The 228,455-nt window shown below is 66.9% G+C and carries 206 protein-coding genes, 1 tRNA gene, 2 pseudogenes and 2 riboswitches (2 of these 211 only partly in view); of the genes and pseudogenes, 80 read left to right on the top strand and 129 right to left on the bottom strand.

The features are described from left to right. Positions 1–822, bottom strand: partial view of a S41 family peptidase gene (locus AC5P6H_RS01720; RefSeq protein ID WP_495202266.1) — the 5' portion only. 222 nt of this gene lie to the left of the window's left edge; 822 of the gene's 1,044 nt are visible here — the first part of the coding sequence; the start codon lies at positions 820–822; its stop codon lies off the left edge, out of view. Between the two features lie 408 nt (positions 823–1,230). Here AC5P6H_RS01720 and AC5P6H_RS01725 point away from each other — a divergent pair, with 408 nt between their 5' ends. Both AC5P6H_RS01725 and AC5P6H_RS01730 read left to right on the top strand, forming a co-directional pair. Then, positions 1,231–1,677, top strand: coding sequence for a hypothetical protein (locus AC5P6H_RS01725; RefSeq protein ID WP_197606179.1), 447 nt, complete (start codon positions 1,231–1,233; stop codon positions 1,675–1,677). A 32-nt stretch (positions 1,678–1,709) separates the two neighbouring features. Next, entirely contained in the window at positions 1,710–2,072 is a 363-nt protein-coding gene (locus tag AC5P6H_RS01730; protein ID WP_197606176.1) for a hypothetical protein, read from the top strand. A gap of 129 nt (positions 2,073–2,201) precedes the next feature. Here the strand turns inward: AC5P6H_RS01730 and AC5P6H_RS01735 are convergent, their stop codons facing one another. The 6 genes from AC5P6H_RS01735 to AC5P6H_RS01760 all read right to left on the bottom strand — a co-directional run bounded on the left by AC5P6H_RS01735 (position 2,202) and on the right by AC5P6H_RS01760 (position 11,133). Beyond that, on the bottom strand, positions 2,202–5,228 hold the full coding sequence (locus tag AC5P6H_RS01735; RefSeq protein ID WP_495202267.1) for an autotransporter family protein: 3,027 nt from the start codon (positions 5,226–5,228) through the stop codon (positions 2,202–2,204). A gap of 257 nt (positions 5,229–5,485) precedes the next feature. After that, entirely contained in the window at positions 5,486–6,553 is a 1,068-nt protein-coding gene (locus AC5P6H_RS01740; RefSeq protein ID WP_495202268.1) for an acyltransferase family protein, read from the bottom strand. Further along, positions 6,553–7,701, bottom strand: coding sequence for an N-acetylglucosamine-6-phosphate deacetylase (gene nagA, locus AC5P6H_RS01745; protein WP_111205669.1), 1,149 nt, complete (start codon positions 7,699–7,701; stop codon positions 6,553–6,555). Before nagA ends, AC5P6H_RS01740 begins: the two co-directional genes overlap by 1 nt. Continuing rightward, on the bottom strand, positions 7,701–8,729 hold the full coding sequence (locus tag AC5P6H_RS01750; protein WP_049439950.1) for an SIS domain-containing protein: 1,029 nt from the start codon (positions 8,727–8,729) through the stop codon (positions 7,701–7,703). The genes nagA and AC5P6H_RS01750 overlap by 1 nt, the downstream gene beginning before the upstream one ends. Positions 8,730–8,736: 7 nt before the next feature. After that, positions 8,737–9,804: a LacI family DNA-binding transcriptional regulator gene (locus AC5P6H_RS01755; protein ID WP_005411045.1), complete on the bottom strand. Its 1,068-nt coding sequence runs from the start codon at positions 9,802–9,804 to the stop codon at positions 8,737–8,739. A 39-nt stretch (positions 9,805–9,843) separates the two neighbouring features. Beyond that, the gene (locus tag AC5P6H_RS01760; protein WP_445978705.1) at positions 9,844–11,133 is read right to left on the bottom strand and encodes a sugar MFS transporter; all 1,290 of its coding nucleotides are present in this window, start codon (positions 11,131–11,133) and stop codon (positions 9,844–9,846) included. A 374-nt stretch (positions 11,134–11,507) separates the two neighbouring features. Here AC5P6H_RS01760 and AC5P6H_RS01765 point away from each other — a divergent pair, with 374 nt between their 5' ends. The 3 genes from AC5P6H_RS01765 (at position 11,508) to AC5P6H_RS01775 (ending at position 17,803) form a co-directional block, all read left to right on the top strand. Further along, positions 11,508–12,527, top strand: coding sequence for a glucokinase family protein (locus AC5P6H_RS01765; RefSeq protein WP_401734249.1), 1,020 nt, complete (start codon positions 11,508–11,510; stop codon positions 12,525–12,527). A gap of 143 nt (positions 12,528–12,670) precedes the next feature. Further along, complete coding sequence (locus tag AC5P6H_RS01770) at positions 12,671–15,334, top strand: TonB-dependent receptor (RefSeq protein WP_032960229.1); 2,664 nt, start codon at positions 12,671–12,673, stop codon at positions 15,332–15,334. Positions 15,335–15,445: 111 nt separating this feature from the next. Next, positions 15,446–17,803: a beta-N-acetylhexosaminidase gene (locus tag AC5P6H_RS01775; RefSeq protein ID WP_495202269.1), complete on the top strand. Its 2,358-nt coding sequence runs from the start codon at positions 15,446–15,448 to the stop codon at positions 17,801–17,803. A 117-nt stretch (positions 17,804–17,920) separates the two neighbouring features. On the opposite strand, the gene AC5P6H_RS01780 is transcribed toward AC5P6H_RS01775, so the two are convergent. Then, positions 17,921–18,313 carry a VanZ family protein gene (locus AC5P6H_RS01780; protein WP_495202270.1) on the bottom strand — a complete coding sequence of 131 codons (393 nt, stop codon included), beginning with the start codon at positions 18,311–18,313 and terminating at the stop codon, positions 17,921–17,923. Then, positions 18,310–19,494, bottom strand: a complete 1,185-nt coding sequence (locus AC5P6H_RS01785) for a class I SAM-dependent methyltransferase (RefSeq protein WP_495202271.1) — start codon at positions 19,492–19,494, stop codon at positions 18,310–18,312. The genes AC5P6H_RS01780 and AC5P6H_RS01785 overlap by 4 nt, the downstream gene beginning before the upstream one ends. Before the next feature lie 59 nt (positions 19,495–19,553). Here AC5P6H_RS01785 and AC5P6H_RS01790 point away from each other — a divergent pair, with 59 nt between their 5' ends. Continuing rightward, positions 19,554–20,291, top strand: a complete 738-nt coding sequence (locus AC5P6H_RS01790) for a pteridine reductase (RefSeq protein ID WP_014648427.1) — start codon at positions 19,554–19,556, stop codon at positions 20,289–20,291. Between the two features lie 65 nt (positions 20,292–20,356). Here AC5P6H_RS01790 and folK read toward each other — a convergent pair whose 3' ends face one another. After that, positions 20,357–20,842, bottom strand: a complete 486-nt coding sequence (gene folK, locus AC5P6H_RS01795) for a 2-amino-4-hydroxy-6-hydroxymethyldihydropteridine diphosphokinase (protein ID WP_014648428.1) — start codon at positions 20,840–20,842, stop codon at positions 20,357–20,359. 89 nt (positions 20,843–20,931) lie between these two features. Between folK and AC5P6H_RS01800 the strand changes: the two genes are divergently transcribed. Continuing rightward, positions 20,932–21,675, top strand: a complete 744-nt coding sequence (locus tag AC5P6H_RS01800) for a proteasome-type protease (protein WP_046432549.1) — start codon at positions 20,932–20,934, stop codon at positions 21,673–21,675. Between the two features lie 75 nt (positions 21,676–21,750). Here the strand turns inward: AC5P6H_RS01800 and AC5P6H_RS01805 are convergent, their stop codons facing one another. From AC5P6H_RS01805 to AC5P6H_RS01820, 4 genes are all read right to left on the bottom strand, one after another. Then, positions 21,751–23,262 carry an ATP-binding response regulator gene (locus AC5P6H_RS01805; RefSeq protein WP_046432552.1) on the bottom strand — a complete coding sequence of 504 codons (1,512 nt, stop codon included), beginning with the start codon at positions 23,260–23,262 and terminating at the stop codon, positions 21,751–21,753. 4 nt (positions 23,263–23,266) lie between these two features. After that, positions 23,267–23,707, bottom strand: a complete 441-nt coding sequence (locus AC5P6H_RS01810) for a response regulator (RefSeq protein WP_005411057.1) — start codon at positions 23,705–23,707, stop codon at positions 23,267–23,269. Further along, a complete protein-coding gene (locus tag AC5P6H_RS01815) occupies positions 23,704–25,521 on the bottom strand; it encodes a sensor histidine kinase (protein WP_046432554.1) in 1,818 nt (605 codons plus the stop codon). The genes AC5P6H_RS01810 and AC5P6H_RS01815 overlap by 4 nt, the downstream gene beginning before the upstream one ends. Before the next feature lie 192 nt (positions 25,522–25,713). After that, entirely contained in the window at positions 25,714–26,097 is a 384-nt protein-coding gene (locus AC5P6H_RS01820) for a BON domain-containing protein (protein WP_014648433.1), read from the bottom strand. 170 nt (positions 26,098–26,267) lie between these two features. Here AC5P6H_RS01820 and AC5P6H_RS01825 point away from each other — a divergent pair, with 170 nt between their 5' ends. Further along, on the top strand, positions 26,268–27,311 hold the full coding sequence (locus AC5P6H_RS01825) for an oxidoreductase (RefSeq protein ID WP_495202272.1): 1,044 nt from the start codon (positions 26,268–26,270) through the stop codon (positions 27,309–27,311). Between the two features lie 320 nt (positions 27,312–27,631). Here the strand turns inward: AC5P6H_RS01825 and gnd are convergent, their stop codons facing one another. From gnd to AC5P6H_RS01860, 7 genes are all read right to left on the bottom strand, one after another. Beyond that, on the bottom strand, positions 27,632–28,537 hold the full coding sequence (gnd, locus tag AC5P6H_RS01830) for a phosphogluconate dehydrogenase (NAD(+)-dependent, decarboxylating) (RefSeq protein ID WP_014648435.1): 906 nt from the start codon (positions 28,535–28,537) through the stop codon (positions 27,632–27,634). Between the two features lie 10 nt (positions 28,538–28,547). Next, positions 28,548–29,801: a hypothetical protein gene (locus AC5P6H_RS01835; protein ID WP_014648436.1), complete on the bottom strand. Its 1,254-nt coding sequence runs from the start codon at positions 29,799–29,801 to the stop codon at positions 28,548–28,550. A gap of 2 nt (positions 29,802–29,803) precedes the next feature. Next, positions 29,804–30,400: a DUF2242 domain-containing protein gene (locus AC5P6H_RS01840; protein ID WP_032960208.1), complete on the bottom strand. Its 597-nt coding sequence runs from the start codon at positions 30,398–30,400 to the stop codon at positions 29,804–29,806. Between the two features lie 214 nt (positions 30,401–30,614). Next, positions 30,615–32,792 carry a carboxy terminal-processing peptidase gene (locus AC5P6H_RS01845; RefSeq protein WP_014648438.1) on the bottom strand — a complete coding sequence of 726 codons (2,178 nt, stop codon included), beginning with the start codon at positions 32,790–32,792 and terminating at the stop codon, positions 30,615–30,617. Positions 32,793–33,039: 247 nt separating this feature from the next. Continuing rightward, positions 33,040–34,050 (bottom strand): lipoyl synthase, encoded by a 1,011-nt coding sequence (lipA, locus tag AC5P6H_RS01850; protein WP_032960206.1) that lies wholly within the window; start codon positions 34,048–34,050, stop codon positions 33,040–33,042. A gap of 18 nt (positions 34,051–34,068) precedes the next feature. Further along, positions 34,069–34,779: a lipoyl(octanoyl) transferase LipB gene (gene lipB, locus AC5P6H_RS01855; protein ID WP_014648440.1), complete on the bottom strand. Its 711-nt coding sequence runs from the start codon at positions 34,777–34,779 to the stop codon at positions 34,069–34,071. Then, complete coding sequence (locus tag AC5P6H_RS01860) at positions 34,767–35,045, bottom strand: YbeD family protein (protein ID WP_005411067.1); 279 nt, start codon at positions 35,043–35,045, stop codon at positions 34,767–34,769. The genes lipB and AC5P6H_RS01860 overlap by 13 nt, the downstream gene beginning before the upstream one ends. Before the next feature lie 352 nt (positions 35,046–35,397). Here AC5P6H_RS01860 and AC5P6H_RS01865 point away from each other — a divergent pair, with 352 nt between their 5' ends. Then, complete coding sequence (locus AC5P6H_RS01865; protein ID WP_080281880.1) at positions 35,398–36,456, top strand: lipid A deacylase LpxR family protein; 1,059 nt, start codon at positions 35,398–35,400, stop codon at positions 36,454–36,456. A 294-nt stretch (positions 36,457–36,750) separates the two neighbouring features. Here AC5P6H_RS01865 and AC5P6H_RS01870 read toward each other — a convergent pair whose 3' ends face one another. The 3 genes from AC5P6H_RS01870 to mltB all read right to left on the bottom strand — a co-directional run bounded on the left by AC5P6H_RS01870 (position 36,751) and on the right by mltB (position 40,482). Beyond that, positions 36,751–37,971, bottom strand: coding sequence for a D-alanyl-D-alanine carboxypeptidase family protein (locus tag AC5P6H_RS01870; protein ID WP_014648443.1), 1,221 nt, complete (start codon positions 37,969–37,971; stop codon positions 36,751–36,753). A 100-nt stretch (positions 37,972–38,071) separates the two neighbouring features. Beyond that, the gene (locus AC5P6H_RS01875) at positions 38,072–39,340 is read right to left on the bottom strand and encodes a septal ring lytic transglycosylase RlpA family protein (protein WP_014648444.1); all 1,269 of its coding nucleotides are present in this window, start codon (positions 39,338–39,340) and stop codon (positions 38,072–38,074) included. Beyond that, positions 39,337–40,482, bottom strand: coding sequence for a lytic murein transglycosylase B (mltB, locus tag AC5P6H_RS01880; RefSeq protein WP_032957863.1), 1,146 nt, complete (start codon positions 40,480–40,482; stop codon positions 39,337–39,339). The genes AC5P6H_RS01875 and mltB overlap by 4 nt, the downstream gene beginning before the upstream one ends. A 45-nt stretch (positions 40,483–40,527) precedes the next feature. Here mltB and AC5P6H_RS01885 point away from each other — a divergent pair, with 45 nt between their 5' ends. After that, entirely contained in the window at positions 40,528–40,848 is a 321-nt protein-coding gene (locus AC5P6H_RS01885; RefSeq protein WP_414615787.1) for a DUF8588 domain-containing protein, read from the top strand. A 623-nt stretch (positions 40,849–41,471) separates the two neighbouring features. On the opposite strand, the gene rodA (AC5P6H_RS01890) is transcribed toward AC5P6H_RS01885, so the two are convergent. The 6 genes from rodA (AC5P6H_RS01890) to AC5P6H_RS01915 all read right to left on the bottom strand — a co-directional run bounded on the left by rodA (AC5P6H_RS01890) (position 41,472) and on the right by AC5P6H_RS01915 (position 48,745). Next, positions 41,472–42,566 carry a rod shape-determining protein RodA gene (gene rodA, locus AC5P6H_RS01890; protein WP_049406772.1) on the bottom strand — a complete coding sequence of 365 codons (1,095 nt, stop codon included), beginning with the start codon at positions 42,564–42,566 and terminating at the stop codon, positions 41,472–41,474. 123 nt (positions 42,567–42,689) lie between these two features. Beyond that, positions 42,690–43,802, bottom strand: a complete 1,113-nt coding sequence (gene rodA / locus AC5P6H_RS01895) for a rod shape-determining protein RodA (protein ID WP_014648447.1) — start codon at positions 43,800–43,802, stop codon at positions 42,690–42,692. Then, positions 43,799–45,874 carry a penicillin-binding protein 2 gene (mrdA, locus tag AC5P6H_RS01900; RefSeq protein ID WP_053496216.1) on the bottom strand — a complete coding sequence of 692 codons (2,076 nt, stop codon included), beginning with the start codon at positions 45,872–45,874 and terminating at the stop codon, positions 43,799–43,801. The genes rodA (AC5P6H_RS01895) and mrdA overlap by 4 nt, the downstream gene beginning before the upstream one ends. A gap of 3 nt (positions 45,875–45,877) precedes the next feature. Beyond that, positions 45,878–46,363 (bottom strand): rod shape-determining protein MreD, encoded by a 486-nt coding sequence (gene mreD / locus AC5P6H_RS01905; protein ID WP_005419400.1) that lies wholly within the window; start codon positions 46,361–46,363, stop codon positions 45,878–45,880. After that, entirely contained in the window at positions 46,360–47,577 is a 1,218-nt protein-coding gene (gene mreC, locus AC5P6H_RS01910; protein ID WP_053496213.1) for a rod shape-determining protein MreC, read from the bottom strand. The genes mreD and mreC overlap by 4 nt, the downstream gene beginning before the upstream one ends. A gap of 121 nt (positions 47,578–47,698) precedes the next feature. Next, entirely contained in the window at positions 47,699–48,745 is a 1,047-nt protein-coding gene (locus AC5P6H_RS01915; protein ID WP_005419402.1) for a rod shape-determining protein, read from the bottom strand. A 283-nt stretch (positions 48,746–49,028) separates the two neighbouring features. On the opposite strand from AC5P6H_RS01915, the gene AC5P6H_RS01920 reads away from it, so the two are divergent. Continuing rightward, positions 49,029–49,967: a carbohydrate kinase family protein gene (locus AC5P6H_RS01920; RefSeq protein WP_005411078.1), complete on the top strand. Its 939-nt coding sequence runs from the start codon at positions 49,029–49,031 to the stop codon at positions 49,965–49,967. Between the two features lie 187 nt (positions 49,968–50,154). Here the strand turns inward: AC5P6H_RS01920 and AC5P6H_RS01925 are convergent, their stop codons facing one another. From AC5P6H_RS01925 to ubiE, 4 genes are all read right to left on the bottom strand, one after another. Next, the gene (locus tag AC5P6H_RS01925; RefSeq protein WP_049406055.1) at positions 50,155–50,775 is read right to left on the bottom strand and encodes an HAD family hydrolase; all 621 of its coding nucleotides are present in this window, start codon (positions 50,773–50,775) and stop codon (positions 50,155–50,157) included. Beyond that, positions 50,775–51,506: a hypothetical protein gene (locus tag AC5P6H_RS01930; protein ID WP_008265071.1), complete on the bottom strand. Its 732-nt coding sequence runs from the start codon at positions 51,504–51,506 to the stop codon at positions 50,775–50,777. Before AC5P6H_RS01930 ends, AC5P6H_RS01925 begins: the two co-directional genes overlap by 1 nt. Before the next feature lie 127 nt (positions 51,507–51,633). After that, on the bottom strand, positions 51,634–53,562 hold the full coding sequence (locus tag AC5P6H_RS01935) for a M1 family metallopeptidase (RefSeq protein WP_495202273.1): 1,929 nt from the start codon (positions 53,560–53,562) through the stop codon (positions 51,634–51,636). 300 nt (positions 53,563–53,862) lie between these two features. Continuing rightward, the gene (ubiE, locus tag AC5P6H_RS01940; RefSeq protein WP_005411082.1) at positions 53,863–54,624 is read right to left on the bottom strand and encodes a bifunctional demethylmenaquinone methyltransferase/2-methoxy-6-polyprenyl-1,4-benzoquinol methylase UbiE; all 762 of its coding nucleotides are present in this window, start codon (positions 54,622–54,624) and stop codon (positions 53,863–53,865) included. 80 nt (positions 54,625–54,704) lie between these two features. Between ubiE and AC5P6H_RS01945 the strand changes: the two genes are divergently transcribed. From AC5P6H_RS01945 to AC5P6H_RS01960, 4 genes are all read left to right on the top strand, one after another. Further along, the gene (locus tag AC5P6H_RS01945; RefSeq protein ID WP_005419409.1) at positions 54,705–55,157 is read left to right on the top strand and encodes a nucleoside deaminase; all 453 of its coding nucleotides are present in this window, start codon (positions 54,705–54,707) and stop codon (positions 55,155–55,157) included. Positions 55,158–55,356: 199 nt separating this feature from the next. Beyond that, the gene (locus tag AC5P6H_RS01950) at positions 55,357–55,617 is read left to right on the top strand and encodes a hypothetical protein (RefSeq protein ID WP_014648454.1); all 261 of its coding nucleotides are present in this window, start codon (positions 55,357–55,359) and stop codon (positions 55,615–55,617) included. A gap of 75 nt (positions 55,618–55,692) precedes the next feature. Further along, the gene (locus tag AC5P6H_RS01955) at positions 55,693–56,028 is read left to right on the top strand and encodes a hypothetical protein (RefSeq protein ID WP_005411085.1); all 336 of its coding nucleotides are present in this window, start codon (positions 55,693–55,695) and stop codon (positions 56,026–56,028) included. Positions 56,029–56,095: 67 nt separating this feature from the next. Beyond that, positions 56,096–56,518 (top strand): low affinity iron permease family protein, encoded by a 423-nt coding sequence (locus AC5P6H_RS01960; protein ID WP_032961193.1) that lies wholly within the window; start codon positions 56,096–56,098, stop codon positions 56,516–56,518. 142 nt (positions 56,519–56,660) lie between these two features. Here AC5P6H_RS01960 and smeF read toward each other — a convergent pair whose 3' ends face one another. The 3 genes from smeF to smeD all read right to left on the bottom strand — a co-directional run bounded on the left by smeF (position 56,661) and on the right by smeD (position 62,473). Next, positions 56,661–58,061, bottom strand: coding sequence for a multidrug efflux RND transporter outer membrane subunit SmeF (smeF, locus tag AC5P6H_RS01965; protein WP_115444190.1), 1,401 nt, complete (start codon positions 58,059–58,061; stop codon positions 56,661–56,663). Between the two features lie 92 nt (positions 58,062–58,153). Next, on the bottom strand, positions 58,154–61,276 hold the full coding sequence (gene smeE / locus AC5P6H_RS01970; protein WP_495202274.1) for a multidrug efflux RND transporter permease subunit SmeE: 3,123 nt from the start codon (positions 61,274–61,276) through the stop codon (positions 58,154–58,156). A 12-nt stretch (positions 61,277–61,288) separates the two neighbouring features. After that, positions 61,289–62,473 carry a multidrug efflux RND transporter periplasmic adaptor subunit SmeD gene (smeD, locus tag AC5P6H_RS01975; RefSeq protein WP_014648458.1) on the bottom strand — a complete coding sequence of 395 codons (1,185 nt, stop codon included), beginning with the start codon at positions 62,471–62,473 and terminating at the stop codon, positions 61,289–61,291. Positions 62,474–62,697: 224 nt separating this feature from the next. On the opposite strand from smeD, the gene smeT reads away from it, so the two are divergent. Next, on the top strand, positions 62,698–63,357 hold the full coding sequence (gene smeT / locus AC5P6H_RS01980) for an efflux transporter SmeDEF transcriptional repressor SmeT (protein WP_032961200.1): 660 nt from the start codon (positions 62,698–62,700) through the stop codon (positions 63,355–63,357). A 46-nt stretch (positions 63,358–63,403) separates the two neighbouring features. Further along, positions 63,404–64,396 (top strand): Gfo/Idh/MocA family protein, encoded by a 993-nt coding sequence (locus tag AC5P6H_RS01985; RefSeq protein ID WP_014648460.1) that lies wholly within the window; start codon positions 63,404–63,406, stop codon positions 64,394–64,396. Between the two features lie 96 nt (positions 64,397–64,492). Here AC5P6H_RS01985 and hslU read toward each other — a convergent pair whose 3' ends face one another. From hslU to AC5P6H_RS02025, 8 genes are all read right to left on the bottom strand, one after another. Further along, positions 64,493–65,866, bottom strand: coding sequence for an ATP-dependent protease ATPase subunit HslU (hslU, locus tag AC5P6H_RS01990; protein WP_014648461.1), 1,374 nt, complete (start codon positions 65,864–65,866; stop codon positions 64,493–64,495). A 103-nt stretch (positions 65,867–65,969) separates the two neighbouring features. Then, the gene (gene hslV / locus AC5P6H_RS01995) at positions 65,970–66,521 is read right to left on the bottom strand and encodes an ATP-dependent protease subunit HslV (RefSeq protein ID WP_005411093.1); all 552 of its coding nucleotides are present in this window, start codon (positions 66,519–66,521) and stop codon (positions 65,970–65,972) included. 85 nt (positions 66,522–66,606) lie between these two features. Beyond that, on the bottom strand, positions 66,607–67,503 hold the full coding sequence (xerC, locus tag AC5P6H_RS02000) for a tyrosine recombinase XerC (RefSeq protein WP_046432594.1): 897 nt from the start codon (positions 67,501–67,503) through the stop codon (positions 66,607–66,609). Positions 67,504–67,519: 16 nt separating this feature from the next. Continuing rightward, positions 67,520–68,194: a DUF484 family protein gene (locus tag AC5P6H_RS02005; RefSeq protein WP_046432597.1), complete on the bottom strand. Its 675-nt coding sequence runs from the start codon at positions 68,192–68,194 to the stop codon at positions 67,520–67,522. Then, on the bottom strand, positions 68,191–69,042 hold the full coding sequence (dapF, locus tag AC5P6H_RS02010) for a diaminopimelate epimerase (RefSeq protein ID WP_049439987.1): 852 nt from the start codon (positions 69,040–69,042) through the stop codon (positions 68,191–68,193). The genes AC5P6H_RS02005 and dapF overlap by 4 nt, the downstream gene beginning before the upstream one ends. Further along, positions 69,035–69,307 (bottom strand): LPS translocon maturation chaperone LptM, encoded by a 273-nt coding sequence (gene lptM, locus AC5P6H_RS02015; RefSeq protein ID WP_014648465.1) that lies wholly within the window; start codon positions 69,305–69,307, stop codon positions 69,035–69,037. Before lptM ends, dapF begins: the two co-directional genes overlap by 8 nt. 82 nt (positions 69,308–69,389) lie before the next feature. Continuing rightward, entirely contained in the window at positions 69,390–69,818 is a 429-nt protein-coding gene (locus AC5P6H_RS02020; RefSeq protein ID WP_014648466.1) for a YbaN family protein, read from the bottom strand. Positions 69,819–69,872: 54 nt separating this feature from the next. Continuing rightward, the gene (locus AC5P6H_RS02025) at positions 69,873–71,984 is read right to left on the bottom strand and encodes a S9 family peptidase (RefSeq protein WP_049406041.1); all 2,112 of its coding nucleotides are present in this window, start codon (positions 71,982–71,984) and stop codon (positions 69,873–69,875) included. Between the two features lie 143 nt (positions 71,985–72,127). On the opposite strand from AC5P6H_RS02025, the gene AC5P6H_RS02030 reads away from it, so the two are divergent. Next, entirely contained in the window at positions 72,128–73,321 is a 1,194-nt protein-coding gene (locus tag AC5P6H_RS02030; RefSeq protein WP_049439989.1) for a pyridoxal phosphate-dependent aminotransferase, read from the top strand. 118 nt (positions 73,322–73,439) lie between these two features. On the opposite strand, the gene AC5P6H_RS02035 is transcribed toward AC5P6H_RS02030, so the two are convergent. After that, positions 73,440–75,536 (bottom strand): prolyl oligopeptidase family serine peptidase, encoded by a 2,097-nt coding sequence (locus tag AC5P6H_RS02035; protein ID WP_126411375.1) that lies wholly within the window; start codon positions 75,534–75,536, stop codon positions 73,440–73,442. Between the two features lie 69 nt (positions 75,537–75,605). After that, positions 75,606–75,929 (bottom strand): hypothetical protein, encoded by a 324-nt coding sequence (locus tag AC5P6H_RS02040; RefSeq protein WP_032961212.1) that lies wholly within the window; start codon positions 75,927–75,929, stop codon positions 75,606–75,608. 128 nt (positions 75,930–76,057) lie between these two features. Between AC5P6H_RS02040 and AC5P6H_RS02045 the strand changes: the two genes are divergently transcribed. Next, entirely contained in the window at positions 76,058–76,660 is a 603-nt protein-coding gene (locus AC5P6H_RS02045; protein ID WP_014648471.1) for a lipocalin family protein, read from the top strand. A 96-nt stretch (positions 76,661–76,756) separates the two neighbouring features. Here the strand turns inward: AC5P6H_RS02045 and AC5P6H_RS02050 are convergent, their stop codons facing one another. The 3 genes from AC5P6H_RS02050 to AC5P6H_RS02060 all read right to left on the bottom strand — a co-directional run bounded on the left by AC5P6H_RS02050 (position 76,757) and on the right by AC5P6H_RS02060 (position 79,557). Then, the gene (locus tag AC5P6H_RS02050; protein WP_014648472.1) at positions 76,757–77,446 is read right to left on the bottom strand and encodes a methionine ABC transporter permease; all 690 of its coding nucleotides are present in this window, start codon (positions 77,444–77,446) and stop codon (positions 76,757–76,759) included. Beyond that, entirely contained in the window at positions 77,443–78,450 is a 1,008-nt protein-coding gene (locus AC5P6H_RS02055) for a methionine ABC transporter ATP-binding protein (RefSeq protein ID WP_014648473.1), read from the bottom strand. Before AC5P6H_RS02055 ends, AC5P6H_RS02050 begins: the two co-directional genes overlap by 4 nt. Before the next feature lie 210 nt (positions 78,451–78,660). Continuing rightward, a complete protein-coding gene (locus AC5P6H_RS02060) occupies positions 78,661–79,557 on the bottom strand; it encodes a DMT family transporter (RefSeq protein WP_014648474.1) in 897 nt (298 codons plus the stop codon). Between the two features lie 155 nt (positions 79,558–79,712). On the opposite strand from AC5P6H_RS02060, the gene AC5P6H_RS02065 reads away from it, so the two are divergent. The 3 genes from AC5P6H_RS02065 to AC5P6H_RS02075 all read left to right on the top strand — a co-directional run bounded on the left by AC5P6H_RS02065 (position 79,713) and on the right by AC5P6H_RS02075 (position 81,663). Beyond that, positions 79,713–80,195, top strand: coding sequence for a YajQ family cyclic di-GMP-binding protein (locus AC5P6H_RS02065; protein ID WP_006471121.1), 483 nt, complete (start codon positions 79,713–79,715; stop codon positions 80,193–80,195). Between the two features lie 101 nt (positions 80,196–80,296). Further along, positions 80,297–80,863 (top strand): DUF1415 domain-containing protein, encoded by a 567-nt coding sequence (locus AC5P6H_RS02070; RefSeq protein WP_049406028.1) that lies wholly within the window; start codon positions 80,297–80,299, stop codon positions 80,861–80,863. Further along, positions 80,860–81,663 (top strand): SDR family oxidoreductase, encoded by an 804-nt coding sequence (locus tag AC5P6H_RS02075; protein ID WP_032961223.1) that lies wholly within the window; start codon positions 80,860–80,862, stop codon positions 81,661–81,663. Before AC5P6H_RS02070 ends, AC5P6H_RS02075 begins: the two co-directional genes overlap by 4 nt. Positions 81,664–81,734: 71 nt before the next feature. Here AC5P6H_RS02075 and AC5P6H_RS02080 read toward each other — a convergent pair whose 3' ends face one another. Then, positions 81,735–83,765, bottom strand: coding sequence for a M3 family metallopeptidase (locus AC5P6H_RS02080; RefSeq protein ID WP_032961226.1), 2,031 nt, complete (start codon positions 83,763–83,765; stop codon positions 81,735–81,737). A gap of 170 nt (positions 83,766–83,935) precedes the next feature. Here AC5P6H_RS02080 and AC5P6H_RS02085 point away from each other — a divergent pair, with 170 nt between their 5' ends. Beyond that, a complete protein-coding gene (locus tag AC5P6H_RS02085) occupies positions 83,936–84,340 on the top strand; it encodes a hypothetical protein (RefSeq protein WP_014648478.1) in 405 nt (134 codons plus the stop codon). 138 nt (positions 84,341–84,478) lie between these two features. On the opposite strand, the gene AC5P6H_RS02090 is transcribed toward AC5P6H_RS02085, so the two are convergent. Continuing rightward, positions 84,479–85,591 (bottom strand): PLP-dependent cysteine synthase family protein, encoded by a 1,113-nt coding sequence (locus AC5P6H_RS02090; RefSeq protein WP_495202275.1) that lies wholly within the window; start codon positions 85,589–85,591, stop codon positions 84,479–84,481. Positions 85,592–85,717: 126 nt separating this feature from the next. On the opposite strand from AC5P6H_RS02090, the gene gloA reads away from it, so the two are divergent. Both gloA and AC5P6H_RS02100 read left to right on the top strand, forming a co-directional pair. Beyond that, complete coding sequence (gene gloA, locus AC5P6H_RS02095) at positions 85,718–86,233, top strand: lactoylglutathione lyase (protein WP_111206406.1); 516 nt, start codon at positions 85,718–85,720, stop codon at positions 86,231–86,233. Between the two features lie 90 nt (positions 86,234–86,323). Further along, positions 86,324–86,752, top strand: coding sequence for a VOC family protein (locus AC5P6H_RS02100; protein ID WP_049404183.1), 429 nt, complete (start codon positions 86,324–86,326; stop codon positions 86,750–86,752). A 67-nt stretch (positions 86,753–86,819) separates the two neighbouring features. On the opposite strand, the gene AC5P6H_RS02105 is transcribed toward AC5P6H_RS02100, so the two are convergent. Together AC5P6H_RS02105 and glmS are read right to left on the bottom strand one after the other, a co-directional pair. Continuing rightward, a complete protein-coding gene (locus AC5P6H_RS02105) occupies positions 86,820–87,251 on the bottom strand; it encodes a CBS domain-containing protein (protein WP_014648481.1) in 432 nt (143 codons plus the stop codon). Between the two features lie 445 nt (positions 87,252–87,696). After that, positions 87,697–89,535, bottom strand: coding sequence for a glutamine--fructose-6-phosphate transaminase (isomerizing) (gene glmS / locus AC5P6H_RS02110; RefSeq protein ID WP_014648482.1), 1,839 nt, complete (start codon positions 89,533–89,535; stop codon positions 87,697–87,699). Between the two features lie 203 nt (positions 89,536–89,738). Here glmS and AC5P6H_RS02115 point away from each other — a divergent pair, with 203 nt between their 5' ends. The 7 genes from AC5P6H_RS02115 (at position 89,739) to AC5P6H_RS02145 (ending at position 97,530) form a co-directional block, all read left to right on the top strand. Continuing rightward, on the top strand, positions 89,739–91,016 hold the full coding sequence (locus AC5P6H_RS02115; RefSeq protein ID WP_032961233.1) for an efflux RND transporter periplasmic adaptor subunit: 1,278 nt from the start codon (positions 89,739–89,741) through the stop codon (positions 91,014–91,016). A gap of 35 nt (positions 91,017–91,051) precedes the next feature. Then, the gene (locus tag AC5P6H_RS02120; RefSeq protein ID WP_014648484.1) at positions 91,052–91,777 is read left to right on the top strand and encodes an ABC transporter ATP-binding protein; all 726 of its coding nucleotides are present in this window, start codon (positions 91,052–91,054) and stop codon (positions 91,775–91,777) included. A 10-nt stretch (positions 91,778–91,787) separates the two neighbouring features. Further along, a complete protein-coding gene (locus AC5P6H_RS02125; protein ID WP_014648485.1) occupies positions 91,788–93,089 on the top strand; it encodes an ABC transporter permease in 1,302 nt (433 codons plus the stop codon). A 21-nt stretch (positions 93,090–93,110) separates the two neighbouring features. Further along, on the top strand, positions 93,111–94,325 hold the full coding sequence (locus AC5P6H_RS02130) for an ABC transporter permease (protein ID WP_014648486.1): 1,215 nt from the start codon (positions 93,111–93,113) through the stop codon (positions 94,323–94,325). A 16-nt stretch (positions 94,326–94,341) separates the two neighbouring features. Beyond that, a complete protein-coding gene (locus AC5P6H_RS02135) occupies positions 94,342–94,713 on the top strand; it encodes a PDZ domain-containing protein (protein ID WP_495202349.1) in 372 nt (123 codons plus the stop codon). A gap of 121 nt (positions 94,714–94,834) precedes the next feature. Next, the gene (locus tag AC5P6H_RS02140; RefSeq protein ID WP_014648488.1) at positions 94,835–96,181 is read left to right on the top strand and encodes a sigma-54-dependent transcriptional regulator; all 1,347 of its coding nucleotides are present in this window, start codon (positions 94,835–94,837) and stop codon (positions 96,179–96,181) included. After that, on the top strand, positions 96,178–97,530 hold the full coding sequence (locus AC5P6H_RS02145) for a sensor histidine kinase (RefSeq protein ID WP_014648489.1): 1,353 nt from the start codon (positions 96,178–96,180) through the stop codon (positions 97,528–97,530). Before AC5P6H_RS02140 ends, AC5P6H_RS02145 begins: the two co-directional genes overlap by 4 nt. 56 nt (positions 97,531–97,586) lie before the next feature. On the opposite strand, the gene AC5P6H_RS02150 is transcribed toward AC5P6H_RS02145, so the two are convergent. After that, a complete protein-coding gene (locus AC5P6H_RS02150; RefSeq protein WP_049440005.1) occupies positions 97,587–98,120 on the bottom strand; it encodes a GNAT family N-acetyltransferase in 534 nt (177 codons plus the stop codon). Continuing rightward, complete coding sequence (gene glmU / locus AC5P6H_RS02155; RefSeq protein WP_495202276.1) at positions 98,089–99,456, bottom strand: bifunctional UDP-N-acetylglucosamine diphosphorylase/glucosamine-1-phosphate N-acetyltransferase GlmU; 1,368 nt, start codon at positions 99,454–99,456, stop codon at positions 98,089–98,091. Before glmU ends, AC5P6H_RS02150 begins: the two co-directional genes overlap by 32 nt. 83 nt (positions 99,457–99,539) lie before the next feature. On the opposite strand from glmU, the gene AC5P6H_RS02160 reads away from it, so the two are divergent. Further along, entirely contained in the window at positions 99,540–99,923 is a 384-nt protein-coding gene (locus AC5P6H_RS02160) for a GtrA family protein (protein WP_049440007.1), read from the top strand. 13 nt (positions 99,924–99,936) lie between these two features. On the opposite strand, the gene AC5P6H_RS02165 is transcribed toward AC5P6H_RS02160, so the two are convergent. The 10 genes from AC5P6H_RS02165 to AC5P6H_RS02210 form a co-directional block, all read right to left on the bottom strand. Continuing rightward, on the bottom strand, positions 99,937–102,150 hold the full coding sequence (locus tag AC5P6H_RS02165; RefSeq protein ID WP_049440009.1) for a putative glycosyltransferase family protein: 2,214 nt from the start codon (positions 102,148–102,150) through the stop codon (positions 99,937–99,939). Positions 102,151–102,222: 72 nt separating this feature from the next. Continuing rightward, positions 102,223–102,645: a F0F1 ATP synthase subunit epsilon gene (locus AC5P6H_RS02170; protein ID WP_005419509.1), complete on the bottom strand. Its 423-nt coding sequence runs from the start codon at positions 102,643–102,645 to the stop codon at positions 102,223–102,225. Positions 102,646–102,758: 113 nt separating this feature from the next. Next, entirely contained in the window at positions 102,759–104,165 is a 1,407-nt protein-coding gene (gene atpD / locus AC5P6H_RS02175) for a F0F1 ATP synthase subunit beta (RefSeq protein ID WP_005419510.1), read from the bottom strand. 37 nt (positions 104,166–104,202) lie between these two features. Further along, positions 104,203–105,066: a F0F1 ATP synthase subunit gamma gene (atpG, locus tag AC5P6H_RS02180; protein WP_014648494.1), complete on the bottom strand. Its 864-nt coding sequence runs from the start codon at positions 105,064–105,066 to the stop codon at positions 104,203–104,205. 97 nt (positions 105,067–105,163) lie between these two features. Beyond that, entirely contained in the window at positions 105,164–106,711 is a 1,548-nt protein-coding gene (gene atpA / locus AC5P6H_RS02185) for a F0F1 ATP synthase subunit alpha (RefSeq protein WP_005419511.1), read from the bottom strand. A 44-nt stretch (positions 106,712–106,755) separates the two neighbouring features. Then, a complete protein-coding gene (locus AC5P6H_RS02190; RefSeq protein WP_495202277.1) occupies positions 106,756–107,283 on the bottom strand; it encodes a F0F1 ATP synthase subunit delta in 528 nt (175 codons plus the stop codon). Between the two features lie 2 nt (positions 107,284–107,285). After that, positions 107,286–107,756, bottom strand: a complete 471-nt coding sequence (locus AC5P6H_RS02195) for a F0F1 ATP synthase subunit B (protein WP_005419512.1) — start codon at positions 107,754–107,756, stop codon at positions 107,286–107,288. A gap of 106 nt (positions 107,757–107,862) precedes the next feature. Beyond that, positions 107,863–108,168: a F0F1 ATP synthase subunit C gene (atpE, locus tag AC5P6H_RS02200; RefSeq protein WP_005411133.1), complete on the bottom strand. Its 306-nt coding sequence runs from the start codon at positions 108,166–108,168 to the stop codon at positions 107,863–107,865. 73 nt (positions 108,169–108,241) lie between these two features. Then, on the bottom strand, positions 108,242–109,042 hold the full coding sequence (atpB, locus tag AC5P6H_RS02205; protein WP_014038569.1) for a F0F1 ATP synthase subunit A: 801 nt from the start codon (positions 109,040–109,042) through the stop codon (positions 108,242–108,244). 31 nt (positions 109,043–109,073) lie between these two features. Next, positions 109,074–109,439, bottom strand: coding sequence for a hypothetical protein (locus AC5P6H_RS02210; protein WP_014648497.1), 366 nt, complete (start codon positions 109,437–109,439; stop codon positions 109,074–109,076). 458 nt (positions 109,440–109,897) lie between these two features. On the opposite strand from AC5P6H_RS02210, the gene AC5P6H_RS02215 reads away from it, so the two are divergent. After that, positions 109,898–110,716 carry a hypothetical protein gene (locus tag AC5P6H_RS02215; protein WP_046432636.1) on the top strand — a complete coding sequence of 273 codons (819 nt, stop codon included), beginning with the start codon at positions 109,898–109,900 and terminating at the stop codon, positions 110,714–110,716. 641 nt (positions 110,717–111,357) lie between these two features. Here the strand turns inward: AC5P6H_RS02215 and lpdA are convergent. The 3 genes from lpdA to AC5P6H_RS02230 form a co-directional block, all read right to left on the bottom strand. After that, complete coding sequence (gene lpdA / locus AC5P6H_RS02220; protein WP_495202278.1) at positions 111,358–113,160, bottom strand: dihydrolipoyl dehydrogenase; 1,803 nt, start codon at positions 113,158–113,160, stop codon at positions 111,358–111,360. 107 nt (positions 113,161–113,267) lie between these two features. Then, a complete protein-coding gene (gene aceF / locus AC5P6H_RS02225) occupies positions 113,268–114,992 on the bottom strand; it encodes a dihydrolipoyllysine-residue acetyltransferase (protein WP_069117823.1) in 1,725 nt (574 codons plus the stop codon). Positions 114,993–115,159: 167 nt separating this feature from the next. Beyond that, positions 115,160–115,675, bottom strand: a complete 516-nt coding sequence (locus tag AC5P6H_RS02230; RefSeq protein ID WP_049440016.1) for a DNA-deoxyinosine glycosylase — start codon at positions 115,673–115,675, stop codon at positions 115,160–115,162. A gap of 186 nt (positions 115,676–115,861) precedes the next feature. Here AC5P6H_RS02230 and AC5P6H_RS02235 point away from each other — a divergent pair, with 186 nt between their 5' ends. From AC5P6H_RS02235 to glpK, 3 genes are all read left to right on the top strand, one after another. Beyond that, positions 115,862–116,497: an OmpW/AlkL family protein gene (locus tag AC5P6H_RS02235; RefSeq protein WP_495202279.1), complete on the top strand. Its 636-nt coding sequence runs from the start codon at positions 115,862–115,864 to the stop codon at positions 116,495–116,497. A 246-nt stretch (positions 116,498–116,743) separates the two neighbouring features. Beyond that, positions 116,744–118,249: a glycerol-3-phosphate dehydrogenase gene (glpD, locus tag AC5P6H_RS02240; RefSeq protein ID WP_227864097.1), complete on the top strand. Its 1,506-nt coding sequence runs from the start codon at positions 116,744–116,746 to the stop codon at positions 118,247–118,249. 105 nt (positions 118,250–118,354) lie between these two features. Beyond that, a complete protein-coding gene (gene glpK, locus AC5P6H_RS02245; protein WP_046432650.1) occupies positions 118,355–119,854 on the top strand; it encodes a glycerol kinase GlpK in 1,500 nt (499 codons plus the stop codon). Positions 119,855–119,990: 136 nt separating this feature from the next. Here the strand turns inward: glpK and AC5P6H_RS02250 are convergent, their stop codons facing one another. Both AC5P6H_RS02250 and AC5P6H_RS02255 read right to left on the bottom strand, forming a co-directional pair. Then, the gene (locus AC5P6H_RS02250; RefSeq protein WP_014648506.1) at positions 119,991–120,785 is read right to left on the bottom strand and encodes a MetQ/NlpA family ABC transporter substrate-binding protein; all 795 of its coding nucleotides are present in this window, start codon (positions 120,783–120,785) and stop codon (positions 119,991–119,993) included. A 25-nt stretch (positions 120,786–120,810) separates the two neighbouring features. After that, positions 120,811–121,782: a helix-turn-helix transcriptional regulator gene (locus AC5P6H_RS02255; RefSeq protein WP_014648507.1), complete on the bottom strand. Its 972-nt coding sequence runs from the start codon at positions 121,780–121,782 to the stop codon at positions 120,811–120,813. Positions 121,783–121,863: 81 nt separating this feature from the next. Here AC5P6H_RS02255 and AC5P6H_RS02260 point away from each other — a divergent pair, with 81 nt between their 5' ends. After that, positions 121,864–122,466, top strand: coding sequence for a LolA-like protein (locus tag AC5P6H_RS02260; RefSeq protein ID WP_111206398.1), 603 nt, complete (start codon positions 121,864–121,866; stop codon positions 122,464–122,466). 106 nt (positions 122,467–122,572) lie between these two features. After that, complete coding sequence (locus AC5P6H_RS02265; protein WP_032961276.1) at positions 122,573–123,349, top strand: DUF481 domain-containing protein; 777 nt, start codon at positions 122,573–122,575, stop codon at positions 123,347–123,349. A gap of 117 nt (positions 123,350–123,466) precedes the next feature. Here the strand turns inward: AC5P6H_RS02265 and hemC are convergent, their stop codons facing one another. From hemC to mdoH, 5 genes are all read right to left on the bottom strand, one after another. After that, positions 123,467–124,378: a hydroxymethylbilane synthase gene (hemC, locus tag AC5P6H_RS02270; protein ID WP_014648510.1), complete on the bottom strand. Its 912-nt coding sequence runs from the start codon at positions 124,376–124,378 to the stop codon at positions 123,467–123,469. Between the two features lie 651 nt (positions 124,379–125,029). Beyond that, positions 125,030–125,761 carry a LytR/AlgR family response regulator transcription factor gene (locus AC5P6H_RS02275; RefSeq protein ID WP_014648511.1) on the bottom strand — a complete coding sequence of 244 codons (732 nt, stop codon included), beginning with the start codon at positions 125,759–125,761 and terminating at the stop codon, positions 125,030–125,032. Between the two features lie 10 nt (positions 125,762–125,771). Then, entirely contained in the window at positions 125,772–126,815 is a 1,044-nt protein-coding gene (locus tag AC5P6H_RS02280; protein WP_414615637.1) for a sensor histidine kinase, read from the bottom strand. Positions 126,816–126,818: 3 nt separating this feature from the next. Beyond that, complete coding sequence (locus tag AC5P6H_RS02285; protein WP_227864671.1) at positions 126,819–127,478, bottom strand: alpha/beta hydrolase; 660 nt, start codon at positions 127,476–127,478, stop codon at positions 126,819–126,821. A 50-nt stretch (positions 127,479–127,528) separates the two neighbouring features. Then, a complete protein-coding gene (mdoH, locus tag AC5P6H_RS02290; protein ID WP_041863849.1) occupies positions 127,529–129,454 on the bottom strand; it encodes a glucans biosynthesis glucosyltransferase MdoH in 1,926 nt (641 codons plus the stop codon). A 497-nt stretch (positions 129,455–129,951) separates the two neighbouring features. On the opposite strand from mdoH, the gene AC5P6H_RS02295 reads away from it, so the two are divergent. Next, on the top strand, positions 129,952–131,997 hold the full coding sequence (locus AC5P6H_RS02295) for a TonB-dependent receptor domain-containing protein (RefSeq protein WP_495202280.1): 2,046 nt from the start codon (positions 129,952–129,954) through the stop codon (positions 131,995–131,997). Positions 131,998–132,057: 60 nt separating this feature from the next. Here the strand turns inward: AC5P6H_RS02295 and AC5P6H_RS02300 are convergent, their stop codons facing one another. Next, positions 132,058–132,228 (bottom strand): hypothetical protein, encoded by a 171-nt coding sequence (locus AC5P6H_RS02300; protein ID WP_005419553.1) that lies wholly within the window; start codon positions 132,226–132,228, stop codon positions 132,058–132,060. Positions 132,229–132,445: 217 nt separating this feature from the next. On the opposite strand from AC5P6H_RS02300, the gene AC5P6H_RS02305 reads away from it, so the two are divergent. After that, positions 132,446–132,832 carry a DUF2628 domain-containing protein gene (locus tag AC5P6H_RS02305; protein ID WP_495202281.1) on the top strand — a complete coding sequence of 129 codons (387 nt, stop codon included), beginning with the start codon at positions 132,446–132,448 and terminating at the stop codon, positions 132,830–132,832. A gap of 78 nt (positions 132,833–132,910) precedes the next feature. Here AC5P6H_RS02305 and AC5P6H_RS02310 read toward each other — a convergent pair whose 3' ends face one another. The 3 genes from AC5P6H_RS02310 to AC5P6H_RS02320 form a co-directional block, all read right to left on the bottom strand. Next, a complete protein-coding gene (locus AC5P6H_RS02310; RefSeq protein WP_495202282.1) occupies positions 132,911–135,442 on the bottom strand; it encodes a methyl-accepting chemotaxis protein in 2,532 nt (843 codons plus the stop codon). Between the two features lie 211 nt (positions 135,443–135,653). Beyond that, complete coding sequence (locus tag AC5P6H_RS02315) at positions 135,654–136,547, bottom strand: NAD-dependent epimerase/dehydratase family protein (RefSeq protein WP_014648518.1); 894 nt, start codon at positions 136,545–136,547, stop codon at positions 135,654–135,656. A 98-nt stretch (positions 136,548–136,645) separates the two neighbouring features. Further along, positions 136,646–137,557, bottom strand: a complete 912-nt coding sequence (locus tag AC5P6H_RS02320) for a S41 family peptidase (RefSeq protein ID WP_495202350.1) — start codon at positions 137,555–137,557, stop codon at positions 136,646–136,648. A gap of 49 nt (positions 137,558–137,606) precedes the next feature. Here AC5P6H_RS02320 and AC5P6H_RS02325 point away from each other — a divergent pair, with 49 nt between their 5' ends. Further along, positions 137,607–138,071: a MarR family winged helix-turn-helix transcriptional regulator gene (locus AC5P6H_RS02325; protein ID WP_014648520.1), complete on the top strand. Its 465-nt coding sequence runs from the start codon at positions 137,607–137,609 to the stop codon at positions 138,069–138,071. A gap of 4 nt (positions 138,072–138,075) precedes the next feature. Here AC5P6H_RS02325 and AC5P6H_RS02330 read toward each other — a convergent pair whose 3' ends face one another. Continuing rightward, entirely contained in the window at positions 138,076–139,560 is a 1,485-nt protein-coding gene (locus AC5P6H_RS02330; protein WP_134809330.1) for a DUF4434 domain-containing protein, read from the bottom strand. A gap of 194 nt (positions 139,561–139,754) precedes the next feature. On the opposite strand from AC5P6H_RS02330, the gene AC5P6H_RS02335 reads away from it, so the two are divergent. Beyond that, positions 139,755–140,060, top strand: a complete 306-nt coding sequence (locus AC5P6H_RS02335) for a KGG domain-containing protein (protein ID WP_046432675.1) — start codon at positions 139,755–139,757, stop codon at positions 140,058–140,060. Positions 140,061–140,071: 11 nt separating this feature from the next. Here AC5P6H_RS02335 and AC5P6H_RS02340 read toward each other — a convergent pair whose 3' ends face one another. Continuing rightward, positions 140,072–141,544: an MFS transporter gene (locus tag AC5P6H_RS02340; RefSeq protein ID WP_495202283.1), complete on the bottom strand. Its 1,473-nt coding sequence runs from the start codon at positions 141,542–141,544 to the stop codon at positions 140,072–140,074. Between the two features lie 124 nt (positions 141,545–141,668). On the opposite strand from AC5P6H_RS02340, the gene AC5P6H_RS02345 reads away from it, so the two are divergent. After that, on the top strand, positions 141,669–142,298 hold the full coding sequence (locus tag AC5P6H_RS02345) for a TetR/AcrR family transcriptional regulator (protein WP_046432686.1): 630 nt from the start codon (positions 141,669–141,671) through the stop codon (positions 142,296–142,298). Between the two features lie 15 nt (positions 142,299–142,313). Here AC5P6H_RS02345 and AC5P6H_RS02350 read toward each other — a convergent pair whose 3' ends face one another. From AC5P6H_RS02350 to AC5P6H_RS02360, 3 genes are all read right to left on the bottom strand, one after another. Next, the gene (locus AC5P6H_RS02350) at positions 142,314–142,664 is read right to left on the bottom strand and encodes a VOC family protein (protein WP_032958352.1); all 351 of its coding nucleotides are present in this window, start codon (positions 142,662–142,664) and stop codon (positions 142,314–142,316) included. A 104-nt stretch (positions 142,665–142,768) separates the two neighbouring features. Then, the gene (locus AC5P6H_RS02355) at positions 142,769–142,969 is read right to left on the bottom strand and encodes a hypothetical protein (protein WP_032958391.1); all 201 of its coding nucleotides are present in this window, start codon (positions 142,967–142,969) and stop codon (positions 142,769–142,771) included. A 91-nt stretch (positions 142,970–143,060) separates the two neighbouring features. Then, positions 143,061–143,474 carry an SLOG cluster 4 domain-containing protein gene (locus AC5P6H_RS02360; protein WP_049439235.1) on the bottom strand — a complete coding sequence of 138 codons (414 nt, stop codon included), beginning with the start codon at positions 143,472–143,474 and terminating at the stop codon, positions 143,061–143,063. A gap of 174 nt (positions 143,475–143,648) precedes the next feature. On the opposite strand from AC5P6H_RS02360, the gene AC5P6H_RS02365 reads away from it, so the two are divergent. Then, positions 143,649–146,999, top strand: a complete 3,351-nt coding sequence (locus tag AC5P6H_RS02365) for an autotransporter domain-containing protein (RefSeq protein ID WP_478426127.1) — start codon at positions 143,649–143,651, stop codon at positions 146,997–146,999. Between the two features lie 79 nt (positions 147,000–147,078). Here the strand turns inward: AC5P6H_RS02365 and AC5P6H_RS02370 are convergent, their stop codons facing one another. The 5 genes from AC5P6H_RS02370 to lanKC are packed head-to-tail and all read right to left on the bottom strand — an operon-like array spanning position 147,079 to position 154,776. After that, positions 147,079–147,774, bottom strand: a complete 696-nt coding sequence (locus AC5P6H_RS02370) for an ABC transporter ATP-binding protein (protein ID WP_227864600.1) — start codon at positions 147,772–147,774, stop codon at positions 147,079–147,081. A gap of 53 nt (positions 147,775–147,827) precedes the next feature. Then, on the bottom strand, positions 147,828–149,042 hold the full coding sequence (locus AC5P6H_RS02375; protein WP_032958343.1) for an FtsX-like permease family protein: 1,215 nt from the start codon (positions 149,040–149,042) through the stop codon (positions 147,828–147,830). Between the two features lie 10 nt (positions 149,043–149,052). Beyond that, entirely contained in the window at positions 149,053–150,414 is a 1,362-nt protein-coding gene (locus tag AC5P6H_RS02380; protein WP_425604375.1) for an ABC transporter permease, read from the bottom strand. A 1-nt stretch (position 150,415) separates the two neighbouring features. Then, the gene (locus AC5P6H_RS02385; RefSeq protein WP_495202284.1) at positions 150,416–152,059 is read right to left on the bottom strand and encodes an ABC transporter transmembrane domain-containing protein; all 1,644 of its coding nucleotides are present in this window, start codon (positions 152,057–152,059) and stop codon (positions 150,416–150,418) included. Continuing rightward, positions 152,056–154,776 (bottom strand): class III lanthionine synthetase LanKC, encoded by a 2,721-nt coding sequence (lanKC, locus tag AC5P6H_RS02390; RefSeq protein WP_495202285.1) that lies wholly within the window; start codon positions 154,774–154,776, stop codon positions 152,056–152,058. The genes AC5P6H_RS02385 and lanKC overlap by 4 nt, the downstream gene beginning before the upstream one ends. 450 nt (positions 154,777–155,226) lie before the next feature. Between lanKC and AC5P6H_RS02395 the strand changes: the two genes are divergently transcribed. Both AC5P6H_RS02395 and AC5P6H_RS02400 read left to right on the top strand, forming a co-directional pair. Beyond that, complete coding sequence (locus AC5P6H_RS02395) at positions 155,227–155,328, top strand: class III lanthipeptide (protein WP_014038605.1); 102 nt, start codon at positions 155,227–155,229, stop codon at positions 155,326–155,328. A gap of 314 nt (positions 155,329–155,642) precedes the next feature. Next, positions 155,643–156,314 (top strand): response regulator transcription factor, encoded by a 672-nt coding sequence (locus AC5P6H_RS02400; RefSeq protein WP_142235130.1) that lies wholly within the window; start codon positions 155,643–155,645, stop codon positions 156,312–156,314. Between the two features lie 91 nt (positions 156,315–156,405). On the opposite strand, the gene AC5P6H_RS02405 is transcribed toward AC5P6H_RS02400, so the two are convergent. The 3 genes from AC5P6H_RS02405 to AC5P6H_RS02415 all read right to left on the bottom strand — a co-directional run bounded on the left by AC5P6H_RS02405 (position 156,406) and on the right by AC5P6H_RS02415 (position 157,706). Next, positions 156,406–156,858: a PA2169 family four-helix-bundle protein gene (locus AC5P6H_RS02405; RefSeq protein ID WP_014648535.1), complete on the bottom strand. Its 453-nt coding sequence runs from the start codon at positions 156,856–156,858 to the stop codon at positions 156,406–156,408. 453 nt (positions 156,859–157,311) lie between these two features. Beyond that, the gene (locus AC5P6H_RS02410) at positions 157,312–157,548 is read right to left on the bottom strand and encodes an EamA family transporter (protein WP_495202286.1); all 237 of its coding nucleotides are present in this window, start codon (positions 157,546–157,548) and stop codon (positions 157,312–157,314) included. Next, on the bottom strand, positions 157,545–157,706 hold the full coding sequence (locus tag AC5P6H_RS02415; protein WP_346601667.1) for a hypothetical protein: 162 nt from the start codon (positions 157,704–157,706) through the stop codon (positions 157,545–157,547). The genes AC5P6H_RS02410 and AC5P6H_RS02415 overlap by 4 nt, the downstream gene beginning before the upstream one ends. Between AC5P6H_RS02415 and AC5P6H_RS02420 the strand changes: the two are divergent. Together AC5P6H_RS02420 and AC5P6H_RS02425 are read left to right on the top strand one after the other, a co-directional pair. Continuing rightward, positions 157,671–157,940: pseudogene (locus AC5P6H_RS02420) on the top strand (helix-turn-helix domain-containing protein); the annotation flags it as partial. The gene AC5P6H_RS02415 and the pseudogene AC5P6H_RS02420 overlap by 36 nt on opposite strands. A gap of 86 nt (positions 157,941–158,026) precedes the next feature. Further along, positions 158,027–158,668, top strand: a complete 642-nt coding sequence (locus AC5P6H_RS02425) for a glutathione S-transferase family protein (protein WP_495202287.1) — start codon at positions 158,027–158,029, stop codon at positions 158,666–158,668. 287 nt (positions 158,669–158,955) lie between these two features. On the opposite strand, the gene AC5P6H_RS02430 is transcribed toward AC5P6H_RS02425, so the two are convergent. The 3 genes from AC5P6H_RS02430 to AC5P6H_RS02440 form a co-directional block, all read right to left on the bottom strand. Next, positions 158,956–159,579 (bottom strand): hypothetical protein, encoded by a 624-nt coding sequence (locus AC5P6H_RS02430; protein WP_227864596.1) that lies wholly within the window; start codon positions 159,577–159,579, stop codon positions 158,956–158,958. Between the two features lie 164 nt (positions 159,580–159,743). Further along, positions 159,744–160,151, bottom strand: a complete 408-nt coding sequence (locus AC5P6H_RS02435; protein WP_014648538.1) for a hypothetical protein — start codon at positions 160,149–160,151, stop codon at positions 159,744–159,746. A gap of 49 nt (positions 160,152–160,200) precedes the next feature. Then, the gene (locus AC5P6H_RS02440) at positions 160,201–160,620 is read right to left on the bottom strand and encodes an H-NS histone family protein (RefSeq protein ID WP_041863852.1); all 420 of its coding nucleotides are present in this window, start codon (positions 160,618–160,620) and stop codon (positions 160,201–160,203) included. Positions 160,621–160,737: 117 nt separating this feature from the next. Between AC5P6H_RS02440 and AC5P6H_RS02445 the strand changes: the two genes are divergently transcribed. From AC5P6H_RS02445 to AC5P6H_RS02470, 6 genes are all read left to right on the top strand, one after another. Then, positions 160,738–161,130 (top strand): DoxX family protein, encoded by a 393-nt coding sequence (locus AC5P6H_RS02445; protein ID WP_032958324.1) that lies wholly within the window; start codon positions 160,738–160,740, stop codon positions 161,128–161,130. 670 nt (positions 161,131–161,800) lie between these two features. Continuing rightward, a complete protein-coding gene (locus tag AC5P6H_RS02450) occupies positions 161,801–162,046 on the top strand; it encodes a hypothetical protein (protein ID WP_014648541.1) in 246 nt (81 codons plus the stop codon). A gap of 91 nt (positions 162,047–162,137) precedes the next feature. Then, positions 162,138–162,389, top strand: coding sequence for a hypothetical protein (locus AC5P6H_RS02455; RefSeq protein ID WP_014648542.1), 252 nt, complete (start codon positions 162,138–162,140; stop codon positions 162,387–162,389). Positions 162,390–162,566: 177 nt separating this feature from the next. Then, positions 162,567–163,127, top strand: a complete 561-nt coding sequence (locus AC5P6H_RS02460; protein ID WP_111206688.1) for a fasciclin domain-containing protein — start codon at positions 162,567–162,569, stop codon at positions 163,125–163,127. A gap of 22 nt (positions 163,128–163,149) precedes the next feature. Beyond that, positions 163,150–163,305 (top strand): hypothetical protein, encoded by a 156-nt coding sequence (locus AC5P6H_RS02465; protein ID WP_495202288.1) that lies wholly within the window; start codon positions 163,150–163,152, stop codon positions 163,303–163,305. Positions 163,306–164,289: 984 nt separating this feature from the next. Further along, the gene (locus AC5P6H_RS02470; protein WP_495202289.1) at positions 164,290–165,153 is read left to right on the top strand and encodes a hypothetical protein; all 864 of its coding nucleotides are present in this window, start codon (positions 164,290–164,292) and stop codon (positions 165,151–165,153) included. Positions 165,154–166,171: 1,018 nt separating this feature from the next. On the opposite strand, the gene AC5P6H_RS02475 is transcribed toward AC5P6H_RS02470, so the two are convergent. The 7 genes and pseudogenes from AC5P6H_RS02475 to dtd form a co-directional block, all read right to left on the bottom strand. Beyond that, positions 166,172–166,945 carry a hypothetical protein gene (locus AC5P6H_RS02475; RefSeq protein WP_495202353.1) on the bottom strand — a complete coding sequence of 258 codons (774 nt, stop codon included), beginning with the start codon at positions 166,943–166,945 and terminating at the stop codon, positions 166,172–166,174. Continuing rightward, positions 166,875–167,912, bottom strand: coding sequence for a ParA family protein (locus AC5P6H_RS02480; protein WP_495202290.1), 1,038 nt, complete (start codon positions 167,910–167,912; stop codon positions 166,875–166,877). The genes AC5P6H_RS02475 and AC5P6H_RS02480 overlap by 71 nt, the downstream gene beginning before the upstream one ends. A gap of 906 nt (positions 167,913–168,818) precedes the next feature. Beyond that, positions 168,819–169,193, bottom strand: a pseudogene (locus AC5P6H_RS02485) (phage portal protein); the annotation flags it as partial. Positions 169,194–169,326: 133 nt separating this feature from the next. Then, positions 169,327–169,402 (bottom strand) — tRNA-Ile (locus AC5P6H_RS02490). Positions 169,403–169,442: 40 nt separating this feature from the next. Next, positions 169,443–169,772, bottom strand: coding sequence for a hypothetical protein (locus tag AC5P6H_RS02495; RefSeq protein ID WP_495202291.1), 330 nt, complete (start codon positions 169,770–169,772; stop codon positions 169,443–169,445). Positions 169,773–170,341: 569 nt separating this feature from the next. Further along, positions 170,342–172,195, bottom strand: coding sequence for an RNA polymerase sigma factor RpoD (gene rpoD / locus AC5P6H_RS02500; RefSeq protein ID WP_014648552.1), 1,854 nt, complete (start codon positions 172,193–172,195; stop codon positions 170,342–170,344). Positions 172,196–172,285: 90 nt separating this feature from the next. Then, positions 172,286–172,726 (bottom strand): D-aminoacyl-tRNA deacylase, encoded by a 441-nt coding sequence (gene dtd / locus AC5P6H_RS02505; RefSeq protein ID WP_014648553.1) that lies wholly within the window; start codon positions 172,724–172,726, stop codon positions 172,286–172,288. Between the two features lie 61 nt (positions 172,727–172,787). Here dtd and AC5P6H_RS02510 point away from each other — a divergent pair, with 61 nt between their 5' ends. The 4 genes from AC5P6H_RS02510 (at position 172,788) to AC5P6H_RS02525 (ending at position 177,042) form a co-directional block, all read left to right on the top strand. Further along, positions 172,788–173,708, top strand: coding sequence for a lauroyl acyltransferase (locus AC5P6H_RS02510; protein WP_014648554.1), 921 nt, complete (start codon positions 172,788–172,790; stop codon positions 173,706–173,708). 87 nt (positions 173,709–173,795) lie between these two features. Continuing rightward, on the top strand, positions 173,796–174,932 hold the full coding sequence (gene ribA, locus AC5P6H_RS02515; protein WP_041863895.1) for a GTP cyclohydrolase II RibA: 1,137 nt from the start codon (positions 173,796–173,798) through the stop codon (positions 174,930–174,932). Between the two features lie 74 nt (positions 174,933–175,006). Then, on the top strand, positions 175,007–175,507 hold the full coding sequence (locus tag AC5P6H_RS02520) for a PH domain-containing protein (RefSeq protein WP_014648556.1): 501 nt from the start codon (positions 175,007–175,009) through the stop codon (positions 175,505–175,507). After that, a complete protein-coding gene (locus AC5P6H_RS02525) occupies positions 175,504–177,042 on the top strand; it encodes a PH domain-containing protein (RefSeq protein ID WP_445391945.1) in 1,539 nt (512 codons plus the stop codon). The genes AC5P6H_RS02520 and AC5P6H_RS02525 overlap by 4 nt, the downstream gene beginning before the upstream one ends. Positions 177,043–177,139: 97 nt before the next feature. Here AC5P6H_RS02525 and AC5P6H_RS02530 read toward each other — a convergent pair whose 3' ends face one another. Continuing rightward, positions 177,140–178,198 (bottom strand): CDP-glycerol glycerophosphotransferase family protein, encoded by a 1,059-nt coding sequence (locus tag AC5P6H_RS02530; RefSeq protein WP_495202292.1) that lies wholly within the window; start codon positions 178,196–178,198, stop codon positions 177,140–177,142. Here AC5P6H_RS02530 and AC5P6H_RS02535 point away from each other — a divergent pair. Further along, entirely contained in the window at positions 178,197–179,003 is an 807-nt protein-coding gene (locus tag AC5P6H_RS02535) for a glycosyltransferase family 2 protein (RefSeq protein ID WP_014648559.1), read from the top strand. The genes AC5P6H_RS02530 and AC5P6H_RS02535 overlap by 2 nt on opposite strands. Positions 179,004–179,033: 30 nt before the next feature. Here the strand turns inward: AC5P6H_RS02535 and AC5P6H_RS02540 are convergent, their stop codons facing one another. The 5 genes from AC5P6H_RS02540 to def all read right to left on the bottom strand — a co-directional run bounded on the left by AC5P6H_RS02540 (position 179,034) and on the right by def (position 185,071). Further along, entirely contained in the window at positions 179,034–180,293 is a 1,260-nt protein-coding gene (locus AC5P6H_RS02540) for an O-antigen ligase family protein (RefSeq protein ID WP_046432731.1), read from the bottom strand. A 152-nt stretch (positions 180,294–180,445) separates the two neighbouring features. Beyond that, positions 180,446–182,155, bottom strand: coding sequence for an ArnT family glycosyltransferase (locus AC5P6H_RS02545; RefSeq protein ID WP_111206757.1), 1,710 nt, complete (start codon positions 182,153–182,155; stop codon positions 180,446–180,448). A gap of 24 nt (positions 182,156–182,179) precedes the next feature. Next, positions 182,180–183,511 (bottom strand): 16S rRNA (cytosine(967)-C(5))-methyltransferase RsmB, encoded by a 1,332-nt coding sequence (rsmB, locus tag AC5P6H_RS02550; protein WP_046432737.1) that lies wholly within the window; start codon positions 183,509–183,511, stop codon positions 182,180–182,182. Between the two features lie 3 nt (positions 183,512–183,514). Beyond that, positions 183,515–184,438, bottom strand: a complete 924-nt coding sequence (fmt, locus tag AC5P6H_RS02555; RefSeq protein WP_014648563.1) for a methionyl-tRNA formyltransferase — start codon at positions 184,436–184,438, stop codon at positions 183,515–183,517. Between the two features lie 120 nt (positions 184,439–184,558). Further along, positions 184,559–185,071, bottom strand: coding sequence for a peptide deformylase (gene def / locus AC5P6H_RS02560; RefSeq protein WP_014648564.1), 513 nt, complete (start codon positions 185,069–185,071; stop codon positions 184,559–184,561). Between the two features lie 126 nt (positions 185,072–185,197). Between def and AC5P6H_RS02565 the strand changes: the two genes are divergently transcribed. From AC5P6H_RS02565 to AC5P6H_RS02605, 9 genes are all read left to right on the top strand, one after another. Next, complete coding sequence (locus AC5P6H_RS02565; RefSeq protein WP_495202293.1) at positions 185,198–186,328, top strand: LysM peptidoglycan-binding domain-containing protein; 1,131 nt, start codon at positions 185,198–185,200, stop codon at positions 186,326–186,328. Positions 186,329–186,457: 129 nt separating this feature from the next. Then, positions 186,458–187,585, top strand: coding sequence for a DNA-processing protein DprA (gene dprA / locus AC5P6H_RS02570; RefSeq protein WP_495202294.1), 1,128 nt, complete (start codon positions 186,458–186,460; stop codon positions 187,583–187,585). A gap of 43 nt (positions 187,586–187,628) precedes the next feature. Then, on the top strand, positions 187,629–188,102 hold the full coding sequence (locus tag AC5P6H_RS02575) for a DUF494 family protein (protein ID WP_005419622.1): 474 nt from the start codon (positions 187,629–187,631) through the stop codon (positions 188,100–188,102). Between the two features lie 39 nt (positions 188,103–188,141). Then, positions 188,142–188,906 (top strand): pilin, encoded by a 765-nt coding sequence (locus tag AC5P6H_RS02580; protein ID WP_014648567.1) that lies wholly within the window; start codon positions 188,142–188,144, stop codon positions 188,904–188,906. 49 nt (positions 188,907–188,955) lie between these two features. Then, a complete protein-coding gene (locus AC5P6H_RS02585) occupies positions 188,956–189,885 on the top strand; it encodes an RDD family protein (protein WP_049408647.1) in 930 nt (309 codons plus the stop codon). A gap of 193 nt (positions 189,886–190,078) precedes the next feature. Continuing rightward, on the top strand, positions 190,079–192,571 hold the full coding sequence (locus AC5P6H_RS02590; protein ID WP_014648569.1) for a DNA topoisomerase I: 2,493 nt from the start codon (positions 190,079–190,081) through the stop codon (positions 192,569–192,571). Between the two features lie 128 nt (positions 192,572–192,699). Next, complete coding sequence (gene tsaC, locus AC5P6H_RS02595) at positions 192,700–193,290, top strand: L-threonylcarbamoyladenylate synthase type 1 TsaC (RefSeq protein ID WP_495202295.1); 591 nt, start codon at positions 192,700–192,702, stop codon at positions 193,288–193,290. 43 nt (positions 193,291–193,333) lie between these two features. Further along, the gene (locus tag AC5P6H_RS02600) at positions 193,334–194,023 is read left to right on the top strand and encodes a DUF4124 domain-containing protein (RefSeq protein WP_495202296.1); all 690 of its coding nucleotides are present in this window, start codon (positions 193,334–193,336) and stop codon (positions 194,021–194,023) included. Positions 194,024–194,057: 34 nt separating this feature from the next. Continuing rightward, positions 194,058–194,771, top strand: a complete 714-nt coding sequence (locus tag AC5P6H_RS02605) for a hypothetical protein (protein ID WP_041864295.1) — start codon at positions 194,058–194,060, stop codon at positions 194,769–194,771. 94 nt (positions 194,772–194,865) lie between these two features. On the opposite strand, the gene AC5P6H_RS02610 is transcribed toward AC5P6H_RS02605, so the two are convergent. After that, complete coding sequence (locus AC5P6H_RS02610; RefSeq protein WP_014038643.1) at positions 194,866–195,642, bottom strand: SDR family oxidoreductase; 777 nt, start codon at positions 195,640–195,642, stop codon at positions 194,866–194,868. A 112-nt stretch (positions 195,643–195,754) separates the two neighbouring features. Here AC5P6H_RS02610 and AC5P6H_RS02615 point away from each other — a divergent pair, with 112 nt between their 5' ends. Then, positions 195,755–195,967 carry a hypothetical protein gene (locus AC5P6H_RS02615; protein WP_049408653.1) on the top strand — a complete coding sequence of 71 codons (213 nt, stop codon included), beginning with the start codon at positions 195,755–195,757 and terminating at the stop codon, positions 195,965–195,967. A gap of 98 nt (positions 195,968–196,065) precedes the next feature. Here AC5P6H_RS02615 and sppA read toward each other — a convergent pair whose 3' ends face one another. The 4 genes from sppA to AC5P6H_RS02635 form a co-directional block, all read right to left on the bottom strand. Then, a complete protein-coding gene (sppA, locus tag AC5P6H_RS02620; protein WP_495202297.1) occupies positions 196,066–197,988 on the bottom strand; it encodes a signal peptide peptidase SppA in 1,923 nt (640 codons plus the stop codon). A gap of 115 nt (positions 197,989–198,103) precedes the next feature. Further along, the gene (locus AC5P6H_RS02625; protein WP_046432753.1) at positions 198,104–199,468 is read right to left on the bottom strand and encodes an MATE family efflux transporter; all 1,365 of its coding nucleotides are present in this window, start codon (positions 199,466–199,468) and stop codon (positions 198,104–198,106) included. 206 nt (positions 199,469–199,674) lie between these two features. After that, on the bottom strand, positions 199,675–200,256 hold the full coding sequence (locus AC5P6H_RS02630) for a DUF3106 domain-containing protein (protein WP_032958258.1): 582 nt from the start codon (positions 200,254–200,256) through the stop codon (positions 199,675–199,677). Then, positions 200,249–201,253 (bottom strand): hypothetical protein, encoded by a 1,005-nt coding sequence (locus tag AC5P6H_RS02635; RefSeq protein WP_180835836.1) that lies wholly within the window; start codon positions 201,251–201,253, stop codon positions 200,249–200,251. Before AC5P6H_RS02635 ends, AC5P6H_RS02630 begins: the two co-directional genes overlap by 8 nt. A 412-nt stretch (positions 201,254–201,665) precedes the next feature. On the opposite strand from AC5P6H_RS02635, the gene AC5P6H_RS02640 reads away from it, so the two are divergent. Further along, a complete protein-coding gene (locus tag AC5P6H_RS02640; protein WP_495202351.1) occupies positions 201,666–203,843 on the top strand; it encodes a primosomal protein N' in 2,178 nt (725 codons plus the stop codon). A gap of 96 nt (positions 203,844–203,939) precedes the next feature. On the opposite strand, the gene AC5P6H_RS02645 is transcribed toward AC5P6H_RS02640, so the two are convergent. Both AC5P6H_RS02645 and AC5P6H_RS02650 read right to left on the bottom strand, forming a co-directional pair. Further along, positions 203,940–204,560: a glutathione S-transferase family protein gene (locus AC5P6H_RS02645; protein ID WP_014648579.1), complete on the bottom strand. Its 621-nt coding sequence runs from the start codon at positions 204,558–204,560 to the stop codon at positions 203,940–203,942. A 112-nt stretch (positions 204,561–204,672) separates the two neighbouring features. Further along, a complete protein-coding gene (locus AC5P6H_RS02650; RefSeq protein WP_014648580.1) occupies positions 204,673–205,452 on the bottom strand; it encodes an NYN domain-containing protein in 780 nt (259 codons plus the stop codon). Between the two features lie 123 nt (positions 205,453–205,575). Here AC5P6H_RS02650 and AC5P6H_RS02655 point away from each other — a divergent pair, with 123 nt between their 5' ends. Beyond that, a complete protein-coding gene (locus AC5P6H_RS02655; RefSeq protein WP_100450677.1) occupies positions 205,576–206,856 on the top strand; it encodes an NAD(P)/FAD-dependent oxidoreductase in 1,281 nt (426 codons plus the stop codon). A gap of 92 nt (positions 206,857–206,948) precedes the next feature. Here AC5P6H_RS02655 and AC5P6H_RS02660 read toward each other — a convergent pair whose 3' ends face one another. From AC5P6H_RS02660 to AC5P6H_RS02670, 3 genes are all read right to left on the bottom strand, one after another. Then, entirely contained in the window at positions 206,949–207,365 is a 417-nt protein-coding gene (locus AC5P6H_RS02660; protein ID WP_049408667.1) for a hypothetical protein, read from the bottom strand. A gap of 3 nt (positions 207,366–207,368) precedes the next feature. Beyond that, entirely contained in the window at positions 207,369–207,800 is a 432-nt protein-coding gene (locus AC5P6H_RS02665) for a nuclear transport factor 2 family protein (protein ID WP_495202298.1), read from the bottom strand. 131 nt (positions 207,801–207,931) lie between these two features. Then, a complete protein-coding gene (locus AC5P6H_RS02670; protein WP_049439283.1) occupies positions 207,932–208,195 on the bottom strand; it encodes a GIY-YIG nuclease family protein in 264 nt (87 codons plus the stop codon). Between the two features lie 40 nt (positions 208,196–208,235). Then, a riboswitch (glycine riboswitch) is annotated at positions 208,236–208,325 on the top strand. A gap of 13 nt (positions 208,326–208,338) precedes the next feature. After that, positions 208,339–208,444, top strand: a riboswitch (glycine riboswitch). 82 nt (positions 208,445–208,526) lie between these two features. Between AC5P6H_RS02670 and AC5P6H_RS02675 the strand changes: the two genes are divergently transcribed. Further along, positions 208,527–209,144: a trimeric intracellular cation channel family protein gene (locus AC5P6H_RS02675; protein ID WP_005411215.1), complete on the top strand. Its 618-nt coding sequence runs from the start codon at positions 208,527–208,529 to the stop codon at positions 209,142–209,144. Between the two features lie 262 nt (positions 209,145–209,406). Here the strand turns inward: AC5P6H_RS02675 and AC5P6H_RS02680 are convergent, their stop codons facing one another. The 7 genes from AC5P6H_RS02680 to AC5P6H_RS02710 form a co-directional block, all read right to left on the bottom strand. Next, the gene (locus tag AC5P6H_RS02680) at positions 209,407–210,480 is read right to left on the bottom strand and encodes a 3-deoxy-7-phosphoheptulonate synthase (RefSeq protein ID WP_495202299.1); all 1,074 of its coding nucleotides are present in this window, start codon (positions 210,478–210,480) and stop codon (positions 209,407–209,409) included. A 294-nt stretch (positions 210,481–210,774) separates the two neighbouring features. Then, positions 210,775–211,032: a hypothetical protein gene (locus AC5P6H_RS02685; RefSeq protein WP_014648585.1), complete on the bottom strand. Its 258-nt coding sequence runs from the start codon at positions 211,030–211,032 to the stop codon at positions 210,775–210,777. Positions 211,033–211,122: 90 nt separating this feature from the next. Next, positions 211,123–211,461, bottom strand: coding sequence for a DUF6616 family protein (locus AC5P6H_RS02690; RefSeq protein ID WP_046432768.1), 339 nt, complete (start codon positions 211,459–211,461; stop codon positions 211,123–211,125). A 48-nt stretch (positions 211,462–211,509) separates the two neighbouring features. Then, positions 211,510–212,250: a DNA alkylation repair protein gene (locus tag AC5P6H_RS02695; RefSeq protein ID WP_495202300.1), complete on the bottom strand. Its 741-nt coding sequence runs from the start codon at positions 212,248–212,250 to the stop codon at positions 211,510–211,512. Beyond that, a complete protein-coding gene (locus tag AC5P6H_RS02700) occupies positions 212,247–212,747 on the bottom strand; it encodes a MarR family winged helix-turn-helix transcriptional regulator (protein WP_032958244.1) in 501 nt (166 codons plus the stop codon). The genes AC5P6H_RS02695 and AC5P6H_RS02700 overlap by 4 nt, the downstream gene beginning before the upstream one ends. 72 nt (positions 212,748–212,819) lie before the next feature. Next, a complete protein-coding gene (locus tag AC5P6H_RS02705; protein WP_014648589.1) occupies positions 212,820–214,118 on the bottom strand; it encodes a sensor histidine kinase in 1,299 nt (432 codons plus the stop codon). A gap of 32 nt (positions 214,119–214,150) precedes the next feature. Further along, positions 214,151–214,858, bottom strand: a complete 708-nt coding sequence (locus AC5P6H_RS02710; protein WP_014648590.1) for a response regulator transcription factor — start codon at positions 214,856–214,858, stop codon at positions 214,151–214,153. Positions 214,859–214,964: 106 nt separating this feature from the next. Between AC5P6H_RS02710 and AC5P6H_RS02715 the strand changes: the two genes are divergently transcribed. Beyond that, positions 214,965–215,894, top strand: coding sequence for a retropepsin-like aspartic protease (locus AC5P6H_RS02715; RefSeq protein WP_046432775.1), 930 nt, complete (start codon positions 214,965–214,967; stop codon positions 215,892–215,894). A 67-nt stretch (positions 215,895–215,961) separates the two neighbouring features. After that, positions 215,962–217,125, top strand: coding sequence for a serine hydrolase domain-containing protein (locus AC5P6H_RS02720; RefSeq protein WP_049439294.1), 1,164 nt, complete (start codon positions 215,962–215,964; stop codon positions 217,123–217,125). 88 nt (positions 217,126–217,213) lie between these two features. Here AC5P6H_RS02720 and AC5P6H_RS02725 read toward each other — a convergent pair whose 3' ends face one another. From AC5P6H_RS02725 to AC5P6H_RS02735, 3 genes are all read right to left on the bottom strand, one after another. Then, positions 217,214–217,825, bottom strand: coding sequence for a DUF6445 family protein (locus AC5P6H_RS02725; protein ID WP_495202301.1), 612 nt, complete (start codon positions 217,823–217,825; stop codon positions 217,214–217,216). A gap of 133 nt (positions 217,826–217,958) precedes the next feature. Next, positions 217,959–219,608 (bottom strand): chaperonin GroEL, encoded by a 1,650-nt coding sequence (groL, locus tag AC5P6H_RS02730; RefSeq protein ID WP_005411226.1) that lies wholly within the window; start codon positions 219,606–219,608, stop codon positions 217,959–217,961. Positions 219,609–219,689: 81 nt separating this feature from the next. Beyond that, a complete protein-coding gene (locus tag AC5P6H_RS02735; RefSeq protein ID WP_005411227.1) occupies positions 219,690–219,977 on the bottom strand; it encodes a co-chaperone GroES in 288 nt (95 codons plus the stop codon). Between the two features lie 311 nt (positions 219,978–220,288). Between AC5P6H_RS02735 and AC5P6H_RS02740 the strand changes: the two genes are divergently transcribed. From AC5P6H_RS02740 to AC5P6H_RS02760, 5 genes are all read left to right on the top strand, one after another. Continuing rightward, complete coding sequence (locus AC5P6H_RS02740; protein ID WP_014648594.1) at positions 220,289–222,079, top strand: endonuclease; 1,791 nt, start codon at positions 220,289–220,291, stop codon at positions 222,077–222,079. 68 nt (positions 222,080–222,147) lie between these two features. Beyond that, complete coding sequence (cutA, locus tag AC5P6H_RS02745; protein WP_014648595.1) at positions 222,148–222,486, top strand: divalent-cation tolerance protein CutA; 339 nt, start codon at positions 222,148–222,150, stop codon at positions 222,484–222,486. Further along, complete coding sequence (locus AC5P6H_RS02750) at positions 222,483–224,864, top strand: protein-disulfide reductase DsbD family protein (protein ID WP_053494579.1); 2,382 nt, start codon at positions 222,483–222,485, stop codon at positions 224,862–224,864. The genes cutA and AC5P6H_RS02750 overlap by 4 nt, the downstream gene beginning before the upstream one ends. Beyond that, on the top strand, positions 224,861–225,424 hold the full coding sequence (locus tag AC5P6H_RS02755; RefSeq protein WP_495202302.1) for a TlpA family protein disulfide reductase: 564 nt from the start codon (positions 224,861–224,863) through the stop codon (positions 225,422–225,424). Before AC5P6H_RS02750 ends, AC5P6H_RS02755 begins: the two co-directional genes overlap by 4 nt. A gap of 630 nt (positions 225,425–226,054) precedes the next feature. Next, on the top strand, positions 226,055–228,455 hold the 5' portion of the coding sequence (locus tag AC5P6H_RS02760; RefSeq protein ID WP_049439303.1) for a PepSY domain-containing protein. It continues 122 nt past the right edge of the window; only the first 2,401 of its 2,523 coding nucleotides appear in the window; the start codon lies at positions 226,055–226,057; the stop codon falls past the right edge of the window.

A 228,455-nucleotide genomic window follows, 5' to 3' on the forward strand; every position in this document is an offset into this window, starting at 1 on the left:
ACTCCGCGCCTGCGGGCGGCCACGCCACGCCAGCACCGAGGCCTCGCCCGAACTGCCGGTGCGGGGCCCGAACAGCACCGCCACCGGTGCGCCAGGCTGCCGCACTACATGGCCGGACTGGCCGAAGTCCAGCAGCGGCCTGCCCGCCAGCTGCACCGCAGTCGCCGTCAACGTCCAGCGCTGCGGCCCTTGCGCGGTTTCGAACGCGCCGACGTCCTCATTGTTCACCACCGAGGTGCGCAGCAGCGGTGCCATGCCCAGCAGCATCGGCCACATGGAGCCGCCACCGTTGTCCCGCAGGTCGACGATCCAGCCACAGCGCGCGCCGTCGTCCTTGCTGCGGATGACCTGCTGCCACCGCGCGGCACGCTGGATGTCCTGGCGGAATTTTTCCTGCGGCGTCGCGCCCGGCGAGGAGGCATAGCCCTCGATGACCACCCAGCCGATGCGCGCATCCACCGAATCAGCGGCCTTGGCCCGGTCCACGGCAGCGGCACCGGCCTGCTGCGCACGCGCGAGGGATTCGCGCTGACGCTGGGTCGTGGTCCACGCACCATGGTGGCCGGTGCTGAGCGCAATGGCTTCGCGCAGAACGGCCAGCCGTTGCGCGGGATCCCCCTGCGCCGATTGCAGGCGGATGCGGATGGCGGGCCAGTCCACCCGGTCGCGATACAGCGCCTGGCGTTCAAGCAGGTTGAGGATCTCAGCCTGGGCCTCCGGCGAGGGCATCTCGACCGCGCCTGGCGTATCGGCCATGGCGCCGGTCGCCAGCAACACGAGCATCAGCGCGCCGATGCGACGCACTCCCTTGCGAACCTGCATGCGACGCTTCCTTGTCGTTGAATCAGGACCGCAGCATAACCGGGGCATGATCGCTTGCGCCACGCGCGAACTGTCGTATCCGGCCCGGTCGCGGGTTGCAGCAAGGCGGCTTGCGTGCGGTCACCACATTGCAACTTTGCCCATGCCATCGCGGCGCACAACGCGCCAAGGTGGCCCCGTCGGCGCTTCCTGCGCTGACCGGGATTGGCGTCCTGAATCAAACATCGAAGCGATCGATTTGCCGCATCAACGGCAATCGCGACAATGCACCGGCTTGCCCATGGTGGGCGGTGCGTGGGGATCCTCGTGATCCGTCGGCTTTTTCGCTTTGATTTTGACCGGCACGCCAACCCGCACCGCCCGCCACCTTGCGCTTCGCAGGTGGCCTTGCCTCGTGAGGTTGCCGCCATGAACACGCCCTACCCCGCCTATCCACGCCTGCAGGCACTGCTCGGCGCTGCACTGCCCGGCCTGCAGCTGTCCAACGCCGCAGCCGAAGCGTTGGAAGATGCGCTCACCGAAGTCGACGAACAGGCGCCGCCCTCCGCATTCTTCGCGCGGCTGCGCGGCATCGCTCACAGCCACGCGGCCGACGGCCAGGCGTGGCGCGAACGGCAACTCAGCGAGGCGCGCGGCCGGCACCTGGCCGAGGCGACGCGCTGCCTGGCGGCGGTGTCTGCGTGTGGGGGCATCTTGTTGGCGGCGCAGTCGGCACGCGAGATGGATGATGCGCAGGCGCAGTGTCCGCCACAGGTGGAGGAAGGGTTGCTGCATGCGGTGGTGGTGCTGGCCGATCATGCCGGGGCGCTGGTCGCGCCCGAGCTGCTGCCGATACGAGCCAATGAATGCTGCTAGATGTTGGAACCCTACCGGAAAGAAATAGACCCATGAGAAAGCAATCAGATCAAGGCCTGGACGACAAGAGATATGGATTACTTCGGAAATTCGTGCAGGCGCTATCGGATCGGGATAGCAGCACACTGCAGGAGGACTTTGGCCTGACCTCAGTCATGATTCTGGAAATCTACGAGCTTCTGCCGGTGTACTTCCTAGAAGGTGCCGCCATTTCCATCCCTCTACCTACGTACGGCGCAGCAGGCGACTTGATATCGTTGATGACCACGTATGACTGTGGTGATGGTGACATTGCAGTTGAGTGCTATCTCCTCGGAGATGGCGAGCCCGGCGAGGCCATTCTTCATGTCCATTTCGAGAAAGGTAATCTCATCTACGGATTCATCAATTCATAGCAATTCCCTATCGCCCAAAGCGAACGATATTTCAGAGCGTGTCGACCAAGGTCGACACCTACCAGAGCGGGTCAATGGCGTCGGTTGGGTGTGTGTGCCGACCTTGGTCGGCACACCAGAGCATGAGACTCACCAGTCCGCACGCAGGCCGATGTTGCCTTCGATGACGCGGCGCTTCTCGTTGCGGTCGCCGCCCAGTTCGCGCGTGTAGTCGGCCACGGCATAGGCGCTGATCGTTCGGTTGAAACGCCCGACCACACCCACGCCGGCTTCCAGCGCGCGTGAGCGCTGCGAATTGATGATCACGTCGTCGTCGAAACGGATGCGGTCTTCACCAGAACGGCCATGCCAGTAATTGAGCTTGAAATACGGCTGCCAGCCGTTGTCAGCCAGCTGGTAATCACCGGCAAAACGCAGGCCGATGCGGCCGGTCCAGGCGTTGTCGTTGTCGAAGCGCACGCTCGATACTTCATCGCGACGGTCATCCAGCGAAGTGCGCTGCCAGATCACCTGCACCTGCGGTTCCAGCCACCATGCGGACTGCCCGAAGTGCAGCAGCGGCTTGCCCGCCTCCACCGACACGCTGGTACCGTCGCCGCTCAGGCCGAAGCCGAGCCCACGCGAGGAACGCACGCGGCCGTCGTAGCGGCTCTGCATCGCCACGGCGTCGATGTAACCCCCACTGCTATCGGTGAAGGTCCAGTACAGGCCCACGTGCTTGTCATCCAGGCGGTTCTGGCCTACCTGCACGTTCTCCCAGCCCAGTGCTAGACCCGTGGTCTTGCCCTGCGCGCGGGTGCGGCCAACGAATACGCCGATCTGGTTGCGGTGGTTGTCAGACGCCGCGGCCCACACGTCGAGACCGGCCTGCAGGCCCATCACATCGCCATCGAAGCCCGGCTGCGCATCACCCTTCCAGTGGATCTCGCTGCTCTGCCCCACCAACCGGCCCCAGGCGGTGCGGACTGTGCCCTGGTTGTACAGCAGGCGCTGTTCGCCCTGCCGCTCGTGGAAGGTACCGAGGCTGGTCAGCGAGGTCTCGCGCAGCAGCGGTGGCACCACGGCGTAGGCGGCGGTCTCCACGCGGTACAGCGGCACCACCGCGCCTTCGGCCGGGCGTGCACCCGGCGTTGGTGGGGTGCCGGTACCGGGCAACGCACCGCCGGCCACCGGCACGTCCGGCACCGCCGGGTCGCTGGGCGGCGCCACCGGCGCCGGTTCCGGTGGCGGCGGTGGCGGCGCGGCCTCGCCGGCGGTCAGGTTCGGATCGGTAGCGCCTTCAGGCGGCGGCGGCGGTGCCGGGGGGATCGCCGGCGGCGGTGCGACCGGCGGCGTCAGGGGCGGTGGCGTGGCAGTGCCGCCGCCGTTGGGTGCCGGCGTCGGCCCGGTCACCAGCGTCGATCGCAGGTACCAGTTCTCGCTGGTGCCGGCGCTGACACCACCCTTGAACAGGAAGTACTCGTAGGCACCGGCTGCAACCGGTGCGAACAGCGAGAACGCGCCCGGCGCAGTGCGGCCACCATTCAAGGCCTGCACCACCAGGATGCCATCGGCCAGCGTGGCGGCGCCGCTGCCGCCGGCATTGAGCACGCCGATGCCGGTGGTACCGGTGGCGGTTCCGCCATCGATCACCAGGCGGTCGCTGCTGGAATTGTCCGCGCCCAGCACGGTACGCAGGTACAGGCCACCGCCGTCACCACGGTAGTTGCCACGCACGGTGAACACGTCGCCTGCGCCGGTGCCGGTCAGGTCGATGCGCCCGGCATTGACCATCTCCACCAGTGCACCACTGTTGAACGGACGGACTGCATGGCCGCCACTGCCCGCGTAGACGGTGCTGGTGTCGTCCACGGTGAGCGTGCCGGTGCCGGTTCCGCTGTCGCCCAGCACCAGGTCGCCATCAAAGGTCAGCTCGGTGCTGTTGGCCAGGCTGATCGCCTCCCAGTTCTGGAAGCGGCCCACGCCGGCAGTCTTGACGTTGTGGAAGTTGAGCTGGTCGATGCCACCGCCACCGTCGAACAGCGGCACCGCCCCCAGGTTGCCCTGGTTGAGGTTGCCGAGGTTGGCGACGTCGTTGTCCGGCCCCATGTCGATCGCGCCGTAGACGATGCCGCCGCCATTCCAGTTGAAGGTGTCGTTGCCGGTACTGAGCAGTACCTGCCCGCGCACGGTGCCGTCGGTGATGGTCACGCTGTCGTTGCCGCCGCTGACGCTGATGTTGCCGCCGATGTAGGCGGTACCCGAGATGATGATGGTGTCGGTATCGAAGCCGGTCACCACGTTGCCGTCCACGGTGCCGCCGGACTGGTCCCACAGGTTCTTGTCCAGCTTCATGTTGACCCGGCCGATGCGGCCAGCGGTCATCCACGCCTGGTCACCATCCTCGAACGCACCGATGATGCGGCCACCGCTCATGCGGAAGGTATCGATGTTGTCGCCCTGCTGCAGCGCGCCGACCGTGCCGCCACTCATGACGAAATCATCGCGGCCACTGCCCTGCGCCACCACGCCGGTGACGGTGCCGCCGGTGACGGTCATCTGGTCATCGCCACTGCCCTGGTCGACGCTGTCGATCGTACCGTTGTCCAGCAGCAGCGCATCATTGCCATCGCCCTGCAGCACACTGCCGCTGATGCTGCCAGCCTGCATGTCCAGGCGATCATTGCCGGCACCGAACTGCACGCCGGTGCGCCCGCTGATCGTTCCGCGGTTGACCAGCACGCTGTCGCCGGCGCCGACGAACTGCAGGGCGGTGTTGTTGCCGGTGCTGATGCTGCCCGAGTTCTCGACGCGGCTGCCGCCACCGAGCTGGACCGCCACGCCGCCCACCGAACTGATCGTGCCCAGGTTGGACAACAGGTGCCCACCGGCCCCGACAAGCGAAATCGCGCTGCTGCCACCGCTTTGCTGCAGCTGCGCCGTGCTGGCGACAGTGACGGTGATGCCGGCGGCGCCATCGGCGGTGACGGGAACGGTCTGCGGGTTCGGCGCATTGGCATCGCAGGTGACCGTCTGGCCGGCGAGGGGGGCGGCGCTGTCACAGCCGGCCCAGGCGGCGCTGGCGGTCAACAGCATGACGGAGGGAACAGCCAAAGCCTGCAGTACGGAAACAGTGAGGCGGCGCATACGCACTGCGCGCGGGACGGCACGGGACATACAGCACTCCTGGACAGGGGATCAGGAACTGCGGATATGCGGTACTGCGAGCGAAGTCTGCGCCATGGTGAACGGTTTCGGCAGGTGAATTTGCGTGCCGATCATCACAGTTCAGATGCGAACCTGATCGGGCATCACCCCACCTCTACGTGCCTGAAATCGTTCATCTTTGCGGGGTCATGCCCATGCCTGGATGAGGTGGCCTCCCAGGTTGGGTCAGAGCCCTTTCCTGCGGAAAGGGATCCGACCCGGAGCCGTCAGATCTTCAGATAGATCTTCCGCCGGTCCAGCCACCACGCCACGCCCCACCACAGCGCGACGAACGCCAGCGCCTGCAGCATCGACGCCAGCTCGAGCGCGTGCGGCATCGCGGCGGCCAGTTGCTGCCAGATCCAGCCCCACGCGCCGGTCGCCATCAGCGCCACCGACATCACCGATGCGCCAAGATAGGCGGTAATTGCGTTGACCCCGAAACGGCGGCCCAGCGGCGGCCATCGCTTCTGGTCGATCAACACATGGCCCAGCCACAGCGCCAGCGCGGCCAGGCCGCCGGTCCACAGCACATAGCTGGGCGTCCACAGCTGCTTGTTCAACGGCAGCACCGTGGCCAGCAGCAGCCCCAGCACGGCGGTTGCCACACCCAGGCCAGCCAATGCCGCCGCACGACCGTTGCGCAGCAGGCCACCGGCAATCAGGCCGAGCACGGTACTGGCCAGCGCACCCAGCGTGCTCAGCAATCCTTCCGGGTCATGGCCCAGTCCGGTATCGGCGTGCCACTGGTAGATCCACGGTGCGAACAGCGTGGTGTCCAGGCGGCTGGCCGGGTTGGTCCATGGCGCCAGATCACCGATGCCCATCAGCAGCACGGTGTAGCCCACCAGCAGCGTGACCAGCACGCCCACCTGCACGCGCGGCCGCGCATACACCGCCAGAACACCCACCAACGCTGCGCATACCGCAATCCGCTGCAGCACGCCCCAGATGCGGAAGTGATGGGTATGCAGCGCCCACCAGATCAACAGGTGCAGCAACGCGCCGGCGAGCAGGATGCGCAGTGCACGCTCCAGCACCCCGCGCGCCAATGCTGGCCGTGCAGCGGCATCCAGCGCGCGCGGTGCCACGCTGAAGGCCATCGACACACCCACCAGGAACAGGAAGAACGGGAACACCAGGTCGGTGGGCGTGCAGCCATGCCATTCCGAGTGACGCAGCGGCGCGAACACCGCACTCCAGTCGCCCGGATTGTTGACCAGCAGCATCGCCGCCACGGTGATGCCGCGCAGGGCATCGATCGAGCCCAGACGGCGTGGCGGCGTACTGTTCATCAGGCGGCCTCGTACTGTCCGGCAATCCAGGTACCACGGACCTGCAGGGCGTCGTCCAGCAGCACCAGGTCGGCCTGGTAGCCCTCGGCGATGTGGCCAAGGCGGTCGTCGACGTTGAGGAACTGCGCCGGATAGGTCGACGCCATGCGCGCCGCTTCGGCCAGCGGTTGGCCGAGCAGCTGCACGGTATTGCGCACGGCGGTGGCCATGTCCAGCGCCGAGCCGGCCAACGAACCGGCGGCATTGCGCACCACGCCATCGATGGCGGTGATGGTTTCGCCATACAGCACGTAGCTGGGATCGTCGGCTCCAACCGGCGGCATCGCATCGGTCACCAGCAGCAGGCGACCGCACGGCTTGGCCGCCAACGCCACGCGCAGGCTGGCCGGGTGCACATGCACGCCATCGACGATGATGCCGATCCAGCTGTCGCGATCTTCCAGCGCAGCGCCCACCGCGCCGGGCTCACGCCCTTGCAGCGGCGACATTGCGTTGTACAGATGGGTGAAGCCGCGCACGCCGGCATCCAGGCCGGCGCGGATCTCTTCGTAGGTGCCTGCAGTGTGCCCAGCAGCGACGATCACGCCACGCTCGACCAGCGCACGGATGGTCTCCAGCGGCACGCGCTCCGGCGCCAGCGTCAGCAGGGTCACGCCGTTATCCAGCGACGCGGCCAATGCGATCTCTTCTTCATCCGGCACGCGGAACTTGCTGGCATCGTGCGTACCCTTGCGTGCCGGCGCGATGTACGGGCCTTCCAGGTGGATGCCGATCACGCCCGGCACGCCCTGCGTGATGGCCTCGCGCATCGCACCGATGGCTTCGCGCATTACCGCCACGTCATCGCTGATCAGCGTCGGCAGCATCGCGGTGGTACCGAAGCGGCGGTGCGCCTGCGCGATGGTGCGCAGTGCCGCCACGTCCGGCGTGTTGTTGAACAGCGCGCCGCCGCCGCCATTGACCTGCACATCGATGAAGCCGGGCAGCAGCCAGCCGCCCCCCAGGTCCACCTGCTCGGCCGCGTGGCCCAGCTGCGGTGCTGCGTCGGGCAGCAGCGCGCTGATGCGACCGTCCTCGATCACCACCGCCAGGTCGTCGCGGAACTCATCGCCGGCCAGGATGCGGGCATTGCGCAGCACCGTCACCATCACACCGTCTCCGTAACCTTGTTCAGATGCGGCGGCAGGTCCGGGTTGAAGCCACGGCGTAGCGCCAGCGCATTGATGGCGCGATAGAAGCTCTGCACGGTCAATAGCGGTGCGCACAGCGGATGCGGTGCGGCCGCCACCGGCAGGTTGCCGCCAGCACCGGCCAACCATACCTGCGCGCCGCGTGCGGTGAACTCATCGACCACCGCACGGGTACCGGCGCCGGTTTCGTCCGGCTGGGCGAAGGCCAGCACCGGGAAACCACGATCAACCAGCGCCATCGGGCCGTGCTTCACTTCAGCCGAGCTGTAGGCTTCGGCGTGCAGGCTGCAGGTTTCCTTGAACTTCAGCGCCGCTTCCTGCGCCGCACCCAGGCCCAGGCCGCGGCCGAGCACGAACAGGTTGGTGGCCTCGACCAGGCCCTCGGTCACCGCGCTCCAGTCGCACTGCCAGGCTTCACGCATCGCGTCCGGCAGCAGGTCCAGCGCCGCACGCAGGCTGCTGTCCTGCTTCCAGTACGCGGCCAGCTGCAGCAATGCGGCCAGCGAGGCCAGGTAGCTCTTGGTCGCTGCAACGCTCTTCTCGGGGCCGGCATGCAGCGGGATGACCGTGTCGGCCAACTGCGCCAGCGGTGAATCCTCGACGTTGACCAGCGCGATCACGCGCGCGCCGGCGGCCTTGGCCGCCTCGGCGTTGCGCAGCAGGTCCGGGCTCTTGCCCGACTGCGAAATGACGATGAACAGTGCGCCGCGCAGCTGCAATGGTGCGGCGTAGACCGAGCCCACCGATGGCGAGGCCGACGCGACCACCAGCCCCAGCTGGGTTTCCAGCAGGTACTTGCCATAGGTGGCGGCGTGGTCGGAGCTGCCGCGTGCACAGGTGACCACGAACGGCGGCGGCGCGGCACGCAGGCTGGCGGCCAGGGTTTCCAGGGTGGCGTGGTTGCGCGAGAACTGGCGCGCGACCACGTCGGCCGCTTCAGCGGCCTCGGCGAACATCAGGGTAGCGGTGGGGTCTGACAGCGACATGGCAGGCTCAGGCAGGATCGGAAGGAAGGGGGCGTGCGCCGGCCGGGCGCATCGGCGCGGTCGATCCGCGCACCACCAGCTGCGGCACGAAGCCCTGGTTGTGCAGCGGTGCCGGCGCATCGTCGTAGGCGTCGCTGCGCAGCTGTGCGATCAGCAGGCGCGCGGCATGGCGGGCGATGTCCTCGGTGGCCTGCTTGGCGGTGGTCAGCGGCGGCCACGACTGGCGCGAGAACGGGCTGTCCTCGAAACCGGCAATGGACAGGTCGTAGGGCACGTTCATGCCGGCCGACTTGGCAGCGGCCAGCACGCCGGCAGCGATTTCGTCGTTGGAACCGAAGATGGCGGTAGGCGGTTCGCGCAGCGCCAGCAGGCGGCGCGCGCCACGGAAACCGTCGTCGAAGGTGTAGTCGCCCTGCACCACCAGGTGCTTGTCCACGGTCATGCCGTAGTCCTTCAACGCGGCCTCATAACCGGCATAGCGTTCGCCCGAGGAGCGGTGCGAGCTGCCCCCCCACAGGAAGCCGATGCGCTGGTGCCCCAGCTGGATCAGGTGTTCGGTGATCTCGTAGGCGGCCTCGCGGTCGTCGACGAACACGCAGGCACCGTCGGCCGGATCTTCGGTGGCCGCAATGATGCGCACCAGCTTGATGCCACGCGCGGTCAGTGCCTGGATCAGGTCGCGGCGCTCGGACATCGGTGCGGTCAGCACCAGCCCGGCCAGGCGCGAACGCTGCACCCAGTCAGCCAGTTCATCGGCCAGCAGCGGCGAACTGGAATCGCAGGGATGGATCTGCAGGCCGAACCCGGTCTCGCGGCAGGCGGCGAGCACGCCGTTCTGCACGCCGATGATGTGGTACGGGTTCGGGTTGTCGTAGACCAGCCCGATCACGAAGGTGGTGCCGCTGCGCAGGTTGCGCGCGGACGGATCGGGTTCGTAATCGAGCTCGGCGATGGCACGCAGCACCCGCGCGCGGGTGGCCTGCATCACCGAGGGCTCGTTGTTGATCACCCGCGAGACCGTCTTCAGCGAGACCTTGGCCTTTTCGGCAACGTCCTTGATGGTCGCTCTGCGCATCGGTTTTTCCTGGGGTTGGCTGCCGTCCATCATCGCCGATCAGCTCCGGTCCTGCGGCAGGCCCACGCGGTGGCCCACCACCGAATAGAACAGGATGTACAGGTAGCAGGGCACCATCAGCAGCACGAAGGTCAGCTGGAAATCGATGTGCTGCTTGAGCAGGGCGAACAGCTGCGGAATGATCGCGCCACCGGCGATGCCCATCACCAGCAGGGCCGAACCGGTTTCGGTGAAGCGCCCCAGGCCGCGGATGGCCAGCGGGAAGATGGCCGGCCACATCATGGCGTTGGCAAAGCCCAGCAGGGCCACGAAGGCCACCGACACATAGCCGTGCGTTGCCCACGCGCCCAGGCAGAACACCACGCCCAGCACCGCCGAAATGGTCAGGTAGCGCGACTGCGACACCACCCGCGGAATCACCAGCAGGCCGACCACGTAACCGACCAGCATCGCGCCCAGGGTGAAGGCGGTGAACATCTTGGTCTCGTCCAGCGGCAGGTTGAAGCCATGGCCGTAGGTGCCGATGGCATCACCGGCCATCACTTCCACGCCCACGTACACGAACAGGCACAGCACGCCCAGCCACAGGTGCGGGAACTGGAAGATGCTGCGGCGCTCGACCGCACCGGCGGCCACCGGCGTAGCGTTGGCTTCGGACGATTTGATTTCCGGCAGCGGCGAGAACAGGATCGCCACCGCCAACACCACCAGCAGCGCCGCCATGGCCAGGTACGGGGCATGGATCTTGGCGGCGAACTGGTTCAGCAGCACGGCTTTGGTCGCGGCATCGGCCGCCTGCACCTGCACGTCCAGATCGCCAATGCCATGCAGCACCACCGTGCCGATCAGGATCGGCGCCAGGATGCCGGCGATCTTGTTGCAGATGCCCATCAACGCGATGCGCCGCGCCGCCGTTTCGATCGGCCCAAGGATCGAGATGTACGGGTTGATGGCCGTCTGCAGCAGGGCCAGGCCGCTGCCGATCACGAACAGGCCGCCCAGTGCGCCGGGGTACCAGCGCTGGGTGGCGAATTCGCCGAACAGTGCCGCGCCACCGGCCATCACCAGCAGGCTCAGGCTCAGGCCCTTCTTCATGCCGGTACGGCGCAGGATCCACGACGCCGGCAGCGCCAGGAAGAAGTAGGACAGGTAGAACACCATCAGCACCAGGAAGGCGCCGACCTCGCTGAGCTCGAAGGCGAGCTTGACGAAGGTGATCAACGGGCCGTTGAGCCAGGTGAAGAAGCCGATCAGGAAGAACAACACGCCGACGATGGCGATGGAGGTGGCCACGTTCGGGCGCGCGCTTGCAGCGGGGACGGCGGACATCAGGAGGGCTCCTGCGGCGACAGCCGCAGAACGCGGCGTCGGAGAGTGGCTGGGAACAACGTTGTCACATTCTTTCGGTGGACAACGGCGGTTTGTCAACTTCCATGCACGCCCCTTCAACCTCGTGCTGCACTGCGCAAGTCGATTGCGGTGCTACGCGCTGAATGCGCGCCAGCCCTAGAGCCCCATGCAGCAACGGTTCCCACGTGAACCCGCACTCACGCCATGTAAACGTTTACTGCCTGTCGCATTCGTTGCGGCGCAGCAACGAAAGTGTCACGAACTCGTTGACATCGTTGTCAGCGCGGTTACAGACTCCGCCCCAACCGCTGCCCCCGATCCCGGGGCCAGCCCCACCTGCAGCAGGAGCCCGCGTGACCGCCAGCCACCCCGCCCCGTCGCATGTCCTGTCCCGCGTCGCGCCCTCGTTCCTGGCCGCGGACGTCGGTGGCACCCATGTGCGCGTGGCCCGGGTCCAGGCCAGCGGCGATGCCGCCCATCCGGTGCAGGTGCTGGAATACCGCAAGTACCGCAACGCCGACCATGCCGGCCTCAGCGCGATCCTGTCCGACTTCCTCGGCGAAGGCCCGCGGCCCACGCATTGTGTGGTCGCCAGCGCCGGCTACGCCCGCGAGGACGGCACGGTGATCACCGCCAACCTGCCGTGGCCGCTGTCGGCACGCCAGGTGGAGGCCGATGTCGGCCTGCAGCGGGTCTACATCGTCAATGACTTCGAAGCGGTGGCCTATGCCGCCGCGCAGGTGGACGCCAGTGGCGTGCTGCACCTGTGCGGGCCGGACACCGCTGCGCGTGGCCCGACCCTGGTGGTCGGTCCCGGCACCGGCCTCGGCGCCGCGCTGTGGATCCCCACTGCGCACGGCCCGGTGGTGCTGCCGACGGAAGCCGGCCAGCCGACCCTGGCCGCCAGCACCGAACTGGAAATGGCCATCGTCCGCCACATGCAGCGCGACCGCGCGCACGTGTCGATCGAGCATGCGATCTCCGGCCCGGGCCTGATGAACCTGTACCGCGCGGTGTGCGCGCTGCAGGGGCAGGCACCGACGCTGGCCAGCCCCGATGCGGTCACCGCCGCCGCCATGGCCGATACCGATGCACACGCGCGCCAGGCGCTGGATGTGTTCTGCGGCCTGCTCGGCAGCACCATCGGCGACATGGCCCTGTTCTATGGTGCCCACGGTGGCGTCTACCTGGCCGGCGGCATCCTGCCGCAGATCCGCGAATACCTGCACGCCAGCACCTTCGTCGAACGCTACCTGCAGAAGGGGCCGATGGGCGAAGCACTGGCACGCATCCCGGTGAAGGTCGTCGAACACGGCCAGCTGGGCGTGGTCGGCGCTGCCAGCTGGTACCTGCAGCAGCAGTCGGCCGCCTGACACCGCAACAGGCTTCAACGCAATCGCAGCACGCAGTACGTGGCACGCCAACGCACGGGACTTCGCCGCCGCCCCGCGCATGTCATCGCAACCGTTATCGAACACCGCCGCCGGCATCCAATCGAGTGATGAGGAGAGACATCATGAATACCCGCAAGACCCTGCTTTCGGCCGCCATCGTCAGCTGCATCGCCTTCAGTGCGCACGCGCAGCAGGCTGCCCCGACCGCCACCGACCTGGACACCGTGACCGTTACCGGCATCCGTGGTTCGATGGAAAAATCGCTGGACACCAAGCGCGAAGCCAATGCGCGCGTGGAAGTGGTCACCGCCGAGGACGTGGGCAAGCTGCCGGCGCACAACGTCGCCGACACCCTGCAGCGCCTGCCGGGCGTCAACATCAGCTCGTCCAGCGCCGATGAAGGCGGTTTCGACGAAGCCGACCGTGTCAGCCTGCGCGGCACCAGCCCGAGCCTGACCCAGACCCTGATCAACGGCCACACCGTCGGTTCGGCCGACTGGTTCGTGCTCAGCCAGGGCAACAACGTCGGCCGCAGCGTCAGCTACTCGCTGCTGCCGTCCGAACTGGTCAGCTCGGTGGAAGTGAACAAGTCCTCGCAGGCCAAGCTGCAGGACGGCGGCACCACCGGTACCGTCAACATCATCACCCGCAAGCCACTGGAATTCTCCAAGCCGTTCACCGCGGAAGGCTCGATCGGCCTGGTGCGCTCGGACCAGGCCAAGTCGAACGACCCGCAATATTCGGCGCTGTTCAACTACAAGAACGACGAAGGCACCTTCGGCGTGATGGTGCAGGGCTTCAGCCAGAAGCGCGAACTGCGCCGTGAAGCGCAGGAAATCCCGGGTGGCTTCTTCAAGATCGGCGCAAACGATCCGGTCGCCAAGACCAATCCGGACCTGATCGGCGTCAACGTTCCGGGCCTGCTGGGTTCGACCCTGTTCGAACAGACCCGCGAGCGCAAGGGCGGCCTGGTCTCGCTGCAGTTCAAGCCGAGCGACAGCCTCACCCTCGGCCTCAATGGTTTCAGCTCCGAGCTGAAGGCGAACAACTACAACCGCAACTTCATGATGTTCGGCAACAGCTTCGCCAAGTCGCAGGCGCCGGATCCGGGCTATGTGGTCAAGGACGGCGTGCTGACCAACGCCAACTACAAGGGCGTGCCCGGCACCGACTATGCGGTGTACGACATGATCTACCGCGAGTCGAAGGCCAAGTCGAGCTATGTCACCTTCGATGCCGACTGGCAGATCAGCGACAGCCTGACCGCCAAGTTCCAGGCCGGCAGCACCAAGGGTACCGGCGAGACGCCGCGCCAGTACATCGCCGAGGTCACCCTGGCCAACGGCGGCGGCGCCAGCTGGGCTACCCACGGCAATGGCTCGCCGATCGACTGGAACGTCGGCGGCGACATCTCGCCCAACGGCGTGACCAGCTTCGGCACCTGGGGCAACCAGCAGGTCACCGCTGAAGACAAGGAGAAGTGGGCCACGCTCGATTTCAACCAGTACTTCAACGATGGCGGCGTGCTGAGCTCGATCGACTTCGGCCTGCGTTTCGCCGACCACAAGCGCGAAGCGCTGTCGCCGGAAGGTGCAACCCCGGGTGACATCTGGAGCGCGCTGAAGAACGGTGCGACGGCCAACTATCCCAGCGGCTTTGCCGGTGACATCGGCGGCACCTTCCCGCGCAACCTCTGGTACTTCACCCCGGGCGCGCTGAAGGACGCGGTGACCAACAACTCCACCTGGCTGGCCGGCAATGATGGCCCGACCGGTCGCCACAACTATGGCGCCGAGTGGAAGGTGAAGGAAAAGAACTTCGCCGGCTACGTGCAGGCCAACTTCCGCGGCGACTGGTGGAGCGGCAACGTCGGCCTGCGCTACGTCAACATCAAGCAGGACATCGACACCTACAACGCCGTCAGCAAGGCCGCCGATGCCGATGTCAGCAGCCTGTTCGGCATGTGGGAGCGCCTGGCCTTCCAGAACAAGCGCAACCGCGTATTGCCCAGCGCCAACATCAAGTTCGACCTGGACGACTCGCTGGTGCTGCGCGTCGCCGCCTCGCAGACCCAGACCCTGCCGGACTACTCGGCACTGGGTGCCTCCTCGTACGGTTCGGACCTGAACCGCACCGGCGGCGGTGGCAATCCGAACCTCAAGCCGACCCTGTCGACCAACCTGGACGCCAACCTGGAGTGGTACTTCATGCCGCGCGGCCTGCTGTCGGTGGGCGCGTACCACATGAACCTGAAGGACTACATCGCCTTCGACGTGGTCTCGCGCCAGCTGTACAGCGAACTGACCAACCAGCTTGAGACCTACCAGATCTCCACCCCGATCAATGCCGACGGCAAGGTCACCGGCGTGGAAGTGGCCTACGAACAGCCGATCGGCGAGTACTTCGGCGTCAATGCCAATTACACCTACGCCAACGGCACCACCTCGCACACCTGGTCGGACGGCTCGCACAATCTGCTGGGCACCTCGAAGAACACCTACAACGTGGGTGCCTACTTCGAGAACGAGCGCTTTGGCGCCCGCGTCAGCTATACCCGCCGTTCCTCGTTCCTGATCAGCCTGTCGGGCACCAATCCGTACTACCAGGATGACTTCGGCACGCTGTCGGCGTCGCTGAGCTACAAGGCCACCGACTGGCTGAGCATCACCCTGGATGGCCTGAACCTCAACAACCCGACCTACAAGTACTACCAGACCGCGGCCATCCCGACCTCGTTCTACAGCAACGGTCGCCAGTACTACCTCAACTTCCGCTTCAAGTACTGATCCAGCGGCGGCAACATCGCCGAGTCGTGCACGCACGCCGGGCCTGGGTCATTCCGGGCCCGGCGTTTTTCATGTATAGCGTTCATCGCACCGTTCCAAGGAGTCGTACCGATGGTCAAGCCTTCCCGCGCCCGGATGCGCAGCGCAGTGCTGCTGGGCAGCCTGCTCGCCCTGTTGCCGGCACTGCCGGCACTTGCCGCCGACCCCATGCCGGCCGCTGAGGCACCCGGCCCGCAGCTGCGTGCCGGCAGCCTGATGCTGATTCCCGCCCCCAGCAATGTGCAGCCTGGCCAGGGCAGCGGCATCACCGTGCGCGCCGATACCGTGCTGCAGGCCGAAGGCGAGGCCGCACAGCGCGTCGCCAGCCAGTTCGCCGACCTGCTGGCGCGCAGTGGCGGCCCGCGCCTGGGGCTGGCCAAGGGCAAGGCGGCGGCCAGGACCGGTGGCATCCGCTTCCAGATCGTGCCCACCTTCCGCGACAGCGGCGAGGGCTACACGCTGGAAAGCACCGCACAGGGCGTAGTGGTACAGGCCGGCAACGAAACCGGCCTGTTCTACGGCGCAACCACCCTCGCCCAGCTCGCCACCGGCGGCAGCAACGGCGTGCTGCCAGCGGTGCAGATCCAGGACGCGCCACGCTTCAGCTGGCGCGGTTTCATGCTCGACTCGGCGCGGCATTTCCAGAGCCTGGACGAGATCAAGCGCGTGCTCGACGCAATGGCCGCGCACAAGCTCAACACCTTCCATTGGCACCTGACCGATGACCAGGGTTGGCGCATGGAGATCAAGCGCTATCCGAAGCTGACCGGAGTGGGCAGCTGCCGCCTGCCGGCCGGCGACGGTGGCACCGATCCGGGCACTGGCAAGGAGCATCCGTATTGCGGCTTCTACACGCAGGACCAGATCCGCGAAGTGATTGCCTATGCCGCGAAGCTGCATATCCAGGTGATTCCGGAAATCGATGTGCCGGGGCACGCGACCGCAGCGATTGCCGCATACCCGGAACTGGGTTCGATCAATACCCCGCTGAAGCCGATCAGCGAATGGGGCGTGTTCCCGAACCTGTTCAACGTGGAAGACAGTACTGTCACCTTCCTCGAGAACGTACTGGAGGAAGTGATCGAACTGTTCCCGGCCAAGTACGTGCACGTCGGCGGCGACGAGGCGGTCAAGGACCAGTGGGAAGCCTCCAGGCAGGTCCAGCAGCGCATGCGTGCGCTGGGCATCAAGGATGAAATGGCCATGCAGAGCCACATCATCAAGCGCCTGGAGACCTTCCTGGAGGAGCACGACCGGCGCCTGATCGGCTGGGATGAAATCCTTGAAGGCGGGCTGCCGCCGCAGGCCACGGTGATGTCCTGGCAGGGCACCGAAGGTGGCCTGGCCGCGGCCAGTGCTGGCCATGACGTGGTCATGTCGCCCGTGGGCTACCTCTATCTGGATTACCTGCAGACGGCCTCGCCGAACGAACCGCCGGGCCGCCCGGCCCAGGTCAACCTCGGCAAGCTGTACAACTTCGAGCCCGTGCCGGCCGAGCTGGCCGCTGACAAGCGCGGGCACATCCTCGGCCTGCAGGCCAACATGTTCACCGAACACACGCGCACCTATGCGCGCCTGCAGCACAACCTGTTCCCGCGCCTGGCCGCGGTGGCCGAGACCGGCTGGAGCACGCCGGAGCATCGCGACTTCCGCGATTTCCTCGCGCGCCTGCCCGCGCAGCTGCAACGCTACCGCGCCTGGGGCCTGGCCTACGCGCAGACCCCGTTCGAAGTGGGCGTGGACTACACCGACAACCGCGCCGCCAACACGGTGACCGTGTCGCTGGCCAACCCGCTGGGCTATGAGGTGCGCTACAGCACCGATGGCCAGCCGGTGACGGCGCAGTCGCCGCTGTACCAGCAGCCGCTGACCAGTACGCTGCCGACCACGGTGCAGGCCGCCGCGTTCTACCAGGGCCAGATGCTGGCGGCGAAGCCGACGGTCGCGGACTTCAGTGCGCAATCGCTGCTCAGCCGCGGCAGTGACGAACTGCTCAGCTGCGTAGGCAAGAAGGGGCTGGTGCTGCGCCTGGAAGACGATGGCCCGCGCGAGGGAAACCGCGCAGTGTTCAACGTGGACATCTTCCAGCCATGCTGGCGCTGGCCACAGGCACAGCTGGACGGCATCGGCAGCGTGGAAGTCCGCGCGGGGCGTATTCCGTACTACTTCCAGCTGGCCCACGACGAGCCCAAGCGTCGCTTCGAGAAGGCCAAGCGTGCGCATGGCGAGATGCTGGTGCGTCGCGGCGACTGCAGCGGCAAGGTGCTGGCCGAAGTGCCGCTGCCGGCCACGCCGGATGCCGATGGCTTCGTGACGCTGCGTGCGACGCTGCCGAAGGGCTCCCAGGGCACCGGTGACCTGTGCATCAACTTCACCGGCGACACGCGCCCGGCGATGTGGGTGCTGGATGAGGTCACGCTGGGGAAGTAACGGCAGGCCTGTCCTGGCACAATCGATCCACGCATGGCGTGGATCTACTGTAGAGCCGAGCCCATGCTCGGCTGCCTTTGGGATGAAGCCGAGCATGGGCTCGGCTCTACAGGAACTTTACCCGCGCCAGCGCAGCAGCAGATCGCGCAGCGGGGTCAGTGCCGTAGCCAGGCCGGCCAGCACGCCGATCGTGTTGGCCAGCGCGTCCATCGGATCGGCCATACGGTCATCGGTCAATGCGCCCTGCGCGAACTCGATGCCGATCCCCATCAGCACCAGGCCCACGCCCACCCACAGCAGCGGACGTCCGCGCCGGAACAGCTGTACCGCGCTGCCAGCCAGGATGAAATAGGCGAGGAAGTGCTCACCCTTGTCGCCGTTTTCCGGCAACGGAATCGGTGGCGGTGGGATCAGGCAGACCACGATCACCAGCAACACCGCGCTGAACCACAGTGCGGTCCACAGCCGCGGCCGCCGCAGTGGCTTGATCAGCGGCAGCGCATCGTTCACAGGCGCCAGCTCAGGTCACCCAGCTCGAAGGCGGGCTCGAAGTCGACGCCGCGCTGCAGGCCGATCGCCTGGAAGCGCTCCCCCATCTCGGTCGGCAGGGTCAGCTTCTTCACCTGGTCGCGCAGCTGGATACGGCCGACTTCATCGGTGCGCTCCTCGGCCAGCGACAGCACCTGGTCCAGGCCGTTGCCGAGCAGGAAGCTGGCCTGGCTGCAGTAGCCCGCCAGCTCGAAACCGCCGTGCATGCCGGCCTCGGCCATCGCGGTGAAATCCACCGACGCGGTGATGTCCTGCAGGCCCGGCCATCGGTGCACGTCGTTGTGCACGTGGTGGCGGTAGAACGCGCGTACGGTGCCCTCATCGCGGTCGTGCTGGTAGAACTCGCCACGGTTGTAACCGTAGTCGATGAACAGCATCGCGCCGCGCTGCAGGCCGCCCGCCACCGCCTGCAACCAGTACGGCAGCTGCGGCAGCACCTCGGAACGGTAGCCCTCGGCGAAGGGGCGCTCCAGGTAGCGCTCGATGTGGCGCACCGCACCGTTGAGCAGGATGTCGGCCGGCTGCGCACCACGGATGAAGTTGCCTTCGGCGTCCAGTTCCACGGTTTCCTCGTAGACCTCGCCATCCCGGATCAGGAAGCGCGGCGTCGGCAGCGCGTCGATCACTTCGTTGGCAAACACCACGCCCTCCCAGTCCTCTTCGAACGGGCGATCGACCCAGTCCACGCGTGCGGCCAGCTCGGCCGGCAGGTTCTGCTGCAGGCGCTGTTGCTGGCGCTCGCGCAGGTCGGCGCTGGGTTCGAGGATGGCGTAGCGCGACGGCAGCGCGTCCAGCTCGGCCAGGCGCAGCAGCACCGCTTCGGCGAAGGCGCCGGTACCACCGCCCAGTTCCAGCATCCGCGCCTGCGTACCCAGCTGGGCGAACACCAGCGCCAGCGCGTTGGCCACGCTGCCGGCGAACAGGCTGCCGAGCTCGGGCGCGGTGGTGAAGTCGCCACTGCCGCCGAATTTGCTGGCGCCGGCGCTGTAATAGCCCCAGCCGGGGGTGTACAGGCACAGCTCCATGAAGCGGGAGAACGGCATTGCCCCGCCCTGCGCAAGGATTTCGGCGCGCAGGGCAGCGGCCAGCTGGTCGCTGTGGGCCAGGGCATCGGCTTCGGGCAGGGGGAAGGTGGGCTGCATGGCGTCTTCGAATGCGGTGACAATGGTGCACAGGATAGCCGAGCCTTGGAGGACCCTCGATGAGCGATACCCACCCCGTGGTCCTGATCACCGGCAGCGCGCGCCGGATCGGTGCGGCCATCGCCCGCCAGTTCCACGCCTGTGGCTGGTCGGTGGTGCTGCACGCCAACACCTCCAGCGCCGAGCTGCAGCAGGCTGCGTTCGATTTCGACAACGTGCGCCCGGGCAGCGTGCTGGCCCTGCAGGCCGACCTGCGTGACGCCGACGCCCTGGCCGATCTGGTCGAACAGGCCGTCACCCACTTCGGCCGCCTGGACGCGCTGGTCAACAACGCCTCCAACTTCTTCCCCACCCCGCTCGGCCAGGTCACCGCCGAGGCGATGGACGCGCTGTATGCGGTCAATGCACGCGCGCCGCTGCTGCTGTCACAGGCGGCAGCGCCCTACCTGCGCCGCCAGCAGGGCTGCATCGTCAACCTCACCGACCTGCACGGCACCGACCCGATGCGTGACCACATCGCCTACACCATGGCCAAGGCCGCGCTGGAGATGGCAACGCGCGCGCTGGCGCTGGAGCTGGCGCCAAAGGTGCGGGTCAATGCAGTAGCACCGGGTGCGATCCTGTGGCCGGAACAGGGCAAGGATGATTTCGCCCGCGAAGCGCTGCTGGCACGCACGCCTTTGGCGCGGATCGGCACCGTCGAGGAGATCGCCGAGGCGGTGTACTGGCTGGTGGCCGAGGCCAGCTTCGTCACCGGCCACACCCTGCGCGTGGACGGCGGGCGTACGGTCAGCTGAAAGGTTGCCGGGGTCCACAACGGGGTCAGATCCCTTTTCCCGGCGGGAAAAGGGATCTGACCCCGTCACTCCAGATCCACCACCTCGAATGCCTCGCCAAACTGCGGGTGCGCGCGCCACAGCGTGGCCAGGTCCTGGCCGCTGACCGGGTCGATGAAGCCCGGCGCGATGTCGGCCAGCGGCTTCAGCACGAACGCGTGCTTCAGCTCCGGCCGCGGGATGCGCAGGTGCCCCGGGCCTTCCAGCACCAGGTCGCCATAGAACACCACGTCGATGTCCAGGGTCCGGTCGGAGAAGCGCGGCCCGCTGCGGTCGCGACCGTGCGCGTCTTCCAGCGCGTGCAGCCAGTCGTCCAGTTCCTGCAGCGGCAGATCGGTCTCGATCGCCACCGCATTGTTGAGGAAGGCCGGGCCATCGAAGCCGACCGCGGCGGTACGGTAGGCCGGCGATACCTGCAGCGCGCCGAAGCGCTCGCGCAGGGCCGCCACCGCGGCGTGGAGGTAGCGGCGGGGCTGGACATTGCTGCCCAGGCTCAGGAGCACGGTCGTCATGCGGTTCAGGTGGCAGCAATGGGGGCGTGGACATGCCGTCGTCACGGCGGCCTGCCTACAATCCGGGATGCACATGATAGGGCACCGACATGACCTATTGCGTTGGAATCGAGGTGGACGAGGGCCTGGTCTTCGCTGCCGACACCCGGACCAATGCCTCGCTGGACGATGTGCGCGTGCATCGCAAGCTGCACGTGTTCGAGTATCCCGGCCAGGCAGCCTACGTGCTGATGGCGGCTGGCAACCTGGCCACCACCCAGCTGCTGGTGTCGCGTCTGGGCCGCGACGCCGCAGAGCGGCGCGTGCCCAACCTGCGCGACATGCCCCACCTGTTCGAAGCCGCCGAGTACGTCGGCCAGCTGCTGGTGGACAGCCAGGTGCACACCAACCACAGCGAACATGGCCACGATGGGGTCAATACCCAGGCCACGCTGATCTTCGGCGGGCAGATCGCCGGCGAGCGCCCCGGGCTTTACATGATCTATCCGCTCGGCAACGCCATCGCCGCCTCGCCGGAGACGCCCTACCTGCAGATCGGTGAATCCAAGTACGGCAAGCCGATCCTCGACCGCATCCTCAGCCCGGCCACGCGCCTGGAGGATGCCGCACGCACGGCGATCGTCTCGTTGGACTCCACCATCCGTTCCAACCTGTCGGTGGGCCTGCCGATCGACCTGGCGCTGCTGCGCGACGGCGAACTGCGCATCGGCCAGCAGCTGCGGCTGGGTGCGGATTCCACGCTGTATGCGGACATCCACCAGAACTGGTCGCGGCGGCTGGAACAGGCAGTGGACGCCCTGCCGCGCTTCCCCTGGGAAACCAACGGACGGTAGTGCCGGCCGCTGGTCGGCAACCGCGTTGATCCCACCACACAGGGATGCCGGCCAGCGGCCGGCACTACCGCGACATCAGCCCAGCGCTTCGGACACCGCGCGGAACACCTGCTGCATCTGCAGCGGCTTGCGCAGCACGTGCACCTGCACGCCAGCGGGAAATGCATCGGCCGCCACCTCCACCGCTGCGTCTTCCAGCACCAGCGCCGGGCCGCGATAGCCCAGCGTGGCCATCTCGCCCAGCAGCTGGCTGGCCGGCAACAACTTCGAGCCGGCGTCGGCAATCACCAGCGCCGGCATTGCCTCCTGCTGCATCCAGCGCAGCGCCGCCGGGCCATCGGAGGCCAGCTGCAGCTGATATCCCTGGCTTGACAGCGCATTGCCGAGCAACGACAGGCGCGTGGCCTCGCCATCGACCACCAGGATCGACTGGCCACTGCCCAGGGCCACCAGCTGCTCGATCGGCTCACTGCCGTCGCTGGCTTCGTGCATCGGCAAGTGCAGTTCGAAGCAGGTGCCCTGCCCCGGCTGGCTGCTGACATGGATGCTGCCGCCGGCACCTTCGACGATGCGCTTGCAGGAAATCAGGCCCAGGCCGGTGCCGTCGGCCTTGGTGGTGAAGAACGGATTGAACAGGTGCGACAGCGTGTCTGCATCCATGCCGATGCCTTCATCGGCCACGCAGATCCGCATCCAGTCCACGCCATCGCGCTGGCCGGCATGGCTGGCGGTCAGGCTCAGGCGACCGCCGTTGGGCATCGCCTGGATCGCGTTGAGCGCCAGGTTCAACATCACCTGCTGCAGCTCGGTGTAGTTGGCATCGACCACCAGGCCTTCGTCCTGCACCTGCAGTTCCAGGCGCACGGCATCGGGCACGTTGCTGCGCAACAGCAGTGCAACCGCATCGAACAAGCCATCGATCTCGATGCGCTCGCTCGGCTTGCGCGAACCGCGCACGAACGACAGCATCGATTCGGCCATCTCATGGCCACGGCGACCGCACTCGGCGATGACATCGGCCAGGTGGTGCAGCTGCGGATCCTCGGTGCGCGCCTTCAGCAGGTCCGGCATGATCAGCAATGGCTGCAGGATGTTGCGCAGGTCATGGCTGAGGCCGGCAGCAAGCAGCGACAGGCTTTCCAGGCGCTGCGCGCGCATCAGCTCGGTTTCCACCCGTGCACGCTCCACCGCGCTGCGTGCATCGCGGATCGCACGCGCCACCGCCGACGGCAGGCGCGCCGGCAGGTGCTTGATGATGTAGTCATTGGCGCCCTTCTGCAGCGCCGCCACCGCGTTCTCCTCACCCATCGTGCCGGAGACGAAGATGAAGGGCACGTCCGGCGAGGTCTCGCGCACGATGCGCAGCGCGTCATCACCGGAGAACCCCGGCATGCTCAGGTCGGACAGCACGATGTCCGGCTGGAACGCAGCCAGTGCCTGGCGCAGTTCCGCCTCGCTCTCGACACGCTCGAAGCGGGCGTCCAGGCCCGCGTCGAGCATCTGTTCGGACATCAGCTCGGCATCCTCTGGTGAGTCTTCCACCAGCAGGATGCGCAGCGCCCCCAGGGCGGGACCGGTCAGGGGCATGGGTTCACTCGAGTTCCGGTGCCTGGTTGATCAACGCCCAGAACTTGCCCAGGGTCTGCACCGCGCCGAAGAACTGGTCCACGTCCACCGGCTTGACCACGTAGGCGTTCACGCCCATGTCCCAGCTGCGGGCCAGATCGCTTTCCTCGCGCGAGGACGACAGGATCACCACCGGCAGGCGCTTGAGTTCTTCATGCTCGCGGATCTGCCGAAGCACTTCCAGGCCATCCATGCGCGGCATCTTGATGTCCAGCAGCAGCACCGCCGGCAGGCCTTCCTCGCGATTGGCGAAGGCGCCGCGGCGCAGCAGGTAGTCCATCACTTCCACGCCGTCTTCGACGTGCACGATGGGATTGGCCAGACGCGCCTCTTCCAGGGCATCGATCGCCATTTCGGCATCCGCCGGGCTGTCTTCGGCGAGAAGAATGGTGCGCAGAGTGGTCATGCAGAAGGCCCTTGTTTGTCCGCGTCGATCGCGGGAGGCAGGTAGAAGTGGAAGGTGGCGCCGACGTCCGGTTCGGCCTCGGCCCAGATACGGCCGCCATGGCGGGTCAGCACGCGGCGCACGCTGGCCAGGCCGATGCCGGTACCCGGGTAGTCGCTGGCCTTGTGCAGGCGCTGGAATACACCAAACAGCTTGCCGGCGTAGGCCATGTCAAAGCCTGCACCATTGTCGCTGACCGTGAACTGATGGCCGCCATCGGGCTGCGGCTGGTAGTCCACGCGAATCTTCGCCGGCTCGCGGTTGCCCGAGTACTTCACCGCGTTGCCGAGCAGGTTCAGCCAGACCTGGCGGATCATGTTCTCGTCGCCCACCACGATCGGCAGCGGCGCGATGCTCCACTCCACGTGGTGCGCATGGCCGCTGTTCTCGGCCTCGGCCTGCAGGTTGGCATCGAGCATGGCGCGGGTATCGGCCACCAGCGACTGCATGTCCACCGCCTGCTGGCGCATCGCCGCGCGGCCCAGCCGCGAATAGACCAGCAGGTCGTCGATCAGCGCCGCCATGCGCCGGGCCGAACTGGAGATCACCTCCAGGTAATGCCGGCTCTTGTCATCGGCGGCGTCGCCGAGGTGGCGCGACAGCTTGTCGGAGAATCCGGCCACGTGGCGAAGCGGCGCACGCAGGTCATGCGAAACCGAGTAGCTGAAGGCTTCCAGCTCGCGGTTGACCTCGGACACCTGCGCGACCTTGCCCTCCAGCTGGCGGTTCAGCTCCTCCACGCGCAGCTGCACTGCGCGCTGCATGGTGACGTCGCTGATGGTCAGCAGCACCACTTCGTCATCGGTGTCGGGCAGCGGCATGCGCCGTGCGTTGAGCAGCATGTAGCGCACCATGCCATCGGCGGTACGCTGCTCATGCTCGAAGTCCCACAGTTCGCGGCCACGCGACAGCACATCGGCCAGGCGCTGGCGCACCACCGGATCCCGCCAGGCGCCGTCGCCGATGTTTTCCAGCAGCAGGCCATCGGCGCGCTCGTCCTGCAGGTCATACAGTTCGGCGAACGCCGGGTTGTGCAGCTGCACGCGCAGGTCGCGGTCGAGCAGCACGATCGGTTCGCGCACGGTCTGCAGCACCGACGCCGCGCGTGCGGCCGAGCGCAGCGATTGCCGTTCCGCATGCAGGCGGCGGCCGATCTGCCGCTGCAGCAGCCACAGCACCAGGCCGAGCAGGGCCAGCTGGATCGCCAGCGAACTCCACGACACCAGTTCGGTCTGCTTGCGCTGGCGCGCGGCCTGCTGGGCGCGCAGTGCCAGCAGATTCTGCTCGCTGGCCTGCAGCTCCTCCACCAGGCCACGGATCGGATAACGCGTGCTCAGGTCCTGCACCAGCTCACGCTGGTCGGAGTTCGGTTCGGACCGGGCCAGCTCGCGGGCAAGCGCCATGCGGCCTTCGAGCATCGATTCGATCCGACCAATGCGGATCAGCTGATCGGGATTGTCACGCGTCATCCGGCCCAGTTCGGCCAGGCGCCCGGGGATCTCGTTGGCCTTGGCCATCCGCTCGCGCAGGCCGGGCGCATCCACGCCCTTGGACAGGGTCAGGGCGGCGGATTCGACGTCGCGCACATCGGCCTGCAGCTGTTGCAGCGCCACACCAACGGACTGGGTGTGGTTGACCCAGGCCATCGCCTCTTCGCTGTCCTGCTGCAGTTTGCGCAGGGTCAACCACGGCACCACGATGATCGCGGCAGCCGCCAGCGCCAGGGCCGGCAACCGCCAGCGGTCCCAGATGTCGTCACTGAAAACCAGCGCCATAGTTCCTCGTCAGCACGGCCGCGGAGCGGGACCCGGGACGAGCCCGGCTGCGGCGGAACCGGCAATATAGCGCAGGCGGTCACAACTCTGGAGCCCAAAGCGCGGCAGGCTGAACGGGCCCCCGCAGCCGGCCCCATACGCGAGTGGGCGCCCCCTTCGGGGCGCCCACCCTGTTCAACGCGCGGTGGATGCTCAGCGCTTGGCAGCGGCGCTGACCTTAAGCGCGGCGGCATCGACGCGGGTCACGCCCTTGATGCCCTTGGCGGTGTTGACCGCCTTGTCCTTCTCCGCCTGCGTAGCGACGGCACCGCTCAGGCTGACCACGCCGTTCACGGTTTCCACCTTGATCTCGGTGCCCGGAACGTTGCTGCTGGCCAGCAGATCGGCCTTCACCTTGGTGGTGATCCAGGTATCGGTCACCGGCTCATTGGAGTCGTGACGATCGGCATGGGTCGTCGGATGGGTGCTGGTCGGCGGGCTCTTCGCGGCCGGGTCCTTGGCGAATGCGGCCGAGGAGGACAGCGCCAGGCCCAGGGTCAGGGCGGAAGCAATCAGCGTGCGGGTGGTATTGCTCATCGTGTCGTACTCCTTCGGAATGTGCTGCCAGTCTGGACAACCCACCGTAGAGCAGGCGTGGCGTTGCGGTCATGCCGCCGTGAATCGAAGCGTTTCCAATGGCAACCGTTCAGTTTTGGACTGCCAGTCCCCGTCGTTTACCCTGCCCTTCCCACTGCCGGAGCCCTGCCATGCGCCCCGACCTGCAACTGGCCCTGATCGGCTACGGCTTCGCCGGCCGCGTCTTCCATGCACCGCTGATCCAGCACAGCCCCGGGCTGGCGCTGCACAGCATCGTCAGTTCACAACGCGACACCCTGCTGCGGACGTTCAGCGATGTGCACGTGCGTGCCACGCCGCAGCAGGTATTCGATGATCCGGCCGTGGATGCCGTAGTGATCGCCACGCCGAACGAACAGCACGCGCCACTGGCCATCGCGGCGCTGGCGGCAGGCAAGCATGTGCTGGTCGACAAGCCGTTCGCGCTGGATGTGGCCGAAGCGGAAACGGTGCTGGCTGCGGCACGCGATGCCGGGCGCATCGCCACCGTGTTCCAGAACCGGCGTTTCGATGCCGACTTCCTCACCCTGCAGTCGCTGCTGGCCGAAGGCAGCTTGGGCGACGTGGCCGAGTGCCACGCGCACTTCGACCGTTACCGTCCGCAGGTGCGCGACCGCTGGCGCGAACAGGACGGGCCCGGCAGTGGCCTGTGGTACGACCTCGGTCCGCACCTGCTGGACCAGATGCTGGTGCTGTTCGGCTGGCCCGAGGCAATCGATGCCGACCTGGCCGTGCAGCGCGAAGGTGGCGGCGGCATCGATTACTTCCACGCAATACTGCACTACCCACGGCATCGGGCGATCGTCCACGCCGGTTCCCTGGTGGCAGCGCAGACGCCGCACTTCAGTGTGCATGGCAGCGCCGCCAGCTGGATCAAGCACGGCGTGGACGTGCAGGAGGCGCAGCTGCGCCGCGGCGTGGCGCCGGGCGCACCAGGCTGGGGCATCGATCCGCGGCATGGCGAGCTGGTGCGCTGCGATACCGAAGACAACGTGCAACGCAGCACCGTCGACAACCTGCCCGGCGACTATCGCCGGTTGTATGCGCAGTTCGCAGCGGCGATGCACGGCGAGGGCGAAGCCACGGTCAGCCCGGTGCAGGCGCTGCAGCTGATGCGGTTGCTGCAGGCCGGCATGGACAGCGCGCGCGAAGGGCGCCGGATCGCGTTGGGGTGATCGGCAGGGCTGCGCCCTGCACCCGCGCAAGCGGTAGTGCCGGCCGCTGGCCGGCAACCTCAACAGCAACGGCAAAAAACGGCTACCCGTGAGATGGCGGACCCACCCGCCTTCGACAGTTATCCGCGCCCGACGGTAGGTGTCGACCTTGGTCGACACGTCAACGTGGAAGCGATCGGAGCAGGCTTCTGTAGAGTCGAGCCATGCTCGATTGGCTGCATGGGGTCAGAGCCCGTTCCCGCGGAAAGGGATCCGACCCCGATCTGCCTGGGGCCGGATCCCTTCGGCAACGCCGAAGGGCTCTGACGCCACCGCAGTGCTTACGACTTCTTGATGGCGTGGCCACCGAATTCATTGCGCATCGCCGACAGCAGGCGGTCGGTGAACGAATTCGATTCGCGCGAGCGCAGGCGTTCCAGCAGCGACAGCGTGATCACCGGCGCCGGCACATCCAGCGCGATGGCTTCGGCCACGGTCCAGCGGCCTTCGCCGGAATCCTCCACATACGGGGCAATGCCATCCAGCGAAGGATTGCGCTTGAGGGCTTCCGTGCTCAGGTCCAGCAGCCACGAACGCACCACGCTGCCGTGGCGCCACACCTCGGCCACCTGCGCCAGGTCCAGTTCCATCTCCTGCTTGCGCTCCATCAGCGCGAAGCCTTCGGCATAGGCCTGCATCATTCCGTACTCGATGCCGTTGTGGACCATCTTGGTGAAGTGGCCGGCACCGGACGGGCCGACGCGCCCCCAGCCACGATCTTCGGCCGGGGCCAGCGTGCGCAGCAACGGTGCGATCTGCTCCACCACCGACGCTTCGCCACCGACCATCAGGCTGTAGCCTTCCTGCAGGCCCCACACGCCACCGCTGGTGCCGCAGTCGACGTAGCCCAGATCATCCTCGGCCAGCGCCTTGGCGCGGCGGATCGAGTCCTGGTAGTTGGAGTTGCCGCCGTCGATGACGATGTCACCCTCGGCCAGGTGCGGGGTCAGCTGGCCCAGCGTCTGGTCGACGGTTTCGCCGGCCGGTACCATCAGCCACACCACGCGCGGCACCGGCAGCGCGGCCACGGCGGCGGCCAGCGAATCAACCACCTCCAGGCCGGCCTCGGCGGCGCGCTGGCGGGCGCCTTCGCCCGGGTCGTAGCCGACCACGCGGTGGCCGCCGCGATGCAGGCGCTGGGCCATGTTGGCGCCCATGCGGCCGAGGCCGATCATTGCAATATCCATTGTTTCACCTTCAGTTGGGGTCTAGGGTCAGGCTGCCTGGCCTGCCGGTAGCCGCGCAGTGGCGCAGCTGCGCCTCGCGCCAACGCCGGTAGAGCGTGGTATGCAGATTGTGCACCGCCAGGTCGATTGAAAACGGGGTTCGCGGGTTGCGATCGAGCAGGCGGGCGACGTGGTAGCCGATGGGACGTATACCGCGTGGATGCACATAGATCACGAACTGCTGGTAGAACGGATCGTCCAGCAGCTGGTCCATGCGCGCGAGCGTGTCGTGGTAGCGCGGCGCCAGCCGTGCGCGCAACTGCGGATCGCGCTCGAACAGCAGGCGCTCGAAGTAGCGCTGGCCGATGCGCGGGATGTCCTGCGCCAGTTTCCAGAGTTCGGCATTGCGCTGGTCGTACCAGGCCAGGCCGCCGTGCTGCGCCAGGGCCTGCGCAGCGCCCTCGCCCACAGTGACGACCACGAAGTTCTCGGCTTGGTTGCTCAGGTCATCCAGCGTACCGTTGTCGTACACATGTTCGATGAAGCCGGGCACACCCACGAACGCCTGCCGCCCCATCGCCGAGGTGCGCACCGCCTTGCCATCGGCGAAGAACTCGCCCGCGTGCGCGCCAAGCAGGATGCTGTCGGTGGCGTGCAGCGCGAGGAAGGTGCCGATCGACAGTTCATCCGCTGCGAACTCCGTATCGAACGCAGCATCGCCATACAGCTCGCGCTGGGTGGCCAGCTGCGCGACCTGGCGGCCGACACCGCACTCGGCGCGCACGGCACCGCTGTAGAACGCCTGCAGCGCATGGCTGTTGCCCGCACTGGGCACGAAGCCACGGCCGAAACTGCGCGTACGCTGCCAGCCCTGTGCCGGCGCGCCGCGCAGACCAAAGCCGATCCAGCCCAGTTGCGGGCCGGAGAAACGGAACGTGGCATTGCCCTGCAATGCCGAGGTCGCGCGCCGCGTGGCCGCCCCCAGCTCGAAGGCATAGGCGCAGACCGTGGCAGGGTCTTCCAGCAGCTGCTGCAGCAGTGCCTGTCGTTCGCCTGCAGGCAGATCCGCCGGCCAGCGTACGCGCAGGTCACCCGCTGCCTGTGCCGCGGCGAGCGAGGAACGCGTACACACCGGGCCCTTGTGTACCTGCGGTGCACGCAGCTCGGCATCCTCGAAGCGCCACCCCAACCGCTGCAGCAGGCCCTGCGTACAGTCCGGGGATGGCGCTGCGACGACCCACGCGGGCGCCAGCAGCAGGGCTGCAATCAGCCACCTGCCGCGCACGCTCAGCCCTGGTCCGTGACCGCCGGTGCGGGTGCGGGCTCCGGTGCTGCCGCCGGCGATGGCGACGGCTTGCCCGCCGCGGCCGGCAGGTACTGCTGCAGGCGCTGGAAGAAGCGACGATAGAACTCGGCATCGGTGACCGTGCTGCTGGCCACCTTCACCAGCGAGTCGTCGTTGCTGCCGAAGGGCAGCGATACCGAACCCAGCGCTCCCACACCGACACTGGCCGAGGTCGGGCTCTTCTTCAGCGCGTAGCGATCCTGCACTGCGCTGACGAACACCAGCGTCTGGCCGCCACGCGGGGCGCAGGAGATGCGCAGCACCAGCTGCTCATGGTCATCCTCGCGCGGCTGGAAGTTCTTGTTGCCTTCCACCTGTGCATCGTCGGAACGGGCGATGGCATAGCCCTGGCTGAGCAGCGTGCGGCGCGCCGCTTCGCAGGCTTCGCCCGGGCGCCCATCGACCGTGCGCGAGAAGGTATCGCCGGAATCGAAGGACTCGCGCAACACGGTGCTGTCGGCGGCACGGCCACCGCAGGCCGAGAGGATCAGGGCGCTGGTGAGCGCCACGGCGGCGCTGGAAAGACGGGAGGCCCGCATGGGTACTCCTGCGAGAACGGAAGCACCAAGGGTAGTCCCACCCCCGTGTGCGGCAGGTCGACATACCCTCCCACGTTGCTCCCGGTTCATGCACGAAAAAGGGGACGGAGGGAATTAAGTCGTTTGTGCCACAAACGACTTAATTCCCTCCGTCCCCTTTTACGACGAGGGGCCGGCAATGCCGGCCCCTGAGGTGTCACATGCCGTGGCCGGCTCAGTCCGCCCAGCGCCCCGCGCCGGTGGACTGCGGCAGCACCTGGGCCGACAGCGGGCGGTCATTGGCCAGCAGATTGACCGCGTCAGCGAGGATCGAGGCCGACTCGCGCAGCAGCGGGTCCGGACGCTTTTCAGCGGCCTTCTCACGGGCGGCATCCTTGACGATGTCGCGCTCGTTGCCGGTCAGGCCATCGTCGCTGCTGTCGTCGGCCAGCGGGTCCAGGGCCAGGCCCAGTTCCTTGCGCTGCACCTGGCGCTCCTTGCGCTGGGCGTCCTGGCGCTCGCGCTCGGCACGACGGGTCGCCTCGTTGAGCGAGATGTACTTCTTCGCGGCCTCGGTGCGGAACTGCTCCACGTCCTCGTTCCACCACTGGAATTCCTTGTCAGTGGCGATGCGCGCGTCGTGGCGGGTCTCCAGCTTCGGCAGCAGCGGCGCGAAGTTGCCGTACTGGGTGTGCGGCACGGCGGCGATGCGGGTCCACGGCAGGGCGTTGTCGTAGGTGCTTTCGCCGAATTCGGTGGCATCGACGCTGGCCGGGAAGGCCAGGTCCGGCACCACACCCTTGTGCTGGGTGCTGCTGCCGCTGATGCGGAAGAACTGGGCGATGGTCAGCTTGACCTGGCCGAAGCGCTGGGTCTCGCCGCTCGGCCAGCGATCGAGGTCGACGATGTTCTGCACGGTGCCCTTGCCGAAGCTGGTTTCACCGATCACCAGGCCACGGCCGTAGTCCTGGATGGCACCGGCGAAGATCTCCGAGGCCGAGGCCGAACCGCGGTTGATCAGCACCGCCAGCGGGCCATCCCACGCCACGCCCTGGTTGCGGTCGCTGTTGACGGTAACGCGGCCACCGGACTCGCGCACCTGCACCACCGGGCCCTGTTCAATGAACAGGCCGGTCAGTTCGATCGCCTCATCCAGCGAGCCCCCCCCGTTGTTGCGCAGGTCCAGCACCACGCCATCCAGCTTGTCGTTCTTGAAGCCGGCCAGCAGCTTGGCGACGTCGCGGGTGGCCGAGGCGTAGTCAGCGGCATTGCGGCGACGGCCTTCGAAGTCCTGGTAGAAGGTCGGCAGCTTGATCACGCCGATCCTGCGCGCCGGTTCGCCGTTGGCGGCCGGGATGCTCATGGTCTCGCCCTTGGCGGCCTGTTCGGCCAGGCGCACCTTCTGGCGGGTCAGGACCAGCGTGTGGTGCTTGCCGTCCACGCCCTCGGCGGCCGGGATGAATTCCAGCTTGACCTGGGTATCCTTGGCACCGCGGATCTTGGCCACGACGTCGTCGATGCGCCAGCCGATCACATCCTCGACCAGGCCGGACTTGCCCTGGCCAACGCCGACGATGCGGTCCCCCGGCTTCAGGGTGCCGTCCACTGCGGCCGGACCACCGGCGATGATCTCGCGGATCACCACCATGTCGTCCTGCCGCTGCAGCTGCGCACCGATGCCTTCCAGCGACAGCGACATCGCCTGGTTGAAGTTCTCGGCGGTGCGCGGGGTGAAGTAGTCAGTGTGCGGATCAACCGCGCTGGTGTAGGCGTTCATGAAGAACTGGAAGACGTCTTCGCCCTTCAGCTCGTTGACCGACTTCTCCAGCGTCGCGTAGCGCTTGTCCAGCGTCTTGCGGATGTCGTCCGGCTTCTTGCCCGCCAGCTTCAGGCGCAGCCAGTCGTTCTTCACCGACTTGCGCCACAGCTCATCCAGTTCGGCACTGCTGGCCGCCCACGGAACCTTCTTGCGGTCGTATTCGAAGCGCTCGTCGGTGGTGAAGTCCGGCTCCTGCTTGAGCAGCTTGCGCGCATAGGCCACGCGCTCGCCGACGCGCTGCTTGTAGACCGCGAACACCTGGAACGCCGGCTCCAGCTCGCCGCCACGGATGGCCGAAGAGATGTTGGCTTCGAACGGCGCGAAGCGCGCCACGTCGGCCTGGGTGAAGTACTGCTTGCCGCCGTCCAGGGTCTCCAGGTAACGCTTGAACACGTCTTTGGAGGTGGCCTCGTCCAGCGCGCGCGGGCGGTAGGCGTAGCGGCTGTCGGACAACAGGCCGTACACCAGCTTGGAGGTGGTCACCTGATCGGCGGTGGCCGCCGCGGGCAATGCGGGCGAGTCGGCCTTGGCCGCCAGCGCCAGCGGCGCGACCAGCGCCAGGGCCATCAGGAATGCGGGGGCTTTGAATTTCATTGACGTGCTCGAAGGCGCCTTGCCAAGGGGGAGACTGCAGGGTGTTCAGACACCACGACAGTGCCGAAAGTTGCCGGGTTTGTCATCCGGCCGCGCTCGGTGGAAAACCAGCCTAGCCGGGCCGGTGTAGCAAATTGTGAATGCATGCAGAGCCGAGCCCATGCTCGGCTGGCCGGCAGCAAGCAGCCGAGCATGGGCTCGGCTCTGCGGCAGGCAGAGGTATGCGGACCAACGGTCCGCACCCACCTCAAGAGATGCCGGCGCCCTTGGCCTGCACGTCAGCGTGGTACGACGAGCGCACCATCGGGCCGGACGCCACGTGGCTGAAGCCCAGCGCGTAGCCGTAGTCTTCCAGCGCCTTGTAGTCCTCGGGGGTCCAGTACTTCAGTACCGGGTGGTGATGCGCGGTCGGCTGCAGGTACTGGCCGATGGTGATCATGTCCACATCGTGCGCGCGCAGGTCGCGCATGGTGGCCTTGATCTGTTCGAAGTCTTCGCCCAGGCCCAGCATGATGCCGCTCTTGGTCGGCACGTCCGGGTGCTGTGCCTTGAAGTTCTTCAGCAGGTTCAGTGACCACTGGTAGTCCGCACCCGGGCGCACGTTGCGGTACAGGTCCGGCACGGTCTCGATGTTGTGGTTGAACACATCCGGCGGGTTCTGCGCCAGGATCTCCAGCGCGCGCTCCATGCGGCCCTTGCCACGGAAGTCCGGGGTCAGCACTTCGATGCGGGTACCCGGCGACTTTTCGCGGATGGCGGTGATGCAGTCGACGAAGTGCTGGGCACCGCCGTCACGCAGGTCATCGCGGTCGACGCTGGTCACCACCACGTACTTCAGGCCCATGTCGGCCACGGTCTGGCCGAGGCTGGCCGGTTCGTTGGCATCCGGCGGCTTCGGGCGGCCATGGGCCACGTCGCAGAACGAGCAGCGGCGGGTGCAGACCTCGCCGAGGATCATGAAGGTGGCGGTGCCATGGCCGAAGCATTCGTGGATGTTCGGGCAGCTGGCTTCCTCGCACACCGTCACCAGGCGGTTCTCGCGCAGCTTGGCCTTCAGGTTCTGCACGGCGTTGCCCGAGGGAATACGCACGCGGATCCACGACGGCTTGCGCAGCACCGGCGCATCGGCGAACTGCACCGGCGAACGGTTGATCTTGTCACCGCCCAGCTGCTTGACCCCGGCCTGCAACGGCGCGGCGGACGGAGAGTCGCCCTGCACGATCTGCAGGGGAATGGAACGGGCGGTGGTTTCAGTCATGGCAGTTCCGGGGGGCGGTCAGGCGGCCGCAGAAAGATCGGGCAGTTCCGGCGTGTGCTGCAGCAGCAGGCCGAACTGGCGGGCCAGGTGGTCCAGCAGCACCGGCTTGACGGCATCCAGCCCGGAGGGGCCGCCCAAGTCTACCACCGAGGTCACCTGCAACCCCTGATAGCCACAGGGGTTGATGCGGTGGAAGGGTTCCAGGTCCATGGCCACGTTGAAGGCCAGGCCATGGAAGGTGCAGCCGCGGCGCACGCGGATGCCAAGCGCAGCGATCTTGGCGCCACCGACGTAGACGCCCGGGGCGCCCTCGCGGCGTTCGGCGCCGATGTTCCACTCGGCCAGGGTATCGATGAGGGCCTGCTCGATGCGGCACACGTAGTCGCGCACACCGATGCCCAGCCGCGGCAGGCGCAACAGCGGGTAGACCACGATCTGGCCGGGCCCGTGATAGGTCACCTGGCCGCCACGGTCCACGTGCAGCACGGGGATGTCACCCGGCGCCAGCACGTGCTCATCCTTGCCGGCCTGGCCCAGGGTGAACACCGGATCGTGCTCGACTACCCACAGTTCGTCGGCGTCGGCGTCGCTGCGCTGGTCGGTGAAGCGCTGCATGGCGCGCCACACCGGCTCGTACGCCTGGCGGCCGAGGTCGCGGACCACCGCCGGACGCGGCGCGCGGTCTTCCGGGGCGGCTTCGGCCGGGCAGCTGTCGGCTACAGCGTCCACTTCACTTCCGGGTGGTCGCGCAGTGCCTGGTGCGCCAGGTCGTACTGCTCGCGGCTCTCGGCCTTGAACACGATGCGGACGGACACGTACTTGCCGTTGGACGAATGCTTCCAGCTGATGCGTTCGTTCACCACATCGATGCCGGCAGCCAGCAGCAGACGGGGAAGCTCATGCTCCAGGCCGCGGTTGGCCGGGCCCATGGCGCTGAGCTCGAACTGGCCGGGGAACTGGAAGCCGTGGTCGGGGTTGTCGGACTTGATTTCCATGGCCCCATTATCGGGCCGCAGGGCAACAAACCCAAGAGTATTCATCAACGTCAAAGACAGCACTGGCGGCCTGCTGCGTTGCAGCTGGCCCAAAAGCGCGGGCGGAGAGCCCAACGGCAGCTGACTGGTTCTTTCGGCCCCTCACTGACCGGGGCATCGTGCGCGCGGCCTGCAGTCGCCTTCACGCCAGGCCTGCGGCGCGTGCGCGGGTAACGAATTGTGTCCGCCGGACAATGTTGTTTTCGGAACAGACAAGTGATCCCAACGTGCTCGTTCCGGCGCGCGGGCACGAGTACCGTAGCGTTGCAGAAAACGACAGAAAACCGCCCCCTTCCCCATGAGCATTCCATCCATGCGTAGTGTCGCAGCCCTCGGGCTGGCCGGCCTGCTGGCCTCTGCCCTCCCCTTTGCCGCCCAGGCGGCCGAACAATGTGGTCCGGACGCGATGCGCGATCACCCGCCGCAGGTCAATTTCCGCGTCGACAACGACCTGTTCGGCGGCCGCCACCAGGACCAGGGCTATACCAACGGTGCGCTGTTGACCCTGGTCTCGCCCAATCTGGTCGATTACACCGACGACCCGTGCCTTCCACGCATGGCGCGCTGGGTGAACCAGTACCTGGAAGGCCTGCATCCGGGCAGGTTCGAACAGCAGAACATGATCTTCAGCATCGGCCAGGGCATCTTCACCCCGACCGATTTCAGCCGCAGGGACCTGATCGAGGACGACCGCCCTTACGCGGGCGTACTGATCGCAAACTTCGGTTTCAATGCGCGCAGCGGCGACCGCCTGCAGACCACCCAGCTGACGTTGGGCGTAGTTGGCCCGTGGGCACAGGGCAAGCAGGTGCAGAATGCCGTGCACGAAGTGCTGGGCGACGAGAAATTCAAGGGCTGGGACAACCAGCTGCACAACGAGCCGCTGTTCATGCTGACCCATGAGCGCATGCGCCGCTGGCCGGGTGATGCCAGCATCAATGCCGACGGCTGGGGTTGGGACGCGATCAGCCACTACGGCGGCTCGATCGGCAACCTGGAAACCAAGGCCAACCTCGGCGGTGAAGTGCGCTTCGGCTGGAAGCTGCCGGACGACTTCGGCAGCACGCCGTTGCGCCCGGCCGGTGAGAACACGGCACCGACCCGCAGCGGCCGTCCCAATGGCTGGTCCTGGCACCTGTTCGCGACCTCGGACGCGGCCTGGGTGATCCGCGACATCACGCTGGATGGCAACACGTTCCGCAACAGTCACAGCGTGGACAAGCGCCATGTGGTGGCCTACGGCGGCTATGGCGTGGCCGTGATGTACGGACGCTGGAAGTTCGCCGCTGCGCGTTACCACAGCACGCGAGAGTTCAACGGCCAGCGCCAATCGCCGGTGTTCGGCAGCTTCACCATCAGCCGCTCGCTGTAGGCGAGGGGCTGAGGGTGAAGCGGGTAGGTGCCGACCGTTGGTCGGCACACCGGTTACCGCATCGCTCGCTGCAAGTCAGGCGCTGCAGGTGGTGCCGGCCGCTGGCCGGATGCCGGCAGTTCCGGATGAGTTGCTGGGGAGCCGGCCAGCGGCCGGCACGACCCGCATCTGGGTGGGCTCATGCGGAGCCGGCCAGCGGCCGGCTCTACCCCCCGCGTGCGGGGGGAAGCGGCCTTCCGAAACAGAAAAGGCCGGCATTTGCCGGCCTTTTCGTTCACCACGCAAAGGCGTGGATCATTCCGATTCCCACCACATCCAGAAGCTGTCCCACAGGCGCTTGAAGAAGCCGGCCTGCTCGACGGCGGCCACGGCCACCAGCGGTGCCTCGGCGATGACCTTGCCATCCAGCGTGACCTTCACGGTGCCGATCTGCTGGCCGGCAGTGAACGGTGCTTCCAGGGTCTTGGGCACGTCGATGCTCGGCTTCAGGTCGTTGTAGCGGCCGCGCGGCACGCTCACCAGCATCGGCTGGGCCACGCCCAGCTGTACCTTGTCGGTGGTGCCCTTCCAGACCTTGTGCTCGGCCACGGCCTTGCCCGGCTCGTACAGGCGATGGGTCTCGAAGAAGCGGAAGCCCCAGTTCAGCAGGGCCAGGCTGTCGTCGGCACGCTGCTTCTCCGACGCACCACCCAGCACTACGGCGATCAGGCGCTGGTCGCCACGCTGGGCCGAGCTCATCAGGCAGTAGCCGGCTTCGGACGTGTGGCCGGTCTTGATGCCATCCACGCTGCCATCGCGCCACAGCAGCAGGTTGCGGTTCGGCTGCTTGATGTTGCCGACCTGGAATTCCTTGATCTTGTTGTACGCGTAGGTTTCCGGGTAATCACGCACCATCGCGCGGCCCAGCAGCGCCAGGTCGTAGGCGGTGCTGTGGTGGCCCTGTGCGGTCAGGCCGTGGGCGTTGACGAAGTGCGAGTCCTTCATGCCGATCTTGGCGGCGTAGCTGTTCATCAGCGACGCAAAGGCTTCTTCGCTGCCGGCCACATGCTCGGCCAGGGCGATCGCGGCGTCATTGCCGGACTGGATCGCCATGCCCTTTTCCATGTCTTCCAGGCGTGCGGTCTGGTTGACCGGGAAGCCGCTGTAGCTGCCGTCGGTACCGGCGCCACCTTCGCGCCAGGCGCGCTCGCTCATCATCACCTGGTCATCTGCACGGACCTTGCCGTTCTTGACCTCGGCGGCAACCACGTACGACGTCATCACCTTGGTGATGCTGGCCGGGGCCAGCTGCTCGTGGATGTTCTCGCCGGCCAGCACCTGGCCGGTGGCGTAGTCCATCAGGACCCAGGCCTTGGACACGCTCGGGGCCGGGGCCGGCGGGGTCGCGACGGTGGCCGGGGCGGCAGCGGCGGCGGCAGGCGCCGGCGTGGCCGGGGTCGGCAGCGGCGTCTGGGCGGAAGCCAGGCCCACCACCAGGGTGGCGGCCAGGGCGGTGGCGGCGGAACGGAAATTCATTGGACAGCAGGCTCCAGGGGACGGCCGGGAATGGAGGGTGGAACGTAACGGCCATTGTAAGGCCGGGGGAGCCTGGGCCGGCAGCACCGGCCCGGGCGGATCAATCCTTGACGATCTGCGGCGAACCCAGGCCCAGACCGGCGATGCGGCCGGCAAGTTCCGCGGCACTGGCATGGTCGGTGGCAGGAACGCGCAGACGGAACAGGGTGCGGCCACCGGCGGCGATGTCGCTGATGGTCGCGCCGACGATGCCGGCAGCGTTGAGCTGGCCCATCGCACGGTTGGCGTTGTCGCGACTGGAGAAGCTGGCGACCTGCACCATCACCGCGCCCACCACCTGCTGCGACAGGCTGGGTGCCGCCGGCGTGGCGGCGACGGTGCGCACGGGTGCCGGCGCGACGGCGCGCGGCGCGGCGCTGGCGACTGCAACCGGCGCCGGTGCGGTGCTGCGCAGCGGTGCACTCGGCGGCAGGCTGCTGACCGCCACCTCCGGCACGGTGCTGGCCACGCCCTGGGTGGTGGCCGGCTGGCCGCGTGCCGGCATGCCATCGGCCGGCAGGCGCTTGACCAGGCGATCGATATCGCTGTCGGCAGTGGCGCGCGCGGTCGCTGCCGGGCGTGCACTGGCCACCGCAGCTGCCGCTTCGGCGGCACGACGCTCGCGGCGGGACGGCTTCTGCGCCAGCAGGTTGCTCTCGCCCGGCTGCAGCGCGCGCACTTCCACGTTGCCGGTACCGCGCTGGGTGATGCCCAGGCGCACGGCGGCGGCATAACTGAGATCGACCACGCGACCATCGTGGAACGGGCCGCGGTCGTTGACGCGCACGATCACCGACTCGCCATTGTCGAGGTTGGTCACGCGGGCGAAGCTGGGCAGCGGCAGCGTCTTGTGCGCGGCGGTGAACTGGTACATGTCGTAGACCTCGCGGTTGGAGGTCAGGCGGCCATGGAACTTGGCGCCGTAGTACGACGCGGTACCGCGCTCGACATAGTCGTGGGTATCGTCGAGCACCTTGTAGGACTTGCCCAGCACCACGTACGGCGACTTGTTGCCGATCGCCGAGCGCTCCTCGGCGGTCACTTCCGGCTCGGGAATGCAGGCCACGTTGGGAATGTAATCCGGCGTGCTGTCACGCACGCCCGGCTTGTACAGGCCACCGGCAGTGTAGTTGCCGCGGGTGCTCAGGTCTTCCTTGGCCGCCGCGTACGGTGACCCTTCCGGGCAGTGTGCCGGGCGCGAGCCACGCCCCTGCACCAGCGTGCCGCCGGACTTGCCACCATGGCCGGCCGTGGCCGGCTTCTTCGGCGCGCTGCTGCAGGCAGCCAGCGCGAGGACGATCAAGCCTGGGACCAGCCATCTGATGTTCATGCCGGGGGCAGCTCCTGTCCGGCGATGGCCTGGGACAACTGGAACACGGCCATCGCGTACATCTTCGAGAGGTTGTAGCGGGTGATCGCGTAGTAGTTCTGGAAGCCCAGCCAGTACTGCTTGCCGGTGCTGCCTTCAAGCGTGATCGGCGTGGCGGTGGCGCCCGGCTGCACCGGCGCGCCCGGCTGGTAGCCGCGCTGCGCCAGGTCGGCCATCGTCCAGGTCGGCATCCATTCGGTCGGATTGAACTCCTCGCGGCCCGGCGCCAGCGTGGCCGGCACGGCCACCTGCCCGCCACGCACCCAGCCGCCCTTCTTCACGAAGTAGTTGGCGATGGACGAGAACACGTCGTCGTAGCTGGTGAACAGGTCGCGGCGGCCATCACCGTTTCCGTCCACGGCGTAGTCGAGATAGCTGGACGGCATGAACTGGCCCATGCCCATCGCACCGGCATAACTGCCCTTGAGCGTGGTGATATCCAGTTTCTCTTCGTGGCCCAACTCGAACAGCTTGGCCAGCTCATCGCGGAAGAACAGCTCGCGGCGCACTTCGCGTTCCAGCTTGGCCGGGTCGCCGCTGCGCGGGTAATAGAACGCCAGCGTGTACAGCGCATCGAGCACGCGATGGCTGCCAGCATTCCTGCCGTAGCTGGTTTCCACACCGATGATCGCGACGATCACTTCGGCCGGCACGCCGGTGCGCTGCTGCACGCGATCCAGTTCGGCGCGGTGTTCGGCCAGGAACGCGCGGCCGCCATCGATGCGCGCCTTGCTGATGAACATCGGCCGGTACTCATTCCACGGCTTGACCCGTTCGGCCGGGCGCGACATCGCGGCGATGATCGGCTGGCGCACCTGCGCCTGGTCGAGCACGCTGCTGATCTGCTCCGGCTTCAGGCCATAGCGCTTGGCGGTATCGGCAATGAAGCGGGCCCGTGCGACCTCGAACGGCACCGGGGTGAGATCGACCGGCGCCGCGGTGGCGGCGGTGGCTTCAGGCGCGGCCTCGGCCGGGCCATGGGCCTTGGCGGCGGGCTGGCGCGGCGTACTGCTGGCCTGGGGCGAAGACGGTGGGGACTTCGGCTGGGTCGCGCAGGCGACCAGGCCGAGGGTGAGCATGCAGGCCAGAGTGCGTCGAATCATCGTCGCAGGTTAGCAGGTCATGGATGAATTAAAACCCCTAACACCATGAATCACAACGATTTGCCTGCGACCAGCGGGAAATGTGAAGGCACCGTGATCGCCCTTCCCCATTCAGATGGAGGTTGCCGGTTGCGTCCCCATCCCCGCAGACGCAACCGGCGACCGGATCCGGTCGGTACCTGCGCGGCTGCCGCTCCCCAGTGGCAGTACCCCGCGCTCCCTGTACCCGTTGGATCAGTACTGCTTCCCGCCCGACGCCCCCTCGCGCTGCAACGATTGACGGCGCGCCGTGCCGAACGGGCCGCCATTGTGCAGGCCGATTACGACAAGTCCATTGATCAAGATCAACGCGGTGTAAAAGTGTGAACCAGCTAACGTTTTTTGCGGACTTTCGTCAGCGGGCGTGCTGTCATGCATCGGCGTGAGAACGCTTCCACAACGGGCGTTGCGCAGTCAGGAGTTTCCAGCCAACGGCGCAGCCCCTCGTGGGTGGCCGCGAAAAGCAGTTCATGGGTGGGGCCGGGTAGACGGGCTGCGCAGGGGCCGCTGCAAGTACGTCCATGTAAGCTCGGTCGCCGCATCCATGCGGCTCACGCCCCTGCGCAGCCCCTCTACCCGGCCACGGACAGGTTCCGTGCGCGTCTACCCACGGCGAAGTAAAGAGAAGATCAAAAGCAGAGGCGGCCTGCCGGGTCGCTTCATTGCCGTGTGTAGAGCCGAGCCATGCTCGGCTCACGAGCAAGCGCAGCGTCGCGATCCGCTTTTGATCTTCTTTTTCTTCTCCGTGGGTGGCAGACCTCCGAAATCTGTCAGAAGCCGGTCGGGTTGGGTACGCGGGGGTGTCAGCCGCATGGATGCGGCTGCCAAGCCTCCAGGGACGGATTCACGGCGTCCCCCGCGTACCCAACCCGACCGGCCCACCCGCGGCTTCTGCTTTCCGCAGCCACCCAGACACCACCCACGAGGGGCTGCGCCGTTGGCCGGAAACCCTATCCCCCGTGCACGGGCCGGTGCCCGCGTACCGCCATCACCAACCCGATGCCGGCCAACAGCGAAACCGCCGATGTCCCGCCGTAGCTGATCAGCGGCATTGGAATGCCCACCACCGGCAGCAGGCCGGAAATCATTCCGCCGTTCACCAGCACGTAGACGAAGAACGCCAGCCCCAGGCTGCCGGCCAGCAACCGTGCATGCGTGTCGCGCGCGTGCACGGCAATCCACAGGCAACGCCCGACCACGAACAGGTACAGCGCGAACAGCGTCGCCACGCCGATCCAGCCGAACTCTTCGGCCAGCACCGAAAACGCGAAGTCGGTGGTGTATTCGGGGAGGAAATCCAGCGTGGCCTGGGTGCCCTGCCCCCAGCCGCGTCCCTGCCATCCCCCGGAGCCGATCGCGATGCGTGACTGCAGGATGTTCCAGCCGGTGCCCAGGGGGTCGGCCGCCGGGTCGAGGAAGGTCAACACACGATCCTTCTGGTACTGACGCAGCAGACCGAACCACGCCAGCGGCGCGGCCACTGCCAGCCCCGCCGCGCCGGTCGCCACCCAGCCCCAGTGCAGGCCCGCCAGCAACAACGCGAACACGCCGCTGGCGGTGACCAGCGTGGCGGTGCCGAGGTTGGGCTGCATCAGGATCAACACCGCCGGCGCGCCGATCAGCACCGCGGCGGTCAGTACCGTGCGCGGCGACGGCGGCAGCGGTTGCCGGTGCAGGTACCAGGCCATCATCAACGGCAGGCTGAGCTTGAGCAGCTCCGACGGTTGCAGGTAGAACACGCCGAGGTTGAGCCAGCGCTGCCCATATTTGCCGGTGCCGATCACATACACCGCCATCAGCGGCAGCATCGACAGCGCGTACAACGCTGGTGTCCACGCGCGCAGGCGCAGCAGCGAAACACGTGACAGCAGCCACATCGCCAGCAGTCCACCCGCAAAGCGCGCCGCCTGCCCGGCCACCGGCCCGGACACACTGTGCAGCACCGCCAGGCCCGCGCCCATCAGGATCAGCAATGCGACCAGCAACGGCAGATCGATCGTGCGCACTGCCTCACGGCAGCCGCCAAACAGTCGTTTCCATTCCACGCGCAGCACGCTAGCAACGGGCGCTTGCGTGAAGCTGTCAGGGTGCTTCTGATCTCCGTAGCCGGGCTGTGGGGTCAGATCCCTTTTCCCTGTGGAAAAAGGGTTCTGACCCCGACGCCGTACTCAGCCGTAGCCGCCGTGCACCGGGTTGTGACTGCGCACCGCCATCACCAATCCGAAGCCGGCCAGCAGTGACACCGCCGAGGTACCGCCGTAGCTGATCAGCGGCATCGGCACGCCCACCACCGGCAGCAGGCCAGAAATCATCCCGCCGTTCACCAGCACATAGACGAAGAACGCCAGGCCGGTGGCGCCGGCCAGCAGGCGCGAATACGAATCGCGCGACTGGCTGGCGATCCACAGGCAGCGCCCGATCACCACCAGGTACAGCGCCAGCACGGTGGCCACGCCGATCCAGCCGAACTCCTCGCTCAGCACCGAGAACGCGAAGTCGGTGGTCTGTTCGGGAATGAAGTTCAGGTGCGACTGCGAGCCCTCGCCCCAGCCCTTGCCATCGAAGCCGCCGGAACCGATCGCGATCTTCGACTGGATGATGTTCCACCCGGCCCCCAGCGCATCCATCTCCGGGTCCAGGAACATCATGATGCGGTCCTTCTGGTACGGCCGCAGCAACCAGAACCAGGCCACCGGCGCGACCGCGGCCACGCCACCCACACCCAGGCCGACCCACCACCACGGCAGGCCGGCCAACAACAGCACGAACACGCCACTGGCAGCGATCAGCACACCAGTACCGAAGTCCGGCTGCAGCATCACCAGGCCAGTGGGCACGCCGATGATGACCAGGGCCACGAGCACGGTGTTGAAGCGCGGCGGCAGCGGCATTTTGTGCAGGTACCAGGCCACCATCATCGGCAGGCTGACCTTCAGCAGCTCGGCCGGCTGCAGGTAGAAGAATTTCAGGTCCAGCCACTGCCGGCCGTACTTGCCGGTGCCCAGCACGAACACCGCCAGCAACGGGATCATCGAGATCGCGTAGATCATCGGCGTAGCCGAGCGGATGCGCAGGATCGGCACCCGCGAGATGCCCCACAGCGCGGCCATGCCCACGGCGAAGCGCGCGCCCTGGGCCATCACCAGGCTGTCGCCACCGGCGCTCTTCAGGGTGGCCAGGCCGATCACCATCAGCGTCCCCAGGGCCAGGCACAGCACCCAGTCCAGCGTGCTGAAGAAGCGGCGCAGCATGTCGCCGGCCCAGCGCAGGAACACTCTCATCGTACGGGCTCCGCGACGGTCGGGCGTGGCGTGGCGGGCAACGCGGCGGCGGCCGGCGTACCCGGCTGCGGTGCGGGTACAGGTTCCGGCGCCGGCACGCCGACCAGCACCGGATGTTCACCCAGCTGCGCCGCGGCGAGGTCGCCAGCCTGGCGCGCGCCGGCATCTTCGTTGTCGAACGCGGTGGCGCCGATGGCGGTGGTGCCGCGCTCGCTGTCCAGTGGCTGCATGCCTTCGGGCATCTTGCCCAGCAGGTAGGCGTCGAACACCTTGCGTGCGATCGGCGCGGCCGCCGAACCACCATAGCCGCCGCCTTCCACGGCCACCGCGATCGCGATCACCGGGTTTTCCACCGGTGCGAAGCCGACGAACAGCGCGCGGTGGCGCAGGTGCATCGGCAGGCTCTTCGGATTCACCGCCGCCGTGCCCTTTCGGCTGATGACCTGCGCGGTACCGGTCTTGCCGGCCATCACGTACGGCGCACCCACTGCCACGCGCCAGCCGCTGCCGCCGGGCCGCATGGTCGCCATCATGCCCTCGCGCACGGCCTGCACGTTGGCGGGGTTGGGGCTGACCGGCTTGCTCTCGCCAGCCGGCATCGCCGACCAGTCGCTGTCGAAACCCTCGCGCTGCTGGATCACCAGGTGCGGGGTGCGCAGCTGGCCATCGGCCAGACCGCTGACGCCGCGCGCCAGCTGCAGCGGGGTGACCTTCCAGTCACCCTGGCCGATGCTGATGTTGACCGTATCACCGGGGTACCAGGCTTCCTTGCGGCTCTTCCGCTTGTAGGCCGGCGACGGCAGGATGCCGCCGATCTCGCCGGTGAGGTCGATGCCGGTCGGCTGGCCGAAGCCGTAGTACTCCATGTAATGGTCGAAGCGCTCGATGCCCAGGTCCAGCGCCAGCTTGTAGTAGTAGGTGTTGACCGATTCGGCGATGGACTTGCGCAGGTCGGTCCAGCCATGGCCGCCACGGTGGGCGTCACCCCAGCCGCGGGAAGTGCCCGGCAGATAGAACATGCCGGTGGACAGCACCTTGTCTTCCGGGCGTCGAACGCCCGAATCCAGGCCGGCCAGGCCGATCAGCGGCTTCAGCGTGGAACCGGGGGCGACGCCACCGAGCACCAGGCGGTTGAACTGCGGCCGCGACGGGTTTTCGTTCAGCGCCTTGAAGTCGGCATGCGAGATGCCGTTGACGAACAGGTTGGGGTCGTAGGACGGCAGGCTGACCATCGCCAGCACTTCGCCGGTGCGCGGGTCCATCGCCACCGCCGAGCCTTCCTGGTCGCCGAAGGCGGCCACCATGGCGCGCTGCAGGTCGGCGTCGATCGACAGCCGCAGGTCGGCGCCGGACTGCGCGGCGACGCGGCCGATGGTGCGGATCGCGCGCCCCTGCACGTTGGTCTCGACCTGCTCGTAGCCGACCTTGCCGCGCAGCTGCTGCTCGTAGTAACGCTCCAGGCCGGACTTGCCGATGTGGGTCAGCGCGGCATTGCCTTCGCCGAGGATCTCCAGATCCTTGTCATCAACGCGGCCAACGTAGCCGATGATGTGCGCGAACAGATCGCCGTAGGGGTAGCGGCGGGTCAGGTAGGGCTCCAGCTCGACGCCGGGGAAGCGCCAGCGGTCGACCGCGAAGCGCGCCATCTCCTCGTCGCTCATGCGCAGCTTCAGCGTGACCGGCAGGAACTTGCGGCGCGCCTTGCGCGACTTGTTGAACGCTTCCAGCTCTTCCGGGCTGATGTTGATGATCTTCGCCAGCCCTTCCAGGGTGGCGTCCATGTCCTTGACCTTGTCCGGGGTCACGTCCAGGCGGAAGGCCGGCACGTTCTCGGCCAGCAGGCGGCCATTGCGGTCGTAGATCATGCCGCGCCCGGGCACCACCGGCCGCGGCTTGATGCGGTTGGCTTCCGAGCGCGTGGCATAGACGTCGTGGTCCAGCACCTGCAGCTTGAAGTACCAGCCGCCCAGGCCCAGCAGGCAGACCAGCACGCCCAGGAAGCCCAGCGCCGCGCGGCGGCGGAACTGTTCGGCTTCGGCGTGCGGGTTCTTGACCTGGCGGCGCGGGATCATGGCTCAGCGCCCGCGCTTGCCGAAGCGCACCGCGTCCAGCAGCACGAACACCAGCGGCCACAGGCCCATGCCCAGCAGCGGTGCCCACCAGTACGACCACGGCAGGGTCGGCTCATCCACCACGATGTGGACCAGCGCGCTGACGATACGGTCGTTGAACAGCAGGCCGCCGATGGCCAGCATCTGCTGGGACATCGGGAAGAAGCGGATGCGGGCGCGGAAGCGCTGCAGGATGAAGGCCAGCATCACCAGCCGCAGCGCCTGTTCGCCCAGCACGCCGCCGTACAGCAGGTCGGCAACCACGCCGCTGGCGAAGGCGATGCCCAGGCCGACGCGCTCGGGGGCTTCGATGACCCAGTACGCCAGCACCAGCGCCAGCCAGTACGGGCGCAGCGGCTGCAGCAGCGCCGGCAACGGCAGCAGGCCCAGCAGCAGCGCCACCACCAGGCTGGCCGGCAGCACCCACGGGTTGTCGCGCAGGCGGCTCATCGCTGGGCCTCCGGCGTGGTCGGTTGCCGGCCAGCGGCCGGCACTACCGTGGACCCGGCTGGGGTGGAGCCCCCCTCTTGTTGAGGGGGGCGCGCCAACGGCGCGGGGGTAAGGGAGGATGCGCGGGCCGGTTGCACCGAAGGTGCAGTCGGCTGAGGGGGGCGCGCCGAAGGCGCGGGGGTAAGGGAGGATGCGGGGGCAACAGTCCTCGTTTGCGACGAGGGCTGTTGCCGGCCAGCGGCCGGCACTACCGGGGAGCTGGCCGGAGCCGGCGTCGTTGCCGCTGGCGCGGCTCCCGCAGGCACGCTGGCGCCGGTGGCCGGCCCCCCCGGGGCGGTTTCTTCCAGCTGCAGGCGCAGTTCCGGCGGAATGCGGATCGCCGCGCCCGGGCGCAGCAGCAGCACGTCGCGGCCGCGGTCGAGCTGGGCCGCCGGCTTCAGTTCGCCGACCAGGAAGGCGTGGGTGTCGTCCGGGCGCAGGCCGGTGATGGTGCCGACCGGGAAGCCGGCCGGGAAGCGCCCGCCGAGGCCGGAGGTAACGATCTCATCGCCCACTTCCACGCCGGCGCTGAGCGGAATGTCGCGCAGCTCCAGCGTGTCGCCGCGGCCGTAGACGATCAGGCGCACGCCGTTGCGGGCCACGGTAACGGGCACCGCGTGGTCGGGGTCGGTCAGCAGCAGCACGGTGGAGGTGCCGCCGGTGACGCTGATCACCTGCCCCATCAAGCCGCCGGCATCGATCACCGCCTGGCCGACGTGCACGCCTTCGCGGGTGCCGGCGTCGAGCACCAGGCGCTGCTTCACCGGGTCCAGGTCGATGTCCAGGATCGGCGCCAGCTGCACGTCCAGGCCGCTGCGCTCGGCCACGTTCAGCAGTTCGCGCAGCTGGGCATTGTCCAGCGCGGCGGTCTGCAGGCGGGTCAGGCGCGCGTTGGCCAGCAGCAGCTGGTTGCGCAGTTCGCGATTCTCGGTCACCAGCTGGGTATGGCTGGCGGCGGAATCCTTGACCTGGTTGCCGAGCTTGCCGGGCAGGCCGGCCAGCGCCCATACCGGCTGCACCAGGCTGTTGGCCTGCTCGCGCAGGCGCGCCAGCCAGCCGGCCTGGTCATCGAGCACGATCAGGGTGATGGCCAACGCGAGATAGGCCAGCAACCGCAGGGGGCTGGCGGCATCACCGGATCGGGAGGCAACGGGAGGACCGGCGTAGGGCGGCACGGCAACGATTCAACTGGCAGAAGGCGAAAGGGAAACACGCGGGCGCCCCGCCGGTGCCGGCCCGCCATCACGGCGGGCCGCACCCCGGAAGGGCGCGGCGGGCAGGAACGGCCGGGACGGCTTATTCCGGCGCAAAGAACTCGTTGCCGTGCATGTCCACCAGCTCCAGCGCACGGCCGCCACCGCGGGCCACGCAGGTCAGCGGATCGTCGGCCACCTGCACGTGCAGGCCGGTTTCCTCGGAGATCAGGCGGTCCAGATCGCGCAGCAGGGCGCCACCACCGGTCAGCACGATGCCGCGCTCGGCGACGTCGGCGCACAGTTCCGGCGGGGTCTGCTCCAGCGCCAGCTTGACCGCGCTGACGATGCCCGACAGCGGCTCGTGCAGGGCCTCGAGCACCTCGTTGGAGCTGATCTTGATCATCTTCGGCACGCCCTCGGCGAGGTTGCGGCCAGAGATTTCCATCTCGATCACTTCCGCCTGCGGGTAGGCGCAGCCCAGCTCGACCTTGATGCGCTCGGCGGTGGCTTCACCGATCAGCATGCCGTGGTTGCGGCGCACGTAGTTGGTGATCGACTCGTCGAAGCGGTCGCCGCCGATGCGGACCGAGGCCGAATAGACGATGCCGTTGAGCGAGATCACCGCCACTTCGGTGGTGCCGCCGCCGATGTCGATGACCATCGAGCCACGGGCCTCGGTGACCGGCATGCCGGCGCCGATCGCGGCCGCCATCGGTTCTTCGATCAGGAACACGTCACGGGCACCGGCTTCCTCGGCCGATTCCTTGATCGCGCGGCGCTCGACCTGGGTCGAGCCGGCCGGCACGCAGACCAGCACGCGCGGGCTCGGGCGCAGCACGCGCGATTTGTGCACCTTCTTGATGAAGTGCTTGAGCATCGCCTCGGTGTAGGTGAAGTCGGCGATGACGCCGTCCTTCATCGGGCGGATGGTGGTGATGTGACCCGGGGTACGGCCCAGCATCTGCTTGGCTTCGGCGCCCACGGCTGCCACCGAGCGGGTGCCACCGATGGCACGGTCCTGGCGCACGGCCACGACCGACGGCTCGTTCAGCACGATCCCCTGCCCGCGCACGTAGATGAGGGTGTTGGCCGTGCCCAGGTCGATGGACAGGTCGTTGGAGAACATGCCACGGAGTTTCTTGAACATCTGAGGAAGGAGTCCTGAGGGGTGTCGTGCCCGCCGCGGGATGGCGAAAAAATGGGCAGAAATCGAGGCCGACAAGCCTAGCAACCCGCCTGCCGCCGAGCAAGGAAAAAACTAGCTGAACCCGCGTCTTCACAGGCTTTCGGCCTGATCGGGCATCACCCGGTTCTGGCCCTGAGCGGCACCAGCGGGTAACCTTTGCGCCGTCGGGCGCCCAAGGGCGCCGTTTGCTTGCCCGCTGAACCGGGCTGGCCCACCCCAAAATTCACCGCATAGGCTTACATCGATGTCCGCTCTGATCTGTGGTTCTCTTGCCTTCGACACCATCATGGTGTTTCCGGACCAGTTCAAGAATCACATCCTGCCGGACAAGGTGCACATCCTGAACGTGTCCTTCCTGGTGCCGCGCATGCGCCGCGAGTTCGGCGGCTGCGCCGGCAACATCGCCTACAACCTGCACCTGCTGGGCGGCCAGCCGATCCCGATGGGCACCGTGGGTTCGGACTTCGGCCCGTACCGCGAGTACTTCGAAGGCCTGGGCATCGACCTGTCGCGCGTGCGCGTGATCGATGAGCTGTTCACCCCGCAGGCGTTCATCACCACCGACCACGACAACAACCAGATCACCGCCTTCCACCCGGGTGCGATGATGCGTTCCTACGAGAACCATGTGCGCGGCGTGCCGGGCGTGACCCTGGGCCTGGTCGGCCCGGACGGCCGCGAAGGCATGATCCAGAACGCGCAGGAATTCCACGAGGACGGCATCCCGTTCATCTTCGACCCGGGCCAGGCCATGCCGCTGTTCAACGGCCCGGAGCTGCGCGCCTTCATCGACCAGGCCGACTACGTGGTGGTCAACGACTACGAGTCGAACCTGCTGCAGGAGCGCACCGGCTGGGACGAAAAGGAGATCGTCAGCCGGGTCAAGGCCTACATCACCACCCGCGGCCCGAAGGGCGCGGTCATCCACACCCCGGAAAAGAGCTACGACATCCCGCCGGCGCACGAGCGCCGCGTGGTCGACCCGACCGGCTGTGGCGACGCCTTCCGCGCCGGCCTGATCTACGGCATCCAGAAGGGCTACGACTGGCTGACCATCGGCCGCATGGGCAACCTGATGGGCGCACTGAAGGTCGAGCACCCGGGCACGCAGAACCAGCGCTTCACCTTCGATGAGTTCAACGAGCAGTTCAAGCAGCAGTTCGGTTACGCGCTGGGCGCGTAAACCGAACTGCCCGCGCATCGCTCGGTGGGTGTCGACCTGGGTCGACACTGCCGGCCGGCGGCCGGCACTACCGGAACTTCCGACCGACACGTTGCCTGCTCTCTGTAGAGCCGAGCCCATGCTCGGCTTGCGCGCGCCTGCGCGATCTGACCGCAGAGCAGCCGAGCGTGGGCTCGGCTCTACACGGTCATGCGGCCTGCCAGGCCGCCAACAGCGCGCGGCAATCGGCGAAATGCCAGTCGGCACGGCCGGGCCACGGGTTTTCCGGCAGGTTGACCAGTACGGTATGGGCGCCCGCGGCGCGGCCGCACTCCAGGTCGTAGGCGTGGTCGCCGACCATCACCGCCTCCCTCGCTGCAATGCCCCAGCGCCGCAGGTGCTGCTGCAGGCCATCCGGCGAGGGCTTGGGCACCGCTTCATCACGGCCGACGATGTCGGCATCATCGAACAGTTCCCCGACCCCGATCGCGTCCAGCGTCAGCTTCGCCAGCGCATGATCGTTGCGGGTCAGGATGCCCAGCCGGCAACCGTCGGCTGCCAGCGCACGCAGCAGCGTCACCGCACCCGGCGCCGGCAGCGCCTCCTCGGCCAGCACACGTTCGTGATCCAGCAGCCACTCACGCTTGGCCTGCGCCGGCGCATCCGGCAACGCTGCGATATGGTCCAGGATGTCCTCCTCGGCCGCGATCTGCAGCGCACGGCGGATCGCGGCGAAATCATGCACGGCGACGGTCAGCGTGCCATCCATGTCGAAGACCCAGTGCCGGATCGCGGACAACGCGTGCACTGCGCTGCCCGTCGCGATCATCACTGCCACCACTGCGGCATGCGACTGGCGTCGACACCGCCGGTCTCGAAGACGGCCGTACGCGTGCCGCCAGCCTTGACCGGGAACTCGATGCTGATCGACTTGCCCTTGCGCGCCAGCTTCCACAACGCCTTCTGGTCGGTGATGAACAGGGCGATGGCTTCATCGGTCTTCGGGCGCCAGGCCGCCATCGACACCGGCTTGCCATCGTCCACGGTCACCTTCACCGTGCACTGCGGGCAGCGGAAATCGCCGGCCTGCAGCACCAGGTAAGCGTGCCGCTTCCACTCCGGGTGATCGCGGAACACCAGCTGCACCGGCTTGGCGCCGCTGCCATCCACGTCCACCCGTTCCTTGCTGTAGATCTGCGCCGAAACCTGGTTGCCCTTGTTGCCCACCGGGATCTGGTTGTACTGCCACAGCGCCTGCATGCGGCGCAGGTCGCGCGCGGCATCGCCCTTGGCCTTGACCTCGTCGAAGCCCGCGGCGATGCGCTCGGCGGCGGCGGTGTCCTTGTACTGGTCCAGCAGCGAGGCGCCATGCAGGCGCGCGCGTTCCCAGTCCTGCGCGGCCACGGCCATGTCGTACTGCTTGGCCACGTCCTCGGCCTTGGCTTCCTTCTGCGCCTGCACGGCGGCCGCGGCGGCTTCCTGCGCCTTGCGCTCTTCCTCGGGGTTGCTGCAGGCGGCCAGGGCCAGGGTGCAGGCGGTGAGCAGGATCAGTCGTTTCATGGCGGAGGTCCTATGCGAGTGCATCCCGATTCTATCGGCAGCGAAAAGCGGATACAGCAACGGCGGGTTTCCCCGCCGTAGCTGGTGAAGCAGTGACCGGTTGCCGGCCAGCGGCCGGCACCACCGGTTACTTGGCTTCAGCCTTGGCCAGCATGTCCTGGACCGAGGCCGTGGTGATCGGGTGGTAGCCCGGCTTGGCCTTTTCAAAGGCCTGCTTGGCCAGCTCCAGCCCCTTCGGGGTCTTCACCAGTTCGGCGTAGATCGGCAGGATCAGCTTGCGACGGCCGACGCGCTCGATGAACGCGGCAGCACCTTCATTGGCCTGCTCGTAGCCGCTGCGGATCGCCAGCGGGTACCAGCGCATGGCGATCTCGCCATTCGGGGTGCCGGTGAAGTGGAACGCCTTGTCCAGCGTGGCCAGCTTGTCCAGCGGCTGGGTCGCACCCAGGCCGTCGATGAAGCGCACCCATTCCTGCGTGCTCCAGTCGGCGATGACCTGGCTGCTCGGCACGGTGCCGGCGCTGGCGAAGGCAATGCGCGCGGTATCGACGCTGCTGAAGTTGCGCGACTGCGCCTTGGCCGCGAACGCCGGAATGCCCGGCTCGTCCAGCCACGCCTTCAGTTCGGCCTCGGTCACTGCCGAGGGATTCTTCGGCAGCAGGTTCTTCTTCATGTACGCGACGAACTGGTCGGTGTTCGCGCTCTGGAAGGCATGGTCATCGAACCAGCCGCGCAGGAACGGATCGAAGGTCTCGCGGCCGAAGCGCTGCTCCAGGAATTCCAGGAACCACGAACCCTTGACGTAGGCGACCTGGCTGAGGGCTTCGTCGGGGTCACGCTCGTTCAGCGGCGGCAGCGCCAGCGCCTGGTCGGCCGGGCTCATGTCCTTCACTTCGGCCAGCAGGTCGGTCTGGTCGATCTGCTTCTCCATCTCGGCCATCTCCTTGCCGTACAGGGCTTCGGTGATGCGGCCCTGGACGTAGGTGGTGAAGCCTTCATTGAGCCAGATGTCCTTCCAGCTGGCGTTGGTCACCAGGTTGCCCGACCAGCTGTGCGCCAGTTCATGGGCGACCAGCGAGACCAGCGACTTGTCACCGACGATCACGGTCGGGGTGGCGAAGGTCAGGCGCGGATTCTCCATGCCGCCGAACGGGAACGACGGCGGCAGCACCAGCATGTCGTAGCGGCCCCAGCGGTATTCGCCGTAGAGCTTCTCGGCGGCACCGATCATCTTCTCGGTGTCTTCGAATTCCTTGGCGGCCTTGTTGACCATGGTCGGCTCGGCCCAGACGCCGGAGCGGCCGGAGATCGGCTCGAACACCAGGTCGCCGGCGGCGATGGCCAGCAGGTAGGACGGAATCGGCTGCGGCATCTTGAAGGTGTAGTCACCGTCACGCGCGGCCTTCGGATCGTTGTCGGCGCTCATCAGCACCATCACGTCCGGGCGCGAGACCACGTGCGCGCTGTAGGTGAAACGCACGCTCGGGGTGTCCTGCAGCGGCACCCAGGAGCGGGCGTGGATGGCCTGCGACTGGCTGAACATGAAGGGCAGCTTCTTGCCTTCGGTCATCGACGGCGCCAGCCACTGCAGGCCCGAGGCGGTCGGTGCGGTGTGGTAGGTCACTTCCACCTTGGCCGGCTGTTCCGGGGTCTCGATGGTCAGCTTGCTGCCGAACACCTTGTCGACCGGGGCCAGCGCGAACTGCAGCGGGCTGCGCGCGCCATCGGCACCGACGGCCTCGACCTTGGACACGGTCAGCTCGCGGGTGTCGAGCACCAGCTGCTTGGCGTCCTTCTGCTTCCATTCCAGGGTGTAGGTGGCGGTTCCGCCGATCTGCTTCTGGTCGAAGTCCAGCTTCAGATCCAGCGCGATGTCCTTGATGACGACCTTGTCCGGCTCGGCATACGAGCTTTCGTCGTGGCTGCGGTTCTCGGCGTTCACGGGGGCGGCGGGGGCCTTTGCGGCAGTCGGGGCGGCGGCGGGCGCGGCCGCCTCCTGGGAGCAGCCGGCGGCCAGGGCCACGGCCAGCGGAAGGAGCATCAGCGGGTTACGCATGAATCGGGACCGTTACGGGGATCAAACCCCAATGGTACCTCCCTCCGGCCGCGCAGGCGTTGCGCGGTGCGGGGTAATGCAGGCCGGGGCCGTTCCTGCGCCTCCGGCGCATGCCAACCAAGGTTGGCATCTACAGGTAGGTGCCAACCTTGGTTGGCATCTACAGGCAGGTGCCCACCTTGGTTGGCACGGATCCATCAACGCACGCGGCAGGCCCGTGCCGACCAAGGTCGGCACCTACCAGAGCGGATGACCGCAGCGGGCGAGTGCCAACCAAGTTGGCACCCACCAGAGCAGGGCTTACAGCTTGTAGCCGGAGTGGATCGAGACGATGCCGCCGGTCAGGTTCTTGTAGTGGCAGCGCTCGAAGCCGGCCTGCCCCATCATCGCCTTCAGTTCGTCCTGCGGCGGGTGCTTGCGGATGCTCTCGGCCAGGTACTGGTAGCTGTCCGAATCGTTGGCGAACAGCTTGCCCAGCTTGGGCAGGATCTTGAACGAGTGGAAGTCGTAGATCGGCTTGAACCAGTCCGCGGTGACTTCGGAGAATTCCAGTACGCGGGCCTGGCCGCCCACCTTCAGCACGCGGTACATCTCGCGCAGGCCAGCGTCCTTGTCGGTCACGTTGCGCAGGCCGAAGGCAATGGTGACCAGATCGAAGCTGTTGTCCGGGAACGGCAGGGCTTCGGCGTTGCACTGCACGTAGTCCAGGCCGAGCACGAGGCCGCGGTTGGTCAGGCGGTCACGGCCGACCGACAGCATGCCGGCGTTGATGTCGCCCAGCACCACCGAGCCCTCGGCGCCGACGCGCTCCTTCAGCAGGGCGGCGATGTCGCCGGTGCCGCCGGCCAGGTCGAGCACGCGGTCGCCCGGCTTCACCTGCGCGGTGGCCACGTAGTAGCGCTTCCACGCCCGGTGCACGCCCAGGCTCATCAGGTCGTTCATCAGGTCGTAGTTGCGCGCGACCGAGGTGAACACCTGGCCGACCAGCTTCTGCTTGTCCTTGGCGGCGACGTCGCGGAACCCGAAATGGGTGGTACCGGCTTTGTAGGGGGATTCGCTCATGGCCCCGATTATCGCACCGCCGGGGGCCAGCGGCACCCCCTGCCCGTATGATGGCGGGCCACGACTTACCGGAGCCCCGCATGATCACCACGCCCGACTACCAGGCCCTGCTGCAGACCGCCATCGCCGAAGCCCGCCAGGGCCTGGCCGAGGGCGGCGTGCCGATCGGCGCGGCGCTGTACCACAACGACGGCCGCCTGCTCGGCTGCGGCCACAACCGCCGCGTGCAGGAAGGCGACCCGTCGGTACATGGGGAAACCGACGCCTTCCGCAAGGCCGGCCGCCAGCGCCGTTACCAGGACACCATCATGGTCACCACCCTGGCCCCGTGCTGGTACTGCTCGGGCCTGGTGCGCCAGTTCAACATCGGCACCGTGGTGGTGGGCGAATCGCGCACCTTCCAGGGCGGCATCGACTGGCTGCGCGAAAACGGCGTCAACGTGATCGACCTGGACAACCAGGAATGCGTGGACCTGCTGGGCGATTTCATCAGCCGTCATCCCGACATCTGGAACGAGGACATCGGCGAATGAGCCACGCGCGCTCGTCTCTGCAACACATTTAATGAACGCTTCAGCGCCGGTGCGCCCTTGTGCCGGCGGCCTTTGCGGGCATCGGCGTGACCGCGCGCACAGTCAGCCAGGTCACGCGCACACATTGCGGTAACACCCCACGCGGCTGACACGCCTACGGTGGGTTCACCGGGGCACCCTTTCCCCGGCGGAGCCAGCCATGTGCGCGCACGCCGTACGCCCTACGACAGACCCGATCCTCGATCCGATCCGCGAACGCTTGCAGCAGCAATATGCGCTGCACCGGCGCGGCGCGCCGTTCTGGACTGCCTATCAGCACATGCAACTGGAGCTGGTCCGCCGCCACCCGCTCGACCACGAACGCCTGTGCAATGCGATGGCCACTCTGGCCGAAGACCTCGGTGCGGTCGAACATGCGCAGTTGATCGGCCATGCCAACGCAGGCTCCACATCCCGCTGACGCGGCATGCACCGCCATATACGCCACACTCGGATGAACCCCCACTCCCTTTCCACTCAACCGAACTGGATTGTCATGCACGCTGAAGTCCCCACCATTCCTCCGGTCATCAACGTTGACGCCGAGCTTGACCACTGGCGCCGCCAACATGCCGAAGGCGCACTGCCGCACAACTCGTTCGGCTCGTACGTGCCGTGGATCAAGTTCGCCTGTGATTCGCTGATCACCCAGCCGCGCGCCAGCGAGGCCGAACGTGACGAGATGTTCCAGACCCAATACGCCCTGCAGATCATGCCGCGGCTGAGCGAAGCCCAGGCCCGTGAGTTCGTCGACCGTTGCTGGCAGCACGTCTACCAGAGCAGCCCGGTGCGCAGCCTGCAGGCGCCACGACTGCAGCGCATGCGCGCCTGACCGCCGCTGCACAACCCCTGCACGGGCCACTGCCGATCATCCTCGTCACCTGAGTGGGACGACGACGATGAAAGCACGCAACCTGTTCAATACGATCGCCAAGAAGGCCGCGGCCGCCACCGGCTCGCCGTGGACCTTCCTGGCTGCAGTAGCGATCGTGGTGATCTGGGGCATCAGTGGCCCGGTGTTCGGTTTCAACGACACCTGGCAGCTGGTGATCAACACCGGCACCACCATCATCACCTTCCTGATGGTGTTCCTGATCCAGCACACGCAGAACGCGGATACTGCCGCGATGCAGATCAAGCTGGACGAGCTGATCCGGGCGACGGCCGAAGCCAACAACGAACTGTTGGATCTGGAAGAACTGGATGAAGCGCGCCTGGAAGAGATCCGCGCCGAGTACGAGCAGATGGCGCGCGAAGCCGGCGATGCGCTGGCGCGCGTTCGCGCCTGCCATGCGGCGCGGCGCGACGATGAAGCGGTATAGCAGGCCCCCGAATGACAATGCCGGCCAACGGCCGGCACTACCCTCGATCTCCAGGTAGGTGCCAACCTTGGTTGGCACGGATGCGTCAGCGCAGGCGGCTGGCCCTGTGCCAACCAAGGTTGGCACCTACCAGAAGCACTGCTTACCCGCGCTCGTGCCAGCCGCCGCCCAGCACCTTGTACAGGGTGATGCGGTTGGCCTGCTGCGCCAGCTGCGCCTGCAGCTGGGTCTGCTGCGCGTTGTAGGCGGTACGCCGCGCGTCAAGCAGGGTGACAAAGCTGTCCAGCCCCGCGTCGTAGCGTGCCTGCGACAGGCGATTGGCCTGTTCGGCCGCTTCCACCAGGCGCTGCTGTGAACTCACCTGCTCATCCAGGCTGACGTTCAACGCCAGCGCATCGGCCGTTTCGCGGAATCCCACCTGGATCGACTTCTCGTACTGCGCCAGTGCGATATCACGATCCGCGTTGGCGATGGCCAGGTTGGCGCGCAGCTTGCCGCCCTGGAAGATCGGCAGGGTGATCTTCGGCAGGAAGCTCCACACACGGGTGCCGCTGTCGAACAGGTTGGACAGTTCGCTGGAGCCGCTGCCGATGCTGCCGGTCAGCGAGATGCTCGGGAAGAACGCTGCGCGTGCCGCACCGATGTTGGCATTGGCGGCCAGCAGCTGGTGTTCGGCGGCCATGATGTCCGGGCGCTGCAGCAGCACGTCGCTGGGCAGGCCGGCCGGCGGCGGGGCCAGCGCCAGCAGCTGCGGTTCGATGCTGTCCGGCAGCAGTGCCGGATCGAGCTGGCCACCGGCCAGCAGCGCCAGTGCGTTGCGGTCCTGGGCCAGCTGGCCGCGCAGGCGCGCGGCATCGGTGCGTGCGGTCTCGACCAGGGTACGGGTCTGGGTCAGCTCCAGCGCCGAACTGCCGCCGCGTTCGTGGCGGGCCTCGGCCAGGCGCAGCGAATCCTCGTAGGTCTTCAGCGTGGCATCGGCGATCTTCAGCCGCTGCGCATCAGCCCCATAGGTCAGCCACGCGGTGGCGGTCTCGGCCACCAGGCTCAGCTGCGCGTTGCGGCGGTTGGCAGCCACGGCGAAGTACTGCTGCAGCGCCGCCTCGCTGAGGTTGCGCACGCGACCGAACAGGTCCAGCTCGAACTCGGCCACACCCACGCCCGCGCTGAACTGCTCGGTGACACCGGCATCGGTACCACGGCGGTCCATCTGGCCGGTCACGGCCACGCCGGGCACGCGATCGGCGCGCTGCACGCGGTACTGGCCACGCGCGCGCTCGACATTGAGCACGGCCACGCGCAGGTCGCGGTTGTTCTGCAGCGACTGCTCGATCACCTGCTGCAGGCGCGCATCGGTGAAGAAATCGCGCCAGCCGACGGCGGCGACATCGGCCACCTCGCCCTGCGCGGCCTCGGCCGGCCACTGCGCAGGAATCGCCGGAGCGACGGCGGTGTTCTTCGGCGCCAGGGTGGAGCAGCCGGCCAGCGCGAGCGTGGCGGCAATGGAGAGGAACAGGGATGCACTTTTCATGGGGATCACTTCCATCGGTACTGCCGGATGGCAGGAGGCAGTGCCGGCCAGCGGCCGGCACTACCGTTTCGATAACGCCAGCCTGAGGCCGGCATGACCGTTTCAGGTCACGTCGTGGATCTGCGCTTGAACACGCGCTGCACCACCACGAAGAACAGCGGCACGAAGAACACGCCGAGCACGGTGCCGACGATCATGCCGCCGAGCACGCCGGTGCCGATCGCCTGCTTGGCGCCGGAGCCGGCACCGGTGGAGATCGCCAGCGGTACCACGCCCATGCCGAAGGCCAGCGAGGTCATCACGATCGGGCGCAGGCGGTCGCGCACGGCGTGCATGATCGACTCGATCAGGCTGGCGCCCTTTTCCAGGTTTTCCTTGGCGAACTCGACGATCAGGATCGCGTTCTTGCTGGTCAGGCCCACCGTGGTCAGCATCGCCACCTGGAAGTAGATGTCGCGCTCCAGGCCCTTGAAGGTGTTGGCCAGCACCGCGCCGAGGATACCGAGCGGGGCCGCCAGCAGCACCGCGGTCGGCACGCTCCAGCTTTCATACATCGCGGCCAGGCACAGGAACACGATCATCAGCGACAGCGTATACAGCAGCGGCGTCTGCGAGCCGGCCTGGCGTTCCTGGTAGGACATCGCCGTCCATTCGATGCCGAAACCCGCCGGCAGCTGCTTGGCCAGCTGTTCGATCTCGGCCATGGCATCACCGGAGGCGACACCCGGGGCCGGTTCGCCCTGGATTTCCATTGCCGACACACCGTTGTAGCGTTCCAGGCGCGGCGAACCGTAGTCCCAGTGCTTGGTAGCGAAGGCGCTGAACGGCACCATCTCACCCTTGTCGTTCTTCACGGACCAGAGATCGAAGTCCTCCGGCACCATGCGGAACGCCTGGTCGGCCTGCACGAACACGCGCTTGACGCGGCCACGATCGACGAAGTCATCAATGTACGAGCTGCCCCACGCCGCGGCCAGCGTGCCGTTGATCTGATCGATCGACAGTCCCAGCGAGGTCGCCTTGGCCGCGTCGATGTCGATGCGGAACTGCGGCGTGTCTTCCTGGCCGTTCGGGCGTACGTTGGCCAGCTTCTTGCTGCCTGCGGCCAGGCCGAGCAGCTGGTTGCGCGCGGCCACCAGTGCCTCGTGGCCCTGGCCGCTGTTGTCCTTCAGGAAGAAGGTGTAGCCCGAGGCGGTCCCCAGCTCCGGAATGGCCGGCGGCGGGAAGGCGAAGATGAAGGCATCCTTGATCTGGCCCAGGGCCGCCATCGCACGGCCGGTGATCGGCATCACGCCATTGTCGGCGTCACGCTCGCTCCAGTCCTTCAGCTTGACGAACGCCATGCCCGCGTTCTGGCCCATGCCGGCGAAGCTGAAGCCCTGCACGGAGAACACCGAGTCCACCGCATCCTTCTCGTTCTGCAGGAAGTGGTTTTCCAGTGCCGCGATCGATTCCAGCGTGCGTTCCTGGGTGGCACCGACCGGCGCCTGCACCAGCGCCATCAGCACGCCCTGGTCTTCATTGGGCAGGAACGAGCTGGGCAGGCGCACGAACAGCACGCCCATCAGCACGAACAGCGCCGCCACGATGCCCATGAAGCGCCACGGACGGTGGATGATGCCGCGCACGCCGCGCTGGTAGCTTTCGCTGGTGCGGTCGAAGCCACGGTTGAAGCCATTGAAGAAGCGACCGGCCAGGCCACGGTGGGCGACGTGGTGCTCACCCTTCTTCAGCGGCTTGAGCATGGTCGCGCACAGTGCCGGGGTCAGCACGATCGCCACCAGCACCGACAACGCCATCGCAGAGACAATCGTGGCCGAGAACTGCCGATAGATCACGCCGGTGGAGCCGCTCATGAAGGCCATCGGCACGAACACCGCCGACAGCACCAGGCCGATACCCACCAGCGCACCGGTGATCTGGCCCATCGACTTGCGGGTCGCTTCGAGCGGCGACAGCCCTTCCTCGGACATGATGCGCTCGACGTTCTCCACCACCACGATGGCATCGTCCACCAGCAGGCCGATCGCCAGCACCATCGCGAACATGGTCAGCATGTTCACCGAGAAGCCCAGCATCGCCAGCACGCCGAAGGTACCCAGCAGCACCACCGGCACGGCGATGGTCGGGATCAGGGTGGCGCGGAAGTTCTGCAGGAACAGGTACATCACCACGAACACCAGCACGATCGCTTCGATCAGGGTCTGCACCACGCCCTTGATCGACACGCGCACGAACGGGGTGGTGTCGTACGGGATCTCGGCCTTCAGGCCGGCCGGGAAGAAGCCCTTCATGTCTTCCAGCGCGGCATCCACACCGGCCGCGGTATCCAGCGCGTTGGCGCCGGTGGCCAGGGTGACCGCTAGGCTACTGGCCGGCTGGCCGTTGTAGCGGGTGACGAAGTCGTAGGACTCGGCACCCAGCTCGACGCGGGCGACATCACCCAGGCGCAGCTCGGCACCGTCCTGCGCACCGCGCACGATGATGTTTCGGAACTGTTCCGGGGTCTGCAGGCGCGACTGCGCGTTGATGGTGGCGTTGAGCTGCTGGCCCTTCACCGACGGCGCACCGCCGAGCTGGCCAATCGCCACCTGGGCGTTCTGCGCCTTGATCGCGGCGGTCACTTCCGGCACCGACAGGCCGTAGGTATGCAGCTTGTTCGGGTCCAGCCAGATGCGCATGGCGTACTTGCCACCGAACACCTGGATGTTGCCCACGCCCGGCACGCGGCTCAGGCGGTCGACGACATTGGAACCGACGTAGTCGGCGATGTCGTTGGCGTCCATGCTGCCGTTCTCGGACACGAACGCGATGACGTTCAGGAAGCCCGAGCTGGACTTGGCCACGTTGATGCCCTGCCGCTGCACTTCCTGCGGCAGCAGCGGCATGGCCAGCTGCAGCTTGTTCTGCACCTGCACCTGGGCGATATCCGGGTTGGTGCCGCTCTCGAAGGTCAGGGTGATGGTGGCCTGGCCGTTGGACGAGCTGTTGGAGGAGAAGTAGATCAGGCCATCAAGGCCCTTCATGTTCTGCTCGATGATCTGCGTCACCGAGTCCTCGACCACCTTGGCCGATGCACCCGGGTAGGTAGCACTGATTTCCACCGCCGGCGGTGCGACGTTGGGGTACATCGAGACCGGCAGCTTGAACAGCGCCAGGCCGCCGGCGAGCATGATGATGATGGCGATCACCCACGCAAAGATGGGTCGATCGATGAAAAAGCGTGCCATGGGGTTCTCCGCTTACTTCGCGTCGCCGGCCGGGGCGGCAGGCTGGGCGGCTGCCGCCGGCTTGGCCGGTGCGTCGCCCTTCTCGGTGGCCTTGACCGGCATGCCGGGGCCGATCTTCTGCAGGCCTTCGACGATGACCTTGTCACCGGCCTTCAGGCCGTCCTCGACCAGCCACTTGTCGCCGACCGTGCGGCTGACCTTGACCGGGCGCACTTCGACCTTGTTGTCCTTGCCGACCACCATCGCGGTGGTGTCGCCCTTCGGATCGCGCGCGATGCCCTGCATCGGCACCAGCACCGCGTCGCTGCGCACGCCGCCGCCGATCACCGCACGCACGTACATGCCCGGCATCAGCAGGCCGTCCGGGTTGTCCACCTTCACGCGCAGGCCGAAGCTGCCGGTGGTCGGATCGACGCTGACTTCGGAGAACTCCAGCGTGCCCTTGTGCTCGAAGGTGCTGCCGTCTTCCATCAGGATGCTGACCGGCAGGGTCTGGTTGTCCTGCAGGCGGCCGGCGGCCAGTTCGCGGCGCAGCTGCAGCAGCTCGGCCGAGGACTGGGTCAGGTCGACATAGATCGGGTCCAGCTGCTGCACGGTGGCCAGTGCGTTGGCCTGGCCGGCGCTGACCAGCGCACCCTGGGTGACGCTGGACTTGCCGATGCGGCCGCTGATCGGCGCGGTGATGCGGGCGTAGCCCAAGGTGACGTTGGCCGCATCCAGCGAGGCCTTGGCGGCACCGACGTCGGCCTCGGCCTGCTTCTGCGCGGCGACGGCGTTTTCCAGGTCCTGCTGGCTGACCGCATCGACCTTGGCCAGCTCGGTGATGCGCTTGGCACTCAGGCGCGCGGCATTGGCGGTGGCTTCGGCGCGGGCCAGCTGGGCGCGGGCGTTGTTGGCCTGGGCCCGGTAGCTGGCATCGTCGAGCTGGTACAGCGGCTCGCCGGCCTTGACCATGCCGCCCTCGGTAAACAGGCGCTTGGCCACGATGCCATTGACCTGCGGGCGCACTTCGGCGACCAGGAAGGCATTGGTACGGCCCGGCAGTTCGCGGGTCAGGCCCACGGTCTCGGACTTCAGCGTGACCACGGTGACGTCACCCGGGCCCTGCTCGGGGGCCTGGGGTTGGCCGCCGCAGGCAGCCACGGTCGCGGCGATTGCCAGCGACAGTGCAAAGGGTCGGATTCGGCTCAGCAACATGACGGAAAGGCTCTTGGAGGAAGGAATCTCAGAGGGAGCTGATATCGATGGACATTCCCCTTCCGGTGAAAGCCCGCAGATCGCGCCCACCCGGGTGGAGTGGGCGCCGGACCGGCCTGCCACGCACACGACGGGAATGATGGGTGCGAAATATACATACATGCTTGTTTGTTTGTAAACCGGTACAATTCAGCCACGTTTCACCCGCACTCGTACCCACACCCATGGCCCGCAAGACCAAAGAGGACACCCAGGCAACCCGGGAAGGCATCCTTGACGCCGCCGAAGCCTGCTTCCATGAACACGGCGTGGCCCGTACCACGCTGGAGATGATCGGTGCCCGCGCCGGCTACACCCGTGGCGCGGTCTACTGGCACTTCAAGAACAAGAGCGAGGTGCTGGCCGCCATCGTCGAGCGCGTGCACCTGCCCTTCATGCAGGAACTGGAGCGCACCTCCACCGACCAGCGCGACACCCCGGTGCACGACCTGCGCGCGGTGATGATCCACTCGTTCATCGAGCTGTCCGAGGACGAGCGCCTGCGCAAGACCATGGAGATCATGCTGCGCAGCGATGCGTCGGCGGACACCAGGGTGCTGACCGAAATGCAGCAGGCCGGATTCCGCGATGCGCTGGACCGGATGGAGCGTGCCCTGCGCCGCGCCCGCGATCTGGGCCAGCTGCGCGAAGGCGCCGACCCGAAAATCGCCGCGCGCATGCTGCACGCCACCGTGCTGGGCGTGCTGCACGGCGCGATGGTCGAACCGGAACTGATGGACCTCAAGCGCGACGGCATGCTCGCGCTGGACATGACCCTGGCCGCCTACGTGAAGGATGGTGTGTTCGTTCCCGGCACCGTCCCCGAGCCGCTGCCCGAGGCGTGAACGAGGCTGCTCCCATCACTGCGGCACCCCCTGCAAGGGCAGATCGATGATCCTGGACAACGTGGTGTGGGGCTTCATCGGGTGTGGCAGCGTCACCGAGAAGAAGAGCGGGCCAGCCCTGGCCAACACGCCGGGCTCACGGGTAGTGGCGGTCATGCGCCGCAATGCCGCATTGGCCGAAGACTATGCACGCCGCCACGCGATTCCGCGCTGGTACGCGGACGCCGATGCACTCATCGCCGATCCGGAGGTGAACGCGGTCTACGTTGCAACACCGCCCTCCACGCACATGCACTACGCATTGCAGGCGATTGCTGCGGGCAAGCCGGTCTACATCGAAAAGCCGATGGCCATGGACCACGACGAGTGCCAGCGCATCATCGCGGCCAGCGCCCGCAGCGGCGTGCCCGTGTTCGTGGCCTACTACCGCCGTGCCCTGCCCCGCTTCGCACAGGTGAAGCAGCTGCTGGACGACGGCGCGATCGGCACAGTGCGCGCCGTGCGCGCCACCCTGCACCGGCCGCATTCAGTGGATGCCGCATCGCCTGACTTCTGGCGGACCAACCCCGCGATCGCCGGCGGCGGGCTGTTCGTCGACCTGGGCTCGCATACCCTGGACCTGCTCGACCATCTGCTGGGGCCGCTGAGCGATGTGCGTGGCCTGGCCAGCTCGTTGACCGGCGCCTACGCCGCCGAGGACAGCGTCTCGATGTGCTTCCGCACCGGGACGGGGACGCACGGCATCGCGCAATGGAGCTTCTGCGCGTTCCGCCGCCAGGATCAGATCGAGATCACCGGCGACCGTGGCCAGCTGCGCTTTGCCACCTTCGAGGACGTTCCGGTGGAGCTGGAAACCGAAGCGGGCGTGCAGGCCTTCGACATCCCGAACCCGTCGTCGATCCAGCAGCCGTTGATCGCCTCCCTCGTGGACGAACTGCGCGGCAACGGGCACTCGCCCTCGAACGGCATCAGCGCCGCCCGCACCAGTGCAGTGATCGACCAGGTGCTGCGGGACTACCGCACCCGGCAATCGCACTGACCGCACAGGAAAAAGGCCACCTTGCGGCGGCCTTTTCTGCTGCAGTGGGCGGGGTCAGCGCCCTCGCCACGGCGAGGGATCCGACCCCACCGGGCATTACAGGATGTAGCGGCTCAGGTCCGGGTCCTGCACCAGCTCACCCAGGTGCTTGTCAACGTAGGCGCTGTCGATGGCCAGGGTTTCGCCGTCGCGGTCCGGTGCCTCGTAGCTGAGCGAATCCAGCAGGCGCTCCAGCACCGTATGCAGGCGACGCGCGCCGATGTTTTCCTGGCGTTCGTTCACCTGGAAAGCGATCTCGGCCAGACGATCAATGGCATCGGCAGTGAAGCTGACCTTGACGCCTTCGGTGGCCAGCAGTGCTTCGTACTGCTTGGTCAGCGCGGCCTTCGGTTCGGTCAGGATGCGCACGAAATCGTTCTTGCTCAGCGCACCCAGCTCCACGCGGATCGGGAAGCGGCCCTGCAGCTCCGGAATCAGGTCGCTGGGCTTGGCCAGGTGGAACGCGCCCGACGCGATGAACAGGATGTGGTCGGTCTTGATCGTGCCGTACTTGGTGGACACGTTGGAGCCTTCCACCAGCGGCAGCAGGTCGCGCTGCACGCCTTCGCGCGACACGTCACCACCACCCACGTTGTCGCCACGCTTGGCGACCTTGTCGATCTCGTCGATGAAGACGATGCCGTGCTGCTCGCAGGCCTCGATCGCGGCGGTGCGGATGTCGTCCTCGTTGACCAGCTTGCCCGCTTCTTCCTCGATCAGCAGCGGGCGCGCGGCCTTGATGGTCAGCGTGCGCTTGTGCGCCTTGGCGCCGCCGCCGAGGTTGGCGAACATCGACTTCAGCTGCTGGCCCATTTCCTCCATGCCCGGCGGGGTCATGATGTCCATGCTGACGTTTGCGGCAAGGTCGAGTTCGATCTCGCGCTCGTCCAGCTCACCGTTGCGCAGCATCTTGCGGAACTTGATGCGGGTCTCGTTGTCCTGCGCCGACGGCTCGTTGCGGGCGACTTCCGGATCGAAGCCGATGCCACCGCTGCGGCGCGGCAGCAGCGCATCCAGGATGCGGTCTTCGGCACGCTCTTCGGCCTGGGTGCGTACGCGCACCTTGGCCTGTTCGCGATAGAGCTTGACCGCGGTATCGGCCAGGTCGCGGATGATCTGCTCGACGTCCTTGCCGACGTAGCCGACTTCGGTGAAGCGGGTGGCTTCGACCTTCACGAACGGTGCGTTGGCCAGCGTGGCCAGGCGACGCGCGATCTCGGTCTTGCCGACGCCGGTCGGGCCGATCATCAGGATGTTCTTCGGCATCACTTCATTGCGCAGCTCGGGCACCAGCTGCATGCGGCGCCAGCGGTTGCGCAGGGCGATGGCCACGGCGCGCTTGGCGTCGTGCTGGCCGACGATGTGCCGGTCCAGTTCCTGCACGATCTCGCGCGGGGTCATGGTGGCGGAGGAAACTTCGATCTTCGACATGGATGTGCTCACGGATTCTTTGTCGGTAGTGCCGGCCGCTGGCCGGCAACCAGGCACGCGTGCGGGGGATCATGAGGTTGCCGGCCAGCGCCCGACGCTACCCTCACAGCTCCTCGACCACCACGTTGCGGTTGGTGTAGATGCAGATGTCGCCGGCGATGCCGATCGCTTCGCTGGCGATGGTGCGCGCATCCAGTTCGGTGTGCGCCATCAAGGCGCGTGCGGCCGACAGTGCATACGAGCCACCCGAGCCGATGGCGATGATGCCGTCCTCCGGCTCGATCACATCGCCGGTGCCGCTGATGATCAGCGAGGTTTCCTTGTCGGCCACCGCCAACAGGGCTTCCAGCTTGCCGAGGCGGCGCTCGGTGCGCCAATCCTTGGCCAGTTCGACCGCAGCACGCTGCAGCTGGCCATGCTTTTCCAGCTTGGCCTCGAACAGCTCGAACAGAGTGAAGGCATCGGCGGCGGCACCGGCGAAGCCGGCCAGTACCTGGCCATCACGGCCGAGGCGGCGCACCTTGCGCGCGTTGCCCTTCATCACGGTGTGGCCCAGCGTGACCTGGCCGTCGCCGGCAATGGCCACGTGCTCGCCGCGACGGACGCAGACGATGGTGGTGGCGTGGAAAACGTTGGGGTTCTGACTGGGGTCCATGATGCCTCCGGGGTGACAGAACCAGAGGTGGGGACTGCGCTGCGCCCTTCAAGCCACCCGCGACCGGCTGCCGCAGGGGCAACGTTCAGCTTTCTCCGCTGCCCTCGTTGCTGCGTCGACGCTTCGCGCGCGGATGCGCGGCGTCGTAGACCTTGGCCAGGTGCTGGAAATCGAGGTGGGTATAGATCTGCGTGGTGGCGATGTCGGCGTGGCCCAGCAGCTCCTGCACACCGCGCAGGTCGCCGGACGATTCCAGGATGTGGCTGGCGAAACTGTGCCGCAGCATGTGCGGATGCACGTGCTTGAACAGGCCCTGGCGCTGCGCCAGCTGGCGGATGCGGATCTGCACCGCGCGCTGGCTGATCGGCCCGTTGCGGCCGGGGAACACCGGCGAGGCCGGGCCGCCCCCACTTTCCGTGCGCCACGCCTGCAGCGCTTCGCGCGCCGGCCGGCCGAACGGCACCCGGCGCTGGCGGTTGCCCTTGCCCAGCACGTTCACCAACCCGCTGTCGAAATCCAGATCGCGCCAGGTCAGCGCGCAGACTTCGCTCAGGCGCAGGCCAGAGGAATAGAACAGTTCCAGCAGCGCGCGGTCACGGCGGCCGAGCTCACCCTCCGGCTCCAGCTCGACCAGCTGCACCGCCTCATCGGCGTCGAGGACCTGTGGCAAGCGGCGCGGTGCGCGCGGTGCCTTCAGCGTCGCTGCCGGGCTGACCTCGATACGCCCGTGCTTGAGCAGCCAGGCATAGAAGCTTCGGCAGGCCGACAGGCGGCGCTGCAGGCTCTTGGCCGACAGGCCACGCCGGTGCTCGTCGGCAACGAACTGGCGCACGGCCTCGGCATCCAGTGCCTCCACCGCCACGCCACGCGGCTCGGCCCAGGCCGACAGCGCGTCCAGGTCGCGGCGGTAGGCGTCGAGCGTATGCGCCGACATCCGCCGCTCCACCTGCAGGTGCTGCAGGAAGGCCTGTACCGCGCTCATCGTCGTCGCAACCTGCTCAGCCCGGGAAGCGCTTCAGGCCAGTGACCAGCGCGTCGCCCATCATGCGCAGGAACAACGTCCCCATGCCCGGGTAGAAGCGGTTCGGGTCGTGGCTGCCGACCGCGATCAGGCCCACGCCCGGTAGCGGCAGCAGCGCGGTGGTCTGCACTTCCTCGCTGCGCACGCCGTACAGCACGGCATTCTTTTCCGGCTGCAGGCGGCCGCAGATCGGCTCGCCATCGTTCAGGCAATCGCGGAACGGGCCCAGCTGCGGATCATCCGCGGCAATCACCCGCAGCCAGTCGGCCTGTTCCAGCCCGGCCACTGGCGTGTGCACCACCAGCCGCACCAGGTCGCCGGCGAAGTCTTCCTGCAGCGAGGCGGCCATCGCGCGCAGGGTGTCAGCCGCGTTGTCCTGCTTCATCAGCGCCAGGGTCAGCTGGTGCGTGCGCACCGCCAGCCGCTCATTGACCTGGGCGGTCGCGCCCAGATCGGCCAACCGTCGTGCCAGCTCGCGGTTCTTCTCGCGCAGCACTTCCAGCTGGTAGCTGGCCAGCGACGCGGTCGGGCCGTCGTCACGCGGCACCACCAGGGTCAGGGCCAGGTCCGGGAACTGCTTGAGGAAGCCGGGATGACGCCGCAACCAGGCAGCGACTTCATGGGCCCCGAGCTTGTCGACGGTTTCGGTCATGCGATCCACTCCCCTTCGAAGACGAATGCGGTCGGGCCCGCCATCACCACCGGCTGGCCATCGCCCGGCCACTGGATGCGCAGGTCGCCACCGGGCAGGCTGATGCGGGCATCGCGCTGCAGGCGACCGCGCTGCATCAGGGTCACCGCGGCGGCACAGGCACCACTGCCGCAGGCCAGGGTCTCGCCGACACCGCGCTCGAACACGCGCAGGCGGGCGTGGGCCGGGCTCATCACCTGGGCGAAGCCCACGTTCACCGAGCGCGGGAACGACGCATGCTGCTGCAGCAGCGCACCGACGCGCTCGACCGGTGCAGCATCGACCAGGCCCACTTCGATCACCGCATGCGGGTTGCCCATCGACACCGCGGCGAAGCGTACGCTCTCGCCCTGCAGCGGCAGCAGGTATTCCTCGCGCGCGTGCGCAAAGCCCATCAGCGGCACGTTGGCCGGCTCGAAGGCGGGCACGCCCATCGTCACCGCAAACTGCCCTTCGCCCAGCACCTTCACTTCATGGCTGGCCAGCGGGCTGTCGATGACGAATGCACCGCCCTGCGCACTGCCCTCGCGCACCAGCCAGGCGGCGATGCAGCGCGCGCCGTTGCCGCACTGCTCGGAATTGGAGCCGTCGGCATTCCAGATGCGGTACGAGGCCACCGAACCGTCCGCACGCGGTGCCTCGATGGTCAGGATCTGGTCGCAGCCAACGCCGGTGTGGCGGTCGGCCAGGCGCGCGGCCAGCTCGGGCGTGGGCGGTGCGGTGCCGTCACGCAGGTCGATCACTACGAAATCATTGCCCGCGCCATGCATCTTGCTGAAACGCAGGGCCCTGGAACCGGCCTTACTCATTCCCGCTGCCCGCCTTCTTCGCGGGCGTTGGCGCCGGCTGGGTGGCCGGTGCGGCCGGCTCCACGGTCGTGGCCGGGGTGCCGCTGCCCTGGGTCTGCGGCGCGGTCGCCTCGGTGGCGGGCTCGGCAGCGGGTTCGACGGTTTCTTCCACCGGCACCGGCTTCTGCGGCAGTACCAGCGGTCCCTTGTTGCCGCAGGCGGCGAGGAGCAGCAGCGAGGCCGCTGCCAGCGGAATCAGGATGGCGTTTCGATGGGGGATCTTCATGCCCCGAGTATAGCCATTGGCGGCTGAGCGGTTGGTGCAGGGAATCGGGTTGCCGGCCAGCGGCCGGCACTACCGCCGGCGCTCAATCCGCGGGCGGTGGTGGCAGCGGCCGCGTCCACAGCCAGATTGCGACCACGGTCATGCTGCCGATCGAGAACCACTTCACCCAGGCGATCGGCACGCACCACAGCATGATGCCGGCGCATACCGCCATGGTGATCGTGGCCATCCACTTGCCGTAGCGGCTGACCGCCCCGTGTGCCTGCCAGTTGGCGATGGCCGGGCCGAAACGCGGATGCTGCAGCAGCCAGGTATGCAGGCGCTCCGAACCGCGCGAGGCGGCCCAGGCCGAGATCAGGATGAATACGGTGGTCGGCAGCCCCGGAACGAAGATGCCGACGATGCCGGTGCCCAGGCTGACGTACGCCAGCAGCCACCATGCCCAGCGGAAACGCACCACGCGCGGCGGCGTGGCGCTATCGCGGGGTGCAGATGGCTCGGGCTGGCTCATGGCCGCAAGGATACCGGTTCGGGGTGCCAGGCAGCGCCCGGCGCCCCTTCGCCGTTACGGCTGGGCGATGCCCAGCTGCTGCAGCACGAACGCGTACGACTCGGACAGTTCGCGGTAGCGCTGGAAGCGCCCCGACTTGCCGCCGTGGCCAGCTTCCATGTTGGTGCGGAACAGGATCGGGTAGTGGCCGGTGTTGTCATCACGCAGCTTGGCCACCCATTTGGCGGGCTCCCAGTACTGCACCTGCGAATCCCACAGGCCGGTACCCACGTACAGCGCCGGGTACGCCTGCTGCTTCACGTTGTCATAGGGCGAGTAGGACAGCATGTAGTCGTAATACGGCTTCTGCTCCGGGTTGCCCCACTCGTCGTATTCGTTGGTGGTCAACGGAATGGTCGGGTCGAGCATGGTGGTGACCACGTCGACGAACGGCACCTGCGCCACCATCACCCGGTAATCCTGCGGCGCCTGGTTGGCCACCGCGCCCATCAGCAGGCCGCCGGCGCTGCCACCGGACGCGGCCACGCGATCCTTCGCCGCCCAGCCCTGTGCTACCAGGCCACGGGTGACGTCGATGAAGTCGTTGAAGGTGTTCTGCTTGTGCAGCAGCTTGCCGTTCTCGTACCAGTCGCGCCCCATCTCCTGGCCGCCACGGATGTGGGCGATGGCATACACCACGCCACGATCAAGCAGGCTGACCGCGGTCTGGTTGAAGTACGGATCCATCGACATGCCGTAGCTGCCGTAGGCGTACTGGAACAGCGCGCCCTTGCCGTCCTTCTGGTAGCCCTTGCGGTAGACCAGCGACACCGGCACCTTCACGCCATCGCGCGCGGTGATCCAGACGCGGTCGGTCTCGTACTTCGAGGCGTCATAGCCGATCACCGGCTGCACCTTCAGCTGGCGACGCTCGCCGGTGGCGGTGTTCAGCTCGAACACGGTGGTCGGGGTGGTCATCGAGGTGTAGACGTAGCGCAGCCACGGCGTATCGGCCTCGGTGTTGTCGCCCAGGCCCATCGAATAGGCCGGCTCGTCGGCCTTCACGTAGTCGCTGCGCCCGTCCTTGAACAGCAGGCGGATGCGCTCCAGGCCCTCGGAACGTTCGGCGATGGCGGTGTACGTGTCGAACAGTTCGAAGCCTTCGATGAACACCGCATCGTCGTGCGCGATCCAATCCTTCCATTGCGCGCGCGAGGTGGCATCGGTCGGCGCGGTGACCAGCTTGAAGTTCTTCGCACCGTCGTTGGTGCGGATCACCCAGCGGCCGTCATGGTGGTCGGCGTCGTACTCGACATCGCGCTGGCGCGGCGCCAGCACGGTGAAGGTGGTCGGGTCGCTGGCCGGCGCGTAGCGCTCTTCCGAGGACACGGTGCTGTGCACGCCGATGGTGATGAAGCGATCGTCGCGGGTGCGGCCGATGCCCATGTAGAAGCTGTCGTCCTTCTCTTCGTAGACGACGGTGTCGGCGCTGGCCGGGGTGCCCAGCACGTGCTTCTTCACGCGCACGGTCAGCAGCGTTTCCGGATCGTTCTCGACATACAGCACGGTGCGGTTGTCGTCGGCCCAGACCAGGTCGCCGGAGCTGCCGGTGATCACATCGGGCAGCACCGTGCCGGTGGCCAGGTCCTTGAAGCGGATCGTGTACTGGCGGCGGCCGACGTCATCGTCGGCCCAGGCCAGCAGCTGGTTGTCCTGGCTGACTTCCATCGAGCCGACGCTGAAGTAGCCCTTGCCGGCGGCCATTGCGTTGACGTCCAGCAGGATTTCCTCGGCCGCCTCCATGCTGCCCTTGCGGCGCGCGTGGATGGGGTAATCCTGGCCGGTCTCGAAGCGGCTGTAGTACCAGTAGCCGCGCTCGCGCGCCGGCACGCTGGAATCATCCTGCTTGATGCGGCCGACGATCTCCTTGTACAGGGTGTCTTCCAGGGGCTTCAGCGGTGCCAGCAGCTGGTCGGCGTAGGCATTCTCTGCCTGCAGGTAGGCCAGCATGTCCTTGTTCTCGCGCTTGTCGTCGCGCAGCCAGTAATAGTCATCGTTGCGGGTCGCGCCGAACGGCGCCTTGACCACATGCGGATGCTTGGCGGCATCCGGCGGAACGGGCGGCGTGGCGGCGGTAGCAGTCGTGGTCATCAGGCTGGCGAGCAACAGGCAGAGGGTGGACTTCATGAGATAAGGCTCCTGGCGCATCAATGCAATGGTCTTCGACGGGGTCAGATCCCTTTTCCCGAAAAGGGATCTGACCCCAATCTCGGCAATGCGGCAACCCTGCGGAACGTCATGGGTTGCGCCGGCCGGCGTACCATGGGCACATGAGCACCCCGCCCCACACGCCGGGCTACAGCCGGCGCAGCCATGAAATCGCTCCGTTCCACGTGATGTCCCTGCTGGCCCGCGCGCAGGCGCTGGAACAGGCAGGCCACGATGTGATCCACCTGGAAATCGGCGAACCGGACTTCACTACCGCCGAACCCGTCGTGTGTGCCGGCCAGGCCGCACTGGCCGCCGGCCACACCCGCTACACCGCCGCGCGCGGCCTGCCGGCGCTGCGCCAGGCGATCAGCGGTTTCTACCGCAGCCACTATGGGCTGGATGTCGATCCCGAACGCATCCTGGTCACCCCGGGTGGGTCCGGTGCGCTGCTGCTGGCCAGCAGCCTGCTGGTCGATCCCGGCCGCCACTGGCTGCTGGCCGACCCCGGCTACCCCTGCAACCGCCACTTCCTGCGCCTCGTCGAGGGCGGCGCGCAGCTGGTGCCGGTCGGCCCGGACACCGCCTACCAGCTGACCCCTTCGCTGGTGGAACAGCACTGGAATGACGACAGCGTCGGCGCGCTGGTCGCCTCACCGGCCAATCCGACCGGCACCGTGCTGTCCGCCGACGAACTGGCGGCACTGTCGCAGGCCCTGCACGCGCGGGGCGGCCACTTGGTGGTGGACGAGATCTACCACGGCCTGACCTACGGCCTGGATGCGCCCAGCGTGCTGCAGGTGGACAACAGCGCGTTCGTGCTGAACAGCTTTTCCAAGTACTTCGGCATGACCGGCTGGCGGCTGGGCTGGCTGGTGGCACCGCCTGCAGCGGTACCGGACCTGGAAAAGCTGGCGCAGAACCTGTACATCAGCGCCTCCAGCATCGCCCAGCACGCCGCGCTCGCCTGCTTCAGCGAGGAATCGATGGCGATCTTCGAACAGCGCCGGGAAGCGTTCCGCCAACGCCGCGACTTCCTGCTGCCCGCGTTGCGTGAGCTCGGCTTCCGCATTGAAGTCGAGCCGCAGGGCGCGTTCTACCTGTACGCCGATGTCAGCGCGTTCACCGACGACGCGCAGGCGTTCTGCGCGCACTTCCTGGAAACCGAGCACGTGGCGTTCACGCCGGGCCTGGATTTCGGCTTCCATCGCGCCAACCAGCATGTGCGGCTGGCGTATACCCAGCAAGTACCGCGGTTGCAGGAGGCGGTGGCGCGGATCGCGCGCGGGTTGAAGCGTTGGCAGGGATCACGTTGAGGGTAGTGCCGGCCGCTGGCCGGCAAGCCGGGAATGCCTGAATGATGCGGTTGCCGGCCAGCGGCCGGCACTACCGGTAAAGAAAAACGCCGCCCTGGGGCGGCGTTTTCCGTTCTGCTTACTTGCCGCCCAACCGCTCCCACAGGAAGCTGTAGGCCAGCGCGGACATATGCGCGGCCTGTGCATTGTTGGCTGCGCCGCCGTGGCCCCCTTCGATGTTCTCGTAGTAGGTCACGTCCTTGCCGGCGTCGATCATCTTCGCCGCCATCTTGCGGGCGTGGCCCGGGTGCACGCGGTCATCGCGGGTGGAGGTCGTGAACAGCACCGGCGGGTAGTTCTTCTTCGCGTTGAACAGGTGGTACGGCGAGAAGGTCTTGATGAATTCCCAGTCGCTGGTATCCGGGTTGCCGTACTCGGCCATCCACGAGGCGCCGGCCAACAGGTGGCTGTAGCGCTTCATGTCCAGCAGCGGCACCTGCACCACCACCGCACCGAACAGCTCCGGGTACTGGGTCAGCATGTTGCCGGTCAGCAGGCCACCGTTGCTGCCGCCCTGCACGCCCAGGTGCTTGGCGCTGGTGATCTTGCGCTTGACCAGGTCCCGCGCCACCGCGGCCATGTCTTCATAGGCCTTGTGACGGTTCTGCTTCAGCGCCGCCTGGTGCCAGCGCGGGCCGTACTCGCCGCCGCCGCGGATGTTGGCGACCACGTACACGCCGCCCTTCTCCAGCCAGGCGCGACCCATGCCACCGGAATAGCTCGGGGTCAGCGAGATCTCGAAACCACCGTAGCCATACAGCAGGGTCGGGTTGGAGCCATCGAGCTTCATCGCCCTGTCGTGCACCACGAAATACGGCACGCGGGTGCCGTCCTTGCTGGTGGCGAAGTGCTGCTCGATCACCTTGCCCTTGGCATCGAAGAAGGCCGGCATGGTCTTCAGCGTTTCCGGTGCCTGGCCGATCTCGGCCAGGGCCAGCGTGGTCGGCGTCAGGTAATCGGTGGCGGTCAGCCACACCGCGTCGCTGTCATTGCTGTCCACCGCAGCCACGCCCAGCGTGCCGAAGGCCGGGGCGCCGACGAAGCGGCTGGTCTGCCAGCCGTCGGCACCCGGGGTCAGCACCGACAGGCGGTTCTTGACGTCGTCCAGCACGTTCAGCACCAAGTGGCTCTTGGTCCAGCTGGCACTGGCCAGTGAGGTGGTCGCGGTCGGGGTGAACAGCACGTCGAAGTCGCGCTTGCCGGCCAGGAAGTCGTCCAGCTTCGTCGCCAGCAGCGAACCGGACGCGTAGGTCTTGCCGCCCACGGTCCACGGATCGCGCAGTTCCAGGGTCAGCCACTGCTTGTGCAAACCCTTCTCGGCCGAGTTCGGCGCGTCGATCTTGGTCAGCGTGCCGTCGTCGCCACGCAGGTAGAGCTCGTTGTTGTAGAACGCCAGGGTGCGGCTGACCAGGTTGCGTTCGAAGCCCGGGGTGTCATCGTGCATCGCCGCGATGTACATGTCCTCCGGCTTGCCTTCGTACACCACGGTGGCCGAGGACATCGGCGTGCCGCGCTTCCACAGCTTGGCCACGCGCGGGTAGCCGGAGGTGGTCATCGAGCCGGCACCGAAGTCGGTGTAGACGAACACGGTGTCGCGATCGACCCAGTTGAGGCCGCCCTTCGACTCCGGACGGAAGAAGCCGTCCTTGATCCAGGTCTTGTTGGCCAGGTCGAACTCACGGGTGACGTCGGCGTCGGCGCCGCCGCGCGACAGCGCGATCAGGCAGCGGCTGTAATCCGGGCGCAGGCAGTCGGCGCCGTGCCAGACCCAGTTCTCGCCCTCGGCCTTGTTCAGTGCATCCAGGTCGAGCACGGTCTCCCACTGCGGCGAGGCCTTGCGGTACTCGGCCAGGGTGGTGCGGCGCCACAGGCCGCGCTCGTGCTGCTGGTCCTTCCAGAAGTTGTAGTAGTAGTCACCGATCTTCTGCACGCCGGGAATCTTGGCGTCGGAGTCGAGCACCTCGCGGATGCTGGTCTCCATCTGCTTGAAGGCCGGGGTCTGCGCCAGGCGCGCCTCGGACCTGGCATTCTGTTCCTTGACCCAGGACAGTGGCTTGTCGCCGGTGACGTCCTCCAGCCAGGCGTAGCGATCGGTGTCTTCAGCGGCCACGGCGGTCCCCACCGAGGCAGCGGTCATCATGCCGGCCAGCAGGCAGGCGGAAGCGAGTCGTGACATTGCAGCTCCAGGCAGTCATAAGCCGGGGAACGCTAGCACGGAATGTCGCGGCCTCCCCCGTGTCGAAGGTCAGGCCGTGGCCGCCGGACCGCGCCGGCCGCGTGCGGCGGAAGCCGGCCGACGGCGCGCCTGTCCACCGGTACGCCGCGCCCGCCATCGCCATGACGGGTGCGGCAGCGGAAAGCGCAGCAGCGCCCACCAGGCGGCGAGCGGCATGCCCACCAGCCACATCGGCAGCCAGCCCAGCCACGCGCTGCTGCCGCGTGCCGCCGGCCAGACCAGGATCAGCGCCAGCCCGGCCAGCGCCAGTTGCCGCACGCCGCGCAGCAGGCGTGGGTCGGCGCGTTCGATGACGCGTTCAGTTGCAGGGCGACGGACGGAACGAGCGTTCATGGGGGCTTCTCCGGTAGACAATGCAACACAGCTTGGGCAAGCCCCTTCTCACAGGATGCGACACCATTGACGGATCGCGTGCACACAGTCGACCATGCGCGTGCAAGCCCACTGGAGCCCGCTCCCGCATGACTTCGATCCGCCCGTTCTGCGCCGTGCTGCTGGCTCTGTCCCTGGCAGGTCCTGCCATGGCCGCCAGTGAGCCGCCGTCGCCCCGCGCCAGCGCCACCGACGCGGCCGACCCGGGAGCGCCGATCGACCTGAAGCGCTTCATGGGCACCTGGTACGTGATCGGCCGCGTGCCGAACTTCATCGAACGCGGGCATGTCGCCAGCGTCAACGAGTACGAGCTGCGCGACGAGCACAAGGTCGCCATCACCTACCGCTACCGTGATGGCTTCGGCGAACCACTGCAGGAAATTCGCGCACGTGCCAGCGTCGATCCGGACAGCGGCAACCATGGCTGGCGAACCTGGTTCTATCGCGTGGTGCCGACCCATTCGCGGGTACTGGAAGTGGCCCCGGACTATTCATGGGCACTGATCGGTTATCCGGGCCGCGAAATGGCCTGGATCTTCGCGCGCAAGCCGGACATGGACAAAGCCCTGTACAAGGAGCTGGCCGAGCGCCTGCGCGACGAGTACGGCGTGAACACCGACAAGCTCAAGCGCGTGCCTCAGCATCCGGAACAGGTCGGGAAGCTGGGCTACGAAGTACCGAACGCGCGTTGACCGCACGTGGAATTGCCGGCCAGCGGCCGGCACTACCGTTTTTTTCCCGGCAATCGGGTAGAGCCGGCCGCTGGCCGGCTGCCGCCCGGCATTCTGTTACTTGCGGCTGTAATGCGCGACCAGGCGGTCGCCGAGCATCTGCAGCAGCTGCACCAGGACCAGCAACAGGACCACGGTGACCAGCGCCACGTCGGTGTGCGAACGCTGGTAACCATCGCGGAACGCCAGGTCGCCGAGGCCACCGGAACCGATCGCACCGCCCATCGCGGTGAAGCCGATCAGGGCCACGGTGGTGACCGTCGCCCCGGCGATCAGCCCCGGTCGTGCTTCCGGCAGCAGCACCCGGGTGACCAGCTGCCAGGTGGTGGCGCCCATCGCCTGGGTCGCCTCGATCACGCCACGATCCACTTCGCGCAGCGCGGTCTCGACAAGGCGCGCGTAGAACGGCGCCGCGCCGATCACCAGCGGCACGATCGCGCCGCGCACGCCCAGCGAGGTACCCATCAGGAACAGCGTGACCGGGATCAGCACGATCATCAGGATGATGAAAGGCACCGAGCGCAGCAGGTTCACAACCAGAGCCAGCACGCCATAGGCAAACGGCCGGCGCTTCATCTGCGGCGCCCCGAACAGGTACAGCAGCACGCCCAGCGGCAGGCCGATGGCCAGGGTCAGCGGCAGCGAACCGAGCAGCATCAGCAGGGTGTCGAAGGTGGCCTGGCCGATGTCGGCCCACTTGCCCGCATCCAGGTGACGGAAGAAACCGCCGGCAGTGGCGATGATCATCGACGCAGCTCCTCGACATGCACGCCGGCAGCCACGAAGGCAGCCTGCGCGGCGGACTGGTCACCGCCCACCAGGGCGACCACCAGCTGGCCATAGGGGGTGTCCTTGATCCGGTCGATACGGCCGGACAGGATGTTGTAGTCGACCCCCGTCTGGCGCGCGACGCTGCCCAGCAGGGGTTCGTAGGTGTCGCCGCCGAGGAAGGTCAGGCGCACGATGCGCCCGCCCACCACGTCGAAATCGCGGTGCAACGCCCCTTCGTCCACGTGCTCCGATTCGCTGACGAACCGCCGCGTGGTCGGGTGCTGCGGATGCAGGAACACCCGGGTAACCGGACCGGTCTCGACCATCTGGCCAGCATCGAGCACGGCCACGCGGTCGCAGACACGGCGGATCACGTCCATCTCGTGGGTGATCAGCACGATGGTCAGGCCCAGCTCGCGGTTGATCTTCGACAACAGCGACAGCACCGAGGCGGTGGTCTGCGGATCCAGCGCGCTGGTGGCCTCGTCGCACAGCAGGATCTGCGGGCGGGTCGCCAGCGCACGGGCGATGCCGACACGCTGCTTCTGGCCGCCGGACAGCTGCGCCGGATACTTCTGCGCATGCGCTTCCAGGCCCACGGTCTGCAGCAGCTCGGCCACGCGCGCGTCGATCTCCGCCTGCGGCGTGCCGGCCAGTTCCAGCGGGAAGGCGACATTGCCAGCCACCGTGCGCGACGACAGCAGGTTGAAGTGCTGGAAGATCATGCCGATGCGCCGGCGCAGCGTGCGCAGGCCGTCCGCGTCCAGTGCGGTGACATCCTCGCCACCGATCAGCAGCCGGCCACCGCTGGGTTCTTCCAGGCGGTTGATCATGCGGATCAGGGTCGACTTGCCGGCGCCGGAATGGCCGATGATGCCGAATACCTCACCGGCCTCGATGGTCAGGTCCAGCGGTTGCAGCGCGCTGACTTCGCGGCCGGCAACGGCATAGGATTTGTGCAGGCGCTGGAACTCGATCACGGGCGTGGCTCACCGGCTGGGTGACGGAAGGGGGCGTGCAGCCTACCAGCGCAGGCGGTCGCGCGCCCGCGCCATGGGCCAGAATGTTATTCCTTTTGGTTCTAAGCCGCCCGCGCCGACGTGTTGGCTGGGGTCAGAGCCCCTGCGGGGATCCGACCCCGGGGTCGGATCCCCGCAGGGGCTCTGACCCCATTCCCAGGCCCAACCGGCTCAGGGATGGTCCAGCGGCTTAGGTGGCTGCACCCGGTTCAGGCGCTCACGATGCAGCAGGTACAGCCCCGAAGCCACGATGATCGCGGCGCCCACCCAGGTATAGCCATCAGGCAGCTGGCCCCAGAAGGCCAGATCCCAACCGATCACCCAGACCAGGCCACTGTATTCCAAGGGCGCGATCATCGAGGCCTCTCCCAGCTGGAACGCCTTGGTCAGGGCGATCTGGCCCAGCGCCCCGGCCAGGCCCATGCCGGCGATCAGCGGCGCATGCGCCAGCTGCAGCGGCACCCAGCCGGGAAGGGACAGCAGGCCGGCACCGATGGCCATGATCACCAGGAACCAGACCACCATCGACTGCGAGGTATCGGTGCGGGTCAGCAGGCTGACCGTGATCGCCGCCACGGCATAGGCGGTGGCCGCAGCCAGCACCATCAGGCCGGGCACCGAGATGAAACCGTCCACGCCCGGCCGCAGCACCACCAGCACGCCGACCAGGCCGATGCCGATGGCGACCCAGCGCCGTGGCCCGACCCGCTCGCCCAGCAGCGGTACCGACAAGGCGGCGATCAGCAGCGGGGCGACGAAATAGATGGTGTAGGCGGTGGACAGCGGCAGGTCGCGCAGGGCGAACACGAAGCAGCCGATCATCGCCATGCCCAGCGCGCCACGCAGCAGGTGCAGGCCCCAGCGACGCGGCACCAGCGAGCGCGGGCCGGCGCTGGCCAACACCCAGACCAGCACGAACGGCAACGAGGCCGCGCCGCGCAGGAAGGTCACTTCCAGGGTCGGATAGCTGGCCGACAGCTGCTTCATGCCAGCGTCCATCAGCGAGAAACAGGCGACCGCAGCGACCATCCAGGCCACCGCACGCGAAGGGGAGCGTTGCACGTTCATGGCCCATTATCGCCCGGTCGTCGCTTTCTGTAGAGCCGAGCCCACGCTCGGCTGCTCTTCACAAAGCCGCCGAGCGTGGGCTCGGCTCTACAGGGGACGGGCATGCGGGCCCTCGCGATAGAATGATCGCCACTGAAACCTGCGGAGCACCGCCCATGCCTTCCTTCGACGTCGTGTCCGAAGTCGACACCCACGAGCTGACCAACGCCATCGACCAGGCCAACCGCGAACTGGCCACCCGCTTCGACTTCAAGGGCGTGGACGCAAAGTTCGAGCGCGACGGCGATGTCATCAACCAGACCGCGCCGACCGAATTCCAGCTCAAGCAGATGAACGACATCCTGCGTGCTCGCCTGGCCGCACGCGGCATCGACGTGCTCAGCCTGGAGTTCGGCGACATCGAGACCAACCTGGCCCAGGCCCGGCAGAAGATCACCGTCAAGCAGGGCATCGAGCAGAAGATCGCCAAGAAGATCGCGGCGGCGCTGAAGGATGCCAAGCTGAAGGTGGAAAGCCAGATCAACGGCGACAAGCTGCGCGTGCAGGGCAAGAAGCGCGACGACCTGCAGGACGCCATCGCCGTGCTCAAGGCCGGCAAGTTCGAGCTGCCGCTGCAGTTCAACAACTTCCGCGACTGAGGCATCCGCCGGGCATGCCCCGGCGCTGCCAGCGGCAGGCACGACGGCGCGTTGCCAACGACGCGCCTACAATGGCGGCCCCGCCAGCCGACGTGCCCGCCATGACCGATTCCCCCCTGCCCACCGATGACCCGATCGCTGCCACCCGCCTGTGGCTGGAGCGCATCGTCATCGGCCTGAATCTGTGCCCGTTCGCCAAGGCGGTGTATGTGAAGGACCAGGTCCGCATCGTGCTCAGTGATGCGACCACGCCGGAAGCGCTGGTTGAGCAGCTGGCCGAGGAACTGGTGCTGTTGCGCGATACGCCGGCCGAGCAGATCGATACCACGCTGATCGTGCATCCGCAGGTGCTGACGGACTTCCTCGACTACAACGATTTCCTCGACAACGCCGACGCCGCGATCGAGGCACTGGACCTGCAGGGCATCCTGCAGGTGGCCAGCTTCCACCCGGACTACCAGTTCGACGGCGTGGCAGCGGACGACGCCAGCAACTACACCAATCGCGCGCCCTTCCCCACCCTGCACCTGCTGCGCGAAGACAGCGTGGCGCGCGCAGTGGATGTCTATCCGGACCCGGACGTGATCGTCGAGCGCAACATCCAGACCCTGGACCGCATCGGCGTGGACGGCTGGCATCGCCGCCTGCGTGGCGAAGACCTGACGTGAGCACGGTGCCGCCGATTGCCGCATGGCCGGCCGCGCCGCTGTCGGGCAAGGTGGTGCTGGTCACCGGCGGCGCCAACGGCATCGGCCGTGGCATCGCACAGGCCGTGCTCGGTGCCGGCGGACGCGTGCTGATCGGCGACCTGGACGTGGAGGCCGGCGAGGCGTGCCTGGCGGAATGGCAGCGTAGTGGCGAGGCCGCATTCCAGCGCCTGGACATCACCGACGAAGCCAGCGTGCGCGACTTCATCGCCGTGGCCCTGCGGCGTTTCAGCCGTATCGACGGGCTGGTCAACAACGCGGGCATCGCCGGACCGCATGGCACGCAGCTGCAGGACATGGACTGGGACGAGTGGCAGCGCCGCCTGTCCTCGCTGCACGGCGCCTTCCTGTGCAGCAAGCACGCACTACCGGCGCTGACGGCCAGCGCCGCCGGCGCAATCATCAACATCGCCTCGACCCGCGCCTGGCAATCCGAAGCGCACAGCGAGGCCTATGCTGCGGCCAAAGGCGGGCTGGTGGCGTTCACCCATGCGCTGGCGATCAGTGCCGGCCCAACGGTGCGGGTCAACAGCATCAGTCCGGGCTGGATCGGCACCACGGCCTGGCAAGCTCCCTCGCGGCGACACGCACCGGAGTACTCCGCCATCGACCAGGCACAGCACCCGGTCGGCCGGGTCGGCCGCCCCGAGGACATCGGCGCGCTGGCGGTGTACCTGCTGTCGTCGCTGTCCGGCTTCAGCACCGGCCAGGACTTCATCGTCGACGGCGGCATGACCCGGAAGATGATCTACGCCGAATAGAAAAAGGGGACGGAGGGGATTAAGTCGTTTGTGCACAAACGACTTAATCCCCTCCGTCCCCTTTTTTTCGCTTACGCCATGCCCGAGTGCCGCAGCAGCGCGTCGATCTGCGGCGCGCGGCCGCGGAAGGCCTTGAAGTTCTCCGCCGCCGGGCGGCTGCCACCACGCGACAGGATCTCATCGCGGAAGCGTGCACCGGTTTCAGCCAGTGCCTGCGGCGCTTCCTCGAACGCGGCGTAGGCATCGGCGCTGAGCACTTCGGCCCACTTGTAGCTGTAGTAACCCGCGGCGTAACCACCGGCGAAGATGTGGCTGAACTGGTGCGGGAAGCGGTTCCAGACCGGCGGGTGGTTCACGGCCACTTCCGCGCGCACTCGGTCCAGCAGTGCCAGCACGCTGTCCTGCGCCGGTTCGAACTGGCTGTGCAGCAGCATGTCGAACAGGCCGAACTCCAGCTGGCGCACCGTGGCCATGCCGCTATGGAAATTGCGCGCCGCCAGCATGCGCTCGTACAGCGCGCGCGGCAGCGGCTCGCCACTGTCCACGTGCGCGGTCATGCCCTGCAGGTGGTCCCATTCCCAGCAGAAGTTCTCCATGAACTGGCTGGGCAGCTCCACCGCGTCCCATTCCACGCCGTTGATGCCGGCCACGCCCAGTTCGCCGATGCGGGTCAGCAGCTGGTGCAGCCCGTGGCCCATCTCATGGAACAGCGTGGTCACTTCATTGTGGCTGAAGGTCGCCGGCCTGCCGTTGGCGCCCCGGCCAAAGTTGCACACCAGGTAGACCAGTGGCGTCTGCACGCTGCCGTCGCCACGCACGCGACGGTTGCGGCAATCGTCCATCCACGCACCGCCGCGCTTGCCCTCGCGTGCGTACAGGTCCAGGTAGAACTGGCCGACCAGCGCGCCCTGCGCATCGACCAGGCGGAAGAAGCGCACGTCTTCGTGCCACACCGGTGCGCTGTCTTCCTGCACATGCAGGCCATACAGCTGCTCGATCACCGAGAACAGGCCGCCCAGTACCTTCGGTTCGGTGAAATACTGCTTCACTTCCTGCTCGGAATAGCTGTAACGCGCCTGCTTCAGGCGGTCGGCGGCGAACGCCAGGTCCCAGGCCTGCAGGTCATCGATGCCCAGCTGCTCGCGTGCGAACTGCTCCAGCTCGGCGCGGTCCTTGGCCGCGAACGGCTTGGCTCGCGCGGCAAGGTCACGCAGGAAACCCAGCACTTCGGCCGGATCCTGCGCCATCTTGGTCGCCACCGAGTAATGGCCGTACGAATCGAAGCCGAGCAACGCGGCCAGTTCGGCGCGCAGGGCAAGGATACGGTCGATGTTGCCACTGTTGTCCAGCGCGTCATCGCCGAACTCCGATGCACGCTGCGCGCTGGCACGGTACAGGATCTCGCGCAGGTCGCGGTCTTCAGCCCAGGTCTGCACCGGCAGGTAGCACGGCATCTGCAGGGTCAGTTTCCAGCCGGTCCTGCCGTCCTTCTCTGCCGCAGCGCGCGCGGCAGCCTTCACGTCTTCCGGCAGGCCCAGCAGTCGCGCTTCGTCCTCGATGTACAGCGACCATGCATCGGTGGCGTCGAGCACGTTCTGCGAGAACTTCGCCGACAGCGCCGACAGTTCCTCCTTGATCGCCGCAAAGCGCTGCTGCGCCTCAGGTGCCAGCTCGGCACCGCCCAGGCGGAAGTCACGCAGCGTGTTGTCCAGCACCTTGCGCTGGGCTTCATTGAAATGCGCGGCCTCCGGGCTGGCGGCCAGTGCCTGGTACTGGCGATACAGCGCCAGGTTCTGGCCCAGCGCGCTGGCGAAACGGGTCACCCGCGGCAGGTTGCCGTTGTAGGCCTCACGCAGTTCCGGGGTGTTGACCACCCCCTGCAGGTGGCCGACCAGGCCCCAGGCACGCCACAGGCGCTCGGTGGCGTCATCCAGCGGGGTGACGAAGGTGTCCCAACGCACCGGCTGCACCCGCTCGGCTGCGCTGACGGCAGCTTCGGCCTCGGCCAGCAGCACATCCAGCGCCGGCGCGACGTGCTCGGGGCGGATCGCGTCAAAGCGCGGCAGTCCGGAAAAGTCGAGCAGGGGGTTGGCAACGGTCACGGCAGATCTCCAGGGAACGGGCCCGGCGGGCGGGCAGCTTCCCAGATATGGCGCTGACAGGCGCGGCTGACAAGGGGGCATGCGCCGGCGTTCACGTCGGCCTGACGGCCGCGCACCGAAGCTCTGGCTGCGGGGGAGTCCGCAGCGGTACTTACCGAACGAGGCCCTACATGGAAGGTCTGGCTGCAGTGGCATCCATCTCACCGGCGCGCTCGCTGGCGCTGTCCGCCAGCCCGGCAGAACTGGCCTGGATCGCCGCGCTGTGCGATGCCGGCGACGACGCCCCCCGCCATTTGGAGCAGCTGCAGGCGGTATTGCAGCAGGGCGGCACGTTCAACGATGCCCAGGAGTGGTACCCGTTCGAGGTGATCGAGCGCGGCGCCAGCCAGTTGCAGCTGGGCCACGAGCGCGAGTTCGTGATCTGCGTGCTGCTGTGGCTGCAGGCATTGGCCCAGGGACGCGCCAGCATCCTGGACCCCAGCCTGCACCTGGATGACCGCGCGATGGACATCGAGGCGTTGCCTGATGCGCTGCGCGATGCGGTGCTGGATGCGTTCACCGCAGCGGGGTATTGAGACGCCCCGGCGACCGGGTGGAGTCGACTGTGGGTCGACTTTCGCGCGCAGCGCGGGATTCCGGCGACCTGAACGTGGAGCGGTCGACCAACAGTAGACGCTACCCAGCCGATGCACGGCCGGCCGTGCGTTGCCGCGTTACAACGGCTCCAGGCTGCACCACGGCAGTTCGGGCAACCCCTGCCCGGCCACCGCCGCCGCCAGCTGCGCATCGGCGCCGTCGACATCGATCCCCTGTCGCCCATACCACGCCGGGTCGTAATAGCTCTGCGCATAGCGCTCGCCACTGTCGCACAGGATGCTGACGATGCTGCCCTGGTGGCCCGCCTCACGCATCCATTGCGCGGCCTGCAGCACGCCGATGAAGTTGGTGCCGGTGGAGCCACCGACACGGCGGCCGAGCTGGCGGCTGACATGGCGCATCGCGGCCAGGCTCAGCGCATCGGGCACCTTCACCATCGCATCGACACTGGTCGGGATGAAACTCGGCTCCACCCGTGGCCGGCCGATGCCTTCCACGCGCGAGCCACCGCTACAGGTCAGTCCACGCCAGTCCTGTTCACCGGCCACGGCAGCCTTGTAGCCGTCGAAGAACACCGACACTTCCGGGTCCGCGCACAGGATGCGGGTGTCATGCCGGCGGTAGCTGACATAACGGCCCAGCGTGGCGGCGGTACCGCCGGTACCCGGGCTGCACACGATCCATTCCGGAACCGGGCTGGGCTCTTCGGCCATCTGCTTGAAGATGGATTCGGCGATGTTGTTGTTGGCACGCCAGTCGGTCGCCCGCTCGGCATAGGTGAACTGGTCCATGAAGTGGCCGCCGGTTTCGCGGGCCAGCTTTTCCGAATCACAGTTGAGGTCGCAGGCGCGCTCGACCAGGTGGCAGCGGCCCCCATGGAACTCGATCGCCGCGATCTTTTCCGGCGAGGTGGTGGCCGGGATCACCGCAATGAACGGCAGGCCCAGCAGGCGCGCGAAATAGGCTTCGGACACGGCGGTCGAGCCACTGGAGGCCTCGATCACCGGCCGGCCCTCGCGCAACCAACCGTTGGCCAGCGCGTACAGGAACAGCGAGCGCGCCAGCCGGTGCTTGAGGCTGCCGGTGGGATGGCTCGACTCGTCCTTCAGGTACAGGTCGCTGCCCTCGAACCCGGGCAGCGCCAGCGGGATCAGATGGGTATCGGCGGAACGGTTGAAATCGGCTTCGATCTTGCGGATGGCGGCGGCCACCCATTCACGCTGCGACATGGCGGGCAATCGTTATCAGGACGGAACGGTGCGATCCGGCCATTGTACGTCGCGGTGCCGTCAGGTGCGGGCCGGTAGAATGGCGGCCATCCGGCCGGCAACGGCCCCGTCTGAAGGACCTCCCCCATGACCATTCCCGCCCTGCGCGATGTCCCCGGCGTCGCCGCCCAGGCCCCGGCCGAAACCAGCGGCTTCGTGTTCAACCACACCATGCTGCGGGTGAAGGACATCACCGCCTCGCTGGACTTCTACACCCGCGTACTGGGTTACCAGCTGATCGACAAGCGCGACTTCCCGGACGCCCAGTTCAGCCTGTACTTCCTGGCCTACGTGCCGGCCGGCGCAGTGGTGCCGGAAGACGACAGCCAGCGCCGCCTGTGGATGGCCGGCCTGCCGGGCGTGCTGGAACTGACCCACAACCACGGCACCGAGACCCAGCAGGGCGCGGTCTACCACGACGGCAACAGCGACCCGCGCGGCTTCGGCCACATCTGCGTGTCGGTGCCGGACATCGAGGCCGCCTGCCAGCGCTTCGAGGACCTCGGCGTGACCTTCCAGAAGCGCCTGACCGACGGCCGCATGAAGAATCTGGCCTTCATCAAGGACCCGGACGGCTACTGGGTCGAAATCATCGCCAACTGACAAAAAGGGGACGGAGGGGATTAAGTCGTTTCTGGCACTATTGGCCGGAAGCGACTTAATCCCCTCCGTCCCCTTTTTTGCGAGGTTCGTATGGAAACGATGGAACTGCACCGCGGCCGCCTGATCGACCACATCCAGCTGGTGGTGCGTGACCTGGCGGCCAGCCGCCGCTTCTACCAGGCGGTGTTCGACACCATCGGCATCCCGATCGCCGGCGAAGGCGATGATTACTTCTGGGCCGATGAGCTGTTCATTTCCAGCGCCAGCAGCGAGGCCGCCGCCGGCCAGCTGACCGGCCGGCACCATCTGGCCTTCCAGGCCCGCGACAGCGCCACCGTCGATGCCTTCCATACCGCCGCGATCGCCGCCGGCGGCACCGATAACGGCGCGCCGGGCGAACGCCCCTACCACCCGGGCTACTACGGCGCCTTCGTGCTCGACCCGGACGGCAACAACATCGAAGTGGTCTATCACGGTCCTGCGAACTACAGCGCCGACTCGGTGAAGGTCACGTTCTGATATCACCGAAGCCGTGAACGAAGAAGCCGGGCAATGCCCGGCTTCCCTGCTTCCAGCGCTGCAGCCCTCAGTGGGCGGCCATGTAGATGTCCTGAAGCACGGCCTTTTCCAGTTCCAGCTCGCCCAGCAGGTTCTTCACGATATCGCCCAGGCTGAGGATGCCGACCAGCTGGTTGCCGTCGGTCACCATCAGATGACGGCGCCGCGAGTACGTCATCAACGACATGGCCTGCTTCAGCGTCGCGTCCGGCGCAATGCCTTCCAGGCCGGTGGACGGCAGGCTGGAGATCACCCGGCGGCCGGCCTGCGGGCCGTCGTCGGCCAGGGTACGCACGATGTCCTTCTCGGAAATGATGCCGACCGGGGCATCGTCCTTCATCACCACCAGCGCAGCGATCCTGTTCGCGCTCATCTTGTGGGCGGCGGCACCGATGGTGTCCTCGGCGTCGATGGTGATGACAGCTTCTTTCTTGGATTGCAGAAGTTCGCGGACGTTCATTCTTGTTTCCTGGTGCAGGTCACTGAAGTCAAAAAAGTGTGCTCTTCCGATACGCCCCCTCCCCGGGAACAGACCTTTCAGCGCACGTCTGGCGCACCCGCCCGCCGCGTGGAATGGATCGGCAGGCGATGTGCTGCAACGCGAACGAGGTGGGCTCAACCGCTCAACCCGGACCTCGGTCAAATCGATTCTACGACTGCGACCATCGGTCACTACCGGCATCGATGGACAGTTCGTCGTGGGAACCAACCGACGATCCAGAGAATGGCACCGCGGCTGAAACCGCCGCTGAATACAGCCGATGCCGCGCATTAAAGAATGATTGCCTGCTGCCGACGGCGGACAGAACACCCGGTGGCTGTCCCACTTGGCATGGCCGACCACGCAAACGAAAGGGGCCACGCGGGCCCCTTTTCGCATGCAGCATTCGACGGATCCGGGAGTGTTACTCCACCGTCACGCTCTTGGCCAGGTTGCGCGGCTTGTCCACGTCGGTGCCGCGTGCCAGCGCGGTGTGGTAGGCCAGCAGCTGCACCGGAATGGTGTGCACGATCGGGCTGAGCACGCCGGCATGGCGCGGCGTGCGGATCACGTGCACGCCTTCGGACTCATTGAAGTTGCTGTCCTGGTCGGCGAACACGAACAGCTCGCCACCACGGGCGCGCACTTCCTGCATGTTCGACTTCACCTTCTCCAGCAGGCTGTCATTGGGGGCGATCACCACCACCGGCATGTCCTCGTCCACCAGCGCCAGCGGGCCATGCTTCAGCTCGCCCGCCGGGTAGGCCTCGGCGTGGATGTAGGAAATCTCCTTGAGCTTGAGCGAGCCTTCCAGCGCGATCGGGTAATGCAGGCCACGGCCCAGGAACAGCGCATTGGACTTGCGCGCGAAGCGTTCGGCCCACGCCGCGATCTGCGGTTCCAGGTTCAGCGCGTGCTGCACGCTGCCCGGCAGGAAGCGCAGCTGTTCCAGGTAATCCGCTTCCTGCGCCGCGTCGATGCGGCCATGCAGCTTGCCCAGCACCACGGTCAACTGGAACAGCGCGGCCAGCTGGGTGGTGAAGGCCTTGGTCGAAGCTACGCCGATCTCCGCGCCCGCGCGGGTGTAGCAGACCAGCTCGCTGGCGCGCGGAATCGCGCTTTCCGGCACGTTGCAGATCGACAGCGTGTGCTTGTGGCCAAGCGCCTTGGCGTACTTCAGCGCCTCCATCGTATCCAGCGTTTCGCCGGACTGGGAGATGGTGACGATCAGGTGCTTCGGGTTGGCATACGCGGCGCGGTAGCGGTACTCGCTGGCAATCTCCACGCTGCACGGCAGGCCGGCGATGGCTTCGATCCAGTAGCGCGCGGTCAGGCCGGCGTAGTAGCTGGTGCCGCAGGCAATGATCTGCACGCCCTCGATGCCCGACAGCACCGCTTCGGCGTTCTTGCCGAACAGCTCGGCCGGGAAACCACCGGCGTCGATCGCCGCCTCGATGGTGTCGCCCAGCGCACGCGGCTGCTCGTGGATTTCCTTCTGCATGAAGTGGCGGTACGGGCCAAGCTCCAGCGATGCCAGCGACACGTCGGACAGGTGCACATCGCGCTCGACCGGCCGGTCATGCTCATCGAAGATGCGCACGCCATCGCGACGGATCTCGGCGGTGTCGCCCTCTTCCAGGAAGATCACCTTGCGGGTGGCCGAGATCACCGCCGAGACGTCGGAGGCGACGAAGTTCTCGCCCTCGCCCAGGCCCACCAGCAGCGGGCAGCCCATGCGCGCGCAGACGAAGCGCTCCGGCTCGGCGCGGCTGACCACGGCCAGCGCGTAGGCGCCGGTCAGCTCCTTCACCGTGTGCTGCAGCGCCACCAGCAGGTCATCGCCGCCCTTCAGGTGATGATGGATCAGGTGCGCGATGACTTCGGTGTCGGTCTGCGACTCGAAGGTGTAGCCCAGCGCGCGCAGCTTCTCGCGCTGCTCTTCGTGGTTCTCGATGATGCCGTTGTGCACCAGCGCCACGCCGTGGCTGATGTGCGGATGCGCGTTGGCCTCGGTGACGCCGCCGTGGGTGGCCCAGCGGGTGTGGCCGATACCCAGCACCGCATTGAACCCTTCGGCCTCGGCCGCCGTGGCCATTTCCGACACGCGACCGGTGCGGCGGACACGACGTACTTCGGGGCGCTCGGCGTGATCGATCACCGCGATGCCCGAGGAGTCGTAACCACGGTACTCAAGCCGCTTCAGGCCTTCGATCAGCACCGGCACCACGTCGCGATCGGCGATTGCACCCACGATTCCACACATGTCACGCGTTTCCTTGAAGACGATCGGCGCATTCTAGCCCGCGTGTCCGGCTTCCCCCTCCTGTCCGCTTAATGAAAGTGTCCGGAAAGGTGTCCGCGGACACCCGGACACTCCAGCGGCCCGCCCAACCTGTTGAACTGAAAGGAAATAAAGTTGGCACGCTACGTGCTTGGTACTGGCTACCACCGTCAGGCACGCACCCGATGATCCGCGACACTTCCGCACAGGACCAGATCGTTTCCTCCGCCCCCGCCGGCGCCACCCGCGTCAACTGGCAGCGCTACCGCTGGCCGGCGCTGGGCGCCATCGTGCTGCTGGCCGGCATCGGCTGGGCCGTGCATGCCTGGTCCAATGCCAGCCGCTCCTTCGACAGCAGCCGGGTGCGCATCGCCGAAGTGAAGCGCGGCGACCTGGTCCGCGACATCGCCGCCGACGGCCGGGTGATCGCCGCCAATAGCCCGATCCTGTACGCCATCTCGGCCGGCACCGTGGACCTGAAAGTGGTCGCCGGTGACGTGGTGAAGAAGGGCCAGGAACTGGCGGTCATCGACAGCCCGGAACTGCGCAGCAAGCTGGCCCAGGAACAGGCCACCCTGGCCGGCCTGGAAGCCGAGGCCAGCCGTGCCGCGCTGGACGCCACCCTGGCCCGCGCCAAGTCGCGCAAGGAAACCGACCAGGCCACCATCGAGCGCCAGGCCGCCGACCGCGACCTGCAGCGCTTCCAGCGCGGCTACGACGGCGGTGCGGTGCCACAGATCGACCTGGCCAAGGCCAAGGACTCGCTGAAGAAGGCCGACATCACCCTGGCCAACGCCACCACCGATGCGCGCCTGCAGAGCCAGGGCGCCGACCTGGATGCCCGCAACAAGCGGCTGCTGGCCGACCGCCAGAAGGCCGTGGTGGCCGAAGTGCAGCGCCAGGTCGACGCACTGACCCTGCGCGCACCGTTTGACGGCCAGGTCGGCCAGGTGCAGGCGGTCCAGTCCACCAACCTGGCTGCCAACGCGCCGGTGCTGGGCGTGGTCGACCTGTCCAAGTTCGAGGTCGAGATCAAGGTGCCGGAGAGCTTCGCCCGCGACCTGGCGATCGGCATGCCGGCGCAGCTGACCGGCGGCAATGGCAAGCCGTTCCCGGGCGAGATCAGCGCGGTGTCGCCGGAAGTGGTCAACGGCGAGGTCAACGCCCGCGTGCGCTTCGCCAGCGCGCAGCCGGAAGGCCTGCGCCAGAGCCAGCGGATGTCGGTGCGCGTGCTGCTCGATACCCGCAAGGACGTGCTGAAGGTCGAGCGCGGCCCGTTCGTCGAACAGGGCAATGGCGTGGCCTACGTGATGGATGGCCGCACCGCGGTGCGGCGTCCGGTGGAACTGGGCGTCAGCAGCCTGGGCGAAGTGGAAATCAAGTCGGGTGTGCAGCCGGGCGACCGCATCGTGGTCTCCGGCAGCGACCTGTTCAAGGACGCCGAACGCGTCTCCGTCAACTGATACCTGATACCTGAATCCTGGAGAGAGGACACCCCATGTACATGCTCGAAATGCGTTCGGTCGCCAAGGTCTTCCGCACCGAACAGGTGGAAACCCACGCGTTGCGCTCGCTGGAACTGCAGGTCAAGGAAGGCGAGTTCGTCGCGGTCACCGGCCCGTCCGGCTCCGGCAAGACCACCTTCCTCAACATCGCCGGCCTGCTGGAAACCTTCACCAGCGGCACCTACCTGCTTGACGGCCAGGACGTGAGCACGCTGGGCGATGACGCCCGCAGCCGCCTGCGCAACCAGAAGATCGGCTTCATCTTCCAGGGCTTCAACCTGATTCCCGACCTGAACCTGTTCGACAACGTCGACGTGCCGCTGCGCTACCGGAAGATGAGTGCCAACGAGCGCCGCGAACGCATCGAGAAGGCGCTCACCCAGGTCGGCCTGGGCTCACGCATGAAGCACTACCCGAACGAACTGTCCGGCGGCCAGCAGCAGCGTGCGGCGATCGCGCGTGCGCTGGCCGGCAGCCCGCGCCTGCTGCTGGCCGACGAACCGACCGGCAACCTGGATACGCAGATGGCCCGCGGCGTGATGGAACTGCTGGAGGAGATCAATGCCGCCGGCACCACCATCGTGATGGTCACCCACGACCCGGAACTGGCCGCGCGCGCGCAGCGCAACGTGCACATCGTCGATGGCCAGGTGACCGACCTGGTGCGCGAACCGGTGCTGGCTACCCCGCCGCGCCACATCGTTGCCGTCAACGAGTGAGGGCACTCCCATGTTCGCCTACTACACCCGATTGGCGGTACGCAGCTTCCGCCGCAACAAGATCCTGACCGCACTGATGGTGGTCGCCATCGCGCTCGGCATCGGTGCCTCGATGACCACGCTGACGGTGTTCCACGTGCTGTCCGGCGACCCGATTCCCGGCAAGAGCGACCAGCTGTTCTACGTGCAGGTCGATCCGCGCCCGCGCGGCGGCTATACCCCGGGTGAGGAGCCTGAGGAACAGATGACACGGCGCGACGCCGAGACCCTGCTGCGCGAGAAGCGCGGCATCCGCCAGGCGATGATGAGCGCGGGCGGCGGCACGGTGGAACCGGAGCTCAGCACGCTCAAGCCGTTCTCGGTGGATACGCGCTGGACGTCGGCCGATTTCTTCCCAATGTTCGACGTGCCGATGCAGTACGGGCGTGCCTGGAACAGCAGCGATGATGACAATCGCAGCCGGGTGGTGGTGCTGTCGAAAGCGATCAACGACAAGCTGTTCCAGGGTGCCGACAGCACCGGTCGCGAGATCCGCCTGAGTGGCCATTCACTGCGGGTGATCGGCGTGATGAAGAAGTGGAATCCCGAACCCCACTTCTTCGATCTGACCACCGGCAACTACGGCAAGGATGAAGACCTGCTGGTGCCGTTTTCCACTGCGATGGACCTGGAGTTCGGCAGCAACGGCAACATGAACTGCTTCGGCGAGAATCCGGATGGCAGCAGCAACTCGATCAACGCGCCCTGCAGCTGGATCCAGTACTGGGTGGAGCTGGATCCGGCCAAGGTCGAGGACTACCGCAGCTACCTGGCCAACTACTCGGACCAGCAGCGCGCAGCGGGCCGTTTCGAGCGCCCCACCAACGTGCGCCTGCGCCCGGTGATGGAGTGGTTGACGTTCAAGAATGCCGTGCCCAGCGACGTGCGCCTGCAGATGTGGCTGGCATTGGGCTTTCTCGGCGTCTGCCTGGTCAACACGGTGGGCCTGCTGCTGGCGAAGTTCCTGCGCCGCAGCGGCGAGATCGGCGTGCGCCGCGCCCTCGGTGCCAGCCGTGGGCAGATCTTCCTGCAATGCCTGGTTGAAGCCGGTGCGATCGGCGTTGCCGGCGGCGTGCTCGGCATCGGCCTGGCCCTGCTCGGCCTGTATGCGGTGCGCCAGCAACCCGTGGACTACGCGAGCCTGGCCCACCTGGACGGCAGCATGCTGCTGCTGGCCATTGGCCTGACCCTGTTCGCCAGCCTCGCCGCTGGTTTCCTGCCCGCCTGGCGCGCGATGCAGGTTACCCCGGCCATCCAGCTCAAGTCGCAGTAAGCACGAGTACGAGGACCTCCCATGGATATCCGCCCCATCCTCAGCACCCTGCGCCGGCACAAGACAGCCGCCGCCCTGATCGTGCTGGAAGTCGCCCTGACCTGCGCCATCGTCTGCAATGCCCTGTTCCTGGTCACCCAGCGCGTTGAACGGATCAGCCAGACCAGCGGCCTGGCCGAGAACGAGCTGGTGTTCGTCCGGGTCAGCGGCATCGGCAAGCAGACCAATGGCCAGGCCCGCACCCAGGAGGACCTGTCCGCCCTGCGCGCCGTTCCCGGGGTCACCGCCGCCGCGAAGGTCAACCAGCTGCCGTTCCGCCCGAACTCCTCCAATACCAGCGTTTCGCTGAAGCAGGAACAGGAACGTCCGACCGCCTTCGTCACCATGTACATGTTCGGCGAAGGTGGACTGTCCACGCTTGGACTGCAGCTGACCGCCGGCCGCGACTTCCAGCCCAGTGAATACAGCAACGTCGAGGATGCACAGAAGAACGCCTCCACCAATACCGCCTCCTCGGTGATCATCAGCCGCACGCTCGCCGACAGGCTGTACCCCGGCGAGAACGCACTGGGCAAGACGTTCTACATGGGCAAGCAGCCACTGCACGTGGTGGGTATTGTCGCGTCATTGGCCACGCCCACCGATTACAACAACAACACCACGCTGTCGATGGTGCTGCCTGTGCGGACCGATTTCACCCAGGGCCCGTACGTCCTGCGCACCGCTCCGGAACGGCGCGAGGAAGTACTCAAGGGCGCGATCGCCGCGCTTGAACGCAACGACCCCAACCGGCTGGTGCGCGAGAAGCTGACCTATGAGGCGCAGCGCAATGACTACTTCAAGAACGACAGGGCCATGGTCGGGCTGCTGATCACGGTGTGCATCTCGCTGCTGGTGGTCACCGCACTGGGCATCATCGGCCTGGCCAGCTTCTGGGTGCAGCAGCGCAGCAAGCAGATTGGTATCCGTCGCGCGCTCGGCGCGACGCGTGGGCAGATCCTGCGCTACTTCCAGACCGAGAACTTCCTGCTGGCCACGCTGGGCATCGTGCTGGGCATGCTGGCCGCCTATGCGATCAACCTGGCACTGATGAACATGTACGAGCTGCCGCGCATGCCGCTGCACTACCTGCCGCTGGGCGCACTGCTGCTGTGGGTGCTTGGCCAGATCGCGGTGTTCGGGCCGGCCCGGCGCGCGGCAGCGGTACCGCCTGCGGTTGCCACGCGGGGCGCATGAGATGCGTATCCGCTGGATGCTGATGATGATGCTCCTGCCACTGCCGGCACTGGCCGGCGGTGGCAGCTCGCAGACACTGGAGTGGCGCCAGGACGATGCGCGCCTGGCATTGCGTTCGAGCGAAGGCCAGGTGCGCGTGGAAGCCGCCGGCCCGGAAGCCCGCTTCGGCGTGCGCAGCGGCGATCGCATCCTGCGGGTGGATGACACCACCGTACGCAGGATCGAGCATCTTGCCGAGGCCCTGCGGCGTTCAAGCGCCGCCAGGGCCTATCTCCTGCTGCAGCGCAACAGGCAGGAACTGACGGTCGCGGTGGACGCCGCTGCCTGGCGCAGGGCGCTGGTCGCTCCGCCTCCGCCAGCACCGCCACCGCCGCCGCCCCGACGCTGAGCCCGCCGCCCCGACGGCTACGGGTTTGGCTATGCTTGATGGGTGGCGCCGGGCTCTCCCGGCGTATGGACACGAACACGGCTCCATCGGCGCCGCCCATCCCTTTCTGCAGAACCGCTTGATGCCTTCGATCCTGATCATCGACGACAACGCCAGTGTGGGCACTGCACTGGACGTGCTGTTCTCCCTGCACGACATCGACACCCTGCAGGCGCAGAGCCCGGCCGAGGGGCTGGCCCTGCTCGAGTCGCAGCCGGTCGACCTGGTGATCCAGGACATGAACTTCAGCGAGGACACCACCTCCGGCGAGGAGGGCGAAGCGCTGTTCGCACAGATCCGCGCACGCCACCCGGACCTGCCGGTGATCCTGCTGACGGCCTGGACCCACCTGAGCAGCGCGGTGGACCTGGTCAAGGCCGGCGCCGCCGACTACCTGGCCAAGCCCTGGGACGACCGCAAGCTGCTGACCACGGTCAACAACCTGCTGGAGCTGTCCGAGGCGCGGCGCGAACTGGACCGCCGCCGCAGCCGCGAGCTGCGCCAGCGCAATGCGCTGGAAGAAAAGTACGACCTGTGCGGTGCGGTCTTCGCCGATCCGGCCAGCGAGCGCGTCATCGCCCTGGCCTGCCAGGTCGCGCGCTCCGAGCTGCCGGTGCTGATCACCGGTCCCAATGGTGCCGGCAAGGAGAAGATCGCGCAGATCATCCAGGCCAATTCACTGGTGGCCAAAGGCCCGTTCATCACGGTCAACTGCGGCGCGTTGCCGTCGGAGCTGATCGAGGCCGAACTGTTCGGCGCCGAGGCCGGCGCCTACACCGGCGCCAACAAGGCACGCGAGGGCAAGTTCGAAGCCGCCGACGGAGGCACGCTGTTCCTGGATGAGATCGGCAACCTGTCGCTGGGCGGGCAGATGAAGCTGTTGCGTGTGCTGGAAACCGGCCGCTTCGAGCGCCTGGGTTCCAATCGCGAACGCCAGGTCAAAGTCCGCGTGGTCAGCGCGACCAATGCCGACCTGCCGGCGATGATCCGCGACGGCACGTTCCGCGAAGATCTCTATTACCGCCTCAATACAGTGGAACTGGTACTACCGCCGTTGGCCGAGCGCGCGGGCGACATCGTGCCACTGGCCGAGCGTTTCCTGACGGCCGGCAAGCCGCTGTCCAGTGCCGCCAGTGCCGCCCTGCAACGGCACCCGTGGCCGGGCAACGTGCGCGAACTGCGCAACGTGATCCAGCGTGCCGAACTGCTGGCGACCGGCAACCGCATCGAGGTGGCCGACCTGAACCTGCCGCGCACCGCACCGGCGCCACGCCCCGCACCGAGCGCTGGCAACGATCCCGACCGCGAGCGCATCGAGGACGTGCTGGCACGCAACCACGGCGTCATCGCCCAGGCGGCTGCCGAACTCGGCCTGAGCCGCCAGGCCCTGTACCGGCGCATGGACCGCCACGGCATCCCACGCGAATGAAACGGCGCTCGTTCACCTTCCGCCTGTTCCTGCGCCTGCTGCCGGTGCTGGCGCTGGCCGCTGCGCTGCCGTGGCTGCTGGCGTACTGGATGAACCATGGCTGGGTGGTGACCACGGCGTCGGCCGTGATCCTGCTGGCGTTGATGTGGTGGACCCTGCGCCGCGCCACCGCACCGGTGCGCTCGCTGATGCGCGCACTGTCCGGCACCACCAGCAGCTACCGCGACGGCGAGTACAACTTCGGCGTGTACTGGCCGGGCAACGACGAACTGGGCGACCTGGTGCAGGCGCACCGCGAGCTGGGCGATGTGCTGCGCGAACAGCGGCAGGGCCTGGTGCAGCGCGAACTGCTGCTGGACACCATGGTGCAGAACACGCCGGTGGCCATGCTGCTGATTGCCTCCGGCGGCGATGGCATCGCCCGCGTGGTGTTCTCCAACCTGGCTGCGCGCAAGCTGCTGCATGGCGGCTGGAAGCTGGAAGGCCAGCGTCTGGAAGAGGTGCTGGAACAGGTGCCGGTGGAGCTGCGCGATGCCATCGCCCGTGGCGGCGACAGCCTGTTCGCGGTGCATGCCGAGGGCGAGGACGGCGACGAGGATGACGAACAGGTCTACCACCTGTCGCGCCGCGCCTTCCAGCTCAACGGCCGTCCGCACGACCTGCTGCTGGTACGCCTGCTCACCGCCGAACTGCGCCGCCAGGAAGTGCAGACGTGGAAGAAGGTGATCCGGGTGATCAGCCACGAGCTCAACAACTCACTGGCACCGATCGCCTCGCTGGCCCACTCCGGTGGCGTGCTGGTGCAGCGCGAACGCTTCGACCGGTTGCCGGAGATCTTCACCACCATCGAGGACCGCGCACGCCACCTGGAAGGCTTCATCCGTGGCTATGCACGCTTCGCAAAGCTGCCGCAGCCGCAACTGCAGACCGTGCACTGGGCGCCGTTCCTGTCCAGCCTGCGCCAGCAGATCCCGTTCACCATGGAACGCGAGCCGGACGAGGACCTGAGCAGCCGCATCGACATCGCGCAGTTCGGGCAGGCATTGCTGAATCTTCTGAAGAACGCGCATGAAGCCTGCGCCGAGGCCGATCCGCCCAACGATGACGTACAGGTGCAACTCACGCGGCTGCCGCAATGGCTGCGCCTGGACGTACTGGATCGCGGCAAGGGCATGAACGAGCAGGTGCTGCAGAACGCCTTGATGCCGTTCTATTCGACCAAGCGCAACGGCACCGGCCTGGGGTTGGCACTGACGCGCGAGATCGTGGAAGCGCACGGTGGCCGCGTGTCGCTGCAGAACCGCGGCGATGGCGGGTTGTGCGTGTCGATCCTGTTGCCGGTGGGTTGAGCGGGCCGATCGGGTAGATCCACGCCATGCGCGGATGTGCCGACCAGGGCCGGCACCTACCAGGCCCGCCGCATCGCCACCCGCAGGTGCATCGGAAACCCGAGCGCAGCCTCTTCGGCCATGACGGCGCGCAGGCCGTCGTTCCACTCAGCCTCAGGCACTACGTCGAACCCTTCGCTGGCATAGAAGGCTGCATTCCATGGCACATCGCTCAAGGTGGTCAGCACCGCTGCAGCAAAGCCGGTGGCCCTGGCCTGCGCCAAGGCGTGCCGCAGCAATGCACGGCCATGGCCACGACGCGCGTGCGCGGGGTCCACATCCATCTGCAGGACATGGAACTCGCCACACAGCTCGCCGCCCAGCAGGTAGCCGGCAATGTCGCCGCCGGGGCCATCCACAACCCACAGCTGGCCCCGCTGAAGGCCGTCCTGCAGCGTCGGCAGATCCAGGCCGTGGCCGGCAAATACCGGATGGGCTTCGTGATCCTTCAGCAGTTCGCCGGCACGCTGTTCAATTGCCGGCAGCACGCCGAGCTCGTCGGCATGCGGAATACGTGGCTCAGGGCTTCTTGACCGGGCGCTTCCAGCCATCGATGGTTTCCTGTCGTGCGCGGGCCAGTGTCAGCTTGCCGTCCGGGGCGGTGCGGGTGATGACCGAACCGGCAGCGATGGTCGCGCCCTCGCCGATCGTCAGCGGCGCCACCAGCGAACTGTTGGAACCGATGAACGCGTTGTCGCCGATGGTGGTGGTCGACTTGTTCACGCCGTCGTAGTTGCAGGTGATGGTGCCGGCACCGATGTTCACCTTGCTGCCGATCACCGCATCACCCAGATAGGTGAGGTGGTTGGCCTTGCTGCCGACGCCGAGGGTGACCTTCTTGGTTTCGACGAAGTTGCCGACGTGCACGCCATCGGCCAGCACGGTACCTGGGCGGAGGCGCGCGAACGGACCGACCAGCGCCGCGCCTTCGGTGACCACACCCTCCAGATCACAGTGCGCGCGTACTTCGGTACCGGGGCCGAGAGTAACGTCCTTCAGGCGGTTGAACGGACCGATGGTAACGCCGTCGCCGAGCACGATGTTGCCTTCGAGAACGACATCGACATCGATCAGCACGTCACTGCCCACGGTGACGGTGCCACGGATGTCGAGTCGTGCCGGGTCGCGCACGCGTGCACCCTGTGCGCACAGCGCACGCACGGCGCGATGCTGCCAGGCACGCTCCAGCTGCGACAGCTGCCAGGGATCGTTTGCCCCCTCGGCTTCCTGCGCGTCGGCCACCAGCGCCATTTCGGCCGGGGTGTACTCATGCGCGGCAAATGCGAACACGTCGGTCAGGTAGTACTCGCCCTGCGCATTGCGGTTGGACAGCTGCGACAGCCAGCGGCGCAGCGCGGTCGACTCCGCGGCGATGATGCCGGTGTTGATCGTGCGCACGCGCAGCTGGTCGTCGGTCGCGTCCTTCTGCTCGACGATCGCTCCCACCTTGCCTTCGGCATCGCGCAGCACGCGGCCGTAACCGGTCGGGTCATCAACCTCGGCGACCAGCACCGCCAACCGCCCCGGCTGCGCCAGCAGATCGCGCAGGGTCTGCGCGCGGATCAGCGGTACATCGCCGTACAGCACCAGCACCTGCACGGCATCCGGCACCTGCGGCATCGCCTGCGCCACCGCGTGGCCCGTACCCAGCTGCTGCGCCTGTTCAGCCCACTGCAGGTCGGGCTGGTCGGCGAACTGTTGCCGCACCGCCTCACCGCCATGGCCGTAGACCACATGGATGGCCGCCGGTTGCAGTTCGCGGGCCGCATCGATCACGTGCGCCAGCATCGGTTGGCCGGCGATCGGCTGCAGCACCTTCGGCAGCACCGACCTCATGCGCTTGCCGGCGCCGGCGGCGAGGATGATGACGTGCAGGGCTTGGGTCATGGGAACGGCAGTCCGTGGTTCGTTGCCGACGATTCTAGAGCGTACGCCGTTAACATGGGCATCCCTCCTCCTTCACCATGCCGATGAGCCTTGTCCGCCAGGGAAGCGCCTACCTCGTGATCGGGCTCGTGCAGCTGCTGGTCGATTGGCTGGTGTTCGTGGTCGCCACCGCGCTTGGCATGCCGGTCGCACCGGCCAACGTCGCCGGGCGCCTGGCCGGCATGCTGCTGGGCTTCTGGCTCAACGGCCGCTACACCTTTGCCGAGGCCGGCACCCACAAGCTGGGCTGGAAGCGCTTTGCACGCTTCTTCGGGCTGTGGCTGCTGCTGACTGCGGCAAGCACGTTGCTGGTGAGCCTGGTCGACCACGCGCTGGGCCTGCAGTACACCTGGCTGGCCAAGCCACTGGTGGAAGGCGGGCTGGCGTGCGTGTCGTTCCTGTTGATGCGCCATGTGGTGTACCGCTGATCGCGGTCAGCGGTCAGCGATCACCGTCACGGCGCAGGCGCGCTCCCAGTCCCTCACGCCACAGCTGCAGCGCGCTGTAGCGCAACCGCACCTGATGCTGCCCGGCCGGCACGCACAACGCATGGAAGAGGCCATTGCCGCGCAGCAGCGGCAGTACCTGGCCATCCTCGAGCTGCGCCTGCCAGCCACGACCGGTGGTTTCGTTGATCACCACCCATGCTGCATGGTCGGCCACCACCGTCAGCTCGATGCGTCCCGGTTGGTAGCGCAGCACCTGTACCGTGGCCTCGCCGGCATCCTGTTCGGCACAGTGGCTGCTGGCGGCTGCCGGCAGCCATAACTGCCGGTTGAAATCGGTCTGGTTGAACAGCGGCGCAGGCGGTAGACGCTCCTCATGGCGGCGCACCTGCCGCGGATTCAGCACCCGTGGCAGCACGCTGTCACGCCGCGCAAGTTCCACCTGGTCGCCCTGCGCGCTGGAGCCCGGGAACGGCTCCTGGGCCAGCAGCCAACGCACGCCCAGCAGGTCGTACAGGGGAGCAGCGGTGTCTGGCATCCAGGCAGTGGGGACCTTCTGCTGGAAGGTATCCACCGGCTCGCCCGGCATCCCGGTCATCTGCAGATAGTCGCTTGCCAGCAGCGGGTTGTAGCCGTTTGCCAGCGCAATGGCATGCACCGCCGCGCCGTTGGTGAGTCCGCCGATGCCGAAGACCACCGCGCGCTCGGGTATGCCGATATGCCGCTCTGCCGCCAGCAGCGCATAGGCGCGCTGCGCAGGACCCGCACGATCGGCGGTGAGCACCGACTTTGTGCCGCTGCCCGCGTTGAACCTGGTGCCGACGTTGAACAGCAGCAGGTCCAACAGCACCAGCGCCAGCACCCAGCGCGCAGGTGACTGGTGGCGGCGCAGCACCCACACCGCGGCTACGCCCAGCGCGGCGCTGACCGCAAGCCAGGCGAAAGCGAGCGGATGACCATGATCGATCGCCAGCCACGCAGCGCACGCGCCCAGCACTGCGACGACCGCCACGGACACCCGATGCAATCGCAATGGCTGCCGCTGCAGGGCAACCTGCAGGGCACTGGCACCCAGCCACGCCGCCGCAGGCACGGTAAGGAACAGCGCATCGGACGGGCGCCGGAACAGGTCCAGCCCCGGAAGCCAGCCGAACAACCAGGGGAACAGCGGCGTGGCGCCACCCACCGCGACCATGATCGCCAGCGTCAGCGCACACAGCGCGACGCGCGTCGCCGCCGGCTTGCGCCGCAGCACCTCACCGCCCCAGAGCAGCCACAGCGCCAGCGGCACTGCCCCCACATAGAGGTAATCGGCGCTGATATCACCGAAGGCCCAGCTGTCGCCGCGCCCCTGCGAGAACACGTTGCCCGACAGCAGTGTCACCAGTGTCTGCCAGTGGATGGCACCCGGCAGCGCGGCTTCCAGCGTCAGGCCATTGCGATTGGTCTGGTCCAGCCAGGCCAGCGTGGACAGCCACTGCGGCGCACTGACACCACCGGCGAGAATGGCCACCACGCCCAGCTGCCACAGCAGGCGCATGCGCTGCCCCTGTGCCAGCACGACAGCAGCCACGGCGTAGATCACGCACGCGAGGATGATGAAATAGGTGACCTGGGTCAGTTGAAGCGCACACATCCCGCCGGCCACACCGGCCAGCAGGATGTCGCGCATCCGTCCCCGCCGGCGGACCTGCTCCAGGCCCAGCCACAGCCAGGGCAGCAGGCAGTAGCTGATGATCATCGGCGTGTGCTGCAGGCGCGACGCGGCCACGCCACCAAACATCAGCGTGAGCGCGAACAGCAGCTGCGCCGGCGGCGGCATGCCCTGCACGCGGCTCAACCGCAGTGCACCCAGGCCGCCTGCCAGCACATGCAGCAGCACCACCACCGTGAACAGGTGCAGGGAGCCCGGCGCCAGCAGCATCGGCAGCAGCATCGTCGGCTGCAGCGTCATCATCTGCGGATCGGCCACCTGCGGGTAGCCACCGTAGAGATACGGATTCCACCAGGGGGCCTGCAGGTGACGCAACTGCTCGGCACTGAAACTGACCGCCGGGAAGAACTGCTGCACGGCATCAAAGGGAATGGTCTTGATGCCACTGAGCCATGGCAGGCACAGAACGATCCACGCAATCAGGAACACGCCTGCCGGTGTGCGCCACGGCCGCTGCCAGCTGCCGCCTTCAATCGCTGTCGAGTGGTGCTGCATTCCCTGCTCCTGTGGCGAACAAACAAAAACGCCGGCAGCTAGCCGGCGCTTGTGCTTGATGACGCGCGAACCTCAGTGCTTGAGATTCTTGCGCAGGCGCTCCAGCGCCTGCAGCTGGACGACGGCTTCGGCCAGCTTCTGCTGGGCTTCAGCCACTTCCATCGCTTCGCCGCGGTTGGCCAGGATGCGCTCGGCTTCTTCCTTGGCCTTGCGGACCGAGGCTTCGTCGATGTCCTGCGCGCGGATCGCGGTGTCGGCCAGCACGGTCACCACCTGCGGCTGCACTTCCAGGATGCCGCCGGAAATGGCGAAATCCAGCTGCTCGCCGTTCGGCGTGGTCACCACCACCTTGCCCGGCTTCAGGCGGGTGATCAGCGGCGCGTGCTTGGGCGCGATGCCCAGTTCGCCCAGCTCACCGGTGGCCACGACCAGGGTCGCTTCGCCACGGAAGATTTCCTGCTCGGCGCTGACGATGTCGCAACGGATCGTGCTCATGCAAATCTCTTCGCTGTTCGCGGCGGCGCAATGCCGCCGTGGGGGTCCACCGGCGCGGGCGGTTGCCCGGCGCCGGCGTCAGGTCAGGCAGGATCGCTCCCGCCCGTCCCGGATCAGGCCTTCTCGGCCATCTTCTTGGCCTTCTCGACCGCTTCTTCGATGCCGCCGACCATGTAGAACGCCTGCTCCGGCAGGTGGTCGTACTCGCCATCGACGATGGCCTTGAAGCCACGGATGGTGTCCTTCAGCGGCACGTACTTGCCCGGCGAACCGGTGAACACTTCGGCCACGTGGAACGGCTGGCTGAAGAAGCGCTCGATCTTGCGGGCGCGCGACACGGCCTGCTTGTCTTCTTCGGACAGTTCGTCCATGCCCAGGATGGCGATGATGTCCTTCAGTTCCTTGTACTTCTGCAGGGTCTGCTGGACGCGCTGGGCGGTGTCGTAGTGCTCGTGGCCGATGACCAGCGGATCCATCTGGCGGCTGGTGGAGTCCAGCGGATCGACGGCCGGGTAGATACCCAGCGAGGCGATCGAACGCGACAGGGTCACGGTCGAGTCCAGGTGGGCGAAGGTGGTCGCCGGCGACGGGTCGGTCAGGTCGTCCGCGGGAACGTAGACGGCCTGGATCGAGGTGATCGAACCGTTCTTGGTCGAGGTGATGCGCTCCTGCAGGACGCCCATTTCCTCGGCCAGGGTCGGCTGGTAACCCACGGCGGACGGCATGCGGCCCAGCAGTGCCGACACTTCGGTACCGGCCAGGGTGTAACGGTAGATGTTGTCGACGAACAGCAGGACGTCCTTACCCTTGCCGTTTTCGTCCTTCTCGTCGCGGAAGTACTCGGCCATGGTCAGGCCGGTCAAGGCGACGCGCAGACGGTTGCCCGGCGGCTCGTTCATCTGGCCGTACACCATCGCCACCTTGTCCAGGACGTTGGAGTCCTTCATTTCGTGGTAGAAGTCGTTGCCCTCACGGGTACGCTCACCCACGCCGGCGAACACGGACAGACCGCTGTGCGCCTTGGCGATGTTGTTGATCAGTTCCATCATGTTGACGGTCTTGCCGACGCCGGCGCCGCCGAACAGGCCGACCTTGCCGCCCTTGGCGAACGGGCACATCAGGTCGATGACCTTGATGCCGGTTTCCAGCAGCTCGGTGGCCGGGGACTGGTCTTCATACGACGGCGCAGCGCGGTGGATTTCCCAGTTGTCGCTGGCAGCGACCGGGCCGGCTTCGTCGATCGGACGGCCAAGCACGTCCATGATGCGGCCCAGGGTGCCGGCGCCGACCGGCACCGAGATGCCACGGCCGGTGTTGACGGCAACCAGGTTGCGCTTCAGGCCGTCGGTGGAACCGAGGGCGATGGTACGCACCACGCCGTCGCCCAGCTGCTGCTGGACTTCGAGGGTGATCTCGGTGTTTTCCACCTTCAGTGCGTCGTACACCTTCGGCACCGATTCACGCGGGAATTCGACGTCGACGACCGCGCCGATGATCTGAACGATCTTGCCCTGACTCATTGCTGCATCCTCTAATGTGTGCTTTGAACGAACGCGGTCAGACTGCTGCCGCGCCGCCGACGATTTCGGAGATTTCCTGGGTGATCGCTGCCTGGCGCGCCTTGTTGTAGACGAGCTGCAGGGTGCCGATCAGCTTGTTGGCGTTGTCGCTCGCTGCCTTCATCGCAACCATGCGTGCCGCATGCTCGGAGGCGACGTTTTCCAGCAGTGCCTGGTACACCAGCGACTCGATGTAACGCGTCATCACGTGCTCGAGCACGGTCGCGGCATCGGGTTCGTACAGGTAGTCCCAGTCGTGGTGAGCGACCTGCTTCTCAGCCGGCGGCAGCGGCAGCAGCTGATCGAAGCTGGCCTTCTGCACCATGGTGTTCACGAAGCGGTTGTAGACCAGGTACACGCGGTCGATCCTGCCTTCGGTGAAGGCGTCGAGCATGACCTTGATCACACCGATCAGCGATTCCAGCTTCGGCACGTCGCCGATGTGGGTCACGCTGCCGACCATGTTGACCTTCACGCGGCGGAAGAAGGTCGAAGCCTTCTGGCCGATGGTCACCAGGTCCACTTCGGCACCCTTGTCCTGCCATGCCTTGGCTTCGCCCAGCATCTTGCGGAACAGGTTGTTGTTCAGGCCGCCGGCCAGGCCGCGATCGGAGGAGATCACGATGAAACCGACCCGCTTGACCTGCTCGCGCTCGACCAGGAACGGATGCTGGTAGTCGGTGCTGGCCTGGGCCAGATGACCGATCACCTGCTTCATCGCCTGCGCGTACGGACGCGAGGTCTTCATCCGATCCTGCGCCTTGCGGATCTTGGAGGCCGAGACCATTTCCAGGGCGCGCGTCACCTTGCGGGTGTTCTGCACGCTCTTGATCTTGGTTTTGATTTCGCGTCCGCTTGCCATCTCTTGTTTCCCGTGGCGCGGGGCTGATGCCCCGCGTTGTTCAACCGTTTGTCATCTGGTCCAGCGGAGCCAGCGGCTCCGCTCTACAGGACCGCGATTACCAGCTGCCGGTGGTCTTGAACTCGGCGATGCCCTTCTTGAAGGCACCTTCGATGTCGTTGTCCCAACCGCCGGTGGCGTTGACCTTGCTGATCAGCTCGCCCTGGGTGTTGGCGAAGTGGGCGTGCAGGCCTTCTTCGAACGCCAGCAGCTTGTTGACCGGCACGTCGTCGAGGTAACCCTCGTTGACGGCGTAGATCGACAGCGCCTGGTTGGCGATCGACATCGGCGCGTACTGCTTCTGCTTCATCAGCTCGGTGACGCGCTGGCCACGCTCCAGCTGCTTGCGGGTCGCTTCGTCCAGGTCCGAGGCGAACTGCGCGAACGCAGCCAGCTCACGGTACTGGGCCAGCGAGATGCGGATGCCGCCCGACAGCTTCTTGATGATCTTGGTCTGGGCCGAGCCACCGACGCGCGACACCGAGATACCGGCGTTCACGGCCGGGCGGATGCCGGCGTTGAACAGGTCGGTTTCCAGGAAGATCTGGCCGTCGGTGATCGAGATCACGTTGGTCGGAACGAAGGCGGACACGTCGCCGGCCTGGGTCTCGATGATCGGCAGCGCGGTCAGCGAACCGGTCTTGCCGGTGACCTTGCCTTCGGTGAACTTCTCGACGTATTCCTCGGACACGCGGGCAGCGCGCTCGAGCAGACGGGAGTGCAGGTAGAACACGTCACCCGGGTAGGCTTCACGGCCCGGCGGACGCTTCAGCAGCAGCGAGATCTGGCGGTAGGCAACGGCCTGCTTGGACAGATCGTCGTACACGATCAGCGCGTCTTCGCCGCGGTCCATGAAGTACTCACCCATGGTGCAGCCCGAGTAGGCGCTGATGTACTGCATGGCAGCCGATTCGGAAGCGGTCGCGGCCACCACGATGGTGTGGGCCAGCGCGCCGTTCTCTTCCAGCTTGCGCACGATGTTGGCGATGGTCGACGCCTTCTGGCCGATCGCAACGTACACGCACTTGATGCCGGTGCCCTTCTGGTTGATCACCGCATCGATCGCCATGGCGGTCTTGCCGGTCTGGCGGTCACCGATGATCAGCTCGCGCTGGCCACGGCCGATCGGGATCATCGAGTCGACCGACTTGTAACCGGTCTGCACCGGCTGGTCGACCGACTTGCGCCAGATCACGCCCGGCGCAACACGCTCCACCGGAGCGGTCAGGTCGGTGCCCAGCGGGCCCTTGCCGTCGATCGGCTCGCCCAGCGCGTTCACGACGCGGCCCAGCAGTTCCGGGCCGACCGGCACTTCCAGGATGCGGCCGGTGGTCTTGGCGACGTCGCCTTCGCGCAGGTGCTCGTAGTCACCCAGGACCACGGCGCCGACCGAGTCGCGCTCCAGGTTCAGGGCCAGGGCGAAGGTGTTGTTCGGCAGTTCGATCATTTCGCCCTGCATCACGTCGGCCAGACCGAAGATGCGCACGATGCCGTCGGACACGCTGGTCACGGTGCCTTCGTTGCGCGATTCCGCGGCCAGCTTGACCTTCTCGATGCGGTTCTTGATCAGTTCGCTGATTTCGGAGGGGTTGAGCGTGGTTGCCATCGTCAAGTCCTAGTGCCGGCAGCGGGGCCGGACGTTAAATGAATTCAGTTAGCGAGCGCGGTCTGCAGACGGGCCAGCTTGCCCTTCAGCGAACCATCGATGACCACGTCGCCGGCGTCGATCACGGCGCCGCCGATCAGCGAAGCATCGACCGCGGTGGTCACGTCGACCTCGCGGTTGAAGCGCTTGCGCAGCGCAGCCTTGATCGCGTCCAGCTCGCCGGCCGACAGCTCGGAAGCCGAGGTCACCGTGGCCTTGACCACGTGCTCGGCTTCGGCGCGCAGGGCGTCGAACATGTCGGAGATTTCCGGCAGCAGCGGCAGACGATGCGATTCGGCCAGGATGGCCAGGAAGCGCGAGTAGGTCTCGCCGTGCGAGACCGGCGCCAGCAGGGCGACGGCGTCGTCACGACCCAGCTCCGGGTTGGCGAGCAGGGCCGCCACGCGCGGGTCGGCGGCGACGTGGGCGGAGAACGCCAGGGCGTCCGACCACGGCGCGAACGCACCTTCGTCGCGCGCGGTCGCGAACGCGGCGCGGGCGTACGGGCGGGCAAGCGTGAGGGCCTGGCTCATCCTTAGATCTCCGAGGCCAGCTCGTCGAGCAGCGCCTTGTGGGCGTTGGCGTCGATTTCGCGCTTGAGCAGCTTTTCGGCACCGGTCACGGCCAGCGCGGACACCTGCTTGCGCAGATCTTCACGGGCACGGTTGGCGGCGGCGTCGATTTCAGCCTGGGCCAGTTCCTTCTGACGGGTGGCTTCGGTGATCGCTTCGTTACGGGCTGCATCAACGATCTGGTTGGCACGCGCGTGGGCCTGATCGATGATCTCGTTGGCCTTGGTGCGGGCTTCCTTCAGCGCTTCGTTGACCTTCTCCTGCGCCTGGGCCAGATCTTTCTGGCTGCGGTCGGCAGCAGCGAGGCCTTCAGCAATCTTCTGCTGGCGCTCTTCGATCGCGTTCATCAGCGGCGGCCAGATCTTGGTCGCGATGATCCAGATCAGACCAGCGAAGGCCAGCGCCTGCGCAAGAAGGGTGAAATTGATATTCATGGTTAGCTCGATCGCTGGTTTCGGGGTGGACGTGCCGCCGAAGCGGCACATCCGGCCTTCATCCGAAACCGGGTGCATCAGCACCCGGTCGTCTCAAACCGCTGTATCAGCCGGCCAGAGCCTTGGTGACGGCGCCAGCAAAGGCAGCCGACAGCGGGTTGGCGAAAGCCAGCAGCAGGCCAACGGCGACCGAGATGATGAACGCGGCGTCGATCAGGCCGGCGGTGATGAACATGCGGACCTGCAGGACCGGGATCAGTTCCGGCTGGCGCGCGGCCGACTCCAGGAACTTACCAGCCATGATGGCCAGACCCAGACCGGCGCCCAGCGCGGCCAGGCCGATCATGATGCCGACGGCAAGGGCGGTGGAGCTCTGAATCTGCGCGAAGTTGGTCAGGACGGCGAAGTACATGGTTATCTCCAGGAACTTAAGTTGCTAAGGGTGATGAAACGGATGAAGGTTGAAACGCGTTGAAGCTTGAAACTCAGTGAGCGTCTTCCGACAGGCTCAGGTACACGATCGACAGCATCATGAAGATGAAGGCCTGCAGCGGGATCACCAGCAGGTGGAACAGCATCCAGCCGAGGCCGAACACACCACCCGCGATGGCGCCGAAGAAACCGGCACCACCCAGCACCCAGATCAGCAGGAACACGATTTCGCCGCCGAACATGTTGCCGAACAGTCGCATCGCCAGCGAGATCGGCTTACTCAGCCACTCGACGATGTTGAGGATCAGGTTGAACGGCATCATCCACTTGCCGAACGGCGCCGTCAGGAATTCCTTGACGAAGCCGACCAGGCCCTTGGACTTGAGCGCGAAGAACAGCATCAGGAAGAACACGCTGATGGCCATGCCGAGGGTGGCATTGACGTCAGCGGTCGGCACCGGCTTCCAGTAGTGCACGCCCACCCATTCCAGCGGCTTGGCGATGAAATCGGCCGGGATCATCTTCAGCAGATTCATCAACAGGATCCAGAAGAAGATCGTGATGGCGATCGGCGTGACCAGCTTGCTCTTGCCGTGGTAGGTGTCCTTGGCCTGGCGGTCGACGAACTCCAGGCAGATCTCGACGAAGGCCTGCCACTTGCCCGGCACGCCGGCGGTGGCCTTGCGGGTCCCCAGCCAGAACGCGACAACGATCACCAGGCCCATCAGGACGGCGGTGAGGAAGGTATCGACGTGGATATGCCAGAACATACCCTCACCCTTGCCGACCGGTGCGGTCAGGTTGTGCAGGTGATGCTGGATGTAGCTGGTAGGGGTTAGAGCCTCGCCCGCCATGTGTCCGGAACCTTCAGTTAATTGAATTCTGTCAACGCCTGGCCATGGCCAGGACCTGGAACATCAAGCCGACGGCGATACCGGCCAACAGCGCCAATGCAGGCAGCTTGAAGACCAGGAACCCCACCAGCAGGACGCCGAAAACCACGACCCACTTGGCCACGATCGCAATGATCAGGCGAGCCATCGCCGATCCTGCGGCCACCGCACCACCGCCCAGAGCCATCCGTGCCGCAACCCAGCCGCCGGCCGAAATGGCCACACCGGACGCCAGCGCGCCGAGGGCATACTTCGGACCTACCAGCAGGAAGGCCAGGGCCAGGACAGCCACCGCGGCCAGCGGGTAGACCGCGGCGCGCAGCATCAGTCGCCGACCCGCATCAACGGAGTTCAGCACAGGACGTCCCGCGTGGTTGCAAGTGGAGGGCTGAGGCGGCTACAGCAGGGGGGCCTCATCGAGCCGCCAAATTATAGCAATGGGACAATTTGCGAGACAACCGCTGCCTGTTCATCCCTGGAAGCCGCAAGTTGCGGTAACGGTTACATTTTTGCGTGCCACCCGGGGGACAATGACGTCCGCGTGATGCTGCACCGCAGTATTGAACTTTGGTCGCAGGCGCGGAACTTTCGCTGGATGCGCCGGTCCGATCTTTCGACCTGCCTGCAGCAACCTCGTCGACGCTCCGCCCCGCAGGTCCCACGATGGCCCCGAAGCCCGTCTCCGGGGCCATCTTTTTGCGTCGTCGCGACAGGGCTGAACCGTGCACACTCCGTGGACCATACGTTCACGGATGGTGGACGGCGGCGTCCGGCACAGTGGTCTTCATTCTGATGAACCACTGCAAGGACTCTTCGATGCGCCCCGTACCCACCCTGCTCGCCCTTTCCCTGCTCGCTGCCGGCGCCTCGTTCGCCAATGCCGCCCACGCCGCCGAAGGCGACGACCGCTTCGCCATTCGTCTGGGTGCGATGAACATCGATTCGGACAACACGCTGCGTGGCAGCACCACCGTGGCCGGCCAGGACATCTCCCTGGACCAGGACTTCAAGCTGGGTGGCAAGGAATGGGAGCCGCGCATCGACGGCATGTTCCGCATCAGCAACCGTCAGCGCCTGCTGTTCAACTACTTCAAGTACGACAAGGACCGTCGCGAGACGCTTGACCAGGGCATTTCCTTCGGCGGTGAGAGCGTGCCGGCCGGCAGCTTCGTGAAGGGCGAGCTGAAGTACCAGGTGGCCAGCCTGGTCTATGACTACTCGGTCGTCGATACCGACACCTTCGACCTGGGCCTGCAGATCGGTGGCGAGTACGCCAAGGTCAGCACCAAGGGCTACGCGGACCTGGGCACGGTGTATGAAGGCCAGTTCCTCAACGAGAAGGCCGATGGCGTGGCACCGGTGGTGGGTGCGCGCATGACCTTCACCCCGTCCGAGCGCTGGATGATCACGCTGCAGGGCCAGTACCTGAACACGCGCTGGGGCAGTTTCGATGACTACAAGGGCGACCTGAGCCGCGCCAATGCGATCGTCGATTACCGCTTCACCAAGAACTTCGGTGTGTTCGCCGGCTACGACTGGTTCAAGCTGGACGTGGACAAGAAGGGCAGCGACGGCACGGTCGGCCTGAAGCAGGAATTCAAGGGCCCGGTGGCCGGTATCAGCTTCGTGTTCTGATCCCCTGCCCCTTCCACGGCATCTTCTCTCCTGGCGCGGCCTCCGGAACATCGGGGCCGCGTTTTTTGTGGGTTGCTGGCAGAGAGCAGAAGCGGGGTTGGTCGAGCGCTGGAGGGAGCGGGGGCTGCGTGCGAATGTCCCCCGGCGCCGGCCTGCGGCCGACGCCTCCTCCTTTACTTCGCACACAACCCCCGCTCCCTCCGCGTGTCAGGCATCCCGGCGGCCCAGGCACTGGCTCTCGACTATCTGCAAGCCGAGCCGCTGCACGGGTGGCAATTGCCGTAGACGCATGCGTGGTCGAGCGCTGGGGGAAGAGGGGCTTGCGTGCGAATGTCCCCCGGCGCCGGCCTACGGCCGTCACCTCCTCCTTTACTTCGCACACAAGCCCCTCTTCCCCCGCGTGTCAGGCATCCAGGCGGGCCAGGCTGTGGCTCTCGACTATCCGCAAGCCGAGCCGCTGCGCGGGTGGCGGGCATTTCGACAAAGTAAAGGAGGAGGCGACCGCCGCAGGCGGACGACGGGGGACATTTGTCGAAATGCCTGCCACCCGTGCAGTGGCCCCACCCTTTGCTGCAGCACTGATCGAAGAAAAAAAGCCCCGGCAGATGCCAGGGCTTTTCGTTCGGAACGGCGCGGACGCCTTACTTCTTCTTCGGCATGTACAGATCGGTGATCGTGCCGTCGTAGATTTCCGAGGCCATCGCCACCGACTCGCTCAGCGTCGGATGCGCATGGATGGTGTGGCCGATGTCTTCCGCTTCCGCACCCATCTCGATCGCCAGGCCGATCTCGGCCAGCAGATCGCCGGCATGCACGCCGACGATCGCGCCACCGATGATGCGGTGGGTCTCTTCGTCGAAGATCAGCTTGGTGAAGCCCTCGGTGCGACCGATGCCGATCGCGCGGCCACTGGCGGCCCACGGGAACTTGGCCACGCCGACCTTCAGGCCCTTGGCCTTGGCTTCGGTCTCGGTCACGCCGACCCAGGCGATTTCCGGGTTGGTGTAGGCCACCGACGGAATCACGCGGGCGACCCACTCCTTCTTGTGGCCGGCTGCCACTTCAGCGGCCAGCTTGCCCTCGTGCGTGGCCTTGTGGGCCAGCATCGGGTTGCCGACGATGTCGCCGATGGCAAAGATGTGCGGCACGTTGGTACGCATCTGCCGATCGACCGGGATGAAGCCGCGGTCGGTGACCTGCACGCCGGCCTTCTCGGCATCGATCTTCTTGCCGTTCGGCGAGCGGCCCACGGCCACCAGCACGCGGTCGAAGGTGCCCTGCGCCAGCGCAGGCGCCTGGCCTTCCTCGGCGGCTTCGAAGGTCACGGTGATGCCCTTGGCATCGGCGGTGACGCCCGAGGCCTTGGTCTTCAGGTGCACCTCGATGCCCTGCTTCTTCAGGCGGTCGGCCAGCGGCTTGACCAGGTCCTTGTCGGCGCCGGGCATCAGCTGGTCCATGAACTCGACCACGGTGACCTTGCTGCCCAGCGCGCTGTACACGGTGGCCATTTCCAGGCCGATGATGCCGCCGCCGACGACCAGCAGCGAGCCCGGCACTTCGGCCAGCTCCAGCGCATCGGTGGAATCCATCACGCGCTTGTCGTCCCACGGGAAGTTCGGCAGCTTCACCGCCTGCGAACCGGCGGCGATGATGCATTTCTGGAAGCGCAGCAGCTGGGTGCTGCCATCAGCGGCGGTGATCTCCAGCTCGTTGGCCGAAACAAACTTGCCGACGCCCTGCACGTTGCGGACCTTGCGCTGCTTGGCCATCCCGGCCAGGCCCTTGGTCAGCTGGTTGACGACCTTTTCCTTGTACGCGCGCAGCTTGTCCAGGGTGATGGTCGGCTTGCCGAACTCGACGCCGAAATCACCGGCGTGGGCCACTTCGTCGATGACCGCAGCAGCATGCAGCAGCGCCTTGGACGGGATGCAGCCGACATTGAGGCAGACGCCGCCGAGGCTGGCGTAACGTTCGACCAGCACCGTATCCAGGCCGACGTCGGCGGCGCGGAAGGCTGCGGTGTAGCCGCCCGGGCCGGAGCCCAGCACGACCATCTCGCATTCGATGTCGGCCGGCTTGCCGCTGGACAGCGCCGGCTTCGGCGCAGCCGGTTCGGCCGGGGCGCGGTGCGACGGGGTCACCGGCGGCTTGCTGGCCGGGGCGGCCGGAGCCGGCGCGGCGGCCTTGGCCGGGGCTTCGGCGGCGCCTTCAGTGTCCAGCACCACGACCACGGCGCCTTCGGACAGGGTGTCGCCCAGCTTGACCTTGATTTCCTTGACCACGCCGGCGGCCGAGGACGGCACTTCCAGGGTGGCCTTGTCCGACTCCAGGGTCACCAGACCCTGATCCTTCTTCACCGTGTCGCCGACGGCGACCAACACTTCGATCACCGGCACATCGCTGTAATCGCCGATGTCGGGAACCTTGACTTCAATCGTGGCCATGGTGGGTTTTCCTCGTGCCCGCCCGGCGGCGCCGGCGGGCTGTCACTGCATCTGTTCACGCGGCCGCGCCAGGGGCTGCGGCCGCACGGTGGGGGCGAAGCGGTGCCTTACAGCAGCACGCGGCGCATGTCGGCCAGTACCTGCGACAGGTACGTGGTGAAGCGTGCGGCCAGTGCGCCGTCGATGACGCGGTGGTCGTAGCTCAGCGACAGCGGCAGCATCAGCTTCGGTGCGAATTCCTTGCCGTTCCAGACCGGCTGGATGGACGACTTGGAGACGCCGAGGATGGCCACTTCCGGTGCGTTGACGATCGGGGTGAACGCGGTGCCGCCGATGCCGCCCAACGAGCTGATCGAGAAGCAGCCGCCGCTCATGTCCGCCGGGCCCAGCTTGCCGTCGCGTGCCTTCTTGGCCAGTTCGCCGGTTTCCTGCGCGATCTGCACCACACCCTTCTTGTCCACGTCGCGGATGACCGGCACGACCAGGCCGTTCGGCGTGTCGGCGGCGAAACCGATGTGGAAGTACTTCTTCAGGGTCAGGTTTTCACCGCTGGCATCGAGCGAGGCGTTGAATTCCGGGAACTTCTTCAGCGCTGCGGCGCTGGCCTTGATCAGGAAGGCGAGCATGGTCAGCTTGATGCCGGCCTTCTCGTTCTCCTTGTTCAACGCCACGCGCAGGCCTTCCAGGTCGGTGATGTCGGCCTGCTCGAACTGGGTGACGTGCGGGATCATGGCCCAGTTGCGGGCCAGGTTCGCACCGGAGATCTTCTTGATGCGCGACAGCGGCTGGACTTCGGTCTCGCCGAACTTGCTGAAGTCGACCTTCGGCCACGGCAGCAGGTTCAGGCCACCACCAGCAGCGACGGCGCCACCGGCAGCGGCCGGCACGCCACCGCTGAGCGCGGCCTTGACGAACTTCTGTACGTCACCCTTGGTGATGCGGCCACCCTTCTCGGTGCCGTTGATCTGCAGCAGGTCCACGCCCAGCTCGCGGGCGAACACGCGCACCGCCGGGGTGGCGTACGGCACCTTGGCCGGCAGCACGCCATCGGCATTGAACTGCACCGGCGGGCTGGACGGGGTACCGGCCGAGGCGATCTCGCGGGCCGCCAGCTTGTCCGGCTGCGCCGGCACAGCGACCGGCTCGACCTTGGTGGCGGTCTCTGCGGCAGCCGGAGCGGCAGCAGCAGCGGCCTTGGTCGGCGCCGGCGCGGCAGCGCCCTCGGCTTCGATGATGGCAACCACGTCGCCTTGCGACAGATTGTCGCCCACCTTGACCTTGATCTCCTTGACCACACCGGCCACAGACGACGGCACTTCCATGGTGGCCTTGTCGCTTTCCAGCGTGACCAGGCCCTGGTCCTTCTTGACCGTATCGCCCACGGCGACCAGCACTTCGATGACCGGAATGCCGGCGTAGTCGCCGATGTCCGGCACCAGGGCTTCAACCGCACCACCGCTGGCAGCCGGAGCGGCCGGCGCAGCTGCGGCCGGCGCGCTCTGGGTGGCGGCAGCCGGGGCAGCGGCCTTGGCCGGTGCCGGTGCCGGTGCCGGTGCGGCAGCGGCCGGCTTGGCGGCTTCGGCTTCGCCTTCGGCCACTTCGATCAGGGCCACGACCTTGCCTTCGGACAGGCTGTCGCCCACTTTGACCTTGAGCTCCTTGACCACGCCCGCCACCGAGGACGGCACTTCCATGGTCGCCTTGTCGCTTTCCAGCGTCACCAGGCCCTGGTCCTTCTTGACCGTGTCGCCGACGGCGACAAGCACCTCGATTACCGGGATATCGCTGTAGTCACCGATATCGGGGACAAGTGCTTCCTTGATTTCGGCCATGGGGATAACTCCGGCAATCTGGTGTAGGGAAACGTCTATTGTGCGGCCAGCGGGGTCCAGCGCCAACCGTTACAGGTGTTTTCAGTACGCACGCAGCCGGGACAGGCTGTTGCCCATGGGTCGGGTGCGCGACCAGTCGGTAGCGTATTGTCCAGCCGATGTCCGCTTCATGTCGCCCGCGCGTCGGCCACCGGCTGCCAGGCCTGGCGCAGGCGCGGCAACGACCACGCCGCATTGGCAGGGCTGGTCGACGGCAGCGCGACCACCTTCGGCGGGGCCTCCAGCCGCGGCAACACCCAGCGCTGGAATGCCTGCAATGACGCGCCGCCATTGCAGCCGATCAGCGTCAGCTCAGGCAACGTGGCGATCAGTTCCGGCAGTGCATTGGCCACTTCCGTGCCACGCACGATGTCCGCATCCAGGCTGCCGCGCCGCTCGCAGCGCCCGATCACATCCCACAGGCCGATGCCTGCGGCCTTCAACGCCTGCAGCCGTTGCGCATAGGGCAGATCCGCGTCGAAACCGCAGATATCGGCCATCAGCGGCCAGAAGCGGTTGCGAGGATGCGCGTAGTAGCGCTGCTCCTGCAGGGATGCCACGCCTGGCATCGAGCCCAGCAGCAGCACCCGGCATCCCACGTTCACCTGCGCTGGCAGGCCAATGCACAACGTTGCCGTGCTCACATCTTCTCCAACTGCATGAATGTCGGCGAGAGCAGAAAACGCCATGAATAAAGGCATTCCGCACCCGTCGCTGAACAAGGAAAACTATTTTTTAACGTGCGTCGGATTCGATTCATGTTGGGGCGACTACGGTGTGCTCGCCCCGCAACCGGGGGCCCAAAACAAGAAACATTAGGAGATACCCCCATGCGCTCCATCCATATCCTGAGTCTCGCCCTGCTGACCTCCGCCGCCTTCGCGCCGGCCGCTTTCGCCCAGGACAGCAGCACCACCGATACCACTTCGGGCAAGCATTTTGCCGTTGTTGGCGGCATCTCGCTGCTGGAGCCGAAGAACGACCCGATCACCGGCGTGAAGAAGACCGACGGTGGCCCGGCGCCGACCGTCAGCTTCAGCTACTACATCAACGACAACTGGGCCGTTGAGCTGTGGGGCGCTGCCGACAAGTTCGACAACAAGTTCAAGGGCCCGAACAACGCCCGCCTGGGTTCGGTCGAGCAGCAGCCGGTCGCGCTGAGCGGCCAGTACCACTTCGGCCAGGCCGACAACGTGTTCCGCCCGTTCGTGGGCGTGGGCTACTACCAGTCGAGCTTCAGCAACGAGAAGCTGGGCAACGGTGCTGACACCGACATCCGCTTCAAGGATGCCAAGGGCGTGATCGGCACCGTCGGCGTCGACATGAACATCAACTCCACCTGGTTCGCCCGCGCTGACGCCCGCTACATGCGCGCCCGCCCGGACATCAAGGTCGGCGGCGAGAAGATCGGCGAAGCCAAGATGGATCCGTGGACCGTCGGCTTCGGCATCGGCGCCCGCTTCTGATCCAGGCAGCACCTGCTTCACTGATGCAACGCGACGGGCCCTTCGGGGCCCGTCGTCGTTTCCGTCACCCGCGTTCCGCGTGTAGAGCCGAGCCCATGCTCGGCTGCTTTTTTGTAGAGTCGAGCCAAGCCCCCTATCCCGAGTCGAGCGGCGGGCTCCGCGCGCATTGCGATGCGTTACGTTCAATGGCGCCCACGGTCAAGGGTGGCGCGGCTCGGCTCTACAGACACAGGACGCGGAGACACGATGGACGACGTCGACCTGCTGGTGATCGGTGGCGGCATCAATGGCGCCGGCATCGCCCGTGACGCCAGCGGCCGCGGCCTGCGCGTGCTGCTGTGCGAACAGCATGACCTGGCCGCGCACACCTCCAGCGCCAGCAGCAAGCTGATCCACGGCGGCCTGCGCTACCTGGAGCAGGGCGAGTTCGGGCTGGTGCGCAAGGCGCTGGGCGAACGCGAGGTGGTGCGCCGGCAGGCGCCCCATCTGGTCCATCCGCTGCGCTTCGTCCTGCCGTGGGAACCGCACCTGCGCCCACGCTGGATGCTGCGCGCGGGGCTGTGGCTGTACGACCATCTGGGCCGGCGCAGCCCCGCCTTCCCCGCGTCACGCGCACTGGAACTGCAGCACGATCCGCTCGGCCAGTGGCTCTCCCCGGCGCTGCGGCAGGCCTTCAGCTACGCCGATGCGCAGGTCGATGACGCGCGGCTGGTACTGCTCAACGCCCTGGATGCCGCGCAGCGGGGCGCACAGGTGCAGGTGCGCAGCCGCTGCATCGACCTGCACCCCGTGCAGGGCCGGTGGCGGGCCGTTCTGGAATCCGCCGATGGCCAGCGGCACCCCGTGAATGCCCGCGCCGTGGTCAATGCGGCGGGCCCGTGGGCCGGGGGCCTGCTGGAACGGATGCAGACGCGCAGCGGCGCCCCTGCGCTGCGCCTGGTGCAGGGCAGCCACATCGTGCTGCGCAGGCCCTGGCCCGATGACAGCGCCTGCCTGCTGCAGCAGCCCGACGGACGGGTGGTGTTCCTGCTGCCTTTCGCCCACGACCACCTGCTGGTGGGCACCACCGATACCGACTATCGCGGTGACCCGGCGCGCTGCAGCGTGCTGCCTTCCGAGGTGATCTACCTGTGCGAAGCGGCCAATCGCTACCTGCGTGACCCCATCGCCCCGGACGAGGTGGTCTGGGCGTTCGCCGGTGTCCGTCCATTGCTGGCCGACCCGGATCCGCGCGCAGCGCAGCTGAGCCGCGACTACCGCCTGCAGGTGCAGGTGGACCCGGCACCGGCGCTGCATGTACTGGGCGGCAAGCTGACCACCTACCGGGTGCTGGCCGAGGAGGCACTGGACCTGCTGCGCCCTGCCCTGCCACAGATGGGACCGGCCTGGACGGCGCGCGGAGACCCGCTGCCGGGCAGCGACTGGGGCGACGCCGCACAGGCGTGCTCGCGCCTGCTGGCGCTGGCACCGTGGTTGCCCGCAGGTATCGCGCGACGCTGGGCCGGGGCCTATGGCAGTCGCAGCGCGGAACTGCTGCAGGGTGTACAGGGCCTGCACGATCTGGGCGAGGACTTCGGCGGTGGCCTGCATGCACGCGAAGTGGACTTCCTGCGCGAACGCGAGTGGGCGTGTGACACCGACGATATCCTGTGGCGCCGGAGCAAGCTGGGGTTGCGGCTGGATGCTGCGCAGGTGGCACGGCTGCAGGCGTGGATGGAGGGTCGGATCCCTTTCCCACGGAAAGGGCTCTGACCCCCGTGATGCCACGTGTGCCAACCCAGGTTGGCAGCTACCAGGGCAGCCGCGCGCGACGCGATCGATGCATTAGGATTTCCCCATCGCCATTGGAGACGCTGCATGACGCCCCGCTACGTGCTGGCCATCGACCAGGGCACCACCAGCTCGCGCGCGATCCTGTTCGACCGCGCCGGCGACATCGTCGGCAGCGCGCAGCGCGAGTTCGCGCAGATCTTCCCGCAGCCCGGCTGGGTCGAGCATGACCCGCGCGAGATCCTTACCAGCGTCTATGCCACATTGACCGAACTGCTCAGCCGCGGGCAGATCGACCCACGCCATATCGCCGCGCTGGGCATCACCAACCAGCGCGAAACCACCGTGGTCTGGGACCGTGCCACCGGCCAGCCGATCCACAACGCCATCGTCTGGCAATCGCGGCAGAGCCACGCCATCTGCGAGCGGCTGAAGTCCGACGGGCATGAAGCACTGATCCGCGAGCGGACCGGGCTGCTGATCGACGCCTATTTCTCCGCGACCAAGGTGCGCTGGATCCTCGACCACGTGGATGGTGCGCAGCAGCGCGCCGAACGTGGTGAGCTGCTGTTCGGCACCATCGACAGCTGGCTGGTGTGGAACCTCAGCGGTGGCCAGGCACATGTGACTGACTACAGCAATGCGGCACGCACGCTGCTGTTCAACATCCACACGCTGGACTGGGATGACGACCTGCTGGCCCTGCTCGACATTCCGCGCGCGATGCTGCCGCAGGTGCGCGACTCCAGCGCGGTGTACGCACACACCCGGCCGCAGTTCTTCTTCGACCACCCGATCCCCATCGCCGGCATCGCCGGTGACCAGCAGGCGGCGCTGTTCGGCCAGGCTTGTTTCCAGCCGGGCATGGTCAAGAACACCTATGGCACCGGTTGCTTCATGTTGATGCACACCGGCGCGCAGGCGGTGCGGTCGCGCAACGGCCTGCTGACCACCATTGCCTGGGGCCTGGACGGGCGCGTGGAGTACGCGCTGGAGGGTTCGATCTTCATCGCCGGCTCGGTGGTGCAGTGGCTGCGCGATGGACTACGCATGATCGAACGCGCCAGCGACAGCCAGGCGCTGGCTGCGCAGGTGCCCGACAGTGGCGGCGCCTACCTGGTGCCGGCGTTCGTCGGCCTCGGCGCGCCCTATTGGCGCAGTGATGTGCGCGGTGCGATGTTCGGCCTGACCCGTGGCACCCGCAAGGCGCACTTCGTGCGCGCCGCGCTGGAAGCGATGGCCTACCAGACCCGCGATGTACTCGATGCGATGCAGTCCGATGCGGGTATCGCGCTGACCGAGCTGCGCGCTGATGGCGGTGCGATCGGCAACGACTTCCTGGCCGGTTTCCAGGCCGACATTCTCGGTGTGCCGCTGCTGCGGCCGCGACTGACCGAGACCACCGCGCTGGGTGCGGCCTATCTGGCCGGCCTGGCAGTGGGGTTCTGGAACAGCCGCGAACAGATCGCCGCGCAATGGGGCCTGGACCGGCGCTTCGAGCCACGGATGGAGGTGGCCCGGCGCGAGAAACTGTATGCGGGATGGCAGCAGGCGGTGGCCGCGACCCTCGCCTTCCACGTCGATTGAAACGGCAATGCCCTGCCCTGCTGCGGCACGTGGAGTGACACTGTAGAGCCGAGCCATGCTCGGCTGCTGCTGGCGGGATACCGCAAAAAGCAGAGCCGAGCATAGGCTCGGCTCTACAGGCGAATGGGCGCTGGCGTCAGAACGCCGGCAGCACCGCGCCCTTGTACTTGGTCTCGATGAACGCCTTCACCTGCGGGCTGGTCAGGGCCTTGGCCAGCTTCTGCACGCGGGCGTCGTCCTTGTTGTCCGGGCGCGCGACCAGGAAATTCACGTACGGCGAGTCCTTGCTCTCGATCGCCAGCGCATCCTGGGTCGGGTTGAGGCCTGCGTCCAGCGCGTAGTTGGTATTGATCAGGGCCAGGTCGACCTGGTCCAGCACGCGCGGCAGCATCGCCGAGTCGAGCTCGCGGAACTTCAGGTTCTTCGGATTGGCGATGATGTCGCGCTGGGTCGCCAGTGCGTTGGTCGGGTCCTTCAGCTCGATCACGCCGGCCTTGTGCAGCAGGATCAGCGCGCGGCTGTTGTTGCTCGGATCGTTCGGGATCACCACGTCGGCGCCTTCGCGCAGCTCGGCCAGCGACTTGACCTTGCGCGAGTACGCACCGAACGGCTCGATGTGCACGCCGATCACCTTCACCAGGTCGGTCTTGCGGTCGCGGTTGTAGGCATCCAGGTAGGGCTCGGTCTGGAAGTAGTTCGCATCCACCTGCTTCTGCACCAGCTGGTCGTTGGGCTGCACGTAGTCATTGAACACCCGCACGTCCAGGTCCACGCCTTCCTGCTTGAGGATCGGCTTGACCACCTCGAGGATCTCGGCATGCGGCACGGCCGTGGCGGCCACCACCAGCTTCTGCGAGGGCTCGCCGGACTTGCCGCAGGCGGTCAGGGCCAGCGCAGCGGCGAGCAGGGGCAGCAACAGGGTCTTTTTCATGGGGGATTGAATTCTCGGGGGAGTGTCAGGAGTTTTCGTAGTTGCTCAGGGCCAGCTCAAGCAACGCCTTGGCCTGCTCGCGCAGCATCATGGGCTCGACGATCTCGGCATCCGAGCCGTAATGCAGCACATCCATCAGCAGCTCGCGCGAGACGCTGTACGGCACCTTCAGCTCATAGCGGCCGTCGGCCAGGAAGCGGCCCTGCTGCTTGGAATGCCAGTGCTCGTCGGCCACCCAGCGCGCGGCCTTGGCGCTGAACAGGATGGTCGCCCAGCCCTTCGGCGCGCCAGAGAAGATGCCGTAGCTGGCGCCGAGCTGCTCGTCCAGCTCGCTGTCGGCGACGTCGCGCGCGGTGCTGTCGACCACCCGCGCCTTGTGGATGCGGTCGACCGCGAAACTGCGCAGGGCGTCGCGGTCATGGTCCCAGGCATCCAGGTACCAGTTGTCGCGATAGTGGGTCAGGCGCTGCGGCGAGACGGTGCGCTTGGTCGGCTCGTCGGTGGAACGGGCACGGTACTCGAACGCCAGCTGGCGGCGCTCCAGCACGGCCGATGCGACGCTGCGGAAGCTGCCTTCGTCAAACTTGCGGCCACGGTGCGGAATCACCCGCACGCGGTCGACCGGCCAGCTGGACACGCCGGCCTGGGCCGCCAGCAGGCTCTCGATGCGCTGCTGCAGCGGTGCCAGCACCGACGACAGCACACCACCGCCGGTCCGCGCCAGCAGGTGCTGCGAGGCCAGCAGGGCATGCAGCTCCTCCGAGCTGAGCCACAGGCCGGGCAGCTCGAAACGGTCGCTCTCGTCAGCCTGGTAGCGGAAGCCCGCCTCGCCGTCGCCCTCGATCGGTGCCATCAGCGCATCGCGCAGGAAGGCCAGGTCGCGGTAGACGGTGGCGCGGGAACAACCGAGCTTGTCCTGCAGGGTCGCCACCGTCACCGGATAGCGCGCGGACTTGAGCAGACGATGCAGGGCGGTGATGCGTTCGTATCGGTCCATACCCCCGATTATGTCCGAGTCGCGGGTCTTGTGTGGGACGTTTGGGCTATCGTGGTCGGCCCCACCCCCATGGAATGCCCGATGCGCCGGTTGCCTGCCCTGTCCCTGCTGGCCTGCCTGCTGCTGGCCGCCTGTGATCGCGCGCCGGCGCCGGCCGGCGCCGAGCCCCCGGTACCCGTCGCCGATCCGACGCAGGCGGTGCTGGGCGCCAGCCAGCGTTTCGCGGCCCTGCGCAGCTTCCACGCCGAACTGGAGGTGCTGGGCGCGCCGCAGCCGGTACGCAGCGGCATGGACTTCGTCGCGCCCGATCGTTTCCGGGTGGAGACGCCGGCGGGGCCGCAGACCATCATCGGCGACACCATGTTCCTGCAGGCCGACGGCGCGATCCGCCAGGTGCCGACCCCGCCCGGCCTGCTCGAGCAGTGGCGCAACCCGCTGCCCGCCGATGCCCTGCCCGCCGATCTGAAGGCCGAAGATCTCGGCAGCCAGTCGCTGGACGGGGTGCAGACCCGGCACTACCGGCTGCGCGGCACCCAGCCCGGGGAACGCCTGGAGTACTGGGTGGATGCCCAGGGCCTGCCACGCCAGATCGTACGCAGCGGCAGCAGCAATGGCCGCAGCTTCCAGCTGCGCCTGCGCTATTCGCGCTTCAACGACCCTGAGGTGCGCGTCGATCTGCCCTGAATAGGCGACCGCGCCAACGTTCGCTGAAGCGCGCATTGGATCGATTCGGACCGCCATCACGCTTCCAGTATCATCACCGGCTGTCAACCGTTCCGGAGAAGCCTCGATGTCCCTGCGCGTGTCCCTGCTGATCCCCCTGCTGCTGTGTGCGCCACTCGCATACGCGCAGGATGCCTCCGAGCTGGCGGCGATGTCCTCGCCGTGGAGCGGCAGCGGCGGCGAGCTCGGCTTTGCCTCGGCACGCGGCAACAGCAGCACCGAGAGCTTCAACGGCCGTCTGCGCCTGCGCTACACCGACGGTGACTGGGTGCACAGCATGGACCTGTTCGGCCTGCGCTCCAGCTCCAAGGTGACCGAAACCAACGACGACGGCACCACCACCCGCCGCAACAACACCACCGCCAACCGCTACACCGGCAGTGCCGGCAGCGCGCTGCAGCTGGGCGAACACCGCCAGCTGACCGCGACGGTGCGTACGGAACGCGACGACTTCGCCACCTACGACCGCCAGAGCTCGTTCGGTCTGGGTTACGGCACCCGCCTGTGGAACACCGAGCGCTTCTCGTTCGACGCGCAGATCGGCCCCGGTGTGCGCCGCACCCACAGCACCGAGGACGACCGCACCCGCACCGGCCTGATCGGCCGTGGCCTGTTCGACATGAAGTATTCGCTGACTGACAACACCGACCTGGTCAACACGCTGCTGGTCGAATCCGGTTCGTACAACACCTTCGGCCAGAACGACTTCGGTGTCTCGGTGAGCATGAACGAGCACCTGGCACTGAAGGCCGGCTGGCAGGCGCGCTACAACAGTGACGTGGCCGAGGACAAGCGCAAGACCGATACGCTGACCACGATGAACGTGGTCTACAAGTTCAAGTAAGCAGAACGGGTGCCAGGGCGCCCGTTCTTCTTCCGGTAGTGCCGGCCGCTGGCCGGCAACTGCGTTCAAGTGGTGGCACGCGGTTGCCGGCCAGCGGCCGGCACTACCGGCGGTAGCTCAGACGTTCAGCAGTTCGCCGGCACCGGCTTCCAGCAGCATCTTCGCCACGCGCTGGCCCAGCGCCTCCGGATCCCGGGCCGGGCCCACCGCCTCGGCGCGCACCGCACGACCATCGCTGGCACTGCCGACCAGGCCCTGCAGGTGCAGGTCGTCGCCCTGCCACTGCGCGATGGCCGCCACCGGCACGTGGCAGCTGCCATGCAACGCGCGGTTCATCGCCCGCTCGGCTTCCACGCAGGCGCGCGTAGCGGCGTCATCAAGCGTGGCGAACAACGCCATCAGGCGCGTATTGCCACCGTCGCACTCCACCGCCACCGCGCCCTGCGCCGGTGCCGGCAGCCACTGCGGCGGCTGCAGGCGCGCGACGATGCGCCCGCCCAGGCCCAGGCGCTCCAGGCCGGCCACGGCCAGCACGATGGCGTCGTAGCCACCATTGTCGAGCTTGGCCAGGCGGGTGTTGACGTTGCCGCGCAGGTCCAGCAATTCCAGATCCGGGCGCAGCGCGCGCAGCTGGGCCTGGCGGCGCAGCGATGAGGTGCCGACCCGCGCACCGATCGGCAGCGCGTCCAGCGAGGCGTACAGGTTGGAGACGAAACCATCGGCTGGATCGTGGCGGGTCAGCATCGCCGGCAGCGCGAAGGGTTCGTCCAGTTCCATCGGCACATCCTTCAGCGAGTGCACGGCGCAGTCGGCCTCACCGCGCAGCATGGCCAGCTCCAGCTCCTTCAGGAACAGGCCCTTGCCACCGATGGCGGCCAGCGAGCGGTCGAGCACCTCGTCACCGCGGGTGCTCATCGGCACCAGTTCCACATGCAGCCCGGGATGGGCCTGGCGCAGGCGGTTGGCGACGTGTTCGCTTTGCCAGAGGGCGAGCGGGCTCTTGCGGGTGGCGATGCGGACGGTTTCCATCCGGTCATTATCGCGCCTTCGGCGCGGATACGGCCAACGGCGGAGCCCCTCGTGGCTGGTGCTATCAAAGCAGAAGCCGTGCTTGGCCGGGGCGGTGGGGTCATGCGGGGACGCCGTGAACCCATCCCTGGGGGCTTGGCCGCGGCTTGCTCGTGTGCGCTGTCCTGCGCACACGGCAAGACCGGGGTTGGGCGTCCTGCCCAACCCGCCCGAGGCATGCCTCGGGCCCATGCCGCGGACACCCCCGCGAACCCACCCCGCCCGGCCTCTGACAGTTTCCGTGTGCGTCAGCCACGGAAGATCAAAAGAAAAGAAAAAAGAGCAGAAGCAAAAGCAACTGCCGAAGGCTTCCGGGGTCAGATCCCTTTTCCGCAGGAAAAGGGATCTGACCCCTCTTCCCCCACCCGATAACAACAATGCCTTTGCCGTCCGACGCGGGAAAAACGAGAGGGTTGAGCCGGGGTGGGGTGGCGGGACCGTTGGCGCCATGGATGGCGCCATCGAGCCCCCAGGGATGGGTCTACGGCGTGTCCCGCCACCCCACCCCGGCCCGACCCAGCACGTAAGAACAACGAGCCGGCCAACCTGCTGTTGATCTTGATGTTGATGTTGATCTGTAAGCAGTCGCGGCCGCAGGCCGCGCGGGACCACTCACAGATGCCGCAGTTCCTGCTTCAGCGTCGCCACACAGCGGCGGCTGACTTCCAGCGGCTGCCTGCCATGCCGCAGCACCGCCTGCACCTGCCCGCCGGAGCCGCGGCGCAGCTCCACCAGCTCGTGCCGCGCCACCAGGCAGTTGCGATGGATGCGGATGAAGCGGCTGGCGAACTCTTCCTCCAGCGACTTCAGCGATTCCTCGATCAGGTCCTCGCCGCGCGCGTGGTGCACCACCACGTACTTCTCTTCGGCCTGCAGGTAGTGGATGTCGTCCAGCGGAATCAGCCGCAGGCTGCCGCGCAGGCGTGCGCACAGTACGCTGCGTGCCTGCTGCCCGCTGTGCGCCTGCGGCTGGCCATCGCGACCGGCCAGGAACGTGCGTGCCCGTGCAATCGCCGCTGCCAGGCGTTCGGCGCGCACCGGCTTCATCAGGTAATCGATGGCTGCCGCTTCGAAGGCCGACAGCGCATGCGCATCGTAGGCAGTGCAGAACACCACCGCCGGCCGCGGTTCGAAGCTGGCCAGGTGGCGGGCTGCTTCCAGGCCGTCCAGCCCAGGCATTGCGATGTCCAGCAGGACCAGGTCCGGCTGCAGCTCCGCGCACGCGTGCAGGGCCTGCTCGCCGTTGCCGGCCTCGGCCACCACGTCCACGCCGTCCTGTGCGGCCAACAGGCTGCGCAGGCGCTCACGCGCCAGTGGTTCGTCATCGGCGATGACTACCCTCACGATCGTCCCCTCACTGGATCGGCACTGTCACCTGGCAGGCATAGTAGCCCTCGCTCCAGCCAGCCGTCATCCGCGCGGCACTGCCAAAGCGCCAGGCCAGCCGATGGCCGATGCTGTGCTGGGCATGGCCGGCCCCCCGCGCCAGGGCCAGCCCGGGCGCCTGCGGATCAGGCGCGGGATTGCGCACGCGGATCTGCAGATCGTTGCCCTCGCGCAGCAGCTGCAGCTCGATGGTGCCGCCCTCGGGCAGGCGCGAAATGCCATGCAGCACGGCGTTTTCCACCAGCGGCTGCAGTACCAGCCTTGGCAATGGCAGGTCCCACGGCAGCGGCTCGTCACGTTGCCAGCGCACCTGCAGGCGTTCGCCCAGGCGCAGCGATTCGATCGACAGGTAGCGCTCGGCCAGTTCGCATTCGTCGCGCAGGGTGGAATCGCCCTCGCCTGCACCGAGCGCAGCACGGAACAGATCGGACAGGTCGAGCACGGCACGCTCGGCCACCGCCGGGTCCCGATGCAGCAGGCTGGCGATGAGGTTCATGCTGTTGAACAGGAAATGCGGGCGGATGCGCGCCTGCAGCGCATCGGCCTGGGCGCGTGCATTGGCCTGCACCTGCGCGGCCCAGCGGTCGCTGACATAGAAGTAGCGCAGCGCCAGCGCGGTGATCAGCGCGGTGGTGGCGGCGCTGCCGAGGGTGAAGCGCCAGAAGCTGATGCCGTTGGCGAAGCTGTCACCCAGCACCGCGTACAGCGCGTGCACGATGCCGGCGCAGACCACCGCGATCAGGGCCGCCAGTGCGATGGCAGCGACCGCCCCCATCACCTGCGGCAGCCTGGACAGCGCCTGCCGCAGCAGGCACAGGCTGGCGGTCACGGCCAGCGCCAGCCACAGCGCGAAGCCGCTGGCCGACAGCAGCTCGCCAACGGTCCAGTGGCGGCTGCCATCCGGGGCCAGGGCCAGCACCACCACCACCAGCTCGGCCAGGCCCAGCATCGCCGCCAGCCGCGGCAGGCGGCACAGTTCCGGCATCCACGGCGATGGGCTGGCCAGGGGCATGGCTCAGGCCGCGCCCAGCCGTTCCTGCAGCCAGTCACCCAGTGCCTGGATTTCCTCGGCACAGACCTGGTGGGCCATCGGGTAGCTGTGCCACGCCACGTCCAGGCCCAGCGTACGCAGCGCCTGTGCGCTGTGGGCGGCGACGGCCTGCGGGATCACCGGGTCGCCACTGCCATGGGCCATGAACACCGGCACCTGCACGGCACCTTCAGCACGACGGGCACTGTCGGCCTCGGGCAGATAGGTGGACAGGGCGATCAGGCCGGCCAGTGGCGCGGTGCGCGCCAGCGCGGCGGTCAGGATGATCGCCCCGCCCTGCGAGAAGCCGGCCAGGAAGATCTTCTCCGCCGCGACGCCACGCTCGATCTCGCGCGCGATCAGCGCGTCCAGCTGCACCACCGATTCCTGCACGCCGGCCATGTCGGCACGCGACCGGAAGTCCATGCCGACGATGTCGTACCAGCCGCGCATGGGCACGCCGTTGTTGATCGTGATCGGCCGCACCGGTGCGTGCGGGAACACGAAGCGCAGCGCCGGCCAGTGCGGCCGCACCAGCTCCGGCACGATCGGCGCGAAATCATGGCCATCGGCGCCGAGGCCGTGCAGCCAGATCACCGACCACCGCGGCGAGGCGCCGGTTTCCTGTTCCACCGTTTGCAGCATGATGCGGCTCCTTCAAGTTCGAGCCGCATTATGCCGCTGGCGTGGGGCAATCAGTACAGCGGCGGTTGCTCGGCCGCTTCGCGCCGCAGCTGCGCGGCGCGGACCAGTACCGGTGGCGGGATGTTCTCTTCGGGAATGTCCAGCAGGCCCAGGCGATGCAGGAAGGCGCCCGGACCACGCGAGGAGGTCAGCGCCACCACCGGAATGGCCAACACCATGCCGATCACCACCGGCGCCATCCACGCCGCCAGCGACGGCGACACGGCCCAGGCCAGCACGCCCATGAAGGCGCCGAACACACCCAGGCCACCGTAGCCGCGGATCAGTGCCAGCCACGAGATGCCGCCGTCGTCACGCTGCTGCGCATCCCAGCCGGAATCGCGGCCGGACAACACTTCGGCCACGCCCCGCGACTGCACGTACATCACCACCGGCGCCATCAGCGCGGCCAGCACGGTTTCCACCAGCATCGACACGAAGGCACGGATCGCACCGCCGCAGCCGCGGCGGTCGACCGGGTCCAGCAGCATCGCCAGGTAACCGAGCACCTTGGGCAGCAGCAGTACCGCCATGGTGGCGGCGAACAGGCGCACCACCTGCTCTTCGTCCTGTGCGCGCCAGTACACGCTGGGCGACAGGTGCAGCAGGGCATTGAAGTCGATGCCCTCCTGGAACAGCGGGATGGCGATGCCGATCAGCATCAGCATTGCCCACATCGGTGCGGTGAAATAGTGGCCGATGCCGATCAGCATGTGCGTGCGGCTGATCCAGTGCAGGCCGCGGCTGCCCACGACCTTGCCGTGCTGCAGGTTGCCCTGGCACCAGCGGCGGTCGCGAACCAGCAGATCGGTCAGCGTCGGCGGGCCCTCTTCATAGCTGCCACCGAGGTAGGGCACCATGTGCGCGGCCCAGCCGCCACGACGCATCAACGCTGCTTCGACGAAGTCATGGCTGAGCACGTGGCCGCCGAACGGCTTGCGCCCCGGCAGCGCCGGCAGGCCGGCGTGGTCGGCGAAGGCGCGGGTACGGATGATGGCGTTGTGGCCCCAGTAGTTGCTCTCGGCGCCATGCCACCAGGCCACGCCACGGGCGATCACCGGCCCGTACACGCGGCCACCGAACTGCTGCATGCGTGCGAACAGGGTGCGGCCGCCGATCACCGACGGCAGGGTCTGGATCAGGCCGACGTCGGCGTTGTGCTCCATGCCGGCCACCAGGCGCACGATGCTGTCGCCGGTCATCAGGCTGTCGGCGTCGAGGATCAGCATCTGCGGGTAGGCACCGCCGAAGCGACGGACCCAGTCGGCGATGTTGCCGGCCTTGCGCCCGCTGTTGTCACCACGGCGGCGGTAGAACAGGCGGATCTGCCCGTCCGGCACCCGCTCGCGCAGCTCGCCGAACACCCGCTCCTCGGCAGCGGCGATGTCCTCGCGACGGGTATCGCTGAGCACGAAGAAATCGAATCGGCCGAGCTGGCCGGTGGCCGCCACCGACTCGTAGATCGCCTGCAGGCCCGCCAGCAGGCGGCGCGGGTCTTCGTTGTAGGTCGGCATCAGCAGCGCGGTGCGGCTGTGCACGGTCGGCAGCGGCTTGTCCGGGTCGATGCCAAGGCGATAGCCACGGTCGAACACGGCGGTCAGGAAGCCGGCCAGGGCGCTGGCGAAAGACAGCGCGATCCAGGCAAACAGGCCAACGAACAGCACCAGCAGGCAGGCTTCGAGCACGCTGATGCCATTGGCCGACAGCACCCGCCACATCATCCGCGTGGCCACGGCGGTCATGCCGAGCGTGCCACCGAAGATGTACAGCCGGCGCAGGCCGATCAGGCGCGGCGACGTGCGATGCCGCCGGACCTTCAGTGCACCTTCGCGCAGGGTCTGTTCGGGCATCTGCAACGGCGATTCAGCGGGCAGCAGCGCCCAGCCGGCGTCGAGCCGGGGCGTTTCTGCTTCCGCATGGATGGTCTGCACCCCCATCGCCGCCTACTCCGCGCCGTCGGCACGGCCGGCCATCCCGGCCGGGCTGCATGCACCAAGGTTCCCGGCGCGCTTTCCCGGCGCCCGCACTTGTCCAGACTGTGTCGGCTTCAGGCCGCACAGTCGATGTCTGTCACTACCGGAACCCACACGATCTCCAACGGGGCGGAATCGAAAATGCGGCTCAGTCTAGGGCGCTGAATGTAAGCCGGGTGCGAAGGCCTACGCCGGGATTTATCCCCATTCAGCAAATAGCAGGCGATCACGTCGGGGGATGGCCAGATGTCATTGCATCGCCCCGGGTACTGGATCGTATCAAACGCGAACGGTTATCATTTCATTAACCAGGCAGGTCACCGTCTTCCCGCACGGCCGCGACCCACCCAGCTGCGCCGGTCCACACCGCGCGCACCGACGACCCACGGAAGGGTGGCTGCCTGCTGTCTGCCTGCGCCTGCTGCTTCCACCGGGTCACCCCACCTCCCATGGAAGCCGCCATGTCCCCATCGTCCCGTTCCCGTTCCGCGCGCCTGCCGCGCACCCGCCTGGCCCCTGCCCTGGCCTCCGCCTGCCTGCTGGCCCTGCCAGGCCTGGCCGCTGCAGAGGCCGGCGCCGATGCCTCCACCAAGGATCTGGATACCGTGGTGGTCACCGCCTCGGGCAGCCAGCAATGGATCAAGGATGCCCCGGCCAGCATCAGCGTGATCAGCCGTGAGGACATCGAGCGCCAGCCGGTTCCCGACCTGGCCACCCTGCTCAGCCGCGTGCCGGGCGTGACCGGCGGCCTCAGCGCCGTCGGCGAACAGTCCAAGATCAAGCTGCGCGGCATGCCGTCCAACTACACGCTGGTGCTGGTGGACGGCAAGCGCATGGGCAGCTCGGCCGCGACCAACTACCGCCCCGACCTCGGCCGCCAGGACCTGAACTGGATCTCGCCCGACCAGATCGAACGCATCGAAGTGGTGCGTGGGCCGATGTCCTCGCTGTACGGCTCCGACGCCATGGGCGGGGTGATCAACATCATCACCCGGCGCATCGGCGACGAATGGAACGGCAGCGCCACCCACAGCTACACCCGTCCCGGTGATGGCAAGCGCGGCGATACCCAGCAGATCGGCGCGACCTTCTCCGGCCCGCTGGGCGAACGCTTCGGCCTGCGCATCGGTGCCAACAGCATGCGCCGTGATTCGGACCAGTCCAACCACGGTGTCTACGGCAATGCCTACGCCGGCGAGAAGGACCGCACTGTCGATGCGCTGCTGCAGTGGAAGCTGAGCGACGCACAGGAACTGTCGCTGGAAGCCGGCCATGGCGTGCAGCAGGCCTTCATCGATGCGTCGCTGGAAAAGCAGGACGAAGGCGCCTGGGGAGCCAGTGAGCTCAAGCGCAGCTCGCTGGCGCTCAACCACGATGGCACGTGGAGCTTCGGCACCTCCAGGCTCAGCGCGTACTGGACCGAATACAAGAACGACATCGGCGCCACCGGCCGCTCAGAGGCCACCGACACGATCATCGAAGGCAGCCTGACCACGCCGTTCACTCTGGGCGTTGAACACCAGTTTGCCGTGGGTGGGCAGTGGAAGCGCCAGGAACTGACCAACACCGATACCATCGGCCGCGCGCCGATCGACTACGCCGGCAACGCCGTCAGCGGCTCCAGCCTGGAAGTGGATACCTGGGCGCTGTTTGTCGAAGACGAACTGAAGCTGCACCGCACCCTGGCCCTGACCGTGGGCGCGCGCCTGGACCACCATGAGAAGTTCGGCGGCCACGTCAGCCCGCGTGCGTACCTGGTCTGGCATCCGGCCGAACAGTGGACCATCCGCGGTGGCGTCTCCAAGGGGTTCCGTGCGCCCAGCCTGACCGAGAATTCGGCCACCGCTGCCACCCAGTCCGGCGGCCGTGGCTGCACCTCGCTGATCCCGCTGGGGTATACCCGCGGCGGGTGCTACATGGCCGGCAACCCGGACCTGGATCCGGAAACCAGCACCAACCGCGAGATCGGCATCAGCTTCGACAATGACCTGATCGATGTTGGCGTGACCTACTTCCACACCGACTTCCGGAACAAGATCGAATACGCACCGCTGGGCCGCTTCAACGGCATCTGGTGGACGCGCATGAGCAACGTGCAGCGCGCGCGCACCAGCGGCATGGAAGGCAACTTCAACGTCCGCTTCGGCGAGCAGTGGCGCTGGCGCACCTCGGCGACCTGGATGAAGGAAGCCAGGAACCTGACCACCGGCCGCAACCTGATCGATACGCCGGAATTCTCCGGCTACTCGTCGCTGGACTGGACGCCGAATACGGTGTTCTCCGGCAGCCTGTCGGCGCAGTACACCGGCAGGCAGACCGGCACCGCCACAACCTTCCTCAAGGCCTACACCCTGTATGACCTGACCGTGGCATGGAACGTCAACGAGGTGCTGACCCTGCGCGGTGGCGTCAGCAACCTGGCCGACAAGAAGCTGTATGCGGAAGGCTCCACCGACTACTTCGTCGCCGGGCGCAGCTACTTCCTCAGCATGACCGCGCGCTTCTGACCGGCGGCACGCGCCGTGATCGCGCTGGCGACATGCCAGCGCGATCGACGGTATTGCGGGTTACTCGCTTTCCAGCGCGGCCGGTGCCGCGTCCCGCGTGGCGGCCGTGCGCGCACGGTCCATCGCCACCGCCAGTTGCTGGCGTGCGAGCAGTTGTTGTGCCTGCACCACTTCAGGTGTCGGCAGGAGCACCGGTCCCGGTGCGTTTTCCGGTGTAGCAGGTGTGGTCATGCAACCTCCATGGACATCCCGCCGCCGCACGGGTCCAACCGGGGCGGCAGCGGAACTGCGCACCCTATCCTAAAAACAAGGCGGGCGGGTGACGGTGCGGCACCCGGCCGCAGCACGTGGAACACGGCACGCGTCACATTTTTGACGGCAGCCCTTGGATCCTGAATAGGACTTGCCTTATCATGAAAACGTTTTCTCACAGGGATGTTTCCCCCAAATGAATACCACTGACCTGTCCCAGTTCAGCCCGAAGTGGCAGTTCCGCTTCAACTTCTTCCGCCAGCATGCCGCGCCCAAGAATCCCGGTTTCAAGCAGGCCTGGAAGGCGCTGTCGTTCGGTGACCGCCTGAAGATCAACCTGAACTTCTTCGCGTTGTTCTTCGGTGCGATCTACCTGTTGATCCTGGGCATGTGGCGCAAGGCGCTGGTGGTCATCGGCATCAACATCGCGCTGGCCATCGTCAGCATGTTCCTTCCCGACGTCGTCGGGCGCATGCTGTTCATCGCGATGAATCTGCTGGTCGCCTCCAGCACCAACTACAGCTACTACCTGGAGAAGGTGGAAGGTCGCGCCAGCTGGAACCCGTTTGAAGGAATGTTCTAAGCCATCAGACCGGCGCAGGGATGCGCGGCAAGGACGCAACCGACGCCCGGCCCCCGCCGGGCGTCTTCATTTGCGCGATCAGGCCGCGCGGCGTGCCACGGCCGCCGGCTCGGCCTGCAGGCGGAAGCGCGACACCGCCACCGCCAGCTGCTCGGCCTGCTCCTCCATCGCGCGCGCGGCGGCACTGGCTTCCTCCACCAGCGCGGCGTTCTGCTGGGTGGTTTCGTCCATCTGCACCACAGTCTGGTTGACCTGCTCGATGCCGGCCGATTGTTCGCGCGACGCGGCCGAGATCTCGGCCATGATCTCGTTGACCCGACCGACCTGACCGACGATGTCCTGCATGGTGCGCCCCGCGCCGTGCACCAGCTGCGCACCGGCACCGACCTGGGCCACCGAGGCGTCGATCAGCTCCTTGATCTCCTTCGCAGCACCCGCCGAACGCTGCGCCAACGCGCGCACTTCACTGGCAACCACGGCGAAGCCACGGCCCTGCTCACCGGCGCGCGCCGCTTCCACTGCTGCGTTCAACGCCAGGATGTTGGTCTGGAACGCAATCCCATCAATCACCGAGATGATCTCGGCGATGCGCTGCGAAGACGCCTCGATCTGCTCCATGGTGTGCACCACCTGGCTGACCACCTGGCCGCCTTCGCTGGCCACGCCCGCCGCGGAACCGGCCAGCGCGTTGGCCTGCAGCGCGTGGTCGGCGTTCTGGCGCACGGTGGAGGTCAGTTCTTCCATCGACGCGGCGGTTTCTTCCAGGTTGGCAGCCTGCTGTTCGGTACGGCGCGACAGGTCGCTGTTGCCGGCAGCGATCTCACCGGCGGCCAGGCGGATGCTGGCTGCCGACTGCTGGATCTGGCCGACGATCTGGGTCAGGTGCTGCACGGTGCTGTTGGCATCGTCGCGCATCACCGCAAACACCCCATGGAAGTCACCCTGCATGCGGGTACTGAGGTCACCGCCGGCGATCGCGCGCAGCAGCGTCGACAGTGCGGCCAGGTTGTGGTCGCTGACTTCCATCATGGTGTTGAGGGTCTCCACCATGCGGCGGAAATCGTGGTCGAAGCGCAGTGCATCACCGCGCACGGCGAAGTCACCGGCGGCGGCCGCAGCGGCAAGCTGCTGGATCTGCTCGTTGATCGCGGCCAGGTTGCGCTTGGTGGTCGCCATCGCAGCGGTGAACACCGCCTTCTCGCCCGGCAGTGCTTCCATGTCCACGCTGAGGTCGCCGACGGCATAGCGCTGCATCACTTCAACCAGGCGCTGGGTGACCGCGTTGCTGGAGGCCACCAGCTGGTTGCTGTCGGCCACCATGCGGCCGTACTCGCCCGGGAACGCCGCGGCATCCATGCGGTAGCTGAGTTCACCGGTATCGTGGCGGCGCGCCATTTCGGCCTGCGCAGCCATCACCGCCTGCAGCTGGCCGCGCATGCCCTGCATCGCGTCCAGCAGGCGCCCCACTTCGTCGTTGCTGCGCGCTGGCAGGGTGCTGTCCAGCTTGCCGGCGGCGACGTCACCGGCCACGCGCACCGCTTCGGCCAGCGGGCGGATCGCCAGGCGGCGCAGCAGTATGTAGACACCGGCGCTGAGGGTCAGCGCGGCGATCACGCCGACCAGCAGGGTCAGCCACAGCAGCTGGCGCGCTTCGGCCACGATCACCGCATGCGGCATCACCACGCCCAGCGCGAAGCGCTGCGGGGCATCGCCCACGCGCAGCGGCACATACACGCGCACGTTGCCGGCCGCATCGGGGCTGAAGGCCTCGAAGGGACGGTCGGCGGCGATCTCGGCCAGCATGCTGCGGGTCAGTGCGTCGTTGCGAGGCTTGCCGATTTCGGCGGCATTGGCCGAGGCCAGCACCACGCCCTTCGGCGACAGCAGTTCGACGCGGCCGGCCCCCATCGGCTTCAGCGTGGCCAGGTGCTTCTGCAACGCTGCCAGCGAGAAGTCGACGGTGAAGACACCGAGGAACCTGTCGTTCTCGATGATCGGCGTGCTCAGCGTACTCATCAGCACCTGCTGCCCGGCGATGTCATAGGCATACGGTTCGCTCACTTTCGGCAGCTTGTCGCGGCTGGGCACCATGTACCAGTCACCGGAACCGCTGGCGGTCTCGGTGTAATCGGTCATCACCGACTGCTGCGGCTTGCCCTCCTGCCAGGCCCAGTAGCTCATGTAGCGGCCGGTGGCATCGTGCGCCTCGGTGTTGACGAACTCGGCATCCTTGCCGTCGAAGGCATCGGGCTCCCACATGGTGCTCTTGCCCAGCCATTCGGGATGGGCGCGCAGCTGCTCGCCCAGCACCGCCGCCAGGCTGGCGCGGTCGGGCACGTCACCACGGGCGCGCTGGGCCAGCACGCCTTCAACCATGGCATCGTTGCTGGCAAAGGCGGTGCCCAGATCGGCCGCCACCTGGCGCGCCTCAGCGGTCGCCTCGCTGGTCATGGTCTGGCGCGAGGCGCTGATCAGGCTGGCGCTGGCCTGTCGGTAGATCAGGAACGCGGTCAGGCCGAAGCACAGCAGCGCGATCGCAGCGGTGCCCAGCATCAGCTTGTGGGCGATGCTGCCCGGGCGGCGGGCAGCGGCGGAACGGGAAGAAGGCATGGGAGGGTCCGCAAGGCAGTTCAGGACGACCGGCACCACGAAGGCACCGCGCAGGCGCGCGATCCGTCGCGCAGGCCACCGGCCGCCGGGCGGGCCCGGCGCTGGAAGCGCACCGGGTTAGCGGCCGCCCGCCAACGAGGTTGAGGCGACCGGCCTGCACATTCCTGAATCTGCTCAGGGTCGGGTCAGCCACCCGTCCGTCGCGATGGCCTCACTCGGCCACGCGGTCCTTGATCCACTGCGCGCGCGGCAGTACCTCGATGCTGCCGACGGCATACTGCTGCAGCACGTCGTCCGGCCCGAAGCACGGTTGCCAGCCCAGCTCACTGCGCAGGCGGGCACTGTCGTAGACACGGTCGATGCTCAATGGCAGCGGCCAGCCACGGCGTTCGAACTCGGCCAGCAGCTGCGGCGCGCGACGGGCCAGCACGCTGCGCGGGTGGGTGGCCAGTTCCAGGCAGTCCTCGCGCCGGAACGGCGTCGGTGCGCAGGCGAGATAGCGGGCGAATCGGGCGCCTTCGTCGAGCAGCAGTGCAGCGTGTGCGCTGGCCACATCGCGGGCGTCGATGCCGCGATGCAGGCGGAACATCGCCATGCGCTCGGGCGGTTCCGGGAAGCACCGGCCCATGCGCAGCACGCGAACGCTGAAGCCCGGCGTGGCGGCAGCTTCAGCCAGGGTCTCGGCCTGCAGCTTGGTGCGGTGGTAGATCGTGCGCGGCAGCGGCTCGGTGTCTTCATCGATCCAACGGCAGCCACCGGCTACCACGGCATGGCCGTACAGCGCGGTGGTGCTGGTCAGCACGAAACGCCGTGCGCCGGCTTCGCGTGCGGCCTGCAGCAGGTGCGCGGTTGCCTCCACGTTGATCTGCTGGAATACCGCGTCCGGCACCAGGCCGACATGCGGAGCATGCAGGGCCGCGGTATGGATGACCGCGTCCACGCCCTGCACCGCACGCGTGACCGCCTGGCGATCGGTGACATCGGCAATGATGCGCGTGGTGGCGAACGGGCTGCGGTCCAGCCCCACCACTTCGTGGGCGGCCGCCAACGCACCGAAGATCGCGCGCCCGATGCGCCCGGAACTGCCGGTCAACAGAATCTTCATTGAGTCCATTCACTCGAAGCGCCCGGGAACTACCGGGATGCTTCGATTCTAGGCATGCATTCGCGCATCTGCGATAGGACAGCCATGCAATCGTGCGTTCATCTTGACGACCTCGCAGGCGCCAGCAGTTGCCGCGCGATGAACAGCGGATCGTCGCCGCCGGCCACATCAGGCCTCACGCCGGTGCCTTCCCATTTGCCGCCGGTGCGCAGATTGATCGGTTGCCGGTCGGGAATGCTGATCTGATAGCCATCGGGCAGCAACACAGGATCACCAAACATATGCGCGGCACCGCCACTGCGCGTGCCGACAATGCGCGCGCGGCCCAGGGCCTGCAGCGAATAGGCGACGAACTCGGCCGCCGAACCGGTACGCCGGTCGATCAGCACCACCAGCGGCTTCAGGTACACAGGCAGGCTGGCAGGCGGCAGCGGTACCGGCGTGCGCCGGCCACGCTGGTCCAGCTGCTGCACCGCGCCGATCTTCGCGTCCAGCAGCGTGCGCACCAGCAGGTCGGCACTTGCATCGTCGCCTCCCCCGTTCTGGCGCAGATCCAGCACCAGGCCATCGGTGTCGGCCAGCAGCGTGAAGGCCGCAGCGAACTTCGGCCGCGCCAGATCCAGCGGGTAAAAAGTACTCAACCGCAGGTAGCCAATGTTGCCTTCCAGCACCAGCACCTCGCGCACACCGGCACCATTGCTGCGGGCATCGGCACGCCAGGCCATCAACCAGTCGTCCTGGCCGGCAGCTGCGTCCACGCGCTCAACGTGGAAGTGGCCATCGAACATGTCCAGGTCCTGGTTCAGGCGTGCACTGAACGCAGCAGGATCCGAACAGCTGCCCGCATACCGCTGCTGCGCCGACCAGCTGCGCAGGGCATCGGCGATGCGGGCGGCCTCCGCCTCGTCCAGGTACTGCGCCTGCACGGCGCTGGCGGCCGCCTGCAGCACCGCATCCTGCGCCGGGCAGGCCGTCGCCAGCAGCGCGCCGAGCATCCAGGAGACCGCCATCATCCACCCCGCATTGAGGATATATAAGCGCTTATATATCATCCCACTCATGGATCTCCAACACGCCACGCTGGGTACCCTGCTGCGCGCACTGCTGGACCAGCTGGACCCGGCCGTCGAGCAGGCCTACCGGCACCTGCAACTGGACTACCGGCCGCGCTACACGCCGGTGCTGCGCACGCTGATGGCGCAGGGCCCCTGCCGGATCAAGGACCTCGCGCTGGCCTGCGGGCTCAGCCATTCGGCGCTCAGCCAGACCGTGGCGGCGATGGTGCGCGATGGTTGGCTGCACACTGCCAATGGTGACGACGGGCGCGAACGCATCCTGCAGTTGAGCCCGCGCGCGCAGCGCGCGATGCCCGTGCTGCAGGCGCAATGGCAGGCCACCGCAGTGGCGGCACGCAGCCTCGATGCCGATCTGGGGCAGTCGCTGGAGCAGGTGCTGCGCAAAGCACTGGTGGCGCTCGAACAACGGCCCTTCGCACAGCGCCTGCAGGACGCCCGCCGGCGCTGAGGCGCTACTGCTCTGCAGCCATCTCGATCTCGCTGAGGAAGGTCCAGCTGCCGTTGGCCACGCGCAGCTCCAGCGTGCGGCATTGCGCAGCCAGGGGGGCTGCATTGCCGAGCACGTACTCCTCTTCGGTCGAGCCCATCACGCCGGACTGGGTGAAGGGTGCCGACAGCGTGCCGATCGTTACGGCGGCAGTTCCGGGCTCGGCGCACATCACCTCCACCGACGTCGGCGTGACGATGCCCCAGGCCGGGCGGGTCATCGTATGCAGGCCGATCCAGTCCACCCGTCGGCGCTGGCCCAGGTCGATGGTGATGCTGACGTTGCCGTGCACGCCTACCCAGCCCGCGTCCATCGGATTGCGCGGGTCGCCTACACGGCGGTCGAACAGCTCATGGCCGCTGCCGTCGGGATAGCTGGTCGCCGGCGCCACGCTGTAGTGATAGGTGGTCTGCACCGGATCGACGAGGTACGAGGCACCCAACCCGTACAACCCGCGATAGGTGTTCATCATCCGCGGCGCCTCGCCGTAGCCCTGGCCGGGGCCGACCACTTCGGACATGTGGTACTGGTTGAGCCAGGCAACGCGCTTGCCAGCCGAACGGGCGCTCCACAATTGCTGGTTGATGCGCTGCACCGACGCCGACCGGTATGCACCGGACAGGCCGTTACCGGCATCAAGGAACAGCGGGCTGCCATGGTTGAACAGCTCGATATCGGCCCACACAGCGCTGGCGCCCAGCTGCGCCGACAACGCCTGGTAGTACTGCTCGGTGGAATAGCCCGGTCGATCCCACTGGAACAGTTTCGCGTGCGACGCCGCGCCGATGCCGTCCTGCCAGATCTGCACGTCGACCCCCGTGGCAGAGCGAAACCGTAGCGCAGCACTGGCCACGCTGGCCGGGTCGACGCTGGAGGATGCCAGATAGGGCGCCACCATCACCGGCCTGGATGGCGTCGCCGCTTTCAGTGTGGAAACGATTGAACGATAGAACGACGCACGCTCGGCCGGTACCTGCGCGGGCTCATCGGTGATGTACCAGCCGGCGAATGCCGGATGCATCGCGTACTGCTGGGCCAGCTGCGCCATCGACTGCGCTGCGTCCTGCGCCACCGCTGCAGCGTTCGAGCCCTGCCAGAACGCCGCACACTGGCCCGAACTGTAGGTGGTGCCGACCACGACCTTCATCCCACGCGCTGCGGCCGCGTCCAGCACCGTGCCCAGCTTGGCCGGGAAGCCGGCGATCCATTCGAAATCCTGCGCGCTGCTGGCGCAGCCCACGCCGGCACGGGTGGCGCGGGTCTGGCCGATGATGAGCGTGTCGTTGCCCAGGTCCCGCAGTTCGTCGAGGAACAGCGGCAGCTGCGCCGCTGGCAGCTGCTCATCGGTGGACGAGTAACCGAAGTGAACGAAACTGCCGCTCAGCAGCGCAGTGTCCGCATGGGCCGGTGCAGCGCAGGCCAGCAGTACAAGCCATCCGAATCTGTTCACGGCGTCCTTTCCTGTCTGGGCGGTCATCCGCCATGCCGGTCCATCCTAGCCAAGCGGCGCTCATCGCGCAGCGGCGTAGTTGCGCCGTGAAAGCCAGTGCGGCGTGGCGTGAGGGCAGCACCGCCGGTGCGGACACTGCCTTAGCCGGGCACACGCAAGGATGAGCTCCCCTTCCATGCACCGGGAGCCTTCACATGGCTGACCAGCATCACGGCACCTCCCATCGTGGCTTCGCTTCGATGGACCGGGACAAGCAGCGCGCGATCGCCGCAAAGGGTGGACGCGCCGCGCATGCGTCCGGCAATGCACATGAGTTCAGCCCGGCCGAGGCACGCGTGGCAGGCCGCAAGGGCGGCGAGGCGATCAGCCGCAATCGCCAGCACATGGCAGCGATCGGCCGCGAAGGCGGGCACGCGCGCCACGCCAATGCACGGCAACAGCGGCAGCACGCGGCCGAACCCGCGCCGACGAAGGAAGGGCCGCAACGCCAGCAAGGCTGACCGCAGCGTGCTCAGGCGCGCCTGCACTGGCGGTACAGGGCGAGCGCCGCCAACAGGGCCAGCACGCCGGCGACAGCCATCGCCCAGCCGAAACCGCTGGCAATCGCGCCGCGGTACCAGGCCAGTATCTGCGTCCCCGGCAGCAGTGAAGACGGCTGCAGGATCAGCGTGCGCGCCTGTGCGGCCACTGCGGGCTGCCCTGCCGCCTGCGCGGTGGCAGTGAACTGGCATACCGCGCGCAGGCCCATCAGGCTGCCCAGCAGCGCGATGCCAAGGCTCATGCCCGCCTGGCGCAGCGCGTTCATCGTGGCCGACGCAATGCCGGCACGCTCGGCTGGTACGCATGACATCACCGCCATGCCGGTCGCAGGTACCGCCAGTCCCATGCCAGTGCCGAGCAGCATCAGCAGTGCGCTGGCCTGGCCGTGCGCTGTAGTCGGCTCGAACGTGGCAATCGCACACAGCGCCATGCCTGTCATTGCATAGCCCGTCACCAGCGCGGCATGCAGCCCGAACCACGCCGCCAGACGGCCGAACAGCAGCGACACCACCGCCATCAGCACGAATTGCGGTACCAGCTGCGCACCGGCCTGCGCAGCCCCATGTCCCTGCGCTTGCTGGAAGAACAGCGACAGGAAGAACAGGCTCGCATAAGCGGTGAATCCAAGCACGAACGAGGCCAGGTTGAGCATGCCGAAGCCCGGCTTCGCCAACAGGTCCAGCGGCAGCAGCGGCCGCGCCACGCGGCGCTCGACCCACGCAAACAGCGCCAGGCCGGATGCTGCGATGCCGAGCGCCAGCAGGGTCGAAGGTGCCAGCAGGCCGTGCTCGCCGATCGCGATCAGGCCGTAACTGAGTGCACCCAGCGCGACGATGCTGAGCAGCTGCCCGGCCGGGTCCAGCGCGGCGTGCTGCGGATGCCGTCGCTCTGGAATGCCCCAGGCCCCCAGCGCGAGTGCAAGCAGGCCCAGCGGCAGGTTGATCAGGAAGATGCTGGGCCAACCTGCGCGCTGCACCAGTTCGCCTCCCAGCAGCGGCCCCAGCACCAGCGCCAGCGCGCTGAACGCCGACCAGCCCCCGATCGCGCGTGCACGCTGGCGCGGATCAGGGAATGCATGGCTGAGGATCGGCATCGCACTCGGGATCAGCAGGGCGCCGGCCACCCCCTGCACCGCCCGCCCCGCCACCAGTGCGGAAAGACTGCCTGCGCAGGCACACAGCAGCGAGCCCACGGTGAAGGTCGCCACGCTGAGCAGCCACATGCGGCGGTGGCCATAGCGGTCACCCAGCGGCCCCGCCGACAGCATCACTGCGGACAGGGCGATGGCATAGGCGTTGATCACCCACTGCAGCCCGGCCATGTCGGTGTGCAGTGCCTGCTGCAGCGTCGGCAGCGCGACGTTGACGATGCTGATGTCCAGCGAGGCGAGGAAGGTGCCCAGGTAGGCCGCCAGCACCAGGGCCGGCCGTCGGAAGCGTTGCATGTGCGGATGCCGGGAGGGAGCGTGCGCGCATCGTAATTTGCTGACTGACCGTCAGTCAATGACCGACGGTCAGTCATTGCCGGAGGAAGCTAGAATGGCGACCGTCGCACCCGGACCCCGCCCCATGCAGATTCCCGCAGTCGCCAGGCCCCGCACCAAACCCGCTGAAACCCGCCAGGAAGAGCTGATGGACGCCGCGCAGGCGCTGTTCCTGTCACAGGGCGTGGAAGCGACCACCATCAGTGACATCGTGGCCGCCGCCGACGTGGCCAAGGGCACGTTCTATACCTACTTCGCCTCGCGCACCGAGATCCTGCAGGCGCTGGCGCAGCGCTACACGCTGCAGTTCATGGCCGAGGTCGACCATGCCGTTCAGCAGCAGCCTGCCCACGATGGCGTGGCGCGACTGTGCGCCTGGATCCGCGCCAACATCGAGACCTATGTGCGCACGCACGCACTGCACGACGTCGTCTACGCCAACCATCACCACCACCAGCGCGGCAATGCCGAGCGCAACGCCATCCAGCAGCAGCTGCTCGACATCCTCGAGGCGGGCACCCGTGCAGGCCTGTGGCAGCTGCCGGCACCGCAGATCACGGCCTCGCTGATCTATGCCGGCGTACATGGCGCCACCGATGACCTGATCGCTGCGCCCACGCAGGACGCCGACACCTTCATTGCGGCGGTGGTGGCCGATTGCCTGCGCATGGTCGGCGTGTCGCCGGCGCCGAAGCGTGGCGGCACCCGTCGCTGAAGCGCCCGCCGTCGCTCAGGCGTGGGCGAGGATGTTCAACAGCCGGCCGAACGGGTCGCGGACGAAGAAGCGCCGCACGCCCCAGGGCTCGTCGGCCGGCCCATAGTCCAGCGCGATGCCAGCCGCGTGCATGCGTTCCAGCACCTCCTGCAGGTTGTCCACTTCGATAGACAGGTCCGGCACCGGTGCGCCGGAACCCCCTTCGCTGGCGAAGCTGACCTGCGCCAGCGCACTGCCCTGCCCGCCATGGGTGACGATCCAGCCATGGTCCATCACCACCGGCATGCCGAGCAGCTCGCCATAGAATGCAGCGGCGCGGGCGGGATCAGACGTGGCGATGTTGGCGACGACACGCATGACGGCCATGTTCCACTCCACCAGGAAGAATGCGCCGAGAGTGCCCGACCCTGCGCACAAACAGAAGAGCCCCGTCATGGACGGGGCCCGTCATCAGCCGATCATGGCTGGGCTTACACCGCGCCGCAGCGCTCCATGACGCATCGATCGTATTCGTACTGGCATTCCATGGCATCACCCCCACCGGCTACACACGCCTGGTAGGCCTTCCAGCAGGGAAAATCGCAGGGCTGGACCGGTCCGGCCACGGCCACCGACCCACTGCAGGCCAACGCGAACACAGCACCGGCGATCACTTTCCTGAAAGTACGCATCGACATCACTCCTTGATAAGCCTGGTGAGCCCAGGCCGGGCCACCTTAGCGCTGCACCCGGGACGTTGGGTGAAGGCGGATGCGGCTGGACTCAGTGTTGCAGCATTCCCAGGACACGCAGTTGCCCGGCCAGCTCATCACTGTTGCGCCACGGCAGGATCGGCGAATTGCCGCGCTCGTCCGGCGGGGTGTCCGGCAGCGCGTCGGACCCGCCACCTGCCCCTGCAAGCGGCAGCAGCGGCCGCTTGTGCAGCCAAACCTCCGAGATCGTGCAGGCGCGCCCACCGCTGACGATGCAGGCATCACCGGCAAGGGCCATGATCAGGTTACGCGCATCCCCCATGCCACAGGGCACCACCACCGTGGCCGGCCAGTCGGCCGGCGGCATGCTGCCTTCCGGGATGACGCTGGGCACCTGGCCACCAGCTGCGCGCTCGAACGCGTCGCTGCCAGGATCGGCACCGCCCAATATCGCCAACGGTGGTTTACGGAATGCGGTACGCATGGGCGGTTCCGAAGCCTCGGAAGGAAGGGTCACGTTGCCCTGCCCGCTGGAGCCGCACCATGCACCGATCACAAAACATTAACACGTTCATAAAATTCCCTTCACATTACTGGGGGATATCGCCATGCCTTGGCGTTAACGGCCTTGTTGTCCGTCAACCAAGGAAGTTGTCCGATGAATCACCCGCTGTACGGCCGTTCGTCCCGCTCCCTGTCGCATCGCCCGCTGGCGCTTGCCGTCGCCAGCTCGCTGCTGCTGGCCACCGCACTGCCAGCCATGGCCAGCGAATCACTCGAGGCCTGGCAGCAGCAGCGCCAGCTGCAGGCCGCGTGGGCGCAGCCCGCTGCCAGCACCGCACCTGCAACCACGGCCACGGCAGCTGCCGCCAGCAGCAACGCCGTTCTTGGCAATCCCGGCGATCCGGCCAGCTGGCGCAGCGACGAATTCAACGCCGATTGGGGCCTGGGCGCGATGGGCGCGGACTACGCCTATGCGCGCGGCCTGACCGGCAAGGGCGTACGCCTGGCGCTGTTCGACTCGGGCTCCGCACTGGCGCATCCGGAGTTTGCAGGACGCAATACCTCCAGCATCACCATCGGTGCCGACTGTGCGACGCCGGGCGTGGTCGCAGGGGCGGGCGCCTGCGGGCAGACCCGCGGCGAACAGCCCGGCTACAACTACTACGGACTGGGCGCCGGCGTTCCGGCCTCACTGGCGGCACGCCTGATCGCCGCCGGCCAGCCCTATGGCTTCAGCTACGCCGATCACGGCACGCATGTGCTTGGCACCATCGGCGCCAACCGCAATGGCACCGGCATGCATGGCGTGGCCTTTGGTGCGGATCTTACCGCCGCCCGCGTGTTCGGTGACACCTACTACGAGTGGCGCCTGGACCCGGACAGGTTCTATCGTCCGCGCGCGGTGTACCGCACCGATCCGGATGATGCCGCCACGCTGGACATGTATGCGCAGATCCAGGCGCAGGGTGTACGCGCCATCAATCACAGCTGGGGCATTTCCACGCGCAACATGACCGCCGCCGCGCTGGACCAGCAGTACGCCAGCATTGGTGCCGACTACGGCGTGTACGGCAGCATCTACGCCAACAACGGCGATGCCCCAGGCTCCACTCTCATCCAGGTGTGGTCGGCTGGCAACGGCAGCGGTGCGGTTGCCGGCATCACCGCCTCGATGCCGCGCTGGAAGCCCGAACTGGAACCGTACTGGCTGGCGGTCGCCAATGTCCGCCGGCCCGACGCCGCCGCAGGTGAAACCGACTACGTGATCGATGGCAGTTCCAGCATCTGCGGGGTTGCCGCCAACTGGTGCATCTCGGCCCCCGGTACCGATATCGTCAGCACCATCGTCTCCGGCGATATCCAGGGCCGCATCGAGAACACCTCCGCCTACGTGCGGCTGATCATCGACAGCGAGAACACCAACTACGTCTACGGCACCAAGACCGGCACGTCGATGGCCGCCCCCCATATCACCGGCGCCCTCGGCCTGCTGATGGAGCGCTTCCCGTACCTGGACAACGCCCAGGTCCGCGACGTGCTGTTGACCACCGCACGCGATCTCGGCGCGCCAGGCATCGATGCAATCTACGGCTGGGGCATGGTCGACCTGCGCAAGGCCATCGAAGGCTACGGCTCACTGCGCGTGGACACCAACGTGGTGATGAACCAGAGGGCCGGCGGCCTGAAGGTCTGGGAAGGCGATGCGTGGGACAACTGGACCAACGACATCGGCGGCCCCGGCAAGCTGACCAAATCCGGTATCGGTTGGCTGCGCCTGAGCGGCAACAACAGCTTCAACGGCGCCGTGGTGCAGGACGGCATGCTGGAGTTGAACGGCGCCAACACGCTCACCTCGGCGGTCGAGGTCCAGGGTGGCCGGCTGCTGCTCAACGGCAGGCTGGTCTCCACCGCCCTGACCACCACCGGTGGCGTCAGCACGGTCAGCACCAGCGGCGTGCTGGATAACAGCAACCTGGTAGTCAACGGCGGCGTGGTGTCCTTCAACGGCACGCAGACCGGTGGCACCACCACCGTCGGCGCCAATGGCCTGCTGAAGGGCGTCGGCACGCTCGGCAACACCCGCGTGGACGGCATCATCGCGCCGGGCAACTCGATCGGCACGCTGACCATCAACGGCAACTACGTGCAGGGCGCCACCGGCGTGTATGCGGCGGAGCTGGCACCGGGTAGTCGCAGTGACCAGCTGCACGTGACCGGCACCGCCACCCTCGGCGGCACCCTGGTCGCCCTGCCGGAACCGGGCGTGTATTACCTCGGCGAACAGTTCAACGTCCTGCGTGCCGACGGTGGCATCAGCGGCCAGTTCGCCAAGACCGACTTCAGTGCGTTCTCGCCTTTCCTGCAGTTCAGCCTGGCCTACGGTGCCAATGGCACGCGCATCGACGTTGCCCGTGGCGCTTCGCTGGCCACGGCTGCCAACACGCCCAACCAGCGTGCGGTGGCGGCCGCCGCCGACCTGCTGCCGATCGCCCAGGGCCTGCCCAAGCCGCTGACCCAGCTGTTCCCGCAGCAGGTCGGTGGCGTGCTCGATGGCCTCAGCGGCGAGCTGCATCCGGCCACGGCCATCGCCCTGGTCGAGGGCAGCCGCTACGTGCGCGATGCCGCGTTGTCACGCCGGGCCGGCGCCGCCGCACCCGGCAGCGACGTGGGTGATGCGACGGGCGCATGGGTGCAGGCCATCGGTGGCAACAGCAGGCTGGACGGTGACTTCAACACCGCCCGCACCGAGGCCAACAGCAACGGCCTGCTGGTCGGCATCGACCGCGAGTTCTCCGGCTGGCAGGTCGGCGTGCTGGCCGGTACCGGCCGTACCGACGTCAAGCAGCAGGACCGCCGCGCCAAGTCGAAGATCGACAACACGCACTTCGGTGCCTATGCCAGCCACACCTGGGGCGGCTTCGGCCTGCGCGGTGGTGTGGCGTGGAGCAAGCACGAGGTGAAGAGCACGCGTGAAGTCGCCTTCGCAGGTTTCAGTGACAGCCTGAGCGCGCGTTACGACGCCCGCACCCGCCAGGCCTTCATCGAAGCTGGTTATCGCTTCGGTGGCCCCGAAGCCGGGCTGGAGCCGTACCTGCAGGTGGCGCGCGTGGAAGTGGACCTCAAGCGCATCAGCGAACGCGGTGGAGCAGCGGCGCTGCAGGGCAAGGTGGACGACACCGGAACCACGATCGCCACCGCCGGCGTGCGCTTCGACAAGGGGCTGAAGGCTTCGTTCCAGCAGGACAGCTGGCTGCACCTGCGCGGGGGCGTCGGCTATCGTCGTGCCTCGGGGGATCGCAGCCAGGTCGCCAACCTTGCGTTTGCCAATGGCAGCTCCACGTTCGCGGTCAACGGCGCGCCGATCGCCGACAACGCGGTGGTGGCCGAACTGGGCCTGTCGGCGTGGCTCACCTCGCGCCAGCAGCTGGAGCTGGGCTACAGCGGCCAGTTCGGCAGCGAGAGCCGTGACCATGGTGCGAATGCACGCTGGTCCGTGCGTTTCTGATCTGTGCCTGCAGTGCGATGAAAACAGGAGGGGCGGCCCATCGGCCGCCCCTTCTGCTTGCGGGTGACGCTCTTTCAGCTCAGGCGCACAGCGCCTGCATGGCCTGCGCTGTGACCTCGACGATCTGCCCATCCACGATGTGGACGCTGCGACCCGCGCACGCCGCCAGCTCCCTGTCATGCGTCACCATGATGATGGTCATGCCGCCCTGGTTGAGCTCACGCAGAATCTCCATGACCCCCTGCGACATCTGCGAGTCCAGGTTTCCGGTCGGCTCGTCAGCCAGCAGCAGGGCCGGCGTACCCGCGATGGCGCGGGCGATCGCCACGCGCTGCTGCTGCCCGCCCGACAGTTCGCCGGGATAGTGCGACATGCGGCTGCCCAGTCCGACCTGGGCCAGTGCCGAGACCACACGCTGCCTGCATTCGGCTGCCGCCATGCCACGGTAGCGCAGCGGCACCTCCACATTGGCCTGGATGGTCAGATCCGGAATCAGGTTGAACGCCTGGAACACGAAGCCGATCTTCTCGTTGCGCAGCGCGCTGAGCGCCGCGTCGCGCATGCCGCCAACATCCACGCCGCCGATCGCGTAGTGGCCGCCGGAAAAGCCCTCGAGCAGACCGAGGATGTTCAGCAGTGTGGACTTGCCGGAGCCGGAAGGGCCGGTAATCGACAGGAAATCGCCCTCCTGCACCGACAGGTCGATGGAGCGCAATGCATGGGTCATGACTTCACCCACCTGGAACACTTTGCTGACGCCTTGCATCCTGAGCATGGGAATTCTCGCTTGCAGATGGAAGCAGCGACCGGCCAAGGCAGCTGCGGGACTCACAACGAACGGATGGCCGACACCGGCGCGATGGCCGCGGCACGCAGCGCCGGCAGCAGTACCGCCGCCTGGCCCAGCAGCAGCAGGATCACCGCACTCACCGGCAGGTACAGCAGTGGCAGGCGCGGCAGTTCGTAGAAGCGCATCAGGGTCAGGTTCATCGCGTAGGCCAGCAGAGCCCCGGCCGCGATGCCGATGGAGACAATCAGCAGGTTCTCGATCTGGAAATAGCGCATCACATCGGTGCGCGTGGCCCCCAGCGCGCGGCGGATGCCGATCTGCTTGCGACGTTGCTCCACCCAGTAACTGGCCAGTCCGACAATGCCCAGGGCAGTGGCAGCCAGCAGTGCGATGATGACACCGCCCAGCAGCCCCATCATGACCCGGTCACCTTCGAAATGCCGCTCGCGCAGTTCGGAGATCCGCCGGCTGCCCTCGACATCGAACACCACGTCCGGCGCGACACGGCGGATTGCCTGCTGCGCATCGCGCATTACGCGGTTCATGTCGCCGGCCTCGGCGCGCACCAGATAGCGGCCGGTCAGGCGCGGCCCCTGCGATGCGGGCACGATCACCGACCAGTCCGAGCCCTTGGCTTCACCGCGGCCGGGGCGGGATACGGCCATGTGCTCGACCACGCCGATCACCCGCAGCCGGGTGTCCATCGCCCACAGGCTCTTGCCCACGGCGTTTTCGCCGGGCCAGTAGCGTTGGGCCAGCTCCTGGGTGACCAGCGCCGGGGGATTGGCCGGCACCAGTTCATCGGTCGGTGCGAACTCGTCCGCACCGGGCATGCGCCCCCCCACCAGGTGCAACTGCAGCGCGTCCAGGGCCACGGCATCGGCCAGGTAGAAATCCAGAACACCGCCGGGCACCTGCTGGTCCTCGTCCAGGTTGACGCCGGCGCGTATGCCCGGGCTGCCGAACGGCATGGCACTGACCAGCCCGGCCGCCGTCACGCCGCTCAGCCCCCGCAATGCACCAACGACCCGCGCGTTGACATCGTTGGCGCGCTCGGCATCGATGCCGTCGAGCTGGATCACCCCCAGCCGTGACTCGTCCAGGCCACTGACCAGCTGCATTGCAGCGTTCCGCTCGATCATCAGGAAGATCGCGTTGCACAGCACGGCGCAGGCCAATGCGATCTCCATCGCGATGAGGAAGGTCGCCAGGCGGTGCCGGCGCAGGGCCGAAAGTACGATGCCGATCTGCATGGTGGTTCCTCTACAGAAGCTTCAGTTGGGCGATGGGCTGGACCGCACTGGCACGGATCGCGGGAATCAGGCTCGCCAGCAGGCTGGCCAGCACCGACAGCGCCAGGGTGAACAGCAGCATGGTGGTATCAAGCCGCGCCAGGTCCGCATAGGCCACCGGCTGGCTGCGCACCGCGCTCAGGCCGAGCCAGGTCAGCAACAGGCCCAGCGTGCCACCCAGTGCCCCTACCAGCGCGGCCTCGACCACGCACTGCAGGAAGATCGCCGCGCGGCTTGCGCCCAGTGCGCGACGCAAGCCGATCTCGCCGCTGTAGCGCAGGAACTTCGCCAGCAGCAGACCGACCACATTGGCAATGCAGATCCCGAGGAAGGCGAAGGCCAGGATGGCCTGCAGCTTCACGTCGCTGGGTACCACCTGGTTGAAGTCGAGCCACTGCATCAATGAGCGCAGCCGCGTGTTGTCGGCGTGGCTGATCCGGCCCAGGGCCTTCTGCTCAGCGGCATAGTTCTGCAGGAACCGCTGATAGGCGGCCACCTTGGCGGCGCTGTCCAGCTTGACCCACAGGTGTACCCAGACACACGGCGCGGTCTGCAGCCGGCCGCGCTCCTCCGGCGTGGACCAGCAGGTGAACGGCACGAAGTCGCCGTCATTGATCTCCAGGCTGGAGGTCAGCGGCATGAACAGATCATCGGCCGAGGCGAAGAAGCCCGACGTGTTGCCGCCGCTGAAGCGGCCGCCCCGCACCTTGTAGAACAGCGGCGAGGGCCGCCAGGGCGCGAGCACGCCCACGATGCGCATCGCGGTGTCCTTGACCCGCAGTGTCTGCCCCACACTGTCGCCCCCACCGAACATCTGCTCGTTGAGCTCCGACGAGATCACCACCACACGTGCGCGCGCGTCATCCTCCTCGCGCGACCACCAGCGTCCATGCGCCAGCGGCACCGCGAACATCGTCGCGAAGTCGGTGGTGGTGGAGATCGATGAGCGGATGACCGGTGGCGCGCTGCCCTGATCGGGCCGCAGCTTGACCGGATTGGCAACCACCAGTGTCTGCTGGTCCGCGCGCCCGGACGACCACAGGTCGAAGGCCGAGCGATAGTCCAGCACGTCGTACGGTTCGCGGCCCTTTGAGTTCGGATTGGCATCCAGCTGGGGGTAGTAGAGGTCACCGCTGCGCCCGGGCAAGGGATCGCCGGACAGCAGGTAGACCACGGTCAAGGTGGTCATGCTGGCCCCAATGCCCACCGCGATGGCCAGCACCATCAGGGCGGTGATGGCCTTGCTCCGCAGTGTATTGTGCAGCGCCACCTGCGCGCAGTAGACCAGCCTGCGCATGCCCGCACCCTTTTCTGCACCCTGTATCGACTTCATGTCATGCCTCTCCCCGGACGTGCACGGGCGTGACCCGTGCCGGTTGCCACATGGACCTGCCAAGTTCGTGTACGTGATCGAATCGGGCGCGGTAGGCCTCGGCGCCGTGCATGATCATCACCAGCATGCGGCCATGGCTGCGTGCGAAGATCGCGTCCATCGCAATCTCGCGGCTGGCCGTATCGAGGTTGGCGACCGGCTCATCAAGAATGTAGAGGTCGGCGTCCTCGCCCAGCACCATCGCCAAGGCGATCTTCTGCTGCTGCCCTGCCGACAGGGTTTCCGGCAGGCTGTCGGCGATCCCGTCGCCGTCCATCCCCAGTCGCGCCAGCAGCACCGGATCGGCGCCGAGGTCGCGCACCTTCAGCGGAGGGAACTGCAGAGGAAGCGTGATGGCGCGGATACGCGCCGGTCGCAGCAGCTGGCCGGCGACGGGCTGGAAGTACCCGGCCAGGACGTTGGCCAGGGTCGTCTTGCCGCTGCCATTGTCGCCAATCACCAGTGCACGTTCACCGGGTGAAAGGGCCAGGGTGAAATCCGAAAACACGGGAGTGGCGCCGTACCCGTAGCCGATCGACGTCGCCAGCAGACCACCCTCGATGTGCGTGGCCGACGCCGCGGCTGCCGGCGCGGTCATGAACTCCGCCACCCGCACCACCACCACACCGTGGCTGTGCATCTCGGCAATGTTCTTGAAGATGCCGATGAGCGTCGTGGCTGAGCGCCAGAAGGCGTTCATGAAGGCGATGAACGAACCCAGTGTCATCTGTTGGCGGAACACGAACAGTGCGCCGACGAAGATCGAGCAGACATCCGAGATCACCATCGTCAGGTCGCTCGCACCCTGCAGGGTCCTCACCACCCTGAAGCGCTGGTAGGTCGAATCCAGCACCTCGCGCAGGCTGCGGTCATGGGCCTGCACCGTGCTGGGGCCCAGGCCGAACGTACAGACCATCTTGAAGGCAGACACGGCCCGGGTCAGCAAAGAAACCAGTTCGGCCTCGCGGTCACGCTCCACCACGGTCAGCTCGCGGATGCGTCGGCCGACCAGCACGCTGACCGTGGTGGCGATGGGAATGATGGCCATCAGCACCAGGAACGCACGCCAGGAGATGATCAGCAGGGCTGCGATCAAGGCGACGAATGTCACCGCCTGGGTCAGGGTGGTGCGTGCGACCGACAGCATCGGCACCACGCCATCCTTCACGTCCGAGCGGATCCGCGCCACATAGTAGCCAGCCCCCTTCTGCACCACCTCGTCATAACTGCGGCCATAGTAGGCGGTCAGCAACGAGGTCCCGATCCGCTCCACGATGCGGTTATCCACGCGCTGCTGCCACAGCGCGCAGCTGTAGTTGCCCAGGTTGGTCACCAGGCACAGCAGCAGATATGCACCGGTAAGCAGCAGGAAGCGATTGAAATCCTGCCGGCTGGCGGCCTCGTCGAAGATCGCGCGGATCAGCAGCGGATGCAGCAGCCCGCCCAGTCCGCCGAACATCGCGGTGGTGGCGGCCACCGCAAGGTAGCGCCCGCGGAGGGGGCCGAGCAGGATCGCGAAGCTGGCGAGGATGGCGCGCACACTGTGCCGCTGCGCGGTCTGCTCGCGCTGAAGTGGCTGTCCGGCCGGGTGCGGGCGCGCATTCATGCAACCGCCGCCTGCCCCACCCCGACTCCGTCCACTTCCCGTACCACCGCGCCATGCACATCGAGTGCATCCAGGAAGAACTCATCCGGCGCCAGCGTGTCGTACCGATGCAGGGCGCGGATCACTCCGGCGATGCCGGTACCGTGGTCGAAGGAAATGCGGAACAGATTCTCGCCCGGCACCGCCGCCATTCCCTCCTCCTCCTCGAACAGATACAGATCGACGATGCCCTGGTACGGTCGCTCCGCCATCTGCAGGTACCTAGGGTCACCGGAGTAGAGATGGGCGTCGACAAACACATCCAGCATGCCCGACAGGCCATACAACAGGCCGCAGAAGCCGGAATACTTGCGATGGAAGTCATCCACCAGCCGATTCACGTCCTGCCACAGGCCGTAACGGATCGCGACCTTGGCGATGCCCGCAGTCCCCTGCTCCAGATAGGGTTCATAGGTGTTGACCTCTTCCGGTGAGCTGGGGAAGGTGGTCACTCCGGTCTCCAGCTCGAAGCCGTAGGAGAGATCGTGTCGCAGTGCCTGCTCGCCAAGCACGCGCCATGCCGGATCACCACTGAGCTGCGACAGCCTCAGCAGGAACAGCGCCACGCCGGCCTGGCCGTAACCCATGCCGATGCGGACGCCACCTTCGTCCTGCCAGTAGGCACCCCGCTCTCCGTGGTGGACGGTGTCTGCAAGCCGCCGCGCCAGCGACAGCGCCCTGTCGAGATGCCCGGGCAGGCCGGTCGCGTGATGCATGGCCAGGTGCGCCATTCCGATACCCGCCATGCCGTGATAGAGCGAGTGATGCGCATGCAACAGGTCACTGCCGTCAGCGCTGTCGAGCAGGCTGCGGGCCAGTTCCACCTCGCCACGCAGCAGCGCCGACCAGGCGATGCCGGCAAGGCCGGTGAGGAACCCCGGCGGTAGCGATGTGCGATCCAGGGCCTGCAGCTCCTGCGCATAGCGCTCCATCACCGCCGGCGACGGCTGATGACCCACCCCATGGAAGGCGTGGATCACACCGGTCGCCCCCAGACCAAGGCTCATCGTGTTGGTGGAGTGCGAGAACGGATCAAGTGGGAACAGCGTCCGCTCCGGCTGCAGCCGGCTGTGTGCATCCATGAACGCGAGCAGCCGCCGGATACACTGGCGCGGCGCCGGCAACGGGCGCTGCGGCGACGAGAACGGCGCCTGCAGGGTCGCCGGCTGCTGCAGCAGCTGTGCGGCCTCTTCCAGGCCGATACGGTCGTCCACCAGCGCCTGGATGACCTCGGCCACTGGCGTGTGCTGCCAGCCGATATCCTCCATCATCACCGGCAGCACCTTCTGGAACAGGTCGGTACGGATGTAGGCCATGGCCATCAGCGGGAACAGGCAGTAGAACATCACCACCGCGGTCGCATAGCGGTCATCCCTGAAACAGCTGGCGCGCTTGCGACCCTTCATGATCCGGCGGAATCCGGGCGTGTGGATGTCATCCCACTCATCGCTGCCGTCCAGGAACGCGGCCTCCAGATCGATCAGGCGCACACGCATGTTGCTGCGGTCGACCATGATGTTGGACGGCGAGATGTCACCGATCACCACTCCCACCTTGTGTGCGCGGTCGACCGCGCGAAGCAGACCGGTGAAGATGGTCACGCACATCCCGTAGTAGTCACTACCATCGCGTGCACTGGGACGGGCCTTCATCAGCGGCGAGTGCTTGAGCATCAGCTCGCGAAGATCGAATGCATCCAGGCGCTCTTCCACCAGATAGCTGTTTTCCCAATCGGTGAATGCATCCAGGCAGCGCGGCGAGGCGCCCACCGGGCCCAGCAGTTCCAGATTGCGTCGTTCGCGTGCCAGCCGGCTGGTGGCGTCGAGCCCTTCCCCGTGCATTTCCACATGCGGCCGCGCCTCCTTGATGACCACTTCCTCCCCGGTGACCTGATCCAATGCCAGGTAGACCCCGCCCGTGTTGGAGAACCCAAGCGCGGCCTGCACCTGATAGCGGCCCTCCTTCAACGTCATCTCGCCGGGATCATCCTCGCTGGGGAACGGGTCGGTTTCCCAGGCAGGCACCTCGAAATAGGGATTGCGCAGGTCGGGAACATGGCTGCCGTCGGGCGCGACCAGCATCGGCACCTTCTGGCCGATGAAATCAAGCCGGTACACCTGGCGCATGCCGCCATAGCGGTAATACAGGCAGCGGCAGTCCTTGTAGCGTCGATCAGACAGGATGTACGAGCCATCTTCGTCCTTCAGCGCCCCATGCAGCTGCTCGATGAAGCGCGTGAAGACCGCAAGGTCCAGCGGATAGAGCGTGATGAACTTGCCCGAGCCACCGCGTGGCCAACGCTTGGAGCTCATCATGCGCATCGTGTTCATGTCATTGGCGAACTTGAACTTCACGCGCTCGGCCAGGGCCATCCGGGTGACGGTGCGCAGCAACCGCTGGCAGTTCTCCTGCGTGGCTGAAACGTGGATCTTCCAGCCTTGCGGCGGCAGGTTGCCGGCGACCGGGTCGCCATGCGTCGCCAGGTGCGACCAGACTCCGATGCGATGGATCGTCCACGCCATGCCGGCCGCCTCGATCTCCGCTTCAACGATACTGCGGAAATCTTCGCTGGGCCGGTACTGGTTGTAGCTCAATTCGTAGAACCGCTCGTCGCCCCCCACATAGGCGGCCTTGTCCATGTGGCGTGCTTCACGCAGTGATCGTTGACGCGCTGACATCGTCTCTCCCTGGTCGGTTCCACGGCTCATTTGCCCGGTGCACACATCCGCGAACGCCTCGCACATGCGCGATGGATGCATTGCGGGCGCTCCAGCCTGCAGGCATCGCAAAATGCGGAATGCGGATTCCCTGCCTGCTTCATTCGTAAGCACGGCGTGAAATCCGCCGGCTATCGCTGCAATGCAGCCGCCCGGAATGTCCCTGCAGATCGATGATTGCCACCGTACCTTGCCGCTACATTGCGCAGGCGATTCTCATTCCACAATTGACTTGACTCATTCCAATCGGCAATGCCATTTTCCATCCGCCACGTATAGACCGGGGTTCTTCAGCAACTGCAACAGGGCTTTGAGATTGCGTGGTGCAATCGCGCAGTGAATCATTTCATTGCGTAACGCGTGGGAGGCACGCATGCCTCCCGATCCCATGTACGACTAAGGAGAGTTGATATGAATCGCGTCCTGAATCTGCAGCGCCTGATGATCGAAAACCAGCAGGAAAACCTGGGCAACAGCTGCAGCAGCTCCGACAGCAACTGCTGCAACGGCTAAGCCTCTCCGGCTTGCCTGAGGTGGTGGTGCGCGCCCACCACCTCGACATCTGCCACAGCGTGATGCACCGCCACGTGGCAGGTCTCCATACGACGTAGAGATCGCTTGGCAGGCAGCCGTCCGCTGCCCGCGCTGCGCGTCCTGCATCTGCCAATGCCAGGACAGGCATCCCGGGGGGGGGGATGATCAGCCAGCTGCAGCACGTGCTGCAGCCGTGACCATTGCTCGGCCCCGCTGCGACCTCACCACCATGACGGACGCTACGCAGTGCGCCTGCACGCCCGCCGGATCCAGCAATCAGGAAAAGACGCAGCATGCGCATCCTCGTGGCCATGGACGACGCCGAACTTGCACAGGCGCTTCGCAACGTATTGCAGAGCCGCAACATGCTGGTGGACCTCGTGGCAACCTGGTCACTGGCCAAGGCCGCGGTACACGCCGTGGAGTACCGCGCCCTCATTCTCGACCGCTGGCTGCCCGAAGGCGATTCACTGAAGCTGGTGCAGATCGTGCGCGGCTTGCGTACCTGGCTGCCCATTCTGCTGTTGGGGCGCCACAACCACGCTGCCGACTGCATCGCTTGCCTGGATGCCGGTGCCGATGACTACCTGCCCACGCCGTTCGAGTTCGACGAACTGGCCGCGCGGCTGCGCGCGATTACCCGGCGCCTCGACGCTGATGCCGGCCACATTCTGAGAATCGGCAATTTCACGTTCGATTTTTCCAACCGCATGGCATTGGTAGGCGGTGCGCCCCTGAGCCTGCCGCGCAGCCAGCTGCTGCTGCTGGAAGCGCTTTGCGCCCGCCAGGGCCGGATCGTCCGCCATGAAGTGCTGAGTGCTGCCGTGCACCTGGCGGGCGCCGACGGCGGTACCACCGTGTTGGATCCGCACGTATCACGCCTGCGCCGTGCCCTGCGCTCGGCCAGTGTCAGCATCGAGTCCAAGCGTGGGCTGGGCTACATGCTGAACGACGACGCGGCCTGATCAAAGGCCATCGGCGCGGGCCGCAAATGCAACAGCCGGGGCGGTAAACCGCCCCGGCTGACAGTCCCGCTGATTGGGCCGACCGCTGCGGTCAGGCGGCCTTCATTGCGTGCTTTCGCGCACGCATGACGTTGTGGCACTCCTGCACTTCCGGAAGCAGCTGGGTCACTTCCTGGCGCACGGCCGGCGGCAGCTCGTTGTCCTGCAGCACATCCTTGAACGCGCCCAGCAGGCGGTCCTCGGATTCTTCAAGTTCAGCCACGTAGCCATAGTTGGTGTCACCGAACGCGGCTCGAACCTTGCCGTAGAACTGCTGCATCGAACCGACCACGGTGCCATGTTCGGCCGGCTTGCCACCGCTGGCGGCCACTGAGCCGCTCAACGCCGCCACGATGCGGCCCTTGACGCCAGCGATGCGGGTGAACAGTGCCGACAGCTCGGCATCCTTGACCTTGGTGGCCGCTTCTTCATAGAACGACTTGCCATCGCGGGCGATTTCGATCAGGTCGTTGAGGCGATGTTCGATGGTGGACTGGGTGCTCATGGCGTCGCTCCTGTGTGCTCGAAAGTCAGTGGAGAATGGCAGTGCACCTGCATTGCCTTCGACCCCACTGTGTGCAATCGCGTGTGCCAACCAGGTGAGCACGAATTGATGCACGCATCACCATGCGAAACACCTGCTGACTTCGTCATTTCAAGCATCGTCGGCTTTCACGGAATCTGAGCGCGTTGCACGCTTTACCACGGTGCGGTGACGATGATCAGAGTGACCAGCAGCGCGATTGCCAGGATCACCAGCAGCACGTGCCATTGCTTCCAGGTGGGTCTCGGCTTTCCAGGCGTATTCATCGATGGGCTCCTGCGCGGGCGGGGAATGGGGTTGCCAGACTGAAGCGCAACGGCATCGCACAACGTCGACGTGAGGTGCACGTTTCGTGCAGACCTTGCTGGAATATCGGGCCGCATCGGCCTTCCGCACCCGCGCCTGGCGGCATATTCAGCAAGTACCACACCCGACACCGCCAGCAGGCTGCCACCCAGCACCCCATCCGCTGAGTAACTCACCCAGCAGCAGCACCGCCAGTGCGGTGGTCACGATCGGCACCAGGCTGAAGAATCCCGAAACGCGCGCCGCGCCCAAGCGCGAAAGACCGGTCATCCAGCTGAGGGGGGCAAGGATCGACGCACACACCGCAGCGAAACCGAAACAGCCCACCGCGGTCAGGTTGTTCACTCCGGCAGCTGCAGCGGCAGCAGGATCAGCGACGCCGCCGTGGCCTGCAGGAACAGTGACTCCAGCACCGTCAGCGGAATCTTCCGGCGCAGCATCATCACGATGCAGGCGGCAAATGCACGGCCGAATCCGTGGCCGAGATCGCGCAGCGGCCTCACATGAGCGTGCGCACGCTGGAGCGCATGGCGCGCAGTGAACTGGGCATGTCACTCGGCGGCCGGCGTGGGCGTGTGAAGTTCGTGCGCGCCACCGAGGCGCTGTGCACACGCAAGCCGATCAGCCGCATCGCCGGGGAGCTGGGCTATTCAGGCGTCAGCGCGTTTGCCGAAATGTTCAAGCGGCACGCGCAGTGCACGCCCGATCAGTATCGGGAGCAGCATCGGGCCGGGTGAAGGCCCGCATCGAGGGCTGTCGATTTCCCGCCCCGTCGCTCGTCGGAACAGGAAAGGCAGGCCCATCGGCCTGCAGGAGCGCTCCAATGCCACCGATCCTCACCGCCTTCGCCACCTCCCCCGACCGCGGCCAGGGCCTGGCCCGTGACATGCGCGTGCGCTGGGCGCTGGAGGAACTGGCCGTGGCCTATGACGTACAACTGCTCAGCTTCGCCGAGCTGAAGCAGCCCGCGCACCTGGCACGGAATCCGTTCGGGCAGATTCCCACGTGGCAGGAGGGCGACCGGACCCTGTTCGAATCCGGCGCCATCGCCCTGCACCTGGCCGAACAGCACGCCGGCCTGCTGCCGCGCGATCCGGACGCCCGCATGCGCGCGATCATGTGGGTGTTCGCTGCGCTGAACACGGTGGAGCCCCCCATCGTGGAGCGTTCCATGGCCTGGGTGCTTGAGCGCGAGCAAGCCTGGTACGCGCAACGGCTGCCAATGCTCGATGAGCGGGTCCGGACGCGGCTGGCCCAACTATCGACGTGGTTGACCAGGACAACGTGGCTCGACGGCGAATTCAGCGTGGGCGACCTGATGATGGTCTCGGTGCTGCTGCGCCTGAAGAGCAGCGGCCTGCTCGACGAGTACCCACAGGTCGCCACCTATGTGGCCCGGGCCATGCAGCGGCCCGCCTACCAGCGTGCGTTTGCTGCGCAGCTGGCGGTTTTCCAGGACGCCTAGCGCTGCGCCTCCTCCCAGATAACAAGGGGCCAGCAGTCACGCAGGCCCCATGCGTTACTTCAATCGACGCGATCTCCAGTTCAGGTAACCCCGCCAGCCAAAGGGAGCACTAAAAAGCGCAACCGCGCCGCACGCCAGCAGGCCGTTGAACATCCAAGGGGTCAGCTCCGGGGAACCTGCCGACATGGATGGAAACACGAACCCGCATAGCAGTGCTCCCACAAAGGAAGTACCGAATATGACCGTGGAACCCAGGCCTGGTGAAACTCGCATCGATCTATTCCTCATCAGTTCCGGTTGCAGGTCACCTTGACCTCGGTCAGCCTGATCGTGCTGGTGCAGGTGACAGACTGATTGCCCGCCCCCGTCACCGGGACACCGATGTTGTTGAGCGCATTGACGAAGCTTCCCATATCGGTGGCATTCCCATTCGGGAATTCGAAGCGATGCGTAACGCCGCCTCGCCCCTCGCTCAACTGTGTAACGCTAAGCGGAATGGAGTTACCGAACCTGTCCTTGTAAAGGAGGGCGTTGGGCTCCCAGCGACGGTTGATCATGCTGTAGTTGTAGGAAGCGGTAGACCCATCAGCATAGCGGATCTTCTGCGGCGCCCAGACATCGATGCCAAGCGAGTACGCGCCGGAAGCCAGGTAGATGTAAGTCTCGAAACGCTGCCCCAGATGCTGGCTGACCGCATCCCTTCTCTGCGGATTCTGGATGTCATCGTACACATTGGTCGGGTAGCCGGGCTCAGACAGGCTGATCACCGATTGAGCGACTATGCGCTTGAACTGAAGATAGTTGATCGCCGGTTGCTCGACCGGGAGCTCGTCGATGATGACGAAGGGTTCGCAATCCATCGCGCCGGGTTCCATTTTGTCGCAACGGATGCCGCCTTCACGATCACGCATGACGCTGAACTTTCGTGCCATGTTGCCCGATGGATTCAGTATGTAGAGGATCCTGTGCGACGGCATACTTCATGAGCATCGCGCGCCACACGCGATGTCACTACCACTTTGAAGGATTGAGAGCGCTTGCCATACCCGGCACTTCTCCCGCAGCGACGACACTGTCAGTGCAACCTGCGCCGGCAGGCGGCCTGCACCAGCATCAGCTGCGCCACCAGGACCAGCATCGCGCAGCCCGACAGCAGCCACGGATCGATGTACCACTGTTCGTTGAAACTGAAGTCGCCGGCGGAAATGCGCTTCCAACCGTTGAAGTGCTGCATCGCCGCCACCACGAACGCGAAGGCGCCCGCGCTGTACGACAGCCAGGGCACCACGATGCCGCCCGGGCGCGCGAACAGCGTCAGCAGGCCCAGCACGCCGATGACCGTGCGTTGCACGCGGCAATATGGGCAGACATAGGCCATCCCGCTCCATTCCACCGCCCAGGCCAGCAGGCTGACCAGCACGGCCGCGGCCGCGGCGGTATACAGCATCGTGGGCGTGATCGTCCTGCCTGCATCGTGTGCCATCCCGCGCTCCTTCGTTCAAAGACCCCGGCAGGGTAGCAGCGTGGCAGGTTCAATCCTTCTTGAAGACCGTGCGCTTGCCGATCGGGCTGCCCTTGCGCGCCGTCGGTCGCGCCAACCCGGGAATCAGGAAGTCGGTGACCTTGTGGCCCTTCTGGATCCTGGAAGCGAGCCAACGCGGCATGCGCCCGCGGCCGGACCAGGTCAGCCGCTTGTATTCCGGGTCTCGGTATTTGGCGGCCACTTTGCCGGTTCTGCGCCGTGCCGGTTTCCGGCTGGGTGCGCCCGCTTCGATGGCTTCATCGCCAAAGAGTTCTTCGAGGGTATATCCCGCTTCCGCCGCGGCGGCTTTCAGCATACGCCGCACCGCGCTGGCAGGACGGCGGTTGGAAATCAGCTGCTTCCGCTGTTCAGCGGCAACCACCAAGGCGCCCAGCTCCCGCAGGCTGAGCGATTCAATATCGATCGTCATGCTGGAAAGGTCTACTGCCGCGCGGTGCCTGTCAAGGCGGCTTGCCCCCGCGTAGACACGGGCTTCACTGCGGGTGGGCTCCGATCGCCTTCGTCGGCCATCCCCGAGGACATCCCTGTGAGCACCTCATCGCATTCGCTTGCCTACCTGCTTGCGCGCATCCTGCTGATGGCGCTGTTCCTGGTCTCCGGGCTGGGCAAGCTCGGCGATCTCAGCGGCACCCAGGCCTATATGGAAGCCATGGGCGTGCCCGGCATCCTGCTGTGGCCAACGGTCGCCTTCGAGATCGGCAGTGGCCTGTGCATCCTGCTCGGCTTCCAGACCCGGCTGGTGTCGATCGTGCTGGTGGGCTTCAGCCTGGTCACCGCTTTCATCTTCCACCACAACTTCGCCGACCAGACCCAGCAGATCATGTTCCTGAAGAACCTGGGGCTGGCCGGTGGGTTCCTGCTGCTGGCCTGCACCGGGGCTGGGCGCTACAGCATCGACGGGCGCGGTCGGCGCGGGTAAGCCTCGATTCGGAGTGTGCACCCGCTAGCGGCGAAGTTCGGCCTCTGGCGCCAGCGTGTGGATCACCTTGCCCTGTGCATGCAGGTACTCGATGGCACCGTAACCCTCGGCCGTGAGGGCCCGGCCAGGTTGAAGGCGCGCTTGTACTGCAGGCCATCGATGATCGGCGCCAGCGTCTTGACCTGGGTGATTCGCCAACGTCGGACGCGAATGCCCGAACGCATTGCGATGCAGCCAGAACGAAGAACGCACAAGCACTGCGCATCATGCGATCTCCTGTCGGGATCGGAATCAACATCCGCACGCCCAGCATGCCTGTGGTCGACGACCCCGCGCGGTGACACCGGCATGCTGGCGATGGATCGACACCATCCCGTCAACCACGGCCCCCCGACGTCGGCCTTCCCCCTGTGCACGCCGCCGGATACGGAAATGATCCCGGCATGCGGACGGGGACATGCCGACAATGCTCTGGAACACCTTGCGGAAGGCGCTCACGTCGTCGTATCCAACTCTCACTCGCGCGGCGTTGGATTACCTGTCCCGCTGCGAGTCCGCACCGTCACTCGAATTCTTAACTCTTCAGAATTCGACCAAGCCACCTTTGTCCCAGATGGCCCACAAAACAGCATGATGGCGCCCTACGGATTCAGGGATTTCGTTCATCTTCATGCGTGACATCGGACAGTTCTACGTAATCAGCGTCGAGGGAGTGACGCGGGCAGACGGCACCCTGCTGCAGGTCACCCGAATCGATTGCTCCTGCATCAAGTGTTCCTGGCAGTTCAGGGCCATTCCCAACCATGGCCTTGTCGATCTCGACGGTGCGGCTGCCCTCAGTTGCCCAACCTGCGGCAATCACCAGTCAGTCAGCCGCGCACGGCTTGAAGAGCTCAATCGACGCAGCGACGAATAGCCTGCACTTCAACCATCCATCAACACAGCACCGACACGACCGATACCCGGTGGGCCCTATCGTTCGTCAACAAGCACCCCCCGGCATTCCCATGAGTCATACCGGCATTTTTCAGATCACCGATCTCACCTACAAGGCTGGGGAGCAGGGCGACCTGGCCCGCGCACTGCAGATCGTCGCCACCTGCACCGCCTGCGGATCGACGAGCGTGTGGGACGAGCATGAGATGGAACACGTTGCCGGTGGAACCGTGCTGTCATGCCGTGGCTGTGGTGTCCGCCAGGCCATCAGCAACGCGCGCCTTTCTGGCTGCGCTTCCGACATCCGCCATCCGCGCCGCTGAGCGGCGCGCAGTTCGTACTGCGTAGCCGCCGGCAGGGGCAGTCGTTCACTCGGCTTTTACAAGGCTGCGACGTTTCAAGCGACAACGCGCACTGATGCATCTGCCTGCATCCAAGGGCCGCGCCAGCGCGTATGTAGGATGCCCGCGCCTTGCGGGCATCCTATAGAGGAACGCGCCGTGAAAGCCCTTCAGCGGATAGCCGCCACAGTCAGCTTCGCCGTACTCGTCTCAGCCACTTCAATGAGCTTCGCCGCCAGTACCGTGATGGTCGGCGGAGCGGAGATGTATCCCACCAGGACCATCGTCCAGAACGCCATCAACTCCAAGGACCACACGACCCTGGTCGCTGCGGTCAAGGCAGCGGGCCTGGTCGATACCCTCAATGGCGCCGGCCCCTTCACCGTCTTCGCGCCCACCAATGCAGCCTTCAGCAAGCTGCCCGCAGGTACGGTCGATACGCTGGTGAAACCTGAAAACAAGGCACAACTGACCAAGATCCTGACCTACCACGTGGTGCCAGGCAATTACAGTTCAGCGCAACTGATGGCCGATGCCAGGAAGCACGGCGGCAAGGCGACGCTGAAGACCGTTGAAGGTGAATCCCTCACCGTCGCACTGCATGACGGCAAGCTGTGGGTCATCGATGCCAAGGGCGGCAAGGCGGGGATCAGCGTTGCCGATGTCGGCCAGTCCAATGGCGTGATCCACGTGATCGACACCGTGTTGATGCCGAAGTAGTTGCAAGCAGCAGGACGAGCACATGCGCGGCAGCCGCATCGCGGCTGCCGCCGTCTCCTCCCATGAATCAGCATCGCGGCTGCGGCGCTACCTGATGTATCAGGAGCGTGCAGCGGCGTTGGGGCCTTTGTATCCCTGTCAGTCAGAAGGGGGCCTTGAATTCCAGGTGATTGCCTGACGTCGTAGATCTCGCATTCGGTTGGGTCCATCGGTTCCCAATGCTCGCTCGCCAGCTCAAAGAAGGCAGCGGGTACCTCCATGGGGAACGTTGCGCCTTTCTCGCGATTGCGCTGGCGGACGCGATCGAATGTCATGCGGGGTATCCAGGAGATGCACCACCAGATCGTGGGCTGCCGACGACTCAAGAAAGGCACTGAGACCGAAACCCAAGTGCCACCTTCTTTCTGGTCCCATCAGAATTCGAATCAGGAACCAAGGAATTTTGAGGCTTCCAGAGGGCTTCCACGCGTCTCCACAGACCTTCCCGCTGCAAACCAAGCCGCTGATTCTTCCAAGCCGCGCGACCATCTTCGCTCATTATCGTCCACCTCTTTCCGCTGACAGAAGGTCGCCGAGCGGTCGCCATTGGGCGCAATGAAGGGATGCTCAGAGACAACGAACTAGCCACCTTACCGATCGGCCAATAGGCCGCAGATTCAGCATCGCATGGTGTGGGCTGACCGGATGTACGAAGCTCGCGGGCGCTGGGCTGGAGCTCCACTACAGATACACCAAGGCCAACGATAAACACGACCGCGTCGCGGCCGCATCAGGAGGGAGGGCGCAACCTTCGCGATGAGATCGCAACTGCGGCGGCCGCCGCCCGGCAAACGAGCTAAAGAAGCCAAGTGCTACCGCGGCACGGAATGGCCGTTTTGCCACTCATGCGCTTGCCACCCCAAGCAGGGCATTTGTCGCTTTAAGTCCAGTGATGCGTGACTGAGAACACGCAAGAAGCAAGTGCAGCCAGCTGCAACGAGTTTCTGGTTGACATTGAATGTCAACCCGCAATATGAAATTCCGGGAATCGGGAGGCAGGGGTAGGCAGGGGATCAGCCCTGAAATCCGTTATCACCACGGCCGGAGGTCCAGTCCATTGCAAACCTCCGCCACGACAAGGGAAAGGAATCAGGTGAAGATGAGTAGGAGTCTCGTATATGGAATGGTCGTCATCGGCGTAATCGCAACCATTTCCTGGTTGGCCTGCAGACCATCCGATGTCACAGGAAACAAAGGAGATGGGGTTCCTCGCAGTGAAAGAGGCGCTTCGCCAACGGATGCCGCATCTGAATTAAGCATTCACCAATCCTCGCGTTCGCCGCCCCAATCCACCGAATCAAGGTTGGCTTTGGGTGGCAAGGCATTTCTGCTCAAGATCGATGCGCCTCACTACGAAGGCGATGCCTCGGAATACATTGACATACGCATCGCGGCTGCACGGTCGGGCAATGCCCAGTCGAGCTATGAGATCCACAACCGCATTGCCAGTTGCAAGCGGGCGCTTAACTCAGGTGATGCCGATGAGTACAAGGCCTACGCATCAGTTGGCCTGGGGGAGCAGTACTCAAGGAAGATCGAACAGGAGATTGACCACTGCCAAGGACTGATAGGGCGAACGGAACTCGGAGATGAGAATTGGCTCTCTCTTGCTGCCGCCCAAGGATCGGTCGAAGCGAGACTGATTTTCGCCAAAGACCCGAAAGCCATCATTGGCGACTTGACTGAGGCGCTCAAGGATCCGGAGCGAATAACCAATTATCGAAGGGATGCGATTGATTACCTAAATGAGTCGGTATCACTGGGAAGCGTCGACTCGATTGAAGCCCTTGCTGACATCCATGACCGAGGGATCATTACCGATAAATCCCCTGAAAAGAGCCTTGCATACTGGCTCGCATATCAGCGCGCGCAACCCAACAGCCATTCGGCGGCGTCCATTGCGAGGCTCTCCAAACTGTTACATCCCAACCAGATAGAGCGATCCAACGAGATGTCTGAGGCTATATACAGATCCTGCTGCTTGTAATCCAACAGAAATTTCCTACCCACCCAACATGGCGCACGATGAAAGCAATGATTTCGAAGAAATGGTTGATTGCAACTTCCCTGGCCGTCGCAATCGCAGCCCTTCCCATGGCTTATGCGATTTGGCCCTTTGAGCCTGCCCTCACCGTCTTTGGTCCAGTTAACTGTAGTACGTGTCAGTTGCAGGCTCGAATTCCAGACAACGCCACGAAGGCGTTCCTTAATAGATACAGAGATGTCGTAAACCAGCAAAGGAAGGGGGGTTCGAATACTCAATACAGGCAGGCTCCAAGGTCATCGTCTGCAACACGACGCACTGCGCCACCTATGAGTTGACGGACAGCTATGACTGGAATGGAACCAACCAAGAGCCCATTACGCGTCCGCCCTCCAGTGGTGGCGGCGCTGGCGGCGGCAGTGGAGGAGGTAGTGGTGGCACGGGCGGAGCCAATCTGGGTGGAGGCTGCCACGGTAACTGCGGCGGTGGCGGCAACGGAAGGGTAACGATCAAACCAATTACTCCTATTCGCCCGAAGTAGCATTGGAAGCGTAGAACAGATCAGGCAAGCGGGAACAGCACCTCCCGCTTGCATGAACAGCAACGTTCATTCTGCAACTGCGAGAAGTAGTAGAAGCGCGACTACCGGATCCCGCATCGAGCCGCCCCGGATGTGCAGCAGTGGGCACCCAATGAATGGTCATCCCCAGGGGCCTGCCTCGACTGAAATATAGGCGCCGCATAGGCATTGAACGCGAAAGGCACTGCATAGCGGTGCCTTTGAAATGATGCAAGCCATTGGATGAATTGGTGGGCCCACCAACAACCACAAATTGAGTACAAGTCGTTGATTTAGTTACAACTCCGAAAGGCTGCCCATTTTCATTACCGCCAAAGTTACCGTCATCCAGATCAGCGTGTATCCGAAGGAGAAGCACTCTCAAACTAGTCCGACGCCTCGCACTCCACCCGCCCTTCGAGCGCCGAACGTGCGCCCGAAGGGGTTCACTGGCCTCGAAATCTAATGGGCCTGCATTCGCTGGAACCAGCCTGGGGTCGAAATCCTGGGCTGACCATAGGAGTCAGCGCAGAACGCGTGATAGTCATGGAGCCAGCGCAACTTCTCGAGAACCGATTCACCTGACCTGAGCTGGCTCGTGATCACCCCCTCCACATGAGCGCTGTCGCTTAAGAATTCTGCGCTACTTAGGTAGTGAACGAAGGAGACTTTGTCGCGGTCTTGGATCATTAGGCTACGCCCAACCTCACGCTTGTCCTCATGGACGTCACCGTGATGAACAAAGTAATCGATCACGTTTTTGTCAACTACGATGCGAGGATATTTCGCGAGCTGACTTTCAATGTGATACGCCGAGATCAGCCCCTCCGAGAACATGACCGTTGAGTCAGCAAAGTGTTTCCCATAAGACACGCCCCCTCGAAGAAGAATGCCTCTCTTTAGGAACCGCTGCTGGAGGTTTGCACAAGCCTTTAGCACATCAATTACGGCGTCAGGCGATAGCGGCGCTGCCAGCACAATGGAGTCGGAGAACATCTTTGCATCTAGCCCTCCTTCGACGTCGTGAAAGCTTGTTTTGACTTCCTCCAGCACCTTACGGAAAGCCTCAAGGTACTTCTCTCCCTGGCTAGCGGCATCTGCTTTTACCATTGCGGAGAAGCCAAGCACATCGATGAAGGCTACAACCGAAAGCTCCATCGCCATGTCACGCCTCGACCCTGGCAGCGAGAAGAGAGAATCTGGCCTCGAATGCCTGCATCTCAGCTTCTCGATCATTCCATACGCTGCCCACCCAGCCTGTTTCTTCCTCAGTAAGCGCCCACACAGGCTTGCCTCGAGTAAGCATCATGGGGCCCAAACTCGCGAAGTCAGGAATCTCTACGGCGACGGGTTCAGACCAGCACTGTTCCCAGACGACATCTTCGGTTCCCGCCGAAGCAACGATCGCGGGGAGGAGCTCGGACACTACTCGACTGGGGATTCGATCCATCCAATGTCTGAACGCAGGCTTGGCCGAACCACGATATCGCTGGTACCGCTGCATCACGATGCCACGGAACTGGGGCTTGCCCTCCGAAACATTCAGTCCGAGTTGCTTGAAATCAGCAATGATTCCCGCGTGTTCTCGAATCCATTTCGAAATAATTGCACTGAGCGAGCCGATGGCCTGGTAGTTGAACCTATCGGGGACCACGGGAACCAAGAAGAGATCTGCCGCAAGGAAACACGAGCGGGTCAATGCCCCTGCGCTAGGTCCGACGTCAATGATCACGTAGTCGAATTTGTGCTTATCCGCGAGCCGAGAAAGCATGTCGTAGATCGCGACATAGTTCCGCTTTTGGTGGATGTCAGTGGTCGTCCTTTGGCTGTGCGCCTGGGAAAGAAGATCTTCCGCCTCGCTCAGGCCGATGTCACCTCTAAATAGCTGAACATGCTCACTGTGCAGAGGAACCAGTTCGATAGCGTCGATATCCACAGTAGCCCGATCACCAGTGAAACGCGGACGCAGAGCTTCGAGGAGGGTGGTTCCAGGTAAGGGCGGCGCTTCCCCGTCATCATTGAGCTGCTGATCAAGCTGCTCGATGGTCTGTGTTAGGCATAGCTCAGTTAGATTGCACTGAGGATCTGCGTCAACCAGCAGAACGCGGTGCCCATCATTAGCGAGCGCGTGAGCAAGATTGAATGATGTGGTGGTCTTCGAGACGCCACCCTTGTGGTTATACAGTGCTAGTAGCTTTGCCATGGATCCCTCCCTGTGCGTTTTCGTGCGTTTACGAGACTATCGGCGGCAGCATATTAACATCCCATTCACGGAGCGAGGGCGCGCTTGCCTAGTTTCCCAGCGGGCCCTTTACGGACGGAAGCGCGCCTACAGGGCGTCAGCACCAAGTCAGCCCCGCTCGCGCGCACTTGTCTCCCCGCCACGCCTGCGCACTTCATAGGGTGCTTTTTCTGCGCTACCTGCGCACGGGCCAGCAGCAGGCCCAGCAAGGCTGTCGGGGGCACTGAGGGGTCATGCTGCCACCTGCGAATCCCTGCACCAAATGGGGGTGATTCGTGAGGGGTTGAGCGGTCGTATGGATGCCAGACGTGCAGTCGCCAAAGCATAGAGGCAAGAGGGCATCCAATAGCGTCCAAGAAGAACGCACCACTACTTACAGTGTTTCAGGAAAGCTATGAAATGGGGTTGTGGAACACTTTTTTGGTTACAGCCCCTGTCCGGGCACTGTCGCCCCTCTCCCGCTGCCGCTTCTCCTGTCTCCCAACGGTCTTGCCGGTATCACCGCTGCCTTACCGCCTGCCGTTTCCTGCGTGAGATTCTGACTCGCTGTTTTTGCTGGTTACATTGGTACGCTGCTTACAATGCACCTCGAATCTATATATATCAACAGCTTACGTATGGTTCAGGTGCGTACCAGTCATGGGGGAAGACCGGTTACACCGGTTACCTCTAGCGTCGTAGTAGCGCATGACCTACTGCTGCTGCCCAGGCATCGCACCGCTGACGGGCTTACGTGACGAGTCGCTCGGCGCCACAACGTCACTAAGGCCGCATCCACCACGGATTACTCCCTCGAAACGCAAGTAGGCCGCCCCTAGGCGGCCTACTTGGTCGGCTCGGCTCGGCACCGGCTCACCGGGCAAGCCGTCAGGGTGCTACGGGGGCCAGGTCAAACGGGGCGAAGGCAATGACCTCCTCGCCGAGCCACTCGTTGACCATGGTCATACGCGATTGCAGGGGTGCCAATTCCATCGACGCCCAAATCGTGGCCGCATCCCAAACGACCCGAATCCACCGGCATCTGCGGAACGATTCCGCGCAGCTGCGGGGGGATGCGCAGCGCCGCCAGTATGTCATCACGGGTCACGTGCTTGATTCCGGTGAACTCATCCTTTGCGGCAACTTCGCTGATAGGAATCAGCTGCAGCCCGTCCTTCTTGCCATTGGGCGAATGCACGAACTGGTTGCAGAAGTTGCCTGGTCCCGCCACTGCCACAGAGCCTCGCGCAACGCGTCTACGTCCATAACCGCCAAACCGCCAGAGAAGTCTGGATTCTGCTGGATCACATAGGACGCAATCAGACGCAAGAAAAAGGCCCAAACTCCTGTTTTTCAGGATATTTCAGCCTTCATATGACGACAAAGGATCATCAATTGGTGGGCCCACCAGGATTCGAACCTGGAACCAAGGGATTATGAGTCCCCTGCTCTAACCGTTGAGCTATAGGCCCGGCGCAGCGTCACAGTGTAGTGGAGGCCGCGCTCCATCGGCTACCCGGCAGCAGCAAGAGCCTCAGCAACACGCCCCAATCGCTTCTCCGCCACTCCCGCGAGCGACGCCTGCCGACGCAGGTGGACGTGGAACAGTGCCACCGCCCTATTGGCCTCTTCCAGCGCCTTCTGGTTTTCGTCGCCGAAGCCTACAAGCAATTCAGCACCCGACTGCGTCAGCAGCGTCAGCATTGCTCGCCGGGCGAGTCCCAGTGGGTCATCGCGCTCATCGCGCATCACGTCGTCCCAGTCCAACAACGGCGGGAAGTGGCAGTCCTGCGCATCCGATCCACTCCTGCCGCACGCATCGACAACCATCTTCAGCTCCATGCTCACTCTCCTACGATTTGTCGAACCTGTTGCGCCTCCTGTTGAGAGAGGCGACCGGGTGCTTCAACACGGTCGTAGGGCCGCCCGCAGCTTTTCCCCTTGCGGGGTCTTGTATCGCTGCGCGCCACCCGGCCAGAAACCCTTGGGCTCACCGGGATGGCGAGTGATGCGGTTTTACCTTGGATTGGCCTGCTGTTGCGTTAGACAGTCCGCCTACGAAAGTGTGTTGAGCACCTGAGATGGACTGTGTGGAAGCGAAGGTAGTGGCTTCAATTGGCGAATGCGACATGGCCCATGCCAGTCACACACAGCAGGAAGCTCACAGCGTTGAGCCACTGGGGATTTCCGCTGGATGGTCTCCTGCTTCGCATCGCAGCCCTCAACAATCCTCGGGCCAGTTGCGTCACAAGGTGCGGCAAGCAACCGACACCCGTTGAGAAGATCTTCCGGATACGTCATCACGAACAGCAGCCGAGCATGGCTCGGCTCTACAGAAAGCGGAGGCACCCCAAAAAGAAAAACCCCGCACCAGGCGGGGTTTCTCTCAACGCTTCACCAGCCGCTGGAAATCAATCGATATCCAGGAAGCTGCGCAGCTGCTCCGAGCGGCTCGGGTGACGCAGCTTGCGCAGCGCCTTCGCTTCGATCTGGCGGATGCGCTCGCGGGTCACGTCGAACTGCTTGCCGACTTCTTCCAGCGTGTGGTCGGTGTTCATGTCGATGCCGAAGCGCATGCGCAGCACCTTGGCTTCCCTCGGGGTGAGGCCGGCCAGCACGTCGCGCACGGTTTCAGACAGGTTGATGTTGGTGGTGTTCTCGATCGGGGACTCCACGTTGGTGTCCTCGATGAAGTCGCCCAGATGGGAATCCTCGTCGTCGCCGATCGGGGTTTCCATCGAGATCGGCTCCTTGGCGATCTTCATCACCTTGCGGATCTTGTCTTCCGGCATGTCCATTTCCTTGGCCAGCTCCTCCGGCGTAGCCTCGCGGCCGTACTGCTGGAGCATCTGGCGGGAAATGCGGTTCAACTTGTTGATCGTCTCGATCATGTGCACCGGAATACGGATGGTGCGCGCCTGGTCGGCAATCGAGCGGGTGATCGCCTGGCGGATCCACCAGGTGGCGTAGGTCGAGAACTTGTAACCGCGGCGGTACTCGAACTTGTCCACGGCCTTCATCAGGCCGATGTTGCCTTCCTGGATCAGGTCGAGGAACTGCAGGCCACGGTTGGTGTACTTCTTGGCGATCGAGATCACCAGGCGCAGGTTGGCCTCGACCATTTCCTTCTTGGCCTTGCGCGCCTTGGCTTCACCGTAGGCCATGGCACGGCTGATTTCCTTCAGCTCTTCCAGGTCCAGCTGGGTCAGCTTCTCGATGTCGATCGTCGCCTGCTGTTCGGCGATGATCTGGTCCTTCACTTCGCGCAGGGCCGACGACCACTTCTGCTTGCGCTTCAGTGCGTCTTCCACCCACTCCAGGTTGGTCTGGTTGCCTTCCCAGGAGCGGATGAAGTCCTTGCGCGGCATGCGCGCGGTGACGGTGGCCAGGTTCAGCACGCGTCGCTCATGGGCCTTGATCGACGCCATGGTGTCGCGCAGCTGCTTGGTCAGCACGTCGGTCAGCGGCAGCGGCAGCTTCAGGGTGACGAACACCGCCGACATCTCTTCGCGCAGGCGCGGCAGGTTCTTCTTGTCGCCCTTGGTCGCCGCCTTCTTGAAGGCATTGAAAGCATCGCTCAGCGCCTGCATGCGCGCAGCGACTTCCTCCGGATCCGGACCGGTCGGTGCGGCTTCTTCCTCGCCACCCTCGACGTCATCGTCCTCGTCCTCGTCGCCTTCTGCGTCGGCATCGCTGCTGTCATCGGCAGCGACCGCCGGCGGCGCCGGCTCTTCGTCGGCCAGGTCGTTGAAGCCGACGATCACTTCGGCCAGGCGCTTCTTGCCTTCCTTGTGGGCCTCGTAGTCGGTCAGCAGCGATTCGACCGAAACCGGGAACTGGCCCAGGGCGGCCTGGACCTGCGAAAGGCCTTCCTCGATGCGCTTGGCGATGGCGATTTCGCCTTCGCGGGTCAGCAGCTCGACCGTGCCCATTTCGCGCATGTACATGCGCACCGGGTCGGTGGTACGGCCACCTTCGGTGTCGAGCGCGCTCAGCGCGGCGGCAGCTTCTTCGGCCGCGGTGTCATCGACTTCGCGGTTACCGGTGTTGCCGTCGTTGAGAAGCAGGGTTTCCACATCCGGCGCAACTTCATGGACATCGATGCCCATGCCGTTGATCATGCCGATGATGTCTTCGATCTGTTCCGGGTCGACCATGTCGTCCGGCAGATGGTCATTGACTTCGGCGTAGGTCAGGTAGCCCTGTTCCAGGCCCTTGCTGATCAGTTGCTTGATTTCGGATTGGGCAGGACGTTCGTTGGCCATGTAGTGCTCGCGCCACCGGCTAGGGAGAAATAGGGAACGTAGCATTATACCAGCCCGGGGCCCTGCCTGCCGGGCGGTGGTCCCAGCGGCCTAGGGCCTGAGAAGGAAGGTCACGGGACCGTCGTTGACCAGGCTGACGACCATATGGGCACCAAACCGGCCCGTTTCCACCCCTGGCGCATGATTTTCACGGCAGATGTCGACAAATCGATTGAACCCGCGTTCAGCCTCGTCCGGCGGTGCGGCGCTGGTGAAACTCGGCCGCATGCCCGAACGGGTATCGGCCGCCAGGGTGAACTGGCTGACCAGCAGCAGGCCGCCACCGGTGTCGCGCAGCGACCGGTTCATCTTCCCGGCCTCGTCGGCGAACACCCGGTAACCCAGCAGGCGTTCGGCCATCCGCCGCAGCTGGGCCTCGCTATCCCCCGGTTCCATGCCGACCAGGGCCAGCAAGCCGGGGCCGATCTGCCCCACCACCTCCTCGTCGACATGGACGGCGGCCTGGCTGACACGCTGGATCAGGACGAGCATCGTGGGCTTCCAATGAACGGGGCCGGCCACGATAGCAGCGCCCTTGGCTAAACTGGCGCCGATGAATCCGCAACGCAAAGCCCGGCTGGTCTACCGCGCCACCACCCTGTTCGCCCGCCTGCCCTGGCCGCTGCTGCGGGGGTTCGCACACGCCCTGGCGTGGACGTGGGTTCGTGTCAATGCCCGTGAGAGCCGCGTTACCCGGCGCAACCTCGAACTGGCCTACCCGGAGCTGGACGGTCCTGCACGCGACCGCCTGCACCGCGAACTGCTGCGCTCCACTGCGCTGCAGGCCATCGAGACCCTGCGTTTGTGGAGCCGGCAGCCGGCCGACAACCTGCGGCTGCACCTGAAGCAGCGCCACGGCGAAGCCCTGTACGACGCGGCCCTGGCCAGCGGCAAGGGCGTGATCGTGGCCGCACCGCACTTCGGCAACTGGGAGCTGCTGAACCAGTGGCTGGCCTCGCGCGGGCAGATCGCCATCGTCTACAAGCCGCCGGAAGACGAGGCCAGCGACGCCTTCCTGCAGCTGGTGCGCGGCGGCCAGAACGTGCAGCAGGTACGCGCCGAGGGCCCGGCCGTGCGCCAGCTGTTCAAGGTGCTCAAGGACGGCGGCGCCACCGGCATCCTGCCCGACCAGCAGCCCAAGGCCGGCGATGGCGTGTTCGTGCCGTTCTTCGGCGTGCAGGCGCTGACCATGACCCTGGTCAACCGGCTGGCCGAGCGAACCGGCGCCACCGTGCTGTATGGCTGGTGCGAGCGCATCGGGCCGGACATGGAATTCGCCCTGCACATCGAGCCGACCGACCCGGCCGTGGCCGATCCGGACCCGCAGGTGGCCGCCACCGCGCTCAATGCCGGCATCGAGCGCATCGCCCGCCGCGACCCGTCGCAGTACCAGTGGACCTACAAGCGCTATACGCTGCGGCCACCGGGCAGCGGCGAGGAAGATCCGTATGCGACCGAAGAGCATCCGCACTGACGGCCCCCACGCCCAGGCCCATCCGGCCCCTGCGACCGGCGGCCGCACCACGTTGAATACGACGCCGGCGCCCCCATAGAGACTGCGATGTCCGCCTCCCCCGGTCCCGCCATGCCTGCTGCCTCTTCCCTGTTCGGCGACCCCGCCGCGATCCGCTGCGAACGCGCGGTGGCCGAACTGCGTGCCGGTCGCCCAGTACTGCTCCACGATGGGCAGGGCCAGCGCCTGGCGGTGATTGCACTGGACAGCGCCACTGCCAGCAGCTTCGCTGCCTTCGCCGCTGCCGCACGCGAGCGCCATTACCTGTTCCTGACCGCCACCCGCGCCCGCGTGCTCGGCGTGGAGGCACCGGCAGGCGCACGCCTGCCGCTGGCGGGGGTTGCCTTCGATGCCCTGCCCTCGCTGGGCTACCTGCGCGAGCCCGGCCCGATGCCGGACGACTGGACGGCCGGCGACGCCTTCGATGCCGGCGCGGTGGAGCTGGCCCGCCTGGGCCTGCTGCTGCCGGCCATGGTGGCCGTGCGCCTGGACGCAGCTGACCGCACCTTCGAGGGTGCTGCTGAAGTGGCGCTTTGCGATCTGGCCGAGGGCGCGGCACACGCCGCCCACGATTACGAACTGGTCGCCCGTTCGCCGGTACCGCTGCGCGACGTCGGCATGACCACCTTCGCGGTGTTCCGCGGCGGCGTGGCCCAGCGCGACCAGGTCGCGATCATCGTCGGCGAACCGGACCTGTCGGCGGTGGTGCCGGTACGCGTGCACTCCTCGTGCCTGACCGGCGACCTGTTCGGCTCACTCAAGTGCGACTGCGGCGACCAGCTGCGGCGCGGCCTGCGCAAGCTGAAGGAACTGGGCGGCGGCGTGCTGCTGTACCTGGACCAGGAAGGCCGCGGCACCGGCATCGCCGCCAAGATGCGCGCCTACGGCTACCAGCACGACGGCCTGGACACCATTGATGCCGATGCACAGCTGGGCTTCGGTGCCGACGAGCGCCGCTACGGCAGTGCGGTGGCGATGCTGCATGGCCTGGGCATTTCGCGCGTGGCCCTGCTCAGCAACAACCCGACCAAGGCACAGCGTCTGCGCAATGCCGGCATCGAGGTGCTGGACTGCATTCCGGTCACCGGCGAGATCACTGCCGAGAACGAACACTACCTGCGCACCAAGGCCGATCGTGCCGGCCACATGCTGGATGTGGACGCGCTGATCCAGGCTGCCCAGTAGCGCGGTCGACCTGCTACCGTCTGCGCGGTGCGGCCCTGCCGCCACCGCCCGCCCTGCCACCTGACGGAGCCCGCGTGATCGACGTTCCCCTGACCTCCCCGCCTGCCGATGCCTGGCAGTCGCTGCCGCAGCGCGCCGCCCGCCTGGCCGCACTGGAAGGCGCCTTCGGCGGACTGTTCGTGCCGGGCCTGCCGCTGGCCGCGGCCGCGTGGTTCTTCGAGCTGCCCGGCGGCCTGTGGACGGCCGCCCTTGGGCTGCTGATCGGCATCGTCTTCGGCGCGTGGCTTGGCCACCGGCGCTTGACCCGCACCCGCTGGCGGCTGGATACCCAAGGGCTGGGCCTGCGCCGCGACCTGATGTGGCAGCTGGAAACGCGCATCCCCATTTCGCGCGTGCAGCACCTGGACCTGCGCCGCGGCCCGCTGGAACGCCGTGCCGGCCTGGCCACGCTGATCGTGCACACCGCCGGGACCCGCATGAGCGCAGTGACCGTGAGCGGCCTGGACGAGGCCGACGCCGAGCGCCTGCGTGACACCCTGTCCCATCAGCTCGACCAGGACGCCGACGCCCTGTGAGCCTGCCGCCGCCCCTGCCCGCATCGCTGCCTGCCGGTGGCGAGGACCATCGCCTGCACCCGTGGTCGTGGCTGTTCGTGCTGCTGATGCAGCTGCGCCACTACTTCCTGCCGCTGGTGGCGCTGCTGGTGTTCGGCCAGCGCGGTGACCGCGACCCGATGTGGGCGCAGCTGATTCCGCTGTCGGCGATTGCCGCGCTGGTGCTGGTCTCGGTGCTGCAGTACCTCAGCTACCGCTACCGCATCGGCAGCGACGCGATCACCGTGCGCAGCGGACTGCTGGCGCGCAACCGCCGCGAGATCCCGTTCGCCCGCATCCACAACGTGGAAGTGCGGCAGAACCCGCTGCACCGCCTGTTCGGCGTGGCCGAGCTGCGCCTGGAATCGGCCGGTGGCGTGCGTCCGGAAGCCGAAATGCGCGTGCTGAAGCTGGACCAGGCGCTGGCGCTGGAACGACTGGTGCGCCAGCGTGGGCAGGCACCGCAGGCCGCCGACGTCGTGGCCGCCCCCTCGATCACCGACGCCGACACCGAACAGGTGCTGCTGCGCCTGTCGAGCTGGGACGTGGTGCGCATGGGCCTGCTGTCCAACCGCGGCTGGGCATTGGCGATCGCCGCCTTCGGCGTGCTGTTCCAGACCGTGCCGCGGCCGGTGATGGACGCGGCCATCCAGCGTGGCGGCCGGGAAGCCTTCGGCTACGCAAGCCACCTGCATCCCGGCGTGGCCGGCGCCTTCCTGCTGCTGGCCGCAGCCTTGCTGCTGGGCTGGCTGGCGCTGCGTGCGCTGTCGGTGGTGCTGACCCTGCTGCGCTATCACGGCTTCACCCTCAGCGAGCAGGATCGCCGCCTGACCGTCTCGGCCGGCCTGCTCAGCCGTACCCGCAGCAGTGTCGCGCGTCGCCGCATCCAGGCCTGGACGCTGCGCGAAACCACCCTGCATCGCTGGTTCGGCCTGCGCCAGCTGCGCATCGACAGCGCTGCCGGCGGGCCCTCGCGCGACGAGGACCGCGCCCTGCGCGAGCTGGCACCGCTGGCACCGGCAATGCGCTGCGAGCAGCTGGTGCAGCACCTGTTGCCTCAACTGCGGTGGCCGCCAGCGCAATGGCAGTCCATTCCGCAGCGTGGCTGGTGGCGGCTGTGCCTGGGCGCGCTGCTGCTGGTGCCGGTGCTGGCAGCGGCCGCGTACTGGCGCTGGGGATCATGGGGCCTGATCGTGCTGGCCTGGCTGCCGGTGGCGCTGCTGGTGGCACATCGGCAGATGGCGCGCATGGGCTGGTATCTGGATGCCCATTACGTGGCCGTGCGCGGCGGCTGGTGGACGCGCTGGTGGCGCTGGGCCGAGCTGGACAAGGTGCAGGGCCTGCGCCTGCAGCGTTCACCGCTGGACAAGCTGCTCGGCACCAGCAGCCTGCAGCTGGATACGGCCGGTGCGCACGGTGATGTGGCGTTGACCCTGCGCTACCTGCCGCAGGCACAGGCGCAACACGTGATGGAGCAGCTGGCCGCGGCGCTGGCGCGGCGCAAGTTGCGCTGGTAAGCAACACCGGTAGTGCCGGCCGCTGGCCGGCAACCGCAGACATTCCCGAGGTTGCCGGCCAGCGGCCGGCACTACCGCGAGCGGGGTCGGCGAGGCATCAGCGCTGCGACGGGCCCCAGTACCCCAGGTCCTTGCGGATCTGCAGGTCGCGCACCCAGCTGCCGAAGGGCTTGCGCCGCAGCACGCCCATTTCACCGGACAGGAAATCCTCGGTGGCGGCGATCACCCGCTCGCTGGACAGGCCATCGCGGTACGGATGGATGGCGTCGGCGTAGCGCACGATCTCCGCCTGCAGCGCGGCGTCGGGATGCAGCGCGCGCTGCAGCATCGCCGGCAGCTGCGCCGGGTCGTCGAAGTCGATCATGTGCGGCTTGGGCACGCGGTTGCGGAAGGTCACCACCGGCTTGTGCTGGACGATGAACTCCGAAACGATCGACGAGGTGTCCGACACCAGCACATCGGCGGCGCGCTGCGCGGCCATCACCTGCTCCGGCTCGATGAAGCGGGCATGGGCACCGGCCAGCGCGCGGTAGCGCTCGAACAGTTCCGGTGGGCACTTCGGGTGCAGGGTCAGCAGCCAGTAGCGCTCACCGCCAGCGATATCGGCGGCGATCTGCGAATGCAGGTGGGGCGCTGCGCTCAGGCGCTCGGTGAAGGTCGAACCGAACAGGATCACCGGGCGCCCGCCCGCCGCTGCGCGCAGCGCGGCGCTCTCGCCACCGTCGTCGCGGAACAGCGGGTCGAGCTTCGGCCAGCCGGTCTCGGCTACGGCGAAGTGGCCCTGCAGGGCGGCGATCTCACGGAACGGAGCGGTGGTGGCCGGCCCCTGCGTGCAGTACAGGTCGAACATGCCGCGCACCCGGAAGTGGCCGCGCGCACTGTCGCGCTTCTCCACGTTGAAGCCATGGAACAGCTGTACCTTGGCGCCGGACAGGAAGGTCGGCACCCAGTTGGCGGCGCTGAACACGGCACGCGGCCGCATCGCCAGGGCCTGTTTCAGTCCGATGTTGGGCACGCCCGGCAGGCTGCTGGCGGCAGCGCCGTCCTCGAACCAGGCCGCCACCTCCTGCCCGGAGGCGTGCAAGGCCTGCGCCAACGGGGCGAGAATAGGCAGCGCATAGCGCTCCGTCGCAAACAACAGGTACCCGGCCATCATGTCCTCCACGACCGCTCCCATCGAACGGCCTCGCATCTCGGCCTGCATTATCGCGTTCAACGAGGCCGGCCGCATCGGCGACTGCCTGGCCTCGCTGGCCTTCTGCGATGAGATCATCGTCGTGGACTCGTACTCCACCGATGCCACCCTGGCCATCGCCGAGGCCGCAGGCGCCCGCGTGCTGCAGCGCGCGTTCGATGGCTTCCGTAGCCAGAAGGCCTACTGCGTCGAGCAGGCAAGCCACGACTGGGTGCTGTGCCTGGACGCCGATGAGCGGATCAGCCCGGAACTGCGCGCAGCCATCGAACGGGCCCGCGACGGTGGCTTCGCCGGCCATGCCGGCTATCGCTTCGCGCGCCTGTCGGAGTACTTCGGCAGGTTCCTGCGCCATGGCAACGCCTACCCGGACCGGGTGATGCGCCTGTTCGACCGCCGCCGCGGCGGCTGGCGCGGCAAGCGCGAGATCCACGAGGCGGCCAGCGTCGACGGCAGCGTCGGCACCTTGCGCGGCGACCTGGTCCATTACCCGTACCGCTCCCTGCAGCAGCAGCTGGCCAAGACCGAGAAGTACGCGCGGATGATGGCCGAGCACGAGTTCGCACGCGGCAAGCGGGCCACGCTGGGCAAGCTGGTACTGGCGCCGGCCTGGCGGTTCTGGCGCGGCTTCGTGTTCCGTGGCGGCTTCCGCGACGGCTGGCACGGCCTGGTCTACGCCTACGTGCGCGCCAACTACGTGCGGCAGAAGACCATCATGCTGTGGATGCTGGGCAACGGCCAGCCCGTGGCCGACCCGCCGAACCCCTGATCGCCGGGGCCCGCCCGGCGCGCCGACGCATCACGAGCCGCCGGTGATCGCCCGGTGGCGCGCGCCTTCGACGATCGACAGGCCGGTCAGCAGCCCGACCAGGGTCACGTAGAAACTGGCCGTCATCTGGTGCGCGAACATCGACTGGGTCAGCCCGCACAACGCGTAGGTGATCACCAGCATGACGCCGGCAGCGGCCGGCCCGCGGAAGGTCGCCCGTCCGCTGCGGCGATGCAGGCGCACGAACAACCACAGCGGGATGCCATACACAGCCAGCAACAGCAGCAGGCCCGGTACACCCTGGGTCGCCGCCCATTCGGCCACGTCGTTGTGGGCATGCCCCAGGTGGCAGCGCAACTCTTCCGGGTTCTCCCGGCAGACCGGCACGCGCTGCATCGCGCTGTCGAAATGACCGATGCCAACACCCACCAGCGGATGATCGAGGAAGGTCTGCCAGGCTACCTGCAGGCGCTCGACGCGGGCACCGGCGGAAGAATCACTGTCGCCCAGCTCCATCCGCTGCACGTCGCTGTGCAGCTCGCTCAGGCGGACCTGATGGCGCAGCTCCGGCACCGACAGCAGCAGCGTCGCACCGATCGCCAGCATCCCGGCCAGCACCGACAGGCGCGCCGCACCGGTACGCCAGCGCAGGCTCAGCGCCAGCACCACCAGCAGCGCCAGCAAGGCGGCGAACACACCGCGGCTGCCGGTCAGCACGATGGTGCCGCAACCGGCGGCCATGCCGAGGATCACCAGCGACCAGCGCCGCGACGGCCGGCAGAACACCAGCAGCACCATCAACACCATCACGATGTCGGCCAGCACGATGGCGTTGGTGAACAGCTCCGCGCGCGGGGCGCCGCCCAGCACCTGCCACAGCGACATCACGAAGGTGGCGAGCAGGCCGGTCAACGAGCCGTACCAGAGCCACCGCAGGCTGGGACGCAGCGCGCAGATCCACAGCGCGATCCATGGGATCACCACGAATCGCGAACGGTTGTCGACGTCACGCAGGCCCTGTTCGAACAGCACCACCGACAGTACGCCGAGCGCCAGCACCGCCAGCATCAGCCAGACCAGCACTTTCACCGGCTGGCCGGCCATGCCCCGCGCGCGCCACAGCAGCTCCGGCGCCAGCAGGGTACTGAGCAGCAGCAGGAGACCATACGGCAATAGGTTGATCGGCACGGTCAGCACCAGTGCCGGCAGGCAGAACAGCCCCAGCTGGGCCAGCCCGTGTGCAACCCCGTGACGGCCACCGACGGGAACGCCCAGCGGGTCGCCGGCCATGAGGTTCAGGTTGTCCGGTGAAGCTGGCACGTCGGGAAGTATCGCTGCAATCTGCTGGAAGAATGGGACGGGCCAACGCGGGCCGTCCCAGCCTGCTGTTTTACTGCCTTTGGACCCGCTTGGGCAGACTGGACAAGCAGAAATCGTGCTGGCTAGTCATGTTCCTGCAAACGCCGTTCACGTTCCCGCTCCTCGGCAGTGACCACGCACGGCACCGTCACCGCCGCTGCCGGCACCAGCCACCAGCGCCGCCGGTTGGCCACGCCGGCCAGTTCGGAGCGGTTGCGGTCGACGCACGACAGCATCGCGTACTCGTGGACCAGCAGCCAACGGCGTCCGGGCGCCAGACGCTGCCAGCGCGTGGCCGCCACCAGCTGCTCGTCCCAGTCAGTCTCGAAACCGAAGGTCGCTGCGGGACGGTCGGCCAGCAGCAGGTGCTGTTCCTTCCAGGCCACCAGCCCCAGCTCGGCATCGGGGCCCAGGCGGGTACCGACCGCGCGCATCAGGCCACGGGCCGAACTGGAATCGTTCAGCAGCGGGTAGCCGACCAGGCTGTACAGCACCCAGACCACCGCCAGGGTCGACACCAGCGCAAGCTGCCGGCGACGGCCACAGGCCAGCAGGCTCAATCCGCCCCACAGGCCCATCGCCAGGATCGTCCACGCCAGCGCGTCGACGGCCCCGGGGGCGAGCCCGCGGCTATGGGTCAGGCGCAGCTCGAAGGCCGGGTCACCCAGCACCGCCATCGCGCCAGCCACGGCCAGGCCCAATGACAGCAGGCCGGTGAACAGCCCCACCACGGCCTGCACATCGCGTCGCTTCAGCAACCCCGGCAACAGCGGTGCCAGCACCAGGCAGAACATCGGCAGCGCCGGCAGGATGTAGACGTCGCGCTTGCCGGCGGGAATCGAGAAGAACAGCACCACCATCAGCCACCAGGCCAGCGGCAGCAGATAGCGCGCGTCGCGGCGTTGCAGCCGGCGGCGCCAGGCCGGAATCGCCCAGGGCAGGGCCAGGAATGCCGGGATCCACATCAGCGGCATCGTCGCCAGGAAGTACCAGGCGGGCTGGTGGTGATCCCAGGAATGGGTGTAGCGCCGCGCCGTCTGCTGGAACAGGATATCGTCCATGTAGGCGCGATATTCGTCCGAGCCGGTGGCAAAGCCGGCCAGCAGCATCGGCGCCAGCCACAACGACACCGCCAGCAGGAAGGCCAGCGGCGCCAGCCAGAAGCGCGCGTCGCGCGCGTGCAGGCCCACCCGTGGCCACCGCAGCGCCGTGGCGATTGCCGCGGGCACGATCATCAGCAGCGCCAGCATGCCCACGCCCTTGGTGATCACGCCGATGCCGGCGAAGAACCAGCCCAGCCACCACCAGCGCCAGGCCGGCCCCAGCAGCAGGTGGCGCAGCAGGCCGTAGTTGGCCAGGGTGATGAACAGCAGCAGCAGGGGATCGATCTGCGCCTTCTTCGCCTGGAAGGTGAACTGCAGCGCGAACAGCAGCGCCCAGCCGGCATACAGCCCCACCCGCCGCGTCCACAGCCGCCGGCCCAGGTCGACCACGCACCACAGCGTGCCCAGTGCCGCCAGCAGCGACGGCAGCAGGAAGGCCACGCGCCACTGCCCGACCAGGCTGTACAGCGTGGCCTGCCACCACATCAGCATCGGCGGCTTGTCCGAGTACAGCTCGGTCCCGCGGTGCGGGAACAGCCAGTGGCCGCTGTCGAACATCTGCTTGGCCACCAGCGCGAAGCGCGGCTCGTCCGACGGCCACGGATCACGAAGGCCCAGCCCGGCCCCCAGCACCAGCAGGGCCATCACCACGAACAACCACGTCTCGCGCGACGCGCGGGATTTCAGCATGGGACTCGCAACGTCAGCGGGGGGTCAGGCCGTTTTTAGCAGACGCGCGTAAAAGAAACCGTCAGCATCGCTGTCACCCGGCAGTCGCTGGCGCGCGATCCCCTCGCAGTCCAGGCCGAATCTGTCATCCAGCGGCTGTGCCACCGCGTCCGGATGCCACTTCAGGAAGGCCCGCACCTGATCGATGTTCTCGGCGCGCAGGATCGAACAGGTGGCGTACAGCAGCACGCCGCCCGGGCGCAGCATCGACCAGCAGGCCTCCAGCAGGCGGGCCTGCACGCCGACCAGCGCATCGATATCCTCGGCGCGGCGGTGGAACATCACGTCCGGCTGGCGGCGAATCACGCCGGTGGCCGAACACGGCGCATCCAGCAGGATGGCGTCGAACGGGGTGCCATCCCACCACGCACCGGGGTCGCTGGCATCGGCCACCCGGGTCTGCGCGCCCTCACCTACACCGGTGCGGGTGTAGGTATCGCGGGCACGCGCCAGGCGACGCGCATCGATATCCAGCGCCAGCAGGCGCAGGCTCGGGTCACGCTCCAGCAGGTGCGCCGACTTGCCACCCGGTGCCGCGCAGGCGTCCAGAACGCGGGCGCCGGACGCCGGTGCCAGCGCGTCCGCCGCACATTGCGCCGACAGGTCCTGCACCGACAGCGCACCGTCGGCGAACCCCGGCAACTGGTTCACCGCGATGGGCGCCACCAGGCGCAGCGCGTCGGCGCTGAGCGGGCTGGCTTCGGCAGCAATGCCGGCCTCGGCCAGCGTGGCCAGCGCCTTGTCACGCCCCCCCTGCTGGCGGTTGGCACGCAGCCACAGCGGCGCCGGCTGCAGGCTGGCAGCAAAGATCGCCTGGGCCTGGGACGGCCAGTCGCGCTCGACGGCATCGGCCAGCCACGCCGGAAAGGCGTCACGCGCAGGCTGCTCCGGGAACCCCTCGCGCTGCGCGCGGCGCAGGATCGCGTTGACCAGCCCGGCCTGGCGCTCACGGCCCAGCGCGCGGGCGGCGTCGACCGTGGCCGACAGGGCCGCATGCGCCGGCAGTTCCAGCACGTCCAGCTGCGCGAAGCCCACCATCAGCAACGTGCGCAGGTCGGCATCACGCGCCGACAGCGGCTTCTGCATCCACGACTGCAAGGCAGCGTCGTAGGTACTGCGGCGGCGCAGGACTGCAAAGCACAGCGCTTCCAGCAAGGCCCGATCACGACTGTCGGCCAGCTTGGGCAGTGCCCAGGCCAGTTCCGCCTTCAGCGAGCGGCCACGGGTGAACACCTGCGCCAGTACGCGTGCGGCCAGCATGCGGGTGGCCGCGCCGGGCGCCGCCTTGGCGACGGAGAAATCATTCTGCTTCGACACCGCTTATGCCCCCACGTGCAGGTCGCGGCGGGCATTGAGGTAGTCGGCGGCGGTGATCGCCTTGCCGCCTTCGCGCTGCAGCGTGCGCAGGCGCAGCGCGCCCTGGCCGCAGGCGATGTCGATACCATCGCGGCTGGCCGCCAGCACCGCCCCCGGCGCCTGGCCGTGGGCCAGGTCAAGAGCGACCGCGCCGTGGATGCGCACGCGCTCGCCGGCCAGCGTGGCCTCGGCGATCGGCCACGGATTGAAGGCGCGCACGGTGCGCGCCAGTGCATCGGCGTCCTGCGCCCAGTCCAGGCGGGCTTCGGCCTTGTCCAGCTTGTGCGCGTAGGTCACGCCCTGTTCGGGCTGCGGCCGCGCGATCGGCTTGATGCCGGCACGCAGCAGGCCCAGGCCGTCGGACAGCACCTGTGCGCCCAGTTCGGCCAGCTTGTCATGCAGCTGGCCGCCGGTATCGGTGGCCGCGATCGGCAGCTCCTGGTGCAGCAGCACCGGGCCGGTATCCAGGCCGGCTTCCATCTGCATCAGGCACACGCCGGTCTTTGCGTCACCGGCCTGGATCGCGCGCTGGATCGGCGCGGCACCGCGCCAGCGTGGCAGCAGCGAGGCATGCACGTTCCAGCAGCCGTGGGTCGGGATCGCCAGTACCGCCCTGGGCAGGATCAGGCCGTAGGCGACCACCACCATCAGGTCCGGCTGCAGGTCGCGCAGCTGCCGCTGGGCAGCTTCATCCTTCAGCGATTCGGGCTGGTAGACCGGAATGCCACGGGCCACGGCTTCGAGCTTGACCGGCGACGGTGCCAGGCCACGGCCGCGCCCGGCCGGGCGATCAGGCTGGGTATAGACGGCCACGACCTCGTGGTGGCGCGCCGCGGCGCGCAGCGACGACACCGCGAATTCCGGCGTACCGGCAAAGACAATCCTCATGGCTACCCCACTTGCAGGATGGATTCGTGCAGGAAAGAAAACGGCGCCGTCGGCCGGCGCCGTACAGCCCGCGCGCGTCGCGCAGGCACGGGCCACCCGGAGGGCGGCCCGGATTGGCGATCACGCCACGTGCTTGCGCTGCTTGGCCAGCTTCTTGCGGACCATCTCGCGCTTGAGCGGCGACAGATAGTCGATGAACAGCTTGCCGTCCAGGTGGTCCATCTCGTGCTGGATGCAGGTGGCCAGCACTTCACCGGCCTCCAGCTGCTGCTCCTGGCCGTTGCGGTCCAGGTACTTCACGGTGATGGTGTCAGCGCGGGTCACGTCGGCGAAGATGCCCGGGACCGACAGGCAGCCCTCCTGGTACACCCGGCCCCCGTCCTTGGCGACGATTTCCGGGTTGATGAACACATGCGGTTCATTCTTCTCTTCGCTGACATCGATGACCATGAAGCGCTTGTGCACGTCCACCTGGGTGGCGGCCAGGCCGATGCCCGGGGCGTCGTACATGGTCAGGAACATGTTGTCGATCAGTTCCTGGAAGGCCGGCGTGGTGACTTCGGCGGCGTCGATCAACGCAGCCTTGGTACGCAGGCGCGGATCGGGGAACTCGAGAATGGGGAGAAGGGCCATGGCTGTTTCCGGGTAGGGGGCCGGCACGCCGGCATACGTCGCAGATTCTAGCTCCAACGCTTGCCTTGCGCCCCGGTTTCTGGACTATAGTGCGTGGACCTGTTGGGGAATCAGGGCTTCACACCTATGTTGCTTCGTTTTCGTACGGTCGTCGCCGCGGCGATGCTGACCGTGGCTGCCTATGCTACCGCCGTGGAAGTGAATGGCGGGCACCCGGACACCTATGTGGTCCGAAAAGGGGATACGTTGTGGGATATCGCCGCACGTTTCCTGCAGAAGCCTTGGCTGTGGCCGGAGATCTGGCAAGCCAATCCGCAGATCGCCAACCCGCACCTGATCTATCCAGGTGACGTGCTGAGCCTGGCCTACCTGGACCGGGTGACCGTGTCCCAGGCCGGTCCGCGCCAGGAGGCCCCGATCGACGCCATTCCGCTGGCCCAGGTCGAGCCGTTCCTGAAGCAGCTGAGCGTTGTCGACAGCGTCAAGCAGCTGCCCTACGTCGTCGGCCTGGAGGACAGCCGCCTGCGCGTGTCCGGTGGCGACACCGTCTACGTGCGCCTGGCGGATGCCCAGGTGGGCCAGCGCTGGGCCGTGGTACGCCCGACCGTGCGTTACGCCCAGCCCAAGCCGACCGAGGACCTGACCGCCAACGGCGACGTCACCCCGGGCAGCGGCAACCTGTGGAAGGCCTACAACGCACCCAACGCACGTCGTGGCGTGCTCGGCTACGAACTGGCCCAGGTCGCCACCGGCACCATCACCCAGATCGCCGGCGGCAAGGTCGAGGCCTCCACGCTGGTGCTGGACAAGACCGTCGGCGGCCGCGAAGTGCGCGCCGGCGACCGCCTGGTGCCGGTCGAAGCCCGGCCGTACGACCTGCAGTTCGTGCCCCACGTACCCGCTGCGGGTGTCGAGGGCGTGGACGTGCGCGTGCTGGCGGTCACCGACATGTTCACCGCCGGTGGCCCACGCGACGTGATCGCGATTTCGGCCGGCCGTGCCCAGGGCGTGGACAACGGCACCGTGTTCTCGCTGTGGCGCCCGGGCCGCCATGTAGCGCACCGCATGAAGTACCCGACCTCCTCGCGCATGGACGACTCGCTCAGCACCGGCGCAGGCCGGGTCTCGCTGCCGGATGAATATGCCGCGCATGCGATGGTGTTCCGCACCTTCGACAACGTCAGCTACGCGCTGGTGATGCAGGGCGTGAAGCCGGTGCAGGTGGGTTACAACGCGCTGCACCCGGACGCGAAGTAACGGTTGCCGGACTGCCCCGGCCACCACTGGAGTGCCGGCCGCGGGCCGGCAGGCACCTCCGGCAAAACCTGACAGCCACATGCGAAGGCGCCCTAGGGCGCCTTTGTTGTGTGCGGCCGATAGTGGGGGATGACCACACATGCATACGAGGCGCTGCTGCGCCTGTTGATGGCGGGAGGCGCACTGGCGCCCCGACGGGCCCTGCTGCAGGCCGCGGGCGATGCGGAAACCGCCATCGCGCAAGGCACTGCGACCTGGCGTGCGCACGGTTGCACGCCGGAGCAGTGCGCCGCCCTGGAACGCGTTGAAACCCGGGCCTGGACAGCCGCCCGGCGCTGGCTGGAACAGGACAACCATCACCTGCTGCCGTGTACCGATCCGGCCTTTCCGCCATCACTGCTGGAGGTACCCAACCCGCCGCTGGCGCTGTTCGTGGCCGGTGATCCCTGCCTGGCCTGGCGCCCTTCGGTGGCGCTGGTCGGCAGCCGCTCGCCCACCCCGGGCGGGCGTGCACTGGCCGCGCGTTTTGCCGGCTGCTTCGTCGAGGCCGGCCTGGCGGTGACCAGCGGCCTGGCCGCAGGCATCGATGCGGCCGCGCACCAGGCTGCGCTGGAGGCCGGCGGCTGCACCATGGCAGTGATCGGCACCGGCCCTGACCGGGCCTATCCGGACAGCCACGCGCGGCTGCAGGCGCGGATCGCCGCCGAAGGCGTGGTGCTCAGCGAGTACCTGCCGGGCACGGCTGCCCGTCCCAGCCACTTCCCTGCGCGCAACCGGCTGGTGGCCGGACTGGCGCTGGCCACCGTGGTGGTCGAGGCCGCGCAGCGCTCGGGCGCGCTGATCACCGCGCGCCTGGCCGCCGAGGCAGGCCGCGAGGTCTGTGCCCTGCCCGGGTCGGTGCTCAACCCGCGCGCGACCGGCTGCCATCGCCTGATCCGCGAGGGCGCGGCGCTGGTCGAGCGCCCCGAGGAGGTCCTGGAACTGCTCGCCCCCGCCCTTCGCCAGCAGCTGCCGGGCTTGCAATCGCGGTTGGCCACCCCCACTGAACAGGCACCGCCGGCGCTCCTGCCGGCGCGCTGGGCCGACGACCCTGACTACCAGTGCTTGTGGCGGGCGCTGGACCACAACCCAAGCGGTATGGATTCACTGATCACGCGTTGTGGATTGACGGCGTCACAGGTGTCCTCCATGCTGCTGGCCATGGAACTGGCGGGAATCGTGGTGTGCGTACACGGCCGCTACTGTCGAACTCCCTAGTTTCTTCACCTCCACAGCGTCGCGCGACGCAGGCCGAGGGGCAATGAAAGAGAGCATCCTGGATGTACTGCTGTACCTGTTTGAACACTATTTCAGCGAAGATGCGGACCTGATCCGTGACCGCGATTCGCTCCAGAACGGCCTGATCCAGGCCGGTTTCAGCCCCACCGAGATCAACAAGGCGTTCGACTGGCTCGATGCCCTGGCCGCGCAGCGGCCGAGCGTGGCCCAGGCGCGGGTCGATGGCCCCGTGCGCATCTACCACGGCCCCGAGCTGGACAAGCTGGACGTGGAATGCCGCGGCTTCCTGCTGTACCTGGAACAGCACGGCATCCTCGACGCCGACCAGCGCGAGCTGGTGCTGGACCGGGCGATGGCCCTGGACCAGGACGAACTGGACCTGGACGACCTGAAGTGGGTCGTGCTGATGGTGCTGTTCAACCAGCCCGGCTCCGAAGCGGCCTACGCCTGGATGGAGACGCAGATGTTCATGGACGAGCCAGAACCCCTGCACTGACCGTACACTTGGGGGCATAGCGCATTCAGGAGCGTCCCCGTGAGCGAGTGGTTCCACGCAGAAGGCAACCGGCAGCAAGGCCCGCTGCCGGCGGAACAGTTGGTCGAGTTGTTCCGCAACAACCAGATCTCCCTGGACACCCTGGTCTGGCGCGACGGCCTGCCGCAATGGCAGCCGTTGCGCAGCGTGGTCGATGAGCTGGGCCTGATCGTGCCGGCGCTGGACGTCGCCGCGCCGGCCGTGGAACCCGAGCCGGAGCCCGAACCGGAACCGGTTGCGCCGCCGCCGCCGCAACCACCGGTGCTGCCACCGTCCACGCCCTATGCCACGCAGACCCCGGCCGGGGTGCTGCCGCCGCCGAAAAAGAAGCTCTCCGGCTGCGCCCTGACCGCGATCATCGGCGGCGGCCTGCTGCTGGTGCTGGTGCCGGTCATGGCCATCCTCGCGGCGATCGCCCTGCCTGCCTACAACGACTACACCGTGCGTGCCAAGGTTGCCACCGCGGTCAATGCCCTGCAGCCGCTGAAACAGCAGGTGCAGCACTTCGCCGACGACGAAGGCCGCTGCCCCGGTGCCAACGATGCCGGTTTCCCGGCGCCGGGTGATTTCACCCAGGCCGGCCTGTCGGCGGTGAACATCGGCCGCTTCAACAACGGCCACTGCGGCATCGAAGCAACGCTGGCCGTGCCCGGCAAGAGCCTCGATGGCGACCTGCTGTGGCTGGAATATGATCGCGACAGCGGCCGCTGGGAATGCAGCGGTGAAAGCGACGACAAGTACCTGCCGCCGTCGTGCCGCGGCTGAGCCACGCGCACGGCAGCACCTCCAAGGACGATCCAACAGGGAACATGCAATGACCGAGTGGTACTACGCCGAAGGACAGCAACGCCAGGGCCCGCTGCCGGTCCAGGAAATCCGCCAGCGCTTCCAGCGGGGCGAACTGAACCTGGACACCCTGGTCTGGCGCGAAGGCATGGCCCAGTGGGCTGCACTGCGCCAGGTGGTCGATGAGCTCGGCCTGCAGACACTGGCTGATGCCAGCACGGCCACCGCCAGCGGCGGCTTCGACCTGCGCGGCGACTACGCCGCCATCGACAACGGCACTGCACCGCTGCCTGGCACGGGTGCGCTCAGCAGCTCGCCCTACAGCGCCCCGGCCGCTTCCGGTGCCGGTGGCCCGCAGCCGGTGATCGGCGGCGAGGTGGTCTACGCAGGCTTCTGGAAGCGCGTAGCGGCGTACATGATCGACTATTTCGTGCTGGCCATTCCGGGCGGCATCATCGGCGCCATCATCGGCGTGGTGCTTGGCGCCAGCATGGGCGCGGTGGGCAGCGGCGAGACCTCCATCGAAATCGTCGCGCAGGTGGCCAGCGCGCTGATCAACATGGCCATCGGCGTTGCCTACTACACCTGGTTCCATTCCTCGCAGGGTGGCGCCACGCTGGGCAAGATGGCGGTCGGCATCAAGGTCGTGCGCAGCAACGGCGATCGCCTGACCAAGGGCCGCGCCTTCGGCCGCTACTGGGCCATGCTGCTGAGCAGCTTCACCCTCGGCATCGGCTTCCTGATGGCCGCCTTCACCGAGCGCAAGCAGGGCCTGCACGACATGATCTGCGACACCCTGGTGGTCGACCGCTGGGCCTACACCGACCAGCCGCACCTGCAGCGCCATGAGCTGGGCACGGTCACCATCGTGATCCTGGTGCTCACCGGCCTGCTGGTGCTGGCGGGCCTGGTGGTGCTGGTGGCCGCGGTCGGCTTCATCGCCAAGATGGCCTCATGAACGGCCATCCTCACGTCTGGCTGCTTGACAGGGGCTGGCCGGGCGTGATTCCTCTAATAAGGTGAAACCTGAACGCCCGGCACACTACCGGGCGTTCAGCGTATTGATTTGTCCGTGGCCGCTTCACTAATGCGGCCGTTTGCTCCACCCTAGCGGCCCCTCCCCTGCGGCTCGCCCCACAGACACTGCTGCCATGCCCAAGCACCTGCTCATCGTCGAATCGCCGGCCAAGGCCAAGACGATCAACAAATACCTCGGCAAGGACTACACCGTCCTGGCCTCGTATGGGCATGTGCGTGACCTGATTCCGAAGGAAGGCGCGGTCGACCCGGACAACGGGTTCGCCATGCACTACGACGTGATCGACAAGAACGAAAAACATGTCGACGCGATCGCCAAGGCCGCCAAGGGCGCCGACGACATCCTTCTGGCGACCGACCCGGATCGCGAAGGTGAAGCGATCAGCTGGCATATCGCCGAGATCCTGAAGGAACGCGGGCTGGTCAAGGACAAGCCGATGCAGCGCGTGGTGTTCACCGAGATCACCCCGCGCGCCATCAAGGAAGCGATCAGCCAGCCGCGCGCGATCGCCAGCGACCTGGTCGATGCCCAGCAGGCGCGCCGCGCGCTGGACTACCTGGTCGGCTTCAACCTGTCGCCGGTGCTGTGGCGCAAGGTCCAGCGCGGCCTGTCCGCCGGCCGCGTGCAGAGCCCGGCGCTGCGCATGATCGTCGAGCGCGAGGAAGAGATCGAAGCCTTCATCGCCCGCGAGTACTGGTCGATCGCCGCCGAGTGCGCACACCCGTCGCAGCACTTCAACGCCAAGCTGGTCAAGCTGGACGGGCAGAAATTCGAGCAGTTCACCATCACCGACGGCGACACCGCCGAAGCCGCCCGCCTGCGCATCCAGCAGGCCGCGCAGGGCTCGCTGCATGTCACCGACGTGGCCAGCAAGGAGCGCAAGCGCCGCCCGGCGCCGCCGTTCACCACCTCCACCCTGCAGCAGGAAGCCTCGCGCAAGCTCGGTTTCACCACCCGCAAGACCATGCAGGTGGCGCAGAAGCTGTATGAAGGCGTGGCGATCGGTGACGAAGGCACCGTCGGCCTCATCTCGTACATGCGTACCGACTCGGTGAACCTGTCGCAGGACGCGCTGGCCGAAATCCGCGACGTGATCGCCCGTGATTACGGCATCGCCTCGCTGCCCGACCAGCCGAACACCTACCAGACCAAGTCCAAGAACGCCCAGGAAGCGCACGAGGCGGTGCGCCCGACCTCGGCCCTGCGCACTCCGTCGCAGGTCGCCCGCTTCCTGACCGACGACGAGCGCCGCCTGTACGAACTGATCTGGAAGCGCGCCGTCGCCTGCCAGATGATCCCGGCCACGCTCAACACGGTCAGCGTCGACCTGTCCGCTGGCAGCGAGCACGTGTTCCGTGCCAGCGGTACCACAGTGGTGGTGCCCGGCTTCCTGGCCGTGTACGAGGAAGGCAAGGACAACAAGAGCGCCGAAGACGAGGACGAAGGCCGCAAGCTGCCGGCGATGAAGCCGGGCGACCGCGTGCCGCTGGAACGCATCCAGGCCGAGCAGCATTTCACCCAGCCGCCGCCGCGCTACACCGAAGCGGCGCTGGTGAAGGCGCTGGAAGAGTACGGCATCGGCCGTCCGTCGACCTACGCCTCGATCATCCAGACCCTGCTGTTCCGCAAGTACGTGGAAATGGAAGGCCGCAGCTTCCGCCCGTCCGACGTCGGCCGCGCGGTGTCCAAGTTCCTGTCCAGCCACTTCACCCAGTACGTGGACTACGACTTCACCGCCAAGCTCGAAGACGAGCTCGACGCCGTCTCGCGTGGCGAAGAAGAGTGGATCCCGCTGATGGCCCGCTTCTGGGAGCCGTTCAAGGAGCTGGTGGAAGACAAGAAGGAATCGGTGGACCGCGCCGAGGCCAGTGGCGCGCGCGAGCTCGGCACCGACCCGAAGACCGGCAAGCCGGTCAGCGTGCGCCTCGGCCGCTTCGGGCCTTACGCCGCCATCGGCAGCACCGCCGAGGACGCCGAGGAGAAGCCGAAATTCGCCTCGCTGCGCCCCGGCCAGTCGATGCACACCATATCCTTGGAAGACGCGCTGGAACTGTTCCTGATGCCACGCGCGCTGGGCGAGGACAACGGCGAGCCGGTCAGCGTCGGCATCGGCCGCTTCGGCCCGTTCGCCAAGCGCGGCAGCACCTATGCCTCGCTGAAGAAGGAAGACGACCCGTACACCATCGACCTGGCCCGCGCCGTGTTCCTGATCGAAGAGAAGGAAGAGATCGCGCGCAACCGGATCATCAAGGAGTTCGAGGGCAGCGACATCCAAGTGCTGAACGGCCGCTTCGGCCCGTACATCAGCGACGGCAGGATGAACGGCAAGATCCCCAAGGATCGCGAGCCGGCATCGCTGACCCTGGCCGAAGTGCAGCAGCTGATGGAAGAAACCGGCAAGCCCGTGCGCAAGGGCTTCGGCGCCAAGAAGGCTGCCGCGAAGAAGGCACCGGCCAAGAAGGCGGCGGTGAAGAAGGAAGCGGCGCCGAAGAAGGCCGCAGCCAAGAAAGCGCCTGCCAAGAAGGCGGCGAAGAAGGCCGTGGTAAAGAAGGCCGCTGCAAAGAAGGCACCGGCGAAGAAGGCCGTCAAGAAAGCCGCGAAGTAGATTCACGCCATGCGTGGATAAGGGGTAGTGCCGGCCGCTGGCCGGCAACATCCAGAAGCACCCGATGCCGGCCAGCGGCCGGCACTACCGGGCCAGGGTCCACCCCTTCTGCACGCCGCAGGGGGATAATGGGGGCCCACGTCGGGCCGGTCGCCGCCATGAAAGAACTCACCCTGGACTCTGCTGTCGCCACGCTCCGCGCCGGCGGCGTGATCGCCTATCCGACCGAAGCGGTCTGGGGCCTGGGCTGTGATCCCTCGCATGAGGCGGCGGTGCACATGGTGCTGCGGCTGAAGCAGCGCCCGATCGAGAAGGGCATGATCCTGGTCGCCGCCGAATTGTCGCAGCTGGAGGGCTGGGTGCGCCTGCAGGCGTTGCCCGATGCCCGCCAGCGCGCGGTGCTGGCCAGCTGGCCGGGTGCCAACACCTGGATCCTGCCGGCCGGTCCGCGCGCCCAGCCCTGGATTACCGGCGAGCACAGCGGCATCGCCGTGCGCATCAGCGCGCACCCGCTGGTCGCCGCCCTGTGCAGCGCCTGGGGGGGTCCCCTCGTCTCCACCAGCGCCAACCTGGCCGGTGAACCACCGGCACGCAGCCGTGCCGAGCTGGATCCACGCCTGCTGCGCCTGCTCGATGGCATCCTCGATGGCGAAACCGGCGGCCTGGCCCAGCCCACCCCGATCCGCGACGCGCTCAGCGGCAACGTGCTGCGCTCCTGAGCGGACGATTGCACTGCCACGCACAATCACGCACCCTGCCGCCATGAACCTGCTGCGCACCGCCCTGGGCCTGTGCCTGCTGCTGCCATGGACCGCATCGGCCGCCGAGGACGTGCGCGTCTACCGCTGCGTCGCCAGCAATGGCGCCGTGGCCCTGCAGGACAGGCCCTGCAGCAGCGGCCGGCAGGAGGTGCGTGACCTGCAGCGCCCGCGCGATCCGGCACCCCGGGTGGTGCGCAGTGACGCCCCTCCCGCGGCGCCCAGCGAGGTTCCGGTGATGCGCGATCGCGAAGTCCGCCACGTCTACATCCAGCCGCCACAACCGTTGTACGAGTGCGTGAGCGACGACGGTCGCCGCTACACCAGCGACAGCAACGAGGGCAATCCGCGCTGGGTCCCGTTGTGGACCAGCGTGTGGCTCCCGCACGGGCACCACGGCGCGGTCCATCCCGGTCCACGCCTGGGCTTCGGCACGCCGGTCGGTGCGCCGATCGGTGAAGGCACAGGCTACCGGCCGCCTGCGGTGGGCGTCGGCGTGCAGGTGCCGGCCGGCAGCGTGCTGGTCCGTGACAGCTGCCATGCGCTGCCGCCGCAGGACGTCTGTGCGCGCCTGCGTGACCGCCGCTGGGAACTGGACCGCCGTTACAACAGCGCGCTGCAGAGTGAGCGCACCGCCATCAGCAATGAACAGCGCGGCATCGACGCGCGCCTGTCGCGGGACTGCGAACGCTGAGCGCGATGCGTGCCGGGGCATGTACGCTGTGCGCATGAAGAACCTGATCTGGCTGGCCCTGGGCCTGTTCGCCGGCAACGCGTTGGCCGACGACGGGGTGATCTACCGTTGTACCTCCAGCAGCAGCGATGTGCCCACCCTGCAACGCACGCCCTGCCCTGCCGGCAGCAAGCAGCAGGTGGTGAGGGTGCCGGCCAGTGCTCCGCCGGCGCCGGCCTCAGCGGCACCCGTGCCGGCCGCGCCCGGACCGGCCGCGGCCACTGCGCCGTCCGTTCCCGCACCCGCGCCTCGTCGCCCCGGCGAAGGACGCACGATCATGGAAGCTGGCATGGTCGAACGCGAAGGCGGCGATCTGATACTCGACAGTGCATCGCTGCCACGCCAGGCCGATGCCGCGCCGGACAGCAATGCGCCGCCGAAGCCGCCGCTGCCACCGATCTTCCAGTGCACCGACAGCCAGGGCGGTGGCTACCTGCACGAATACGAAGCCGCCCCCGGGCGCTGCGAACTGATGACCGTGCAGGGACTGGGCGGCGCCACGCCGGTCAATGCCGCCGGCTGCGAAGTGGTGCGCGACCGCTGCGAGGAACTGCCGGACGCGCAGCGCTGCAGCAGCTGGCAGCAACGCTTCCGCGACGCACGTGGCCGTGAGCGGTTCGCCTCGCCGGAAAACCGCGACAACGCCCGTGGGGAACGCGAACGGCTGCAGGGCGTGCTGGAGGCCAGCAACTGCCCGGTACCGGGGTGACAGCCACCCGGTAGTGCCGGCCGCTGGCCGGCAATCGCAGGATCTTCAAATGATTCCAGTTGCCGGCCAGCGGCCGGCACTACCCTTTGGAAGATCAGAACCCGTAGCGCAGGAAGCCGCCATCCACCGCGATGCATTCGCCGGTGACATAGCTGGCCGCCGGCAGGCACAGGAAGCCAACGGCTGCGGCCACTTCCTCCGGCTCGCCGATGCGGCGCATCGGCGTGCGGTTGATCACTTCCTCGTAGTAGTCCGGGTCCGACAACGGACCGGACGTGCGCCGCGTGCGGATGTACCAGGGCGCCACCGCGTTGACCCGGATCCCATCCTCCGCCCACTCGACGGCCAGGTTGCGGGTCATCTGGTGCATCGCCGCCTTGGTCATGCCATAGACCACGCCACTGCGCACATGGGTCAGCCCGGACACGCTGCCGACATTGACGATCGACGACGACGCGTGCCGGGCCAGCAGCGGATGCGCGTAGCGCGACAGCTCGAAGGCCGAGAACAGGTTGGTCTCGAAGATCTTGCGCCATTCGTCCTCGGAATATTCCGTGGCCGCCTTGGTGACGTTGCCACCGGCATTGTTGACCAGGATGTGCAGGCCATCGCTGTGATCTTCCACCCAGTCCAGGATCTGCCGACGGTCCTCGTCATCGGAGACATCGGCCGCCAGCGCGTGCACCTGGTGCTGCGGATAGACATCCAGCAGTTCGTCGCGCGCCGTTTCCAGCATGTCGATGTCGCGGCCGACGATCATCAGGTCGGCGCCGAGGCCAGCCAGTTCGTGCGCAATGGCCAGGCCAATACCGGCGCTGGCACCCGTGATCAGGGCCGTCTGGCCGTCCAGGCGCCACCGTTGCTGGGTCATGAGTCCTCCGGGGCCGCGCCCGCTGTGTTTCGATGCCGCAAGGATACGCGCTCACGGCAGCGCTCGGCCGGGGATGCGACACTTGCCCATACGCCCACCGCGGAGAGCCGCCATGCGCATCCTGATCCTGTCCACGTCGCTGCTGGCCAGCCTGCTGCTGGCGGCCTGCCAGCGGCCGCCCACGCCGAACCCGGAGAAGCCACCGGTGCCACGAGCGATGTCGCGTGCGATCAACGACCCGCTGGACCGCGCCAAGGACGTGCAGAAAACCGTCGATGATGCCGCTGCGCGTGAGCGCAAGGCCGAAGCAGACGCGAGGCAATGACCTGTGGGGTCAGAGACCTTTGTGCTGCCAAGGAATCCGACCCCATGAACGAAAACGCCCGGCCAGAGCCGGGCGTTTTCATTCGGTACCGTTGCCGATCAGAATCCGCAGAAGCAGTACGCCAGCGCCTTCACCGGAGCGCCATTGCCCTTCTCGCGGGCCGCGTTCTCGACGAAGCGCAACTGAGTGTCCACTTCCGGCATCGTGCGTGCCAGCATCATCCGCGCCATCCCCGAATCGGACAGCATCCAGGCACCGGCGCGGCTGCCGGCGAAACCGCTGACGAACTGTGCGAACGGCGTGGCTGCCTTCTCGATGTAGCGCACGCGATAGGCATCGGCCTTGCCCAGCTTGGCGCGGCTGGCCGCATCGGCCACCGCGTCCTTCAGGCCACCGAAGGCGTCGACCAGGCCGCGTTCCTTGGCCTGTGCACCGCTCCACACGCGGCCACGGGCGACCTCGTCCACGGCCTCGACCGGCTTCTTGCGGGCGTCGGCGACACGGCCGGTGAAGTCCGCGTAGCCCTTGTTGATCACCGTCTGGATGACCTGGCCGACGGCCGGGTCCATCGGGCGGGTGACATCGAAGGCGCCGGCGAAGCGGGTGGTGCCGACACCGTCGGTGTGCACGCCGATCTTGTCCAGCGCGCGGCTGAAGTTCGGCACCATGCCGAAGATGCCGATCGAACCGGTGATGGTCGACGGATCGGCATAGATGCGATCGGCGTTCATGCTGATCCAGTAGCCACCGGAAGCGGCCAGATCACCCATCGACACCACGACCAGCTTGCCAGCGGCCTGCAGGGCTACCACTTCACGACGGATCTGCTCGGAGGCGAACACTTCACCGCCCGGCGAATCCACCCGCAGCACCACCGACTTCACGTTGTCGTCGTCGCGCGCGGCACGCAGCAGCGCCGAGGTCGACTCGCCACCGATGCGGCCGGCCGGCAGGTCACCGCCACTGATTTCGCCGGCGGCCACCACCACGGCCACCTGCGGACGCGAGTCCACCGGGTTGCGGCGCGCGTCGAGCAGGGCCAGGTAGCGGCCGAAGTCAACGTTGCGGAAACCACCGTCGGCATCCTCGTCGGCCACGCCGCGCTCGATCATCAGATCCTCGAATTCCTCGCGGGTCTTCAGCGCGGTCACCAGCTTCTGCTGCAGGGCGAACTTGGCCAGGTCACCACCGGCGGCAGCGATGCCTTCCGGCAGGGTGTCGATGCCGGCGGCCAGCTGTGCCGGATCCAGGCGGCGGGCCTTGGCGATGTCGCCCAGGTAGCGCTGCCACACGTCGTTCATCCAGAACAGGTCGGCTTCCTTGGAGGCCGGCGACGCCGCGTCGAGCACGTACGGCTCGGCCGCGGACTTGTACTCGCCCACCTTGAACAGGTGCACGTCCACGCCCAGCTTGTCCTGCAGGCCGGTGCGGAAGTACTGGCGGTAGCGGCCGAGGCCTTCGAGCACGACCGAACCCATCGGGTCCAGGTAGACCTCGTCGGCCTGCGCGGCCAGCAGGTACTGCGACTGGCCCATGCTCTCGCTGTAGGCCACCAGCTGCTTGCCGGAGGCGCGCAGGTCCTGCAGCGCGGCGGCCACCTCACGCAGCGAGGCGAAACCGGACGGCTGCAGCTTGTCCAGCTCCAGCACCACGCGCTCGATCTTCTTGTCTTCCTTGGCCGACTCGATCACCCGCAGCAGATCGCGCAGCTGGATCTCCTCGGCGCCGTTGTCACCCACCGCCTTGGCCAGCGCGCGGCTGACCGGGTCGGCGCTGAACTGCTCGACCAAGCGGCCTTCCGGCGCGATCACGAGCGTCGTGCGGTCCTGCAGCGACTTGCTGGCACCGGCACCCATGCCGGCGGCGATGACGAACATCACCAGCAGCAGGAACAGCAGGCCGAAGAACACCAGGTTGAGGATCAACCGGCGGGTGAAGTTCATGACGTCCCACAGCCCGATGAAGAAACTGGCGACGGGGTTGCGACGCGCCGGGGGCAGCGGGGGCACGGGTTGATTCATGGAACGCTCCGGATGGCTTCTTGCCGTGGTACCAGCATAGCCGGTGCCGCGTGATGCAGCATCGGACACAAGTCAGGGGATCGCCCGTCACGGGTGAACGTGGCGGGCGGGAAGATCAGGACAGCGCGGATTGCCCGATGCGCTGGCTGCTGCGGCGCAGGCGCCAGCCCATCAGGATGGCAGCGGCGGTCAAGCCGACGATCAGGCCGATCCACATGCCCTGCGGGCCCATGCCCAGCCCCAGGCCGAGCCCGGCGCCGAGCGGCATGCCCAGGCCCCAGTACGCGAACATGGCGATGAACATCGGCACGCGGGTGTCCTTCAGGCCGCGCAGCGCGCCGGCCGACAGCACCTGGATGCCGTCCGGGAACTGGAAGGTGGCCGCGTACAGCAGCAGGGTCGAGGCCAGGCCGGCCACCGCCAGGTCGTTGGTGTACACACCGACGATGGCATCGTGGCCGAACAGCAGCACCGCCGCCGACAACGTCTGCGTGCCCATGATGATCGCGTAACCGGCCCAGGCCGCACGCCGCACGCCGAAGCCGTCACCACGGCCGACCGCATGGCCGACGCGCACGGTGGTGGCCTCGGCCACGCCCATCGGGATCATGAAGCACAGCTGCGCGACGTTGATCGCGATCTGGTGCGCAGCGGCTTCGTTGGCACCAAGGCGGCCGATCAGCAGCGCGGTGACGATGAACAGGCCGCCCTCCATCAGCACGGTGATGCCGATCGGCAGGCCGGTGCGCAGCAAGTCCCAGATCGCCTTCCAGCGCGGCCCTTCGAAATGCGAGAACAGCTGCAGATGGGCGAAGCGCCTGGTGAACCACAGGTAGGTGGCGAAGGCGATCGCCTGCAGCCACATCATCACCGCCGAGGCGATGCCCAGGCCTTCGGCGCCCATTTCCGGGAAGCCGAGCTTGCCGTTGGCCAGCACATAGCCCATCGGTGCCAGCACCAGCAGGCCACCGAAGCCGAGCAGCATCGTCGGCAGCGTCCAGTGCATGCCTTCACTGAGATAGCGCATGCAGAAGTACAGGGTCAGCGCAGGTCCGCCCCAGCGCACCGCATGCAGGAACGCGGTCGCCCCCGGCACGATGTCCGGCGCGATGCCGAACGACGGCAGCAGCGGCGGCACCACGGTGAGGAAGGTGAACATGATCAGGCCCAGCCCCAAGGCCAGCCACAGTGCCTGGCGGAACAGCGGGCCGATCTCGCGCTCGCGGCCGGCGCCATGCAGCTGCGACACCGAGGCGGTGAGCGAGATCAGGGTGCCGATCGGAATCAGCATCGGCAGCCACAGCAGCGCCGTACCGATGGTGACGGCGGCCAGTGTGGCCGTGGCGTGGTGGCCGGCAATCACGTTGTCGACGAAGGAGATCAGACCGGTGGACACATGGCCCAGCACAAGCGGCAGGGCGAGCAGACCGGTGGCGCCGACTTCCTTGCTGAAGCGCGGCGTGGAGGTTGCAGTAGACATAAGGTGCTTGACGCGAACTGCGGTTGCGCGCGAAGGGCACAGGCACCGGGTTGCGGGCGCCCATCTTACGCGGGCGGCGCGTGCAATCCCATGACATGGCGTGAATGCTGGGTTTCAGCCGCCCCACACAAAAAGGGGACGGAGGGGATTAAGTCGTTTCAGGCCCACTAGTGCCGGATGCGACTTAATCCCCTCCGTCCCCTTTTTTACTGGCCGGCCTGGCGCTTGAGCCAGCTGTCGCGCTCGGCGGCGGGCACGGCGAGGAAAGCGCTGCGCACTGCGTCGCGTTCCTGCGGTGGCGTGCGCTGCGCGACCAGAGTCAGCTGGGCCAGCTGCGCCGGGCTGAGCTGGCGCAGTACGGCCAGCGCGGTCTCGCGCTGTTCCGGCGGCACGAAGCCGAACAAGCCATGCAGCTTGGGGAATTCCAGGCCCAGTTGCGGGCCCAGCCGCCACCCGTCGCGGAACGCCTGGTCCTGGTCGCGGAACTGTTGGCGCAGGCGCTGCTGCTGGTCCGCAGGCAGCGCATTGAATCGCGCAGCCGCCTGGCGGATGCGCTCGCGCTCTCCTTCCGGCAGCGCCCGCCAGGCGGCGTAGTCGGCGCGGCGCTGGCGCTGCTGCTGCGCATCGAGCTGGGCGAAGCCAGAGGGTGCTGCCGTCGACGGTGCTGGCGAAGCCACCGGCGTGGCCGGCGACGTCGGTGGCGGCAACGGCACGTTCAACGATTGCGGCGCGGCAGACAGCGACAACGGCAGGGCCAGCAGCAGGCTGGCGAACACGGACTTATTCATCGGCAGCAGCGGTTTCCAGCGTGGCACTGGCCGGCTCCGGCCGGCTCGGCCTGGATTGCGATTCATCCACCGGCAGCGGGCCGCCCGCGGCAGTCCACGCGTACAGGTCGGCATCGGCAACCAGCGGGTAGTCACGATCGGCCAGCATCGCTGCGTCGTCCGTGGCCTGGGCCGTGGTCGCATCCGGCGTGGCGTTGACCTTGCTGGGTGGCAGGGCTTCCACCGTCACCGGACCGGCTTCGCCCACCACCCCCTCCGGCAGCGGTGCATCACTGCCGAAGGAATGCCCCTGCCAGTGGCGCCAGCCCAGCGCTGCGGCCAACAGTACCGCCACGGTCGCCAGCAGGATCAGCGGACCGCGCCAACGTGGCTTGGCGTTCGTGCGACGGCGCTTGCCATTGGCGGCCGCCCGCTCATCGCGCTGCGGTGCGCGCCAGCTCGGGGTCGGGGCTTCATTGTGGGCGGTCGCGGCGGCGGGTTGTTGCAGCTGCTGCAGGCGCGCGGCCGGCAACTCACGGATACGCGCCTGCACCTGTTCGGCCAACTGGCGCCAGGCCGAGGCATCCGGCTGGCCGTGGGCATCACGCGGGCAGGCGTCGGCCAGCAGGTGCTGGTAGCCGGCCTCGTCCTGGTCGAGCACGCGCATGGCGATGCCCTCGTCCAGGCTGCCCCCCACCCGCAGCAGCAGCGCAAGGCGCGGCAGCGGCGGCATCGCGCCCAGCACGGCCAACGGCGGCAGCCACTGCCCGCCCACCGGCTCGCGCAGCGCCTGGCGCTGGCCCAGAAGGGTCCAGAAGCGGGTCGGCCACTGCGCCATCGGCAGGTCGCTGGCCACTGCGGCAAAGGCGCGCATCACCGCCACCAGGGTCTGCTCGGCACGCGCGGCATCGCCGCACTGCAGTTCAGCGACCACCAGGGCACGGCGCTCGACGCCACGCAGGAACGCCGACAGCGCGCCGGCCGCGGTCGAGGAAACAGGGGCGGGCACAGCCGTCATCGGTCACTCCAAAGGTCTGCCGGCATGATAGCGGCAGGCCATCGACGCCCGTAGGACTTGCGCCCACAGGCACTTCGTGCTGCAGGTTGTGCACAGCACCACGCCCCCTCCGGCGAAAACTGTGGCTTCGGGCTGAATTCACTCTGTTTCAGCATTGTTTCACACTTAAGATATTGATTTTATTGTCTTTTGTCGTGTGGCGATTTTTTGACCAACCCAAGCGTGAGGCCGTCGCCATCGGCCTTCTACGTTTCCGATGGCCGTTAACGCACAACGTTATCCACAGAACATGTGGATAAGACTGAATCTCCAATGGACACCGATATTTAGGTGACATTTATGATTCAACGGGCGCCGCCCCGCCGCTCCCGCTGCTGCCGTTCGCGCGCGCATGGCCCGTTACACTGGCCCGATGCTTTCACCGATTCCGACCCTGCAGGTCGCACTGCCTGTCCCCCTGCCCCGCCTGTTCGACTACCTGTCGCCGGAGGGCGATGCACCGGCGGTCGCGGTCGGCTGCCGCCTGAAGGTGCCGTTCGGCAACCGGGAGCTGGTCGGTGTGGTGGTGGGGCACGGCCAGACCGACGACGGCCAGGGACTGCGCCAGGCCTTGGCCTGGTGCGACCCGCAGCCGCTGCTGCAGGGGGAACTGTGGCAGAGCCTGCAATGGCTGGCGCGCTACACCCATGCGCCACTGGGCGAGGTGCTGAGCACCGCCCTGCCCGGCCCGCTGCGCCATGGCGAGGTCCTGCCCGACACACACCACTGGGGTTGGCAGCTGACCACCGAAGGCCACGCCCAGCGTGAAAAGCTGCGCGCCGGCAGCCGTCCACGGCAACTGGCCGAGCTGCTGGCCGAAGCCATCGTGGATGAGGACGTGCTGGGCGAACGCATGCAGGACTGGCGCACCGCCGCGCGCAGCCTGGCCAAGCGCGGGCTGGCCGAGCGGGTTGCGCTGAGCGTGGCCCCCCAACACGCGCAGCCACTGCCCGGTCCCACGCTCAACCCGGACCAGGCCGAGGCGGTGGCCGCGATCAATGCCGCCGACGGCTTCCGGCCGTTCCTGCTGGATGGCGTGACCGGCAGCGGCAAGACCGAGGTATACCTGCAGGCGATCATCCATTGCCTGGCGCAGGGCAGGCAGGCGCTGGTGCTGGTGCCGGAAATCGGCCTGACCCCGCAGACCCTGGCACGCTTCCGTGGCCGCCTCGGCATCGCCGTGCATGCGCTGCACTCGGGGTTGAACGACAACGAGCGCGCGCGCGTCTGGGCAGCGGCCTCACGCGGCGAAGCGCGCGTCATCGTCGGCACCCGCTCAGCGGTGTTCACGCCGCTGCCCCAGGCCGGCCTGCTGATCGTCGACGAGGAACACGACGGCAGCTACAAGCAGCAGGACGGCATCCGTTACCACGCGCGCGATTTCGCCCTGGTCCGGGCCAAGTGGCTGGGCGTTCCGGTGTTGCTGGGCAGTGCCACGCCCTCGCTGGAAACCCTGCACAACGCCTACGCCGGGCGTTACACCCACCTGCGCCTGAAACAGCGCGCCGGCGATGCGCGGCCACCGCGCGTGCGCATCCTCGATGTACGCAAGCGCCCGCTGCATGACGGCCTCTCGGCCGATGTGCTGGCCGGCATCGGGGAGCATCTGCAGCGTGGCCAGCAGGTGCTGGTGTTCAAGAACCGCCGCGGCTACGCACCGGTGCTGCTGTGCCACGACTGCGGCTGGACCGCGCCATGCCAGCGCTGCGATGCGCCGATGACCGTGCATGGTGGCGGTCGTCGCCTGCAGTGCCACCACTGCGGCGCGCGGCAACCGGCGCCGCTGGCATGTCCGGCCTGCGGCAGCCTGGCACTGCAACCGCAGGGCATCGGTACCGAACGCCTGGAAGAACATCTCACTGCGGCCTTCGCCGACTTCCCGGTGGTGCGCATCGACCGCGGCACCACCTCACGGCGCGACGCGCTGGAACAGCAGCTGGCGAAACTGGGCGACCAGCCCGGCATCCTGGTCGGCACGCAGATCCTGGCCAAGGGCCACGACCTGCCCAAGCTGACCCTGGTGGTGGTGGTGGGTATCGATGAGGGCCTGTTCTCAGCCGACTTCCGCGCCAGCGAAAAACTGGCGCAGCAGCTGATCCAGGTGGCCGGTCGCGCGGGACGTGCGCGCGACCCGGGCGAGGTCTGGCTGCAGACCCATCACCCCGGGCACCCGCTGCTGGAAACCCTGGTGAGCGGTGGCTACCATCCGTTCGCGCAAGCCGAGTTGAACCAGCGCCAGGCGGCCGGATTCCCGCCCTTCGCGCATCTGGCGCTGATGCGCGCCGAAGCGCAGCAGGTGGAGCATGCCAATGCATTCCTGCTGGCAGCCCGGCACCTGCTGGGCGAACAGAACGTGGTCGAGGCCTACGGGCCGATGCCGGCGCCGATGCCGCGGCGGGCCGGTTACCAGCGCACGCAGCTGCTGCTGTCTGCGGTGCAGCGGCCGCCGCTGCATGGCGTGCTTTCGCAACTGGTTCCGCAGCTGTACGCGCTGCCGGAAGCACGCAAGGTGCGCTGGTCGCTGGATGTGGATCCAACGGATCTTTATTGAGGGGTCAGAGCCCACCCGTCGGGTGGGATCCGACCCCGATGCCCTGGGGTCGGATCCCTTTTCGCAGAAAAGGGCTCTGACCCCGGACGCCTTCGCTTACGTCAGCGGCGACATCACGCCGCGCTGGTAGGCCGGTCGCTCACGCAGGCGCGCATACCACTCGGCCAGGTGCGGCAGGTCCGGGCGCTGGATCGGCAGTTCATACCAGGCGTACACCAGCGAGCCGAGCGGAATGTCGCCCATGGCGAACGTCCCGCCCGACAGCCATGGCTGCGTGGCCAGGGTGGCATCGGCCATCGCCAGGTAGTCACCGGCACGGACGATGGCCGCGCTGATGCGCGCTTCGTCACGGTCGGCCGGCGCGGTGCGCATGATGCCCCAGACCAGGTCGCTGTACAGCGGCGCCATCCGCGAGGTGCTCCAGTCCATCCACTTTTCGGCCTGCGCGCGCTCCATCGGGTCCTCGGCGTACAGCGTGCCCAGCGCATAGCGCGCGCTCAGGTAACGCACGATGGTGTTCGATTCCCACAGCGGCAGGCCGTGGTCCTCGATCACCGGCACCAGGCCGTTGGGATTCATCGCCTGGTACTCCGGCGTCTGCGTGCCGCCATGGCTGCCGCCTACTTCGATGGATTCGTACGGCAGGCCGATCTCCTCGGCACACCACAGCACCTTGCGGACGTTGCTGGAATTGCGGCGGCCCCAGATCTTCAACATGCGGGTTTTCCTTGCTGGCAATGCGAGCGGCAACGATACGCCTGATTGGAGTGGAGATGTGCGTGCAGGATGCGGGATCGGGCGCCTGCGCGCTGTCGGCCGGCGGCCGGCACTACCGGTTCTTTTTTGGCAGCGCGCGCACGTAGGACGACTTGCCGTCCTTCTTCAGCTCGAACAGGCCGATCGCCGCCAGCAGATCGCTGAGTTTGCCGTAGCCATAGTTGCGCGGATCGAACGAGGCCTGGTTGCCGATCTGGCTGCCGACCGGCCCCAGGTGCGACCAGCCATCCTCGCCCTCGGCCGAGGACACCGCGCGGCGCAGCATCTTCACCAGCCGGGTGTCGCTGCGCATCTCCGCCCCGCTCTTGCGCGGGCGTGCATCATCATTGGCGACGGGCTCGTTCGATGCCTGTTCGCTCGATGCCTGCTCGGCATCCGGCACGCTGGCGTGGGTCTGGCCCAGCGCTTCCAGGTAGGTGAACTTCGAGCACGCGTTGACGAACGGTTCCGGCGTCTTCTTTTCGCCGAAGCCATACACCTTCACGCCGTCGGTCAGCAGGCGCATCACCATCGGGGTGAAATCGGCATCGCTCGACACGATGGCGAAGCCATCAAGGTTGCGCGCGTACAGCAGGTCCATGGCATCGATCACCATCGCCATGTCCGACGCATTCTTGCCCTTGCTGTAGGCGAACTGCTGGATCGGGCGGATCGCGTATTCGTGCAGCACCGCTTCCCAGCCCTTCAACCGCGGGCTCTTCCAGTTGCCGTAGGCACGGCGCACGTTGGCCACGCCATAGCGGGCGACTTCGGCCAGGACCTCGTCGATCTTCGAGGCCGGCGCATTGTCGGCATCGATCAACAGGGCGATGCGCTTTTCCGGTTCGCTCATGGATTCCTCGCGGGCGGTTGCCTGAACCCGAGTATCGCCGATCCACCCAGGCGCTGACGTGACAGGTGGCCGCCGTGCGAAGATGCCAGGCGCTTCCCCCAATGCCCCCACTGGAGTGAGTCGATGAGTCGCGAGCGCGTTCCCCACCTGGTCGTTGTCGGCGGCGGTTTTGCCGGTCTCTGGGCCACCCGTGCCCTGGCCCGCGAGCGCATACGCATCACCCTGGTCGACCGCCGCAACCATCACCTGTTCCAGCCGCTGCTGTACCAGGTGGCCACCGCCGGCCTGTCCGCGCCGGATATCGCCGCACCGCTGCGCCACATCCTCGGCCACCAGCGCAACGTGGAAGTCCGCCTCGGCGAAGTGGTCGCCATCGACAAGCAGGCACGGCAGATCGGCATGGCCGATGGCAGCACGCTGGACTACGACAGCCTGCTGCTGGCCACCGGCGCCACCCACGCCTACTTCGGCAACGACCAGTGGGCCGATGATGCCCCCGGCCTGAAAACGCTGGACGATGCCATTGCACTGCGCCGCAAGCTGCTGCTGGCGTTCGAGCGTGCCGAGGCCGAACCGGACCCGGCCAGGAAGGCGGCGTGGCTGAGTTTCGCCATCGTCGGTGGTGGCCCCACCGGCGTCGAACTGGCCGGCACGCTGGCCGAGATCGCGCGCCACACGCTGCGCAACGAATTCCGCCACATCGATCCGGCCAGCGCCAAGGTGCGGCTGGTCGAGGCTGGGCCGCGCGTGCTGTCCTCGTTCCCGGAAGTGCTTTCGCTGAAGGCGCGCCGCCAGCTGGAAAAGCTGGGCGTGGAAGTGCTGACCGGTACCCCGGTGAGCGACATCGACAGCCAGGGCTTCAAGCTCGGTGAGCAGTTCGTGCCGGCCCGCACCGTGGTCTGGGCCGCCGGCGTGGCCGCTTCACCACTGGCGCGCACGCTGGACGTGCCGCTGGACCGCGCCGGCCGCGTGCAGGTGCAGCCGGACCTGACCCTGCCCGATCACCCGGAGCTGTTCGTGGCCGGCGACCTGGCCGCACTGAGCCAGGCCGACGGCAAGCCGGTTCCCGGCGTGGCGCCCGCGGCCAAGCAGATGGGCAAGTACGTGGCCGAGGTGGTCCGCGCGCGCCTGCATGGCAAGGCGGCACCGGGGCCGTTCAAGTACGCCGACTACGGCAACCTCGCCACCATTGGCCGCATGGCCGCGATCGTGCACCTGGGCCGGCTGCAGCTCTCCGGCGTGCTGGCCTGGTGGTTCTGGCTGGCCGCGCACGTGTTCTTCCTGATCGGCTTCCGCAACCGCATCGTGGTGCTGCTGAACTGGGCGGTCGCGTACTGGAGCTACCAGCGCAGCGCGCGCATCATCTTCGGTGATGACCAGGACGACCGGCGGCCGAGGCGGTAAGGCCGCACGCAACAGGGGTCGGATCCCTTTCCGCGGGAAAGGGCTCTGACCCCGTCAACAAACATGGAGCGCCATCCACGCATGGCGTGGATCTACTTCCGGCAGAAGTCCTCCTTCCTCGCGGTGTCCGCAATCTGCGCGGTACTCCAATGCCGGGTGATCCAGATCGCCAACGCGGTGCTGCTGAGATGCCAGCGCAGCATGCCGCGCCGAGGTTGCCGCCACAGGTGGCGCCGGGCAATCCAGAAGGCCTCCCGCTCCACTTCAGGCACCTTGTTCTTCATCCCGTCCTTGTCGAAGAACTGGGCGGTGAAGCGCCAGGGGTTCATTGGCTGGTATCCCGCCCGTGGCTCACCGCTGCACGCAGCCACGCCACTGGGCGCGCGGTCGGCCGGCTTCGGCCGGCCGTCCACCAATGCCAGCCCGAGCAGATACAGCAGGCCAGGCAGCAGCGCGATGCCGGCGACCAGCACGACGACGGAGATCCATGCGTTGCCGGCGGCACGCATCGCTCAGTGCGCCTTCGGTTTCGGGTACCACAGTGCGTTGACGATGACCCAGCGCTGGTCGAAACGCCCCATGTGGAAGTAGTCGACGAACCACGGGGTTTCCAGCCGCACCGAGGCCGCGTTGCCGGTCACGTCCAGCACCGTGCAGCGGCGATCCCATTGATCCTTCGGGGTCTTCAGCGCACCCTGTTTCGTCAACGAGACCAGCTCTTCCTTCGACATCCGGCGCAGGCCCAGGCGCTCGTCGGGTGTATCGCCGAGCACAGCGCGCTTGGCCAGGTCCGGATGCAGGGAACGGGCGACGCGCTGCGGGTCGGCCTCCAGCTGGCCATCGACGTAGTCGTGGCAGGTGCCTTCGATGGCCGCGATCGTGGCGGCGTCGGCGGCAGGGCTCGTTGCTGCGGAGAGAGCGAACAGCAGGGCGATCGTGGACATCCGGGTCTCCAGCTCTGGGCGCGGGGCGATCATCGCATGGACCGGGTAGCCCATCCACGCAGGGCGTGGATCTACTGTAGAGCCGAGCCCGTGCTCGGCCATGCCAGCAGCAGCCGAGCATGGGCTCGGCTCTACAGAAGCGTCTGCAGCCAGGCCAGCTTGCGTTCGCGGGGCTGCTGCTTGAGTTGCCACTCGGCCCGCGAGGCCGCGGCCCGGTCCGGGTATTCGCGCACGGCCAGCACGCGCAGCGGCGGCCGGGCCCGGGTGTAGCGCGCGCCCTTGCCGGCCTGGTGGGCGGCGAAACGCGCCTCCACATCGGTGCTGATGCCGGCGTAATAGCTGCCATCGCGGCATTCGAGCAGGTACAGGAACCACGGGCGGACGGACGGGGCCATGCCTGGATTATGCCGTGCTGCACTGCAGCGGATATACTGGCACCCGAATGCAGGAGAGAGGCGCCGCGCTGGCGCCCGCCGAAGGCGCAGGCTCCCATGATCGCTCAGGCCGGTGGGCTGGAATCCCACCAACCATGCATTCGACTCGCCGAGCTGGAGAGAGGTCACCGGGCATGCCCGGGACGATCCGCCGAAGGGGCACGCGGCCCATGCCGCTGAACTCTCAGGCAAAAGGACAGCGGGAGCGGCACCGGTCATCGTCATCCCGTCATTGCGCAGGCAGTGGCGGCGGTCGCGCATGGCCGGCCCCACCGCGCCCGGAGCCTGTCCCATGCTGCTGTCCATCATCTACCTGATCGCCATTTCCGCCGAAGCCATGACCGGCGCACTGTCCGCCGGCCGCCGCCGCATGGACCTGTTCGGCGTGGTCATGATCGCCTGCGTCACCGCCCTCGGTGGCGGCTCGCTGCGCGACATCCTGCTCGGCCACTATCCGCTGGGCTGGGTGAAGCATCCCGAGTACCTGGGCTTCACCGTATGCGCGGCGCTGATCGCCACCTGGGTGGCGCGCTGGATGCACCACTTCCGCCGCACCTTCCTGGTGCTCGATGGCCTGGGCCTGATCGCCTTCACCCTGATCGGCTGCTCGATCGCGCGCGAAGCCGGCCATGCAATGCCGATCGTGCTGATCGCCGGCATGCTGACCGGCGCGTTCGGCGGGGTGCTGCGCGACATCCTCTGCAACGAGGTGCCACTCATCTTCCAGAAGGAGCTGTACGCGATCATCGCGCTGCTGACCGGCGCGGCCTATCTGTTGCTGCTGCACTGGGGCGTGGCCGATGCCACCGCGATCCTGTGCTGCCTCGGCGGCGGCTTCGCGTTGCGCCTGCTGGCGATCCACTACCGCTGGGAAATGCCGAAGTTCGTGTACCACGACGAAGTGCATTGAGCCTCTTCGTAAAGTCGAGCCATGCTCGACTGCTCTTTGCAGGAAACCAACGCGCTTCGCGCGCAGGTCGGGCATGGCTCGACGCTACAGGAAGCGGTATCACCACCCCGGCGATGTACCTGGCGCTGTCGCTCATGCGCAGCGCCAGGCGCATCGCCGGTGCAGATGGGCCGGCCTCCAACTCCGACCGGCCCTGATCGCGGCCGCACCCCCGCAGGCGCTGGCCGCCATCCACACACGTGCCGCACTCAGGCGGCTTCGATCAGGCTGCTTCGGACACCTTCACGTCGCGACGGGCGCGCACGGCCGCAGCCAGACGCTCCAGCACCGTCACGGTGGTGTCCCAGTCGATGCAGCCATCGGTGATGCTCTGCCCGTAAACCAGCGGCTGGCCGTCCACCAGTTCCTGGCGGCCACCGACCAGATGGCTCTCGATCATCACGCCAACGATACGCTGTTCGCCGTCTTCCAGCTGAACAGCAATGTCCTCGATCACCTTCGGCTGGTTCTCGGGGTTTTTCAGGCTGTTGGCGTGGCTGGCGTCGATCATCAGGCGCGTCGGCAGCTTGGCCTTGGCCAGCACCTGGCAGGCGTCGGCGACGCTGCCGGCGTCGTAGTTCGGCTGCTTGCCGCCACGCAGGATCACATGGCAATCCGGATTGCCGGTGGTCGACACGATGGCGGTGCCGCCCTGCTTGGTGACCGACAGGAAGTGATGCGGATTGGACGCCGCACCCACCGCGTCAGCGGCGATCTTGACGTTGCCATCGGTGCCGTTCTTGAAGCCGACCGGGCACGACAGCCCCGAGGCAAGCTCACGATGCACCTGGCTTTCGGTCGTACGCGCGCCGATCGCGCCCCACGCCACCAGGTCGGCGATGTACTGCGGCGAGATCACATCGAGGAATTCGACACCGGCCGGCAGGCCGAGCTTGTTGATGTCGCGCAGCAGGCCGCGGGCAATGCGCAGGCCCTTGTCGATCCTGAAGCTGCCGTCCAGGTCCGGGTCGTTGATCAGGCCCTTCCAGCCCACCGTGGTGCGCGGCTTCTCGAAGTACACGCGCATGACGATTTCCAGTTCGCCGGCCAGCGCGTCGCGCAGCGGCTTCAGGCGCTGGGCGTATTCGATGGCGGCCTTCGGGTCGTGGATCGAGCACGGGCCCACCACCACTGCCAGGCGGTCGTCACGGCCGTGCAGGATCTGGTGCAGGGCCGCGCGCGAGGCGCTGACGGTGTCGGAGGCTTCATCGTCACAGGGCAGCATCGCCAGCAGCTGGGCAGGCGGTGTCAGCGGTTCGATGGTGCGGATGCGCAGGTCGTCGGTGTGCGGGGGCATTGCAGGAGATCTCCGGAACGTTGGGGTCCCCAGCGTGGCGGCATGAAAAAAGCCGCCAGGTTCGCTGGCGGCTTTCGGGAATGCGTCTGAAGCTTTCTTCAGGGTGAGCGCAGTCCTTCCTCCGCCAGTGGCTTCGGAAAGTAATACCAGTAAAAGCGGGTGGCGGCTGCGTTCATGGGGTGTATTGATAGCACAGCTTTTGCGCAGTGCAAAATGTTTCATCCGCAACCGCGGGTGCGGTTCAGCGAGGCGCGCGCCGGCGCTGCCCACGCGGCAGCAGCCACGCAAAGCTGCTCATTTGCCATGCACTTCCACGTCCAGCAACAGGCCTTCGTGGATGTCGGCCCAGCGCTCCAGCACGCGGTCCAGCTCCTGCCTGGCCTCGTCCAGCTGCTCGGGATTGAGCAGGGAACGGGTGGTGTAGAGGTCGGAAACCAACCGCCGCAGGGCCGCCTCCGGGATGGCCACCGACGGCCCTTCCCGCCCCGGCAACTGCAATGCCGGGCTGTCGCCAAGCGGGCCGAACAGCGTGACCTGGAGCGTGCTCTGCATGATCAACTTCCCTGCGGATGGACATGGGCAATGTCCTGTTTACCGCGTCCGGGTGACAGGCGCATGTGCCATGCGCGTCCGGAGACGCTGCTACAAGGCGGCCAGGTCGGCAAGGTGCTGCCCCATCCCATCGTCTGCGCCGACGGCGTTGATGGTGGCGAAGTACTGATGCCAACCGGTGGCGGCAATGCCGGCCACCAGCGCATCGGCGTCCGCGCGGCTTGCACAGCGCCAGACCGCATAGAACTGCTCATCGCTGCCGTGCTGTACGCCCCTGGCAATGCGGCCCATCGCCAGCAGTGTGATGCGGACTGGATCGAACTGCTGCATGCCTGCACCGATACGGGCGAAGAAGGCATTCCGCTGCTCGGGCTGGAGCGTGGTCCAGGCGGGGGTGGCGGTGTAGAGCTCGATGAAGGTGTGCGACATGCTGCTTCTTCCTTGAAGGTTTGGGGGGTTGCCGGCCAGCGGCCGGCACTACCGGAGCGAGCGCATGGCGCGTTTGCGGATGTAGGCATTGGCATCACCAGGGTGCTGCTGTTGCCAGCGCGCGCACAGCGCACGCACCCACTGCGGCTGTGTCTTGCCGGCATCATTGAGCCAGTTGCCGACCGAGTCCTGCACATAGCGCTCCGGGTCGTCGGCGAGTGCCTCCAGCATCGCCTCTGCAAGTTCCGGCTGCCGCTTGAACAGCGCGACATGTGTGGCCCACACGCCGCGCGGGCGCAGCGCTTCGCAGGCGAAGCGGCGCAGGTACGGCGATCCTTCCTGCGTCCATGGTTGCAGGTACTCCAGCGCCTGCAGTGGTGCGGCAACAATGTCGGCACGCAGCGCCAGCCACGCCCATTCGCGCACGCCGAAGTGCGGGTCGTCAGCCAGTGGCCGCATCGCCTGCAGCTTGGCCGGCAGCGTCGCGTCGGCGTCGCCGCCGATCAGGTAGCAGGCCCAGCCACGCACCGTGTCTGACGTATGCGCCTGCCAGCGCGCAGGCTCCCCCTGTCCGGCTTCGTGCAGCAACCGCGCCGCCAGCGCCATGCGCTGGGTGATGCCCTTGCCTGAGGCGTCGCGCATGCATTGCAGCGATTCCGGCTCAAGGGCAGGCGCCACCACCTGCAGCAGCGCGGTGAAATCCACGGCCAGGCATTCGGCCAGATGGGTGGCAGCAGCGCTGCCACTGTTGAGTGCATGCAGCCTTTGCGCAGGAACGGGCGTGCTCATGCTGCCGATTCCCGCCCACCGTCCGTGTGCTGCCAGACCTTGTGCAGCAGCTGCGACAGCTGCTGCTGTTCACCCGCATCCAGGCCGTCGAACAGGCCGCTGATCCATTGCGTGTGCTGCTCGAACAACGACTCGGCCAAGCGCTTTCCCGGTGCGGTCAATACGATCTGCAGACGGCGGCCATCCCCGTCATCGCTGCGACGCTGCAGCAGGCCTTCACGCTGCAGGCCATCGAGCAGGCCGCTGATGGTGGCACGGGTCACGCCGGCACGCTCGGCCAGCAGGTGCGGCGGCAGCGTGCCACCGGCCCCGTGCAGCAGGAACAGCACGATGAAGCGGCCCTCGCTGAGCCCATGCGGTGCCAGCCGCGCGGCGCAGTCGCGATCGATCGACGAGGACAACGAGAGCAGCTGGAAGCACAGGCGCAGTTGCGCGATGTTGGCGTGGCCGCGTCGCTGCGATTCCTCCAGCAGGGCCTGATGCTTGGCTTCGATCATCTCACGAACACGATATGGTTAGGCGCCTAATCATATCACCGGATAGCCGCTACCTGTAAATCACAGCCGATATCAGGGGAGCTTTCCCAGCAGCAGGCGCGCGATCAGCCCGCCGCCCTCGCGGTGCAGCAGCTGCAGTTCGCCTGCGTGACGCCTGGCCACGTTGGCGGCCATGGCCAGTCCCAGCCCGGTCCCACCGGTAGCGCGACTGCGCGAGCTTTCGCTGCGCTGGAACGGTTGCAGCAGGCGGACACGATCAGCTTCGGCGATGCCCGGCCCGCGATCCATCACATCCAGCTGCACCCCATGTCCCCACACGGCGACATGCAGCTCCACGGCGCCCGCGTAACGCTCGGCGTTGTCGATGAGATTGTCGACCGCGCGCCGGAGCAGCAGCGCATCGCCATGCCACGGCAGCGTATCCGGGCACTGAAGCGAAATGTCGACCCCGCGCAGCAGCGCCCCTTGCAGGCATTCCTGCAGCAGGGCAGCCAGATCCAGCGAGCGCATCTGCAAGGGCTGCAGCTCGCCGCGTGCATAGTCCAGCACCTGCTCGATCATCGCGTCCATGCGTTCGATGTCCGCCACCATCCGGGCGGCCTGTGGTGCGGGAGCGAACTCGGCGCGCAGGCGCAGGCCGGTCAGGGGCGTGCGCAGGTCATGCGCCACTGCCGCCAGCATATGGGTCATGTCCTGTGCCTGGACCCGCAGGCGTTCGCGACCGGTGCTGATCGCGGCGGCCAGCATCTGCACTTCGCGTGGGCCATCGTCGGGCAATGGCGACTCGGCCTGCAGGTCGACGCGTGCGCTCGCTTCGGCCAGGCGCCGCAGCGGGCGCCCCAACCGGATCGACGCCCACGCCGCCAACGGCGCCAGCAGGATCGCACCGCCCAACAGGGCGAGCATCACCTGGCGGCGCCAGGCCGCCAGGTCACTATGGTCGCTGCCGACCACCCGCCAGCGGCCGTCGGCCTGGCGCATCCCCAGTTCAAACGGCGGCCACTGCATCGCGGTCAGCAGCGCGGCCTGTGATTTCAGCACGCCAGCACGACCGGAGGCGTCCAGTACCGCGCCACCCTCGATGACCTGCACATCGGGCGCCCTGCCCTGCCCCGTCCATGCCAGGCGTACATCCTCGGCCGGCATGCCCATCTGCGCGGCCGCCAGCTGCGCGAGCCAGTCGCTGGCGCTACCTTGGGGGGGCGCGTCCTGCGTCGCCCTGCGCAATCCCAGTGACGCCGGCGCCTGTTCCCCACGCAGTACCTGCATCGCATGGTCCAGCCGCATCGGTGGCGGCGCGGGCCGGGGCATCCAACCCACCACTGCAACGCTGGCCAGGGTTGCCAGCAGCAGGCTGGCCAGCGCCAGCATCGCGATCCAGCGAGTGGTCGACCACCGGCTGCTCACAGCACCTGTACCTCAGCGTCGAAGCGATACCCTTCCCCGCGCAGTGTCTGCACGAGGGCTTCTGCCCCGGACGCGGCCTGCCCGAGCTTGCGGCGCAGGCGGCTGATCGCGAGGTCAATGGCACGGTCCACGCTGTCACTGGCTTCTCCGCGACTCAACTGCAGCAGCTGCTCACGCCCCAGCACCCGCCCGGGACGTTCGGCCAGCGCCAGCAACAGGGAAAACTCGCCACGACTCAGCACCAGCTCGGCACCGTCCGGTGCGAACAGGCGACGCTGGTCGGGCAGCAATCGCCAGCCATCAAACCGCAGTTCGCTGGCCACCTGCGTGCGCAGCTTGTCCTGACGGCGCAGCAGTGCGCGTACCCGCGCCAGCAGTTCACGCGGATCAAAGGGTTTGGCCAGGTAGTCGTCCGCGCCCATCTCCAGGCCGATCACGCGGTCCGGTGCAGCCCCCATCGCCGACAGCATCAGGATCGGGATCGCCCTCGCCTGCAGCCTGCGGCAGACCGACAGCCCATCCTCACCGGGCATCATCCAGTCGAGGATGATCAGGTCCGGTCGTTCGGCCTGCAGCAGCACGTCCAGTGCCGCCGCATCCGCCGCCAGGCGTACCTGGTAGCCGTGCAGCAGCAGGTGGTCGGCGATGGCGTCGCGGATGCTGGCATCGTCGTCGACGACGATGACACGGATGGGAGTACTCATTCGGACAGTATCCAGCACCTGTGTATCAGGACGGTATCAACGCCGATATTCCGGCGATACGCCGCCGTGCGCCAATGGTCACCCACGATCACTGCGGAGTCTTCCCTTGCGCCTCTTCCTGTTGCCCCTGTTCGCCGCTCCCTTGCCTGCGCTCGCCTCCAACGCCGCCGCGCACATCCTGCCGATGTGGATGCAGGGCGGTCATCCGGCGGTGGCCGTCTCGCTGGACGGGCGCGCCGAACCGCTGCGCTTCGTGGTCGACAGTGCCGCGGGGGCAACGCTGGTCGATGCCCGCGTCGTGCGGCGCTATGGCCTGGAGGATGCGGATGCAGAGGTATCACAGGCGCAAGGGGCGAGTGCAGCTTCGGCGCGGTTGCAGCGCATGCGCAGCACGTCCTGGCAGCTGGGCAGCTGGCAGCTGCAGGCCCAAGCCATGAACGTCGATCTGTCATCGTTGCCGAAGGATGATGATCCAGCCATCGACGGCTTGATCGGCAACGATCTGACCGGGCGCTGGGACACCCGTTGGGACTTCGGCCGCAATCAACTGGCGCTGTGGACACCCGGCGGATTGAACCTGGAAGGACCGGGTTGCCAGCCCAATGCGCTGCCCGGCCGCACTGGCGGCCTGCGCCAGTTCGGCTTCATCACGCTTGCACTGGGCGCGCCTGCGGTGGACGCCATCGCCGTGGTCGACACCGGTGCCGCACAGACCGTCCTCAACGCCGAAGCCGCCCGCGCACTGGGGCTGCGCACCGACGGCAGCGACGCGCGGGTGCGGGTGCGTGAAAAGGGCACCGAAGGCCTGGGCGGCGGCAAGCAGGCAACCTGGCTGTACACCCTGCCCGGCATGACCGGCGGCGGCTGGCAGCACCCGTCGATGGAGGTCCGCATCAGCGAACTGCCGGTGTTCAAGGCGATCGGCCTGGAGGGCCGGCCGGCGCTGATCCTCGGTGCCGATGCAATGCGCGGCGGCCAGGTGGACATCGGTGCCGGCGCGGCGCGGATCTGCCTGCGCCGGCCGCAGGCCGGCTGACATCTGGCGATGACGCCAGCGGCAGCCCGGCGTAGCATCACCGTGCGCCCCACCAGGAGTTCCACGCATGTGCCGTGCCACCCTGATGTTGCTGACGCTGCTCCCGCTGGCGGTACTGGCCGCGCCGCCACCCGTGCCCTCGCCCACTCGCATCGATGCCGAAGCACGGCGGCTGATGCAGGCGGCCCATGCGCGCGGGATGGCGCTGGCGGTGATCGATGACGGCAAGGTGGTGCATGTGGCCGCCTACGGTGAACGCAACGCCGCAGGCGAGCCGCTGCGCACCGACACCGTGATGTATGCCGCATCGCTCACCAAGATGGCCTTCGGCCACCTGGTCGCACAGCTGGCGCAGGACGGGGTGATCGATCTGGATGCCAGCATCGCCACAGCTCTGGACGTGCCGCTGCCAGACTACCCGCCCGAACCGAAAAAGTACGCCGACTACAGCGTGCTGGCGAGTGATGCACGCTGGCGCCGGCTCACGCCCCGAAAGCTGCTGAATCACGCCAGCGGCTTTGCCAACTTCGGCTTTCTCGAACCGGATGGCCGGTTGAAGTTCCACTTCGAGCCCGGCAGCCGCTACGGCTATTCCGGCGAGGGCCTGATCCTGCTGCAGTTCGTGATCGAACGTGGGCGACTGGGCGAGGATGTGGGTGCGTTGATGCAGCAGCGCGTGTTCGATCGCTTCGGCATGGCGCGCACCAGCATGTCGTGGCGCGCGGATTTCGCCGGCAACCTGGCCGATGGCTGGACCGTCGAAGGCAATACAGAGCCGCACGATCAACGCAGCCGTGTGCGGGCGGCAGGATCGATGGATACCACCATCACCGACATGGCCCACTTCGCCGCCGGTTATGTGCGCGGCGATGGGCTGTCTGCGGCAATGCGCAGGGAACTGGTGCGGCCGCAGCTGCCGATCACCACCGCCAGCCAGTTCCCAACGCTGCAGCCGGAGCTGCCCGTTGCGCAGCAGCACCGGGATCTGGCCGCGGGCCTGGGCGTGGTGACCTTCCGTGGCCCCCAGGGTGCAGGCTTCTACAAGGGCGGCCACGACGATGCGGTCGGCAACACCCTGGTGTGCATCGAGCGGCACAAACGCTGCGTGGTGATCCTGGGCAACGATGTACGGGCCGAGGCCACCTTCCCGGCACTGGTGGCGTTCGTGCTGGGTGATACCGGCGTGCCATGGCAGTGGGAGTACGGCGCGGCGAAGGCCTTCATCGAATGACGGTGCGATGATCCCTGGGCGGGGAGTGCGGATGGGAGCAACCATGCATGGCGTGTGGATCCACCTCACGCGTGGATGCCTGATCCGCTCAGCGCGCCTGCTCGAAGAACATCAGGTACACCAGCCGGCCATTCTCCTGGCGGTCGCCGAACGCTGGCCCGGCGGTATGCCAGAACCAGGGCCGCAGCAGCACCAGCCGGTTGAAACGCATCGGGATGCGCATGGTCATTTCCCACTGGCTGTCGTCGTTGCTGTCGCGCTCGATGATGTCACGATGCATGTCGCCGCCGTTGGCATAGCCCAATGCGGCCAGCTCCGCTGCATCCAGGGCCATGCGCTCGGTGCCGGTACGGCGGTGGCGGAAGAACTCGGTGCCGCCCTCGCAGTGCTCCGGTGCACTCAGGTAGAGGATGCCCGACCAGTGCGAGTGATCGGCGTGCACCTTGGCGCGGCCGGTGTCACCGGCCAGGGTAAGGCGGAACTTGCCGTGCGACTGCAGTGGGTTGACCGGCCGCAGCGGTTCGTTGACCAGCCGCGAGACCGCGCCGGACAGCCCATCCAGTTCCAGCCGCTGCTGCGAATTGCGGCCGGGGAATGCACCCTCCTGCACCGGATAGGTCAGGCCCAGCGCCGCCTGGCGCAGCCCCTGCGCATCGGCAGGAGAAAGGAAGTCGTCGACGACGATGAAGGAGGTAGGCATGGCCACCGAGCGTAGCGATGCGCTGCTGCGGCGGCAACCGGGCAACGAAAAACCCCGCCTTGCGGCGGGGTTCTTCCTTGCATCGGGAGGGCGTGCCGACCAGGGTCGGCAACGACCGCCGGGGGACGTGGACTTAGAAGTCCATGCCGCCCATGCCACCCATGCCGCCCATGCCACCGGCGCCACCCATGGCCGGCTCGTCCTTCTTCGGAGCTTCGGCAACCATGGCTTCGGTGGTGATCATCAGGCCAGCGATCGAGGCGGCGTTCTGCAGCGCCGAACGGGTCACCTTGGTCGGGTCCAGGATGCCGAACTGCAGCATGTCGCCGAACTCGCCGGTGGCGGCGTTGTAACCGAAGCTGCCGGTGCCTTCCTTGACCTTGTTGATGATGACCGACGGCTCGTCACCGGCGTTGGCCACGATCTCGCGCAGCGGGGCTTCCATCGCACGCAGGGCGATCTGGATGCCGTGGTTCTGGTCTTCGTTGGCGCCCTTCAGGCCGGCCAGCGCGGTGATCGCGCGGACCAGGGCAACGCCGCCGCCCGGAACCACGCCTTCTTCAACGGCCGCACGGGTCGCGTGCAGGGCGTCGTCGACGCGATCCTTCTTTTCCTTCATTTCGATTTCGGTCGAGGCGCCGACCTTGATCACGGCAACACCGCCGGCCAGCTTGGCCACGCGTTCCTGCAGCTTCTCGCGGTCGTAATCCGAGGAGGTGTCCTGGATCTGGGTCTTGATCTGCGCCACGCGTGCATCAACGTTGGCCTTGTCGCCGACGCCGTCAATGATGGTGGTGTTCTCCTTGGAGACCTGCACCTTCTTGGCGCGGCCCAGGTCCTTTATGGTGGCCTTCTCCAGCGACAGGCCGACTTCTTCGGAGATCACGGTGCCGCCGGTCAGCACGGCCATGTCTTCCAGCATCGCCTTGCGACGGTCGCCGAAGCCCGGGGCCTTGACGGCCACGACCTTGACGATGCCACGGATGGTGTTGACCACCAGGGTGGCCAGCGCTTCGCCTTCGACTTCCTCGGCCACGATCAGCAGCGGCTTGCCGGCCTTGGCGACGCCTTCCAGCACCGGCAGCAGGTCACGGACGTTGGAGATCTTCTTGTCGTGCAGCAGGATGAACGGGTCATCCAGGTCAGCGGTCTGCGACTGCTGGTTGTTGATGAAGTACGGCGACAGGTAGCCGCGGTCGAACTGCATGCCCTTGACCACGTCCAGCTCGTTGTCCAGGCCCGAGCCTTCTTCAACGGTGATGACGCCTTCCTTGCCGACTTCCTTCATCGCGTCAGCGATGATCTGGCCGATCGACTCGTCCGAGTTGGCCGAGATGGTACCGACCTGGGCGATCGCCTTGTCGTCGGCGGTCGGCTTGGAGATGTTCTTCAGCTCGGCGACGGCGGCCGAGACGGCCTTGTCGATACCGCGCTTGAGGTCCATCGGGTTCATGCCGGCGGCAACGGCCTTGGCGCCTTCGCGGATCAGGGCCTGGGCCAGCACGGTGGCGGTGGTGGTGCCGTCGCCGGCATCGTCGTTGGTGCGCGAAGCAACTTCCTTCACCATCTGCGCGCCCATGTTCTCGAACTTGTCAGCCAGTTCGATCTCCTTGGCGACGGAGACGCCGTCCTTGGTGATGGTCGGCGCGCCGAAGCTCTTTTCCAGCACGACGTTGCGGCCCTTCGGGCCCAGGGTGGCCTTGACGGCATTGGCGAGAACGTTGACGCCGCGCACCATGCGCGAACGGGCGTCTTCACCGAAACGAATATCCTTGGCAGCCATTGCATTTACCTCATTGGTAGCGCCGGACGATGCCCGGCGGCTGGGAGTTTGGGATCAGGTTGAAACAGGTCGCGCCGGGGCTCAGCCGATGACGGCGAGCACGTCGTCTTCGCGCAGGACCTTGTATTCGACGCCTTCGCTCTTGTACGAGCTGCCGGCGTACTGGCCGTAGATGACCTTGTCGCCGACCTTCAGCGACGGCGCGCGCACGTTGCCGTTGTCCAGCGGCTTGCCGGGGCCGACGGCCACGACCTCACCCTTGGTGGACTTTTCCTTGGCCGAGTCGGGGATGACGATGCCACCGGCGGAGATTTCGTCGGCTTCGATCGGCTTGACCACAACGCGGTCGTGCAGCGGCTTGATGCTCATAGGAGACCTCTTAAGTGATTGATTGGTCTAAAAAAGTCCGGCGATGTTAGCACTCACCCCAAGCGAGTGCCAGAACCGCACGTGAAGAAACCCGACAACGTCGGGAGCAGGGCAGAGATGGAGCCCCGCCGCCCCCTTTCAAGGGCGGAATGAAAAAATTTTTCCGCCCGCGCGCCTCGGCCAAGGCGTCGGTCTTGGACAATTTCGGTGACAAGCGTCGCACTGTCAGATATCTGACGTTCATTTACGACAAAGTGTCACTGGATCGGCCTTAGGCTCGGTCAGGCATTCCCAATCACAAGGAGTAGTCGATGCGATTGCTGTCCCCGCTTGCCGCCGCCTGCCTGCTGGCACTGGCCGCCGCGCCGGCCCAGGCCGAGGTTTTCATCAACGAACTGCACTACGACGACAGCACCGCCGCCGGTGACGTCGGCGAAGCCATCGAAGTGGTCGCCACCGCCGGCGAGGACCTGTCCGGCTACCGCCTCTACCTCTACAACGGCAGCAATCCTTCGGCGGCCGCGGTCTACGCCAACAACCCGGTCCCGGCCGGCACCGCCGCCGGCTGCGGCAGCGCGACCATCGCCGTGGTCAACTACCCGACCAACGGCATCCAGAACGGCCCCAACGACGGCATCGCCCTGGTCGATGCCAGCGGCAAGGTGGTCCAGTTCCTCAGCTACGAGGGCGCCATCACCGCCTCCGGTGGCCCTGCCGCCGGCATGACCAGCCAGAACATCCCGGTGGCCGAGACCAACAGCACGGCCGCGGGCACCTCGCTGCAGCTGACCGGCAGCGGCAGCCAGTACACCCACTTCACCTGGGCCGAGTCGGCCAGGCAGACCTTCGGCAGCTGCAACAACGGCCAGACCTTCAGTGGCGGCGGAACCCCGGGCCCGAACACACCGCCGTCGGTCTCCACCACCACCCCGGCGCAGGGCAGCAGCACCTTCCCGGCCGCCGCCGACCTGGAAGTGGTGTTCAGCGAGACGGTGAACCTGGCCAGTGGCGCCTTCGCCCTGAGCTGCGGCACCTCCGGCAGCGTGCCGTTGACCTTCCCGGCCAGCGGCCGCAGCGTGAAGCTGTCCACCAACACTGCGCTGGTGGCCGGTGAGGCCTGCCGCTTCGACATCCGCGCCGCGCGCATCACCGACCTGCAGGGCGCGCACCCGGCCGCCGACAGCCGCATCGCCTTCACCGTGGCCAGCACCGGCGGCAATCCGGACCCGGGCAACCCGGGCGTGCCGGCCGGCTATTACTCCAAGGTCAACACCAGCAGCCCCAGCCAGCTGCGCTGCTCGCTGCATGCCACCATCAAGGGCCACACCGCCTACCCTTACAGCGGCTCGGGCACCAGTACCTGGACCATTCTGGAAATCGCCGACGAGGATCCGAACAATTCCGGCAGGATCCTCGATGCATATCGCAACCACAGCTACGCCAAGGTGACCGATCGCGCCGGCAGTGGCAGTGGCCTGAAGTACAACCGCGAGCACACCTGGCCGAACTCGCTGGGCTTTGCCACCACCACCGGTGACAAGGGCCTGCCGTACGCGCCGTATACCGACACCCACATGCTGTACCTGACCGACGCGCAGTGGAACGCCGACCGTGGCAACAAGCCGTTCGGCAAGTGCGACGCCAACTGCGGCGAGCGCGCCACCGAGGCCAACAACGGCCAGGGCGGCGGCAGCGGCGGCTATCCGGGCAACTCCAACTGGGTGCGCACGCCGGACGGCAACACCGGCACCTTCGAGGTGTGGGGCAAGCGCAAGGGCGACATGGCGCGTGCGGTGATGTACATGGCGATCCGTTACGAGGGCGGCAAGGATGCGGCCACCGGCCAGTCCGAGCCGGACCTGGAGCTGACCGACGACCGCAGCAAAATCGTCAAGACCAGCAGTTCGCCGGCCTACATGGGCCTGCTGTCCACGCTGATCGACTGGCACCTGTCCGATCCGCCGGATGATGCCGAGCGTGCGCGCAATGACGTGATCTACAGCTTCCAGGGCAACCGCAACCCGTTCATCGACCACCCCGAGTGGGCAACCCCGGCCCTGTTCACCTCGGCCAAGCCGGCCACCTGCCAGCTGGCCAACTGACCGCGCAACGCAGCGGTCCACTGCCGCCGCCGGGCCCTGACCCGGCGGCGGCCCTATACTCGGCGGTCATGTCGACCGTCGATCCCGTCCTGCTGCTGTTGACCACCTGCCCGGACCGGGCCAGTGCCGAGCGCATCGCGCACGCGCTGGTCGGCGAGCGCCTGGCGGCATGCGTGACCCGCCTCGATGGCGCGCAGTCGACTTACCGCTGGCAGGGGGAGGTGACCACCGACGCCGAACTGCAGCTGCTGGTGAAAACCACCGCGAGCCGCGTCGATGACGCAATTGCCCGGATCGTCGCACTGCATCCGTATGAACTCCCGGAGTGCATCGCGGTCGAAACCCGGGCCGGCCTGCCGGCGTATCTGGACTGGATCCGGGCACAGACCCGGGAGGACACTGATTGAAGACTCTGTTTGCGCGCGGCGCCGCCTTGTGCGCCCTGTTGTGGCTCTCGCTGCCGGCCTTCGCGCTGGATGAGAAGGACCTGCTGCCGGTGGACCAGGCGTTCGCGCTGACCGCCAGTGCCCCCGAACGGGGCCAGGTGCAACTGCAGTTCAAGATCGCACCGGGCTATTACCTTTATCGCCACCGCACCAGCGTCAAGGCCGACCCGGCCTTCAATGCCGGCGCGCTGCAGATGCCCAAGGGCGACAAGCACCACGACGATTTCTTCGGCGAAGTCGAGACCTATCGCGAGCGCCTGCAGGCCACCCTGCCCGGCACGCCGTCCGAGGCTGCCGGCACCATCAGCCTGGAAGTGCGTTACCAGGGCTGCGCCGATGCCGGTGTCTGCTACCCGCCGCAGAAGCGCGTGGTGCAGGTCACCCTGCCGGGCGCCGGTGCGGCGGCGGCGGTGCCTGCCGCGCGTGCCGGTGCGGCCAACCCGTTCAACAACCCGCTGGCCGGTGCCGGCAACAGCGGTGGCCTGCGCCTGCCGGGCGCGGCCAACAACAGCCAGGCCCTGCCGCTGCCGTCGGAACAGGCGTTCGGCTTCGATGCCATCGCCAGTGACGGCAACACCCTGCTGCTGCGCTTCAGCCCAGCGCCCGGCTATTACCTGTATCGCGACCGCACCTCGCTGAAGCTGGAAGGCAGCGCCGGCGTGCTGGCCGGCAAGCCGCGCTGGCCAGCCGCGCAATCGCATCGCGACGAGCACTTCGGCGATGTCTCGGTCTACTTCAACCAGGTGGAAGTGCCGCTGCCGCTGCGCCGCACTGTCACTGATGCCGTCGACAGCACCTTGGTGGTGACCTTCCAGGGCTGCCAGACCGATGGCATCTGCTACCCGCCGATGACCCGCCGGGTGAAGCTGTCGATTCCCGCTGGCAAGCTGTCCGCCAGCATTGACCAGGCGCCAGCGCGCAACGAGGTGATCAGCCCGCTGCCCGCCGCCGGCGTGCCACGTGAATCCGCCAACGGCGCACCGTTGCGCCTGCTGCCGACCGTCCCCAACGACGGCATTGCCACTCCCGCCGCCAGCGGCAGTGAGGGTGCGCGCAATGAGTTCGCCGCCGACGCGCGCGATGGCAACGCACTGCGCACGCGCCCACCGGCGACAACCCCGAACCCGGACCGTTCGTTCGTGTGGGTGCTGCTGCTGGCGCTGGCCGGTGGCCTGGTGCTGAACCTGATGCCCTGCGTGCTGCCGATCCTGTCGCTGAAGGTGCTGAGCCTGGCGCAGAGTGGCGAAAGCCCTGAGCGGGCACGCAGCCATGCCCTCTGGTACACGCTGGGCGTGCTGGTCGCGTTCGCGGTGATCGGCGCGCTGATGGTGGGCCTGCGCGCGATCGGCAACGCCGTCGGCATCGGCTTCCAGCTGCAGCACCCGGGCGTGGTGGCGGCGCTGGCCTACATCATGTTCGCGGTGGGCCTGAGCCTGTCCGGCGTGTTTACCCTCGGCGGTGGCATCGGCAACCTCGGCCAGTCGCTGGCCAGCCGCAGCGGGCCGGCCGGCGATTTCTTCACCGGTGCGTTGGCCTGCCTGGTCGGCAGCGCCTGCGTCGGCCCGTTCATGGGCGGGGCGATCGCCTACGCGTTCATTGCCCCGCCGCTGAAGGCGATGACCGTATTCCTGTTCCTCGGCCTGGGCCTTGCGCTGCCGTTCCTGCTGATCGGCTTCGTGCCAGCGCTGGCACGCCGCCTGCCCAAGCCCGGCCCGTGGATGGAAACGCTCAAGCACGTGCTGGCCTTCCCGATGTATGCCACCGCGCTGTGGCTGCTGTGGGTGCTGGGCAAACAGCGCGGCGTGGACGGCATGGCACTGGTGCTGGGTGGCCTGCTGCTGTTCGCCTTCGGCCTGTGGCTGTTCGAGCGCAATCGCTGGACCGGCTCGCGTGCGGTGACCCTGCTCGGCGTGCTGCTGGCGATCGGCGCGCTGGTTCCTGCCTGGGGCGTGACCCAGCTGGCACCACCGGCGCGGGCCGCACAGGCCGCCAGCGAGAACGTGGTCGAGTATTCGCCGCAGTTGCTGGACCGCCTGCGTGCGGACAACCGCGTGGTGTTCGTCAACATGACTGCCGACTGGTGCGTGAGCTGCAAGGCCAATGAACGTGCCGTGCTGTCGCGGCCGGAGTTCAAGGAACTGCTCAAGCGCACCAACGCGGTGTACATGCGCGGTGACTACACCAACGTCGACCCGCAGATCACCACGTTCCTTGAAGAGCACAAGGCCGTGGGCGTGCCGCTGTACGTGGTGTACGGCCCGGGTGCGCCGCCGACCGTGCTGCCGACCCTGTTGACCCAGGCGGTGGTCGAGGAAGCGCTGCTGCGCACCGCACGATGAAGTGGCAACGGCCAGCGCTGCTGTGGACAGCGGTGCTGGCCGCCGGCCTCGGCCTGTGGGCCGGGCATCGATTGGCACCGGGACCGGTGGCGCTTGAGGCCGTGCCGGCGGCACCTGCTGTGGCGGCTGCGGCACCTGCCCTGCAGGTCGGCGACAGCCTGCCCGCGCTGTCGCTGCCCGATCTTGAAGGCCGGCCGCTGGACCTGCGCCAGCACGCTGGCGGTCGCCCGCTGTTGATCAATGTCTGGGCCAGCTGGTGCGTGCCCTGCGTGGAAGAAATGCCCGAACTGGCGCGTTTCGCACATATCCAGGGCGAGCACGGTGTGCAGGTGCTGGGACTGGCGCTGGATACGCCGGAAGACGTGCGCGGTTTCCTGCAGCGGGTACCGGTGGATTATCCGATCGTGATCGAAACCCCGGGGCCGCTTGATGCCAGCGTGCAGCTGGGCAATACACAGGGCCTGCTGCCCTACAGCGTGCTGTTCGATGCACAGGGGCGGCGGGTGAAGGCAAAGCTGGGACCGTTCGCCCACGGCGAGATCGACAGCTGGGTGAAGTGAGGGTGTTTTTGCAGGGCTTGCAGCCCTGCACCCTGCTCAATGCAACGGCAACAGCCAAAGCGGGCTTTCCGTGGGATGGCGGGGCGCTGTGGCTGTGCAGGACACGCCGTAAACCCGTCCGTGGGGGCTCGATGGCGCCATCCATGGCGCCAACGGTCCTGCACAGCCACACCGCCCCACCTTCGACAGATTCCGGCGGCTGTTGGTAGGTGTCGACCTTGGTCGACACATCTATCGATATTCAGAACGGAATCAGACCCCGTGCCGACCAACGGTCGGCACCCACCAAAGCAGAACCTCGTTCCGACAGATCGCAGGAACTGCCGAAGGCGGGGTGGGTCCGGTTGAGGGGGTGTCCGCGGCATGGATGCCGCGGCCAAGGCTACAGGGACGTACTTGCGCCGTCCCCCGCAACCGGACCCGCCCCGCTTCCTCACAGGAAACCCGCTGTTGCTTCGGCTGTTGCTTCTGAGGTTGCCGGCCAGGCCGGCACTACCGCGGGTGCCGGGCGCAGCCCGGCCGGCAACCCCTGCTTGACCGCAGGCAGGGCGCCACGGAGAATTCCGCGACTAATTCTCATTTGCTGTTGCGCAGGATGCGGGCGGCAGCCTTCCTGGCCCTCCTCCTTCGATGTTCAAGAACGTCCTGTTCCAACTTCATTGGCTGCTGGGCATTACCGCCGGTGCCGTCCTGGCCCTGATGGGCCTCAGCGGCGCCATGCTGTCCTTCGAGGACGAGCTGCTGCGCGCGGCCAATCCTGGCTTCGCTGAGATCGCCGAGCACCATGCGGACGGCCAGCATCCCCTTGCACTCAGCGAACTGGTGCCGTTGCTGCAGGCTGGCAGCGAGCGCCCCCTGCAACGCCTGCGCGTGGATGCGACCGGACAGCGGCCGTCGGTCGCGCGCTTTGCCGGCGGCAAGGAACACTGGGTGTACTTCGATCCGTACAGCGGCGAGCGCTTCAGCGCCCTGCGCGGGCAGGCATTCTTCGACGTCGTCGAGGACCTGCATCGCCACCTCGCTGCCGGTGAGCGCGGCAAGTGGATCACCGGCAGCTGTGCAATCGCGCTGCTGTTCTTCACCCTGTCCGGTCTCTACCTGCGCTGGCCACGACGCTGGTGGCACTGGCGCAGCTGGCTGGCGGTGGAGTGGACGCGCAGCGGCCGAGGCTTCCTGTGGAGCCTGCACTCGGTGGTCGGCACCTGGGTGCTGCTGATCTACCTGATGAGTGCGCTGACCGGCCTGTGGTGGTCGTTTGACTGGTACCGCAACGCGGCCAACACGCTGCTCGGTGTGGCGCCGGCGGCAAAGCACACGGTTGCCGCCGACGCGGCACTGGACGTCCATCGCATCGAGGCCACGCTGTACGCGCTACCCGGCGTGCGCACCGGCTTCATCGACCTGCGCCTGCCGGAGAAGCCGGGGCAGGCGCTGAACGTGCGGGTGATGGCCGGTGATCCGTCGCAGCGCGGCGGCCACCACGACCGTGCGCATGACCTGCTGCAGCTCGATCCGGCCAGTGGCGCGGTTCTCGATGCCCGCCCGTACGCACGCCAGGGCGCGGGCGGACAGCTGGCCACCAGCGTGTTCGCGCTGCATTCGGGCAGCTACTTCGGTGTGCCCGGGCGCGTGGTGGTGATGCTCAGCAGCCTGGGCATGAGCCTGTTCTTCATCACCGGCTGGATGCTGTACCTGGACCGCCGCCGCAGCCAGCGTGCAGCGCGAGGGCTGCGCCGCGCGCTGCCGGCCACGACCACCGATGGCCGTGGTCCGCCGTGGCTGGTGGTGCATGCCAGCCAGAGCGGACTGGGCGAACAACTGGCGTGGCGTGCGGCCGCGCAGCTGCAGGCGTCCGGTCATGCGGTGCAGGTGCTATCGCTGGCCCGCGTCGATGCCGCGACGCTGCAGGCCACCTCCCAGGCGCTGCTCGTGCTGAGCACGTTCGGCGACGGCGAGCCACCGGATGCCACGCGCCGCGCGGCGCGGCTGCTGCTCGCACAACGCCTGGACCTGTCGCGCCTGCAGTTCGGCCTGCTCGCGCTGGGCGACCGCCAGTACCCGCATTACTGCGGCTTCGGCCGCCAGTTCGATGGCTGGCTGATCGGCAACGGCGCGCGCCCGCTGTTCGAGCGCATCGATGTCGATGCCGCTTCGGTGCCGGCATTGCGCCAATGGCAGCAGCAGCTGGGTACGCTCACCGGCATCGTCACCGATGACAGCGTGCTGCCTGCGGCTACGCAGATGCATGAGTGGCGCCTGCTCGGCCGCGACCATCTCAACCCGGGCAGCGTCGGCGGAGCCATCTGGCGTATCCGTCTTGCCGCACCGGCCGACGTGCAGTGGCAGGCGGGTGACATCCTGCACATCGCACCCCGCCACAACGCGCGGCATGCAGGTGCCGTGCTGAAGGGACACGGTCTGGATCCGCTGCAGCCCCTGCTGGTCGATGGCCATCCGCGCACGCTGCTGGCGCTGGCCAGTGAACGCGAGCTGCCCGAGGCCGATGCCGCGCTGGCGGTGCAGGATGCCTGCCTGTGGCTGGCCGGGCTGCCGCTGCTGCCCAGCCGCGAGTATTCGATCGCCTCCTGCACGGATGATGGCGTGGTGGAGCTGGTGGTGCGGCTGGTGCATGACGCCTCCGGTCGCGCCGGGTTGGGCTCGGGCTGGCTGTCGTTGCATGCACCGATCGGTGCCGGCATCGTCGCCCGCGTGCATCGCAACCCCGGTTTCCATCGCGTCAGCGGCGCGCCGATGGTGCTGATCGGCAACGGCACCGGCATCGCCGGGCTGCGCAGCCTGTTGCGCGAAGCTGCCCACGCAGGCGAGCGCGGGCACTGGCTGCTGTTCGGTGAACGCCAGCGCGCACACGACTTCCTGTTCGCCGACGAGATCGAAGCCTGGCAGGCCAATGGCCATCTCACGCGGGTGGACCTGGCGTTCTCGCGCGATGGCGAGGGTGGTTACGTGCAGGATCGCCTGCGTGCGGCCGTCGATGCGCTGCGCGACTGGATGCAGCGCGGTGCGGTGATCC

Source organism: Stenotrophomonas sp. YJH_SMC_110 (assembly GCF_059369255.1).

Coding starts and splice junctions, on each gene's coding strand:
- AC5P6H_RS01725 (WP_197606179.1), top strand. CDS start 1,231: ATGAACACGCCCTACCCCGCCTATCCACGCCTGCAGGCACTGCTCGGC.
- AC5P6H_RS01730 (WP_197606176.1), top strand. CDS start 1,710: ATGAGAAAGCAATCAGATCAAGGCCTGGACGACAAGAGATATGGATTA.
- AC5P6H_RS01735 (WP_495202267.1), bottom strand. CDS start 5,228: ATGTCCCGTGCCGTCCCGCGCGCAGTGCGTATGCGCCGCCTCACTGTT.
- AC5P6H_RS01740 (WP_495202268.1), bottom strand. CDS start 6,553: ATGAACAGTACGCCGCCACGCCGTCTGGGCTCGATCGATGCCCTGCGC.
- nagA (WP_111205669.1), bottom strand. CDS start 7,701: ATGGTGACGGTGCTGCGCAATGCCCGCATCCTGGCCGGCGATGAGTTC.
- AC5P6H_RS01750 (WP_049439950.1), bottom strand. CDS start 8,729: ATGTCGCTGTCAGACCCCACCGCTACCCTGATGTTCGCCGAGGCCGCT.
- AC5P6H_RS01755 (WP_005411045.1), bottom strand. CDS start 9,804: ATGCGCAGAGCGACCATCAAGGACGTTGCCGAAAAGGCCAAGGTCTCG.
- AC5P6H_RS01760 (WP_445978705.1), bottom strand. CDS start 11,133: ATGTCCGCCGTCCCCGCTGCAAGCGCGCGCCCGAACGTGGCCACCTCC.
- AC5P6H_RS01770 (WP_032960229.1), top strand. CDS start 12,671: ATGAATACCCGCAAGACCCTGCTTTCGGCCGCCATCGTCAGCTGCATC.
- AC5P6H_RS01775 (WP_495202269.1), top strand. CDS start 15,446: ATGGTCAAGCCTTCCCGCGCCCGGATGCGCAGCGCAGTGCTGCTGGGC.
- AC5P6H_RS01785 (WP_495202271.1), bottom strand. CDS start 19,494: ATGCAGCCCACCTTCCCCCTGCCCGAAGCCGATGCCCTGGCCCACAGC.
- AC5P6H_RS01790 (WP_014648427.1), top strand. CDS start 19,554: ATGAGCGATACCCACCCCGTGGTCCTGATCACCGGCAGCGCGCGCCGG.
- folK (WP_014648428.1), bottom strand. CDS start 20,842: ATGACGACCGTGCTCCTGAGCCTGGGCAGCAATGTCCAGCCCCGCCGC.
- AC5P6H_RS01800 (WP_046432549.1), top strand. CDS start 20,932: ATGACCTATTGCGTTGGAATCGAGGTGGACGAGGGCCTGGTCTTCGCT.
- AC5P6H_RS01805 (WP_046432552.1), bottom strand. CDS start 23,262: ATGCCCCTGACCGGTCCCGCCCTGGGGGCGCTGCGCATCCTGCTGGTG.
- AC5P6H_RS01810 (WP_005411057.1), bottom strand. CDS start 23,707: ATGACCACTCTGCGCACCATTCTTCTCGCCGAAGACAGCCCGGCGGAT.
- AC5P6H_RS01815 (WP_046432554.1), bottom strand. CDS start 25,521: ATGGCGCTGGTTTTCAGTGACGACATCTGGGACCGCTGGCGGTTGCCG.
- AC5P6H_RS01820 (WP_014648433.1), bottom strand. CDS start 26,097: ATGAGCAATACCACCCGCACGCTGATTGCTTCCGCCCTGACCCTGGGC.
- AC5P6H_RS01825 (WP_495202272.1), top strand. CDS start 26,268: ATGCGCCCCGACCTGCAACTGGCCCTGATCGGCTACGGCTTCGCCGGC.
- gnd (WP_014648435.1), bottom strand. CDS start 28,537: ATGGATATTGCAATGATCGGCCTCGGCCGCATGGGCGCCAACATGGCC.
- AC5P6H_RS01840 (WP_032960208.1), bottom strand. CDS start 30,400: ATGCGGGCCTCCCGTCTTTCCAGCGCCGCCGTGGCGCTCACCAGCGCC.
- AC5P6H_RS01845 (WP_014648438.1), bottom strand. CDS start 32,792: ATGAAATTCAAAGCCCCCGCATTCCTGATGGCCCTGGCGCTGGTCGCG.
- lipA (WP_032960206.1), bottom strand. CDS start 34,050: ATGACTGAAACCACCGCCCGTTCCATTCCCCTGCAGATCGTGCAGGGC.
- AC5P6H_RS01860 (WP_005411067.1), bottom strand. CDS start 35,045: ATGGAAATCAAGTCCGACAACCCCGACCACGGCTTCCAGTTCCCCGGC.
- AC5P6H_RS01865 (WP_080281880.1), top strand. CDS start 35,398: ATGCGTAGTGTCGCAGCCCTCGGGCTGGCCGGCCTGCTGGCCTCTGCC.
- AC5P6H_RS01870 (WP_014648443.1), bottom strand. CDS start 37,971: ATGAATTTCCGTTCCGCCGCCACCGCCCTGGCCGCCACCCTGGTGGTG.
- AC5P6H_RS01875 (WP_014648444.1), bottom strand. CDS start 39,340: ATGAACATCAGATGGCTGGTCCCAGGCTTGATCGTCCTCGCGCTGGCT.
- mltB (WP_032957863.1), bottom strand. CDS start 40,482: ATGATTCGACGCACTCTGGCCTGCATGCTCACCCTCGGCCTGGTCGCC.
- AC5P6H_RS01885 (WP_414615787.1), top strand. CDS start 40,528: ATGAATCACAACGATTTGCCTGCGACCAGCGGGAAATGTGAAGGCACC.
- rodA (WP_014648447.1), bottom strand. CDS start 43,802: ATGAGAGTGTTCCTGCGCTGGGCCGGCGACATGCTGCGCCGCTTCTTC.
- mrdA (WP_053496216.1), bottom strand. CDS start 45,874: ATGATCCCGCGCCGCCAGGTCAAGAACCCGCACGCCGAAGCCGAACAG.
- mreD (WP_005419400.1), bottom strand. CDS start 46,363: ATGAGCCGCCTGCGCGACAACCCGTGGGTGCTGCCGGCCAGCCTGGTG.
- AC5P6H_RS01915 (WP_005419402.1), bottom strand. CDS start 48,745: ATGTTCAAGAAACTCCGTGGCATGTTCTCCAACGACCTGTCCATCGAC.
- AC5P6H_RS01920 (WP_005411078.1), top strand. CDS start 49,029: ATGTCCGCTCTGATCTGTGGTTCTCTTGCCTTCGACACCATCATGGTG.
- AC5P6H_RS01925 (WP_049406055.1), bottom strand. CDS start 50,775: ATGATCGCGACGGGCAGCGCAGTGCACGCGTTGTCCGCGATCCGGCAC.
- AC5P6H_RS01930 (WP_008265071.1), bottom strand. CDS start 51,506: ATGAAACGACTGATCCTGCTCACCGCCTGCACCCTGGCCCTGGCCGCC.
- AC5P6H_RS01935 (WP_495202273.1), bottom strand. CDS start 53,562: ATGCGTAACCCGCTGATGCTCCTTCCGCTGGCCGTGGCCCTGGCCGCC.
- ubiE (WP_005411082.1), bottom strand. CDS start 54,624: ATGAGCGAATCCCCCTACAAAGCCGGTACCACCCATTTCGGGTTCCGC.
- AC5P6H_RS01945 (WP_005419409.1), top strand. CDS start 54,705: ATGATCACCACGCCCGACTACCAGGCCCTGCTGCAGACCGCCATCGCC.
- AC5P6H_RS01950 (WP_014648454.1), top strand. CDS start 55,357: ATGTGCGCGCACGCCGTACGCCCTACGACAGACCCGATCCTCGATCCG.
- AC5P6H_RS01955 (WP_005411085.1), top strand. CDS start 55,693: ATGCACGCTGAAGTCCCCACCATTCCTCCGGTCATCAACGTTGACGCC.
- AC5P6H_RS01960 (WP_032961193.1), top strand. CDS start 56,096: ATGAAAGCACGCAACCTGTTCAATACGATCGCCAAGAAGGCCGCGGCC.
- smeF (WP_115444190.1), bottom strand. CDS start 58,061: ATGGAAGTGATCCCCATGAAAAGTGCATCCCTGTTCCTCTCCATTGCC.
- smeE (WP_495202274.1), bottom strand. CDS start 61,276: ATGGCACGCTTTTTCATCGATCGACCCATCTTTGCGTGGGTGATCGCC.
- smeD (WP_014648458.1), bottom strand. CDS start 62,473: ATGTTGCTGAGCCGAATCCGACCCTTTGCACTGTCGCTGGCAATCGCC.
- smeT (WP_032961200.1), top strand. CDS start 62,698: ATGGCCCGCAAGACCAAAGAGGACACCCAGGCAACCCGGGAAGGCATC.
- AC5P6H_RS01985 (WP_014648460.1), top strand. CDS start 63,404: ATGATCCTGGACAACGTGGTGTGGGGCTTCATCGGGTGTGGCAGCGTC.
- hslU (WP_014648461.1), bottom strand. CDS start 65,866: ATGTCGAAGATCGAAGTTTCCTCCGCCACCATGACCCCGCGCGAGATC.
- hslV (WP_005411093.1), bottom strand. CDS start 66,521: ATGGACCCCAGTCAGAACCCCAACGTTTTCCACGCCACCACCATCGTC.
- xerC (WP_046432594.1), bottom strand. CDS start 67,503: ATGAGCGCGGTACAGGCCTTCCTGCAGCACCTGCAGGTGGAGCGGCGG.
- AC5P6H_RS02005 (WP_046432597.1), bottom strand. CDS start 68,194: ATGACCGAAACCGTCGACAAGCTCGGGGCCCATGAAGTCGCTGCCTGG.
- dapF (WP_049439987.1), bottom strand. CDS start 69,042: ATGAGTAAGGCCGGTTCCAGGGCCCTGCGTTTCAGCAAGATGCATGGC.
- lptM (WP_014648465.1), bottom strand. CDS start 69,307: ATGAAGATCCCCCATCGAAACGCCATCCTGATTCCGCTGGCAGCGGCC.
- AC5P6H_RS02020 (WP_014648466.1), bottom strand. CDS start 69,818: ATGAGCCAGCCCGAGCCATCTGCACCCCGCGATAGCGCCACGCCGCCG.
- AC5P6H_RS02025 (WP_049406041.1), bottom strand. CDS start 71,984: ATGAAGTCCACCCTCTGCCTGTTGCTCGCCAGCCTGATGACCACGACT.
- AC5P6H_RS02030 (WP_049439989.1), top strand. CDS start 72,128: ATGAGCACCCCGCCCCACACGCCGGGCTACAGCCGGCGCAGCCATGAA.
- AC5P6H_RS02035 (WP_126411375.1), bottom strand. CDS start 75,536: ATGTCACGACTCGCTTCCGCCTGCCTGCTGGCCGGCATGATGACCGCT.
- AC5P6H_RS02040 (WP_032961212.1), bottom strand. CDS start 75,929: ATGAACGCTCGTTCCGTCCGTCGCCCTGCAACTGAACGCGTCATCGAA.
- AC5P6H_RS02045 (WP_014648471.1), top strand. CDS start 76,058: ATGACTTCGATCCGCCCGTTCTGCGCCGTGCTGCTGGCTCTGTCCCTG.
- AC5P6H_RS02050 (WP_014648472.1), bottom strand. CDS start 77,446: ATGATCATCGCCACTGCCGGCGGTTTCTTCCGTCACCTGGATGCGGGC.
- AC5P6H_RS02060 (WP_014648474.1), bottom strand. CDS start 79,557: ATGAACGTGCAACGCTCCCCTTCGCGTGCGGTGGCCTGGATGGTCGCT.
- AC5P6H_RS02065 (WP_006471121.1), top strand. CDS start 79,713: ATGCCTTCCTTCGACGTCGTGTCCGAAGTCGACACCCACGAGCTGACC.
- AC5P6H_RS02070 (WP_049406028.1), top strand. CDS start 80,297: ATGACCGATTCCCCCCTGCCCACCGATGACCCGATCGCTGCCACCCGC.
- AC5P6H_RS02085 (WP_014648478.1), top strand. CDS start 83,936: ATGGAAGGTCTGGCTGCAGTGGCATCCATCTCACCGGCGCGCTCGCTG.
- AC5P6H_RS02090 (WP_495202275.1), bottom strand. CDS start 85,591: ATGTCGCAGCGTGAATGGGTGGCCGCCGCCATCCGCAAGATCGAAGCC.
- gloA (WP_111206406.1), top strand. CDS start 85,718: ATGACCATTCCCGCCCTGCGCGATGTCCCCGGCGTCGCCGCCCAGGCC.
- AC5P6H_RS02100 (WP_049404183.1), top strand. CDS start 86,324: ATGGAAACGATGGAACTGCACCGCGGCCGCCTGATCGACCACATCCAG.
- AC5P6H_RS02105 (WP_014648481.1), bottom strand. CDS start 87,251: ATGAACGTCCGCGAACTTCTGCAATCCAAGAAAGAAGCTGTCATCACC.
- glmS (WP_014648482.1), bottom strand. CDS start 89,535: ATGTGTGGAATCGTGGGTGCAATCGCCGATCGCGACGTGGTGCCGGTG.
- AC5P6H_RS02115 (WP_032961233.1), top strand. CDS start 89,739: ATGATCCGCGACACTTCCGCACAGGACCAGATCGTTTCCTCCGCCCCC.
- AC5P6H_RS02120 (WP_014648484.1), top strand. CDS start 91,052: ATGTACATGCTCGAAATGCGTTCGGTCGCCAAGGTCTTCCGCACCGAA.
- AC5P6H_RS02125 (WP_014648485.1), top strand. CDS start 91,788: ATGTTCGCCTACTACACCCGATTGGCGGTACGCAGCTTCCGCCGCAAC.
- AC5P6H_RS02130 (WP_014648486.1), top strand. CDS start 93,111: ATGGATATCCGCCCCATCCTCAGCACCCTGCGCCGGCACAAGACAGCC.
- AC5P6H_RS02135 (WP_495202349.1), top strand. CDS start 94,342: ATGCTGATGATGATGCTCCTGCCACTGCCGGCACTGGCCGGCGGTGGC.
- AC5P6H_RS02140 (WP_014648488.1), top strand. CDS start 94,835: ATGCCTTCGATCCTGATCATCGACGACAACGCCAGTGTGGGCACTGCA.
- AC5P6H_RS02145 (WP_014648489.1), top strand. CDS start 96,178: ATGAAACGGCGCTCGTTCACCTTCCGCCTGTTCCTGCGCCTGCTGCCG.
- AC5P6H_RS02150 (WP_049440005.1), bottom strand. CDS start 98,120: ATGGCTGGAAGCGCCCGGTCAAGAAGCCCTGAGCCACGTATTCCGCAT.
- glmU (WP_495202276.1), bottom strand. CDS start 99,456: ATGACCCAAGCCCTGCACGTCATCATCCTCGCCGCCGGCGCCGGCAAG.
- AC5P6H_RS02160 (WP_049440007.1), top strand. CDS start 99,540: ATGAGCCTTGTCCGCCAGGGAAGCGCCTACCTCGTGATCGGGCTCGTG.
- AC5P6H_RS02165 (WP_049440009.1), bottom strand. CDS start 102,150: ATGCAGCACCACTCGACAGCGATTGAAGGCGGCAGCTGGCAGCGGCCG.
- AC5P6H_RS02170 (WP_005419509.1), bottom strand. CDS start 102,645: ATGAGCACGATCCGTTGCGACATCGTCAGCGCCGAGCAGGAAATCTTC.
- atpD (WP_005419510.1), bottom strand. CDS start 104,165: ATGAGTCAGGGCAAGATCGTTCAGATCATCGGCGCGGTCGTCGACGTC.
- atpG (WP_014648494.1), bottom strand. CDS start 105,066: ATGGCAAGCGGACGCGAAATCAAAACCAAGATCAAGAGCGTGCAGAAC.
- atpA (WP_005419511.1), bottom strand. CDS start 106,711: ATGGCAACCACGCTCAACCCCTCCGAAATCAGCGAACTGATCAAGAAC.
- AC5P6H_RS02190 (WP_495202277.1), bottom strand. CDS start 107,283: ATGAGCCAGGCCCTCACGCTTGCCCGCCCGTACGCCCGCGCCGCGTTC.
- AC5P6H_RS02195 (WP_005419512.1), bottom strand. CDS start 107,756: ATGAATATCAATTTCACCCTTCTTGCGCAGGCGCTGGCCTTCGCTGGT.
- atpE (WP_005411133.1), bottom strand. CDS start 108,168: ATGTACTTCGCCGTCCTGACCAACTTCGCGCAGATTCAGAGCTCCACC.
- atpB (WP_014038569.1), bottom strand. CDS start 109,042: ATGGCGGGCGAGGCTCTAACCCCTACCAGCTACATCCAGCATCACCTG.
- AC5P6H_RS02215 (WP_046432636.1), top strand. CDS start 109,898: ATGCGCCCCGTACCCACCCTGCTCGCCCTTTCCCTGCTCGCTGCCGGC.
- lpdA (WP_495202278.1), bottom strand. CDS start 113,160: ATGGCCACGATTGAAGTCAAGGTTCCCGACATCGGCGATTACAGCGAT.
- aceF (WP_069117823.1), bottom strand. CDS start 114,992: ATGGCCGAAATCAAGGAAGCACTTGTCCCCGATATCGGTGACTACAGC.
- AC5P6H_RS02235 (WP_495202279.1), top strand. CDS start 115,862: ATGCGCTCCATCCATATCCTGAGTCTCGCCCTGCTGACCTCCGCCGCC.
- glpD (WP_227864097.1), top strand. CDS start 116,744: ATGGACGACGTCGACCTGCTGGTGATCGGTGGCGGCATCAATGGCGCC.
- glpK (WP_046432650.1), top strand. CDS start 118,355: ATGACGCCCCGCTACGTGCTGGCCATCGACCAGGGCACCACCAGCTCG.
- AC5P6H_RS02250 (WP_014648506.1), bottom strand. CDS start 120,785: ATGAAAAAGACCCTGTTGCTGCCCCTGCTCGCCGCTGCGCTGGCCCTG.
- AC5P6H_RS02255 (WP_014648507.1), bottom strand. CDS start 121,782: ATGGACCGATACGAACGCATCACCGCCCTGCATCGTCTGCTCAAGTCC.
- AC5P6H_RS02260 (WP_111206398.1), top strand. CDS start 121,864: ATGCGCCGGTTGCCTGCCCTGTCCCTGCTGGCCTGCCTGCTGCTGGCC.
- AC5P6H_RS02265 (WP_032961276.1), top strand. CDS start 122,573: ATGTCCCTGCGCGTGTCCCTGCTGATCCCCCTGCTGCTGTGTGCGCCA.
- hemC (WP_014648510.1), bottom strand. CDS start 124,378: ATGGAAACCGTCCGCATCGCCACCCGCAAGAGCCCGCTCGCCCTCTGG.
- AC5P6H_RS02280 (WP_414615637.1), bottom strand. CDS start 126,815: ATGCCCCTGGCCAGCCCATCGCCGTGGATGCCGGAACTGTGCCGCCTG.
- AC5P6H_RS02285 (WP_227864671.1), bottom strand. CDS start 127,478: ATGCTGCAAACGGTGGAACAGGAAACCGGCGCCTCGCCGCGGTGGTCG.
- mdoH (WP_041863849.1), bottom strand. CDS start 129,454: ATGGGGGTGCAGACCATCCATGCGGAAGCAGAAACGCCCCGGCTCGAC.
- AC5P6H_RS02295 (WP_495202280.1), top strand. CDS start 129,952: ATGTCCCCATCGTCCCGTTCCCGTTCCGCGCGCCTGCCGCGCACCCGC.
- AC5P6H_RS02300 (WP_005419553.1), bottom strand. CDS start 132,228: ATGACCACACCTGCTACACCGGAAAACGCACCGGGACCGGTGCTCCTG.
- AC5P6H_RS02305 (WP_495202281.1), top strand. CDS start 132,446: ATGAATACCACTGACCTGTCCCAGTTCAGCCCGAAGTGGCAGTTCCGC.
- AC5P6H_RS02310 (WP_495202282.1), bottom strand. CDS start 135,442: ATGCCTTCTTCCCGTTCCGCCGCTGCCCGCCGCCCGGGCAGCATCGCC.
- AC5P6H_RS02315 (WP_014648518.1), bottom strand. CDS start 136,547: ATGAAGATTCTGTTGACCGGCAGTTCCGGGCGCATCGGGCGCGCGATC.
- AC5P6H_RS02320 (WP_495202350.1), bottom strand. CDS start 137,557: ATGGCGGTCTCCTGGATGCTCGGCGCGCTGCTGGCGACGGCCTGCCCG.
- AC5P6H_RS02325 (WP_014648520.1), top strand. CDS start 137,607: ATGGATCTCCAACACGCCACGCTGGGTACCCTGCTGCGCGCACTGCTG.
- AC5P6H_RS02335 (WP_046432675.1), top strand. CDS start 139,755: ATGGCTGACCAGCATCACGGCACCTCCCATCGTGGCTTCGCTTCGATG.
- AC5P6H_RS02340 (WP_495202283.1), bottom strand. CDS start 141,544: ATGCAACGCTTCCGACGGCCGGCCCTGGTGCTGGCGGCCTACCTGGGC.
- AC5P6H_RS02345 (WP_046432686.1), top strand. CDS start 141,669: ATGCAGATTCCCGCAGTCGCCAGGCCCCGCACCAAACCCGCTGAAACC.
- AC5P6H_RS02350 (WP_032958352.1), bottom strand. CDS start 142,664: ATGGCCGTCATGCGTGTCGTCGCCAACATCGCCACGTCTGATCCCGCC.
- AC5P6H_RS02355 (WP_032958391.1), bottom strand. CDS start 142,969: ATGCGTACTTTCAGGAAAGTGATCGCCGGTGCTGTGTTCGCGTTGGCC.
- AC5P6H_RS02360 (WP_049439235.1), bottom strand. CDS start 143,474: ATGCGTACCGCATTCCGTAAACCACCGTTGGCGATATTGGGCGGTGCC.
- AC5P6H_RS02365 (WP_478426127.1), top strand. CDS start 143,649: ATGAATCACCCGCTGTACGGCCGTTCGTCCCGCTCCCTGTCGCATCGC.
- AC5P6H_RS02370 (WP_227864600.1), bottom strand. CDS start 147,774: ATGCTCAGGATGCAAGGCGTCAGCAAAGTGTTCCAGGTGGGTGAAGTC.
- AC5P6H_RS02375 (WP_032958343.1), bottom strand. CDS start 149,042: ATGCAGATCGGCATCGTACTTTCGGCCCTGCGCCGGCACCGCCTGGCG.
- AC5P6H_RS02380 (WP_425604375.1), bottom strand. CDS start 150,414: ATGAAGTCGATACAGGGTGCAGAAAAGGGTGCGGGCATGCGCAGGCTG.
- AC5P6H_RS02385 (WP_495202284.1), bottom strand. CDS start 152,059: ATGAATGCGCGCCCGCACCCGGCCGGACAGCCACTTCAGCGCGAGCAG.
- lanKC (WP_495202285.1), bottom strand. CDS start 154,776: ATGTCAGCGCGTCAACGATCACTGCGTGAAGCACGCCACATGGACAAG.
- AC5P6H_RS02395 (WP_014038605.1), top strand. CDS start 155,227: ATGAATCGCGTCCTGAATCTGCAGCGCCTGATGATCGAAAACCAGCAG.
- AC5P6H_RS02400 (WP_142235130.1), top strand. CDS start 155,643: ATGCGCATCCTCGTGGCCATGGACGACGCCGAACTTGCACAGGCGCTT.
- AC5P6H_RS02405 (WP_014648535.1), bottom strand. CDS start 156,858: ATGAGCACCCAGTCCACCATCGAACATCGCCTCAACGACCTGATCGAA.
- AC5P6H_RS02425 (WP_495202287.1), top strand. CDS start 158,027: ATGCCACCGATCCTCACCGCCTTCGCCACCTCCCCCGACCGCGGCCAG.
- AC5P6H_RS02430 (WP_227864596.1), bottom strand. CDS start 159,579: ATGCGTGATCGTGAAGGCGGCATCCGTTGCGACAAAATGGAACCCGGC.
- AC5P6H_RS02435 (WP_014648538.1), bottom strand. CDS start 160,151: ATGGCACACGATGCAGGCAGGACGATCACGCCCACGATGCTGTATACC.
- AC5P6H_RS02440 (WP_041863852.1), bottom strand. CDS start 160,620: ATGACGATCGATATTGAATCGCTCAGCCTGCGGGAGCTGGGCGCCTTG.
- AC5P6H_RS02450 (WP_014648541.1), top strand. CDS start 161,801: ATGCGTGACATCGGACAGTTCTACGTAATCAGCGTCGAGGGAGTGACG.
- AC5P6H_RS02455 (WP_014648542.1), top strand. CDS start 162,138: ATGAGTCATACCGGCATTTTTCAGATCACCGATCTCACCTACAAGGCT.
- AC5P6H_RS02465 (WP_495202288.1), top strand. CDS start 163,150: ATGCGCGGCAGCCGCATCGCGGCTGCCGCCGTCTCCTCCCATGAATCA.
- AC5P6H_RS02470 (WP_495202289.1), top strand. CDS start 164,290: ATGGTCGTCATCGGCGTAATCGCAACCATTTCCTGGTTGGCCTGCAGA.
- AC5P6H_RS02475 (WP_495202353.1), bottom strand. CDS start 166,945: ATGATCGAGAAGCTGAGATGCAGGCATTCGAGGCCAGATTCTCTCTTC.
- AC5P6H_RS02480 (WP_495202290.1), bottom strand. CDS start 167,912: ATGGCAAAGCTACTAGCACTGTATAACCACAAGGGTGGCGTCTCGAAG.
- AC5P6H_RS02495 (WP_495202291.1), bottom strand. CDS start 169,772: ATGGAGCTGAAGATGGTTGTCGATGCGTGCGGCAGGAGTGGATCGGAT.
- rpoD (WP_014648552.1), bottom strand. CDS start 172,195: ATGGCCAACGAACGTCCTGCCCAATCCGAAATCAAGCAACTGATCAGC.
- dtd (WP_014648553.1), bottom strand. CDS start 172,726: ATGCTCGTCCTGATCCAGCGTGTCAGCCAGGCCGCCGTCCATGTCGAC.
- AC5P6H_RS02510 (WP_014648554.1), top strand. CDS start 172,788: ATGAATCCGCAACGCAAAGCCCGGCTGGTCTACCGCGCCACCACCCTG.
- ribA (WP_041863895.1), top strand. CDS start 173,796: ATGTCCGCCTCCCCCGGTCCCGCCATGCCTGCTGCCTCTTCCCTGTTC.
- AC5P6H_RS02535 (WP_014648559.1), top strand. CDS start 178,197: ATGTCCTCCACGACCGCTCCCATCGAACGGCCTCGCATCTCGGCCTGC.
- AC5P6H_RS02530 (WP_495202292.1), bottom strand. CDS start 178,198: ATGATGGCCGGGTACCTGTTGTTTGCGACGGAGCGCTATGCGCTGCCT.
- AC5P6H_RS02540 (WP_046432731.1), bottom strand. CDS start 180,293: ATGGCCGGCGACCCGCTGGGCGTTCCCGTCGGTGGCCGTCACGGGGTT.
- AC5P6H_RS02545 (WP_111206757.1), bottom strand. CDS start 182,155: ATGCTGAAATCCCGCGCGTCGCGCGAGACGTGGTTGTTCGTGGTGATG.
- fmt (WP_014648563.1), bottom strand. CDS start 184,438: ATGAGGATTGTCTTTGCCGGTACGCCGGAATTCGCGGTGTCGTCGCTG.
- def (WP_014648564.1), bottom strand. CDS start 185,071: ATGGCCCTTCTCCCCATTCTCGAGTTCCCCGATCCGCGCCTGCGTACC.
- AC5P6H_RS02565 (WP_495202293.1), top strand. CDS start 185,198: ATGTTGCTTCGTTTTCGTACGGTCGTCGCCGCGGCGATGCTGACCGTG.
- dprA (WP_495202294.1), top strand. CDS start 186,458: ATGACCACACATGCATACGAGGCGCTGCTGCGCCTGTTGATGGCGGGA.
- AC5P6H_RS02575 (WP_005419622.1), top strand. CDS start 187,629: ATGAAAGAGAGCATCCTGGATGTACTGCTGTACCTGTTTGAACACTAT.
- AC5P6H_RS02585 (WP_049408647.1), top strand. CDS start 188,956: ATGACCGAGTGGTACTACGCCGAAGGACAGCAACGCCAGGGCCCGCTG.
- AC5P6H_RS02590 (WP_014648569.1), top strand. CDS start 190,079: ATGCCCAAGCACCTGCTCATCGTCGAATCGCCGGCCAAGGCCAAGACG.
- tsaC (WP_495202295.1), top strand. CDS start 192,700: ATGGGGGCCCACGTCGGGCCGGTCGCCGCCATGAAAGAACTCACCCTG.
- AC5P6H_RS02600 (WP_495202296.1), top strand. CDS start 193,334: ATGAACCTGCTGCGCACCGCCCTGGGCCTGTGCCTGCTGCTGCCATGG.
- AC5P6H_RS02605 (WP_041864295.1), top strand. CDS start 194,058: ATGAAGAACCTGATCTGGCTGGCCCTGGGCCTGTTCGCCGGCAACGCG.
- AC5P6H_RS02610 (WP_014038643.1), bottom strand. CDS start 195,642: ATGACCCAGCAACGGTGGCGCCTGGACGGCCAGACGGCCCTGATCACG.
- AC5P6H_RS02615 (WP_049408653.1), top strand. CDS start 195,755: ATGCGCATCCTGATCCTGTCCACGTCGCTGCTGGCCAGCCTGCTGCTG.
- sppA (WP_495202297.1), bottom strand. CDS start 197,988: ATGAATCAACCCGTGCCCCCGCTGCCCCCGGCGCGTCGCAACCCCGTC.
- AC5P6H_RS02625 (WP_046432753.1), bottom strand. CDS start 199,468: ATGTCTACTGCAACCTCCACGCCGCGCTTCAGCAAGGAAGTCGGCGCC.
- AC5P6H_RS02630 (WP_032958258.1), bottom strand. CDS start 200,256: ATGAATAAGTCCGTGTTCGCCAGCCTGCTGCTGGCCCTGCCGTTGTCG.
- AC5P6H_RS02635 (WP_180835836.1), bottom strand. CDS start 201,253: ATGACGGCTGTGCCCGCCCCTGTTTCCTCGACCGCGGCCGGCGCGCTG.
- AC5P6H_RS02640 (WP_495202351.1), top strand. CDS start 201,666: ATGCTTTCACCGATTCCGACCCTGCAGGTCGCACTGCCTGTCCCCCTG.
- AC5P6H_RS02645 (WP_014648579.1), bottom strand. CDS start 204,560: ATGTTGAAGATCTGGGGCCGCCGCAATTCCAGCAACGTCCGCAAGGTG.
- AC5P6H_RS02650 (WP_014648580.1), bottom strand. CDS start 205,452: ATGAGCGAACCGGAAAAGCGCATCGCCCTGTTGATCGATGCCGACAAT.
- AC5P6H_RS02655 (WP_100450677.1), top strand. CDS start 205,576: ATGAGTCGCGAGCGCGTTCCCCACCTGGTCGTTGTCGGCGGCGGTTTT.
- AC5P6H_RS02660 (WP_049408667.1), bottom strand. CDS start 207,365: ATGCGTGCCGCCGGCAACGCATGGATCTCCGTCGTCGTGCTGGTCGCC.
- AC5P6H_RS02665 (WP_495202298.1), bottom strand. CDS start 207,800: ATGTCCACGATCGCCCTGCTGTTCGCTCTCTCCGCAGCAACGAGCCCT.
- AC5P6H_RS02670 (WP_049439283.1), bottom strand. CDS start 208,195: ATGGCCCCGTCCGTCCGCCCGTGGTTCCTGTACCTGCTCGAATGCCGC.
- AC5P6H_RS02675 (WP_005411215.1), top strand. CDS start 208,527: ATGCTGCTGTCCATCATCTACCTGATCGCCATTTCCGCCGAAGCCATG.
- AC5P6H_RS02680 (WP_495202299.1), bottom strand. CDS start 210,480: ATGCCCCCGCACACCGACGACCTGCGCATCCGCACCATCGAACCGCTG.
- AC5P6H_RS02685 (WP_014648585.1), bottom strand. CDS start 211,032: ATGCAGAGCACGCTCCAGGTCACGCTGTTCGGCCCGCTTGGCGACAGC.
- AC5P6H_RS02690 (WP_046432768.1), bottom strand. CDS start 211,461: ATGTCGCACACCTTCATCGAGCTCTACACCGCCACCCCCGCCTGGACC.
- AC5P6H_RS02695 (WP_495202300.1), bottom strand. CDS start 212,250: ATGAGCACGCCCGTTCCTGCGCAAAGGCTGCATGCACTCAACAGTGGC.
- AC5P6H_RS02700 (WP_032958244.1), bottom strand. CDS start 212,747: ATGATCGAAGCCAAGCATCAGGCCCTGCTGGAGGAATCGCAGCGACGC.
- AC5P6H_RS02705 (WP_014648589.1), bottom strand. CDS start 214,118: ATGCTGGCGCTGGCCAGCCTGCTGCTGGCAACCCTGGCCAGCGTTGCA.
- AC5P6H_RS02710 (WP_014648590.1), bottom strand. CDS start 214,858: ATGAGTACTCCCATCCGTGTCATCGTCGTCGACGACGATGCCAGCATC.
- AC5P6H_RS02720 (WP_049439294.1), top strand. CDS start 215,962: ATGTGCCGTGCCACCCTGATGTTGCTGACGCTGCTCCCGCTGGCGGTA.
- AC5P6H_RS02725 (WP_495202301.1), bottom strand. CDS start 217,825: ATGCCTACCTCCTTCATCGTCGTCGACGACTTCCTTTCTCCTGCCGAT.
- groL (WP_005411226.1), bottom strand. CDS start 219,608: ATGGCTGCCAAGGATATTCGTTTCGGTGAAGACGCCCGTTCGCGCATG.
- AC5P6H_RS02735 (WP_005411227.1), bottom strand. CDS start 219,977: ATGAGCATCAAGCCGCTGCACGACCGCGTTGTGGTCAAGCCGATCGAA.
- AC5P6H_RS02740 (WP_014648594.1), top strand. CDS start 220,289: ATGCGATTGCTGTCCCCGCTTGCCGCCGCCTGCCTGCTGGCACTGGCC.
- cutA (WP_014648595.1), top strand. CDS start 222,148: ATGTCGACCGTCGATCCCGTCCTGCTGCTGTTGACCACCTGCCCGGAC.
- AC5P6H_RS02755 (WP_495202302.1), top strand. CDS start 224,861: ATGAAGTGGCAACGGCCAGCGCTGCTGTGGACAGCGGTGCTGGCCGCC.